The sequence below is a fragment of the Rhizobium mesoamericanum STM3625 genome (genome assembly GCF_000312665.1).
Lineage (GTDB): Bacteria > Pseudomonadota > Alphaproteobacteria > Rhizobiales > Rhizobiaceae > Rhizobium > Rhizobium mesoamericanum.
In genome coordinates this window covers 3,408,493-3,589,009 of the sequence record NZ_HF536772.1, presented here as the reverse complement: position 1 = coordinate 3,589,009, position 180,517 = coordinate 3,408,493, and the positions used below count along the sequence as shown (strand labels likewise).

The following is a 180,517-nucleotide window of genomic DNA, read 5'->3' as shown; positions in this document are numbered from 1 at the left end:
GGCGACGGCGCGGACATCAACGGGATGCTCAACAGCAGGCAGGCCGATCAAGGATCGGCGGACGGGCGGCCGAGCCGTCAGGGACTAGCCGAATACGACCGCCCTCACCGCCCCGGCCGTGCGAGCGACCGGGCGATATCGACGATGTCGTCGCGCGCGGCGGTCGGATCCTCCCTGTTCCACGCGACGCCGAGGCCGATCCGAAAGTCGATGCCTCTGACCTTCTTCAGCTCGAAGGCGCGGTTCGGAAGCTCGCGTGTCCATTCCGGGACAAAGCCGATGCCAAGCCCGGCTGCAACAAGTGACACCAAGGACCAGGTGTCGTCGCAGCTGTAGGCAATGTTCTTCACCAGGTCGTAGGCCTCGAACTTCTCCTGGAAGTAGCGCTCGGAAAACGACAGGTTCTGCCTGGAAAAGGCGATGAGCTTCTGATCGCTGAGATCGTCGATGGTGATCTCGTCGCGCTCGGCCAGCGGATTGCCATGGCCAACCGCCAGATAATAGCGTTCATGCGCAATCGAGAAGAAGCGCAACGAGCCGATGTTTTCCACCGGGCGGATGAAGCCGAGATTGATCTGGCCGCTTTCCAGGTTGCGGATGATCTCGCCGGTGTTGCCGGCAGCGATATGGATCTTCACGTCAGGGAACTTGCGGGCGATCTTCGCAAGGAAGGCCGGCAGCATGCCGATGGTGGCCGGATAGACGGTGCCGATCCTGATCTGGCGCATGCGGCTGCCGCCGGCCGCCCGCGTCAGCTCGGTGGTCAGGTCAACCTCGCTGAGGATGCGCACACAGCGATCATAGAACGTTTCCCCTGCCCTGGTCAGTTCCACCCGCCTCGTCGAGCGGATTGGCCGAGCTACTTAAGCAGTTTTCACAGTAACCGCCTTGGAATGGAATTCCAATTTCGCAAAATCGCACCATGCTCTAGAGGTGGGTGACTTTTACGCAGTCCGTGGCAGCACTATCCCGACGCTACCGCGGACGAATTCTGCACCTCCGCTCCCACGCCTTTTGGTAAGAGTCGCTAGATCACAGGGTCCATGCAGACTTCTGCCAACTCTTGGAGCGTTCTGCAGATTTCCTCGAACGCCGTGCGGATTCGGCGGCTCATGATGCGGCCGCGCAAATAGCCGTGCACGAGTTGCTCATGGTTGCGCCAATCGGCATCGACGCCTGCGGCTTTGAGGCGCTCGACGTAAACCTTTCCGTCGTCGCGCAGGGGATCGACATCGGCCGTGAATACCCGCGTTCGAGGCAGGCCCGAAAAGTCCTTAGCCTTGAGCGGCGATACTTCTTCCACCTCCTGATCTGAGGAGTGTTCCAAGCCGGAATAGGCGGCGCTATAGCTGGCGAGATCGGAGGTGCGCAGCAGCGGCGCTTCCGCGTTCTCTAAATACGACAGCCAGGTGACTTCTCCCCCGAGGCCCGGGTAAATCAAGAGCTGCGCCATGGGCATCGGGCCGGCGAGGCGTCGCATGCGCAGCGCGAGAGCCGCGCAGAGTTTGGCGCCGGCGCTGTCGCCGACAGCAATCAGTTGCGGAGTCCTGGATGCCAGATGACGCCAGACCTTTTCGACGTCGTTGATCTGAGCGGGATACCGATGCTCCGGCGCCAGACGATAGTCGACGGCAGTCACACGCATGCGCGTGCGGCTCGCAATCTCGGCACAAACGTCGTCGTGGCTTTCCAGCGAGCCGACGACAAATCCACCACCGTGGCAATAGAGAATAGCAGGCCGACCAACGCCGGCGTCAGCCTGTTCATAGTGCCGCACCGGAATGTCATCGACCATCGCGTCAATGACATGGATATCCTTGGGGCGAGGCTGTCGAAAGACAGCGCACATGGCATCATAATAGCGGCGGTTGTCCGCAGCTGAAGCGATATTCGCGTCCGCAGGATAGGATGCTTCTGTCTTGGCGATGAAGGCCAGGATTTCAGGATCGTCGATCATTTCGCGGACGCTCCTGCCTCTAGACGGCGGGTCAGCCAATCCGGGTCCATGTCCGGCACGGAGGCTAGCAACGTTTTTGTGTAGGTTTGCTCAGGCCGGCGCAGCACATCTCTGACGTTCCCTTGTTCGACAACCCGTCCGCCTTGCATGACGGCGCAATCGTGCGAAATGGCCCGCACCGCCGCGAGATCGTGGGTGATGAACAGATAGGAGACGCCGGTCACCTCCTGGATCTCCTTCAAGAGCCTCAATATGCCTTCAGCAACGAGCTGATCGAGAGCCGACGTCACTTCATCGCAGATGATGATCCTGGGTTCGGCCGCCAAGGCACGCGCGATGCCGATGCGCTGCTTCTGCCCGCCTGAAAGCTCGGATGGAAGGCGATCCCCGAACTTCGCTGGGTCAAGCTCCATGCGGTGCATCAGCTCGTCGACCTTATCGTTGCGCCTGGCGCCTTTAAGGCCGAGGTAGAATTCGATCGGACGCCCGATGATATCTCGCACGCGCTGGCGCGGATTGAGTGCCGTGTCGGCGTTCTGATAGATAATCTGGATTTGTCGCAAAAAATCCCGGCTGCGCTGCCTGAAGCTCGGTTGAAGTGGCTGCCCGTCCAGCAACACCTCACCGCCGGTCGGTGGCAAGAGGCCAGCCACGACACGCGCCGTCGTCGACTTGCCGGATCCGGATTCGCCAACGAGTGCGAGCGTGCGACCGCGGTGGAGCTCGAGACTAACCTCCTGGAGGACCTTCAACTTGCCATAGGATGCACTGACGGAGTCGATCTTCAGCAACGGCTGGACGTCGCTCGCCGGATAGGGTTTTTCTTCCGCCTCCATCGAACGCACCGACCACAGGCTTTTGGTATAGGCCTCCTTCGGTTCGGCAAGCATGCCGCGCGTGGACTGGTCCTCGACCTCTCGTCCGCGCAAAAGCACCTTTATTCGATCGGCCATTTGCGCCACGACGGCCAGATCGTGGGTGATATAAATCGCAGCTGTACCGAACTGGCGGACCGCATCGCGGATCGCGGCCAGCACTTCAATCTGCGTTGTCACATCGAGCGCCGTTGTCGGCTCGTCGAAGATGATCAGATCCGGCTTGCAGGCCATCGCCATCGCGGTCATTGCCCGCTGCAACTGGCCACCGGAGACCTGATGCGGGTAACGCCAGCCGATCACGTCGGGTTCGGGCAGACGCATACGACGATAGAGATCAACGGCCTGTCGTTCCGCATCCTGCCTCGTCAGAAGGCCGTGTGTCACCGGCCCTTCGACATATTGATCAATGAGGCGATGCGCCGGATTGAAGCTCGCCGCCGCGGACTGTGCAACGTAGGCGATCCGCCGGCCACGAAGCTTGCGCAGGAAGGTTTCGCTGCGGCCGACGAGTTCCTCTCCGTCGAAACGAACCGAGCCGCCGCTTATGCGACAGCCGTTGCGTGCATAGCCCATGGCCGCAAGGCCGATCGTGGATTTGCCAGCGCCGGATTCGCCGATCAGACCGAGGACTTCGCCCCGATGCAGATCGATATCGATACCATGGACGATCTCGGTCCACGCGCCGTCGACCTGCGCTTCCATTTTCAGGCCACGGATTTCGAGGAGCGATTTTGCGTTTCCCATCGCCTAGTCCTTCAAGCCGCTGGAACGATGCAGCATCCAATCGACGACAAAGTTGACCCCGACAGTTAGCAGCGCGATTGCCCCGGCTGGCAGGAGCGGTGTGATATCGCCGAAGCTGATCAGGGAGGCCGTTTCCTTGACCATACTGCCCCAATCCGCAGTCGGTGGCTGCAATCCAAGACCGAGGAAAGACAGGGCAGATATGCTCAGGAAGACGAAGCAGAAACGCAAGCCGAATTCTGAGATGAGCGGCGGAAAGATGTTGGGCAAAATTTCACGCCGGATGATCCACCAGAGGCTCTCACCGCGCAATCCGGCCGCTTCGACGAACTCCATGACCACCACATTCATCGAAACTGCGCGTGCCAGGCGAAAGACGCTGGTCGAGTCCAGAATGGCAATGATGAGGATCAGATTGACCAGCCCGGTGCCGAAAATGGTCAAAAGCAGCAACGCAAAGATCACGCGCGGAATTGCCATGATCACATCAACGACGCGCGACAACACTTCGTCCGTCCAGCCCCCGAGCGTCGCGGCCAGCATTCCGCCGGCGGCGCCGATCAGGAACGCGAGGGCGGTGGTTACGAAAGCCACGCCGATCGTATTGCGAGCTCCGAAAATCAAGCGGGAGAGCATATCGCGCCCCAGACCGTCGGTCCCAAGCACGAACATGGAACTCCACGGCTCGAACTCGCCACCAACGACTTCAGCCTCTCCGTAGGGAGCAAGCCACGGCGCAAAGACGGCGACCACAATGTAGAACGCTATGATGAGAAGACCAAGACGCGCCGACCAGGGGACTGTCGCGAGCCGGAATGATTTTGTTGCTGCAATCATGGCTTACTCCTCATCGCGGATGTAGCAAACGCGGATTGGTGGCGATCGCGATAATGTCCGCAAACATGTTGAGGAAGATGTAGATCGCAGCAAAAATCAGACAGCAGCCCTGCACGACCGCGAGATCGCGTTTGGCAGCGGAATCGACGAGTAATTGTCCGAGACCCGGATAGACGAAGACGACCTCGACCACCAGAACGCCCGTTACGAGATAGGCAAGGTTCAGGGTAACGACCGTGACGATCGGGGCGAGCGCATTGGGCAGGGCGTGACGGGTTATCACCTTGAAGGGCGACTGCCCTTTCAGCCGCGCAGTCTCGATGTATGGGCTCGCGAGAAGGTTGATGATCGCCGCCCGCGTCATTCGCATCATATGCGCGGCGATGACAAGGGTGAGGGTAACAGCTGGCAGGAAGCAGATATAAAGCCGCTCGACGAGCGAGGTGGTGGCGTCCACTGTGGCAAGGGACGGGAACAGGCTCGTGCGCACGGCCAGAAACAGGATGAGGATATAGGCGACGAAGAACTCCGGGAAAGAGATCGAGGTCAGCGTCAACAGGCTCGAAAGGCGGTCGAACAGGCTGTTGCGCCACAGAGCGGCCAGGAGGCCCAACGTCAGCGACAGAGGAATGGCAAGCGCTGCTGCATAGGCAGCGAGAAACAGCGTGTTTCCGAGCCGCCCGGCGATCAGCTCACCCACCGGCCGCTTGTTGGCGAGAGACATGCCAAAGTCGCCGGTCGTCACGCCGCCTAGCCATTGTACATAGCGCAAGACGACCGGCTGGTTTAGCCCGAGCTGTTCGCGCAGGGCCGCCAGGGTTTCGGGTGTCGCGCTCTGACCAAGCAACTGCTGAGCGGCATCGCCCGGAAGGAGTTCGATCGCGAAGAAAATGATGATCGAAACCAGAAAGAGCGTCAAAAGCCCCGTCGAGCACCTCTTGAGTATCAGCTTCGGTATGGGAGCCATTGCGATCTCCTAGCTGGCGGCGGATTCCATCATGATTTCACGCACCGGCTTGCCTGCATAGTCTGGAGACTCCAGATGCCGATGGTGTTTCCACACCTCACCCAATTTGATCGTCAGAGCCGGGTCCATAGGCGCGGCGGCCGATTTTGCCGTGTCGACGTGTAAAAGCATATGCTCACCGGTTGCCAGGAGTTCGTTCTCTGGCCCACCGTAGAGTTCGTGCACTATTCTTACTCGCTTGAGGTCGAAGCCGAGCAACCGCGTTTCCACACGCAGCGGTGCACCCATTTTCACCTCGCGCAGATGCCGGATGTGCGTCTCCACCGTATAAAGCGACCGGCCGCTGGCCAGATAATCTTTGTCCATGCCGATAAAATGCAGGAAGGCATCGGTTGCATCCCCGAAGACCTGCAGATAACGGCTTTCGGTCATGTGGCCGTTATAATCCACCCAATCCTCCCGAACACGATCAGCGCGCAACGCCAAGGGCTTTTGCGGATCGACCGTTGGCCGGCGTTCGTGGCTGTGCGCTTTCGCATAGAGGGACGATTCGTACTCCTTGAGGACGGCTCCCGCACCCCAGTCATTGCCTTTCAGTGCCTGCATGATGGCGACGAGGTTGTCGTCGCGAATCCGCTCGAGCTCGCGGATGCTGTGCTTGCCCGATTGAGCATCCGACTGTGCGGCGATGGTATCAATCAGTTCCTCGGTCAAATCAGGGACGTCCATCAGCTTGGTCCAGGGCCATTTCAATGCCGGGCCAAACTGGCTCATGAAATGTCGCATGCCAGCCTCGCCGCCAGCAATCCGGTAGGTTTCGAACAGGCCCATTTGCGCCCAGCGAAGGCCGAAGCCGAAGCGAATGACATCATCGATTTCTTCGGTCGTCGCGATGCCATCGTGTATCAACCAGAGCCCCTCGCGCCACACTGCCTCCAGAAGGCGGTCGGCGATATGGGCATCGATCTCCTTGCGCACGACGAGCGGTTTCATGCCGATGGCGGTGAGGAAGGATTTAGCACGATCGAGATTGTCCGCCGTCGTACGTCCCGGCACGACCTCGACGACCGGAAGCAGATAGACCGGATTAAAGGGATGGGCAACGAGGAGGCGCTCAGGCGTGGCGAAGCCCTCGATCAGTTCCGTCGGCTTGAACCCCGAGGTGGACGATCCGATCAGCGTATTTTCCTTGGCGTGCCTTTCGATTTCAGCGTAGACGCTGCGCTTCAGATCGAGCCGCTCCGGCACGCTCTCTTGAACATAATCGGCATCGCAAACCGCCTCCTCAATGGATGAAACAAAGCTCAGATTGCCCTTCGGTGGCATCGGAGCCAGAGTTAGCTTGCGATAAGCGCGCTCGGCATTGGCGAGGACTTCCCCCACCAGCCGCTTGGCCTGCGGATGCGGGTCAAAAACCTTCACATCGTAGCCGTTGAGCAGAAATCGAGCGATCCAGCCGCCGCCTATAACGCCACCACCGATTGCTGCGGCGGATTTCACCGTGCCAGTCATGTTCACCTTGCCAGATTTGGGAGTGGAGCAGGCGCCGGCCGACCGGACGGCGCCAACTATCGATGGAGTGCTTAAGCAGCACTCCACCAACGATCGATCAGCTTCCAGCCGTCGAAGAAGCGGTTAGAAGCCAGCTTTCCATGCGCAACCTTGTCGTTGCGCGCATCGATGTAGTTGCTGAACATCGGAATGATCGCGCCTCCGTCGTCGCTGACGAGCTGCTGCATCTCATGATACATGTCTCGCCGCTTGTTTTCGTCGAGGCTTGAGCGCGCCTCAAGCAGAAGCTGGTTGAAGCGGTCGTTGGACCAGTGTGTTTCGTTCCAGTCGGCGCCCTTTGCGTAGACCAGGGAGAACATCGAGTCCTCGGTTGGCCTGCCGTTCCAGTAGCCGGTGACGAACGGCTTCTTCAGCCACACGTTCGACCAATAACCATCGTCGGGCTCTCGCTTGACGTTGATGTCGATACCGCATTTGGCGGCGCTCGCCTGGAACAGCGTCGCGGCGTCCAAGGCGCCGGCGAAAGCAGCGTTCGCCGCCGAGAGTTCGACCTTCAGCGTGTCGTGCCCGGCCTTCTTCAGATGGAATTTGGCCTTGTCAGGATCATAGGCTCGTTGCGGCAGATCGGCAGCGTAGAAGCGGTTGGCCGGGGCAATCGGACTGTCGTTGCCGAGATGGCCATGGCCGCGGAGGATCTTCTGCAGCAACTCTTCGCGATTGACTGCGTATTTCAGCGCCAGCCGCACGTTCACGTCCTTGAACGGCTCGCTATCACACCACATGGGCCAGAGGTAATGGGCAGTACCCGTGACCTCTTCAATGGTAATGCCGGCCTTGCGTTGCAGGAGCGGTAACGTCTTGATCTCGACGCTGTTGATGACATCGACCTGGTCCGTCAACAAAGCATTTTGCCGAGCCGTTGCGTCGTTGATTGTCAGGAGCTCGACCTCGTCGAACCAGGCGTGATCGGCCTTCCAGTAGTCCGAGCGGCGCTTCAGCTTGATGCGCACACCAGGCTCGTGCGATTCCAGCGTATACCCGCCGGTGCCGATGCCTGACTTCCAGTTCAGGGTGCCGTCCGTATTGGCCGGCATGATGACGAACTGATACTCGGCCGTCAGGAACGGGAAGTCCGCATTGCCGGATTTCAATTCGAAGACAACAGCCTCGCCATCCTTACGGATATCGACGACCTCCGAAAGGATCGCTTTTGCGCCGGAGGTCGAATCCTTGGCACGGTGATGATTGAAGGAAGCGATGACGTCCTCGGGCGTCAATGGCTTGCCGTTGGAAAACGTGACACCCTTGCGAAGCTTGAACGTCCACACCTTGGCATCGGGACTGGGTTCCATGCTTTCGGCAAGTTCCGGCACGATCTTGCCGGCGGCATCCACTTCGGCGAGGTTGTTACAGACACCGCCCAGCATGGCCGTCACGACGGGCCCTGCCGCATAGGTGGCTGGATCAATCGAGTCGGATGTGGCTCCGCCGGAATGGCCGATGCGGAGCATCCCGCCGCGCTTTGGCGATGATTGAGCATGGGAGCGCGAGGGCATTGCGGATATGAGCGCCGCCGCTGCAGTCGCCTGCAACAGGCCTCTTCTGGTCATGGAATTCTGAGACATTTTTGTTCCCCTTTTTTGCTTTCTCATTCATCGATTGACAGGCTGCTGGTCACGCACCTCCTTGTCTGGAACGAAGCAGATGGAAAGGGGATAGAGGTTGCTGCAGGCAATAGCCGAGTTCTGTCCGGCGGCATTGAATGCCGTCGCAAAATTCTCCGCTGTCTTGGCTGCTTCGGTCAAATCGATCGGTCCTGCCTCATTCCTACCAACGCTTTCTCAGTTTCAGTTTTTCTCGAACATCCTGGGGCTTCAGGATGTTGACGTTCATTGCCGAGAGGATTGATGCGGCACGCTCGACGAGCTGACCGTTGCTGGCCAGAACACCTTTCGAGAGAAAGAGATTGTCCTCCAGGCCGACCCTGACATTTCCACCCGCGAGCGCCGCCATCGCAACGTAGGGCAATTGGTTGCGACCGATGGAAAACGCCGAATATGTCCATCCCGCCGGTACATTATTGACCAGGGCCATCAGCGTGCTCGGATCGTCCGGCGCACCGTATGGAATACCCATGCACAGCTGGATCATCACGGGATCGTCAATCAGCCCTTCTTTGACCAGTTGTTTGGCAAGCACGAGATGACCGGTATCGAAGACCTCGATTTCCGGCTTGACGCCGCTTGCCTGGATGCGTGCTGCCATCGCCCGCAGCATGCCTGGCGTATTCGTCATCACATAGTCGGCCTCGGCAAAATTCATCGTGCCGCAGTCGAGCGTGCAAATTTCCGGCAACAGTTCGTCGATGTGGACGAGCCGTTCGGTCGCGCCTACCATATCCGTCTGCTTCGGGTTGAATGGCAGCGGCTGTTCCGCTGAACCGAGCACCAGATCGCCGCCCATTCCGGCGGTGAGGTTGAGGACGACGTCCACTCCAGAATCCCGCACTCGTGCAACGACTTCGCGGTAGAGAGCGGGATCCCGCGAAGGCGCACCGGTTTCCGGGTTGCGCACGTGAATGTGAGCGACAGCTGCACCCGCCTTTGCGGCCTCGATGCTAGCCTCGGCAATTTGCTTGGGAGTTACCGGGACCCTGTCGCTCTTGCTGACGGTGCCGCCTGAACCGGTGACTGCGCAGGTAATGAATACGTCCCAATTCACGATACGGCCTCCTTAACTCGACGATTTACTATACGAATTGCAGAAGGGACCTTGTTGGCATAAATTGCCAAAGAGTTTGCTGGAATTGACAGAATGAGTTTGAGCTGCGGCTTTCTAATCTTCGATGGTTTTTCCAACATGGTGCTGGCCAGTGCAATCGAGCCGCTGCGCGCGGCCCGCGATTATGCCGGTCCCAACACATTCGCATGGCGGTTGCTGTCGTCGGAGGGAACGGATGTCCGCAGCTCCAGCGGTCTCCTCTTGCGCTGTGACGGCGACATCGAGGACGCCCGTAATCTCGACATCCTGTTCATCGTTGCTGGTTATGGCGCACGCCAGCATGCACAGAGCTCGGTCTTGAAGCGGCTGCAGCGGCTAAGCCGGTCCATTGGCATCGTCGGCGGACTCGACTGCGGCGCCTGGTTGCTCGCACAGGCGGGACTGCTAGCTGGTTACCGAGCCACGATACACTGGCAGGATCTCTCGCAATTCGCTGAGATCCATCTGGATGTCGAGGTTACATCGGATCGCTTTGTGATCGACCGCAATCGGATCACGGCAGGCGGCGCCACAACAGTCGTCGATCTCATGCTCAAGCTGATCGGCGACCATGGTGGTGGAGCCTTGGCATTCGATGTCTCCAACATGTTTGTGTACGATGCTCGATTGCGCGTCCCGGACGAGCGAGGTGCGCGAAGCCTTTCCCTCGCGACACGTGTTCCGCAGCTCCTTAAAGCAGTCGCTCACATGCGCGCGCACGTCGAAAGCCCGCTCAGCCTCAAGGCGATCTCGGATGCGACCGCAACGTCGCCCCGCACTCTGGCGCGTCTTTTTCAACGGGAACTCGGCATGGGACCGGGCCACTACTATCAAAGCATCCGGCTTGACGTTGCGCGCAGCCTCGCGGAGGAAACGTCACTCGCCGCGCACGAAATCGCCGCGCGTACGGGCTTTGCTTCGGCGGCGTCACTCTCCAGGGCGTTTAGCAGTCATTTCGGGTCGACTTTGCGGGAGACGCGGCGAAATCGGCTGGGGGTGCCCCGAAATTGAGATCTGCGGCAAACATCAGCGTGAGAATTTATTCGAATGCGCGTGTGGTGGCGGTGCGAGCATACGACCCGTGGCTTTCTGCAGCCAGGCGTGCGCGGTGCGGCGCCTCGGGCAAATAGCGGTAGAGGCCAAGTCCACGATCTTCCTTGCCGTCGATGAAGCCGAAGTTTCGGCGCAGACGCAAACTGGTCGAAACCATTCATACCCGGATCAAACGGTGGTCCCGCAGGTCTAAGCATGACGTCACGCTCCCGGCAACGAAGCCACCCCAGGACGCGGGGCTCGGGCGAAAGAAGGGATGTTCAACGGCAGGCAGGCCGACCAAGGATCGGCGAATGCCAGCCGAGCCGTCGGGGTCAGTCGAACACGACCGCCCTCACCGCCCCGGCCGTGCCAGTGACCGGGCGATATCGACGATGTCGTCGCGCGAGGCGGTCGGATCCTCCCGGTTCCAGGCGACGCCCAGCCCGATCCGAAAGTCGATGCCTCTGACCTTCTTCAGTTCGAAGGCGCGGTTCGGAAGCTCGCGCGTCCATTCCGGGACAAAGCCGATGCCAAGCCCGGCTGAAACGAGCGACACCAAGGACCAGGTGTCGTCGCAAGTGTAGGCGATGTTCTTCACCAGGTCGTAGGCCTCGAACTTCTCCTGGAAGTAGCGCTCGGAAAACGACAGGTTCTGCCTGGAAAAGGCGATGAGCTTCTGATCGCTGAGATCGTCGATGGTGATCTCGTCGCGCTCGGCCAGCGGATTGCCATGGCCAACCGCCAGATAATAGCGTTCATGCGCAATCGAGAAGAAGCGCAACGCGCCGATGTTTTCCACCGGGCGGATGAAGCCGAGATTGATCTGGCCGCTTTCCAGGTTGCGGATGATCTCGCCGGTGTTGCCCGAAGCGATATGGATCTTCACGTCCGGGAACTTGCGGGCGATCTTCGCAAGGAAGGTCGGCAGCATGCCGATGGTGGCCGGATAGACGGTGCCGATCTTGATCTGGCGCATGCGGCTGCCGCCGGCCGCCCGCGTCAGTTCGGTGGTCAGATCGACCTCGCTGAGGATGCGCACACAGCGATCATAGAACGTCTCCCCTGCCCTGGTCAGTTCCACCCGCCTCGTCGAGCGGATGAACAGCGCACAGCCGAGCTCCCTTTCCAGGGCCATGACGTGATTGCTGAGCGCCGGCTGGGCAATCCGCACCCTCGCTGCCGCCCGGCCGAAGTGCAGTTCCTCGGCCACGGCTTTGAAATAGGAGAGCTGACGCAATTCCATATAAATAACCGATCACCAAATTCTTGGCGTGCGAAACCGAGCCCGTGCTTTGGGCACGGTCATTCCTGGATAAAAATGGCGCACAAACAGGGGCATGCCGCTGGAAGAATCACAGCCCTTTGCCTACAACCGTAGTCATAGGCGTTCACTCCGAGGACGTCAAGCGTTTTTCGCTACAAGCGTATTCATTTTTTAGAGCAATCATGGCGGCACTCACTCCGGAAGCAAACAGAGCAGCGCGGGCCATCCTAAAATGGTCGGTTAGGGAACTTGCTGAAAAAGCTGGAATCGCTTTTTCAACCGTGCATCGCTTCGAAACTACCGGCAGCGCCACGGAAGCAACTAAGGAAAAAATCAAAGCAGCCTATGCCGCTCACGGTGTTGAAATTACCAATGGCGATTACACAGGAGCCCGTCTGCGTCTAAAGCGCGACCGATGAATGACCAGCGATATGGTCGCCTTGACAGGAGTCGGACCGGTGGCCCTAGTATTTCGCGAAGCAGCATAAAGGGAGTTGCAATTCTGGCGAGGCATTCTCGCTTTCACGCGAATGGTTTTGATTAGCTGCGCATGCGGTGAACGATTCGTTCCACGCTATCGGCTGGTATTGACCGGAACCGTTGCGGTAAGTCGCTTGGCACTTCCTGCCAGCGACGGCGGATCGTCCGCCGGCCGGCCCTGCGGCGACGCCAGAAGCTCTGATTGGGGTATCCAGATCGCCGAAGCATCGTCACCAAATGGCACTGCGGTTCCCTCGAAAACGCATTTGCCGACCCAAGCGCAGATGACCGCGTCGAGCATGTCTTCAAACGCTTTTAACCGCCATGCTGGGGCCTCGAACGGAGGTAGCTCCAACACGACCGAGGCGCCTGGAATTTTCTGGTCGAGGCGGGCAACGATTGCACGCCAGGTTTCGAAGAGTTTGGTGCGCCGGTTGGCAGGGTTTTCCGCTGGCCAGTAGCTGCAGGTCTTCCCCTGCTTGTAAGGCAGCCGTCTCTTGGCGCTCATCAGCTCGACAAGGGCTGGATGCGGGTAGACCTCCAGCAGGCCCGGCACGCCAACCTCTGTGGTCAGCAAGCCATATCCGCAACGCTCGAAACCCCTCCTGAGATCGTCACTGATCTTGCCGGGCCTGATCGCGCTCGGAGTGTGCGTGCTGCAATGGCGGGCGCCATAGGCAGCCGAAACAAGATTGTCTGAAACTCGCCGCGATGTGATCGGCTCGAGAGAAAGGGGCATATCCAGGGCAACAAGTTCGACAGGAGCGCCAGCGATTTTCCCGGCTGCGGCTAGGAGAGCCGCTGCCTCTGCGACCGAGCCGGAAGGCCGGGAAGTGGAGATCAGCCGCTCATCGGCGTGGGCCAGGAGGTGGCGATAGGACGATCCCGCAAACATCAGGCGCCAATTGCCGGCCGTGGAGGAAACCAAAGCGACACCGCTCGGCTGCGTCACGGTCCAGGCTGCGTCGATACCCAGAATGGTCGTCATCGCCCTTCCCCACCATTCAAACTTTCCTGAAGCGATCGAACGCCGTTAAATATCTGACCGGTGGATCGGCATCCCAGCGGTAGATCTCCGCCCGCAGGAAGTGCAGTTCCTCGTCGAGCGCTTCCTCTGGCAATTCCACCCACCAGGATTTCGGGCGGCCGTCGGAGCCATCGGACCAGCGATAGCCGCGCGCCTTTAGATGATCCTTCATGTCGAATGGGCTGCTTTCGGCGTAGATGCGAACCCGCGACCGCTGGCTGGCACGATAGAGTTCCGCAAATGGCGTTCCGGTCGAATCGAGCCGTGTCTGCCCGAGCACTTCCAATAGCGCGAAACAATCGTCGACGGCGCGGTGCCCATCGTGAAAATATCCAGACTGGCCGATCAGGTAACCCAGCTTGCTTCCCTCGAAGCCGCGTGCCGACCAGTCGATCTCGGAGACCGAGCAGGCCCACGCCTTATGGGCAAAGATCGGCGAGAAGGCTTCGCAAAAGGGCCGGTCGAAACCAGCGTTGTGGGCAATGATCAAGTCGGCCGGCTCGATGAGGGACTTGAGGCGGGCAATTTCGATCACCTGACCGGCGACCATGTCGTCGGTGATGCCGGTCAGCCGTGTGATTTCGGTTGGGATGGGAATGATCGGCTGCTGAAGTCCGCCATAAACGCCGGTCACATCGCCAATCTCGCCGGCGTCATTAAAGCTGAAGGCGACAACGCCGATCTCGATGATTTCATCGGTGCGGTGATTAAGGCCGGTGGTTTCCGTGTCGAGGATCACGCCCCGACGCGGAAATTCGGGCTGAGCACGCTCGACAACTGATCGGGGCAGGAGCTTTCGCAGGATACGAAAGTTGCCGGTCGCCTCCAGATGCCGGGCCATGGCTTCCTCGTCCTGCCCTACTCTTGCAGCGACCTGCGATCTGGCGGTCTTTGCCGTCGCCGGCGCAAGGGGGGATGCGAAGAAATCGAGTTGTGACGCTATCATGCTCTAATCCGAATGCACGAGAATGATCGCACCATACGTATCGGATTGCGCACAGGCAACGATAGCCACTCCTATAGAGACTTCGATGGATTGGACCGCGATAGGTCTACGAGGCTGGCCGTCACCGCTGCAGGGCGAACTGGAATTGATCGCGGAAATCGATAGAGCAGCTTGAGCGGAGCCGCCCAGAGCGGTAGCTGTATTTCCGTCTGAACGGACTTGGATAGCAATCCCAAACTCGCGTCGGACTCTTGATGGCCAAAATTGCGGGAGCTTCGTACGAGGCCCACTCACTTCAAAACCTGATCCTCGAAAGAGGACCTCGTCTGAGAATTGGACGTACTACCATGCCTTGTCCACGTCGATACTCACGGAAGCCGACACACACACACATACACAGCCAGGACGCGATGGGTCGCCGACGTCGGGTGTTGCGCTAGACGGGAGAGCCGAGAGGTCAGCCTACCCGTTGGTGACCTCTCAAGCCCTCTCAGGGGACCAATGGTGCCCCTGCGTGTCCTTTTTTGGCGGAAGGACAGGGCCAACTTAGGCAGACGGTGCGCGCTTGGATAGTTGGACCAAGGTCCGATCATGAGGAGGGAGGCTACAGGAGGGTTTTGTCCGCGACATCCTAAAGCCTCCCTCATCCTTCGGGGCAGAAGGACAAGGTTCAGTTAGCGCTCACGTACCAATTGGGTATCGGACTAAGGTCTGACGAACTCGCAAGCGTATTGCGAATCGCGACCGGCACATCCGGCACCACCACAAAGGAGCGCCGAAGCCCGTGAAAACAAAGACAATTACAGCCCGTGAGCCAGGACCTTCTGACAAGCCGGCGACAACCGCGCCATGTTCTCCCTGAGGCACGCGATGCCGCGTCCGCCACCAAGGGGAACGGCACGGCAGTAAGATCGGAAGTCCGGCCCACAGGCCTCACGGGCAATGGTCATCTCTTCCCGCGGCGAAAGCTGCGGTGCGGCTGTCGCCGCCGGTGCGGCGGCCTTGGGTGTGCCGGCATCCGGCGTTGCCGGCGCCGTCTCTGCCCCTGAAGATGATTTCGGGGTGGCTGCATTGCCGCTTGCGCCGAGCGCGCTGATTGCCTGTTTGCATCCAGACGAGAGCGACGCTTCATGCTGCTGCAGGCAGGCAAGCGCCTCCTTGCCACCCGGCATCACGCCGGAGCAATCGGATAGGAAATCGCTGCGGCAGGCGGACTTGATCGCGTTGCGCTGTGCATCTGTCGGTTGTTGCGACAAGGCCGCTCCAGCAAACAAGGCGACGACGGCCAGCACCGGCACGCCAGGCTTCATTCTCCACACGCCAGCCTTTGTGGATGCAATTTCCAAAGATGATGACGACGAGAAATGCTCCATAGTTCCTCTCCCTTGCGGAAATCACAAGTGTCGACCATGTCGGCATCGTGAGGCTGCACCTCACCCTCTATTTGAGGGCGCTATTGCTACCCACGGGGCAGACGATCGAGCTAAGCACGCCCGTGCGTTTCCCAAGCCGGGAATAGCAATTCCCAATGCGGTATCAGGTCAGCGGCGTGTCGCCGCATCACCTAAGTCTGCGCGTCCGGCACCGGGACAGCGCGACGCTTCCGGTATTCCTCGAAGTGCTGCAGGATCACGTAGAAGGACGGCACCAGCAGAACCGCCAGGCATGTCGATGCGATCATGCCGCTGAAGACCGAAATACCAATCGATCGCCGGGCGTTGGCGCCGGCGCCCGTTGCCAGCACCAGCGGCAGCACGCCGAGGATGAAGGCAAATGAGGTCATCAGGATCGGGCGGAAACGCAGCCGCGCCGCAAGCACGGCCGCAGCGGCAATTTCCATGCCCTGCATGCGCTTTTCCCGCGCATATTCAACGATCAGGATGGCGTTCTTTGACGAAAGCGCGATCAGCAGAATAAGGCCGATCTGCGTGTAGAGATTGTTGGCGACCCCGAGTGTGGTTAGCGCGCCGACCGTCCCGAGCAGGGCAAGGGGAACGGCGAGAATAACGGCAAACGGCAATATCCAGCTTTCGTACTGTCCGGCCAAGACGAAATAGACGAGCAGAATGGCGAGGCCAAAGACGTAATAAATCTGGTTGCCGACCGCCCTTTCCTGATAGGACAGCGCCGTCCATTCGAAGCCGGCACCTGGCGGCAGTATCTGATTGGCAATCTGCTCCATGACATCGAGCGCCTGCCCCGAACTAAAGCCGGTGGCAGGCCCGCCAACGATCGTGGCAGTTGGATAGAGATTGTAAAGGCTGATCAGCGTCGGGCCCGGCGTGCTTTTAACGTCGATCACTGTGCCAAGCGGGACCATCGTGCCATCGCCGGCCCTAACCTTCAGATTGCGGATATCATCGGGGCGCACGCGGAAATTCGGAGCCGCTTGCACATAGACCTGGAAGGTGCGGCCGAACTTGTTGAACTGGGTCACGTAGCTTGAACCGACATAGCCCGAGAGCGCCGAGAACACCTGCCCAACCGTAACCCCAAGCGTCTCGGCCTTGATGCGGTTGACCGAAACCTCGAGCTGCGGAGCGTCTGCTCTAAACGACGTCTGCAGCCGCTGGAGCGAGGATTGCGAGTTCCCGTGTTCGACGATCGTGTCAGCCAGCGTCTGCAGCAGTGGGAAGTCGAAGCTGCCGTCTTTCAGCAACACCTGCATGGTAAAGCCACTGGCATTGCCGATGCCCTGGATCGCTGGTGGGATCAGGACCAGCGTCCTGGCTTGCATGACACTTTCCAGGGCACCGTTTAGATGCTGGTATATCGACAGCAGATCCTGGCCTTTCTCCTTTGCGCGCACGTCCCAGTCCTTGAGAATGACATAGGCGACACCGGCGTTCGGCAGGCTTGCACTGTTGTCGAGGACCGAAATGCCGCTGATCGTCAGAACCTGATCGACGCCGGGCGTCGATTCGGCGATCTTACTGACCTCTTGCATTACTGCATCTGTGCGTTCCTTCGAGGCACCGTCCGGCAACTGCGCGCTGATGAGGACGTAACCTTGGTCCTCGATGGGGAGAAAGGCCGTCGGAAGCCGGGAGAGCCCCCAGAAAGCGACACCGATCAGCGCCAGACCCACGAGGACTGCGATCCCGCTATGGCGAACAAGACCGCCAACAAGCCTGGAATATCCGTTCTCCGCCGCATCGTAGGCACGGTTGAAACCGCGATAGAAGAAATTGCGTTTTTCGGGTGGTACGGGCGGCCGCAGCCACAGCGCGCACTGCGTCGGCTTCAGAGTGATTGCATTGATCGCGCTGATCAGCGCGGTTGCCGCGATGACGAGCGCAAACTGCCGATAGAGTTGACCGGTCAGCCCGGGCAGGAAGGCAGCCGGAATGAAGACCGCCATGAGGACGAGCGTAATGCCGATGACGGGTCCGAGCAACTCGTCCATTGCCGTTTCTGCCGCCTGCCTGCCGGGCATTCCGCCCTCGACATGTCGTGAAACGCCTTCGACGATGACGATCGCATCATCGACAACAATGCCGATCGCAAGCACGATCGCAAACAGCGTCGACAAATTGACGGTGAAGCCAAGCGCAGCCATCGCCGCAAACGCCCCGATGATCGTCACCGGAACGGTTGTTGCCGGCACGAGCATGGCCCGCCAATCCTGGAGGAAGAGCAGGATCACGATCAGGACCAGAACCCCGGCCTCGATCAGCGTCACGTAGACTTCGCGTATCGACGCCTTGACGAATTTCGTCGTATCAAAAGGCATGCTGTATTCGAGGCCTGGCGGAAAGCTCTTTGCGAGCTCGGCCATCTTGCCCCTGACGGATTCGGCAACCGCGATGGCATTTGCTTCCGGCAACTGGAAAATGCCGATACCGGTTGCCGGTCGTCGGTTCTGCAGGAACGACTGGCTGTAGGTCTGCGCCCCGAGCTCGACGCGACCGATGTCGCGCACGCGAGTGATCCGGCCACCGCCTTGGGAATCGACCTTGACGATGATGTTTTCGAAGTCAGGAGCGTCGTTCAGCCGGCCGCTGACGTTCAGAGTGTACTGGAAGTCCTGCCCGCTTGGCACTGGCGGTAGTCCCACCTGCCCTGCCGTCACCTCCTGGCTCTGTTGCTGCACGGTATTGATGATGTCCTGCGGCGTCAGGCCTCGAGCCTGCAGAAGATCCGGATCCATCCAGATCCGCATGGCATACTGACCGGCGCCAAAGACGTTGACATTGCCGACGCCTGGGAGCCTAGCAAGTTCATTCTGCAGGTTGATGACGGCATAGTTCGACAGAAACAGGCTGTCGTAACGGCTGTCCGGCGACGTCAGGCTGACGAAACCGAGGATCGACGTCGACTTCTTCTGCGTGGTGACACCCTGCACCTGTACCGCCTCAGGCAGCGATGGCATTGCGATCGCGACGCGGTTCTGGACGAGAACCTGCGCCTGGTCGGGGTCCGTGCCGATGGCAAAGGTCACCGTCAGCGAATAGGTGCCGTCGCTGGCGCTGGTCGACTGCATGTAGAGCATGTTTTCGACGCCGTTGACCTGCAATTCGATCGGCAGCGCCACTGTATCGACGAGGGTCTTGGCGCTCGCGCCGGGATAACGCGTCGTCACCTGAACGGTGGGAGGAACCACGTTCGGATATTGAGCGACCGGCAGTTGAAAGAGCGCGACGGCCCCGATCAGGACGAAGACCAGAGCCAGAACATTTGAGAGCACCGGCCTCTCGATGAAGAAGCGCGAGATCATCTGCTTCGCCTCCTGGATCGCGCCGGGTCTCGGTTCATTGGACCTTCGATCCGCTGGGATCGCCCGTTGCTTGGGCTGCGTCTATGGTGATTTTCTCAGGTGTGACCTTCATATTGGGCACGGCCCGTTGGGTGCCGGTCATGACCACCCAATCGCCAACATCGATACCCTGCTCGATCACACGCATCGTCCCGTCGCGCTGACCGATCTTGACGGGTCGCTGTTCAATCACATCGTCCTTGCCAAGAACCAGCACATAGTTGCCCTGCTGGTTGGTGCCGATTGCATCGTCGCGAATGAGAAGCGCCTTGTCCTTGTGGGCGACCGGGACACGAACACGTACGAAGAGACCGGGTAAGAGCGCGTGATCCTTGTTGTCGATGATGCCTCGAACCGAGAGTGTGCCTGTCGAGGCATCGACTTGCGGAGCGACATAGTCGAGGTGGCCCTTGTGTGGGTATCCCTCTTCGTTACCGAGCCCGATCTCAACCGGTATGGTCGGAAGATCGACCTGGGTCAGCTTGTGTCCTGCCTTCGCCAGGCTCTGCTTGATCATCAGGACCTGCGCTTCGCTTACGTTGAAATAGACGTAGAGCGGATCGGTCTGCACGATGGTGGCAAGCTTTGTGGGGCCGGATACGCCGACCAGTGCGCCGACGTCGACAAGATGGTCCGTCACGGTGCCGTCGAAGGGCGCCACCACCTCAGTATATCCGAGGTTGATGTTTGCCAGATCGAGGCTCGCCTGCGCATTCAGAATGGCGGCGTTTGCCTCATCGAGCGTTGCCTTGGCACTATCGACGGACGTCTGCGTCGTCACTTCCTGCTTCATGAGGTTGAGCTGCCGGTCATACTCCTGCTTCGCGCCGACCTGGGAGGCCTGCTGCGAGGCGAGTTGCGCCTGAGCTTGGTCGACCTGCGCCTTGTAGGTGTCGCGCTGGATGCCGAAAAGCTTGTCACCCTTCTTTACTGCAGTGCCGTCCTTGTAGTCGATCGACTCGAGAAAGCCCTGCACGCGCGCTTCGATATCGACGGCGCTGATCGCATCGGTGTTGCCGGTCAATTCGAAATATTCAATCACGGGCTGCTGCAACGGCTGGGCGATATTCACCTTCGGCGGTGGCGGTGGGACGTACGAATTGCTGCCGCTGTCGCACGACGACAAGCCGGCGGCCACTGCAACAATCCCGATTAGGTATGGCCCCCGATACGATCTGCCACGCATTTTCCCTACCTCGACGGATGCACGAGCTTTGGATTTCATGCGTGCCCCGCAGTGGATCCCAGTGCTCCAAATGCCGAGGCTTTGTGCAGTATGGGACAATATTTGCGCGAAAGGCAATAGCAACGCACGCGATAAATAGTTGCCGATATAGATGGGGATATGCGACAAAGTTGAACCTACAGTTTCATTTCGGCCGCAGGAAAATAAACGTTGCAGTAGCTTCGCCTCCGCCGGATCGGGCTAAAGTTGCCGGGCTGTTCTTGAATGCCTCGTAGGCATGTCCAAAGGGGAAAGTCTTGCCTTTGACCCGTCTACTGATGGCAATGGCGCCAGCGACGTTAGCGTAGCCAGCATTCAACGCGTACCCAGTCAACCGTTGTCAAAGTGAGGGCCGTGACATGTCGAAATTCATACTGCCGACGCACTTCAAGGCAGTGGTTGCCGCGTGCGCGATGACCGCCGGACTTTGCGGTGCGTCCGGGGCGTGGGCGGACGATTCGAGGGAACTGCTGAAGGCAATGTCCGACTATATGGCGGCCCAGAAGACGTTCTCATTCGACTATGTCTCGTCGGTGGAGGCCGTGACGCCGGCTTTCGAGAAACTTCAGTTCGTCAGCTCCGGCACCGCAACGGTCAGCCGTCCGGACAAGATCCGGGTGACGCGCACGGGAGGCTTTGCCGACCTTGACGCAAGCTTCGATGGCATGAAGTTCACGGTTCACGGCAAGAACCTCGATGCCTATGCCCAGATCGATGCGAAAGGCAGCCTCGACGAGCTCTTCGACCGGCTGCAGAACGCCGGCGCTGAAATCCCCGGCTCGGATCTCCTCTTGTCGAACAGTTTTGATGCGCTGATGGACGGCGTTACCGAGGCCAAGCACATTGCAAGCGCTGTCGTCGATGGCGTGGAATGCGAATACCTGACCTTCCGGAAGAACGACGTCGACTGGCAGATCTGGATCGCGACTGGGGCAAAACCTATCCCGAAGCGCTACGTCGTTACCAGCAAGCACGTGGTGCAGGCACCCGAATACATGCTCGAGGTGCGGAATTTCCGCACGGGAGAAGATGTGAAGCTCGCAAACTTCGCGATCGAGATACCGGGCGATGCAAAGAAGGTCGACCTTAGCGAACTTGGGCAGATCGATGAGCTTCCGGCGCCCACAGGCATGATGGGAGATGCACAATGAAAACCGCCGTAAGGATTTTCGCATTTGCGCTCGCGGTTGCCTTCGCCTCACTTGACGTCAGCATGGAAGGCCGTGACCTGACAACGCTCACGTTCATGGCTGCCACGCCGGCGGAGGCCGTCGTCGGGCATCCGCTGACGCCGCTCTCCTATGCGGGCGTCGCCCGTCGGACGACGCGCCGTGTCGTGCGTAGAACGAATGTCTACGTCAGTACGCTGCCGGCCGGCTGCGTCTACGGAGCCTATTTCGGGGGATATTACTACCGCTGCGGATCACTCTACTACGCCAAGAGCGGTGCTACATACGTGCAGGTGGTAATCGAATAGACGGTTTCCGACTGCCCCGGCAAGCTTGCAGTGGGCACTGCTGCTACCGCATTCACAGACTTTGCGATCTGCAATGGAACCAAACCGCTGGTCTCCTCGTTTCAGAAAATTGCCGCAAATGCGGGCATGGGAGATGGCGTAAGGGCGCCAGGGCGTAAATGGCACGTCAGACCTATTGGAAGGGCTATCTCAAACTCTCACTCGTCACGGCAGCGGTATCGCTAACACCGGCGACAACAGACAGTAACCAGCTTCGATTTCATGTGCTAAACCGAAAGACGAAGAACCGCGTTGAAAGCCGCTACGTCGACAGCGTCACCCACAAGCCGATTGCCGACAAGGATCAGGCCCGGGGATATCCCCGCGGCGAAGACGACTATGTCATTCTTGAGGACAAGGAAATCGATGAAGTCGGACTGGAAAGCACGAAGACGATCGACATCGACACCTTCGTGCCACGCGGCTCGATCGACTGGATCTGGTATGACAAGCCACATTTTCTCACCCCGGAAGATAAGGTCGGCACGGAAGCCTTCTGCGTCATCCGTGAAGCAATGAAGGCAAACGACGTCGTCGGCATAGCGCGGCTTGTTCTCTACCGGCGCGAGCGTGCAGTCCTCCTCGAGCCTCAGGGCAAGGGCATCATCCTCTGGACGCTGCATTTCGGCGACGAAGTCCGCCCGCCGGCAGCAACCCTGGACAGCCACGGCAAGGTTGATGACACGGTGCTCTCCCTGATGAAGAAGCTCGTCAAGGACCGAACCGAAGATTGGCAGCCCGCCATGGTGCAGGATCCGATCCAGAAGCGTCTGAGGGCCATGATCCGTGCAAAGCAGAAGAACCTCGTCAAAGCCACACCTCCTTCGTCAAAGCAGCCGACGCGGGCCCCGACGGGCAATGTCGTCAACATCATGGATGCTTTGAAGAAGAGCCTGGCCAAGGAAACGGGACGTCCGAAATCTCACTGAGAAATCGCAGCCCGGTCCGCTACTTCAGTTTCTTAAGTGGCAAGGCGGCGTCGAAGAAATCCGCCCATGGATCGCTGCGCAAGGTATCAAGGCGCGCTGGAGCATTGTCGAGCGTGAAGTAGGCCGGACCGATTTCCTCGGTCAGCTCGTTCCACGCAAGCGGCATGGAAACGGCTGCCCCCGGACGCGAACGGGTCGAATAGGCGGCGACGGCCGTGTTGCCACGACCATTGCGCAAATAGTCGATGAAGATCTTGCCGTTCCGCTTCGCCTTCGTGGCGGTCGCCAGATATTTGTCCGGGTGATCCTTCGACATGCCATCGGCAAGCGCCTTGGCGAAGGCCTTGACGGGTGCCCAGCTGGCCTTCGGTTCGAGGGGGGTCACGACATGCAGCCCCTTTCCGCCGGAGGTTTTGACAAAGGCAGCCAGGCCCGAAGCTTCCAAACGCTCCTTCAGTTCATAGGCTGCGGCGATCACCTCAGCCCAGCTGACGTCATCAGCCGGGTCGAGGTCCATCGTGATCATGTCCGGTCGCTCCCAGCTTTCGGTCGTCGCCCCCCACGGATGGATCTCCAGCACGGCCGATTGGACGAGCGCGATCATTCCGTCGAAGTCCATGATGCGCAGCAATTTCTCACCGCCCCGGTCCTTCGGATCGGTGATCTGCTCGATATTGGCGTTCATGCCCTTCCAGGCATGCTTCTGGAAAAACCGTTGACCGGCAATCCCGTCGGGGCAGCGTAGCAACGCGAGCGGCCGCTTCGTCACATAGGGCTCCATGAAGCGCCATACGCGTGCATAGTAGCTGGCCAGCCCCTGTTTGGTGATCCCCTCCTGCGGCCAGTAGATCCGATCGGGATGGGTAAGCGTGACGCTCGATTGCGGCAGCTCCTGAGCGGTCGTCGTTGTTGCTTCGGGCATCACTTCCTCTGGCGCCTTGTCTTCTCTCAACCCACGAAACGCAGCGTGCCGCAAATTGTTATCCGCCGACCACGCCTGAAACTCGACCTCGGCAACAAGCTTTGGTTTGACATAGACCAGTCCGCGACGCTCCTCCGCAGTGAGCTCATCGTCGAACGAACTCTCGCTCTGTTTTAACGCCGACAGCGTTTCATAGAGCTCGTGCGCGAGGTTGACGCTGAAGCCTGTTCCGACCCGGCCGACATGCTCGAGCTTGCCATTGCGGTAAACGCCCATGGCCAGCGAGCCAATCGCATTTTTCATCGCCGTCGAAGGCACATATCCACCGATCACCAGTTCCTGCCTCTGCAGGCATTTCGATTTGACCCAGTCGCCGGTCCGCCCCGACACGTATTGGCTGTCAGCGAGTTTCGAGATGATCCCCTCGAGCCCGAGCTGGCGGGCATGATTGAGCACAACTGCACCCTTTTCGGTAAAATGCTCGCTAAAGCGAAGCCTCGCATCGACATCGGCGATGAGGTCCGCGAGCAAGGCCTTGCGGTTCGTCAACGACGCTTGCTGCAGGTCGTATCCATCGAGATAAAGCAGGTCGAAAGCGTAAAACAAAAAACGATCGTGACGGGCTGCGCTGAGATCGTTCTGCAGAGCCGAAAAGTCGGAGGCGCCATTTTCCCGCTCGACGACGATCTCACCGTCAAGGATCGCCGACTTCGCTGGCAGTGCCGTGAACGCCGTCGTAATTTCCGGCCCGAATTTTTCCGTCCAGTCGAGCCCGCTGCGGGTCAGCAGAGTGACCTTGCCGCTCTCAAGCCGAACCTGCAGACGATACCCATCGAACTTGATCTCGTGGATCCACCCTTCACCTGACGGAGGCTTGGCCTTGAGCTTGGCAAGCTCGGGCTCGATGAAGGCAGGCATGGTCGCCTTTTCCGCCCCCTTTGGCCACGCGTGGCGTTTTGCCTTTGCCAGACTTGCTGCAGATCTTATAGAGGCGGGCTTTGCCGCGCCCTTGGGGCGGGAGTTCCAGGTGGCGTCGGGGTTCTTCGCCACCTCCTCGATCTTACGGCCTGTTTTTACCGATTCCGGGCGCTGCTTGAGAATGTCGCCCTTGTGGCGGGCCTCCGCGTCTTCCGCCTTGATGAGCAGCCAGTTTTCCTGCCGCTCGCCCGGCTTGCCATGCATGCGAACGAGATGCCAGCGGCCGCTCAATTTCTGGCCGTCCAGATCGAATTCGAGATGACCTTTCTTGTAACCCTTGTGCGGATCGCCGTTCGGCGTCCATGTGCCCCGATCCCAAACCAGCACCGTCCCACCGCCATACTGACCTTTTGGAATGATGCCTTCGAAGTCGCCATAGTCCAGCGGGTGGTCTTCGACGTGGACGGCAAGCCGCTTTTCATCGGGATTGAGGCTTGGGCCGCGGGTTACAGCCCAGCTCTTTAGCACGCCGTCGAGCTCGAGCCGGAAGTCATAGTGCAGCCTCGTCGCATCGTGCTTTTGAATGACGAAGCTGAGCGCGGTTTGTGCTGGAGGTTTTCCGCCGCGCTTGCTCCCGCGCGGCTCTGGCGTCACCTTGAAATTACGTTTGGCTTGATAGGCCTCCAGAGCCATGGTCAGCTTGCCTTCGTCTGCCCATTATCGGCGCGCGCTGCCTTTCCGGCTCGCGGCTTGGCGCTCAGCTTGGCGCTCTGACGCAGGGCATCCATGAGATCGATGACCTTGCCCTGCGGTTTTGGCTTCGCTTTCGGAAGCTCCCTGCCCTCGATCTTTGCCTTCACCAGTTCGGATAGCGCCGCCTCGTAACGATCCTCGTATTCCTGCGGGTTGAACGCGCCCTTCTTGGTTCCAATGATGTGACCGGCCAGCTCGAGCATCTCCTTGTCGAACTTCATGTCAGGAATGTCCTTGAAGATCGTATCCGGATTGCGGACCTCGTAGTCGAAGCTCAGCGTCGTCGCGACGACATAGTCGTCCTGCGGCCGGATCAGGACCGTGCGGTTGCGGCGAAACAGCACCGCCTCTGCGATAGCGGCAACCTCCTGATCTCGCATCGCGCGGGCAATCAGCCCGAGTGCTTCCTCGTCGTCCCCGCTGACAGGCGCCAGATAATATGGGCGATCAAAATAGAGCTTGTTGATTTCGCTGTAGGGCACGAAATTCTGAACGTTCAGAACTTTGTCGCTCTCCGGCATGACGCCTGCCATCTCCTCGCCCTCGATGACGATGTATTGGCCGTTATCCAGCTGGTATCCCTTGACCTGGTCATCCCGCTCGACAGCCTTGCCCGTCTCGCTATCGACGAACTGCCGCTCGACCCGATGGCCGGTCTTGCGGTTTATGATGTTGAATGAGATGCGCTCCGAGGTCGAAACGGCCGTATATAATCCCACGCTGCAGACAAGGTCTGCGACCTTCAGGTGGCCTTTCCAACTTGCCCGAGCTGCCATGACTTTCCCCTCAGTTGTCGTTTTGCCGATTGCGTTTGCGCCGCTCGTCCAGGGCGATGATTTTCTCGACGGATGCGATGTCATCGCCGGTGACTGGAACTGGATCGGCAGCAATCGCCTCCAGCACATCCTTCGACAGTGCCCCGTTGCGGATGACCCACTCAAGGGTTTCGCGTGTCTGGCGCTCGGCTTTGAGCTGCGCGTAAAGGGCAACGATCAGCCTGTCGCGGGCATCCATCTGCCCACTCTTGCGATCGACTTTCCGGAAATTGGCCACCAGATCACTCGCCCCCACTCCACAACGAAGAGATTCAACCGATTGGAAGCGAAAAAGTTCCCGGACGTGGTGGGCTCTCGCACTCTTTCTCGCCTGAATAGTTGCCGAACCCCATCTGCCCTGACGACAGCTTCGAACCACGGCAGAGTAGAAGAAGCGATCTCGTCGTTTCACTCACATTCTTTTGCTGGCCTGGAGATTGTGGAACTGGTTGCCGAAATCGGATCGCTCGCCGGAAACGTGCCTTCCAATCCCTCGTCAAGCTGTTCTTCCATGACATTGCGATCGCCTGCTCGACGAGCGGTCATCCGCGTCGTTGGCCTGTCGGCGTTGCCGTCGCCTGCCCCAGCCGCGGCCATCTCAAGCATGAGGGCCCTGGCCAATTCGACAGCATTGCCCGGGTTGATGGATTTAGCCTCGTCATTGCGCAAGACCACGGAAACTACCTCTCCGCCATCACCTACAAACTCGACCGTAAAACCGAGCTTGCCGCCCATTTCGGGGATCACTTGTGTGCCGACAACCTGCATGGCGCTCTCCTTCAGCATTTTCCTCCCGGGGGAAACGGGAGCCGGAACCGAATGTTCCGAGCTGCAGCGGCAGGGCGACAGGCAAAAAAACCACCGCATTTGAACGGTGGCCGGGAGTGAGAAGGTCAAAACCTCCAGAGGGGGAACAGCTGCTCGTCGACCGGGAGGAATGGCCAACATGCGTGAGCAACTGCAGCCAATATGCGATCTTCGCCCCGTCTGCTCAATCAACCAGGCACCGAATTTTCGCTGTCGCGGAAATCATCTTTCCATGGTTTTTAAGAAACGCGCGATATTCTACCCACGGTCAACGGGGGCAAAAGGCCATACGCGGTTATGACATCAGAAGGTGGTCTACCTGACCGGCCCGGTCGATTCGCGAAGGATCAGCTCGACGGGCCACAATTCGTGGATCTCCAGTGGAGATCGTCCCGACAGCAGCTGCAGCACAAGATCGGCACACCGCGTTCCGGCCGCGCGCATCGAGGAGCGTGTTGCCGAAAGCGATGGCACCATGTTGTCCGCCGTAAGATACGGAAAGACATCGTCGTGCGCGATGACCGACACGTCGCGACCGATCTGAAGCCCCAGCGACCGGGCTGCGCGATAGACGCCAAGTGCGCTCATCATGGATCCCGCCACGAAGGCGCTCGGCGGGTTGGGCTGTTCGAGGAAGGATCGCGCGAAACGGAAGCCAAGCTCGTCGGTGAAGTTTCCACTCGCCATCAGCTGCGGATCGGGCTCGATGCCGTGACTTTGATGAGCCTTGCGAAAGCCGCTGTCGCGGTGAAGCGCGTAGGTCGCGCCCGCCCGGCCATTGATCATGGCGATGCGTCGATGACCGAGATCGATCAGATGCGATGTTGCCCGTTTGATCGCACCTTCGTTGTCGATATCAAGCCAGGCGTGCGGCACGTCGATGGCCGAGCGACCGTGGACAAGAAACGGCATGCCGAGTTCGTGGAGCAATGCAATGCGCTCGTCGTTGGGCTTGGGCGAATGCACAATGATCGCATCGACGCGGCGGCTCTCCACAAGTCGGCGGTAGAGCTGCATCTCGTCTTCCTGGTTCGGATCCGCCATCGGGATGACGAGGATGTCGGTCTCCTCCGCAACCAGCCGCTCTGCCATGCCGGCCATGAATTCGGCGAAGTGGAACTCGCCGGCACGTCCCATCACCACTCCGATCGCGCCGGCCCTTCCCGTCTTCAGCCGCACGGCATTGATGTTCGGGCTGTAACCCAGTCTGACGGCAGCTTCCGCGACACGGGCACGCGTGGTCTCGCTCACCTCGGGATAGCCACTCAGCGCACGACTGACTGTCGTTGGCGACAATCCGACCTGTTTCGCGAACTCTTTAAGCTTCATAAAACATTGCGTCTTTCGTGCTGGTCTGTCTGGCTTGCTGCCGCCAGTTGCTGTCTTTCTTATGGCCTAAGCATAGCAGCTTACAAACAGCCAAACCGTTTTCAATTTTAAATGTTCCAAGATGTAGCGTTTTGATCTTTTCCCACAACCGATCAGAACAGCATCTGTTTGATTTTACTTTGTTATCACTATTTGATCGCGGTTGTGTGACTTTGACACGAGTACCGGCTTGACTCAATATCGGCCTTCTGACAAGTTTTTTCAGCCAAACCGTTTTCAATTTTTCAATGTTTGGGTCTTTTGGGAGGGAGATATGAAGTTTCGTTTCACAGCGGTCGCCGTCGCGGCCGCGCTGATTGGTGTCGCGCAGCCGTCGTTTGCCGCCAATCTCAGCATTTCCGCAAACTCGACCGGCAAAAATCTCGAGCTGTTCCGCAAGCAGCTCGACGAGTTCGAGAAGGCAACAGGCAACAAGGTCAGCGTCGTGACCATGCCATCCTCCTCTTCGGAACAGTTTTCGCAGTATCGCCTCTGGCTCGCCGCTGGCAATAAGGACGTCGACGTCTACCAGACGGACGTTATCTGGGCTCCGCAGCTTGCAGACCAGTTCGTCGATCTCAAGGATGCCGCAAAGGATGTCGTTGACGATTTCTTCCCATCGATCATTGCCTCGCAGACCGTGAACGGTCGCCTCGTGGCAATGCCGCTCTTTACCGACGCGCCGGCGCTGTTCTATCGCAAGGACCTGCTCGACAAGTACGGCAAACAGCCGCCGAAGACCTGGGACGAAATGGCGGCCACCGCCAAGGAAATCCAGGAAAAAGAACGCGCCGCCGGCCAGAAGGATCTCTGGGGCTATGTCTTCCAGGGCAATGCCTATGAGGGCCTGACCTGCAATGCGCTTGAATGGGTCAAGTCGTCGGGCGGCGGCCAGATCATCGAGCAGGACGGCACCATTTCCATCAACAACGAAAAGGCCGCAGCAGCGCTTGATCGCGCCAAGGGATGGATCGGAACGATCTCGCCTTCTGGCGTTTTGGCCTACCAGGAAGAAGAGTCGCGCGGCGTCTGGCAAACCGGCAATGCCGTCTTCATGCGCAACTGGCCATATGCCTACGCTCTCGGCAATGGTGCCGACAGCGCCGTCAAGGGCAAGTTCGACGTCGCCACGCTACCGGTCGCAAAGGAGGGCGACAGCCCGTCCTCGACGCTTGGCGGCTGGAACCTCGCCGTCTCCAAATACTCGCAGAACCAGGATGCGGCGATCGCCCTGGTCAAGTTCCTGACCTCAAAGGAGAGGCAGAAGCAGCGGGCGATCGAGCTCTCCAACCTGCCGACGCTTGTGGCACTTTACGATGACAAGGACATCGCCGCCGCACAGCCGTTCATGCCGAACTGGAAGCCGATCTTCCAGAATGCCGTTCCGCGTCCGTCGGCATCGGCCAAGGTCAAGTACAACGAGGTCTCCTCGAAGTTCTGGACGGCTGTTCACAACTCGCTTTCTGGCAATGGCACGTCCGCAGAAAACCTCGAGCTTCTCGAGGCCGACCTGACGTCGCTGAAGGGCGACAACTGGTAGTCGACAGCATCGGCAGCGGCCGAGCTTGCGCCGCTGCCCTTTTTTGTGAAGACGGCACCGTCAATCGCCTCAAGAAGCGGGTATCTCATGACTGAAGCCGCAGTTTCCCCAAGCGTCGGATCGCGCGCGCGCGCCGTCAGGACCTCGTCGGACTTGCGCGCCGAGCGCATCCGATCCGCCTGGATATTCCTGGCCCCCACCCTGTTCATTCTGGCCGTCGTTGCCGGATGGCCTCTCTTCAGAACCATCTATTTCAGCTTCACGAACGCATCGCTCACCAATCTGAGCGGGGCTGAGTTCGTCGGCTTCAAGAACTATCTCTCCTGGATCACGCTGAAGAGCGGGCGCACGGTCTATAGCGGGCTGCTCGCCGACCCGAACTGGTGGAATGCGGTCTGGAACACCATGAAATTCGCGTTCCTGTCTGTGACCATCGAAACCATCCTTGGCCTCGTTGTCGCGCTTGTATTGAACGCGCATTTCCCCGGCCGCGGCATCGTGCGAGCCGCCATCCTCATCCCCTGGGCGATCCCGACCATCGTTTCCGCCAAGATGTGGGCCTGGATGCTCAACGATCAGTTCGGTATTCTGAACGACATCCTGCTCGGCTTCGGCCTGATCAGCCAGAAGATCGCCTGGACCGCCAATCCCGAGACGGCGATGATTGCGGTGCTGATCGTCGACATCTGGAAGACGACGCCCTTCATGGCGCTATTGATCCTCGCCGGTTTGCAGATGGTGCCCGCCGATATCTACGAGGCGGCAAAAATCGACGGCATCAACCCGATCCGTGTCTTCTGGCGGCTGACGCTGCCGCTGGTCCGCCCTGCCATCATGGTCGCCGTCATCTTCCGCATGCTCGACGCCATGCGCATCTTCGATCTCATTTACGTGCTGACGCCGAACAATGCGCAGACGAAGACCATGTCCGTCATGGCGCGCGAAAACCTCTTCGATTTCGACAAGTTCGCCTATGGAGCAACGGCCTCGACCGTACTCTTTCTGATCATCGCGGCGATCACCGTGCTCTACATGTGGCTCGGTCGCGTCAAACTCGGCGGGAGCGAAGGCTGATGCTCCTGACGCTCACCAAGAACACGCTCTTCTATCTGCTTGTCACGGTTATCGTCATCGTCGCGGTCTTCCCGTTCTACTACGCGATCCTGACGAGCTTCAAAGCCGGCACCGCTCTCTTCGAGGTCAATTACTGGCCAACCTCGATCTCGCTTGTCAATTACACGACGGTCCTGACCACGGGCAGCTTCATCCGCAGCCTCGGCAATTCCCTGCTGGTCGCGGTCCTCGTGGTCGCGGCCTCGTTGCTGCTTGCGGTGACGGCGTCCTATGCGCTTGCCCGTGTCAATTTCCGGGGTCGCGCGCTTTTGATGCTGACCATCCTGTCGGTCTCGATGTTCCCGCAGATCGCCGTGCTTGCGGGCCTGTTCGAGCTGATCCGCTGGATCGGCATCTTCAACACCCCCTTCGCGCTGATCTTCTCCTACATGATCTTTACCCTGCCGTTTACGGTCTGGGTTCTGACCACCTTCATGCGCGATCTGCCGATCGAAATCGAGGAGGCGGCGATCGTCGATGGCGCTTCTGCCTGGGTCATCATCACAAAGGTTTTCATGCCGCTGATGTGGCCGGCTCTTGTCACCACAGGGCTGCTTGCCTTCATTACGGCCTGGAACGAATTCCTCTTCGCCCTAACATTCACGTCATCGGACGCTCAGCGAACGGTGCCGGTTGCCATCGCCCTGCTTTCGGGCGGCAGCCAGTTCGAAATCCCGTGGGGCAACATCATGGCAGCATCCGTCATCGTCACGGTCCCTGTCGTTGTCCTGGTCCTAATATTCCAGCGACGCATCATTTCCGGCCTGACAGCCGGTGGCGTCAAAGGTTGAAGAAAGCACGATATGGCACGGATTCGACTCGACAATATCCGCAAGAGCTTTGGTGCGCTTGACGTTATCAAGGGCGTCTCGCTTGATATCCGCAAGGGCGAGTTCATGGTCTTCGTCGGCCCCTCCGGATGCGGCAAGTCCACCCTGCTGCGGCTGATCTCGGGATTGGAGGACATCACCTCGGGCACGCTTTCCTTCGATGGCGAGGCGGTCAACCGCTATGCGCCCTCAAAGCGCGGCATCGCCATGGTCTTCCAATCCTATGCGCTCTATCCGCATATGACCGTATTTGAGAACATGGCCTTTGGAATGAAGCTTTCCGGACGCGCCAAGGAAGAGTGCAAGAGCCGCGTCGAGCAGGCCGCCGGCATGCTGCAGCTGTCGCCTTACCTTGAGCGGCTGCCGCGCCAGCTCTCGGGCGGTCAGCGCCAGCGTGTGGCGATCGGTCGCGCCATTGTGCGCGATCCCAAAGTGTTCCTGTTCGACGAACCGCTGTCGAACCTCGATGCGGCGCTGCGCGTCGCAACACGGCTGGAGATCGCCAAGCTTCACCGCAGCATGCACGGCACGACGATGATCTACGTCACCCACGACCAGGTCGAGGCGATGACGCTCGCCGACCGTATCTGCGTTCTGCGTGATGGCATCGTCGAGCAGGTCGGCACGCCTCTCGAACTCTACGAGACGCCGAATTCCGTTTTCGTAGCCGGCTTCATCGGTTCGCCGAAGATGAATTTCCTGACGGGTGAATTCGCAGCACCCTACAACGCCTACACCATCGGTGTTCGCGCCGAACACATGGAGATCATCCAGCAAGACGCCGCCTGGAGCGGCACCGTCATCCATTCCGAAGTTCTCGGCTCGGACACTTTCGTTTATCTCGATATCGGCACGGGCGAACCGCTCGTCGTGCGGGAAACGGGCGTCTCGGGCCATCAGCCCGGCCAGAAACTCGGGGTTTCCCCGATGCATGGTCGCGTGCACCGCTTCGACCAATCCGGCCGCGCGCTCGAAAGGATGTCCCTGAAGGGCGCGGCCTGACTTTACCCAAACCACAGGATCACCTCGCCTCCCATCGAGGCCGATCCGACATTCGCATGAAGGAGCAAAGCCTTGCCTATTCGCACCATTGTCTGGGGTGAGAACATCCACGAAACCACCAATGCCATCGTTCGCGGCATTTATCCCGATGGAATGCACACGACGATCGCCAATGCATTGAACACCGATCCTGCCATTCGGGCGACGACGGCAACGCTGCAAGAGCCCGAGCACGGCCTGACGGAGGCACGCCTTGCCGAAACCGACGTCTTGACCTGGTGGGGCCACAAGGACCACGGCGCGGTGTCCGACGTCGTCGTCGAGCGCGTCGCCAAACGCGTTTGGGAAGGCATGGGCCTTCTCGTGCTGCACTCCGGCCACTTCTCGAAGATCTTCAAGCGGCTGATGGGCACGCCCTGCGCCCTCAAGTGGCGTGAGGCCGGCGAGCGAGAGCGTCTATGGACAATCAATCCGCGCCACCCGATCGCGGCCGGCCTCGAAGAAAACTTCGTTCTCGAAAACGAGGAAATGTACGGCGAGCAATTCTCGGTGCCCGAGCCGCTGGAAACGGTGTTCATCTCCTGGTTCCAGGGGGGCGAGGTCTTCCGCTCGGGCCTCACCTGGCGCCGAGGCGCCGGTAACATTTTCTACTTCCGCCCTGGCCATGAAACCTATCCGACCTATCATGATGCCAATGTTCAAAAGGTACTCATCAACGGCGTGAAATGGGCATATAACCCGCAGGGCGATCTGAAGAGCATCACCGATGCCCCGAATGTTCCGGTCGAAAAGGCTCTCGAACCGATCGTCGAACGCGGCCCGCGACTGCATCAGGCCGGCGAAGCCGGTTACCGCTGAGGGAGCACACATATGCGACTACTCGTTCTTGGCACAGGCACGATGGCCAAAAACCAGGTTACCAACTTCCTTGCCATCAAGGGCGTAAAGGTTGTCGGCGCCGTCGATACAGACCCGGCGCGCCTTGCCGAATTTGCCGATCACTTCGACATCGAGAAGCGTTTCCACACACTGGAGGAAGCGATCGCGTGGGGTGAATTCGACGCAGCCACCAACGTCACGCCGGATCGTATCCACCACGCGACCAGCCTGGCGCTGATTTCCGCCGGCAAGCATGTGTTTTGCGAAAAGCCCCTGGCGGAGAATTACGCCGAGGCGCTGGAGATGACGGAGGCCGCAGAGGCTGCGGGCGTCATCAACATGGTCAACCTCACCTATCGCAACGTCGCCCCATTGCAGCGGGCCCGCGAAATGGTGCTGGCCGGCGAGCTCGGCACTGTCCGCCATGTCGAGGCCTCCTATCTGCAAAGCTGGCTGGTTTCGCGCGCCTGGGGCGACTGGCGCACGGAATCGCGCTGGCTGTGGCGTCTGTCGACCGGTCACGGCTCTAACGGCGTACTCGGCGATGTCGGCATCCATATCCTCGACTTCGCCGCCTATGGCGCTGCAACCGACATCGACCATGTCTTTGCCCGGCTGAAGACCTTCAACAAGGCTCCGGGCGGCCAGATCGGCGAGTATCTTTTGGATGCAAATGACAGCTTCACCATGTCGGTCGATTTCGCAAATGGTGCGCTCGGCGTCATCCATGCGACCCGCTGGGCAACCGGCCATCTCAACGAGCTGAAGCTTCGTATCTACGGCGAAAAGGGCAGCCTGGAAGTGATCCACCGTCTGGATGGCTCCGAACTGCGCGGCTGCTTCGGCGAGGACATCGAGACGGCCACCTGGCGCGATATCAATGTTCCCGCTGTGCCGACGAACTACCAGCGCTTTGCCGAAGCGGTCAGAACCGGAAAGCAGGATGACCCGACCTTCCGCCACGCCGCAAACCTGCAGAAGGTCATCGACCTTGCAATCGTGTCGGAAAAGGAACGGCGGGAGCTCAATCTGCTGGAGGCCTCCGAGCAGGATAGCCCGGCAGAAAAGCGGATACCGCCGTTGACGGTCGTGGTCTGATTTCGAAAACCAGCCGGAAGGAACAAAGGTCCGCTCTTGCGGACCTTTGTCATTTCGACGTTAGCGAAGGCGGTTTGCGAGGAGGCCGATCGAAGCCGCATCTGCATTGGCGAAAGCGAGCCTCAGATAGCGCTCCTGCCCTTCCCCGAAGTAGCTTCCCGGCAGGCAGACAACGCCGGCTTCCTTCGCCAGACGCTCTGCAACCGCCGCCGAGCCAAGCTCCTCGAAAGGATGGCGGATAAACGCGAAATAAGCCCCGACGGCGCCGATCTCCCAGCCCGGCAATTCCGCCATTACGGCTGTCAACGCATCGGCGCGGCGCACGATTTCCAGACGATTCTTTTCCCGCCAATCTGCAAGGATCGGCATCGCTGCGGCAACGGCAACCTGGGCGGCGCGCGGCGCGCAGATCTGCATGTTGTCCATGACCTTGGTGATCTCGGCAACGATGTTGACGCCGGCCGTGATCGCCCCCAGGCGATGGCCCGGAATGCAGAAGGACTTCGAGAAGCTGTAAAGCAGGATCGCGGTGTCTTCCCAGCCCGGGATGCCAAGCAGCGGGTGCGGCGCGCCATAGCCTTCGGGAAGGAAGTCGCGATAGGTCTCGTCGACGATCAGCCATGCGCCATGCCTGCGGCAGAGCGTAAACAGCTCAAGCAGCAGTTCAGGTGGGTAGACCGCACCCGTCGGGTTGTTCGGCGTGACCACCGCCAGGACCTTGGCACCGCCGGCTAGCGCCCTTTCGGCCGATTGAACCTTGGGCAGGAAGCCATTCTCAGTGTCGCAGTCGACCAGGACCCGCTTGATGCCGAGCATCGATAGCGTCGTCTCCTGATTGAAATAGAACGGATTGGTCAGCGCCACCGTATCGCCGAAGCCGGCAAGTGCGATTGCCGCCGACATGAAGGCCTGGTTGCAGCCTGCGGTGATATGGATATTGGCGGCGGAAACCGACGCGCCATAGACATCAGACATATGCTTCGCATAGACATCCCTGAGCACGCCCTCGCCCTCGATCGGGCCATAGCCGGTCGTCTTTGGCGAGGATGCCGCTTCGCCGAGCAGGCGCAACATGTCGGGATGAGCGGGATAGCCGGGCACAGCCTGCGAAAGATCGACCAACGGTCCCCTGCCACCCTTGTATTCGCGAGCCCAGGCTAGAACGGAGGGAATGGGAGGCGGAGACAGGCGGGACACAAGCGGATTGGCAACGGCGGACATGTATATCTCTTAGCGAATGCGTGAACGAACACTCCTGCACGGAATAGGCGCCCTCGGCAACATGCATTCGAGGATGCCTCACAGAGGATTGTCAGGAACCGCAGCAAGCCTTGAGCTTCGACAGCTTCAGGACCTCGATTTGCCGGTTGCCGACGGTCGAAATCACCCCATCGTTCCTGAGCTTCGACATCTGGCGGGAGACGGTTTCGACCGTCAGCCCGAGGAAATCGGCAATATCGGCCCGCGACAGCGGCAGGTCGAATTGGCGCTTTTCTCCGACGACCTCGGGATCGAGATGGGTCGCGATCAGAAACAGAAAACTCGCAACCTTCTCCGCCGCTGTCTTGCGCCCGAGCGTCACCATCCAGTCGCGCGCCTCATCGAGCTCGCGCAGCGTCTGCTCCATCAGGCGTTCGGCAAGCGCTGGGTTGCTTTTGACCATGCGCTCCAGCGCAGCCTTGGGAATGCGGCAGAGATTGACGTCGGAGGCCGCCTCCACCGACACGGCATTCTCGTCCGCATTCAGTCGGCCGAGAAGATCCGGGGCAAACTGCAGACCGACGATCTGCTGTCGTCCGTCCTCCAGTGTCTTCGTGAGTTTCACGACGCCGCGGATCACAGTGGCATAGAATTCCGCCGGCATCTTCTCGCCGGCGAGTTCGTCGCCCGCTTGGTGATTGATGAGGCGCGTATGTGCCGAAAGCGCCAGCAACTCCTCGGCGCTGAGCGCACCGCACACACCCTTGTGGCGGACGTCACAGCTTATGCAACGCACTGGTATGTTTGAATTATGTATGTCTTTGCGCATCAAATCAGCTCCGCGCAAAAGCATAGACTGGCCACAGCCGGAGAACAGGGTTTTCTTGATCGCAGTCAAAGGATCGCTGATAAAAGGGCGGCTGCCGCTGCAAATCTTCCTGTCACTCAGCTGAGACACCAAATTGCCGCAGCCAGCACTTGTCGATTGTTCTTAGAGCCGTCTTGGCTATAGTTATTTCAGTAATTTCTGAAATCACAGACATAACGGAAACGGAAAATGAATCTTCCACCGCTTGTTCAATCCTTCGTTCTGCATTTCGGTGAAATGGGCTCGCGCTGGGGCATCAACCGCACGGTCGGGCAGATCTACGCCCTGCTCTACGTGTCGCCTTCGCCGCTCTGTGCCGAAGAAATCGCCGATGCCCTCAGCATTTCGCGCTCGAACGTGTCGATGAGCCTGCGTGAACTGCAGACCTGGAACCTCGTCCTATTGAAACACAAGCCGGATGACAGGCGCGACTTCTTCACGACGCCCGACGACGTTTGGCAGATCCTGCGAACGCTGGCTGAAGAGCGCAAGAAACGCGAAGTCGATCCGACGCTCTCGGTTCTGCGGGAAATCCTGATGCAGCGGCCGGCAAGCGAAGCAGAACGCCACGCACAGGAACGCATGAGCGAGATGCACGCGTTGATCGAACAGCTAACGCATTGGTACGAGGACGTAAAACAGCTTGAAACTGAGCGCCTTGCGACGTTACTCTCCTTGGGTGCGAAGGTGACGAAGCTTTTGGAGGCGAAGGACCGAGTCGTTTCGCTCGGCCGCAGCCGCCGGCCCACTCCCGCCAACAAGAGTTAGCGCCATGGGGAGTGCTTACTTAGACAAAAATGGAAAGCAGGCTTCCGGCAAGCCGGCAAAAGCCGTGCCCAGACATGGCGGGCTGCAAAAGGCCGCCATCGTCCAGACGCTGGCCTCACTGATCTGGATTCCGCAAGCCGCAATTGTCGCCACTGCGGTCGGCCGCATCGCCAACGGCGGCGGCTTCAACGATGTTTTATGGCTGGCAGCCTCTATCGCTACGCTTGGGATCGTAAGAAGCTGTCTAGAGGCGGCTTCCGGCCGCATGGCATTTTGGGCAGCGCGCGCCGAATTGACGGCGCGGCGTGAACGCGCCATTGAAGCCCTTTCCCGGCGCTCACCGATCGACAGCGCAAGACCAAGCTCCGGCGAAGCCGCGAGCGTCATCGGCGAACAGGCCGAGATGATCGTTCCCTACCTATCGCGCTTTCAGCCGGCGCGCTTCAAGGCGAGTGCCGTACCACTGGCAATCCTTGTCTGCGTCGTCCCGATTTCCTGGGTTGCCGCTCTCATTCTCCTCTTCGCCATGCCGTTGATCCCTGTCTTCATGGCATTGATTGGGTGGCGAGCGCAGGCGGCAAGCGAGAAGCAGCTTTCAGCCACCGGCGGCCTCAACGGTTTCCTCTTGGACCGCCTGCGCGGGATGGCCACCATCCGTTCACTTAATGCCGTCGATGCAACCGCAACAAGGCTGCGAGCCGATGCGGAATCGCTGAAGGTCCGCACCATGGCGGTGCTGAAGATTGCCTTCCTGTCGTCGGCCGTGCTTGAGCTCTTCGCGGCGCTCGGCGTAGCACTCGTCGCCGTCTATATCGGCTTTTCCCTGCTTGGAGAAATCCGCTTCGGCGCCTGGACAAGCGGCCTCGATCTGACGACCGGCCTCTTTGTGCTGCTGCTGGCACCGGCTTTCTTCGAGCCGCTGCGCGAACTCTCGGCCGTCTGGCACGACCGGGCCGCCGGCGAAGCCGCAATCAAGGCGATCGATGCGCTGAATGCCGATGGCCTGATGCTGCCCAAGGGAACTCACCAGTCGGAAGACCAGGCATCGGCGCCGGCCGGCGCTATCCGGATGCAGAACGTAGGCTTTCGCTACAGCAAGGACACCGACGCCGTAATCGATGCCTTCGATCTGAATATTCGTCCCGGCGAGCACGTCGCACTGCTCGGTGCCAGTGGCTCCGGCAAGTCGACATTGCTTGCCCTGATTGCCGGCCAGGCCAGCTGCGAGACAGGCACCGTCACCATCGACGGGCAGCCGGCCAATCCCCACCTTCAGAGCAAAATTGCCTGGGTCGGCCAGAAGCCGCATGTTTTCGCCGGTACGATCGCGGGCAATGTCCTGCTTAACCGGCGCTCCCTCGCCAGGCTGGACGCGGCAAGCGCGCTCGATCTTGCCAAGCTCGGCTCCCTTGCGCGCAATCACGGCCAACGCCCGCTCGGTGACGGCGGCACGGGGCTGTCGGGCGGCGAAGTGCTGCGCCTCGCCATTGCCCGTGCTGCCGTAAACAGAGACGCCTCAATCGTCCTTGCAGACGAGCCGACCGCGCACCTCGACGCCGAAACCGCAAGCGACATCACCGAAAGCCTGCTTGTTCTTGCAAAGGGACGCACCCTCGTCGTGGCTACCCATGACCCGCGGCTTGCCGCACGCATGGACCGGACGATCGTCCTCGATCCCGAAACTGTACGGGAGGCCGCCGAGTAATGAGCGCATCGCTTTCAATCCTCACACCGATCCTCGGGCTCTTCTTCGCGCAGAGGCGCCGCAACCTTCTGATTGGCGCAGCGCTTTCAGCGACCACGGTGGCTGCGGGCATTGCCCTGCTCGGGCTTTCCGGTTGGTTCATCACGGCAACCGGCATCGCCGGCCTCTCTGCGGCAACGATCTCCACCTTCGACGTCTTCATGCCGTCGGCTGGCATTCGTCTGCTTGCGCTTTGCCGAACCGCCTCGCGCTACGGCGAACGGCTGACGACCCATGATGCAACGTTGAGCGTACTTGCGGCCCTGCGCGAGCGCCTGTTCCGCGGATGGGCAATGCCCGGTGCGGCACGCGCGCTCGCACGCCGGCCAGCCCGCCTGCTCTTTCGCCTGACGGGCGACATCGACGCACTCGATTCCCTTTATCTGCGCGTGCTGGTTCCGGCAGGTGTTGCGATCGTCGCAGCACTTGCGGCGAGCATTGCTCTCGGGTTTATGAACCCGCTGTTCGGGCTCACCGCCGGCGGCGTCCTTTTTGTCGCAGGTATCGGCATTCCGCTGTTGGCCGGGCGCAGGGCGACCAAGCATGCCCGGCGCCGTACCTATGGCATCGAAGCCATTCGCGCCCGCACCATCGATCTCGTCGCGGGACAAACCGACTTGCTGATGGCTGGACGTCTTATCGCCCAAGGCATGGCAATTGCCGATGCCGACCGCTACGCAGCTGGCGCCGACGATCGTCTCAACCGCATCGAGGCGGCAGTTACCGTCTGCTTCGGCCTGACTGCGACGGCGTTGCTGACTGGCTCGCTGCTTACCGTTGCGGCGCTTGCCGGCGCAGGCAGGATCGGCCCGCCGGTCGCCACCCTCGGCATCCTGATCGCCTTTGCCGCGGTCGAACCCTTCGGTGCGCTGCGCCGTGGTGCGATGGAACTCGGCCGGACACTTCTCGCCGCACGCCGCATCGCGCCCCGCCTCTCGGCAGATGAAGAAGCACACTGCAAGGCGGCGCCAGATCCCGGTCTGTCGCTTTTTTTGGACGGAGTTACTGCCGGATACGATGCGCAAACACCCGTGCTGCGCGATATCAACCTCGATCTCAAGGCTGGCGAAAAGCTCGCTCTCGTTGGCTCGAGCGGTGCCGGTAAATCGACACTTCTGTCGCTCCTCGCGGCCGAAATGCGCCCTATCCAGGGAAGTGTCTCGAGCCTCGACGCCACTCTGCTTACACAGCGCACGGAGCTTTTTCGGGACAGCCTTCGCGGCAATCTCCAGCTCGCAAACCCCGATGCAGCCGACGCCACGCTGCAGGAGGCACTGACCGCCGCAGGTCTCCTTAACGATGTCCTTGCTCTGCCGCGCGGCCTCGACACGCCGCTTGGCGAAGGCGGCATGGGACTATCTGGCGGGCAGTCACGCCGGCTCGCCTTGGCCCGCCTCTTTCTCCGCGATACGCCGCTCTGGCTCTTGGATGAGCCGACAGAAGGTCTCGATGGCGCAACTGCCCGCGACGTCATGAACCGTCTTGCGGACAAGGCACAGGGGCGCTCGCTCGTTGTCGCCACGCATATCCGTCGCGAGGCCGCGATAGCCGATATCATCGCCGTCATTGAGAACGGACGCATCACAGAATTTTGGCGCCGTGGAGAGGCGGCGTTCGAAAAGGCTTTGAACCGGCTGAAACCGGATTGAGCCACACCGCATGACCGCCTGGCAATCCGGCTTGGCGGAAGCTCGTCATACCCCGAGGGACCGTGGAGAAAAACAATGGAACTGGACATCGTCGCGCTATCGCGCTTCCAATTTGCGCTGACCGCGCTTTACCACTTTTTGTTCGTGCCCCTGACGCTCGGGCTGTCCGTGCTGCTCGCCATCATGGAGACCGTCTACGTCATGACGGGCCGCCAGGTTTGGCGGCAGATGACGAAGTTTTGGGGCGTCCTGTTCGGCATCAACTTTGCAATCGGGGTCGCCACCGGCATCGTCATGGAATTCCAGTTTGGCATGAACTGGAGCTACTACAGCTATTATGTCGGCGACATCTTCGGGGCGCCTCTGGCGATCGAAGGGCTCATGGCCTTCTTCCTCGAGGCGACCTTTGTCGGCTTGTTCTTCTTCGGATGGGACAAGCTGTCGAAGGTTGGCCACCTGCTGGTGACATGGTGCGTGGCGCTCGGCACGAACTTCTCCGCGCTCTGGATTCTGGTTGCCAACGGCTTTATGCAGAACCCCGTCGGCTCGGCGCTCAATCCGCAGACGATGCGCATGGAAATCACCAGCTTCTTCGATGTGGTCTTCAACCCCGTTGCCCAGGCAAAGTTCGTTCACACCGTCTCGGCCGGTTACGTTTGCGCCTCGATCTTCGTGCTCGGCGTTTCGGCCTGGTACATGCTGAAGGGACGCCACCTCGAGATCGCCAAGCGCTCGATGACGGTTGCCGCATCCTTCGGCCTTGCCGCCGCGCTATCGGTTGTCGTCCTTGGTGACGAGAGTGGCTATCTCACCACCGAAAACCAGAAGATGAAGCTCGCAGCCATCGAGGCGATGTGGAAGACGGAACCTGCGCCCGCCGCCTTCACCGCCTTCGGCTTCCCCGATCAGCAGGCCCGGGAGACACATTTTGCCGTCCACATCCCATGGGTCATGGGTCTCATCGGGACGCGCTCGCTGACAACGGAAATTCCCGGCATCGACAAGCTTGAACAGCAAGCAGAAATGCGCATCCGCGACGGCATCAAGGCCTTTGATGCACTGATGCAAATCCGCGCTGCGCCGACGCCTGAGGCTGTCCCAGCCGAGCTCACCACTTCCTTCGAGGAATTGGGGCATGAGCTTGGCTATGCTCTTCTTTTGAAGCGTTATGTCGACGATCCGCGCCAGGCGACTGACGCACAGATCGCCCAGGCCGCGCGTGATACCATTCCGCATGTGCCGACGCTCTTCTGGTCGTTCCGCGTCATGGTTGGGCTAGGCATGTTCTTCATCGTCCTGACAGGTACCTTCTTCTGGCTCTCGGCGCGGCGTCACCTGGACAAGTACCCGCTCCTGCTGAAGATCGCCGTTATCGCCATCCCGCTTCCCTGGATTGCCATCGAAGCCGGCTGGATCGTCGCCGAGATCGGCCGCCAGCCATGGGTCATTGAAGGCGTGCTGCCGACGGCTATGGCAGTGTCGAGCCTCGGGGCAAGCACCGTGCTGACGACCCTCGTCGGTTTTGCGGTGCTCTATACGGCGCTGATTGTCGTCGAAATGACTTTGATGATCCGCGCCATCCAGAAGGGGCCGGAACCGGACGACGAGCCGGAAGCCGAGCTTATTTCCGAAACCCTTGTTCCAGCTGCGGAGTAATCCATCATGATCCTGCACCAACTCATAGACTATGAAATCCTGCGCTTGATCTGGTGGCTGCTTCTCGGCGTGCTGCTGATCGGCTTTGCCGCCACTGACGGCTTCGACCTCGGCGTCGGTATGCTACTGCCCTTTGTCGCCAAGACAGATACGGAGCGCCGTGTCGCCATCAACACGATCGGCCCGGTCTGGGAAGGAAACCAGGTGTGGCTGATCGTTGGCGGAGCCGCCATTTTCGCCGCATGGCCGCCACTTTATGCGGTGTCGTTTTCGGGCTTCTATCTCGCGATGTTTGCGATCCTGCTCGCACTCATCCTCCGACCTGTTGGCTTCAAGTACCGCTCGAAGCGCGAGAGTGCGCGCTGGCGCAACAACTGGGATTGGGCGCTGTTCATCGGCGGTTTCGTGCCGTCGCTGATCTTCGGCGTCGCCGTCGGCAACGTGCTGCAGGGCGTTCCCTTCCGCTTCGACCCGTCTGACATGCGTATCTTCTACGAGGGCTCGTTCTTTGCCCTTCTCAACCCTTACGCTCTGCTTTGCGGCCTTCTCTCGGTCGCCATGCTCGCGATGCACGGTGCTTCCTGGCTGGTCCTGAAGGCAAGTGGCCCGGTCGCTGAGCGGGCAAGGAGCTATGGCAGCCTCGCCGCACTGTCGGTAATCGTTCTCTTCGCGCTCGGCGGGATCTTCCTGACGCTCGGTGTAAACGGCTACGCCATCACCAGCGAGATCAATCCGGCCGGACCGTCGAACCCGCTCCTCAAGACGGCAACGCATGACGGCTCCTGGCTGGCAAACTATGGCACCTACCCGTGGATGATGATTGCGCCTCTCCTTGGCTTCCTCGGAGCAGCCGCAGCGTTGCTTGCCACACGGGCAAGGTGGGAGGTCGCTGCCCTGCTCTTCAGCAAGCTCTCGATCTTCGGTATCATCTCGACCGTCGGTCTCTCGATGTTTCCCTTCATCCTGCCCTCCTCACTCGATCCGAGATCGAGCCTGACGGTATGGGATGCATCGTCGAGCCACTCCACTTTGTTCAACATGCTCGTTGTCGTCGCGATCTTCCTGCCGATCGTCATCGCCTACACCGCCTGGGTCTACAGGGTCCTCTGGGGCAAGGTCGACGAGGCGACGGTCACCGACAAGAGCGGCCACGCTTACTGAAGGAGAATATGAATGTGGTATTTCGCATGGATCCTCGGCCTGCCGCTTGCGGCCGCTTTCGCAGTTCTCAACGCCATGTGGTATGAACTGATGGACGACGAAGCCAAGAAGCAAAAGCAGTAGCGCTTAAAGCCTCCTGTTTGAAAACAACGAAGGGACGACCGACAAGGCTCGTCCCTTTTGCTTGTAGAGTGATCCTACCTGAGGCAGACGCCTGCTTCGAAGGTCCTGGCGACCAGGAATTCAAGGCTAGTAGCTCGCCTCGATGAAAATGCGGGCCAGAGCTTCGACGCCGGCCTGGTCCTCGGCGTCGAAGCGCGACGCGGTCGGGCTGTCAAGATCGATCACACCCAGGATCTTGCCGTTGTGATGAAGCGGTACGACGAGTTCCGAGCGTGAGGCGGCGTCGCAGGCGATATGTCCTGGAAACGCGTGCACGTCCTCAACGAGGATAGAAATCCCCTTCTCGACGGCGGTCCCGCAGACCCCGCGACCGACGGCAATGCGAACGCACGCCGCCTTGCCTTGGAATGGCCCGAGAACGAGCTCGCTATCCGATTTGAGGAAATAGAAGCCCGCCCAGTTCAGATCCGGCATCATTTCGAACATCAGGGCCGACGTGTTCGCAGCATTTGCGATCGTATCGGTTTCGCCGTGCAGCAGGCCCTTCAGCTGCATGCAAAGCTTTGCGTAGAAACCGGCCTTGTCGGCGGAATTTATGGTCGCGGCTTGAAACATATCCGTCATCGCTTCTGTTGGCCTGGTGGGCGTTGATATAGTGGCGTGCATGGAGATTGCCAAATGCAATCGTGACAAGCGCGACGAATGGCCGTGTCACCAGATAGTGATAGTTCTTGCCGACCACCTTGTCGGTCGATGATCCGACTCTATCTAGTGACTGTCGTGACCGATGGCGGATCGCGAACGAACCTAGCCGGCAGCTGCGGTTTGCGCGCGCAGGGCGATATCGGGCGATGGTCAGGTTTGGCACCTGCCGCCCCTCATTGTTAGGCATTCCGACGAGCGGAGCAGCCATCTCGACCAGGGCTGCGCATGAAGCCATCAACCGCTTCGGCTGGGCAGATAGATCCATTGATTTCAAGCAGAGGTAAGTACGATGACACCGGAAGACAGACGGGCGGTCTTTAGCCACCGCCAGATAGCGGCAATCATAGAAGGCATCATGCAGGAAGACGGCACCGAGGAACCGATCACGGGAAAATCCCTTGGTGAGGCGATCCTGTTCGTTTCGGAGGAAGCGGCGACCAGCGCCTCCAGCGCCCATATCATTTACGGCGAGAACGGCTCGCTTAGCTATACCGATTGCCTGAGCGTTTACCGTGATTACGGCGTGGCGCTTCGCCAGCCGCCGAATTGAAAACAATATGCTGGGCGCGACCTGCGCCCAGCATCCCCCTGTAAACAGAAGGATGCAGTCGATATGGCGAAGCGAAGTGCAGGCCTGCTGATTTACCGCCTCAAGGACGATGGCTACGAGATTCTCCTGGTTCACCCCGGAGGCCCCTACTGGGCAAAGAAGGACATCGGTGCCTGGTCGATCCCCAAGGGTCTCGTCGACGAGGATGAAGATGAACTTGATGCGGCAAGACGTGAAGCCCGCGAAGAACTGGGCCTCGACGTCGAAGGGAGCTTTCATTATCTCGGGGAATACAAGCAACCCGGCGGCAAGATCGTTGTTGCCTGGGCCGTCGAGGCCGACGTCGATCTTGAGGCCCTCGCCAGCAATCGCTTTCGTATGGAGTGGCCGCCGCGCTCTGGCGTAATGGCGGAATTTCCCGAAGTGGACCGAGCCGAGTGGTTCACCCTGCATGACGCTGAGCGAAAGATCCTGAAAGGACAGCAACAGCTGCTTGTGGATTTCCTTCGGCGACGGTCGCAAAGCCCCCGGGAAGCCTATGCGACCTGAGACCCTGTGAGAGCCGGGCCCGCGATTGTGCATGGCTGCTATTCGCAATCGGCTCTCGCTTTGCCAACGGCAGTCCGTAAGAGTTTAATGACTCTCCTCCGGACAAATCCTATTCATGACAGTCCCCTCTACAGCACTGCGCGGTGTTCTCGTAGCATTTGGCGCCTATGCGGTGTTTGCCTTTAGCGACGCATCGATCAAGATCCTGCATGGCGGCGTGCCGGCCTATCAGATCGCCTTCATTGGTGCGCTCTTTGGCTGCGCTGCCCTGCCCTTCATCAAGGGACGCGACGATTCCTGGCTTGAAATCGTCAGGAGCACGAACCGTGCTCTGTGGCTACTGAGGTTCGCCTGCGGTGCGATCGGAGCAATCGCCTCGATCATCACATTCACAAAGCTGCCGATGGCAGAGGCCTTCTGTCTGCTGTTCCTGCTGCCGTCATTCGTCACCATTCTGTCGGTGATCTTCCTCGGGGAGGACGTGCGCTGGCAGCGTTGGGCCGCCGTAATCGTCGGCTTCATCGGCGTTCTGGTCGTCCTGCGTCCGGGCTTCCGAGAACTCTCGGTTGGTCATCTGGCGGCAGCAATCGGTGGTCTGGCCGCGGCGATCTCGATCGTTGTGATGCGCAAGATGGGTCCAGCCGAAAAGCGCCTGTCGCTATATGGTGCCGCGCTGCTCGGCACGATTGCCGTCAGCGGCATCCTCATGCTGTCCGAGATGGTCGTTCCAACACCGCGCCAGTGGCTATTCATCGCAAGTTACGGCCTGCTTGGCGCGGCCGGCAACGTGCTGTTGATGACCGCTGCCCGTCTGGCGCCGGCAAACCTGGTCGCCCCTCCCCAGTACAGCCAGATGCTGTGGGCAATCGCATTCGGATATCTGATCTTCGACGATGCGATCGACCTTCCGATGGCTGCCGGCATTGTTCTCATCGTCTGCTCGGGCCTGCTGACGCTGGCTCGTGAAAGGAAGCGCGGCACGCCGCTGCCGCGGGCCGTCGTTTCGGCCGACAACCAGGCGCCGCTTGCGACCTCGACCGAGGAAAGCGGCGATGTCGGGCGGCCGGTTCAAGCCGCCTCGCACGTGGTCTCTCAAGCCTAAAAAGAAACCGCCTTCACCGCAGTCGAAAGACGTTGGCAAAAGCGGTTTCCAATTGCTCAGTATCTGGCAATGACCGTTAGCGGCGCAGGACCGGGCAGCCCCGGACGTTGGCGAAGCTGATTTCATCCCCGCCACGGCGCGTCCAACCCTCGACGATCACACGACGGGGCGTAACGTCGACCACGCGTGCACGCCGGAATCCGTAGTCGCGCGCGATGTCTTCGGCAAGACGCGGATCGCAGCCACGCATGCGCGGCGGCGGGCGATAATAGTCAGGCGGTGGGGGACGATAATAGCCGGAAGGCGGTGGCGGGCGATCGCTGCCAATGTAGACATCTACCTGGGCGGAAGCCGGTGCAACCGCTCCGGCGACCGTGCCGACAGCGAGCAGCGTCGCAAGGCCGGCTTTGGCCAGAAATTGCATCATCGAAAGTTCTCCATCAGGGTACGGAAGGGGCCCGCCCCGTTACACTCTTGCCGGCAAGGTCAAGTGTTACCTTTCCGGATTTGCGCATTCATATGCGATTCGCACAAAGCAGGCTGAAAATGGCGTGGCCAAGGCAAGGCGAGAGCGCCAGTGTGGATGAAACAATTTACCGGCGGATCAGCGGGCAACCACGACCGTTTGCAAAGACCATCTGGTCCCAGCCCCGGTAATTCCGGCCGGAAACGACGACGCGCCGGGGTGTAACGCTGGTGACGCGCGCATAGCGCAACCCCGCAAAGCGTGCCTTGCGAACGGCCTGCACGGGCAAGCAGCCATACACGTCACGATATTGGACGCCTGCGACCGGCGGACGTCCCCATTCGGAAGCCGAAGCATTCGGTGCCGCAAACGGGATTGAGGCCAATGCGATGAGGGCGGCAAACGAAACCTTGGCGAGGAAATGGGTCATGGTACTACTCTCTAAACGATTGCGTGCATCTCCCGTGCGGGATTGTGCAGTCCATAACCCTCTGAAAATGAATGATCTTCGAACCGGCCATTCAGTTCCGGTTCAGTCGCTAAGATGCAGCACGATCTCGCGCCGATGCGGTCGGTCGCGATGTTCGAACAGATAAATCCCCTGCCACGTTCCGAGTGCGAGCCGACCGCCGATAACCGGGATACCAATGGAAACCTGCGTCAGCGCAGCCTTGATGTGCGCCGGCATATCGTCGGGCCCCTCGGTGGTGTGAACGATCCAGCGCATCGAGGGATCGGAGCTTGGTGGCACCAAGCGCCGGAAGAATGCGTCAAGGTCGATGCGAACATCGGGATCGGCGTTCTCTTGAATGAGCAGCGAGCATGAGGTGTGACGCACGAAAACGGTCAGCAGCCCTTCGCCCGCGCCGTTGGCGCGAACGAAGGAGACCGCTTCGCCAGTAAATTCGTAGAGGCCCTGGCCTCTGGTGGAAATGCTGATGATCTTCTGGGCCATAGCCACGCTTCCGCTCACGTCTCTATGATGAGACGTGCCGCCGAGCTGCCCTTATGTCAACGGGAGGTTTCCTTGACCGCTCAAAGCTGCAGGAATGGAACGAACCCACCAAAGATCATCCGTTTCCCATCGAAGATCGACTTCCACTCGTCGCCCTGAAGCCGAGGATCCGCCATCACTTTCGTCATGATCTCGTCGCGCGCCTGACGGGAATCATAGACGATCCAGGAAAAGATGACGACTTCATCGTCGGTCGCCTGCACGGCACGCGGAAATGAGGTCAGTTCCCCATACGGCACGTCGTCAGCGATGCATTCCACATATTCTTTGGCGCCGTATGACTTCCATATTGCGCCGGTCGTGGCGGAAAAGGCCTTGTACGCTTCGATGTTCTTCTGCGGCACGGCCAAGACAAACCCATCGACATAGGACATGTTGTTCTCCTTTTGCGTTGTCGCACGTCCAAGGACGAAGGAAGTTGGCTTGGATCGACACCGCTCTGCGAATTAAGATTAGGCAGGATCGGCGACAGGCAAGTGAATTGCCTGAACTTCCATTCAGGATTGCAGATGGTGAAGATCGATGTCGCTGCGCCCGATGATGTCTAGGCGGCGGGCTGAGCAGACAGTTCGACAAGCTGCGCCCGATCCCTTGGCTGCGCCTTTAGGTCGGCCTTCTGGCACTGTGTTGTGACGCGAAGCGTACGAAACTGTTCCACCAGAAAATCGACAAGCGCCCGAACTGCCGTCGGCAATCCTCGCGATGCGGTGAAGACGAGATAGATTGTTGCCTGCGACATCTGGTGATCTGGCAGAAGGCGCACCAACCGACCGTCGCGTATGCCTTCTGCGCAGATATGGTCCGGCAGAAGCCCCACCCCGACGCCGGCATAGATCGCCTCGAGCACTGCCGAGACACTTCGGCAGCTCATGCGAGGTTTGTGCTGGTGCCGGTATCGGGTGCCATCCGGTCCGGTGAATTCCCACACGTCCAGGTCTTGCCACTCCGTCAGGGGCCCAGCAAACGATACCGTTGGAGCCTCGGCAAGGCACTCGACGCCTGCAATCGACGGCAGTGAGCTCGCCACCTTCTGGTTGGCGACAAGAATCAAATCCACCTTGCTGAGCACGCGCATCGTCAGCTCGGAGTCAGTCTCCTCGATCAGTTGCGCACGAAGTGCAAGATCGAGACGCTCGTCTATGACGTCGACCCGTCGATCCGTGGTGAGTATCTGCAGCTGAACCTTGGGGTATCGATTGAGAAACTCCGGGATCATGGCGCCAAGCGAGCCCTCCAGCAACCCGGAAGGCATGCTCATGCGGATTAGCCCCTGTGGCTCACCTGTTGCATCGTTGATTGCCTTTGCCGCGCGATCTGCTTCACGCAGCATGTTTTCGCAGTGATTGTAGAAGGCGCGCCCGATCTCCGTCACCCGGAACCGATTGACCGTTCGCTCCAGCAGCCGGACACCAAGCCGTGTCTCCAGCGCAGTAATGTGCCGGCTGAGCTTCGATTTCGGCATATTCAGCACTCGACCGGCGGCGGAAAAACCATTGTGGCGAACAACTGCGGCAAAATAGACGAAATCGTTAAGATCCTGGAAAACACCCTCTGCGTTGAGCATCTGGGTACCTCTTTCGATAAAACGCGATAGGCCTTCAACTTCTATCGCTTAGCGTTCCCGAGGGAGGATGCCAACCGTCCGGAACAAGTTTTCGTTCCAAATTTGGAACACTGCGTTCCAATCCCTGCCCTTCAATCGAGCTGCCGGCGGGATTATCTGCGATGAAATTTCCTTGGCGCCATTACGGCGATGGCGCCAGACGCGCTCCTACGAGCCTCCGAACACAGAGACTGGCTACCGGCTGCCCCCGCAGAGTTGCGGCGCAGGGTAGTGTTGCATATAAGTATTTGAATTTGTTACATAAAAACCACACGACGAGCCAAACGAGCGTCGCAACAAGCGATTTCAGTACCGGGAGAATTGATAGATTTAATTAGGGATGAAATTAAGGTTTCAGCGGTTCGCTGATCCGCCAGCCGAAAGGCAAACTATCGGAGCGGCCCCAACTCCCGAGGCGGCTGTTCAATCGAAAAGGAAATGGATTTTAAATGAACATACGGATGGCTTTGTTGACCTCCGCCGCAGCGTTTGCTGCCGCGTCCACGCCGGTCTTTGCTGCTGACGCAATTGTTGCAGCTGAACCCGAGCCGGTTGAATACGTCCGCGTCTGCGACGCGTACGGTACAGGATACTTCTACATCCCGGGCACCGAAACCTGCCTGAAGGTCAGCGGTTACCTGCGTTTCGAAGTCTATGGCGGCCCGGATCAGAAGGGTACCTCGGACTGGAATGCCCGTACGCGCGCTCAGGTTCAGTTCACAGCCAAGAGCGACACCGAGTACGGTCCGCTCACCGGCGTAATCGTTCTTCGTAACAACGGCGACAACGCTTCGACCAGCTCGACGCTCGACTCTGCCTACATCGACATCGCCGGCTTGCGCGCCGGTCTGTTCTACTCATGGTGGGATGACGACCTTTCCGGCGAACCGGATGTTCTGTCCAGCTTCGAAACGCTGCACAACTCCATCCGCTACCAGTACGAAAACGGCGACTTCTACGCCGGCATCAGCGTCGACGAGCTGGAGGACGGCTACTTCAAGCCCGGCGAAAACCCGAACAACGTCGGCGTTGCCCTCGGCGTTGGCGGTAAGGCCGGCGTGGTCAGCTATCAGCTCATCGGCGGTTACGACACCGACAACGAAGAAGGTGCTGTCCGCGGCATGATCTTTGCTGATATCGGCCCTGGCACGCTTGGCCTGGCAGCTGTCTACGCGTCTGGTCCGAACTCCTACTACTCTCAGTCGGAATGGACCGTTGCCGCCGAATACGCGATCAAGGCAACCGACAAGTGGACCATCACCCCAATGGCCCAGTACTTCGGCAACTATGTGCCTGATCTGAACACCTTCCACGGCGACTCCTTCGACGGTCTGGGCGATGCTTGGAAGGTCGGCATCACTGTCGACTATCAGATAGCAGACAACCTCTACGCCAAGGCAACGGTCGACTACACCGATCCGGATGATGCCGACGACGTGACCAAGGGCTTCTTCCGCCTGCAGCGCGCGTTCTAAGTCGAAATACCGGCGCCCTGGATCAACCCTGGGCGCCGCCCAAGTTTTGCGTTTTCTGATCCGATTGACCTCCGATCAGTTACGGGGGCTGGTCCGGTTTCCCTGCCGGACCGGTCCTTGTTTTCTGCAGAAGATGCCACGCTTGCGCAGCAAGACATTTCGATCGACAGGCGCGATGGGATGGCGCCAGCGGCTCTCAGCTACTGCTGCCGCTTGACGTGGACCGGAACTACGCCGGCAATTCCTCGATGGAATCGACCCGATCGGGGTAGAATGCGAGATGTTCGGCGATCTCACGGACGGCCGCATACGGACTTTCATAGGTCCAGACCGCATTGGTGGAGCGGTCAGCGCCCGATATGCCAAAATACGAAGCTTCGCCCTTGTAGGGGCAATAGGTGTGGTGATCGCTTCGAGTGAGAAGTGACATATCGACATCACTGCGCGGTATGTATTGCACGGCAGGGTAAGACGCTTCCTTCAGCGTTAGTGCGTTGCGACTGTCGGCAATGGTCTGCCCGCCCAGCTTGACGACGACGCGCGCGGGATTGGGTCTGACAGTGATTGGATGATCGGGACCGGGTATCTTCATCGGTTGTGCGGACATCGGCAGCTCCTTTCAGTCAGAAAACAGATATAGGAGCCGCCGCGGCAAATTGCAGGAGCGGTGGCCGGCTCGTGCGGCAGGCTGCGAGAAAGTTCCAAACTCCGACGGGCAGGATACGGCAGCGATAGCTGAGCACAAACGCTACTTGGTCGTCACCGCACGTTGAAACAACCCAAGCCCAAGGACAGCCGCCAGCACGCACCCGACCCCGCCGATCTGGTATCCGGACAGCGGCTCACCAAGGACAACGAAAGCCATCAACAGCGCAGAGACCGGTGCCACCGCCGTAAAGAGCGAGGCCTCAGCGCCACTCACACGCTCGGCTCCCGCATACCAGAGAATGAAGCCGGCAACCGTCGGCACCAGTGCGTAATAGATGACCGCCGACATTGCCTCCGCTGGGAGTGCATCCGGCACGCCCTCCACGAGAGCGGCGGCGACCATCGCCACGATGAAACCAATCCCCGTCATCAACGCCGATTGCGTCAGCGCCGGAATTGGCGCACTGAGGTTTTTGTTCAGGAGGATGAACAGGCTTTCGCAGATCACGGCTCCGAAAACCAGCGCGTTTCCAAGCATGGATCCACTCCCGGCGTCGGGCGAAACAGCGATGAAGAAAACGCCGGTTGCCGCCAGCGCAATCGCCGATACCATCGATGCATGCGGCCTCTCGCCGAGAACAGCAACGGAAAGCGCCCCAGCCACGACCGGCAGCGTCCCGATGATGACACCCGCGTCGGTAGCCGTAGTCAGCCTCAGGCCAGAGATCAGTAAGGTTGTGTAGCCAACGCTACCTGCACCAGCTTGGATAACAAGGATAATCCAGTCGCGAAGGGGTATGTTTGGCAGACTGGTCCGGGTCACGCGCATCAAGACCAAGAACAACGGAAAAGCTGCCGCGAAGCGCAGGGCTGTCGCCGTAAATGGCGGCATGCCTGATGCGATGACCCGGCTCGCGATGACCGTGCTACCGACGGTGATCATCGCCAAGGTCAGATAGAGGTAACCTTGCAAATGTCGCTGCATCGTCTTCTCCTGTTTGCTAAGAAGAAAGACGAAAGACGCCTGGCGATCTTGTATGAAATTGCAGGCGCAGTCAGGCAACCGCCTTCGCATAGGCGCGTGGAGAGACGCCGTACTTGCGTACGAACACCCGCGTCATATGACTTTGATCGACGAAGCCGCTCGCGATGGCAGCTTCCGCCAGGGGCAGCCCACCAGCAATCAAGCGCCGTGCAACATGGATGCGGCGCTGGATCAGATAGGCATGAGGTGTCATCCCGGTCGCCTTGGCAAAGCCACGCAACACCTGAAACCGGCTGAGCCGGGTTGCGCGGGCGAGATCGGACAACGATATCGCAGCTGTCGGATCGCAGTCGATCAACTCCTTTGCGGTCAGGATGGATTGAGGAGCCGCCCGTCCCTCGCTTGGCGCGACCTGCGCAACGACACGAGCAATGATCTCAACAAGGGTCTCATCACGTTTCAGTTGATGCTCTTCCGCATTGGTCACGAGGGCAAAGGCTGCCTCGAAGTGCGCCGCAATCGCCCTGTCATGCAACACCGGATCAGAAATCTCGACGGCCGATCGCCGCCCTTCCGTGATCTCGGAAACATTGGCGGCGATCAACTCAGGATCGAAGTAGAGTATCCGCCACGACCTGCCCTCGCCGATCGGCGTGCCATCGTGCACTTCGTTCGGATTGACCGTGATGATATCGCCGGCGCCCGCCTCGACCACGCCGCGTCCGCTCAGGGACTTTTGCGCACCTGACGAAACCAGTCCGATGCCGAACTGCTCATGCGTATGGCGCGCGAAGCTCTGGTTGCTATCCGCTGCCACCGCTTCGATGCCGGGAACGGCCGACCTGAACATGCGAAATTGATTGCGAGCCATGTCTGCGCTTCCGAGCTAACGCCGCAATAGTGCCAGCCTGGACCACCGAAAACAATGCAGAGCGAAATCGCCGGGAGAAAGCGTGCGCGCCAGCGGTCACCGCCGGTCCGCCCGGCTGATCAATGGATGCTGATCAATGGAGCGTTTCGCGACAATCGTCACCGGCGAGAATCGCAAACACGTCCTCCAGCGCGGCAACCAGGATGTCGGTGAGTTCGTCGCCGCGATTCTCGACAAAGGCGGCCTTGGTTGCTTCATCCTGTAGTTCGAAGAAGCGCTCGATCTCGTTCGACATCTCATTGTCCTTTCACGCGCCACCAACATGTGGCGATGAAACAAAGCTATCCTGTCTGTCTTGTGCCGAACTGGAGCCAGTCTCGTCCCGGCGTTTCCCACAGTTAGAAGCTTGGAAGTCCTCGACTTTTCCATTTGCTCTTCGGGATCGGATTTCCGACGTCATAGGCAAAGGATATCACCTTTGTCGCATCCGTATCGACTTCGCATCGAAAGCTTAGATCATACCAACGGGCACTGGCACGGAATGCAACTCCTCGCAGTTCAAGGACGGTTCCCTGCGCCAGTCCAGCGCGCGGCACCATTTCGGGGCTATATCCCGGAGGCGAGTGTATCAGTTGCTGACGCAGCTCCGAACTGCACAGCTCGGCCACGCGAGCACGGCGCGGCAGATCGCCCATAGCGGTTCTCGCCACCGGATCGTTCGTCATGTTTTGCGAGAAAAGTGTCTTTGCCTCCATCAGCTCGACAGGCTTGTCCACCCTCGCCGTTCCCGTCGTATCGGGCTTTGTCGAGGCGGGCGGTTTTGCCTGCTCCAAGCTCGTCTTGGCTTCGCCTTCAGCTCCGGCAGCAGGGCTGTTCTTCTCGGCATGGCTCACCGCCAGGTCGACTTGCGGGAGATCGACATCGTCTGGGACCGGATTGGCAGGCGGCTTTTTGCTTTCGGGCTCCTTGGCCGCTTCTGCCATGTCCTCCGGCCGCGCCTGATCTTGCGGGGGCTCCGGCTTGGGCTCCGGCGAAGGCTTCGGCGTATCCGACTTCACACCCGCGACGGAAGCATCCCCTTCCGTCGATTTCTTCGGCCCGGTATCCTTCTCACCAAATTCCGTTACTGGCCGCAGCACCGGCAGGGGCTGCGGCTTGCCAGCCTGTTCGTTGGACTTGGCATCCGCTGCCGTTGCTTCCGGCGGCTTTTCCGGCGGCTTCTCTTCGGGCGCCTTTTCTTCGGGCGCCTTTGTCTCATGCGAGGGCGGCGGTGGTGGTGGCGGCGGCGCTTGCTCGGCCTTTTCTTGCTTCGGCGGTTCGGCAGATTTCTCGGCCGGCTTTTCCTCTGCCTTCTTCTCCTCCGGTTGCGGCTCCTTGGGCTTAGGCTCTTCCGGCATCTTCAGTTCCGGCGGCTTCTCCTCGGGTTTCTTTTCGTCGGGTGGCGGCACGAGATCGACGCTGACGGTTTCCTCCTCCGGCTGAGGCGTAGGCACCGGCAACTTCACGAGAAAGAAGGCAACGACGGCAAGGTGCAACAGCGCAGAGGCAATGATGCCCCAGCCGAACGGTCCCCATTTCTTCGCCGATAACTTCTGCATGCCTACGAACGATGCCCAACGCCACGCTACCGATGTGGCCTTTTAAGAAGGCATCATCAAGCCATAAAACAAAAAAGCCTTTGGTCGCACGGACGCGACCACGTCCGCGCGACCAGAAGCGACATGTTTTCAATGGCTGCCACGCTGGGCGACCACCGAGCGCTATCCGAGCGATCCTATGATTTCGCGGTAGGCGGCCTCAGGAAATGCCTTCAGCGTTCGCGTACGCACATTTCCGGCCGTCGCAAGCTGCAGGGTGAAGCGTGCCATCACGGCATCATCAGGCGCCTCGCAGATGGCAACCATGTCGTAGTCGCCCATCGTCAGAAAGAAATTCTTGAAGGAGCCGCCCATATCGCCGAGCGCCTTCTTTGCTGCGTCCAGTCTCTTTGCCGAGTCGCGTGCAGTGCGAATGCCTTGATCTGTCCAGTTGATAAGCATGACATAAGTGGTCATTGCACACCTCCACACGGAGGGTTTTGGCCCTACGCAACAGGCTATGGCGACCATCGCTCACGCGCTGTGGTCGGTCCTATCCCCCGTGGAATGTACCTTACTCCTGTCCCCATTCGACAACAAGAAACACCAGAGCCCGAGGGGTGCGCCCAAAGCAAAAGCCGGACACGAGGCCCGACTTTCGAATGCGTTCTGGTCAAATCTGGAAGCCTAGCTGTCCAGGAAGCTGCGCAGTTTGCGCGAACGGCTCGGATGCTTCAGCTTGCGCAGCGCCTTCGCCTCGATCTGCCGGATACGTTCGCGGGTAACCGAGAACTGCTGGCCGACTTCTTCGAGCGTGTGGTCAGTATTCATGCCTATGCCGAAGCGCATTCGCAGGACGCGCTCTTCGCGCGGCGTCAGCGATGCAAGAACGCGGGTCGTCGTTTCGCGCAGGTTCGCCTGGATGGCGGCGTCGATCGGCAGCAGCGCGTTCTTGTCCTCGATGAAATCGCCGAGGTGTGAATCTTCTTCGTCACCGACAGGGGTTTCGAGCGAGATCGGCTCCTTGGCGATCTTTAAGACCTTGCGGACCTTTTCGAGTGGCATGGCGAGCTTTTCGGCCAGTTCTTCCGGCGTCGGCTCGCGACCGATTTCGTGCAGCATCTGGCGCGAGGTACGAACGATCTTGTTGATCGTTTCGATCATGTGCACCGGAATACGGATCGTGCGGGCCTGGTCGGCGATCGAACGGGTGATCGCCTGACGGATCCACCACGTCGCATAGGTCGAGAACTTGTAGCCGCGGCGGTATTCGAACTTGTCGACCGCCTTCATCAGGCCGATGTTGCCTTCCTGAATGAGGTCGAGGAACTGCAAGCCACGGTTCGTATACTTCTTGGCGATGGAGATAACGAGGCGAAGGTTCGCTTCGACCATTTCCTTCTTGGCGATACGCGCTTCGCGCTCGCCCTTCTGTACCATGTGCACGATGCGGCGAAATTCCGAGATCGAGATGCCGGTTTCCGTCGCAAGATTCTGGATCTCCTGGCGGATGTCGCGGATCGTCGTGTTTTCGCCCTTGGCGAATTCCTTCCAGCCGCGTGCCGCGAGATTGCCAATCGACTTCATCCAATTCGGATCGAGCTCGGCGCCCTGGTACTGCTCGAGGAAGGAGTCGCGTTTGACGCCATAAGATTCAGCCAGGCGCAAGAGGCGGCCTTCGTTCTGAACGAGGCGCTTGTTGATGTCGTAGAGCTGCTCAACGAGTGCATCGATGCGGTTCTGGTTCAAGGACAGAGACTTGACCGCCTTGATGAGCTCATCCTTGAGCTCCTTGTAGCGGCGTTCCTGGGCGGACGACAGCGTGCCGGTGGCGGCAAGCCGCTGCTCGACCTGCTGGTCCTGAAGCTTGCGCAGCTTCTTGTAGGTCTCGGCAATGATGTCGAGCGTTTCCATGACCTGCGGGCGCAGTTCCGCTTCCATGGCGGCGAGCGACAGGTTGGATTCGTCCTCGTCTTCTTCTTCCTCCTCCGGAGGCAGGCCCTCGCCGCCGACATTGGTGATGTCGTCGTCGCCGGAACGGACGCGACGCGTCTTTTCCTTCTCTTCGGCAGCCTTGCGGTCGGCCTCGATCTTCTCGGGGCTCTGGAACTGCGGTGCAGCCTTGGCTTCCGGGCCGGAATAGGTCGTCTCGAGATCGATGATCTCACGAAGCAGCGTCGTGCCTTCGTTGAGTTCGTCGCGCCAGATGATCAGTGCCTGGAACGTCAGCGGGCTCTCGCAGAGGCCGCCGATCATGGTTTCGCGGCCAGCCTCGATGCGCTTTGCGATCGCAATCTCACCTTCGCGCGACAGAAGCTCGACCGAGCCCATTTCGCGCAGATACATACGAACCGGATCGTCGGTGCGGTCGGTCGGTTCCTTCTTCTTGGCGGTCGCAAGAGCGGTACCGCCCGAAGGTGCGAGCTCGCCGCCTTCGCTCTCGTCGTCGGAGCCGGAATCATCGTCGTCGCCGCCGGCAGTGGCTTCCTCTGCCTCTTCGTCTTCGATGACGTTGATGCCCATGTCCGACAACATCGACATCGTGTCTTCGATCTGCTCGGACGTCACTTCTTCGGACGGCAAAACGGCGTTCAACTCGTCCATTGTTACGTAGCCGCGCTTCTTCGCGGCCTTGATCATCTTCTTGACCGCGTCATCGGAAAGATCGAGAAGAGGGCCGTCGGTGCCGCCGTCGCGTTCGACTTCCGCTTCTTCGTTCTCTTTGACCTTAGTTGCCATTTATGTCGTCGCCTTCCTGACGCTATTCAAACTCGCCGCAGTGAACGGCCGTGCGCAGCCGATACGCCGCAAACGACCGTCTCGAATCACCTAGTCCCACCTAATGGGATGAGATTTAATGCCTGATTAACCACGATTGCCGGCGCCGGACGACAGAACTTCAAAGTCATCATATGTCCGGCCATGGTTGTGCGATCCGCCCTTGACCCAGTTCACCGCTTTTCAAGTCGAACGGTGATTCCCACATTTTTTGTTCTCGTCAAGCTTTTCTAGCAAAAAAGCCTCAGAAAACCCGGAAAAAGCCTTATCCACAGGCCCGGAACCGCTCAAGCGATTGCCAAGCTTAGATAGGATGTCACCACAAGAAGACAAGAGTGGCCGATATTCTTCTTCGGCCACAAAGTAGCCGCCAAGAGCCGTGGTGCCCATTGTCAGTTGATCGTACCGGGCAATCTTAATGAGACTGCCCATCCCAGAGTTGGATCTCCAGACTTGCAAGATCGACTGCGGGAATGCAGCGGACGTTGATGCAGGCCATCTCGGCGCCGTCCGGCATCTTGGCTTCTGAAAAACGAGCGATGCCGCAGGTGCCACAGAAGCGATGCTGGATCATGTGCGTATTGAACGTATAGGTCAACAGGTTCTCGCTTGGTGTTTTCAGGGTGAACTTGTCGCGTGGCACGAAGGCCAGCAATCCCCCGCGCCGCCGGCAAAGCGAGCAATTGCAGTCGAGGGCCGAGGTAAGCTCCCCCTCCACTTCAAATTCGATCTTGCCGCAATGGCAGCTTCCTTCGTAACGCATCGAGCCTCCTCAATTCCAATCCATGACCACCTTGCCGGAGTTGCCCGAGCGCATTGCCTCGAACCCCTCCCGGAAGTCGTCGATCCCGATCCGGTGGGTGATCACGGACGACAAATCCAGGCCGCCTTGCACAAAGGCGATCATCTTGTACCAGGTCTCGAACATCTCACGTCCATAGATGCCCTTCAGGTTGAGCATCTTGAAGATGACCTTGTTCCAATCGATCTCGAAACCGGCGGGCGCAATGCCGAGGATGGCGATCTTGCCGCCATTGTTCATCTTGTCGATCATGTCGCGGAACGCCGGTGCTGCCCCCGACATTTCCAGCCCGACGTCGAAGCCCTCGGTCATGCCGATCGACTTCATCACATCAGCAAGGTTCTCCTGCGAGGCGTCGACGACGTAGTCGATGCCGAGTTTGCGGGCGAGATCAAGCCGATGCGGGTTGATGTCTGTTATGACCACCTTGCGGGCGCCCGAGCGCTTGGCGACCAGTGCTCCCATAATGCCGATCGGCCCCGCGCCGGTGACAAGCACGTCCTCGCCGACGAGGTCGAAGGAAAGCGCCGTGTGCACCGCATTGCCAAACGGATCGAAGATCGCCGCGATCTCATCTGGAATATCGTCCGGGATCGGCACCACGTTCGCCTCGGGAATACAGACGAACTCGCCGAAGGAACCGGGGCGATTGACACCCACCCCAAGCGTATTGCGGCACAGATGCCCCCTGCCCGCACGGCAGTTGCGGCACTTGCCGCAGACGATATGGCCCTCGCCGGAGACTCGCTCGCCCACATGGTATTTCGTCACCGCCGAACCGATCTGCGCAATCTCGCCGCAGAACTCGTGGCCGACCACCATCGGCACCGGAATGGTCTTCTGCGCCCACTGATCCCAGTTCCAGATATGGACGTCGGTACCGCAGATCGCGGATTTCTTCACCTTGATCAGCACGTCGTTCGGCCCGACATCGGGAACCGGGACATGCTCCATCCAAAGCCCGACCTCCGGCTTCGCCTTGACCAGCGCCTTCATCATGTTCGACATGATCATACTCTCCCAAACCCTTTAAATGACTCCAAGTTCGCGGCCGGCTTCGGCAAAGACCGCGATCGCCCGCTCGACATCGGCACGCGAATGCGCTGCCGACATCTGTGTGCGGATGCGCGCCTGTCCCTTCGGCACGACGGGGAATGAGAAGCCGATCACGTAGACGCCCTTTTTCAGCATCAGCGCCGCCATGTCCTGCGCCAGCTTGGCATCACCGAGCATGACCGGAATGATCGGATGTCCCTCGCCCGCGAGCGTAAAACCGAGCTTTGTCATTTCGGAGCGAAAGAGCGTCGCATTTTCTGCCAGCCGCTCGCGCAGGCCATCGCCGTTTTCGATGAGATCGAAGACCTTCAGCGATGCGGCCGCAATGACCGGCGCCAGTGTGTTCGAGAACAGATAGGGTCGCGACCGTTGTCGCAGCCAATCGATGATTTCGGCCTTGGCCGAGGTGTAGCCACCGGACGCACCACCGAGCGCCTTCCCGAGCGTGCCGGTGATGATGTCGACCCGACCCTCGACACCGCAATGCTCTGGCGAACCGCGTCCGTGTTTGCCGACAAAGCCAACGGCATGACTGTCGTCGACCATGACCATCGCGCCATACTTTTCGGCCAGATCGCACACCCCCTGAAGATTGGCGATGATGCCATCCATCGAGAATACGCCGTCAGTGGCGATCAGCTTGAAGCGGCTGCCCTGCGCCTTCTTCAGCTCTTCTTCCAGCGCCTTCATGTCATTGTTGGAATAACGGAAGCGCTTCGCTTTGGACAGGCGCACGCCGTCGATGATCGAGGCATGGTTCAGCGCATCCGAGATGATCGCATCGTCTTCGCCAAGCAGGGTCTCGAAGAGGCCGCCATTGGCGTCGAAACAGGAGGAATAGAGAATTGTGTCTTCCATGCCGAGAAAGGAGGAAATGCGTGACTCGAGCAGCTTGTGTTCCTCCTGGGTACCGCAGATGAAGCGCACCGAGGCCATACCGTAACCATAGCGGTCGAGCGCCTTCTTCCCCGCTTCGGTAAGTTCTTCGTTATCCGCCAGCCCGAGGTAGTTGTTGGCGCAGAAGTTCAAAACCCGCTCGCCGGAGGCAACAGCGATCTCGCCCGCCTGCTTTGACGTGATGACGCGCTCGGACTTGTAAAGCCCGGCGTCCTTCAATGCGGCAATTTCGGTGCGAAGGTGGGAGAGGAATTGCGAGGTCATTGAGTGCCCTTCTTTTGACGTTCCCGATGCCCTGCACTAGCACATACCCAAGCGCCTGTCTTGCCACCGTCAACGCAGGGCTTCACGGACACAGAGGTTTGACAGAGATCAAAATCGGTCAGCGCAAAGGAGTAAAATCAGGTGCGTCAATCGGGTCGGCGGGTCGAGACGACGATCAAAGGGGTTCCACTGTCCTTACTGGCGACCATTTTGCCAGTAACCTCAGCAACAAGCGCCACGATCGGGTGGGCGTCGTGCCGGCAATTGCAAATATGCCTGGCGATGTCCGTGGGCGCGGCTTGCACCGGCAGACCAAGCTGCTCTTTCGAGGGGGGCGCTCTACCGCTCGCTGCGTTGGGGCGTTAGTCGCACATCATCGTTGCCGACCGGCAGCATGGTCTGCAGGACCCCGTCGCGTCGGACAAGCCCATGAAACAATGCGGCGGCAATATGCAGCAAAACGAGCGCGAAAAATGCAAAGGCCAGATAGAAATGCGCATTCCACAGCAGCGTGTGCAGGCTGTCGCTCTGCGGCAGGATCGCAGGAAGCCGTATCTGACCATAAAGCACGACGGGATAGGCGCCCGCAGACATCATGGCCCAGCCAATGAGCGGCATGCCGATCATCAGCATGTACAAGGCTAGGTGCGACAGGTGCGCGGCGAGCTTCATCGGCTCGGGAAGGTCAGCAGGCAGCGCTGGCGCGCCATAGACAAATCGGACCACGAGGCGGATCAGGGCCAGCACGAGAATTGTGATGCCCAGGGTCTTATGGGTGGTAAGCAAAGGGGTGTATTGCCGCCCGATCGTGGACACCATCCCGACGCCGATAAAGAGCATTGCCAGAATGCAGATTGCCATCAGCCAATGCAATGAACGCTGAACTGCGGTGAACTCTGTCTTGGCTCGGTTCATGGCTTTGTGCTCCCAGCGGTTCGGGGATAGTAGCTCGCTTCCGAAGTGCGCAGGTCATAGGATTTCGCATACGCTGCCGAACGGGCAGCCGGAAACGGATCGTCGGAAACCTTGATGCCATCAGGCAAGATGGTCGGATCGAAATTGATGTCGCGGCAAGGACCGTCTGCCTCCGCCTCGATCTTCTGCACGACCAGCGTGCCGGCTTGAACGGTTCTGCGCTCCGATGGCCATGCCTTCGTCGGATCCGAGGTTGGGTCCGATGGCGCGGCTTCCGTTAAGACCATTGTCCAGCTCTGCGGCCCCTTGCTGACGCGGTCCATGATGTCGTCTTCCAGGTGATTTGGACCGAGCTTTTCCAAATCGGTGCCGGAGATCGGCGTAACCTGCGCTTGCGGCATCAATGACCAGCGGACCGCATGTTCGGCGCCGGTGCCATCCATGAAAATGAAGGCGTTGAGGCTATTGAATGCCACCTCAGCATAGCTGGCAGTCCACGGCGCAGTCGTCGCCCACTTGCCGAAGGCCGCAAATTCCGGATGCGCTGCGGCGAAGGTTTTAATGACCTCCGGGTCCTTGCTCTTCGACGCTTCGAGCAGCTCGTAGAACGCCTGCGGCGTGGCGACCGGAAAGATCGGCGGATCGATCATGGCCATGCGCCAGGTTTCGCCGTCAGGTGTCGATATTTGAACTCCGATTCCTCGCACGCGAACCGTGGCGTCAGTCGCATTCGGGTCAGGCGTACCGAGGTTGAACCGTCCGACAACCGGATATTGCCCAGCAACGAAGGCGGTCGCCCGGGAGAGAGCGGTACCGTTCCCGTTCGCTTCGAACATGCCGGTGAAACAGATGCCTTTTGCATGATTTCGCCGATGGCCAAGCGCCGGCCCATCGGGTGGCGCCAGCGCCCCGACAAGCTTCGTCGGGGTGAGGCGGCCGGGCGAGAGCCATCCTGCGGTATAAGCGAACGCCCCGGCGCCGATGGCGACCACGGCAGCGATGATAAAGAGAGATCCCAGAGCAGAATGCGGCTGCGATTGCGACGGATCAGGCATCCAACGTTCTCCGCTGTCAATTATGTGTTCAAGGCAATGTCTGTGGGATCTCTCCGCCGGCGCATGCTAGAAACGACGACGGCAACGGCAAGGCTACGGACCGAAAGGCAAAAAGAGGCGCCATGCAACCGTGCATCACTCGCCGCCTGCATCTTTCGTGACACGGAAGATGCCATCATTGAAACGCAGGGTCAAACCCTAGTCATCGTGGCTCAGGATCACATCAAGAAATGCATCGCCATATCGTTCGAGCTTCGATTGGCCGACACCCGAGATGCCGAGCATTTCCGTGTGCGTGCGCGGCCGCTCGGTTGCGAAGGCAACGAGCGTCGTATCAGGGAAGACGACATAGGGCGGCACGCCGAGCGAACGCGCGATCCCCGTGCGCTCTGCGCGCAAAGCTTCGAAGAGCACACCGTCGCTCCCAGACAGGATGGAGCGCCGCTCGACCTGCGCCGTTCGCTTTGAACGACGTTCCGCAACCGGACGATCCTTGCGGAAGAAGACCGATCGTTCGCGCTTGAAGACGGCGCGGGCCTCCGGCTCGAGCCTGAGGGCACCGAAGGCTTGCTGATCGACCCTGACCAGCCCCATGGCGAGCAATTGCCGAAATACCGATTGCCAGGTGCGGGCCGGCAGATCGTTTCCGGCGCCGAAAACCGGGATCGTCGTGTGGCCGAAGCGTTCCGTCTTCTCGTTGACATTGCCAAGCAGCACGTCGACCACGTGTCCAGTGCCGAACCGCTCGCCCGTTCTATAGATCGCCGCAAGTGCCTTGATGGCTGCCTCTGTCCCATCCCAGGTTTCAACCGGCTTCAAACAGGTGTCGCACCCGCCACAATTGCCAACATGCACCTCGCCAAAATGCGCAAGGATCGCCTGGCGGCGGCACGAGGCGGTTTCACAGATTGCCAGCAGTGCGTTGAGCTTGGAGCGCTCGACCCGCTTGATTTCCTCGGCCGCTCCGCCCTCGTCGATCATCCGCCGCCGCTGGATGACGTCGGCCATGCCATAGGTCATCCAGACTTCGGAAGGCAGGCCGTCACGCCCGGCGCGGCCTGTCTCCTGATAATAGGCCTCGACCGAACCCGGCAGATCGAGATGCGCGACGTAGCGCACATTCGGTTTGTCGATCCCCATGCCGAAGGCGACGGTGGCGACGAGGCAAAGCTCATCCTCTTTCAGGAAGGCGTCCTGGTTGGCATCGCGAAGCGCCCGGTCCATGCCGGCGTGATAGGGAAGCGCGCGTATCCCTTGCCCGTTCAGCCACTCGGCCGTATCCTCGACCTTTGCGCGCGACAGGCAGTAGACGATACCGCTGTTGCCTTTGTGTCCTGAAAGAAAGCGCAGCAATTGCTGGCGCGGCTGGTCGCGCTCGACGATTTCATAAGAAATGTTCGGACGATCAAAGCTCGTGGTGAACACCCTGGCATTCTTCAGCGCCAGCCGTTCGACGATATCGTCGCGGGTGTGAGGGTCGGCCGTCGCCGTCAGCGCCATGCGCGGCACGCCTGGATAGTGTTCAGCTAGTCTGCCGAGTTCGCGATACTCCGGCCGGAAGTCATGTCCCCACTGAGAGACACAGTGCGCCTCGTCGATGGCCAAGAGCGAGATCCGCGCGTTGCCGATCGTATCGCGAAAGCCATCGAGAAGAATGCGCTCAGGTGTCACGTAGAGAAGATCGAGCTTGCCTGCAGAAATCGCCCGACGGACATCGATGAATTCCTCGCGCGACAGTGTCGAGTTCAGCGCCGCCGCTCTGATGCCGAGCTGCTTCATCGCCTCGACCTGATCGCGCATCAGCGCGATCAGCGGCGAAACGACGATCCCAAATCCCTCGCGGCAGAGCGCCGGGATCTGGAAGCAGAGCGACTTGCCGGCCCCCGTCGGAAAGAGGACGACCGCATCGCCACCAGAGGCGACATGCTCAACCACCTGCTGCTGCTTGCCGCGGAACGCGGGATAGCCGTAGACGCGGTTTAAAATGTCAAGCGGCGTACGTTCGGCTCCAAACAGCGCATCACCAGCGGAAAATTGCCGCTCTGCCGAGTCCATCAATGGCTCGCCGCTCCCTTGACGCGGCCGGAGAGCACGCCGAAGCCGTCGATAATGGCTTCCTGGTTTTCGAGACGAAGTCCCTCGAAATGAACCTCCTGCAGCGCGCGCATCAGCTGGTCGATCACCTCACCATTGCCGGCCTCGGTCGCTTCGGCGATCTCGCGCTCAAGTTCGATCTTCTGGAAGCGCAGCGCCTTGGCGCGCTTATGGAAAGCGAGCGCCTGCCGATAGCCTTCGCGCGCATCTTCCATCGCCGCCTCAGATGTGGCGATCCAGAGGCGGGCATTGCGGATCTGCTGCTCAAGTCCTTGCAGCAACAGGCCAAAGCCCTGCTCCTCCATACGCTCCAGTAGATACTCGCGGGTCAAATGCGGTCCCGCGACGGCCGCTGCAGCGCCGAGCATGACAGACCAAAGCCGCTGCAGTTCGCGGTTGTCGTAGTCGATCGAAGCGATCTCGTCATACTCGTCCTGCATCAAGGCAGGATGATTGATGACCGTCAGCGCCAACACGCTTTCCCGCAAGGCTGGGGTTTCCTGATGGCCCTTAACAAGACCGGAACGTGCGAGCCGGTCGGAAATGCCGCCGCCGGAAAGACGCGGGCCGCGCGATCCGTCGTTGCCTCGACCGCGAGATTGGCCACCACCGCGATCGAAGCTTCGCCGCTCGTTGCCGCGATTTTGGAATTGGGGCTGGAAGAAGCCATTCAGGCGGTCGCGCATATCCTGCTGGTAGTGGCGACGCACATTTTCATCGGCAATGATGGCAACCAGCTGCTTCAGCCGCGCTTCGAGTTCTGCCTTGGCTTCAGGCGTCTCGAACTGCCCGGTATTGATCTCGCGAGCCCAGATCATCTCCGCCAGGGGCTTGGCCTGGCTCATCACCTTGTCGAAAGGCGCTCGACCTTCGTTGCGCACCAGATCGTCGGGGTCCTTGCCGTCGGGCAGCAGGGCAAAGCGCACCGTGCGGCCCGGCTTAATATGTGGAAGCGCCAGATCCGCGGCCCGATTGGCCGCGCGCACGCCGGCGCTGTCGCCGTCGAAGCAAAGCACCGGCTGTGGCGTCATCTTCCAGAGGAGTTCAAGCTGGCTTTCGGTTAACGCCGTCCCGAGCGGCGCCACGGCATTCTCGATGCCGGCCTGATGCAGCGCAATCACATCCATATAGCCTTCGACGGCGATGATCGTGCGCTCGCCGTTGGCGCCCTGGGTTGCCCGGCGGGCGCGCGCGAAATTGTAGAGCACGTTGCCCTTGTGAAAGAGCTCCGTCTCGTTGGAGTTGAGATACTTGGCCGGCGCATCCGCAGACATGGCCCGCCCGCCAAAGGCTATCACCTTTTCGCGGGACGAGAGGATCGGGAACATGATCCGGTCGCGAAAGCGATCGTAGGAGACTGGCACATCGGGACCGTGAACGACCAGGCCGCAAGCCTCGATCTGCTCCTTGGCAACGCCTTTTGCCGCCAAAAACTCCTTCAGCGCATTGCGGCTATCTGGCGCAAAGCCAAGCCGGAACGTCTCGATCGTGCGCCCTGTCAATCCTCGATCGCGCAGATAAGCCCGTGCCCGCGCGCCGTTGGCCGTTTGCAGTTGATCCTGGAAGAATTTGGTCGCAAGCTCCATGACGTCGAAAAGTGACGTGCGATCCTTTTCACGCTTCTCGATGACTGGATCGGCAACCGGCAGGGCAACACCCGCCATGTCGGCGATCTGCTGCACCGCCTCCGGGAAGCTCAATCCCTCCAGATCCGTCAGGAACCGGAAGTGATCGCCGGTTACGCCGCAGCCGAAGCAATGGTAGCGCCCCTTGCGATCCTCACAATGAAAGCTTGGCGACTTCTCCCCGTGAAACGGGCAGCAAGCCCAATAATCGCCGCGCGAGACATTGGTCTTGCGCTTATCCCAGCTCACACGACGCCCAATCACGTCCGAAATCGGCACGCGATCGCGTATCTCGTCGAGAAAGGAATTGGAAAAGCGCATGTGAACCTCGTAACTGGGGTCCATATAAGCAGGTTCATCAGCACATGCCACGGCATTTGGCCAAAGGGCGCGCTATTCACAGGGGGCCCACAGCCTTCGAAATTCTCTAGGGCCGGCTGTTCAAAAATGCGTTACTACCCCTGCGACAGGGGGTGCGACACTGAAGGCAGCAACCCGCGTTCTGCGTGTATGGGAGGCTAGCGGTCCACCCCCCCATCTCTTGCCGATTGTCAAAAATCGATGACAGAACAATAGCTTCGCAATTGCGCCAACGGCGCTCGGCGATCGAGCAGCGACCGCTTGCGGCTCCGATGACACACATAAGGCAGCCCCCGACGCCAATCATTATTTTTTTGTAATTTGAATCACTTGCCGCATCGCAATAACCTCTCAGTCAACACAGCGATCCCCATGCGAGGCACCATCCCTACCCCCGGCGCCGTCTCGCAAGGGTGTCTTTGCAAGTCATCGGTGGCTTGGATCTCGGTCCTGCGTCGCCACCGAAAGCAAAGAGCAAGAAGGCAGGAGCACCCCCAGCTCCTGCCTTCTTTAATTTCACCCAGAAGTTTTATTTCTGTATGTTCCGCCTCCATCGGGGTCCGTGGAAGGCATTGACAGTTATCGCCCGATGCCTAATGAAAGCGACTTATCGGGACGGTCGAATGCCACATAAAGTTGAAGATTTTTTAGAGTGCGACGCCTTTTTCGTGGCCGTGCTGCGTTGTGCCCGCGAAATGCTCACGATCTATCGCGAAAGTCCGCGCATCGCGTCGATCTTTGCCGCGCAACAACGCTGGCTGATGGCCCATGCCGGCTTTGCCCTTCATTTCGGCTACCCCGGCGAACCGAAACTCGGCCTTTATTCAGGCCGTTTCATCGCCTTCGTCGTGGCCAACAAGATTGCAAGCCGCAATACCGCCGCGGCCTTCATCCAGGAAATGCTTGCCTATCGCTTCCTTCGTCCGGTCGAAAGTGCAAGCGACAAGCGCACACGCCTGCTGGAGCCTACGGAAACCGCCCACGAACACTTTTTCAGATGGCTTGCCACCCACCTTTTCATTCTCGACACCCTGGACGGCGGCAATCGGCTGGACCGGATCAACGCCGACCCGGCGGCCTTCTCCACGATGCAGCCGCTGATTTCCAAGGCGATCATCGATAGCGACGCCGTCCGTGACCCTGGCGCAACCTACGGCCTGTTCAACTGGGCTAATTCAGGCGGCCTGATCATGGACTACCTCATGAGCCGCCTCGACAACTTCGATCGCAGCTCGCAACGCGCTTATATCGGGCAGCTGTCGCTCAAGGAAATCCGCAACCAGTTCATGATCTCCAACACGCACCTGAAACGCCTGCTGACGCAGGCCTTTGAAATGGGAAGCGTCGGCTGGACCGAGCCGCCCTACAAGGGCGACACCTGGCTCTCCCACGGCTTTGTCATGGAGTATTGGGGATATCAGGCGGCAAAATTCGCCGTGATCGACGCCGCCGCGGAGGCAGTGCTAGGGCCGGCCGCCAGAAAAGTGGCGAGCCAGCGCTGATCAGTTCAGTTGCTCCTTGACGGCTCCGGAGGCCTTGGAGAAATCCATCTGTCCGGCATAGCGCTCCTTCAGAACGGCCATCACTTTTCCCATGTCCTTCGGACCGGCCGCGCCAATCTCAGCAATGATCGCCGCAATGTTGCTGCGCACTTCGGCGTCTGAAAGCTGCTTCGGCAGGAAATCCTGCAGCACGGCGATTTCGGCACGCTCCTTGGCTGCCAGTTCCGGACGTGCGTTTTCTTCGTAGATTTTCGCCGATTCGTCGCGCTGTTTCACCATCTTGGCAAGGATCTGCAGAATCTCGTCGTCACTGGCCTCGTCCTTGCCAGCGCCGCGATTGGCGATATCCCGGTCCTTGATCGCGGCCTGAATCAGGCGAACGGTCGAAAGCCGCTCGGCGTTCTTGGACTTCATGGCATCCTTGAGGGCGGCGGCGAGTTGATCGCGCAACATCATAATCACTCCTGTTTGATTGCCGCTTCATAAACCACGCGAATGCATGGGATCAAATAAATTGCGGAAAACGCCGGCAGAAAGCGCGAGAAAACCGGCAGAATGTGCGGTACAAAGATTGACCTCGCGCAATAGCGTGGCTATTTACCGCCACCTGCACCAAAATTCGTGATCAGGCCTGAGAGCGCGTGCCTTGCCGCGCGCATATGCTTGCGAACCAAATGGCTGGCCAACGTTGCCCAAGGACGTGTGGCTGCCGGAAACGGGATTAAGATGACCGCGACAGCACCCTGGACAACCGAAAAGCCGACCGCCCTGCTCGTTCTTGCAGACGGAACCGTCATTGAAGGCAAGGGCATCGGCGCGACCGGTAAGGTCCAGGCCGAGGTGGTCTTCAACACTGCGCTGACCGGATACGAAGAGATCCTGACCGATCCTTCCTATCTCGGCCAGATCGTCACCTTCACGTTTCCGCATATCGGCAACATCGGCACCAATGACGAAGACATCGAAGACCTGACGCCGGCAGCCCGCCACGGCGCGGTAGGCGTCATCTTCAAGGCCGACATCACTGATCCGTCCAACTATCGCGCCGTCAAGCATCTCGATGCCTGGCTGAAGGCGCGCGGCATCATCGGCCTGTGCGGTATCGACACCCGCGCACTGACGGCTTGGATCCGCGAGAATGGCTCGCCGAACGCCGTCATCGCATACGACCCGAACGGTGTCTTCGACCTTGAGACGCTGAAGGCGGAAGCCAAGGCCTGGAGCGGCCTCGAGGGCCTCGACCTCGCCAAGGTCGCTTCGTCAGGCCAGTCGTCGCAGTGGGCGCAGACCCCGTGGATCTGGAACGAAGGCTACGGTGAGCTTGCGCCCGAAAATGCCAGGTACCATGTGGTTTGCCTCGACTACGGCGTGAAGCGCAACATTTTGCGCCTGTTTGCCGGCCTTAATTGCAAGGTCACGGTGCTGCCGGCTACGGCGAGCGCGGAAGACGTGCTTGCCATACAGCCGGACGGTATTTTCCTGTCGAATGGCCCGGGTGACCCCGCCGCAACAGGTAAATACGCAGTTCCCGTCATCCAGAAGCTGATCAAGACCGACATCCCGGTCTTCGGCATCTGCCTCGGCCACCAGATGCTCGGCCTCGCCCTCGGCGCCAAGACCGAGAAGATGCACCAGGGCCACCACGGCGCCAACCACCCGGTGAAGGACCACACCACCGGTAAGGTCGAGATCGTTTCGATGAACCATGGCTTCGCCGTTGACACGAAGTCTCTGCCAGATGGCGTTGAAGAGACTCACGTTTCCCTGTTCGACGGCACCAATTGCGGCCTGCGGGTATCAGGCAAGCCGATCTTCTCGGTGCAGCACCACCCGGAAGCCTCACCCGGTCCGCAGGACAGCCATTACCTCTTCCGCCGCTTCATCAATCTGGTGCGCGCGAAGAAGGGCGAGGAAGCCCTCGCCGAACGCTGAGCAGTATTCGTGGACGTAGTGCCAAGTCCCGCCTTTCTGAACTGACCCGTTGTTGCCCGACATTATGGGTCGGTTCACCGGCGCGCAGCCTTTAACGTCCATCGCCAGCCGCAGAGCGTTTGCGCGCCCTTTGGCCACCCGGGTGCTGCGTTTGAAAATGCCCGCTCCTGAGCGGGGGCTCCTCCTATTTATTGGTTGCACGTCCGCCACGAGATATCCGTTTGAATTGTGCCGCGAGTGCTGATTTATTGTGTCTTGGACATGGAGGCAGCCACCCATGAGATTCTTGGTTCTCGCCGTTGCGTGCTTGCTCCCGACGGTATGTCTTGCCGCCGGGCCCGTGAAGGTCGATGCCAAGGACTACAGCTGCGCACAACTCGCGCAGATTATTCGCCAATCCAAGAAGGTCTATGTTCGCCTGGGCTTCGGTGGCCGCAATTTCCGCTACCCGCCGGCCCAATGCGGCCCCGGAGACAAGCTAAGCACCGCTAGTCTGCGCGACGGCAGCGGCAGGCAATGTCTGCTGGACTACGCCTGCGTCAATGATCCGATGTCGATGTATAACTATTAGCTCGACGCTGATCTTCAAAACCGACCACACTTGGCAGTCCGCCGGGTTGGTCGCGCGGGCTCAAAAGGAAGGTGTGCCAACCTAATCACCTCCGTACCGGCTGCGGGCCGGCGAAGAACGGCTGGCTCGCCGCGACCAGGCACGACGCGACCGAGGTCCGTCATAGGTCGCGCCATGTTGGCTCCGGCAACCTCAATCTGCCCATCCAGTCGAGCTTTCAGCTCGCGTATCGCTGCTTCGATGTCAGATGGACATGTTTCAACCTATTGACTTCAAGTTGACTTGAAGAATTACACCCGCCTTTGTGATATCCAAACCAAAGGAGATGAGAATGAACGGAGCGTTTTACCGGATTGACAAGTTCGCCGTTCCGGGGCCGCGCGCGAGGAATTCCTGATAAACGTGCTGAAAACGCATGAAGTCCTGCAAGCCCAGGAAGGCTTTATCAGCCATCAGGTACTGGAGCAGGTTTCGGGTCCTGGCGAATTCAACTTCGTGACGATCGTGCAATGGGAAAGTGTCGACATGATCGACCGGGCAAAGGTCGCGGTGCAGGCAGCCCATCGCGCCCGAAACTTCGATCCGCAAGCGCTGTTTCAACGGCTCGGCATTCGAGCCGACATTGCCAACTACAGGCCGGTCGCAGCTTGATCAGGTGGCCGGCTAGACGCCGGCCATGGTCTTCTCGCGGCCAAGAAGCAGATAGAAGCGTGCGCAAAGCATCACGGCCGCCGCCGCAAGCCCGACGAGGAATCCGAACCAGATGCCGATGCCGCCGAAGCCAAGCGGGAACGCAAAGGCCCAAGCGAGGAAGAAGCCAATCGGCCAATAGGCAATCAGCGCCAGGATCATCGGCACACGTGCATCCTTCAGACCGCGCAGCAGGCCGTTTGCGATTGCCTGCAGGCCGTCGACCAACTGGAAAAGCCCTGCAACAACGATCAAAGGCCCGGCATAGGCAAGCACCTGGGGCGCCTCGGGCAGCTTCGTGTCAAGGAACAAGCTTCCGAGAAACTCCGGCGCGACGGCAAACAGGACGCCGCCTGCACCCGCGATCAGGCAGGCGATCACGACGACTGCGATCGATGCCCGAACAACCGCCGTGTAGTCGCCCTGTCCGTGCGCCACGCCGACCCGAACGGTCGCCGCCTGCGACAAGCCGAGCGGGATCATGAATGCGATGGAGGCCCATTGCAGCGCGATACCATGCGCCGCAAGCTCGATTGTGCCGATGTGGCCCATCAGCAACGAGGCAACCGTGAAGAGGCTCACTTCGGCGAGAATCGTCACGCTGATTGGCAAACCGAGACGCACGACTTCCCAGAACGCCTTCCAGTCTGGACGCCAGAACCGCACGAAGATCTCGTAGCGGCGCGTGTCCGCCCTGCTCTGTACGTAGCCGAGGATGAACAGGAAGCCGGCAGTCTGTACGACCACTGAAACGATCGCCGCACCTTCCAGGCCCATCGCCGGAAAGCCGAAATGCCCGAGAACCAGTGCATAGGCGAAGAAGGCATTCAGCACGAGCATCGCGATCGTTACGTTGAGAATGACGGCGGCGCGACCGATCGCACTGACCAGGGCGCGCATGACGTTGTAGAGGAGGCCCGGCAACACGCCGAACTGACCGATCAGGATATAACCGTGCGCCAGTGCCGCCACTTCGCGCTTCTGTCCGGCAGCAAGCAATATCCGCTCGGAGTTGAAGAACGCCGGCAGCATGATCACCCAATAGGCGAGCACCACCCAGAGCCCCATGCGCAGCGAGCGACGCACGCTGACGACGTCGCCCCTGCCATAGGCCTGCGCAACCATCGGTATGACGGCGATCGCGAAACCCGAGCCGAAGACGAGGATCGTGAACAGGAACTGCGCCGAAAGCACCATGGCGGCGAGATTTTCGGCGCCGAGGCGCCCCACGATCATCACGTCGGTCGTGTTGATGCCGAGCTGGGCGAGCTGCGCACCGATCAGCGGGATCCCGAGCGCCAGTGTGGCCCGGAAGTGCGCTGCCCAATGGTTATCGGTTCTCGGCGCAAGCTTGCGCGCGTCGATCGGCGTGTCCATGACACTGTTCCTGTGATTGAATCGGCAACGGCCGCAGGTTGCGGCAAGGTTATCGATAGGGCTTAGATCAAAGCGCCGCGAAGAACTACTGAAAACTATGCAAATGATGAAAAATTCATCATCGCATCACGAATTCTGATAGCTCATTCCGCCGGCTGCTCGACGATGTCTGCGGCCTTGGCCGTTCGCACCTTCGCCAAAAATACGATGGCTGCGATCAGGATGATGATGGCAGAAAGAAGAAAGGGCGCTCCAGCAAAACGCACTGGCGCGTCCGGGCGCGTGAAGTAGCCGAACAACTGTGTAAAGATCAGCGGCCCGACGATGGTGGTGATGCTGCTAAGGCTTGTGAGCGCCCCTTGCAGCTCACCTTGAGCCGACGGCGGCACTTTGCCGGCCGCAATACTTCGCAGCGGCGGGTCGGCGACATTCTCCATCACGGTCAGCACGATCACAGTGTAGACCATCCAGCCTTCCCAGGCGAAGGCATAGCCCGTTAGTCCGACGACAGAAAACGACAGGCCAAGGACGGCAGTCTTCCACTCGCCCAGCACCGGCACGATTTTCGGCAAAATGACGCCCATGACGAAGGCCGCACCAATGCCGTAGATGCCAAGCGACAGGCCGATCTGCCCTTCGCTCCAGCCATAGCGATAGGTCGACACGAAGGACCAGACAGCGGGATAGACGGCATGCGCCAGCCAAAAAAGGAACATGACCGCGCATATAGGCCCGATACCGTCATAGTTTCGCATCTGCTTCAGAGTGCCCAACGGATTGGCACGCTTCCATTCAAACGTCCGGCGGTTCTTTGCCTCCAACGTCTCGGGGAGCATGAAGTAGGCGGCAACGAAATTGACGAACGATAAAGCCGCAGCCCCAAGGAATGGGACGCGGGGACCGAACTCGCCTAGGAAGCCGCCGATGACGGGACCGATCGTGAAACCGACGCCGAACGCAATACCGATCAAGCCGAAGTTCTTTGCCCGATTATCGTCATTGCTGATATCGGCGATGTAGGCCGAACAGGTCGCAAAGCTACCGCCGCTGAAGCCCGCCAGTGCGCGGCCGATGAAGAGCATCCAGAAGCTCGTCGCCACCGCACAGATAAAATTGTCGATCGCAAACGTCAGCACGGACAGAAGCAGGATCGGTCGTCGCCCGAAGCGGTCGCTGAGATTGCCGAGGAATGGCGCAAACAGGAATTGCATCACGGCGTAGACGACGAGCAGCCACCCACCGTCGAGCGCAGCTTCGCTCACGGATCCGCCGATCAGCTGTTCGAGATAGGCCGGCAACACGGGCATGATGATCGCGATCCCGATCACGTCGAGAAACAGAATCATGAAGACGAGGAAGAGGCCGCGACGAACGAATTTCGGATCGAGCATCAGACATCTCTACAGCAGGTTGTTTTCTGGAAAGACGATCGCGTCGCCGGTCTTGTTACATAACTTACGCATATGGGCGAAACAATCCGTGAACATTTCAAATCTTTTGATAGGCACACGACTTCTGTTGATGGAGAAGCGGAACAAAGGTGGATTCTAACCGCTTCTACCGCGTTCGTCTTTGACGAAGTCGACGAACGCGCGAAGCGCGGGTGGCAAGTGCTTACGACCGGCATAGTAGAGAAATGGCCCGGAGAATTCAGTTACCCATGCCCCAAGGATCGGCACCAGCGCCCCCATTTCGATGGCGGGGGACAGGACTTCCTCGAAAGTTCGGATGACGCCCAACCCCGCGATGGCTGCCGAGATTTCCATATCGATCGCATTGGCAATAAACGGTCCTTTCGGCGTGATCATCAGCGTCTCCTGGCCGCGCTCGAACTCCCATGGCAACGTCGCCCCACTCAAGAAGCGATGTCTGATGCAATCGTGCTCAAGCAGATCGCGCGGATGCTTGGGGACACCACGGCGCACCAGATAGTCAGGCGCGGCCGCCGTGACGTACCTCTGCCTGCGAGGTCCGATCGGCACTGCGATCATGTCGCGCTCCAGCCGCTCGCCGTATCGAATGCCGGCGTCGTAACCGGCGGCAAGCACATCGACGAAAGTGTCCTCACCGACCATCTCCAGTGAGATCTGCGGGTAACGCTTCAAAAAGCGGATAGCGAGATCGGGCAGGAAAAGCCGCAACGCGATTACCGGCACGTTCAGGCGGAGCGTTCCGCTCGGGCTGTCGCGGAAACTGTCGAGTTGCTGAAGTGCCTGTGCGACCTCCCCCAGCGCGGGCGCAAGCCTCTCCAGGAGCCGCTCGCCCGCTTCGGTCGGCGTGACGCTGCGGGTCGTCCGGTTGAGCAGGCGAACGCCAACGCGCTCCTCCAACCGCCGCACCGAGTCGCTGAGCGAGGACGCAGATACACCGCGCTTGCGCGCCGCGGCGCGAAAGCTGCGCTCCCTTGCAATGGCTGCGAAGGCATCCAAATCATGGAGGGGAAGATCTTCCATTGTGCATTTTCCCGTACAGGCCGTTCGCATTCATACGGATTATCGCACGAAGTCCGGTGCGGTAAAACAACTGAATGATCAATACCGCTACGAAGGAGAACGAAATGGAAAAGCATCACCTGGGTAGAAACGGTCCCTTGGTCTCGGTCGTCGGCCTCGGCTGCATGGGCATGTCTGGCATGTACGGGCCAGCCGACCGCGGCGAGAGCATTGCGACGATCCATGCCGCTCTCGACGCCGGCATTAACCTGCTCGACACCGGCGACTTCTATGGCATGGGCCATAACGAGATGCTTATCGGCGAGGCGCTAAGGGGCCGCAAGCGAGACGATATTGTCCTCAGCGTCAAATTCGGCGCCCTGCGCGATCCGGCCGGCAACTGGAGCGGTTACGACTCTCGACCGGCGGCGATGAAGAACTTCCTCGCCTATACACTGAAGCGCCTCGACGTCGATTACATCGATATCTACCGCCCTGCCCGCCTGGATCCCGACGTTCCGATCGAGGAAACCGTGGGGGCAATCGGCGACATGATCAAGGCTGGATATGTCAGGCATGTGGGCCTTTCGGAAGTCGGTGTGGACACGATCCGTCGGGCGGCAAACACGCATCCGATTTGCGACCTGCAGATCGAATATTCTCTGATCTCGCGCGGCATCGAGGACCAGATCTTGCCGACCTGCCGCGAGCTCGGAATTTCGATCACAGCTTACGGCGTTCTCTCCCGTGGGCTGATCAGTGGACATTGGCAAAAGGGGCAAGAAACGGGCGCTGGCGATTTCCGCCGTATGAGCCCACGCTTCCAAGCCGGTAATATCGAGCAGAACCTCGCGCTGGTCGAAGAGTTGCGCACGATCGCGCAAGCAAAAAAGGTATCGGTTGCACAGGTTGCCATTGCCTGGGTGGCGGCTCAGGGACAAGACATTGTGCCGCTTGTGGGCGCACGCAGGCGCGACCGGTTGACAGAAGCGCTCGATTCACGAGCCTTGCAACTCTCCTTCGAGGACATGGCGGCCATTGAACGAGCCGTGCCGAAGGATGCCGCGGCAGGTGCACGCTATCCCGACGCGCAGCTCAAACACATGGACAGCGAAAAGTGACGGTGCCCGCGCCTCCTCGCAAGGGAGAGGCTGCTTCAAGTCAAACAGGGTTGGAGAACGTATCACACGTTGAAAGCTGCCCGCTATCGAAGCCGCGTTTGAACCACCGCGCCCGCTGCTCCGAGGTGCCGTGGTTGAAGCTCTCAGGCACCACATAGCCCTGGCTGCGCTTCTGCAGCGTGTCATCGCCGATTTGCTGCGCTGCATTCAGCGCCTCCTCGAGATCGCCGGCCTCGAGAATTCCTTTCTGGTCGGTGAACTTGCCCCAAATGCCGGCAAGGCAATCAGCCTGCAGTTCGATGCGGACCGACATCTTGTTGGCATCCGCCTCGCTCATCCGCTGACGCGCCTGATTGAACTTCGGCAGGATGCCGAGCAGATTCTGGACATGATGGCCAACCTCATGGGCGACCACATAGGCTTCGGCAAAATCGCCGGAGGCACCGAACTGGCGGCTCAGCTGCCTGAAGAAAGCTGTGTCGAGATAGACCTTGTGATCGCTCGGGCAATAAAACGGCCCGGTCGCCGCCGAGGCAAAACCACAGGCAGACTGAGTCTGTCCGGAGAAGAGAACGAGGCGGGGCTCCTCGTATTGACGGCCCATGGACTTGAAAATTCCGTTCCACGTATCCTCAGTTTCAGCCAGGACTGTACGGACGAACGCGGTCATCTCGTCATTGGCGGGCGTCCGACCTGCCGAGTCGCTTTGTTCATAGCCAGGCCCGCCGGTCGTCATGCCGCCATCCATGATCTGCAGCAGGTCGATGCCCATCGCCTTGAAGACAAGGTAGATGACGACGAGGAAGATGATGGTGCCGATGCTCAAGCCACCGCCGCGCCGGCCCATGCCGCCGCCCGACGGAAAGCTGAAGCCCCCTCCACTGCCTAGTCCGCCCATTGAAGGATCGCCGCGGCGATCCTCGATGTTGTCGGACTGACGCCGGCCTTTCCATTCCATGACGGTTCCCCGCGCTAAACCTTCGGTCGCTGTAGGCTCATTTATATATCTCTGCCATCGGGAAATTCCAGCTTTCGGCCACCGCTTCCGGCGCAGAACAAATGACCAGTCTCCTTTAACCGAAGCCAGCCGCTTGACGAAACACTCGCGCTCGGGCCTCCTTGCGACCAGCTATGGAGGAGAGACAAATCATGAAGGCAGTGCGGCTCGAAGCGACGGGCAAGCTTGCCCTGCGCGATGTAGAACGTCCGCAGCCCGGAATCGGCGAATTGCTCGTGCGTGTGGAGGCCTGCGGCATCTGCGGTACTGATCGCCATCTATTTCTGGGCGAGTTTCCCTCAAAGCCCCCCGTAACCCTGGGTCACGAGTTTACAGGCATCATTGAACAGATAGGCGATGGCGTGAGCGGTTTTCGGGAAGGCATGCGCGTCACCGGCGACCCGAACATCGCCTGCGGTCGCTGCCCGCAATGCCAGCGTGGCCGCGTCAATCTCTGTGATAACCTCAAGGCGATCGGTATCCATCGCGACGGCGGCTTTGCCGACTATGTCTGCATCCCGCAGCAGCAGGCTTTCGAACTCCCCTCCGCATTGGATCCTCTCCATGGAGCGTTCTGCGAACCCCTCGCCTGCTGCATCCACGCCGTGGACCTTGCGGAAATTGGGACAGGGGCATCGGTTGTCGTCCTTGGCGGCGGCGTGATCGGCTTGCTCGTCGTCCAGTTGGCCAGGCTTGCAGGCGCCACCAACGTCGTCCTCCTTACCCGCAGCGAGGAGAAGCGGGCGCTGGCCGAGGGCCTTGGAGCAACCGCGAGCGCCGATGCCTCGACGGGCGATATCGTCGCTCGCCTGACCTCGGCAGACGGCTTGCTGCCGGGAGGGGCAGATGTGGTCATCGAATGTGCGGGCGTTGCCGAAACAATCGAGCAGGCGCCCAGCCTTGCACGCCGCGGCGGCACCGTCATTATCCTCGGGGTGATGCCTCAAGGTTCGAAGATTGCAATCGAGCCGTTCGATCTCCTCTTCCGCGAGATCAAGCTGGTCAATTCGTTCCTCAACCCGTTCACCCACCGGCGCGCGGCCAATCTGATCGCGTCGGGGATCATCAAGGTCGAGCCGCTGATCTCCCGCCGGATTGGCTTCAACGACGCCGTCGAAGCGATCTCCAAACCCGCCCGCCGGGGCGAGATAAGGGCGCTTGTTGTACCGGGCATCGACTAGGCTTTCGCAAGCTCTGCCAATTCCTGTCGATTCCGCAATTTATGGGGTTCCGTTTACAAATACATTTGCCTATAAGCCGCTTCTAGCCTGAAAAGACCATCATATGCGCGACCCGGCCGGTGCCTCCCACCCTGGCCGGCTTTCTGCGCAGCTAGGAAACGGAAAAAAGCCCATGCCGAAGCGCCAAGATATCAAATCGATCCTCATCATCGGCGCGGGACCGATCGTCATTGGCCAGGCCTGCGAATTCGACTACTCCGGCACCCAGGCGTGCAAGGCGCTGAAGGAGGAAGGCTACCGCGTCATCCTCGTCAACTCAAACCCGGCAACGATCATGACCGATCCGGGTCTCGCTGACGCCACCTACGTCGAGCCAATCACCCCTGAGGTTGTTGCCAAGATCATCGCCAAGGAACGCCCCGACGCACTGCTGCCGACCATGGGCGGGCAGACGGCACTCAACACCGCCTTGTCGCTGAAGCGCATGGGTGTTCTCGATCGCTACAATGTCGAGATGATTGGTGCGAAGCCCGCCGCCATCGACAAGGCCGAAGATCGCGCCCTCTTCCGCGAGGCGATGGCGAAGATCGGCCTCGAAACGCCGCGTTCCATGCTGGCAAACGCCACCGACATCAAGGATGCCGACCGCAAGACGCACGAGGCCGAGCGCGCCAAGCTGCGCGAAAGCCTCTCCGGCGCCGAGCTCGACAGGGCGCTCGACGAGCTGGAAAACCACTGGAACCTCGGCGAGAGCGACCGCAAGCAGCGCTACATGGCACACGCCATGGCAATCGGCGCACAGGCGCTCGATCACGTTGGCCTGCCGGCCATCATCCGCCCATCCTTCACGCTCGGCGGCACCGGCGGCGGCATTGCCTACAACCGTTCGGAATTCTTCGAGATCGTCAATAGCGGCCTCGATGCCTCGCCGACGACAGAAGTCCTGATCGAAGAGTCGGTGCTCGGTTGGAAGGAGTACGAGATGGAAGTGGTCCGCGACAAGGCGGACAACTGCATCATCATCTGCTCGATCGAGAACATCGACCCGATGGGCGTCCATACGGGCGATTCGATCACCGTCGCGCCGGCGCTGACGCTGACCGACAAGGAATACCAGATCATGCGTAACGCCTCGATCGCGGTGCTGCGCGAGATCGGCGTCGAGACCGGCGGTTCGAACGTGCAGTTCGCCGTCAATCCGAAGGACGGCCGCTTGGTTGTCATCGAAATGAACCCGCGCGTCTCGCGCTCCTCGGCGCTGGCTTCCAAGGCCACCGGCTTCCCGATCGCCAAGGTCGCGGCAAAGCTCGCCATCGGCTATACGCTCGACGAACTGGAAAACGACATTACCGGCGGCGCAACGCCCGCATCGTTCGAGCCGTCGATCGACTATGTCGTCACCAAGATCCCGCGCTTTGCCTTCGAGAAGTTCCCGGGCGCCTCCCCGGTGCTCACCACCGCGATGAAGTCGGTCGGCGAAGTCATGGCAATTGGCCGCACCTTCGCCGAATCGCTGCAGAAGGCACTTCGCGGTCTGGAAACCGGCCTCACCGGTCTCGACGAGATCGAAATTCCGGATGTCGAAGAAGGCGAATCCAGCCAGAACGCGATCCGAGCCGCTATCGGTACGCCGACGCCGGACCGTCTGCGCATGGTCGCCCAGGCGCTTCGCACCGGCATGAGCCCGCAAGAGGTACACGAAGGCTCCAAGATCGACCCGTGGTTCATCGCCCAGTTCAAGTCGATCGTCGACATGGAAGCCCGCATCCGCGAACATGGTCTGCCCTCCGACGCCGCAAACCTGCGCATGCTGAAGGCCATGGGCTTCTCCGACGCTCGCCTCGCCACGCTGACGGGCAAGCGCCCAAAGGAAGTCGCCGAGCTCCGCAACAGCCTCAACGTCCGTCCGGTCTTCAAGCGCATCGATACCTGCGCTGCCGAGTTCGCCTCGCCGACCGCCTACATGTACTCGACCTACGAAGCGCCTTTCGTCGGCGCGCTGCGCTCCGAAGCCGAGGTTTCCGACCGCAAGAAGGTCGTCATCCTCGGCGGCGGTCCGAACCGCATCGGTCAGGGCATCGAATTCGACTATTGCTGCTGCCATGCCGCCTTCGCGCTGAAGGATGCCGGCTATGAAGCAATCATGATCAACTGCAACCCGGAAACGGTCTCGACCGACTACGACACCTCGGACCGGCTCTATTTCGAGCCGCTGACGGCCGAAGACGTGATCGAGATCCTGCGCGCCGAGCAGGAAAAGGGCGAAGTCGTCGGCGTCATCGTCCAGTTCGGCGGCCAGACGCCGTTGAAGCTTGCCGAAGCGCTCGAGAAGAATGGCATCCCCATCCTCGGCACCGCGCCTGATATGATCGACCTCGCCGAAGACCGCGACCGCTTCCAGAAGCTTCTGATGAAGCTCGACCTCAACCAGCCGAACAACGGCATTGCCTACTCGGTCGAGCAAGCCCGCCTTGTCGCCGCCGAAATTGGCTTTCCGCTGGTCGTGCGCCCGTCCTACGTTCTCGGGGGCCGCGCCATGCAGATCATCCACGCCGAAAGCCAGCTGCAGACCTATCTGCTGGACACCGTTCCGGAACTCGTGCCTGAAGACATCAAGCAGCGCTATCCGAACGACAAGACCGGCCAGATCAACACGCTGCTCGGCAAGAACCCGCTGCTCTTCGACAGCTATCTCACCAACGCCATCGAAGTCGACGTCGACTGCCTCAGCGACGGCACGGATGTCTATGTCGCCGGCATTATGGAGCACATCGAGGAAGCCGGCATTCACTCCGGTGACAGCGCCTGCTCGCTGCCACCCCGGTCGCTCTCCAAGGAAGTTATCGACGAGCTCGAACGCCAGGCGAAGGCGATGGCCAAGGCCCTGAACGTCGGCGGTCTGATGAACGTGCAGTTCGCCATCAAGGACGGCACCGTCTACGTCCTCGAAGTGAACCCGCGTGCCTCGCGTACCGTGCCCTTCGTCGCAAAGACGATCGGTGCTCCGATTGCCAAGATCGCCGCGCGCGTCATGGCAGGCGAGACGCTGGACGCCACTTTTGCCGCCTATGGCGAAAAGCCGGATCCGCGCAGGCTTAAGCACATCGCGGTCAAGGAGGCCGTCTTCCCGTTCGCCCGCTTCCCGGGTGTCGATACTCTGCTCGGCCCGGAAATGCGCTCGACCGGTGAAGTCATCGGCCTTGACACGGATTTTGCACTAGCCTTCGCCAAGTCGCAGCTCGGCGCGGGCGTCGAGCTGCCGCGTGAAGGCACCGTCTTCGTTTCCGTCCGCGATGCCGACAAGGCAGGCGTTCTGCCCGCGATCCGCGTTCTCGTCGGCGAAGGCTTCAAGGTGCTGGCAACCGGCGGCACGCAGCGTTTCCTGGCGGAGAACGGAATTTCGGCGACGAAGATCAACAAGGTTCTGGAAGGTCGCCCGCATATCGAAGACGCGATCCGCAACCGCCAGGTCCAACTCGTGATCAACACGACCGACGGCAACAAGGCGATCTCGGACTCCAAGTCGCTGCGTCGTGCAACGCTGATGCAGAAGGTCCCCTACTACACCACGATGGCCGGCGCCGAGGCGGCCGCCCAGGCGATCAAGGCGCTGCGGGCCGGCAACCTCGAAGTTCGCCCGCTGCAGAGCTACTTCTGATGAACGCGACCGGCGCGCCATGCGCGCCGGTCGCTTCTCGCAGCGTCGAAGTCACTAGATTCGCGCCCGCGCATCCTGCGCGTCTGCCTTGACATTCCAGGCGCCCTGAAAGGCCGGTCGCGGTCGATCCTGCAAGATCAGCTTGCCTGCCTCCTCCCGCCGCGTCGGGATGGCGTGGCGATCGATCGCACCTTCGAGCGTCATGGCCAGGTCGCGGGCAAAAACCCGATTGCCGATGTGCCATGAGTGGGTCCATGAACCAATCTGCGGCTGCGAGGCGGGATTGAGCGTTTCGAAGTATTTACCGCAGTTGACGTCCACCGCTTTGGCATTGACGGCGTCGGGCAGTCCGACACGACCGACGCGCGGCGCAACACCGAGCCTCTTTGCGTTGGAAACGGCAAGCACGGAATCGAAGGGATTGGAGTAGTTCGTGAGCCGCATGATCCGGCGAAACATCGGCTGGTTCCAGTCGCTCGCAAGCGCCAGGCTATCGGTGGACACATCGCCGCCGATGAATGCGACCTGACCGACACGCCAGTCGGCCTTGAAGAGATCGCCCTGCTTGTCCGATTGGGCGAAGGCATCCATGATCACGTAGCAGCCGGTGGAATGGCCAAGCAGATGCACATTGGTCTCGCAGCCTGACTGCTGGCTCTGCTTTAAGAGCCGAATACCCTTCGTCACAAGCTCACTTGCGACCGCGGCAGCATCCGAGCGGTCCTCAAGGTAGTTGAGCGTCTGATTGTCGCTCGGCCAGTCAAACGCCACGATCACACCGTGCCAGCCTTCGGCTCGCATGTCGGCGCCAAGCTGCCTGATTCGCCTTAGAACGGTTGGAATGTCGTTGTTGTAGCCATGCACGAAGATGAGCACGTCGCCGCGCGGACCGATCGAATTCGGATTTTCGTCGCCGTCGGCAAGCCCCTGAACCTCCGTGACCCAATCCTTGGCGCTGGACACTGCCTGACGCGCATCGTAGCTGTCGAGGGCGGCGGGCACCTTCAGAAACTTGATCGGTCCAGGTTCCGCAATCAAGGCATCTCCCGCACGCTTTCTGGCACTGATGATATAGTCGTCGCTCATCTTCCCCTCCTGCGCCAACCATGCCCTATCGCCCGTGACGATCATATCAGCTTTCAAATTCAACCCGAAGATGCCAATTCCAGAACCAACACGGGCATTAATGCTCGACCTTCAGGGACTTCCATCCTCTTATGCGCTGTGTTGCAGTTCCAAGAAGTCAGGATTGCCGGGGGTTTCAGCCGTAAACCGCGCGCCTTCGAGTAGCGATACGAATTTTATGGAAATCAGCGGTGGCGATCTGCTATAAGCCGAGTAAGTAGGATTGTTGCACGGTTCCGAAGTTCCCCTTCGGGACCTGTTTTCTTTTGTGTCCGCAGCTAAGCGGATGCGGGGAGTGAAGGACAAAAAAATGGTTGATAAGGTACCGATGACGCAGGGTGGTTTCGTCAAGCTGCAGGAAGAGCTGCGCTGGCGTCAGCAGGAGGAGCGTCCCCGGATTATCGAGGCAATCGCCGAAGCCCGTGCCCATGGAGACCTTTCGGAAAACGCCGAATATCATGCGGCCAAGGAGGCCCAAAGCCATAACGAAGGCCGGATCAGCGAGCTCGAGGACCTGACCGCGCGCGCCGAGGTCATCGACCTTTCGAAGATGTCCGGCGACAAGATCAAGTTCGGCGCCAGGGTGAAACTCGTTGACGAGGACACCGAGGAAGAAAAGACCTATCAGATCGTGGGTGACCAGGAAGCGGACGTCAAGGCCGGCCGTATCTCGATCTCGTCGCCGATCGCCCGTGCATTGATCGGCAAGGAAGTCGGCGACTCCATCGAGGTCAATGCGCCTGGCGGCTCCAAGGCCTACGAAGTGCTTTCCATTTCCTGGGGCTGATCGATCCGTGGACGGTCGCGGCCAATCGGCTATCGTCAATGTCAGTGACGTCGAAATCATTGCGCCGAACTTCAAGAAACGGCTCTCCGGCGTCACCTCGACCATCATTCAGCTGATCCCAATCCAGCGCGCACTCGGCGAGAAAATCGCGGCTCTCGGACCAGGACTTCCGGCATCTCTGCCGCACATTCGCTTTCGCGATTTGCCGAAGCTTTGGCGCGCTCCGCAAGGCAAGCGATTTCGTGTATGGCACGCTCGCCGAAACATTGAGATGCTGCCGGCCATCGCGATGCGCGATGTCCTGCGCATGCCGCTGAAGATTGTCTTCACCTCGGCCTCACAGCGTCGCCACAGCGGCTGGACGAAGTGGCTCATCTCGAAGATGGACGCCGTAATCGCAACCAGCGGCAAAACGGCCAACTATCTCGAGGTGCCGAACACCGTTGTCCTGCACGGAATAGACACTGCCCGCTTCTCACCGGCGGACGACAAGGCAAAAGTCAAACAGCTGCTTGGTCTCGACGCGACGAAGAAGATCGTCGGCTGCTTCGGTCGTATTCGCCATCAGAAGGGCACGGACCTTTTCGTCGACAGCATGATCCGCCTGCTGCCAGCGCGACCGGACTGGATCGCCATTATTGCGGGGCGCGCAACGACCCAGCATATCGAGTTCGAGAAGGAACTGAAGTCACGCGTCGCTACCGCCGGCCTGGCTGATCGCATTCTCTTTATCGGCGAACACACCAATATCAACGATTGGTACCGGACGCTCGACCTCTTCATCGCTCCACAGCGCTGGGAAGGTTTTGGTTTGACGCCGCTTGAAGCGATGGCAACGGCGGTTCCTGTCGTCGCCACTGACGTTGGCGCATTTCCGGAGCTGGTGGTGACCGGCGCCGACGAAACCGGCATTGTCGTTCAGCGCGATCATCTCGATGCAATGGTCCAAGCGTCCTGTCTCTTCATCGACGACGACAGTCGCCGGCAGCAAGCATCGGCGCGCGCACGAGCCCATGCTGCGACTGCCTTCAGCATCGAAGGGGAAGCGCGCAAGCTTGCTGCGGTCTATCGGTCGCTTTGAGTGACGGCGTCAAGGTTTGCGCTTGAAAAGCGCAAGATAGGCGTTCGCAACCGCCTCTTCGGAGAACCGGCTCATCAGTGTCTCGCGTCCGCCTGCAGCAAGCTTTGCAGCCAATAGCGGATCGTTGATCAGCCGTTCTATGGCCTGCGAAAAGCCGTCCGTATCGCCGATTTCAACCAAAAGCCCGTTGTCGCCATCGCGCATGAACCAGGAAGGACCTTCGGAACGGCTGGAAACGACCGGCTTGCCCTGCGCCCATGCCTCAAGAATGACATTGCCAAGCGGCTCGTGGTTTGATGGCATGACGAATATATCGGCAGCTGCGACGAAAGGCCGTGCATCCTTCTGCCAGCCGAGAAAACGCACCCTGTCCGCAATGCCAAGATCAGCCGCGACCTTCTTGACGTTCTCCAATTCCTCGCCTTCGCCGGCAAGCCATAAATAGACACCCGGAAGCTTTGCTGTTGCCGCGGTCAGCAACGCAAATTCCTTGCGTGGCACGAAACGGCCCATAGACATCACAACAGGTGCATCTACCGGTGTATCGAATGCTGCACGGTCGACCGGAACGGCCTTGTCGGCACTGGTGAAGTTCGAGATGACTTCGACACCGCGTGTCCAGCCTATCTCGCGCACATGCTCGGCTATACCGGGAGTGTTGCAGACGAGAATGTCGGAGTTTTTGAAATAGCTGAGATTGGTCGGATAATCCCCGAGCCTGGAGATCTTGATGCATCCTTTGTAGTTCGGCATCAATTCGCTGGCGCGCGGCGCCCAGGCCATGATCGCGTCGGGTCGAAGCCGTCGCGCGTCGAGGGCGACTTTGAAAGGCAGCAGGATCCGATCCAGCGAAAGATTGCGAAAGTTGCTTTCCGCGATCCTGACCGAGGCTGGCATATCCTTGCGCCAGATCCGGTTCGGTCGGATGATCGCGCTCTGCTCGACATCACGTCGTGCCAAGGCGTTGACAAGATGCACGAAGAACCGTTCTGACCCGCCATCCTTGCCGAAATGGAAATGCATCACCCTCACGGCGCGCTCGTCCCCCTCTGGAACAGGCGGATATAGGCCTGCGTGATCGCCTCCTCGGAAAATCGGTTCCTAAGTGTCTCCTGACCGCCCTCGATCAATGCGGTGCGCAGGTCCGGTTCATCGCGAACGCGTGCGATCGCAATCGCAAGCCCGTCGACATCGCCGCAATCGACCATCAACGCGTCCTTGCCGTCTGTCATCACCCAGCTCGGCCCCTCGGCGCGGGAGCCGATCGTGGGCTTGCCGGCACCCCACCCTTCAAGGCACACATTGCCGAGTGGCTCGTGAAGCGAGGTTACGGTGAAGACATCGGCCGACGCGAGATACGCGTAAGCATTGGTCCGCCATCCCGCAAACCGAACACGCTCTCGCAAGCCGAGTTCGTCGGTGAGTTTTTCAAGGTTCTCGCGCTCAGGCCCGTCGCCCAGCAACCATAGGTACGCGCCCTGAGTTCGCGCCATCGCCTTGATCAGGACATCGAAGCCCTTCCGCTTTACGAAACGCCCCATGCCGATCACAACGAACGCATTTGCGGGCGTCTGGAGCGTTTCCCTGACGATTGGCTTGCTTGGAGCCGAGCGCGTAAAGTTGGCGATCACCTCGACCCCACGCGTCCAGCCAAGTTCCCGGACACGTTTGGCAATGTCGGGCGTGATACAGACGAGCGTTTCGGAATTGCGATAGTAGCCGAGGTGTTCCGGGTAGTCTCCGAGCCGGGAAATGCGTCGGGCGTTCTTGTATCGCGGCATAAAGCGACTGGCACGCAACTGCCAGGACATGATCACGTCGGGCTGAAAATCGTTCAGTATGCCGCGCATCCGCGCCGACAAGATGAAGCGGGACAGCGAAATGCGTCGGAACACACCCTCATAGACCTCGCCGCACTTTTCTATGTCCTGACGCCAGCTGCGATCGGGCCGAATGAGCGCGCGCTGCTCGATACCGCGGTCATGCAGCGCATTGACGAGGTTGACAAAAAAGCGCTCCGCTCCGCCGTCCTTGCCGAAATGGATATGCATCACTTTCATCGCGATTGAACCTCAGCGCTTTCCTGCGTCATCAAAGTTCGGGTGCCGCTGCGTGGTCCGACGTTGATAGAGCTTGGCTTGCGTAAGGAAAGCATAAACAGCCCCTGTCATCGCCTCGATAAAGCCCGACGCTCCGCAGCGCCATAGGCCGTTATGGAAATACAAGCGGAGGAAATAAAGCGGCGGGCTGAAAATCAGCCTCAGGAAAGTCGTCCCCTCGCCCAAGGCAAAATGCTGATCGGCCTTTAAGGTCGAGTACTTGTTTTCCTTCAGGATCTGCTCATCGATGATCAGCGGCCGGTAGTGAAGAAGGCTGCCGGTCTTCGCATCCTTGATCCGTCCCGTTGGCACGATGCCTTCATGAACAGTTTGCGTCAGATCATATGCACCGCGGCCCTTGCGGATTAGCCGCAAATTCCGTCGTTCGTGCACATGTTCGGGGGTGTAGCCATAACCGACGAGATAGGGACGACGCGCCACACGCCACCCCACAATGTTATCGGCAGCGGCAACCAGTGCGGGCAAGAGCTTTCGCAGTGGCGCATCGAGCCGCTCGTCGGAATCGATATTCAGGCACCAGGGCTGGGTGCACTGGTCGAGTGCGAATTGCTTCTGCCCCGCATAGCCGCGCCAAGCCTCGTGAAACAGCCGGATCGGCCATCCCTTGTCGATATAGGATTGCAGGAGAGCGACCGTGCCGTCCGTCGAACCGGAATCGACGACGATGATTTCCGCACACTTATCGAGACTTTCGATGCAATTGCCCAGATATGCCTCTTCGTTCAGGCAAATGATGAACGCGGATATGGGCAGTTTGCTCATAGAATGATCTTCGTGTCTTCGCCACCAACGGCTAGCAAAGCGCCTTCCTTAAGGCATAAGCAGTTCCATTCATAGAGCCTCGCTTTCAGCTCCTTTGCCGCTCAGACCTCGACCAACCCGACGCGCTTGACCTGCCGGATCGTCAGCATCGTGCGCACGGTATCGACGTGTTCATTGGCCGTCAGCACCTCGATAACGAAATCCTGGAACCTCGTCAGGTTCTCCGCAACACAGTGCAGAAGGAAGTCGCTGTCTCCAGATACCATCCAGGCCTGCCGCACCAGGGGCCACTGCGCGGTCGCGGCGGCGAAGGCCTTGAGATTGGCTTCCGACTGATGCTTGAGGCCAACCATGCAAAAGGCGACAAGATCGAAGCCGAGCTTCGGGCTGTTGAGCATTGCGTGATAGCCTTCGATGACGCCGGTCTCTTCGAGCTTTCGCACGCGGCGAAGGCAAGGCGGAGCCGAAATGCCGACGCGGTCGGCAAGCTCGACATTGGTCATGCGACCGTCAGCCTGCAGCTCACGCAATATCTTTATATCGATGGCGTCAAGTTCGGCGCGAAGCACAATCCTGCCCTTCCTTTAATTCGTGATTGCCAGCTTCTATATAAAGCGACGGAATTCGCAAGAAAGTTTCAACCCGGCGATGGATTGTTGCACAGCGTGCCGGAGAAAGCCTTGTTGGTAACGCAAGGCTGCCCTTGAATAAAAGCACTGGACGTTCATAAATGGCGAATGGATCGCGAAACGGCCTCATTCGCCTCTTAGCCGCCGCTCTCCTGACAGTCGAAAGGAATTACCATGTCCGCCCGCCATACCAAGGTGCTCATTATCGGCTCCGGCCCCGCCGGTTACACGGCTGCCGTCTATGCAGCCCGTGCAATGCTGAAGCCAGTTCTGATCGCCGGCATGGAGCAAGGCGGACAGCTGATGATCACCACCGACGTGGAGAATTATCCGGGTTTTGCCGACCCCATACAGGGACCATGGCTGATGGATCAGATGCTGCAGCAGGCAAAACATGTCGGCGCGGAGATCGTCAATGACATCGTCACCGAAGTCGAGATGAACCAGCGGCCGTTCGTGGCCCGCACGGATAGCGGCCAGGTCTGGACGGCCGATACACTGATCATCGCAACCGGCGCCAAGGCGAAGTGGCTCGGTATCGAGAGCGAGCAGCACTTCCAGGGCTTCGGCGTCTCGGCTTGCGCAACCTGCGACGGCTTCTTCTACCGGAACAAGGACGTGATCGTCGTCGGCGGCGGCAACAGCGCCGTCGAGGAAGCGCTCTACCTCTCGAACATCGCGAAGTCGGTGACGGTCGTCCACCGCCGCGACAGCTTTCGTTCGGAAAAAATCCTGCAGGAGCGCCTGTTCTCGAAGGAAAACATCAAAGTGCTCTGGAACACCGAGGTCGCCGAAATCATCGGCACGCCAGCCAAGCCGCCGATGCCGCCGTCCGTCACCGGCGCTCGCCTGCGTGATACGCGGACCGGCGCAATCACCGAGGTCGCTGTCCACGGCGTTTTTGTTGCAATCGGGCACGCTCCGGCAACCGAGCTTTTCAAGGGCAAGCTGAAGCTGAAGGACAATGGCTATCTCTGGACCGCACCGAATTCGACGGCCACCAGCCTCGAGGGTGTTTATGCCGCAGGTGACGTGACCGACGATACGTTCCGCCAGGCGATCACCGCCGCCGGTATGGGATGCATGGCAGCTCTCGAAGCCGAACGATATCTGACGGGCCATATGCCTGTCGCCGTGGCCGCGGAGTAGGATCGGCTATGAGGGGTGGGGGAATGCCACTGGATTGGGACAAGCTGCGTATCTTTCACGCAGCTGCCGAAGCGGGTTCGTTTACCCATGCGGCGGATAAACTGCATCTGTCCCAGTCCGCGATCAGCCGCCAGGTCAGTGCGCTCGAGCAGGATGTCGGCACCAAGCTTTTCCATCGCCATGCGCGCGGCCTGATCCTGACGGAACAGGGGGAGCTGCTTTATCGCACCGCTCACGACGTTTTGCTGAAGCTCGAAACGGTGAAGATGCAGCTGACCGAGACGACGGAGACGCCGACCGGAAAGCTGCGTGTTACCACGACGGTAGGCCTTGGCCAAGGCTGGCTGACGGACAAGATCCAGGAATTCATGCAACTCTATCCGGATGTCCAGATCCAGTTGATCCTCGACAACGAGGAGGTGGACGTCAACATGCGTTACGCGGATTGCGCAATCCGCTTGCGCCAGCCGGTGCAGTCCGATCTGATCCAGCGCAAGCTGTTCACCGTTCACATGCACGTCTATGCCGCACCCTCCTACATCAATCGCCATGGCGAGCCACAGACGGTCGAAGACCTCGACAATCATCGCATCATCACATTCGGCGAACCAGCACCGAGCTACCTGCTTGACGTCAACTGGCTCGAGGTCGCTGGGCGCTCGTCCGATAACAAGCGCATCCCGCACCTGCAGATCAACAGCCAGACCTCGATCAAGCGCGCCTGCCTGCTGGGCATGGGCATCGCTTGCATGCCCGACTATATTGTCGGACGCGACCCTGGCCTCATCCAGCTGCCGATCAACGCGGACGTCCCGTCGTTTGACACCTATTTCTGCTACCCCGACGAAATGAAGAATGCCGCCAAGCTTAAGGCCTTCCGCGACTTCATTGTCAGCAAGGCGCGCAACTGGAACTTTTAGTTGTCCAGTTCAGAAATACAAGCTTTGCAATGTATGCATGTCTGGCATGCATAAAATGGGGTTGCCGTTTGCTCATTAAAACACCATATCGCTTACAGCTGATGCACACGGTGGCTTTTCCTCCCAGTTCCACCGCATTAGCTGTTCCCCTCTGGAGGTTTTGACCTTCACACCTATAAGGGCCCCGATTTTTCGGCGGCCCTCTTTTTTTGCCCAAGCACTCCCTTCTTGCCCGATTTTTTCGCATTGCAGCAGAAAATTGTGCAGCGCATAGCAGGCATGCGGAAACATGCATTGAAATCTGCCTCTCAAAGCATCATATCCCACTCAGCTGATGCATTTCGTGGCTTCTCTCCCAGTGCCACCGCATTGGCTGTTCCCCTCTGGAGGTTTATTGACCTTCACACCTTTAAAGGGCCCCGATCCTTCGGAGGCCCTCTTTTTTTGCTCAAAATTTAGCCATGTCAAAAATTGTGCCGTTCACGCCGTCGTGACTTGCATATCGATAATTGCCAATCCATATATCGCCAAGAGACGATTTATAATTCGGCAAACGGCGATGGATAAAGACGAAATCCTGAAGGCGATAGCCCATCCGACACGGATGGAGATCCTCAACTGGCTGAAGAATCCTAGGGATCACTTCTCCTCACAGGAGCATCCGCTAGAAATGGGCGTATGCGCCAGCCAGTTTGAGCGCTGCGGTCTCTCTCAATCGACTGTGTCAGCACATCTAGGCACATTGAGCCGAGCAGGCCTTGTCACGACAAGGCGTGTCGGCCAATGGATCTTCTACAAGCGCAACGAGGAAACCATCGCGGCTTTCCTCAATCAACTCTCAAGGGATCTGTAGGATGCCGGTCGCCTTCGCGATGCGTCGTGCGAGCGCACCTGTGCTCGCCACCATGCCTGCGAACACGACGACCGGGCAGTACTGCTTGCAGCCTCCGTTGATCGGGCGTGTAGCAACCGCCCCTCGCCTGTCCCTTTGCCGAATGGCAGGCCCGTCCGCCTCGGCCGAGTGATCTTCAAGCACCAAGAAAGGACTCTAATGAGCAAGCTTTTCGAACCGACCAACGTTGGCGATATTGCCATCAAGAACCACATCGTGATGGCGCCGCTTACGCGTAACCGCTCGCCGGGCGCCGTTCCGAACGACCTCAACGTCGAATACTACCGCCAGCGGTCAGGCGCTGGGCTGATCGTGACCGAGGCAACCGCCATTACGCATCAAGGCCAGGGCTATGCGAACGTTCCCGGTCTCTACTCTAAGGAAGCCATCGACGGATGGAAGCGAGTGACTGACGCCGTGCATGCGGCGGGCAGCAAGATTGTCGTTCAGATGTGGCATGTCGGCCGTATCTCGCACACGACGCTGCAGCCGAACGGCGGCAAGCCCGTCTCCTCGACGAATACGGCCGCGAAGTCCAAGACCTATCTCGTCAATCCGGATGGTACGGGAAGCTTCGTGCCGACCTCTGAGCCGCGTGCCCTCGAAACGTCCGAGATCCCGGGCATTGTCGAAGACTATCGCAAGGCAGCGCGCGCCGCGATCGAAGCTGGTTTCGACGGAGTCGAAATCCACGCTGCAAACGGCTACCTGATCGACCAGTTTCTGCGCTCCGGCATCAACGACCGCACGGATCAATATGGTGGCTCTGTCGAAAACCGCGCACGTTTCCTCTTCGAAGTCGTCGACGCCATCACCGCCGAGATCGGCGCTCGCCGCACCGGCATCCGGATTTCGCCCGTGACGCCGGCAAACGACTCCTCCGACCCGGATGCGCAGTCAATCTTCACCTATGTGGTTGAAGGTCTGGCAAAGTATGATCTCACCTATATCCACGTCGTCGAGGGTGCGACCGGTGGCGATCGCAACTATCAGCAGGGTGACAAGCCCTTCGACTACAAGGCGCTTCGCGACGCCTACGAGAAGGCGGGTGGAAAGGCGAGCTGGATGGTCAATAACGGTTATGACCGTGACATGGCAATCGACGCCGTCGAAAGCGGCCGCGCCGACCTCGTTGCGTTTGGCAAACCGTTCATCTCCAATCCGGACCTCGTCCAGCGCCTTAAGGACAATGCGCCCCTAGCAGTCCTTGACCAGGCAACGCTTTACGGCGGCGGTGCCGCCGGATACGTCGACTATCCGACCCAAGAAAAGGCCGCCTGAGCCCCCACTTAACGACAAAGGTCCCGCCATCTGGGGCGGGATCTTCTTTTCCGAGACCGTAACCGGCGTGGCGCAATGTTCGATCGACGCAACGGGCCAAAAGTCCGCTGCGTCGATTGTTAAAAAAATGCAGGCGCTACGCTTGGTTGCCTTTGCTAGCTCCAGCCTTCGCCGGAGCGTTCTTCTTCAGGTTGTTCTTGTTGTAATCGATAGCGGCCCGGACGAGTTTCTTTAGAGCGGGCTCATTGACATCTTCCCCCTCGAAGAAATCGATGGCGCGACGGGCGTTGCCTTCGAGGCCCGCGTTGAACAACTTGTCGGGATCGGGGAGTTTGGCTCCGTGCGCGAAGGTCAGCTTCACCTTCCCCTTGTGCGCGTTGGCGACAGCGATCATTCCGTCACGAGACCAGACGGGGCTACCCATCCACTTCCATTCCTCGACTATGCCGGGGTCGACCTCGAGAATTGTTTTACGGACGCTGGCAAACGTCTTGCCGCGCCAGTCTGCAATTCCTTCAATCAATTGATCAATGCGTTCCGATGCCTTCATTTGTCGGTTTCCTCCATTCCAGCCCACCCAGCCACCTCGACTTCGCAGTGCGCTCGGCCTTCGGGCCCACAGCGGCCGCCTCCAGATTCGCCTCACAACCGTTCACCGGGCAACTGGCTTGCCTGCCTCACCCAGTCGGCGAACTGAGCCTCATCTAGCTGATCGTTTTCATGGATGTCGAGGTATCGTACCTCTTTCTGTTTTGACACCCCTGGGGGTACCGGATCCAGCGAAGTGCCGCGGAAGAAGGCCACCTTGATGTACTTGGTGAAGCAGTGAAGGCTCAGAAACCAGCCGTTTCCCCGGATGCCGTAGAATGGTGAATTCCATTTGACCGCCTTATCGACGTTCGGCACGGTTCGTACGATCAGCGCGTCCAAGCGGCTGCCGACGCCGCTCTTCCAGCCGGGCATCTCTTCGATGTAACGCTTTACGGGCGCGTCGCCTTCGGCTTTCGCGATCTGGGGATTGCCGCCTGAGAGCAGCATCTGCTTCGCGCCGCCGGCGTTCTTGCTCATTGCTCGATCCTCTTGAGCTGTTGGGCGTCCTCATCCTCTGGATTGGTGCGGCGATCCCGCAGCGACTGGAGCAACCGCGCATCCTTGAGGCTATCTTCAGATGCCGTCGCGATGCAACTCCAAACAGGTCTAGTGATCCGCTTTGACCGGGAGGCGTGCCTCGGTGTCTTGGGCAGTCGGCAGGCAGCCAAGCGAGACCAAAGACGTGAAAACGGCCTCGTCGATAGGCGTGTGCGGTTCGCTGCCGAGTTCAGCGACCAACCGTTCATTCGACATCCGCAGCGGCTCCTGCCAGAGATAGCGCATCTCCTTCAGCTCGCGCATGAAGGTAACGAACGGGGCAGCGAGCGGCACCATCCACCAGGGAAAGACTTTCGCTTTTACCGGGAGATTGGCGACCCGTTTGATCGCAGCCAGCATCTGAGAACCATCGGCGTCCCAAAATCCGTCCATGTGATAGGTGGCAAACGATGAAAGACGGTCGCCGCATTCGATAAGACGGATCATCGTTTCTGCAACATCAGGCAGATAGGCCCATTGGTGCCCGACACCACGCCGTGCCGGATTCCTGACGGTGGCGAGCGGCTTTCCCGCCGTAACCATACCTTGCGAGAACCAGCTGCTTGCAGCCCCGGGCCCAAAGAAATCGCCGGCACGAACGATAATGACCCGCACGCCGGTGCGCGAGGCAAGCTCCAGCCGTCTTTCCATTTCGACGCGGATTGCTCCCTTCTTCGTCACGGGATGTTGCGGGCTGTCTTCTCTGAGAACCGGAAAGGCATCCGGTCCGAAATTATAAACCGTGCCTGGCAGAACAACGCGCGCACCGACCGAACGCGCGGCTGCAATGGTGTTGTCGAGCATTGGAAGAACGAGCTTTTCCCAGTCGCGGTAACCCGGCGGATTAACGGCATGAACGATAAGGCTGACACCTTGCGCCGCGGTCATGAGATCGCTGGCGTTCATCGCGTCGCCTTGGACCCAATCGAACTCGGGCGCTTTTGCGCGGGCCTTTGCAGCATCTCGGTTCAGCGCCCTCACGCGCCAGCCGCGCGCGGCGAGTTTGCGAGCAACCTCCCCTCCGATCCCGCCCGTTGCCCCGAGCACCAGGGCCGTCTGTCCGTTCTGTCTTGTCATGATGATCTCCGTCAGTTTGAACTGAGCCAATCATGCCTACGTGTTTACATAAACAAAATTGACGACGTTCGTGGCGCCGATATACATAAATGTATGAAGAAGGAACCGGACTGGCATTTCTACCGAACGCTGTTGGCCGTGCTGGACCACGGATCGCTTTCGGCAGCGGCACGTGAACTGGGCTTAACACAGCCGACTGTCGGACGGCATATCGATGCGCTTGAGGGAGCGATCGGTTCGAGGCTCTTCGTCCGCTCGCCAAACGGTCTCCTACCCACCGATGCGGCCGCTGAATTGGAACCCTATGCCCGAACGCTCGCCGCAACATCTGCCGCCCTGCTAAGAACCGCTTCGGGACATCGCGATCGGGTTGCCGGTACCGTGCGGATAAGTGCCAGCGAGGTCATCGGGGTCGAAGTGTTGCCGCCGATCCTCGAACCACTGATGGCAGCCCATCCTGAACTCAAAATAGAGCTCTCGGCATCAGACGCCATCGAGGACCTCCTCAGCCGGGAGGCAGATATTGCCGTTAGAATGGCAAAACCAGTCCAGGACCAGCTGATCGGCCGCCGCATCGGGGCGATACCGCTTTGCTTTCACGCCCACCGTCGGTACCTCGAGCAATACGGAATGCCACAGGAGATGACCGACCTCGCCCGACACCGTCTTGTCGGCTTTGACCGGCAGAGCGCCTACATCAGGACAATGATGGCGCGCTTTCCATTGCCGGACGGAATAGCCTTCGCTTTCAAGAGTGAGAATGCGCACGCGCAAATCGCGGCAATTCGCGCCGGCTTGGGTATCGGAATTTGCCAAATGGGAATTGCGGCACGAGACCCTGATCTGTTGCCAGTCCTGCCGGAGTGTTTCCGGATACCGCTCGACACCTGGGTCGTCATGCATGAAGCGATCAAGACCGCACGCCGCTACCGCGTCACGTTCGACGCCCTCGTGGGCGGCCTGACGAATTATGTGAGAGGAACCGCGCGGAAGCGCCCGGGCTGATCATCGACGATGATCGACCATGCTCATGCGCGCGGCGAGGCTTCGCTGGAATGGCTTTTCCAGGTGCCATCGACAACCTCGGTCTCCGGCCGGTCTCCGCCTTCGGCATACTCCTCATGCCATTTGCCCTTGTCATCCTGCCAGCTGATTTCAGCGGAATCGCCGCCAACCTGCTGTTCGGCCGCAACGATACGGGCTGCTTCGAGCGCTTCGGAGTGTGTGGGGAATGCTTCGGAATAAACACCGCCCAACCGGTAGGCCCAGCCCCCGTCGTGAGGAACGACCTCGTAGACCACCTTGACCATGCATCTCACTCCTCTTCTTGTTCGCGCCCGAACACTAACCGGATTGCATCCAGTTCTGCGCGGGCCGCGTTGCAAGAGACGAGTGGGCGCCGCGATATGCTTCCGGCTGACCGATGGGGTAGTATTCCATTAAATCTGCAAGACTGCAAACGGACGCTCCACCCGCGTTCGCTTGCTATGTGAAATCACGGCTTTAGACTGGCGTGATGATTCAACAGTGGAGCTTTTCGTGCAAATCGTGTCGCGCCTGAAGGGCGAAATGTTCCTGGTGCTGGCAACGCTCGTCGCCCTTGTTGCGTATCTCTCGGAACACACGGTTCTTGAGATGGGCCGCGCCATATCGCTGACAGCGGCGGCAGCACTCGTCGCGACCATCGTCGTTGCCTCCGTTCGCGTTGCCCACCATGCGGAGATTCTGGCAATCAAGGTCGGCGACCCCTACGGGACGATGATCCTGACGCTGTCGGCCGTTGCCGTAGAAGTGATCATCCTTGCGATCATGATGAGTGGCGAAGGCTCCCCAACCCTCGTTCGCGACACGATCTACGCGGCCCTGATGCTCGACGTAAACGGCATTCTTGGGCTTGCCGCCCTGCTCGGCGGCTTGAAGCACGGCGAGCAGCCATACAACGACAATTCGGGCAAGACCTACGGCGTCATGATCCTGACCGCCATGGGCATCTCGATGATCGTCCCGGAATTCGTGCCCGACGCAAAATGGCACTACTACTCCGCCTTCACCATCGTTGCGATGATCGCGCTCTACGGCCTGTTCCTGCGCATGCAGGTCGGTCAGCATAGCTACTTCTTCAGCTATGCCTATCCTCGAAGCGACCGGAAGAAGTCCGATGCGGCGGAACACTCGACGGAAGATTCGACAGCCGCGTCGATCGCGACGATCCTGATCGGCGTTGTCATCATTGGCCTCCTTGCGGAGTTCATGTCCAACTTCATGACGGAAGGCCTGCGGGATACTAACGCTCCCCTCGCCCTGACCGCCATCGTCGTTGCAGCAATTTCCGCAGCGCCCGAAATCCTGACCGCTCTACGGGCGGCGCTCGGCAACCGCATGCAGGCGACCGTCAACATCGCCATGGGCGCATCGCTATCGACCGTCATCCTCACGGTGCCGGTGATGGAGGCGATCGCCCTCTATACGGGCCAACCTTTCATCATGGCCATGACACCCGTCCAGACAGTGATGGTGGCGATCACGCTGATCGCGGCGGCGATCAACCTCAACGACGGCGAAACCAACGCCATCGAGGGCATGACGCATTTCATCCTCTTTGCAACATTCCTGATGCTGTCAGCACTTGGCCTCTGACAATCTCACCGTAGCAGCCGATCCTCACGCAGCGGCGCGTAGACTTGGATCGAATAGAACGGCACGATCTCGCCCGGAATCCTTTGCTGCATAGAGGGCGGCATCGGCCAACTTGAGTAGGTCTGTCAGCGAGCGCTGGTCGTCGACTGCGATAGCAACGCCGATACTCACCGTCAGCGAGATCCGCTCGCCGCCGCATTCGACGACGAGACCACGTGCGACACCGCACAGCCTCTGCGCCGTCGCGAGCGCCTCGCTTGCAGTCATCTTTGGCAGGTACAGCCCGAACTCTTCTCCACCCAATCGGCCGAAGCTGTCGCCCGGCCGCAGACTACGACTGATCGCTTCGGCAAACGACACGAGAACGGCGTCGCCGGCATCATGACCGAAGCGGTCATTTACCTGCTTGAAAAAATCGAGATCCATCAGCAACAGCGCATCGCCCTCGATCATCGAGCGCGGCAAAGACGACATGAACCAGCGCCTGTTGCCGATGCCTGTCAGCATGTCCGTTTCGGCGACACACCGCAATTCTGCTTCGGTCCGTTCCGTGACCAGGATGATGATGAACAGCGCAATTGCGAACTGGCACATAATGCGCAGAAAGAACGCCCAAATCGGTGTCATTGGTGCGACGCTCGGAACAAGAAGGCCCGCGATCACAAGCAATGCCAATAGCGCGCCAACCGCGATCAAGGCGGCAAGCAAGAACCGCACCGGCAATCGCTCGCATGCGCGATCTCGCAATATGCAGAATGCCGAGGCGGCAAGCGACGCGAACGCAAAGCCGTTGCCGATACTGCCACGCAAATAGCTCACGACATGAAATTGCGTTGCGAAGGCAAGGACGGCCACCACGGCCGGAATGGCGAGAGCCCACCAATCCATGGGTCGCGACTTGCCGCTGCTCAATCTGCGAATGCCGATCCAGAACAGCGCGTATCCGGCGACGCCGAGGGTAACGCTGCCGAATCCCCAAACAGGAAGCGACAGTAGATGTTGTTCTCCCAATCCAGCAAGCGCCGAAGCCAACGCTAGCGAGAAGTAACCCGCCGCGAGCGCTCCCAACCCTTCGCCACTGCGCGACTGGAGACGCATGTAAACAAAGCACACAGCACCGACCAGGAAAGAACATTGGTGCAGCAGGAGAACAGTCGCCAGGTCGAGATGGATGGTCATGATCCCGAAAACATCAGAGTCAGAGAAGTAGCGCCGACAGATAGGCGACAGTTGTTAGCGAAGAATGAACTGCGCGCCTGCAAAAAACCCGCCGTTTCTGAACTGACCCCCGAAAGTTGGACAACAACCTTCGGGGGTTTTGCATGTCGAAACACAGCCTGGCTTTTAAGCTTTCAGTTGTGGAGTTTTGTGAGAAGGGCGGGCGTAGCGCTCGTGAAGTCTGCGTGCATTTCGGCGTGGACCATGCGACGGTTCGCAAATGGGTAGCAAGCTACGAGGCGCACGGGGCTGCCGGTCTCGCGAAGAAATTCAGCCACTACGACGCAGCATTCAAGCTATCGGTTCTCCAGCGGATGTGGGAGGATGGGCTCTCCTACCGCCAGACTGCGGCGCTGTTCGACATTCGCAATAAGGGTAGCGTGGTGGATTGGGAGCGACGCCATAAGACTGGCGGAATCGACGCCTTGAGCCCGCGTCGCAAAGGAAGGCCCCGATCAATGCCCGAGCCGCCGATCTCAAAACAGCCCCAAGCTTCGCACAGTGACGAAGCAAAAAGCCGCGAAGAACTGCTGGCGGAGCTGAACTCTCTGCGCATGGAGAACGCCTACCTAAAAAAACTCGAGGCCTTAACGCGGAAGCAACCAGCGCTCAAAAAGCGCAAGTCGTCCAAGCGTTAAGGCCTTTCTATCCGCTTGACGGGTTGCTGAAGCTTTCGGGCCTTTCCCGCAGCACGTTTTATTATCGGCAAAAGGTGTCGGCGCTTTGCGACAAGCATGCTGCAATGAAGGACCGAATCAAGGCCGTCTTCCATACTCACAAGGGCCGCTATGGCTATCGCCGGATAACGGCGGCAATCCGCCAGCTCGGACATACGGCCAATCACAAGACGGTCCAGCGCCTGATGGTCGAGATGGGATTGAAATCGCTGATGCGGCCGAAGAAATACCGCTCCTACAAGGATGACGTCGGGCGCATCGCCCCCGATCTCATCAAACGGCAGTTCACCGCAGGGGCGATCAATCAGAAATGGGTCACTGACATCACCGAGTTTAACGTGGCCGGCGAGAAGCTCTACCTCTCACCGGTTATGGACCTATGCAACGGGGAGATTATCGCCTTCGAAACCGCCAGAAGGCCGGTCTTCAAGCTGGTGGAAGGCATGTTGAGCAAGGCCTTGAACCGGCTGAAAAAGAACGAACGCCCGATCCTGCATTCCGACCAGGGATGGCATTACCAGATGCCCCCTACCAGCGCCTGCTCCAAAAACGCGGCATCGCCCAGAGTATGTCACGCAAAGGCAACTGCCTCGACAACGCGGCGATCGAAAGCTTCTTCGCCACCCTCAAATCCGAGCTCTTCTATGCTAATCGCTTCGAAAGCATCCAGAGCCTGGATGACGGCATCGCCGACTACATCCACTACGACAATCACCACCGCATCAAGCTCAAACTGAAAGGACTGAGCCCTGTCCAATACAGAACTCAGTCCCTATTATCTTAGCCCATCAACTGTCCAAATTTACGGGGTCAGTTCATTTCCGGCGGGCCTCTTGTTCAGCAATACGTGGGATCCGAGACTTACTTGCAGGCAGCGCAGAAGCGCTGAATGCGCTTGCAGGCTTCCTCGAGCAGAGCTTCCGAGGTCGCGTATGAGATGCGGAAGTTCGGTCCGAGGCCGAATGCCGAGCCATGAACGACAGCGACACCTTCGCTTTCCAGGAGTTCCGAGACAAAATCTTCGTCCGTCTCGATAACCTTGCCTGACGGCGCGGTCTTCCCGATCAAGCCGGCGCAGGACGGATAGACGTAGAAGGCACCTTCCGGCGACGGGCACGTAATGCCCTTGGCCTGGTTCAGCATCGATACGACGAGGTCGCGACGGCCTTCGAAGATCTTCTTGTTCACAGGAATGAAATCCTGCGTGCCGTTCAGCGCTTCGACGGCAGCCCACTGGGCGATTGACGTCGCACCCGAGGTCTGCTGGCCCTGGATCATGTCCATCGCCTTGATGAGCTGCAGCGGGCCGGCAGCGTAACCGATACGCCAGCCGGTCATGGCATAGGCCTTGGAGACCCCGTTCATCGTCAGGGTGCGGTCGTAGAGCTTCGGCTCGACTTCCACAGGCGTGACGAACTTGAAGTCGCCATAGGTCAGATGCTCGTACATGTCGTCGGTCAGCACCCAGACATGAGGATGCTTGAGCAACACGTCCGTCAGGGCCTTCAGCTCATCGTGCGTATAGGCAGCACCAGACGGGTTGGACGGCGAGTTGAAGACGAACCACTTCGTCTTCGGCGTAATCGCCTTGTCGAGATCGGCGGCCTGGAGCTTGAAGTTATTCTCCTGCGTCGCCGAGACGATGACGGGAGTGCCGCCGCACAGCGACACCATTTCCGGGTAGGACACCCAGTACGGCGCCGGGATGACGACTTCGTCGCCCGGGTTCAGCGTTGCCATGAAAGCGTTGAACAGGATCTGCTTGCCACCGGTGCCGACGATTGTCTGCTCCCAGGAGTACTCCAGGCCGTTCTCGCGTTTGAACTTCGCGGCAATTGCCTTGCGCAGCTCAGGGATACCGGAGATCGGCGTGTACTTCGTCTCGCCGCGGTTAATCGCGTCGATGGCCGCCTTCTTGATATTGTCTGGCGTGTCGAAATCCGGCTCGCCGGCACCGAGGCCGATCACATCGCGTCCTTTTGCTTTCAGCTCGCGCGCTTTCTGGGAAACGGCGATGGTGGCTGAAGGCTTCACACGGGAAAGAGCATCGGCAAGAAAGGCCATGATATCGGTCCTATACGGTTGATTTGGGCAGAAAGCCGGGACCGGAATTCTGCGCTAAGCTCTATGTCCAATGTGCGCAGGCATTTCAAGCTCAAAGGCGTGATGGTGCCAATGATTCTTCGTGATCGGTCAGCACATGCGATTGCCGATTCGCGACATCGCCCGCTTGACCCGCTGAATCATTTTGCGAAGGAGTTGAATCAGTTTCTGAAGACAGGCGGATTTACGCACTGAAATCAAAAACTTCGCCATTTTCCGCCTTTGCCACGAATTGGCCGCAACAAATGCCGGGGCATGCCGCAATTCGGTCGCGAGCGCGCCGAGATCGGAAGCGTATTTTGTTGCATCCGACATTGGTTATTGAGGGCATACCCATGTTTGTGGAAGACGAGTTTGTCGTAAGGCGCCTTCGCGTCAGTCGCGTAACCATCACATTACTGGTCGCATTTTTCTCTTTTGCCGCGTCGATCCTTATGACGTTGGGGCTCGTCACGACGGTTTACGCCGAGGATGGGCAATCCCGGCACATGTTCGTGCAGCTGGCAGCCTCGCATACGGCCGCCGCGCCGACAGCGACAGCGGCAGAGGTGATTGCCCAGACATCCACCTCGATGAAATGGCCGCAAACTGCGACACGCGCTGACGACCAGATCCTGCGCGGCATCGTCACGCTGCTGGCCGCACTGACTGCCGCAAGTGGGCTTGCCGTCTGGCGGCGACGCGTGCGTGGCATCTTCGCGGGAACTGTATATGACGCCCGCTAGCTCGAGAATGGTAGACCGAGATCAGGACCGGGACGAATTCGGTCCGCTTCCGACCTACCTCGAGCTCTCCATGGCGATGGCCGCGGCAACCGCTCATGACGTGGCGAGTGTGAAGCAAGGTGGTCGCATTTTGCCGCGTCTTTCCATCGTCGAGAAGATCATTGCTGTATGCATCGCCGCGCTGGCGCTGTACGGAACGGCACTCATCGCCGACGGGCTCTTCATCAAAGCCAAGGCGCAACTGTCGCACATTCCTCCGAAGCGGGCCTTTGCTGCCGAACGCCGCGAAGAAGATACCGAGCTTTAGCCTGGGCCGACTTCTCGACCGAGGGCAAGCGCCGCGCCAGGCGGTAATGTGCGATGAGATGAAAGCGGGATCGGTACAGCAACGCAAGGTCGCCATCCGGTGCTCGCGACCTTGAGGCCTTTCGGCCCGAAGGAACGAAGCCCGCTTGCGCCATCTCGTCGAAGCGGACCTCGTCGATCTGCAACCGACCGGCGCGGTTTCGTCGACAAACACAAAGCCGTTATTGCGAGCGGAATGAGGTTGAAGCAGGCGTCCAACGCTCCACGTTGGTCAAGACAGACACCGGGATGGATCATGACGACACCTTCAAGGCTTCAATTCGGATTCCTTGCAACCGCGGTCTTGGCCGCCTCCCCGAGCTTTTCTGCCGATAGCGTCAAGACGAAAACCGTCGAGGTTCAAGTCGATGTCGTTGCCACTGGGCTTGAGCACCCATGGGCTGTCGAGGTTCTTCCCGATGGTTCCTATCTCGTCACCGAACGATCGGGACGATTGCGGATCTTTCGCGATGGCAAGCTCTCGGCTCCTATCGCCGGTGTCCCTGTTGTCAATGCCCGCGGCCAGGGAGGCTTGATGGACGTCGCACTTGCGCCCGATTTTACAACAAGCCGCAAGATATTTCTCACCGCTGCGACCGTGGCCAAGGGCGGCTCGGGCACAGAGGCCTTCAGCGCGACGCTTTCGCAGGACTTAACAAGGCTTAACGACGTCAGATCCATCTTTGCGATGAAGCGCTTCTCCAATGGCAATATCCAGTATGGTTCCCGCATCGCCTTTGCCAAAGACGGCTCGTTGTTCATCAGCATTGGCGACCAAGGCGACAGGGACCGCGCCCAGGATTGGAAGGACGACGCCGGCTCCATCATCCACATCAACGCGGATGGCACCATTCCAGATGACAATCCCTTCAAGGATGGCGTCAAGGCGCTTCCGGAGATTTGGTCGAAGGGTCATCGCAATCCGCAGGGCATCGCTTTCGATTCCGCCGACGGCAAACTGTACACCGTGGAGCACGGCGCCCGGGGCGGTGACGAGATCAACCACATAGAGCCTGGCAAGAACTATGGCTGGCCAATCATAACCTATGGGCGTGACTATTCCGGTGCCGAGATCGGCGAAGGCACCGCCAAGGAAGGGCTTGAGCAACCACTCTACTATTGGGACCCGTCCATAGCGCCGGGCGCATTGGCCATTTACCACGGTAAGATGTTCCCTGAATGGGATGGCAACTTCCTCGTCGCGGCTCTGAAATTCCAGCTGCTTTCCAGAATGCAGCGCGATGAGAGCGGCGCCTTCGTCGCCGAGGAGCGGATATTCGATGGCTCCTATGGCCGCATGCGTGATGTGGTCGTCGCACCCGACGGCGCCCTGCTGATCCTGACCGATGAAGACGATGGTGCGCTGCTCAGAGTATCCCGAGCGCCTGCCAATAGTGGCTGAAGTGGAGCCGGGAGGTCGGCTTTCGTTGTCATCGTTTTGCTCTCAGGCGCAAGCGCAGTAGCGACATTCTTCAGCTTGCCCAAACCAAAGGCAGCTGCTAACGCTCGGCCACACTCTCCCGCTCCCGCACCGAGGAAGAAATGACGCGTATTCAGGCGAACCTCCTTCTGTTGCTCGCAGCCGCCATCTGGGGTGGCGGCTTTGTCGCACAGTCGACGGCGATGAAAGCGATCGGCCCGTTCTGGTTCATCGGACTGCGCTTCATGATCGCGGCCGTGGCGGTTCTGCCGTTCATGCTTGTCGAGGCACGACGGGCGCCCGCCAACACCGCGCCACGCCACCTCAAGCTTTATCTCCTGACCGGTCTGGCGCTGTTTGGCGGTGCCGCCACCCAGCAGATCGGCCTGCAGACGACAACCGTGACGAATTCGAGTTTCATCACCGGGCTCTATGTCGTGATCGTACCTTTGATTGCCGTCATCTTCCTCCGCCGCTCTCCACATTGGATCATCTGGCCGGGTGCGATCATGGCCTTATCCGGCATCTACTTGCTGTCAGGCGGTCAACTCTCGGCCCTGACGACCGGCGATCTGCTGACGGTCGTGTGCGCTGTCTTCTGGGCCGGGCAAATCACTCTGGCAGGCACCACGGTCTCAAAAACCGGTCGTCCGCTTGCACTTTCAACCGCCCAGTTTGCGGTGACGGCCACCTGTGCGCTTGCTGTTGCCATCGTTGCGGAACCGATCAGCTGGGAGGCAGTATGGGCAGCGGCCCCCGAGATCCTCTATGTCGGCCTGTTCTCTTCGGGTGTCGCCTTTTCACTGCAGATCATCGGCCAGCGCTACACGACCCCGTCGCAGGCAGCCATCTTCCTGTCCTCTGAAGCGCTGTTCGGCGCCGCACTTGGCGCCCTTCTCCTGAATGAAACGATGCCGCCGCTCGGCTACGCCGGCTGCGCGTTGATGTTCACGGCTATGCTTCTGGTTGAGGTCGTGCCCGAAATAGCACGCCGTCGCACGTCAGGCAGACTGAAACCGAGCCCAAATTTGGGTTAATATGAAAAAGCGAAAAAAACTTTAGCATTTGCGCAGTCGCGCTAGCGTTGCATTTTTGGCAAAATCTGCTCCCAAACTATATTGCCAACGATATAAAGCGTTAATCTGGAGCGGCAGACGACCAAAATTTTGCGCGAACCGCCCAAAAATGTCGCTTCTAGGCGCCTGCCGACACGGAGGCGTTAAAAAACTTTTGCTTGCCAAAATCCAATAATCGCAGCACTCTTACCGTGTTCGGGCATTTTGCGAGCATGGGAAGTCCTTGAGAATGTGCGCGCCGGAGACGCTAATATTCCGGTCAACCAGTTCGGTGAAAGCGAGCGTTAGTCTCGTGTCGAGCGCGGTTGTGCTAGAGGGGACCTTTTTCTCACATTTCAATAATTGCCTGCCAACGTCTCCGCGAGGAGGCAATATCAGTGATGCTGCCCGTGTGGATGGCGGGCGGAGATAAAAGGACCTGACGCATGGCCGAGACTGGCACTGTAAAATTCTTCAACACCGACAAAGGTTTTGGCTTCATCAAGCCTGACAAGGGCGGCGCCGATATCTTTGTTCACATTTCTGCCGTTCAGGCTTCTGGCTTGGCCGGACTGACGGAGAATCAGAAGGTTAGCTTCGACACGGAGCCGGACCGCCGCGGCAAGGGCCCTAAGGCTGTCAACCTGCAGATTGCAGGCTGAGCCTCCAGCCAACGCTGTCAATTCGAGTTGAAGCCCGGCAGCGATGCCGGGTTTTGTCATTCAGCCTGCATTCACCTCACAGCCCTTACCTTGCCATCATCAAGGTGCAGAACCGGAATCGGTTTAAACAGGGAAAGACAAATGAACAGGCTTGCGAAAACGCTCTTAATGACGGCAACCGCTGCAGCCCTCACGGTATCATCGATCGGCGTTGCATCAGCAGGCGATTGGCACCACCACCACCATAGCAACGACGCGCTTGTCGGCGGCGCAGTCGGCCTTGCAACGGGCCTGATCGTCGGCTCTGCCATTGCCAGCGCACCGCGTTATGACGAGCCGCGCTACATCGACCCGCCGGTCTATGAGCAGGAAGAATACGACGCCGTCCCGGTCTATCGCGCCCCCCCGCCCCGCTACTATCGTCCGGTTGCCGATATCGAGCCTTGGACTCCGCAGTGGGAACGCTATTGTTCCTATCGCTACCGGTCGTTTGATCCGCGCAGCGGCACCTTCATCGGCAACGACGGTCGCAGCCACTTCTGCAACGCCGGCTAATCACCTCAGCGGATGATCAATCATCAAGCGCCGCGTTTCAGCGGCGCTTTTGCTTTGCGTGCTGGCTCAGATGCCCCGTAGGAAGGGATTGGTGCGCCGCTCGTCGCCGATCCGGCCGCCTGGTCCGTGCCCGCAAATGAAGCCGACGTCATCTCCTAACGGCAAGACCTTGTCGCGAATGGATTCGAGCAGTTGCTGGTGGTTCCCGCCCGGTAGGTCTGTCCGACCAATGGAGCCGCTAAAGAGCACGTCCCCCAGATGAGCGAAGTTCTGCGGGCGATTGAAATAGATTACGTGGCCGGGCGCGTGCCCCGGCGTGTGGTAGACCTCGAATTCGTGATTACCGAACGAAACCTTGTCGCCATCCTTTAGCCAGCGGTCGGGAACGACGTTCTGCATGCCGGGCGGCAGGCCGTATTTCTGCGACTGCACCTCGATGCGCTGCAGCAGAGGAAGATCGTCCTCGTTCGGGCCGACGACATCGACACCCAAAGCCTCTTTGAGTTCCTTCGCACCGCCCGCGTGGTCAAGATGGCCGTGCGTCAGCCAGATTTCCTTGATGTTGAAACCATTCGATTTTATGGCCTCCAGGATCGTCGGCACATCGCCGCCAGGATCGACCACCACGCCTTCCTTCGTCTCGGCGTCGAAGAGGATCGTGCAGTTCTGCTGAAAGGGTGTGACCGGGATAATTCCGGCCTGGAGCATGCCCATGATTGCCTCGCTTCTCTATATCCTTTCGTCCCTATAGTCCGAAACCGCGGCAGGCACAGCCCGAGATTTATCGAAGGCAGCGTCAGAGAGGGCCTGTCAATGCCCGCGCAGAGACTTCGACACCGGTCCAGTTTGAATTTAACACATTGATACAATTCGTTTACCGGCGAGACCTAGCGCGCCGGAACATCGCCATCAACCAAACGTTACCTGCCTGTACAAGACAAGGAGAAACGAGATGACCTTGAAGCGAAATCTGTTCCTGGCTGGCGCGATCGTCGTGGCAAGCGCCGGTTTTGCCCAGGCAGAGATGGTTGCCACGGCCATCAACGATCTGAATGTTCGTGCCGGCCCCGGGCCGCAGTATCCTTCCATCGCAATAGCGACGCGCGGTTCGCAGGCAATGCTGGATGGCTGCGTGCAGGGAAGCCGTTGGTGCCGCGTTAACGTCAACGGCGTGCGCGGCTGGGTCTATGCGCAGTATCTGCAGGTCGAGCAGGCCGGCAACCGCGTCATCGTCGAGCAGCACCAAGCCGACCTTGGCGTTCCTGTCGTAACCTATGAAACGACCTCAAGTATCGCTCCCGCCGATCCGGCCCCTGGTGACGAATTGCTCGGCCCTGTTGGTTCTGTCGAAGCGATCAGCCCGCCAGAAACCGTTACGACCTATGTTCAAACCAATCCGGCCCACACCGTCCGCCTCCGCGGTGATGTCGTCGTCGGCGCAGCCGTGCCGGAGGACGTAACGTTCCAGGAAATTCCGGACTATCAATATCGATATGTCCGCATCAACGATCGGCCGGTCCTTGTGGATCCCGGTACTCGCCGCATCGTTTACGTCTACAACTGAAGACCATGAAAACTATGGAAAAGGCGCCCACGGGCGCCTTTTTTCTCCGACCGCAGCATGGAAAATCTTCACGCGTGGGTTGCTCTCCATTTCACTTTACATTCAATCATGATAATATACTGAAACCCAGACGATATCCCCGCTCCCGGTCGGACGTCGGATCGCCTGTATGGCTGGCGATCCTTTAGATCGTCCAGCAAAGCGTTTTGAGGAAACGCGAAGGAGGGAAATCGTGGAAGCCTTGTTGCCCATCATCACACAAGTGATAGCAGGCGCCGTTGGCGGCAATGTCGCAAGCGGTGCACTGAAGCAGGTTGCAATCAATGCCGTTGCTCGAACGATCGTCGGCGCGATCGGCGGCATCGGAGGCGGCATGCTGCTCAGCATGGTCGGTGGAGAAGCCGCAATGACCGGCCTCGTTGCCGATGGTATCGGCGGCTTGATTGGCGGCGGCATCCTGTCGACCATCGTCGGCGCGGTAGCCGCTCGCGCGAGGTAACGAGCTTCGATGGGAAGGCGGCCGGACGTTCTCAACAAGCCCGGCCGCGCCTGCGCCCGCAAACAAGGTTAGGCGGCCGCTGCGGCAGTCGGGCACGCATCTTCACGGAGTCATTGATCAGCGCGGCTCGCTTATCACCGCCGGCGTGAACGTATGGGGACCGATTTCCGAAACGCGCATCACATCTGCCGCAGATCGAGCGATGTCCGCTCATCATCTCGCTGCCACCCCTTGCGATCTGGCGGGCATCGGCATCAAAAAAATCCTGGCGCTTCAGGAGCTCGATCGCCGCTGCATCCAGTTCGGCAACCGAACACGGTACCTTGAAGCCGCAAATCTCAGCTGACTTGTGCCCTCGCTCATGCCGTCAGCTTGAAGACCCGGTCACCATAGGCGCTTGGCTTGGAGCAGCGCGCGCATGCAGCGTTTGGGTCAACACATGGATCTTTGCGTCTTTCCACGTAAGGGACGCACCATTACCAGATTTCGCCATTCGTTGATCAAGGGCACCGAAGCCATTTGGCACTCCTCCCGCGCCCGCTCGCCATTGCTGTTGATTGTTGTCCCCAATACGTTTTATCCACTGACGTAGAGGAAATCACCCACGTAGTGAAGTTTGCGAAGTCAGGCCGAATTTACCGAAAAAGTGGCGCCCCTCTTCCGGCTTTGCATTGCATGGGGAAGCTAGGAACGGCGAAGATACGTCAGTCATGTTGGCATATTTTTGAAAACCTTCCTTCCCGCAAGGTGCGCAACAAGAAAGGAAATTCCAAATTGGCACGCCAGACGAGCCCGAAGGCGGGCAAGCCCGAAGCGCTGAAGATGCGGATGGAAAATACCGAAACCATCGATTTCGAGATCATCGAGCTCCTGTTCTTTTCCTATCGTGACTTCGTTTCCGATCCCGACGCCATTCTTGCGGAGATCGGTTTCGGGCGGGCCCACCACCGCGTCGTTCACTTTGTTAACCGCAACCCGGGCATGACGGTTGCCGATCTGCTGGATACGTTGAAGATAACCAAGCAGAGTCTTGCAAGAGTGCTCAAACAACTCATCGATTCGGGGTATATTCGTCAGATTGCGGGGCCCGAGGATAGGCGACAGCGCAAGCTCTATCCGACCAAGATGGGGCGCGAGCTTGCTCTTGCTCTGGCAGAGCCACAATCGCGCCGTATCGAGAGAGCATTCGACGGGGCTTCTCCAGAGGTTCGGGAGGGAATAAAGGCCTTCCTGAGGGGTATGCGGAACAGACAAAACGCGAAAGCAGATTGAATGGCGACAAAGACAGTGATTTCAGACGACGCTGCGCACTTGCTTGTTGTGGATGACGACACGCGCATTCGCGCTCTGCTCAACCGTTATTTGACGGAGAACGGCTTCAGGGTGACGACCGCCGCCGATGGCGCGGAAGCCCAACGCAAGCTGGCCGGCCTGGATTACGACCTCATCATCATGGATGTCATGATGCCGGGCGATTCAGGCATCGAAGTGACCAAGGGTCTGCGCACGATCAAGAATGTACCGATCATCATGCTGACGGCCTTGGCGGAATCGGGCAGCCGCATCGCTGGGCTGGAGGCTGGCGCGGACGACTATCTGGCCAAACCCTTCGATCCGCGCGAACTCGTGCTGCGCGTCAACAACATCCTGCGCCGCAATGTCTCGAACGATGCACCGAAGATCGAGCAGGTGATGTTCGGACCATATACCTTCTCGCTGACACGCAAGGAGTTGAAGAAGGCCTCCGAGGTCGTCCGGCTGACGGATCGCGAGCAGGAGATCATGCTGCTATTTGCCAAGCGCGCCGGCGATACTATTCCGCGGCATGAGCTCATCGGCAACGACGTCGATGTCGGCGAGCGCACCATCGATGTGCAGATCAATCGTCTGCGACGCAAGATCGAGGACGATCCCGCAAATCCGGTCTGGCTGCAGACGGTTCGTGGTATAGGATACCGGCTGAGCATCGATTGACAGTCGCAACCCCGGGATCAGCGGCCAAATGGTGACATTCGACTCTCTTCGGCGCGACGACCGCTCGCCCGCCCGCGGCTGGCGATGGATGTTGCGCAGATTGCGGCTCTATCTGCCGACCGGCCTCTACGTCCGCTCGCTGCTGATCATTATCATCCCGATGGTGCTATTGCAGTCCGTCGTCGCCGCCGTGTTCATGGAACGCCACTGGCAGATGGTGACGCAGCGCCTCTCGGCTGCCGTCACCCGTGACATTGCCGCGATCATTCAGATTATCGAGACCTATCCGCAAGACACGGATTATAGCGAGGTTACTCGGATCGCACGCGACCAGATGGGCCTGCAGATATCCATCGAACCGGACGGAGATCTCCCGCCACCGCGTACAAAGCCGTTTTTCTCCATCCTCGACGGGATCCTGAGCGACGAGATCAGCGACCAGGTCAAACGCCCTTTCTGGATCGATACGGTGGGTGATTCCAACATTGTCGAGATCCGCATCAAACTCGAGGATAAAATCCTTCGCGTTTTGGCAAGGCGCAGTTCGACCTACGCCTCCAACACGCACATCTTTATCGTCTGGATGGTCGGCGCCTCGCTGGTGCTGATCGGCATATCGATCCTTTTCCTACGCGGGCAGATCCGACCCATACTTGCGCTTGCGAATGCTGCCGAGAGCTTCGGCAAGGGGCAAAAGGCCGACAATTTCCATCCGCGTGGCGCCGACGAAGTTCGCCGCGCGGGCCTCGCCTTCATTTTGATGCGAGAGCGCATCGAGCGTCAGATCGAGCAGCGCACTGCGATGCTGACTGGCGTGAGCCACGATCTGCGCACGATCCTGACCCGCTTCAAGCTGCAGCTGGCTCTGGCTGGCGATAATCCTGATCTGCAGGGCATGAACGACGACGTCAATGACATGCAATCGATGTTGGAAGCCTATATGGCGTTTGCTCGAAGCGAGATCGAAGAGGATGTCGGCGAGATGAAGCTCAGCGAGCTCTTTGCAAGGCTGGAGGCCGATTTCGAACTGCATGAAGGCAAGACGCTGACCTACTCTATCGAAGGAGCGGATGGTATTTCGGTGCGTCCGAACGCTTTCACGCGTCTTGTGACCAACCTTGCCTCGAATGCGCGCCGCTACGCCAACACCCTCGACATTAACGCCAAGCATAGCGCCAAGTGGCTAACGGTCACCTTTGATGATGACGGTCCCGGCATTCCCGAAAAGAACCGCGAGGATGTCTTCAAGCCTTTCTTCCGGCTCGACGAGGCGCGAAATCTCGATGCCTCAGGCACCGGCCTCGGGCTCGCCATTGCGCGCGATATTGCCCGGAGCCACGGCGGCAACGTCACGCTCGGCGACAGCCCGCTTGGCGGGCTGCGAGCGACCGTCCGCCTGCCCGCGTGAGGACAAATGACCATCGATATCACTCGAATGACATGGTTTAATCCGCCGCCTCGCTGTGAACCCCGCGACGGCGAACTGCATGTCTCATCCGGGCCCGAAACCGATTTCTGGCAGGCAACCTATTACGGCTTTCATCGTGACAATGGCCATTTCCTGCATCAGCCAAGACAAGGCGACTTCACCGCCGAAGTGTCCTTCTCCGGACGTTATCAGGAGCTTTACGACCAGGCGGGCATGATGGTTCGCGCAGACACGACCCATTGGATGAAATGCGGTATTGAATACACCGATGGTGCAATGCATTTCAGCGTCGTCGTGACCAATGGAAATTCTGACTGGTCAGCCTTTCGGTTAGACCACACATTCGAACGCATGTGCGTGCGGGTGACGAGGAACGGCGATGCTCTGTTCATTCAATATCGAACAGGGCGCATGGAGAGCTGGCGTATGGCCCGTCTTGCGTGGTTCGATCCCGCATTTGCGGAGGTGGCTGTCGGCCCTGCGTTCTGCTCGCCTAAACGCGGCGGCTTCGAAGCCATATTCCACGATTTCAAGCTGACCGACCCGCTGTCGCGCGAGATCCACTGATCACATCAGCTTCTTGCCATTCGCCACCGGCTTGTCCGTTGCCGCAAGAACGATGGCACCCGCCTCGTCCTCGAATCCAAGCGTCAGGACCTCGGAGCGCACCGGACCAATCTGTCGTGGCGGGAAATTCACCACGCCAAGAACCTGCCGGCCGACAAGGCTCTCGGGCGTATAGTGCACCGTGATCTGTGCCGACGACTTCTTGAGGCCGATCTCCGGCCCGAAGTCGATCAACAGCTTGAAGGCTGGCTTGCGCGCTTCCGGGAACGGACTTGCCTCAACAATCGTACCGACACGGATATCGACACGCTCGAAGTCGGCATAGGTGATTTCCTCAGCCATGCTCTTGATATCCTTAGCCGGCAAGCTCTTCGGCGCGCCTGCGTGCTGCGGCAAGGGCCTTGTCGAAAAGCGGCTGCATCGCATCTTCGGCCATGAGCACGGCAAGCGCGGCAGCCGTCGTCCCGCCCGGAGACGTTACGTTTTGGCGCAGCCGCGAGGCTTCGTCGGGGGACTGGTGCAAAAGCTCACCAGCCCCCGCGACTGTTTCCCGTGCAAGGCGCATGGCAAGGTCCGCCTGCAAGCCGAGTTTACGGCCTGCCTCTGCCATACACTCGACGAGATAAAACACATAAGCCGGCCCGCTTCCCGACAGGGCCGTGACGGCATCGATGTCGGCTTCGGTTGGAACCCATTCGACCGGACCCGATACGCGTAGCAGAGAGTGGACTTGCTCGCGCTGCGCATCGCTCACGCGGGCATTGGCGAATGCACCCGTAACGCCTCGACCGACCATGGCTGGGGTGTTCGGCATGGCGCGTACCATTGCAGCCTCGCCCAGATGCTTTTCAAGGAACGACAACGTCTTGCCGGCAGCAACCGAAACAACGACGGTCTCCGGCCCCACTGTTGCCTTGACCGGCGGCAGCACGGCATCCATTACCTGCGGCTTGACCGCGAGGAATAGAACGCCGGCCGTCAATCCGGCCGGAGCCGAGGTGACATGGGTCACGCCGGCATCATTGATCGTCTTCAGCATCTGGTCCGACGGGCCGGGATCGATGACCACGATAGAAGAACCGGCCTCGCCGCTCTTCAGCCAGCCGGAGAGCATGGCCCCCCCCATATTGCCGGCACCGATGAGAACGATAGGTCCTTTAGCTGCGGATGACATTTACGCCTCGCCGACGGTTTCGAAGAGAACCGCTTCCATGGCACGGTTCGCATCCATGCCCGACCAGATTACGAACTGGAAGGCCTGATAATACGCCTCGCACGTGTCGAGTGCACTAGCCAGGAGAACCTCGACCTGTCGATTGGTCGGCTCGGCACCGCCGGCAAGCAGCAGCGACTGGCGGAAGATGATGACATCTTCCTGGCGCCACAGATCGAAGTGTCCCATCAGGACCTGACCGTTGATGGCGGCCAGGAGCTTGGTGACTTCGTTGACACGCTGTTCGGGAACCTTGACATCGAAGGCGCAGCCCAGGTGCAGCGCCTCGAACTCTTCCATCCAGGAAAAGGAAACGTGGTAGTCCGCCCACTTCCCTTCAACCGTCATCGCGATCTCGTCATCGCCCGACCGCTCGAAAGACCAGTCGTTATTGGCGGCGACGTACTCGATCATATCGACCGGGTTCGACTGACGCTCGACTTCCAATTCCATGAGGCTCATGCAGCACCTTCTTGACCGGAGTGAATGCGAACCAACTTCGTCAACGAGACACAAGGAGAACACACGCAACAGCCGGAACCACCAACCCTGATGACCGTTGAACCGCTTCCAGACTTAACGCCGTCAAACCTGCCTGGAGCTTACCAACTGCTTCGAATCATCATTTAAAATCAGTGTATAACGGGGCCGGCGACACGCCAGCCCCTCACAGCCGTTTTAGGGAACGGCACTGTGGAAAGCTTTTCGGGTTTAGATTCAGAAGGAGGGTTTAAATGACTCTGCCCATTGATCTTTTTGGCAGTGTCCACAGGTGGATAACGGCATCGGGTTTTTAGGTCGCGGCCGCGGCGTGTCTCTTAAAGGTCACACCGCGGCTTGTCTCACAACGGGAATTACTTGCCTTTGGCAGCAAGCTTCTCTTCAAGGGCTGCGATACGGGCAAGCAGTGCATCATTTTCATCGCGCGCCTTGATCGCCATTTCGCGCACGACCTCGAACTCTTCGCGCTTGACGATATCGAGCGTATTCAGCCAGCGCTCTGCCTGTGCATTGAAGGCGGTTTCGATCTCCTTGCGCACGCCCTGGGCGGCGCCGGCCGCATCCGTCATCAGCTTGGCGAACTCGTCCATGATGCGGTTTGCTCCAGTCGTCATGGCGGTTTTCTCCCTTTGCTGTCGACCAGTTAGGGCCACTTCGGCCCCTCGTGAATGAGGTAGGGCTTCGCCGGGGAGGATGCAAGCGGTTTGCTCTGGATAAGACCGCCCGTCGGCTCCCGATCGCCAATAATCGACTTGACCGATTTTGCTCCGGGCGCCATCTTCCGCGGCACATCGAGTTTGGCGCGCCTTCAGAAAGTCTCAAAGGACGCCTTGAACTGAACCGCGTCAGATGCCCGAGACCATGCCGTCGGGCTTGCGCCACCGAATGGGAAAACCTTGCCTGTAGTTACCAATCTCATGGCGGCCATGCCGTTCCCCGAGATCGACCCGATCGCCTTTTCGCTCGGCCCACTCTCAGTTCACTGGTACGGACTCGCTTATGTCGCCGGCATCATGCTCGGATGGTACTATGCGCGTCAGATCGCCGGAAACAGCAAGCTGTGGCCAGGCGAGGTTTCCCCTATCACCAAGCTGCAACTCGACGATTTCATCATCTGGGTGGCTCTCGGCATCGTTCTCGGCGGGCGCATCGGGTATATCCTGTTCTACGACCTGGCGGCCGTTATAGAGCGCCCTGTCCGGGCGATCCAGATATGGAACGGCGGCATGTCATTCCATGGTGGACTGACCGGCACGACCATCGCGATGATCATCTTCGCACGTCGCAACAGCATACCGATCTGGAGCCTGTTCGACATCGTTGCAGCCGTCGTTCCGATCGGCCTATTCTGCGGCCGTATCGCAAACTTCATCAATGGCGAGCTTTGGGGCCGCTTGACCGACGTGCCGTGGGGTATGGTATTCTGCAACCAATACATCGAGAAGACCAACGGCTACTGCCCGGGCGGTGACTTTGTTCGCCACCCCAGCCAGCTCTACGAGGCAGGCCTGGAGGGCATTGTCCTCCTTCTCGTTCTGGCACTGCTGATCTATCGATTCCGCGCCCTGAAAACCCCTGGCTTCGTCACCGGCGTTTTCGTCTGCGGCTATGCACTGTCCCGCATTTTCGTTGAGTTCTTCCGTGAACCGGATGCCCAGCTTGGCTACCTGCTGGGCACCAACTGGCTCACCATGGGTATGGTGCTATCCACGCCGATGGTACTGCTGGGAATCTGGGCCATGCTTCGCGCCCGTCGTCAGGCTGCGCCGCAGCACTGACCGCAGCTGGACAGGAGGGGATCCATGAGCACCGCGCTCGGTGAGAAGATCAAGGCTATCATTCAGGCGAACGGCCCGATTAGCGTCACGGACTACTTCTCGCTGTGCCTCGCCGATCCCGAGCATGGGTATTACAAGACACGTGAGCCTTTCGGAAGCTCCGGCGACTTCGTGACGGCACCCGAGGTGAGCCAGCTTTTTGGCGAGATGATCGGCGTCTTCATCGTTCACGCCTGGCAGCGACATAGAACACCGGCAGGCGTTCGCCTTGTCGAGATCGGCCCCGGTCGCGGCACCATGATGGCAGATATGCTGCGCGTCATTTCCCGTATCGCGCCACCCCTTTTCGAGGACATGACGGTACACCTTGTCGAAACAAGCGAGCGCCTGCGCGACATCCAGCAGGAAGCGCTGGCGTCCTATGGCAACAAGATCAGCTGGCATCAGGGTTTCGATGAAGTGCCGCCGGGATTTTCGCTTTTGGCGGCGAACGAATTGTTCGATGCCATTCCGATCCGTCAGTTCATCAAGACGGCGACGGGCTTCCGTGAGCGCATGGTAGGCATCGACGCCGATGGTGGACTGACCTTCGGCGTCGGTGTTGCAGGGATCGATCCAGGCCTTCTTCCCTTGCCGGCAAACGACGTGCTGCCAGGAACGCTGCTCGAAGTCTCGCCGGCTCGCCAGTCGGTGATGCTCGCGATCTGCGATCGGCTGAAGGCGTTTGGCGGAAGCGCTGTCGTCATCGACTACGGACATCTCGTCAGTGGGTACGGCGATACGCTGCAGGCGGTGCGCATGCATGAATATGATCCGCCGCTGGCGCATCCGGGCGAGGCCGACCTCACGAGTCATGTCGATTTCCAGGCACTGGCGCAAGCCGCCACTTCAGCCGGTGTCCACGTCAACGGCCTGCTTTACCAAGGCGACTTTCTTGTCGGTCTCGGCATTCTCGATCGAGCCGCCGCCCTCGGCCGGGACCGGGAAGCACATACGCGGCAAATTATCCAGACGGCAGTCGATCGACTGGCTGGCGAAGGTGAAGGGCGCATGGGCGAACTCTTCAAGGTCCTGGCGGTCTCCCATCCCGCCGTGGATTTGATGCCCTTCCGTTCAGTGGATTGACAGCGCGCGCGCCACTGAGCCAACATCCCTGGGCAATCGACCAGGTTGCGCCACACGAAATGGCGTGTAACCAAATTCAAGCAATCTCGGAAATTTTGATGACACAAGCAGCATCTCCGGCACCGATCCAAAGCGCGCTGCTGCAAAAGGTAGCCGGTGACGCGATTGTCCATGGCTACTTCACCCGACAGGGCGGCGTTTCGGATGGCATCTATCGCGGGCTGAACGTCGGCCTTGGCTCGAACGACGACCGTGAAAAGGTTCAGGAGAACCGGCGTCGCGTTGCAGGCTGGTTTGCGCTGCCTGTCACCCGTCTCGCCACGGTACACCAGGTCCACTCGCCTGATGTGGTCGTTGTCGGAAAGGACTATGACGGGTCCCGGCCGGCTGCGGATGCGATGGTGACAGCAGCCCCCGGCATAGCGCTCGGTGTGTTGGCAGCCGATTGTGGACCGATCCTGTTCGCCGATCCGGACAATGGTGTTATCGGCGCCGCTCATGCCGGTTGGAAAGGCGCGCTTGCCGGCGTGCTGGAGAACACGATTGACGCCATGGTCCGGCTTGGCGCGAAACGAGAGGCAATCGTTGCTTGCCTCGGGCCATCGATCAGCCAGGCAAGCTATGAGGTCGGCCCGGAATTCGTCGAACGCTTTGTCAGGCAGGATCCATCCTACCAGCGTTACTTCGTGTCCTCCAAAAAGCCGGGACACGCGATGTTTGACCTGCCGGCCCTGACCGTCGATCGGTTGCGCGCGGCCGGCGTCCGGGCGGAGAGCCTCGGGCTTTGCACTTATCCCGACACAGAGCGCTTCTTCTCTTATCGCCGGACCACACATAAGAATGAACCGGATTACGGCAGACAGATTTCTGCAATCGCTATCAGGGAGACTTAAGTGGCATGGCCCTGCATTTCGACAGATCCGAGTTCACCGTCCGCCTCGCGCGCCTGACAGACAAGATGCGCGAGGAGAAGCTGGACGCCCTGCTCCTCTTTGCGCAGGAAAGCATGTATTGGCTGACAGGATACGATACCTTCGGCTACTGCTTCTTCCAGACACTTGTCGTCAAGTCCGACGGAACGATGGCCCTACTCACCCGCTCCGCCGATCTGCGTCAGGCCAAGCACACCTCCATCTTGGAGAACGTCCACATCTGGGTCGACCGCGTGAACGCCGATCCGACCATCGACCTCCGCAATCTATTGGTCGAGATGGACCTGCTCGGTGCCAGGATCGGCGTTGAGTATGATACACACGGCATGACCGGCCGCATCGCCCGGATGCTTGATGCGCAGTTGACGTCCTTCGCCCAGATCGTCGACGCATCCTATCTCGTCAGTCGCTTGAGGCTGATCAAGAGCTTGGCCGAGGTTGCCCATGTCGAACGCGCGGCGGTGCTCGCCGATGAGGCGCTCGATCAGGCACTCGCACTGACGAGACCTGGCGCTGACGAGGCGGATGTTCTAGCAGCCATGCAGGGCGCCGTCTTTGCCGGCGGCGGCGACTACCCCGCGAACGAATTCATCATCGGCTCCGGCCAAGATGCCCTTTTGTGCCGCTACAAGGCCGGACGGCGCAAGCTCGATGCGCAAGATCAGCTGACGCTCCAATGGGCAGGCGCCTTCGCGCACTACCATGCGGCAATGATGCGTACGATCGTCATCGGCGAACCGAGCTATCGGCACCGCGAGCTCTACAACGCCTGCTACGAGACGATCCAGGCGATCGAGACCGTGCTGAAGCCGGACCACAGTTTCGGCGATGTTTTTGACATGCACGCAAAAATCATGGACGAGCGCGGTCTGTCCCGCCATCGACTCAATGCTTGTGGCCATTCGCTCGGCGCGCGGTTCTCGCCATCCTGGATGGAGCATCAGATGTTCCATGTCGGCAATCCGCAGCCGATCGAGCCAAACATGTCGCTCTTCGTGCACATGATCATCATGGATTCCGACACTGGGACGGCGATGACCCTCGGGCAGACCTATCTGACGACTGACGACGCGCCACGCGCCCTTTCCCGGCACTCTTTGGACTTCATCAACGTCTAGAGCTGCATGCCGAAGTCTTGGCGGTTTGCCGCTCAAATTTGGCCTCTTTTATTAGACGCAGATCATTGCTGGCAAGAATCCGGAATTGACACAGACCGGCGCCGGCCTTCATAAAGTCAAAGGGGCCGGCACAGGGAAGGATGTAACGAGGGATGACGCGAGTTGCGACTGCGCCGATGCTCCTTGCCTGCTTTGTCCTATCCGCCTGCAATACCACCGACGCCCTGGTCCCCCTGGTCGACATCGGCAATTCCTCCACAAACATGCGCTCATCGCCTGTGACACAAGGCGAGGTGGAGCGCATGGCGGGCACGTCGCGCCGGCAGGCTTTCGCCTCTGAACAGAGATCGACCGGGTACCATCCCGCCTACAACCAGACCGGCTACCGCCAGGGGTCGGGCGCCCCGCCCACCACCATGGAAGCCCAAGCCTTGGCCTTGCAGAGCAACACGCCCTCGCCTGCGGCCTCTGCGCCGATAAAAGCCGCGGCGCTATCTGAACCGGTTTCCAACGCCCAGGCCGAAGAAGAAGACATGGTGGAGACAACCCCGCGTGAGCCGCCTCGGCAGCAAAGCCAGACTGCCATGCTAAATACCGGCTCACCTTCAGCCGCAGCACACGGCACCACCGTCCGCTTCCTGCCGATCATCGGCGCACCGGTCCAGGCGGTCACACCACTTTCGCGCCAACTCGGGGACGAGGCCCGCTCGCACGGACTTTCGATAAAGAGTTCGAACGACAGCTCCAGCGCCTACATCCTGAAGGGATATCTTTCCGCCTTTTCCGACAGTGGCAAGGTAACCGTGGTCTACGTCTGGGACGTTCTCGATGGCGGCGGGGCGCGCCTGCACCGCATCCAGGGACAGGAAAGCGTGCCCTCCGACGCGCAGGACCCTTGGGCTGCCGTTCCTGCCTCGGTCATGCAGCAAATCGCTTCGAAAACCATCACTGAGTTCTCAACATGGCGTGATGCTCGTGGCGGTTAAGCCACAAGCTTTTCAGAAATATGAGCGGGGATGGCGCCTTAGCCCTTGCATTCAGGAGCAAGCTGGCTAAAAAGCGCGGCTATCAGCAGTCAATGGGCGGACCAAGATGAAGGTTTTCGCAGGCAATTCGAACCGGCATCTCGCCGAAGCGATCTGCAGCTATCTCAATGTGCCCTTGGGCAAAGCCAGCGTTAGAAGATTTGCCGACCAGGAAATCTTCGTCGAAGTCCAGGAAAACGTCCGCGGCGAGGACGTATTCGTCGTTCAGTCGACGTCTTTCCCGACGAACGATCACCTCATGGAATTGCTGATCATGATCGATGCGATGCGCCGCTCGTCGGCACGCCGTATCACCGCCGTTCTTCCCTATTTCGGTTATGCCCGTCAGGATCGCCGCGCCTCTGGGCGTACGCCGATCTCGGCCAAGCTGGTGGCGAACCTCATTACGGAGGCCGGCGCCGATCGCGTGCTGACCCTCGATTTGCATGCAGGTCAGATTCAGGGCTTCTTCGATATTCCGACGGATAACCTCTATGCTATCCCGGTCCTGACCCGCGATATCAAGGCCAACTACGACATCAGCAACGTCATGGTCGTTTCGCCTGACGTCGGCGGCGTCGTTCGCGCCCGCGCGCTCGCCAAACGACTCGACTGTCTGCTGGCGATCGTGGACAAGCGCCGCGACCGCCCGGGTGAATCCGAAGTCATGAACATCATCGGCGAAGTCGAAGGCAAGGATTGCCTGCTGATCGACGATATCGTCGATTCCGGCGGCACGCTCTGCAACGCCGCCGATGCGCTTCTTGCAAAGGGCGCTGCAAGCGTGACAGCCTACATTACCCACGGCGTTCTCTCCGGCGGCGCGGTTACACGCATCACCTCCTCCAAGTTGCGCGAACTTGTCATCACCGACTCGATTCAACCGACGACGGCCGTTCAATCCGCCCACAACATCCGCGTTGTGAGCACTGCGAGCCTGATCGGCGAGGCAATTAACCGCACGAGCCAGGAAGAGTCGGTTTCCAGTCTGTTCGACTGAACTGCTGCGAAATTCTTGACGACCGCTGAGGTTTGAACTTCCCCATAAATGCAACTTGCGCTAGGATTTAGCAAGAAATCCAGCCGCAGGGGAAGAATTATGACGCTCGCCGGGTTCCTGTCGCCGCGAAAGCTCGCTTTGCTTGCGCTTATCCCGCTTCTTTCCGCTTGCGCCGTCGACGTCGGGCCCAGTTATTCGCGCTCGCGCCCACCGCCGCCTCCCCGCCCGGCCGGGCCGCCGCAGATGTGCACCATGGAATATGCCCCGGTCTGCGGCCAGCGTGGGCCACGCGTCCAAACCTTCAGCAATGCTTGCCAGGCGCGCGCCGCCAACTTCACGGTCATCAGTCGCGGACAGTGCCGCCGAGAGCCCGGTATAACAATCCGCCCGCGGCCTCCCTCATCCCCGCCGCGACCCGGTGGCATGTAAACCCGCGAATACCGGCTAGTCTGCGGTCAAGGCCAGGGTCATGGCAATCCAACCCGGACGCTCGCGACGCAGCTTAGGCGGCAACGTTCGATGCCGCCGACATGACCTCCTCGGGCGCTGGGACGCCGAACATATGGCGCCCGTCGTCGGCGACCTCGGTGAAACACCATCTGACGACGCCATCGCGGTCGAGCAGGAATTCTCCGACCAGCTGGCCCTCACCCGTTGCGATCATGCGTTTGTCATCATCAGTGAATTCGTAGCCATCGGCATTATCGAGGTATTCGACAGCTGCGAGTGGAGCCATCGGTTGAGGCAGTTCGGGCATGGTGACACGCATGGAGGTGAGCGTGTCGAGGCTGACCTTGTAAGGCCAAACCGTTTCCGACTGCGTGAATTCGAGATTCGGAAGCCCGAAGGCGCGATGCGATATGCGATCAGGATCGGACGCCGCTACCAGATTGGGCAACGGATGATAGCGGAAATAAAGGCGCGCCCGATCGATCGGGGTGTTGACGATCGTCAGGCTCTCGACGCCCTTTTGCTGGAGATCGCCGGCGAGGCTCGCCATCGAGGCGATTTGCCGGCGGCAGAATGGGCAATGGAGCCCGCGAAACAGACCGACCAGCACGGGCTTCTGCCCCCGGAAGTCGTCGATTGATATCTTGCCCTGGCGCGTGATTGCATCGAGAACGACGTTCGGCGCGCGATCGCCGGGTTGCAACGGTCTTTCGCTTTGACTTTCGGGCATAACACCCTCCCTCGCTTGCGCATCGGCGGAAGGCCGAGCAGAAGAACAAAATCGCGAAAACTCAGCACTTTACCTGCCGGCATTGAATCAATCCAGGAAGGGCAGAACGACGAGTGCGTCGGGATCCAGCCCATGCCTGACGCAAACGTCTTGGGCGAGTGAAAAATATCGCTCGGCCTCGGCCATCTCGTCCTTTTCAAGGTTCAACGTCGCAAGTCCATCATAGCATGGAAAGAGAAGCTGTGGTTCGCCGATTTCGCGCGCGAGCTGAAGCGCTTCCTCGTAATAGGTCCAGGCGAGATCCGGCTTGCCGTGACATTGATGGATCTGTCCGAGCACGATGAGAGGCACCGCCAGATGATCGCGCTGGTCCAACGCCCGGTCGATCTCGATCGCCCTCTCGGCGGCCGGAACACCCTCCTTGGCGCAATTGTCCGTGAAGGTGCAGCAGGCAACAGCGAGATTGGCGAAAAGACGAGCCTGAAAGCCCAGATCGGAGATGCGCTTGGCAACGTCGAGGCCTTTGCGGCACACATCCATGGCATGCGCGGGATCGACGATGGTATAGAGGACTCCAAGATTGGAATAGGCGCGGCAGGCAGCACTGAGCAATCCCGCTGCTTCGGCAACCTCCAGACTTCGCTCGACTTCGCGCACGGCCTCGCGATGCCGCCCCAGCCGCGCCAGCGCTACGCCCTTGGTGTTCAATGCCTCCGCACGCACTTGTGCTGCTTCTGAGCCAGCGGACTCGGCGTTGTCGATAGCGGCCGTGTCGATGCAGGATAGCGCATCGTCGGCCCAGCGTGCCGCTGCACTTTGATCCCCCATGCGGAAGGCAAGATGTCCGCGCTCCTGCAGCAGATGCGCAAGCTCTATGGGTGCCACACTCTCGCTTAAAAGCGAAGCAGCCTGTGCATAATCTGCGTCCGCAAGATCGCATCTGCCGGCTGCCAGATTGAGACGGCCGAGCTTGCGCAGTATCCGCGCTGCCCCTGGCTGATCACCAACTTTTCTCAAGGTCGTCAGGGCGCGCCCATAATGTTCACGTGCCGTATCCCGCTCCCCCGCGGGGCCACAGAGGTCGGCGAACCGCTCATAAAGGGCAAGCAATTCCGAGCTGGCCTGCGGCTTATCCGAAATCGCCGCAAGAGCCTCGCGATAGAGGCGCATTGCATCATCGTTCGCATAGGTCTTGCGGGCTAGATCACCCGCGGCCATGAGATATTGAGCACCTTTGGCCGCATCGTCGGCCCGGCAGTAGTGACGGCCGAGTTGTGCAATGTCCTCAAGCCGGGTTGGAATGCCATGGTGCATCCGCTCGATCGCCGCGCCGATGCGTGCGTGTAGCTGCTTGCGACGCTGGAGCAAGAGATTGCCATAAATGGCATCGTGCAACAGCTGTTGTGGAAAGTGATAAGCGATCGCATTTGTCGAAGCGCTGCCAGGCGCTTCCTCGACGATCTCGGCTTGGCAAAGATAGTCCAGCCCATGCTCAACGCGCGCCGTATCCGATGCTACGGCACGAAGAAGCGCCATATCGAAGCGCGGCCCGATCACGGCTGCCTCCTGGACCAAACGCTTGGCATCGGGCGGCAGACGGTCGACGCGCGCAAGCAGCATCGCCTGCAGGCTCATCGGTATCTCGGTTCCCATCTCACCCCCGGCGACACTCCAACATCCATCCTCGCAACGCAGCACGCCCGTCTCGATCAGGGCCCGAACGATTTCCTCCATGAACAAGGGGTTGCCGCCCGCTCTTACGAGAATTCGTGAGCGCGTTTTGGCTGGCACGCAACTGTCCGCGCCAAAGAACTGATCGAGCAGCGCCTCACCGTCCTGAAGCGAAAGTGGCGCGAGCCGCATGAGCGTACGATTGATCCGGCTCGATTCCAGGCCTTCGCCCTCAGCAACCGAGCGCCCCGTCGTCAGCATCATCAGGCGCGTTCGCTCCAGCCTGTCCAGCACGAAGCGAAGCGCCTCGATGGAGGCAGCATCCGCCCAATGAAGATCCTCCACGACGAGCAGCAGCGGACTGAGCGACAGACGTCGCTCGAAGAGTGTGCGCGTTGCGTAAAAGATCTGCCGCCGCAGCTGCTCCGGCTCGACATGCCGCAGCGCTCCATCCGGATCGCCAAGGCCAAGGACGTAAGACAGGAGCGGTGTCAAACCCGAAACTTCGGTTTCGCTAAAGCCAAGGTCGATCAATCCCGATGCCAAGAGTTCCGCCGTCCGTGCCGCGGTTTCCCGCTCGGCTATCCCGTACGCGCTACGCAGAACGGATGCGAGCGTGCCGTAGGACTGCTCACCGAGTGGCGAACAGACGGCGCGGCGCACAACAACGTCACGATGTGCCCCTCCCTCGGTGACCGTCTTCAGGAACTCCTTGACCAACCGTGACTTGCCGATCCCTGCCTCGCCGATGAGCTGAACGAGTTGCGCACTGCCACCACAGGCAAAATCCAGACAATCGGACATCCGCGACAGTTCCGCATCACGCCCGATGAGTTCGGCGTGTAATCCAAGGCTTTCCAGCCCGCGCGCCGCATGGGGCGTCTCCATCCGCCCGAGGAGGCGATGCACCTGCACATTGCCGGTCTTCCCTCGAAGCGTCAACGAGCCTAGATTTTCGAAGGCGAAAGCATGCCGCGTCAGGCGCCAGGTGACCGGCCCAACGAGAACCTCTCCTGGTCCCGCCATGGTTTGCAGTCGCTGGGCCGTGTTCACCGTGTCACCGGTCACTGAATAGGACCGTGCCGCCGCCGCGCCAAAACCACCGCTGACCACCGGTCCGGTGTTGATGCCGACATGCAGCTGCAGCGGATCACCGCCGGCCAGATCCAGCCATTTGGCGCCAAGACGGTCTGCGCCGGCGATCATGTCAAGCGCTGCGCAAAGCGCGCGATCGGGATCATCCTCATGCGCTGTCGGCGCGCCGAACAACGCAAGCAGCGCGTCGCCGACAAACTTGTCGACAAAGCCGCCATAAGCTTCCACCGCCCGCGTCAATTCTTCGAACAGCTCGTTCTGCAGAGAGCGCATCAATTCGGGGTCGGTTCTCTCGCTGAGAGCGGTAAAGCCACAGAGGTCAGCAAATAGAACCGTCAGTGGACGCCGGTCGGCGACATCGTCCAATGGCGAGGGCGGCGTGACCGGCGGCGGGGCTTCTGTTGGGGCCGCGGTACTCTCAGCCCGACCGAGGGCGTTTCCGCACTTCGGGCAAAACGCGAAATCAGGCTGGCATGGCGCTCCACAGGAGGCACACGTAACGGGTTGTCTTGCGCCGCACTTTGGGCAGAACGCAAAACCGCTTTCGATCAAAAAGCCACAGGCGCCACAATTCATCGGCCTGCCTCTCGAACGCCTACCGCCCCTCATCTGGAGCTGACGCTGGGCAGACAGCATGGACCTGCCGCGGGTCACTCGCAAGACCCGCCCATGCTTGACGCTCAGTCGGCGCCCTTGATGACCTGGCCATTGATGGTGACGGATCCGTTTTTCGCAACGCTGATATCCCAGCGTTGGCGCCCATCGGGATCAGTCTTTGCAAAGCCTTTGGCCATCATCAGGCCAAACGATACTTGATTGAGATCGGCATTGGTCTTCGCAAGCTCCTGAACGGCGGCGATCGTCTTGTCGAGATCACGGGCCAGAACCGTCGCGTCCATGGAATAGTCCTTGGACGAGTCGATCCGCCCCCGGATCTTTCCGGAAACCTCAGCATCGTAGACGCTTGAAACCGCGCTGATTTTTGGGAAATCCATCACCAGCTCGCCGCCCTTGAAGAGCCGCTCGGCCGCCTTCTTGCCGCTGTCCTCCGATGCGGCGCCGCCTGTGAAATCAACTTTGAGAAACTCGTCGCCGAAGGCCGCAAAATCCATGTCGGCAATGGCGAACTTCAGCTGCAATTCCCGTGGCAGGAAAGCCGAATAGGCCGCAGGAACGACAGGGCTCGCGAAGCTGATCTGTTCCGCCGTCACACCGATCCCGAACCGCGTGGCATCGGTCGGACCGTCGAGGGTGACCTCATAACCGACGTTCTTCGCACCACCGCTCCCCGCAGCGCTCGATACCGTCAGATTATTGAGGCCAATCGTTTCGTTGAAACTCGTGAGTAACGGGAAGGCATCACGAAGCATCGCCTTCAACTTGTTGCTGTCGGACGCAGCAAGCTTCTTTTCGTCGGCATGGTCGATCACGAACAAGATGATGTCACGAACCTTGTTGGCAGGCAGGCCGTTTACTGCCGCCGCGAAATCAAATGCATCCGCGCGAATTTCGACCGGGGGCACCTCGCCGCTTTTGATCCTTTCGATAAATCCCGTCGCCGAGCCACTGGTGGCGAAGTTCGTTGTGCCGGCCGCAGCCCCCTCCGATGAGGCCACCTTGTACTTCATGCCGTCAAAGCCGGCATTGAGCTCCTCGGCTTCGGACTTCGACGAAAAGTTCACGGCCTTCGTGGAGAAGTCACCCGAGCGGAAATAGCTGATCGCCGGGTCGAACATGCCGCTGACCACGAACGCGTCGATGGCGTAGGTAAAATCCGCCTTCGGTTGCCCCGGCGCCTTGAAGCTGCCGGAGACATTGAGGGAGTTGTTCCCCTCCACGCTCCACAGACCGGTATCGAGTGGCGTCGCGAACATCGACCACGGCGTCAACCCGGTGATTGTCAGACTGCCCGGATCGAGCTTCTTCAGGAGCTTCGCCAAATCATAGATTATTTCGTAGCGAGTCCCTGCCGGATTGACCGTCACGACGCGGTCTTTCGCCACGCTCCTCGGCAGCAGCTTCGTCAGGCTTTCTTCGACTTGTTTCGCACCTGCCTGGTTGATCTCGGCACCGCAGGCGCCCGATGCCAGGGCGATCGCGATCGTGCTCGTTGCCGCAATGAGTTTGAACCGCATACCTGAATTCCTCTGCCGCTTACGTTTTGCGAGCATGTGAGGTTTCTGGGCGGCGGATGTCAAGCTGTCTTGCAACGCCGCAGTCAGGCCGCCGCGTCGGTCTTTACCGCAACTGACGCGCGATCGGCGTACTCGTCTACACCTGCTCCGTCGGCATTGACGAAGGCCTCGATGTCGGGGCGCGGCATCGGCTTTCCGAAAAGGAAGCCCTGCACCTGAAGGCAACCTTCGCGGCGAAGGAAATCGATATGCTCCTCCCGCTCCACGCCCTCGGCGAGGACCGGAATATCAAGGCTCTGCGCAAGAATGAGCGTCGAGCGAACGATTGCAGCAGACTGCTTGTTGGTGACGACGCCGTCGACGAAGGCACGATCGATCTTGATCTTATCGAACGGGAAGCTCTGGAGTGTCGACAGCGAGGAATAGCCAGTGCCGTAATCATCCATTGCCACCTTGACGCCCAACGTCTTCAGCCGCCGGATGGCATTCAGCGCGTGCCCGTGGTCGGCAATAATGCCGGACTCGGTGATCTCGAGCTCGAGGCGCGGTGCGGGCAGCCCGGTCTCCATCAGGATCTGCTTAACGATCTGCGGCAGGCGGCTATCGGCGAGTTGCTGCGCTGCCACGTTGACAGCAATGTTCAACGGGTTTTTCCAGCTGGCAGCTTCGATGCAGGCGGTGCGCAGCACCCATTCACCAAGCTCCATGATGAAGCCCGTCTTTTCAGAAATCGGGATGAATTCGGCCGGCGAGATATAGCCCCGTGTCGGATGTTTCCAGCGCAACAGCGCTTCGAAGCCTAACACCTCCCGTGTCATGGTATCGTTCTGCTGCTGATAGAACAGTTCAAATTCTCCGTTCTTCAGCCCTTCCCGCATCTCGATCGCAAGCGCACTTCGTTCGCGCGCTGCCTCGTCCATCGAAGGATCATAAATGCAAATGCTATTGCCCGCCGTCGTTTTGGCGCGGTACATGGCGACATCGGCCTGCGAAAGCAGGTCATCGACGGTTCGTGCCCGGTCTGGGAAGCTCGAAACACCGATGCTGGATCCGACGGTGAGCGACTGGCCGTTCCACTCCACCGGCAGTACGATCTCGTCGAGCAGGCGTTGCGCTAGGCTTCTGGCCTCGCAGCGGCCAACGTGATCGCGCATCACGACCACGAACTCGTCACCACCAACCCGCGCTGCAAACTGTCCCTTCTGCATGAGCTTCGTCAACCGCTCGCCGATGGCCCGCAGCACGGCGTCGCCGGCGGCATGGCCGTGCACGTCGTTGATTTCCTTGAAGCGATCGAGATCGAAGCAAAGCACGGCGATGTTCCAGCCGATTTCACGCGTGCTCTTGATCGCCACGGCCAGATGTTCGTTCAGCGCCGACCGGTTTGCTAGGTTCGTCAGTGGATCATGAAGGGAGAGATGGCGGTAGCGGGCGACAGCTGCTTCCGTCGATTGCATGTCGATGATGTAGGTGGAAGCGCCGAGCAGCAGGATGATAATCATCACCGCACCGACCAGGCTCGTCATCACCCCTACGGAGAGAATTTCGCGCGGAGCGGCGATTGCCGCATCCGGCACGATCGTCATGCCCGCCATACCAAGGAAATGCGTAGAAACGATTGCAAGGATCAGCGGCAGGGCCGCGCCGACCGGACTGAAGCGCGTCGTCGGCCGCCCGACCTGGCTTGCCATGAGTGCGCCGAAACCGGCTGCAGCAACCAGCGAGATGACGACGTAGGCGCTATTCCATTGAATATCACCAGCCACCTTGTAGCCAGCGATGCCGACATAGTGCATGGCCGCGACGCCAAGGCCGACGATTGCACCGCCCGCCTCGACCAGCGCATCCTGGCTACGCATCGACGCGACCGTAAAGCCGATCATTGAAGAGGCGACGCCGATGAATAGCGACAGCAGCGTCAAATCCGGCTCATAACCGCTAAGCGTCGGCGCGTGGAAGCCAAGCATGGCAATGAAGTGCGTCGTCCAAATCGTTGCGCCGCCGACGAAGCCCGACAGAAAAAGCCAATTGAATCTCTGTAGTCCATGCGTGCGCCGAACCCGCGAGAAAAGCCGCACGGTAAGCAGCGATCCAAGCAGGCAGATTACGGTTGCGAAGATCAGATGCGGCCAGCTGTGTTCGGCAACAATGCAGGTAAGAAGACGAGGCATCGGAGGGACCAGGTTGCGTTTTGGCCGTCATAGCAACGCCGACATTTTGTATTACTTAATCGCGCTGGAAATCCGGCTATATGGTTAAGCTTTCGCGATCTGCTTCAACTTCCGGACTGGTTCGAACGACCTCGCTCGCCAGGAGCTTGTTTTGAACTGTGGCCGTTGCCGATGAGGCACCAGCTTGCCTTTCCGTCACATCTATACTATAGCGCACGCGTCCGCGCAGACACCCTTGGAGGCAACGCGGATGAGGATGGGGTAACCCGCCTCCAGTTCCGCGGCAAGCATAGGCGTGCGCGGGGCTCTCCAAATAACCTCGGAAGGAAAAGTCATGAGCCACGAAAGCTACGAGCTCAAGGCCGAGGCGCGCGAACGGGTTGGTAAGGGGTCCGCCCGTGAACTTCGCCGCAACGGTTTGATTCCCGCTGTCATCTATGGTGACAAGCAGGCCCCCATTTCTATCGCTCTCAGCACCAACGAGGTGACGAAGCGCATTCACGCAGGTGGTTTCATGACCACCATTGCGACCATCGAAGTCGACGGCAAGAAGTACAAGGTTCTGCCGAAGGACTACCAGCTCGATCCGGTCCGCGACTTCACGATGCACGTGGACTTCCTGCGCGTTTCCGGCAACACGCAGGTTACCGTTGAAATCCCGGTTCACTTCATCAACGAAGAGAAGTCCCAGGGTCTCAAGGCTGGCGGCGTGCTGAACATCGTTCGTCACGAAATCGAAGTTCATTGCCCGGCCGATGCGATCCCGGAATTCTTCAACGTTGACCTCAACGGCAAGAAGATCGGCGACAGCATCCATATCTCCGACCTCACCATGCCGAAGGGCGTGGCGCCGGTTATTGCCGACCGCGACTTCACGATCGCAACGATCATCGCCCCGGCTGGCGGCGTTGACGAAACGGTTGAAGAAGAAGGCGAAGCAGAAGCCTGATCGCTTCCATAATTTGTAAAGCATAGGGCCCGCTTTCTTCGCAAAGCGGGCCCTTTTCATTGGCCCCAGGGAGCTCGTTTCAGCAACATTTAATACATTTCGTGAAACCATGCCGGTACGTTTTTAAGACCCACGGGCGTAGAAAATCGTGGATGGACAGTGCGGCTGGGAGCAAACGGAACAATGAACAATTCCGTTGAAAATCGTTTTTTGGCAATTATTTGCGGAGCACTGCTGCTCTTCGTCGCCCCACTGTTCGTCCTTTTTCTTTTTCTTTCCTCTGAGCGTGCAGACAAGGAAATCCGTGACCACATCTCGGTTCTTCTTGTCGCCAATTCTCAGGCGCTCGCAAAGCCGCTCTGGGACCTTGACGACGACAGCGTAACCCAGATCAGCGCGACGATCGTTTCACAGAGCGCCATTGTCAAAGTTCAGGTCCGTGACCAGTCGGGGCAGCTTGACGTCACCCAGTCTACCATACCGAAGTCGTTCAGGGGCGATCTCGTCCAGGTATCGCGCGCGATCATATACAACACGATCGACGGCCCGAAAAATCTCGGCACCATTTCCGTGTTCTATCCGGCGCTCGGTCTCTTCTCGGGCCTGAAGCACGAAGAAGTCGTCTTCATGTCGATCTTCATCTTCGCGGTGCTTGCGGTCTTCAGCGCTGCCTTGATCGGCAATCGTATCTTCATCATCCGGCCGCTGATGCGCTTGACGGCGGCGGTCGAGGCCACGCGCCAGCTCGGATCGCGCCAACACGTGAACTGGCAGTCGAACGACGAGATGGGCCGCCTCGCGCGTGGCTTCAACGAGATGCAGTCGAAGCTCGAAAGCGAGGAGCGCGAATTGAAGCTCGCGCATCGCCGTGCCGTCGATATCTACGACCTTACCCCCGCCATGCTTTTCTCCCTTGACGAGGACGATCGCATTACCGCCGTCAGCGACTACTGGCTCGTCGCGACCGGCTACGACCGACCGCACGTGATCGGTTGCCGGTTCGCCGACCTCGTGACTGCAGATACACGCGAAGCGTTCCTCAAGCGCAAGAACGATCTCGAGGGCGGCCCGGCAGTCGATGTCACGGTCAAATTCATCTGCGCCGACGGTAACATTATGGATGTGCTCATCCTGGAATCGACGGCGGCGACCGCCGGTTATGATCGGCTCTCGCTGTCGGTCATGACCGATGTGACCGAGCTCAAAGCCTCCGAGGCACGCAATCACCAGCAGGCCATCAGGGACCATCTGACCGGGCTTTTGAACCGTCAGGGGTTCGAGTCGGTGCTCGACACAAAAATTCAGGAGGCGGATGCTGCAGGCCAGGAACTCGCCTGCCTGTTCATCGACCTCGATCGCTTCAAATGGATCAACGACAATCTCGGCCACGCCGAGGGCGACAGGGCCCTTCGGGAGTTTGTCGGCCGGTTGAAGATGCACCTGGCACCATCCGATCAAGCGGCCCGCCTTGGCGGCGACGAATTCGCGATCCTTCTCCCGGCGAAGGATGGCGCCCGCCGGGCAAGCGCGATGGCCGAGCAGATTGCCTCCATCTTCATCGAGCCGTTCGGTCCGGACCTGCATATGAGCGCCAGCGTCGGTATCGCCATTTACCCGCGCCATGCCGCCAACGCATCCGAGTTGCTGCAGAAATCCGACATGGCCATGTACGCAAAGAAGCGTGACGGCAAGAACGGTGCGCAGTTCTTCGACCACAGCATGATGGACCGCACGCGAGCCCGCGCCGAAATCGAGACCTGTATCGAGGCCGGCCTCGCCGAGGACTGGTTCGACGCCTACCTGCAGCCGATCGTCAATCTAAACGGCCGCAGCATCGCGGGTTTCGAGGCCCTGATGCGTCTCAACCATCCGCAAAAGGGCTTGATGGCACCGGCGGAAATCATCCATGTCGCCGAGGAAACAGCGAAGATTATTCGCGTCGGCAACGTCATCATGGATAAGGCGATCACTCATCTTGCCGCTATTTCCAGGTTGCCGGGCATGCAGGATAGCTATCTCGCCATCAACTTCTCTCCTTTGCAGTTCGAAGACGCCCTGCCCGCACGTCTGGCTGCACTGCTTGGCCGCCACGGCATTCGCCCCCAGCGTATCGTCGTGGAGATAACCGAGGCGGTATTGATGCATAACAATCCGCAAATCCACACTGTCGTCACCGAGATGCGCCGCTTCGGCTGCAGAATTGCCCTCGATGACTTCGGTACCGGCTATTCGTCACTCAGCTATCTCAATCGCTTTCCGGTCGACATCATCAAGGTCGACCAGTCGTTCACCCAGTCGATCAACGACATGAACGATGATGTCCGCGAAAAGAGCCGCACGCTGGTGGAAAGCATCACGACGCTATCCCACAAGATGGGCTGCACTGTCATTGCCGAAGGCATCGAGACCGAGGATGAATGCCGGACGCTGCACGAAATGGGCCTCGACTTCGGCCAAGGATACCTGTTCCACCGCCCACAGCATGCCGCGGCGTTGATCGAGCGTTTGATCGCGCCGGATCATCCTGTCGCGCGGGCTTCGTGAACACCGGGAAGAAGGTCAATACGATGAAGCGACTGCTCCTTTCCATTCTGTTCGGTCTCGCTGCCTCGACCAATGCCCTTGCAGCCGCCGTCACACTCGCAACGGAGGAATATCCTCCCTTCAGCTACCGTGACGGGAAAGCCATCAAGGGCGCCTCGGTCGAGCAAGTCGAAAAGGTGATGAAGGACGCCGGCATTGAATACAAAATCGAGATGATGCCCTGGGCCCGAGCCTACGCGCTTGCCCAAAACACGCCCTTGGGCTGCGTCTTCACGACCGCGCATAATGCGAAACGCGACCCGCTGTTCAAATGGGTCGAACCTCTGCTGGTCGATCGCAACATCCTCATTACTAAGAGGGGCTCTGGCGTGGCAGCCAAGGATCTCGAGGAAGCCCGGAAATACACCGTCGGTACCCAGCGCGAAGACTATACCGAGATGACGCTGAAGGAGAACGGCTTCACCAAGCTCGACATCGCCACCGACTTCAACGCCACATTGCGCAAGCTGCTCAACGGTCGCATCGAGATGATGCCGATTTCCGAGATCTACTTCGGCAAGCTCAAGACCGAACAGCCTTTGGAGATGGTTACGGTGCTCTCCACCCAAGCGATGGGGATCGCCTGCGAGAAGGACTTTCCAAGCGATATGCTGGCCAAGATGCAAGCCGCACTGAACAAGCTGATTGCCGATGGCACGCAGAAGGCCATCTTCACCAAATATGGCCTAGGCTCCGCAGACTGATTTTTCCGCGGTCATGGCCACTTCGCCTTGACTTTGACGCCGTTTCGCGATGGTGAACGGACAAAGCACACTGCAAGGAATGAACGCGCCATGCTGATCATCGCCGGTCTCGGCAATCCCGGCGGCAAATATGCCGGAAACCGCCACAACATCGGCTTCATGGCCGCCGATGCCATTTACCGTCGCCATAATTTTTCGCCTTGGTCGAAGAAGTTCAAGGCTGAGACTGCAGAAGGCGAGATAGCAGGCGAGAAGGTGTTGCTCATCAAGCCGCAGACTTACATGAACCTCTCTGGCGAAGCCGTCGGCGAGGCCATGCGCTTTTACAAGCTGCAGCCCACCGACCTCGTTGCAATCTATGACGAACTCGACCTGCCGCCCGGCAAGGCCCGCCTCAAGACGGGCGGCGGCCATGGTGGCCACAACGGCATCAAGTCGCTGGACGCCCATTGCGGCAAGGAATATCGGCGCCTCCGCCTTGGCATTGGTCACCCCGGCGTCAAGGAACTTGTGCAACATCACGTTCTCAGCGACTTCGCAAAGGCTGACCAGGCCTGGCTTCAACCGCTGCTGGATGCGCTTGCCGACAATGCAGACATGCTGGTTCGCAAGGAAGATTCCCAGCTGATGAACAAGCTAGCGCTTGCGCTTGGCGACAAGGGCGAAGAGGACAAGCCGAAGCCGGAGAAGAAGGCAGCGGCAAAGTCCCATATCCACCAGGCCCGCAATCACAGCCAGCCAAAGTTGCCTGCATCTGGGCCAATGGCTGAAATGCTGAAGAAGATGTTCGGCAACAAGGGCGATTGACCCTCTTAGATCCTGCGACTGGTAACGGCTTAGCTCGGAGCCGCCTCGAGGGTGTGGAGAGCCTCAAAAGAACAGAATAGTAGAAAGCCTGGTTAGAGATCGCCAGGTTATTCTTCCGGCTCCGCCGTCAGCATCAGGGGATAACCTGCCTCCTTGGCATAATCCATCGCCTCCTTGACCTTGGTCTCGGCGATATCTTTCGTACAGACCACAACGACGCTCGATCCCATCTTGTGCGCTGTCATCATCACACGATAGCCAACCTCCTCACTCATGCGGAAGACTGCCTTGAGGATCATCACGACGAATTCGCGCGGCGTGTAATCGTCATTGAACAGGATGACCTTATAGAGCTTCGGCCGAGCGAGCTTCGGTTTCGACTTTGTCTTCGGTTTAAGGGCAATATCGTTGTCACTCATCGGAAACCCACCGTTGATGACATGGAGAGGCGATAACAGTTCGCCGATATCTATATTGCGCTGCAAAGCGACCCTTCAAGCCCTCGGAATGCAAGAGACCTGCGCGAAAAGCTTGACCGCGAGGCGCGTTTTATCCCATAGCCACCACCAACGAATTCAAGAACAGCAGGTTTCTGGCCATGGGCTTTAAATGCGGTATCGTCGGTCTGCCGAACGTCGGCAAATCGACCCTCTTCAATGCGCTCACAAAGACGGCAGCAGCGCAGGCGGCAAACTATCCCTTCTGCACGATAGAACCGAACACCGGTGAAGTCGCCGTTCCCGATCCCCGCATGCAGAAGCTCGCAGCGGTTGCCGGCTCCAGGGAAATCATCCCGACCCGCATTTCTTTCGTCGATATCGCTGGCCTTGTGCGCGGCGCTTCGAAGGGCGAAGGCCTCGGCAACAAGTTCCTCGCCAATATCCGCGAAGTCGATGCTGTCGTGCATGTCCTTCGCTGCTTCGAGGACGACGACATCACGCATGTGGAGGGTCGCATCAATCCGGTCGGCGATGCCGACACGATCGAAACCGAGCTGATGCTCGCCGACCTCGAAAGCCTTGAGCGCCGCGTCGAGCAGACGCGCAAGCGCGCCACTGGCAAGGACAAGGATTCGATCGCCCAGCTGCCGGTCATGGAAGCCGTGATCAAGCTGCTGAACGAAGGCAAGCCCGCTCGCCTGCTCTTGAAGACCCTGGCGCCGGACGAAATCGAGATCCTGAAGGGCCTCAACCTTCTGACCTCGCATCCGGTCCTCTATGTCTGCAACGTCGCGGAAGCCGACGCTTCGACCGGCAACGAGCACACCAAGGCAGTGGCCGCCATGGCCGAGAAGCAGGGCGCCGAATGCGTCATCATCTCGGCCGCGATCGAATCTGAAGTGGCCCAGCTTCCCGAAGAGGAAGCGAGGGAGTTCCTCTCGGCGCTCGGCCTCGAGGAAGCCGGTCTCGACCGGCTGATCCGCGCCGGTTACCACCTGCTCGACCTGATCACCTATTTCACGGTTGGCCCCAAGGAAACGCGCGCCTGGACGATCGTGCGCGGCACCAAGGCGCCGCAGGCGGCTGGCGTCATCCACACCGACTTCGAACGCGGCTTCATCCGCGCCTTCACCATCGGCTACGACGACTACATCAACTTCAAGGGTGAAGTCGGCGCCAAGGAAGCCGGCAAGGGCCGCGACGAAGGGAAGGAATACGTCGTCCAGGACGGCGACGTCATCCACTTCCGCTTCAATACCTGACGCGAGCTAAGACGCTGCCGCCCTATGCCGGCGGCAGCTTCTCCCGCATGGCAGCCGGCAGCCTGCCCATGACGAACCGACGGAGCGGCATCCATCCCGTCCCGATGATCAGCACGATCGCGCCAACTGTCAGAAGCGTGATGTAGATGTAGGTATCAACCCGGCCGTCCCCAATGCGGAAGATTCCGTAGAGAGCAAAGCCCAGCGACAGCAGGCCTGACGTCACGAAGGCGCGCCGGTCAATGATGAGACCGATCAGCATGAGCGCGACGACGGTCACCACCACAACCGGCGTCCGAAACGATACCGTCTGCAGCGCAGCAAGCGTACCGCCGCTGAGCCCCGCAAGCGATATGACACTGTAGAGCAAGGCCGGCGATGCACCGAGATGGAGCCAGAAGGCAACGTCAGAATGGACTGTACGACGAAGCGGGTCGCGTAGATCGAATGTCATCGCCAGCGCGAAAAGACCGACTGCAGACGCAATCGCGATGATCGACAAGATGATGGGATGATTGAGCTCGAAGAGTGGATCGCCGCTCAACCAGCCAAACGCCCGCAGAATCAATTGCAGCGCGATCAATGTCGCCCCCATGATCGTCAACGCAAGTGCGAGCGGCACGCGATAAAGCAGGTAGAAGAGCCCTAGCACGACCGGAAAGGCAAGGGTGTACTGCAGCGCGACGTTGCCACCTATCGGGATAAGGGAGGGCGTCTCTTCCAGCCATCGCGCGGCGACAACTGCCGTCCAGATGGCAAGCCCGACCGTCAGCACGACCGCAGGCAGCGAAAGCCTCTGACGTCGAACAAGGATCTCGGCGAGTATGAGGATTGCTGGCAGCATGGCATAAACCGAAGCGATACCCCACAAGCCGGCCAACGCCACGACGATACCGATGGTTATCAACACGTCATGGAAGCCGCGGACGAAGCTTGGAGTTTCGGTATCCGAAAAAGGCGCCGACCTTGGAGGTGCTTCGGACGACAGTTGATCGACCCTGACGCCGTGCGCGATCAGGAATGGCAGCAGCCGCTCAGCGGCCTGGCGCGGAATGAGCCCCTCCCGCTCGGCTTCATCAAGGATCAACTTCAATTCGGGCATGGTCAAATTCTCGCGGGAATCGTTGAACCGCTTCGAATGCTATTGTAGTCGTTTTGAAACTCCTACCAGGGGAAGAGGAATTGTCCGATCAGAAACTCACCTTCGACGATTTCCAGCCGGGGCTGCGCTTTGCGCTCGGGCCGCGGTCGATAACGGCAGCGGAGATCATCGACTTCGCCCGCGAATTTGACCCGCAGCCGATGCATCTCGACGAGGCGGCCGGTCGCGCCAGCATCCTCGGCGGCCTGGCCGCGTCCGGCTGGCATACTTCGGCGCTGTTCATGCGCATGATGGCGGAGAGCTTTCTCCTAAATTCGTTCTCCCAAGGCGCGCCCGGCGTGGATTTCATGGAGTGGCGAAAGCCTGTTCTTGCCGGAGATACGCTTTCTGGCCATTCGACGGTCATGGAAACCCGACAGCTGCGCTCCAGGCCCGGCATCGGCATGGTGAAGTTTCGCCATGAAGTTTTAAACCAGAAGGCAGAACTCGTCTGTCGCGCCGAGAACTCGATCATGTTCGTCATGCGTGAAACGCTGGAGAAGACCGCATGATTATGGCGGAACGCTACGCCGAAGGCGAGAAGACCGATATCGGAAGCTATCTGTTTACGGCCGAACGGATCGTTCACTTTGCCGAGCGCTTCGACCCTCAACCATTTCACTTGGACGGGGAGGCTGCGAAGGCGACACTGTTTGGCGGTCTCTGCGCTTCGGGATGGCACACTTGCGCGGCCTGGATGAAAACGTTCATCGCGTACTGGAACGCCGAGTGCGCACGCCTTGCAAGCGAGGGAGTGAAACCACCCAAGCTTGGTCCCTCCCCCGGTTTTCAGAAGCTGCAATGGCTGCGACCGGTCTACGCCGGAGAGGAAGTGACCTACTCTGTCACGTTCCTTGCGAGCCGTCCGCTGGCGTCCCGTCCGGGGTGCCGGCTGAACAGTATTCTGTGTGAGGGGGCGATCGCTGACGCCACGCCGGTCATCCGGTTCGAAAGCAGCGTCATCGAATTCGAGTGATAGCGGGCCTCAGTGGCCCGCAAATTCCACCAGCGTGCGAACGTCGACGCCAAGCTCTTCGAGCTTCTTGCGGCCACCGAGATCCGGCAGGTCGATGACGAAGCAGGCTGAAACGACCTCCGCCCCCATCTGCCGCAAAAGCTGCGTGGCGGCAACCGCCGTTCCTCCGGTCGCGATCAGGTCATCGACGAGGATGACCTTCTCACCCGGCTGCACCGCATCCAGATGCATCTCCATCTCGTCGACGCCGTATTCCAGGCTATAGGCTACCCGCACGGTATCGCGCGGCAGCTTGCCCTTCTTGCGAATCGGTACGAACCCCGCCGAAAGCTGATGCGCGACCGCACCTCCCAGGATGAAGCCCCGAGCTTCGGTTCCGGCAATCTTGTCGATCTTCAACCCGGCATAGGGCTGCACCAGTTCATCGACGGCGCGGCGGAAGGCGCGCGGATTGCCGAGAAGCGTTGTGATGTCGCGGAAAATGATGCCGGGCTTCGGGTAGTCCGGAATGGAGCGGATGTTGGCTGCAAGCTCCGAAATCGTATCACTCATGGAATGTCCATATCTGCAGGCTTCAATTTGGCTGCACACTATCAATTGCCGCAGTCCGGACCAACAAAAAAGGCGGCCCGATGGCCGCCTTTCGCTAGACTCTGCAGCGAAGCTCTCAGTGTTCCTTGTTCGCGTAGACCGACCGCTTGGTCAGGAAGATCAATCCCGTGAAGATGACCAGGAAGACCATGACCATGAAGCCCGTACGCTTGCGCTCCTCAAGGTGCGGCTCAGCGGCCCACATCAGGAAGGATGCAACGTCCTTGGCATACTGGTCGACCGTCGCCGGCGAGCCGTCGTCATACGTTACCTGACCATCGGAGAGCGGCTTCGGCATGGCCAGTGCGGCAGCATTGGCGAAGTACGGGTTGTAATGCGTGCCTTCAGCCACCTGAACACCAGCCGGCGGCTGTTGATCGTAGCCAGTGAGCAGCGAGTAGATGTAGTCAGGACCACCTTCCTGATAGCCGCCGACGAACGGGATCATGTCGATCAGGAACTGCGGGAATCCGCGCTCGATTCCGCGCGCCTTCGCGATCAGCGAGAAGTCCGGAGGAGCCGCACCGTTGTTGGCAGCGGCAGCCGCTTCGTGGTTGGCGAACGGCGACGGGAAGTGATCCGACGGAATGGCCTTCCGGGTGAACATGTCACCGCTGGCGTTCGGACCGTCCTGAACTTCGTAGTTCGCCGCGAACGCCTTCACCTGGGCGTCGGAATAGCCGAGGTCCGAAAGCGTGCGGAAGGCCACGAGGTTCATCGAGTGGCAGGCCGCGCAGACTTCCGTGTAGACCTTCAGACCGCGCTGCAACTGGCCCTTGTCATAGTGGCCGACCGGACCGGCAAAGGTCCAGTCGATGTGCTTCGGATGAAGCAGCGGATAGTGCGGCGTTGCCCCTTCGGTATGTTGCGCCGGCTCGGCGCCGTTCGAGGCGGCTTCCTCGGCAAATGCTGCGCCGCCCAGTCCCGCGACGACAGCAAGCGACAGGAGGCTTGTAACAAGCTTTTTCATGTTTCTCTTCCCTTCCTGTCGCACGTTCAGGCCTTGACCGGCTCAGCGGCCGCCGCCTTGTTGCGCTTTTCCAGAACCGCTTCCGTTATTGAGTTTGGCAAGCGGCGCGGCGTCTCGACGAGGCCGAGAACCGGCATGATCACCAGGAAGAAGGCGAAGTAGAAGAGAGTGCCAAGCTGCGACATGATCACATAGGTACCTTCGGCAGGACGTGAGCCTAGCCAGCCGAGAACGATGGCGTTGGCAACGAACAGCCAGAAGAACACTTTGTACCATGGCCGATAGGCAGCGGAGCGAACCTTCGAGGTATCGAGCCAGGGCACGAAGAACAGCACGATGATGGCGCCGAACATGATGAGAACGCCAGCAAGTTTCGAGTCGATCGGCCCGATGTTAAAGGTGATCGAACGCAGCATCGCGTAGAACGGCAGGAAGTACCATTCCGGAACGATGTGAGCAGGCGTTTTCAACGGATCAGCCGGGATATAGTTGTCCGGGTGGCCGAGGAAGTTCGGCATGTAGAAGACGAAGTAGGCGTAGACCAGCAGGAAGACCGAAACGCCAAGCGCGTCCTTGAGGGTTGCGTAAGGCGTGAAGCGAACCGTATCCGTCTTGGTCTTGACTTCGACACCGGTCGGATTTGTCTGACCAACGACGTGCAGCGCCCAGATATGCAGGACGACCACGCCGGCAATGACGAAGGGCAGCAGGTAGTGCAATGAGAAGAAACGGTTCAGCGTCGGATTTTCGACGGCGAAGCCACCGAGCAGGAACTGCTGGATCCACTCGCCGACCAAGGGAAACGCCGAGAAGAAGCCGGTGATGACGGTCGCGCCCCAGAAGGACATTTGACCCCAGGGAAGCACGTACCCCATAAAGCCGGTCGCCATCATCAGGAGGTAGATGAGAACGCCGAGGATCCAGAGGATTTCGCGCGGTGCCTTGTAGGAGCCGTAGTAGAGACCGCGAGCGATGTGCAGATAGACGGCAACGAAGAAGAAAGACGCGCCGTTGGCATGCATGTAGCGCAAGAGCCAGCCGTGATTGACGTCGCGCATGATCTTCTCGACGGAGGTGAACGCAACCGTCGTCTCTGACGCATAGTGCATGGCAAGCACGACGCCGGTGAGGATCTGCACGACGAGCATGACCGAAAGCATGGCGCCGAAGGTGTAGGCATAATTCAGGTTACGCGGAACCGGATATGCGACGAAACTGTCGTAGATCATGCGCGGCAAAGGCAGACGCGAATCGATCCACTTCTCAAGGCCGGTTGATGGCTCGTAGCTGGAATGGCCACTCATAAATCAGTCCCCCTCAACCGATCTTGATTACTTTATCGGAAACGAACGAATAGGTCGGGATCGCCAAGTTCTGCGGCGCCGGACCTTTGCGGATGCGGCCGGCCGTATCGTAGACCGAGCCATGGCAGGGACAGAACCAACCGTTGTATTCGCCGGCCTGACCAAGTGGGATGCAGCCAAGATGGGTGCACGAGCCGATCATGACGATCCAGTTTTCCTTGTCCTTGCCGGCGGAACGGTCGACGCCCGTTGCCTGCGCGTCGGAAGGCAGGTTGGCGTTGCGGGCAATCGGATCCTTCAGATCGGTGAGCGGCACTTCATTGGCAGCCTTCACTTCCTCGGGCGTGCGATTGCGAATGAAGATCGGCTTGCCGCGCCACTTGGCGGTCAGCGACATTCCGGGCTCAAGACTGGAAACGTCGACTTCGATGGAAGCCAGAGCCAATGTCGAAGCATCCGGACGCATCTGATCGATAAACGGCCAGGCGACCGCAACGGCGCCCACGGCGCCCGCCATACCAGTGGTGAGATAAAGGAAATCACGGCGAGTGGGCTCACCCGTGATCTCGCTTGTCGTTTCGTGTTCGCTCACGGCTTAAACCATCCTCTACGCAATTTTTGCGGAACTCCGCCTTCCCCTCGCGGCGGCGAATCTGTCGCGACACAATTCGACCATAGATTCCCCACCAATCCGGCGCGTTCTAAGCTTGATCGCAAATTATGTCCAGCCTTGGCAAGGCCATGTGGGCACAATGTCGCGGGAATTTTCAGATGATTTTCGAAGACAATCACATGCTTGCCACAGGTGTGCATTGCACAAATTCGGAGTGCGTGCTAGGCGAACGCCACAAACCTCTCCCTATCCCAGCGCCCGCCGATGAAAGACACTTTATACTGCATAGGAAGTGTCCTCCTGTCGCTGCTACTGGCGCTGGTGTCGTTGCGATACATCACACACGTCTGGCTTCTCGCCTTCGTGTACAGCTTTCAAATTCATTTTGCGCTCGCCGCAATCGTCGGCTGCATGATGCTTTTGCTCCTCAGGCGGCACTGGTATGCCTACACGCTTTTAACCATAGCAATAGTGCTGCTGGGGCATGGAACGATAATGCTGCGCGAATTCGCTGCCGCTCCGTCGGATGCAGGGACGCCACCACTCTTCAGGCTGATGTCCTTCAATATCGAGCACGAGAACTTCGCCAATGCGGGTCGCATTGCGGATTTCATCATCGCCTCGAACGCGGATGTCGTGAACATCCTGGAGGCTGCACCCCTTTACGCTCAAATCGCTCGCCTGGCAGCCGCCTATCCCTATTCCATAGGCTGCGGTGCCGAGACCGACGAATGCGACACGCTCGTGCTTTCAAAGCGCCCATTTACCGACAAGAAGGTGAAGAGCCTGGGCGAGCTATGGCGCAACCGGCTGACGCGCTCTGCCATCGACTTCGACGGCGTGACGATCAATTTCCTCGCAGCCCACCTCGCCAAGCCATATTTCGACGACTTTCAGACGGACGAACTTGTCGATCTCAAATCCGCGGCAAGCGCGATCGAAGGCCCCCTCGTCCTTGCCGGCGACTTCAATTCTGCAATCGTCGACCCGCGTATCCAGCGCTTCATGCGTGGAACGGGCTTTCAGACCGTCTTTCCCGAACCGGCGAGCTGGCCGATCAAGGCGCACAGCTTCGGCATCAGTATCGACCACGTTCTCACCCGGCCGCCGCTGCGGCTAAAATCGATCAAGCGCATTGAAGACAATTTCGGGTCAAACCACTTTGGCCTCATGGCCGAGTTTACAATTGACCGTTGAAGCAGGCGTCGGCGCTTCGACGTCGACGGCCAGGAATCCACCTGATTGGCGAGCCCAGAGTTCGGCATAAAGACCGCCGCGTTTCAACAGGGTCTCGTGCGTTCCCTCCTCTATGATCTCGCCTTCGTCCACGACAATTAGCCGGTCCAGCGCGGCTATGGTCGAGAGCCGATGTGCGATGGCGAGCACCGTCTTGCCTTCCATGAGGCCGATCAAATTGGATTGAATTGCCTCTTCCACCTCGGAATCCAGCGCCGAGGTGGCTTCGTCGAGAACGAGAATTGGCGCGTCCTTTAGCATGACGCGCGCAATCGCAATGCGCTGGCGCTGACCGCCGGAAAGCTTCACGCCGCGCTCCCCGACATGAGCGTCGAATCCCTTGCGGCCATTTTGGTCTTGCAGCCGCTCGATGAAGGCAAGCGCTTCGGCCCGCCGCGCTGCCTCGATGAGACGCGCTTCCCCCGCATCAGGGCGACCGAAAAGGATATTGTCGCGAACCGAACGGTGCAGCAGTGACGTTTCTTGGCTGACAACCCCGATCTGCATGCGCAGAGACTCCTGCCTCACAGCGGCAATATCCTGGCCGTCGACCAATATTCGTCCACTTTCGACATCGTAGAGGCGCAGCAAAAGGTTTACGAGCGTCGACTTGCCCGCACCGGAGCGCCCGACGATGCCAACCTTTTCTCCTGGCTCAATGGTGAGCGAGAAATTGCCTAGAACGCCGCTTTGCCTGCCGTAATGAAAAGAGACATTCTCAAAACGTATGCCGGGCCGTCGGATCACGATGTCGCGGGCGTCGGGGCGGTCGACCAATCCGAGTGGCTGCGAGATCAGCTCGGCGGCATTCTGGATCGTGCCGAGGTTGCGCATGATGCCATTGAACTGGGTCATCAACCGACCCAGAAGAAAATTGAGGCGCAATACAAGGGCAAGCGAAAAGGCCACCGCACCGGAACTGACGAGACCGGCCAGCCACAGATGAATGCTCAGTCCGGCCATGGTAACGATCATGATGCCCGAGAGCAGCGCCATCGAGGCGCGTACACCGGTGATGAAACGCGTGAACCGCAGGACGGTATGCTGATAGACGTCGAAGCCTTGCCGCATGTAGCGGTCACTCTCCTCGTCGCGCGCAAACAGCTTCAGTGTCTGGATGTTGCTGTAGGCATCGACCATTCGCCCGTTGATCATCGACGCGGCTTCAGCCGTTTCCCGGGAATGGAGCCGGATGCGCGGCACGAAATAACGCGCGAGAACGCCGAACACGGCGAGCCAGCAGAGCACGACCACGGCAAGCGAGAAGTCCAGCCGGGCAACGAGCACCAGCGTCGTCGCCGCATAGATACCGACGAACCAGACGCTCTCCATCAGCGACGTTACCAGGTCCCCCGTGGCCTGGCCGGCCGACCAGACCTTGGTGACGACGCGGCCGGAGAAATCGCTTTGAAAGAAAGAGAGCGATTGCCTCGAAACATGCAGGTAGGATTGCCAACGTGCGAGGTTATAAAAGCCGGGCGTAATGACCTGCTGATCCACGAGCGCAATCAACAGCGCAACGACAAAGCGGACGATGCCGATAAGCACGAGCATACCGAACAGCTCAGCGCCGTGCGCTGCAAGAAGGCCGCTCCAGCCTGCTGCCGGCGTGATCGTCGCAAGGATATCGACAAGCCGGCCTACGAACCAGAAGAGCGCCGCCTCGATTGCCGCCGACATGCCGCCGAGGACGAGCATGGCGACGAACGGCGCCTTCGCCTGACCGATGTAGAACCAGATGAATCCAACCGTGGAGCGTGGCGGCTGAATGTTTTCCCGCGGCGCAAAGGGATTAATCCAATTTTCGAAGACACGGAGGAGTCGTTTTATCAGCATAAATGCGATATAGGCTTATTAGCCAGAGCGGGAAAGCAACGGCCCCAGGGCGCAACCTTATAATTTCGTAACAATCGGTAACAACAACGGCATCGCCGTTGAATGAGACTGACCTCGTGACAATCTCGGGGTACAATGGATTCTTACGGGAGACGGCCGCGATGCAAGCAAGGAAGACAGTCATGTCGAGTATTCCGCTGCCCCTTGCGGAACGACTTGATGCAATCGTTGAACAGTTGGAAATGTCCTACGACGAGGCTATCGCCGAGGCGATCTCTACATGGGTCGATCGTGAGGAAGAGCGGCGTCTGTTTGCGTTGCGTACGCTTGCGTCGACCAACAGCATGCTTGTCGAAGGAAACCGCGTGAAAGACTGGGCAGACAGCCTCTGACCATAGTCGTGGATACGAACAGAGAAGCCCTCCCCGCGGGATGCAGGGAGGGCTTCTTTCTATTCGGCTGCCTCTTCCGCCTCTTCGGAGTGGTCGGCCAGGAAGCCGCCCGACTGACGGTTCCAGAGATCGGCGTAAATACCGCCATGTCCGACGAGCTCGGCATGGGCCCCTGCCTCGATGATCTTGCCCTTGTCGAGCACGATCAAGCGATCCATCTCGGTCAGGGTCGACAGGCGGTGAGCGATTGCAATCACCGTCTTGCCTTCCATCAGCGCAAACAGGTTTTCCTGAATCGCTGCCTCGACCTCGGAGTCGAGTGCCGATGTCGCTTCATCGAGCACCAGAATCGGCGCATCCTTCAGGAAGACGCGGGCGATCGCGATGCGCTGACGCTGGCCGCCGGAGAGCTTCACGCCGCGTTCGCCGACCTGCGCGTCGAGCCCTGTACGGCCCTGCATATCGACAAGCCCTTCGATGAAGTCCCAGGCATTGGCACGTTTGGCGGCTTCGATCACCTGGGCATCCGTCGCATCCGGGCGGCCATAGGCGATGTTGTCGCGGATCGACCGGTGCAACAAGGACGTATCCTGTGTCACGACACCGATCAATTCACGCAAGCTCTCCTGGGACACGCCTGAGATGTCCTGCCCATCGATCGTGATGCGGCCAGCTTCCAGATCGTAGAAGCGCAGCAACAGGTTCATCAGCGTTGTCTTGCCGGCGCCGGATCGACCGACCAGACCGACCTTCTCGCCCGCCTTGATGTCGAGAGAGAGATTGTCGATGACGCCTTTGGCCTTGCCGTAGTGGAAGCGGATGCGCTCGTAGTGGATTGCACCCTTCTTCGCTGACAGCTGCGGCGCGCCCGGCTTGTCGACGATGTCGTGCTTCTTCGTCATCATTTCCATGCCGTCATAGACCGTGCCGATGTTCTCGAACAACGCCGAGACTTCCCACATGATCCACTGCGACATGCCGTTGACACGCATGGCAAGACCAATGGCGATGGCGATGGCACCCACTGAAATCTCGCCGTTCAGCCAGAACCAGATGGACAGACCCGAGACCACGAAAAGCGCCACGCAGTTGTTTATATAGACCGAGACGTGGAACAACGTGACGCGACGCATCTGCGCATGAACGGTTCCGAGGAATTCCTCCATGCCGCTACGGGCGTAGGTCTCCTCACGGCCGGCATGTGAGAACAGCTTGACTGTCGCGATGTTCGTATAGCTGTCAACCACCCGCCCTGTCATTATCGAGCGCGCATCCGCCTGCTTCGCAGCGATCTTGCGAAGCCGCGGTACGAAGTAGGAGACGATGCCGATATAGACGGTGAGCCAAACGAGGATCGGGATCATCAGCCGCCAGTCGGCAGCAGCGATAACGATGATCATCGACAGGAAGTAAGTGACGACATAGACGAAGACATCGAGGATCTTCATCGTCGTTTCGCGAACCGCAAGAGACGTTTGCATCACCTTTGTGGCAACACGTCCGGCGAACTCGTTGGCAAAGAAGGTCATGCTGTGACGCAGCAGGAAGCGATGCATCTGCCAGCGTGCGATCATCGGATAATTGCCGAGAAGCACCTGATGCATGATGAGCGAATCCAGTCCGGCCGCGAGCGGCAGGCCAATGAGGATCAACGATCCCATCCACGCCAATCTCGGCCACTCCATTTGCAGGAATGTCGCCTTGTCGGCCTTGGTCAGCCAGTCCACGATGTTGCCGAGGAACTGGAAGAGTGCCACCTCGCCGACGGCGATCAGCGCAGTCAGGACTGCCATGATGGCGAGCCACGGGGCTGCCGGCTTCGTATAATGCCAGCAGAATGCAAAAAGGCCTTTTGGAGGAGCAATCGGCTCCTCACTGGGGAAGGGATTGAGTCGCTGTTCGAACCAGCCAAACATGAAGATGCTCCGAAACTAGATCGCTCCGGCCTCCCGGCTCGCGCAAAATGGCGCTTGAGCACATATGGGAACCGGACGTTCACGGGGCGAGGCCACGACAGCCGCGCAATGGATTAGAAATGGGAATTCAGGAAAGAAATGGCACTAGGCGTGCCAGATCGCCACTCGCGGGTTCACGCATCGAGAGCGCATACGCGGCAATATTTCCATCTGGCGCTCCCTTCTGGCGATTGAAAGATGTACACCCTTAACGCGAATCAAGCCGAATTTCCAGCCCCGGCCTGTCGGATCCTGATCAATTTTCGACCTAAATACGTCCTGTTGCGCCAAAATCACAGTTGCAATAGGTGTGTTTTGACGACCGCGAAAACGACGACATTACCATGGCAGACCTCAGACTAGCCCTCTATCAGCCTGACATTCCGGGCAATACCGGTACCATCCTGCGTCTTGCCGCCTGCCTCGGCTTTGCCGTCGACATCATCGAACCCGCAGGTTTTGACATATCGGATCGCAATCTCAAGCGGGCCGGGATGGATTATATCGCTGCTGCCGCCCTCACCCGCCACGTCAATTGGGAACGTTTCGAGGAGTGGCGAAAGTCCACTGGCCGCCGCCTGGTGCTTGCGTCCACCAAGGCCGCGGAACGCTACACGGACGTGGGGTTCCTGCCCGACGACATCCTCCTGTTCGGCCGCGAGAGCGCAGGTGTCCCCGATCAAGTGCACGCGGCAGCGGACGTTCGGATACTTGTCCCCATGGTGGAGGGTCAACGCTCCATCAACGTCGCGGTCTCGGCCGCCATGATCGTCGGAGAAGCCATGCGGCAGACGGTCTGGCGTTGACGTCCAGCTTCAGTGACGAAAATGCCGACGCAGCCCAAGAATATGTCGCAAACGGCGTTGTGAATTTCTCCAAGCAGCGTATAGTTTTTAGCCGGACAATAAAAAGAATGTCCGGAACACCATGTTTTCAATCACTTGACCAATAATATTCGAACAGAACGACGCCTGCACGCACCAGACGCTAAAGAAAGGCAGCATGGAATCCACGATCGTCATGATCAACCTTTTCGGTGCGGTCGCTCTACTGCTGTTCGGCCTGGCACAGGTAAAGGACGGTGTTTCCCGAGCGTTTGGAGCGCGGTTGCGCACCGGCCTTGCCACCGGCACGCGAAGCGGCCTGCGCTCGTTCGCGTCGGGCTTCTTTGCGACGATCGCGCTGCAGAGCTCGACTGCCACGGCGCTGATGGTCGCCTCCTTCGTCGAGCGCGAATTGGTGAAGCCGCGCATGGCGCAAATCGTTTTGCTCGGTGCCAACGTCGGAACCGCCGTGACCGCCTGGATCGTCGCAACCGGCATCGAGTGGCTGTCTCCACTGGTAATTCTCGCCGGCATGGTCCTCCACCGCAGTGGCTCGTCGTCGCGTCAGGGCGGCGGTACGGCGCTGATCGGCATCGGTCTGATGCTCTTGTCGCTGCATTTGTTGAGCGCTGCCACGCAGCCGATGCGCCAGTCGCCGGCCCTTGGTGCCTTCATTGCTCTGCTCGACAACGCCTGGCCGGTCGCACTGGCCTTTTCCGCCGGCATCGCTTTCATCTCGTCCTCGAGCCTTGCGGCAGTCGTCCTCATTCTGTCACTCGCCTCAACGGGCATCCTGTCGGCGGGCCTGATCATCGTGCTGGTGCTCGGCGCCAACCTTGGTGGCGCCATCCCGCCTGTCATAGCCTCGCTTTCCGGACCGGCGGCCGCCAAGCGCGTCACCCTTGGCAATTTGATCGTGCGGGCCATCGGCTGCCTGGTTGCGTTACCACTCGCAGGCTACGGTGGCGAGTTGCTGGGAACGTTGCCGCTGACGCCGGCAAAACTTCCGGTCGATGCCCATCTCGGCTTCAACCTGATCCTTGCAGCCTTAGCCTGGCCCTTTTCCCGCCCGATGTCACGGCTCATGGGCAGACTGGTGCCCGAGGACGCGCAGTCGGAGGGCGGGCCGCGATATCTCGACCAGCATGAACTGGCGACACCGGTCGTTGCGCTTGCCAGTGCGACAAGGGAGGTCCTCGGCGTCGGCGATCTGATCGAACGTATGCTCATGCGCGCCTCGGATGCCTTCGAAGCCAACGACCTGTCGAAACTCAAGGAAATCCCATCGCTGGAGAAGCGCGTCGACAGCCTGCAGCAGGACGTGAAAATCTACCTGTCCAAGCTTGGGCATGGTGGCCTGAGCGAAGAGGACGGTCGCCGCTCGATCGTCATCATCGACTATGCGATCAACCTCGAACACATCGGCGACATCATAGAGAAGGGCCTTATGCCGCAGGTGACGAAGAAGGTCTCGCTCGGCCTGAAATTTTCCGAGGAAGGCTATGGGGAACTCAGAAAGCTCTTCCACCTGACGATCGACAATCTGCGGATTGCCCAGACAATCTTCGTCACCCGCGACTTCAATCTCGCCAAGCAGTTGATGGAAGTGAAGGTCGAGGTTCGCCGGATGGAGAAGCAATCGTCGAAGCGGCATCTGGAACGCCTGCGCGATGGTCGCGCCGACAGCCTTCAGACAAGCTCGCTGCACCTCGACATGCTGCGCGACCTGAAGCGCATCAACGCTCACATCGTCTCTGTCGCACACCCAATCCTTGACGAGAGCGGACTGCTGATCGAAAGCAGACTAAAGGGCGCGGCCGAATAGCGCTCAATCGGCGGACGGCAGACGACGCATCGTGAATTCGATCTGATCGCCTTCAAGCTGGCGCCAACTCTCGACTTCCGTCCAGTACGCCGCCTTGGGATACTCGTCGAACCATTCACGCGCCTTGGCGCGGGCCTCAAGCAGGTTGAGGCAATATGTTTGACGCACGAAACGGTCGTTCTTCCGGGGTGTGCCCTCCGCCCGGTGGGTCGCGATCCGTCGTTTGAGACCCTCGAACGACGGAGGTCCAGGAATTTTCGTCATGAGCCTACCTCTGGAGGAAAAGGTAATATCGAACGTCGCGTTTTGCGAGTCGAATCTGAGGAAGCCTCACTCACCCGCTATGCTGGCAGGACCGTGCTTCACCTGCTATCAGGACTGAAAAGACGAAAGCAAAGAGTCGACTTCCGACGCGCACGGAGAAGGATAAGATGGAAAGACCCGAACTTCCGATCGGCCTGCCTGACGATATCGAAGACAAGAAGTCCGTCGCCCGTGCCTGGTTCGAGAGCCTTCGCGACACCATCTGCGCCTCCTTCGAAGCGTTAGAAAACGAACTCACTGGCCCGCTATCGGACAGAGAGCCGGGCCGTTTCGTGGCAAAGGATTGGTCGCGCGAGGGTGCCGGCGGTGGTGGCCGGATGTCGATGATGCACGGCCGGGTCTTCGAGAAGGTTGGCGTGCACACCTCCACCGTCTATGGCGAGTTCGCGCCCGACCTGCGAGCCCAGATGCCTGGCGCAAAGGAGGATCCTCGCTTCTGGGCCTCCGGCATCTCGCTCATCGCCCATCCGGTCAATCCCAACGTCCCCGCCGTGCATATGAATACGCGCATGGTGGTCACCTCAAGCCGCTGGTTCGGCGGCGGCGCCGACCTGACACCGGTGCTCGACCGCCGTCGCACCCAGGAAGACGAGGACAGCCAGTTGTTCCACAAGGCGATGGAGATCGCTTGTCGAAGCCATGCGGGCGTCGCCGATTACGCCACTTATAAAAAGTGGTGCGATGAGTATTTCTTCCTCAAGCATCGCAACGAGCCGCGCGGTATCGGTGGCATCTTCTATGATTGGCTCCATTCCAGCGCGGAGGCGGGCGGCTGGGATGCCGATTTCGCCTTCACGCGCGATGTCGGCAGGGCATTCGCTATGGTCTATCCGCGCATTGTTCGTTCGAACTTCAACAAACAGTGGACAGACGCGGATCGTGACGAACAATTGATTCGCCGTGGGCGCTATGTTGAGTTCAATCTGCTCTACGACCGAGGTACAATCTTTGGTCTCAAGACAGGAGGAAACGTCGAATCCATTCTCTCATCCTTGCCCCCTCTCGTACTCTGGCCTTGACTGGCAAAAAAGACGACTGGAGGGCTTAAATTCGGAGACTGGACCACTAAATCTATGCATGTACGCGTAACAATCGGAGGAGGATTGTTCATGACGATACAAAGTAGCTCTGCGGCACCGGCGGGTGCGCCAGAGCAACCGCCACCGCTTATGAATACACCCGAATTTGTGAGCCGGATCGCAGAACGGCTCCGGGCGAAAAGCGGTTCCGACCTTCCCCTTTCCTGCTTTATCGAACAAGTGAAGCTCCAAATTGCCGGCGGCAAAACGCCGGAAGAACTGGACCGTCTGGCAAGGCGCCAAGACAACAAGGCGGCGATCGACTGCTTCAGATCCTGGGCGATGCCCGAATAGCAAGAGGATGCCCAACCGGCCGGTCCTTCGCGCCGGCCGGAACCTTCTTACCGCTTCGAACATTCAAACATTGCAGCACCGCGCAATGGCATGAAATCCGACAGAAGGAGGACACAATGAGACTCTTCGAATGTGGAACGCTTGTCCCCGGATGCGACTGGCACACTCGGGCTGATGACGATGCCGAGATCGTCCGCCGCGTGGTCGAGCACATGAGGTCCGCTCACGGCGAAACCGTGATCCGCGAAAACATGATCGACAACATCAAGGCCCGGATTCGCAACGAGGCGACAGCCGCTTAGCGTATCAAATCGTTCAGCCGGGCGAGCAGCGCCGCCCGGTCCGGGGTGAAGGCTTCTTCGACCCAGAACTCTTCCAAAGCCGCCAGTGTCTCGCCGACCTGCTTGCCGGCCGGCATGCCCGCGTCCAGGACGTCGCCGCCATTGATCGGGAACTGCGGTTTCTTCCAGTCTTGCGCCAAACCAAGCAGCCTGCTGAGCCTCGCAGAGCGAGCCATCTCCTGCATGTCTCCTTCCGCCTTGCCCCGTGCCGTGGCGAGAGCAAGTTTCAAGCGCGCCTGGATCCCGACTGTGCCGTGCCGGTAGAGCAATCGCGCAAATGCAGCCGAGGATAATTCATCATTGATAACTGGCGCTTCGGCCCATGCTTTGAACCAGGCGGCCTCGGCATTGGCAAGCTTGAGGCGCGTTGCCATTTTCTCTAGGCGGTGAGCATCCGGAGGAACGATGGCGGCAAGGCGCAGAAGCGGATCAGGCTTCCAACCAAGCGCCTTTTCGGTGCCGATCAACGCAGGGATGGCATCAATGCCCCACTTTTCAGTCTCCGGCAGGACTTCGCTGAGGACGCCGACCTGCCGCATCCATAGAAGCGCCCGCCCTGGATCCTCTGCACTGAGCAGTTTGCGGAGCTCCGACCATACCCTTTCGGCCGAAAGTCTCTTCAGGTTGGCGCGCGCTGATGCGCACGCCCTCAGTCCATCGGCATCGGGACGGCCGGAACCATAGTAGGCAAAGAACCGGAAAAACCGCAGGATACGCAGATAGTCCTCGCCGACGCGCGTCGCTGCATCCCCGATGAAGCGAATGTTGCGCTTGTCGATATCGGCCAGACCACCGACCATATCGATCACCTCACCCTTGGCGTCGACATAAAGTGCATTGATCGTCAGGTCGCGACGCTCCGCATCCGTCTGCCAATCCGAGCTGAAGGCAACCTTGGCCCGGCGCCCGTCGGTTTCCACATCAGCCCTCAGCGTCGTGACCTCGAAGGGCTTTCCGTCAATGACAAGGGTCACGGTACCGTGCGCCACGCCAGTCGGAACAGCTTTGACACCAGCGGCGGCCGCGCGCGCGATGACCTCTTCCGGCGTGAGCGTCGTTGCAATATCAATATCGTTCACCGCAAGCCCCATGAGGCTGTTGCGAACCGCACCACCGACAACGCGCCCCTCGCCTCCATCTGCGTTGAGCAACGTAAAGACGCGTGTCAGAGCCGGATCCTTGAACCATGCCTCGTTGCCAAGGTTGGTCATGCATAGAGCCTTTCATAAAGGGTGCGAACGATGCCGGCGGTAATGCCCCAGATCATCCGGCTTTCATACGGCATCCGGTAGAAATGCCGTTCGAGCCCGTCGAGCACGCGCCGGTCGCGGCGATGATTGGCCGGATTCATGAGAAACGACAGCGGCACCTCGAAGACGTCATCCACTTCCGTTGGATTAAGCTTCAGCTGAAAACCGCGCCGGACAACCGCCAGCACCGGTGTAATCCGAAAGCCCGTCGACGCAAGATAGTTCGGAAGCCGCGCCACGGTCTCGACAAAAGAACCGTCAATACCGATCTCCTCTTTGGTCTCTCTGATTGCAGCCCTTTCGGCGGAGCCGTCGATGGCGTCAATCTTCCCACCCGGAAACGCGATCTGTCCGGAATGCTTGCGCAGCGTTGCCGTGCGCTGAGTGAAAATTACATGCGCATCGTCACCATCATCGACCACAGGCACCAGCACCGCCGCATCGCGAAGTTTGAAGGTCGCGACCTGAGTAACGATATCGGGATTGAGAATGTGATCGCCGTGGTCGCGCCACGAGAGATCCACCGGACCGCCGCTTTGGTGAAGCGCGCGGCGGCGAAATTCGGCCGCGGAATAGGGCGGGCGATTGTCGGTTAAAACATTGGTCATCGGGAAAGTGCATCCAGTTCGTCCGCCGGCATGATGGGAAATATCACGCCGCCGGAGCGGAGACAAAACATCGTCTTATCATCGACTTTAAGGCGCTCGCCGCGTTCAACGAGTTCGTAAAGGACGGGCCGCGAAACCAGTGCCTCCAGCCGCCCACGCACATGAAGATAGGGTTTCAACTCGCTGTTTTCACCTTGAATTACAAAGCGAAGAGAATGCTCCGGCCCAGCCTCGACCACGTCGCCGACATTGGTCCGAAACGTCAGCAGCGGCTCACCGTCCCTTTCACCGGCGTTCATTTCAACGGCCACGAACGGCGCATCTGCAACGCGGATCCCCACCATTTCCGCAGGTGTCACAAGGTAGGTTTTCCCATCCTCATCCTTGCGCAGGACTGTGGAAAACAACCTGACAAGCGGCGCACGGCCGATCGGTGTCCCCATGTAAAACCACGTGCCATCCGCCCGAATCTCCATGTCGATATCGCCACAGAACGGCGGATTCCATTTGTCGACGGGCGCAACAGCTCGGGCCCTGGCGCCGGCGTCGCCGGCGGCGCGCGAGATCAGCGCAGCCAGACCAGCCGCATCCGTTGTCGCCTTGATCTCTTCGGCTGCCATTCTTCTGTCCCGGTTTGTCATTAACTCCAGAAAGCGAGATAGTCATTCGGAACGAACTTGTCAGCCCGCAACATCTCCATAACTCTATCTGGTATGACGCTTGCGTGTAAGTCCGACGATTCGCGACGAATGATGTCAGCCGCTGGAGATGCCTTATGGGTATGATGAAGACCGAAGCCCCACTCGATGAAAAGGCGATCATCGCCGCGGCCGAGAAGGCCCTTGCAGATATTGCCGCCGTTCGGGGCGAAGTCTCGAAGGTTATCTTTGGCCAGGAAAGCGTCGTGGAGAACACTCTCCTCGCGGTTCTGTCAGGCGGCCATGCCCTGCTGATGGGCGTCCCGGGTCTCGCCAAGACGAAGCTTGTCACCACGCTCGGCGAAGTGCTCGGCCTCGCCTCAAACCGTATCCAGTTCACGCCGGATCTGATGCCCTCCGACATTCTGGGGTCGGAAGTGATGGACCAGGATGACAGTGGACGTCGCTCCTTCCGTTTCGTCAAGGGTCCGGTGTTTGCCCAGCTTCTGATGGCCGACGAAATCAACCGCGCGTCGCCGCGCACGCAATCGGCACTGCTGCAGTCAATGCAGGAATACCACATCACCGTGGCTGGGCACCGCTACGACTTGCCGGCGCCCTTCCACGTCCTGGCCACTCAAAACCCCCTGGAACAGGAGGGTACCTATCCTTTGCCGGAAGCCCAGCTCGATCGCTTCCTCCTCCAGGTCGACGTCCACTATCCCGAGCTTGCGGCCGAGCGGCAGATCCTGCTGGAGACGACGGGCGTCAGCGAAACGAAACCGCAAGCGACCCTGAATGCCGAGCGCCTCGTCGAGATCCAAACGCTGATCCGCCAGATGCCGGTGAGCGACAAGGTCGTCGATGCCATCCTCGCGCTTGTCCGCTCTGCCCGGCCCGGTCAAGGAAACGCTGCGACCGACAAGAACGTCGCCTGGGGTCCCGGCCCCCGGGCCGGTCAGGCGATGATGCTCTGCGCCCGCGCCCGCGCCCTTTACGAGGGCCGTCTGGCGCCGTCTATCGATGACGTTCATGCGCTTGCGGAACCGGTGCTGCAGCATCGCATGGCACTGACTTTTGCGGCCCGCGCGGAAGGCATGTCGGTTCGCGATGTCATTGAAGGGCTGGTCAAGCAGGCCAAGGGATAAGGAAGCGTCTGCGTGGCACCCATCGGACAGATCGTCAATCCGACCTCGGGCAGCGATGCGCTCGCTCGCGCAAGGCAGCGGGCGAGCCTTGTGCCTGATTGTCTGGTCGAGGCCAAGCGGATCGCGAACACTGTGATCGCCGGCTGGCACGGTCGCCGCAAGCGCGGTATCGGCGAGAACTTCTGGCAGTTCCGCCCCTATACCGAGGGCGAGAGTCTATCCCGCATCGATTGGCGTCGTTCGGCACGCGATGACCATACCTATATCAAGGACCGCGAGTGGGAGGCAGCGCACACGATCTGGCTCTGGGCCGACATGTCTGCCTCGATGATGTACAAATCGAACTATGGAAACGCGTCCAAGGAAGGCCGCGCGCTTGTCATCATGTTGGCGCTTGCCGAAATTCTGGCACGCTCGGGCGAACGCATCGGATGTCCCGGCGTGATGGAGCCGATCGCCGCGCGCAACGCGGCCGAGCGGCTTGCAACGGCATTGATGCATGCGCCGCTGAGCGGGGGGCTGCCGGATACAACCATGATCCGCGGCTGGAGCGAGCTGGTGCTGATCGGCGATTTTCTCGACGACGCGGCGGCGGTCATGACGCGGATCGGTCCCTTGGCCCGGCGCGGGCTGCGAGGCCACGTGATCGAAATCGCCGATCCGGCCGAGGAGCTCTTCCCCTATGATGGCCGCACAGAATTCACTGATCCTGAAACCGGTTCGAAACTGACATCGGGCCGCGCCGAACATGTTCGCGAAGCCTACACGCGTGCCTATCTCAGCCGCAGGGACGATCTCGGCCAGGCGCTGCGCCACATGGGCTGGACCTTTGTCAGTCATCGCACCGACCATCTCGCCTCCGAAGCACTGGTCGCCGTCCACATGTATCTTTCGGGCATGCCGGCCACGGCTGCGCATGGAGGGCACCCATGAGCGCGCTCCCCTTCGCCTTCGCCTACCCCGCAATCCTCGGCGCCCTCGTGGCGCTACCGATCATCTGGTGGCTGCTGCGGTTGACGCCGCCGCGCCCGAAGACGGAAGTCTTCCCGCCGCTGAAAATTCTCGCAACGGTCTTAAAGCGGGAAGAAACCCCTGCCCAGAGCCCCTGGTGGCTGACGCTGCTGCGCATGATGCTTGCCGCCATCGTCATTCTGGCGATCGCCGATCCCGTCTTCAATCCGCGCACCAATTCAATTGCTTCCGGCGGCCCCCTCGTGCTCTTTGTTGACAACGGCTGGGCGACGTCGCCCGATTGGGATCGCCGCGTGAAGACGGCCGACGCGCTGATTGACGACGCTGAAGCCGCGGGTGCGCCGGTTGCGATCGCCTTCACTGCCGACCCGACCAACGATGCAGTCCCGGGAACCGCAGCCGCCGCCCGTGACAAGCTGCGTGCCGCAGAGCCAAAACCGCTTGTGCCCGATCGCCATCGCGCTCTTGAAGCGCTCCGCGCCGCACTGAACGGCGTCCGTCCTGGCACTCTCGCCTTCCTGACCGATGGCGCCGCCGCAATTGACAACGACGCAACCGTGCGCCAGCTTTCTCTTCTCTCCCCGGCTCAACTTCGTATGATCAGCGGCGAGGCGGCTGAGACGATCGCGATCACGTCGGCAAGCAATACCGCGGATGCGATGACCGTCACCGCCACCCGCCTTGATAGCGCTAGCGCCGCCTCGCGCCCCATCACTGCGCAAGATACTCAGGGCCGCCCGATCGCGACCGGCTCGATCGATTTCCAACCGGGTCAAAGCATCGCGACCGGATCGATCACTGCACCATTTGAAATGCGCAATGATTTCGCGCGCGTCAGTATCGACAACCACGCCACGGCAGGCGCTGTGCACTTGCTCGACGACGGTTTCAAGCGTCGCCGCGTCGTCCTGCTTTCGGGCGAAGTCAGCGATACGTTCCAGCCACTGCTTTCGCCGCTCTATTACATCCAGCGCGCGCTGCAGCCTTATGCCGATTTGATCGAACCGAACTCGCCAGATCTCGCGACCTCGATCCCGGATCTTCTGTCGCAGAATCCTTCCGTCATTATCATGGCTGATATCGGCCGCCTTCCCCAGCAAACCTACGACCCGCTACAGCGCTGGATCGCCAATGGTGGAACCTTGGTCCGCTTCGCAGGGCCGCGCCTTGCCGCCGCTCCCGCCGACGACCCGCTGGTGCCTGTCACCTTGCGCCAGGGCGAGCGCGCCCTCGGCGGCGCGATGTCCTGGGTCGAACCGCAACCTCTTGCCGAGTTTCCCGCATTCGGCCCATTTGCCGGAATGGCGAAGCCAACGGATATTACGGTCAAACGTCAGGTTCTCGCCGAGCCAACCCCGGATCTCGCCGAACGCACCTGGGCGAGCCTTGCCGATGGGACGCCGCTCGTCACAACGAAGCCGATCAACGCTGGCAGAATTGTCCTGTTCCATGTCAGCGCGGAGGCAACGTGGTCCGACCTGCCGATTTCGGGCAATTTCGTGGAGATGCTGCGTCGCCTTGTGCAATTGTCACGTTCCGGCGGCGTTACCGCCGAAGCCGGGGGCGCGTCAACCGCAGAGGCATTGCCGCCTTTCCGGTTGTTGACTGCCAAGGGCGCCCTGACCACCGAAACCGGTACAGCACGCCCATTGATCCCCAATGCGAAAGTCACGCCGATTGCCAGCTTTGATAACCCGCCTGGCCTCTACGGATCCGAAGAAGGATTTACCGCGCTGAACGTGCTGCCGAAGAATGCTGAACTGAAGCCGCTTGATGTGTCGGACATCACTGTCGTTCGCGAGGGATTGATCGGCGGCGAAACCTGGTCGGCAAAGCCCGCACTGTTCCTGATTGCCTTTCTGCTGCTTTTGGCCGACAGCCTGATTGTGATGTTCATGAGCGGCGCCTTCTCACGCCTGCGCACTGGCGCGCGCGCAGCCGCTCTTGTTGCGGTGGCGGTCAGTGCGGCCTTCTTCCTGCAGCCGGAGAAATCGTATGCCGATGATACCAAACCCGGTGACGAACAGATTTTCCAGCGGCTCGACAACACGCACCTCGCCTATGTCGTCACCGGTGAACAGGACGTCGACCGGATATCCGAACGAGGCCTGGAAGGCCTTACCGAATTCCTGACCTATCGCACCACATTGGAGCCGTCTCCGCCTGTCGGCCTGGATCCGACGAAGGATGAGCTCTCCTTTTATCCGATCATTTATTGGCCAATCTCGGCGAGCGCGCCCATGCCCTCGGCGGCGGCGATCAACAAGATCGATGCCTATATGCGGGCGGGCGGAACGGTGCTCTTCGATACGCGTGATCAGTATAGCGCGCTGGACAACAATGGCGGCTCGGTCAGCGCCAACGGCGAACGATTGCAGCAGATTCTCGCCAATCTCGATATTCCGCCGCTCGAGCCGGTACCGTCGGACCATGTATTGACGAAATCGTTCTACCTGCTCTCGAGCTTCCCCGGCCGCTATACGGGTAGCCCGCTATGGATTGAAGCACGCCAGGAAAACCGCGCCGAGAATGCCAAGTCGGCAGCCACGGCCGACGGCGTTTCCCCCATCCTCATCACTGGCAACGACTTTGCCGGCGCCTGGGCGGTCGATGACAACGGGGTTCCCATGCTGCCGACGGTTCCGCCAGACGAAACCCAGCGCGAATATGCCTACCGCAGCGGCGTCAACATCATGATGTACATGCTAACCGGCAACTACAAGACCGATCAGGTCCACGTTCCCGCCCTCCTGGAACGGTTGGGACAGTGACATGACGGTTGATTTCTCTCCCTTCATTCCTTGGCCGCTCCTCGCAGGTCTTGCGATCATCGTCCTGGTCACCGCAGCCTTTTCAATCTTGCGCCGCGTGCGTGGCGCCTGGATCCGTTCGATTGCAGCCCTTGCTTTGCTGGCCGCCCTCGCCAACCCACTCTTGCTGCAGGAAGACCGCGAGCAACTGTCGACCGTCGTACCCGTCATCGTAGACCGCAGCCAGAGCCAGCAGACGCCCGAGCGCATCAAGATGACCGACGATGCCCTGGCGCAGTTGAAGGATCGCCTCTCTCGCTTGCCCGGCATCGAACCACGCTACGTCGACGCGACGGAACCGGAAGGTTCCGACGCCCCGTCGACGCGGCTGTTCAATACGCTCTCCGCGGCTGTCGCAGACGTGCCGCCTGCGCGTATCGGCGGCGCGATCATGCTGACGGACGGCGAAATCCACGACGTTCCCGGCGTCAATCAGGCACTCGGCTTCGATGCGCCGATCCACGGCCTGATCACCGGCAAAGCCAACGAATTCGACCGCCGCATCGAAGTTGTCAAAGCTCCACGCTTCGGGATCGTCAACGAGGAGCAGCAGCTGATGCTGCGGGTCTTCGACGATGGGCCGAGCCCCGGCGGCACGGCAAACGTCACAGTGAAACTCAACGGCAACGAAATCGCTACACTCCAGGCAACGCCCGGCCGCGATACGCCGTTTTCTTTCAAGGTCGAGCGCGGCGGCAGCAACGTCCTCGAATTTTCGGTCGCCAACCTCCAGGGCGAAGTCACAGACGCCAACAATCGGGCAGTCCATTTGATCGACGGCATTCGCGAAAATCTGCGCGTCCTGCTTGTCTCCGGCGAGCCGCATGCCGGTGAGCGTGCGTGGCGCAACCTACTCAAGTCGGATGCGTCAGTGGATCTGGTCCACTTCACAATCCTGCGCCCGCCCGAAAAGCAGGACGGCACGCCGATCAACGAGTTGTCGCTGATCGCCTTCCCCACGCGTGAGTTGTTCGTCGACAAGATCAAGGACTTCGACCTGATCATCTTCGACCGCTACCAGCATCGTGGTGTGCTGCCGATCCTCTACTACGACTATATCGCCCAATATGTGGAAAATGGCGGCGCCCTGCTGATTGCCGCCGGTCCTGAACATGCCGGCCAGGATTCCATTGCGCTGACGCCGTTGTCGTCGGTACTGCCGGCCGCTCCGACCGGGCAGATGATCGAGAAGGCCTTCTACCCGAGGCTTTCGGAGGAAGGTCGCAAGCACCCGGTTACCCGCGGCCTAGATGGTTCTGTTGACGAACCGCCACATTGGGGCCGCTGGTTCCGCAGTGTCGATGTCGAGCCGCCACAGGGACAGACAGTGATGGTCGGTGCCGACAACCATCCGCTCCTCGTTCTCAATCGCGCCGGACAGGGCCGCGTTGCGATGCTGCTCTCCGATCAAGGCTGGCTGTGGGCTCGCGGCTTCGAGGGGGGCGGTCCGCATGCGTCGCTCTATCGTCGCGTCGCCCACTGGCTGATGAAGGAACCGGCGCTTGAGGAAGAGGCCCTCACGGCCCGGGCATCCGGTCGCACGCTGGAGATCACGCGCCAGACCATTGGCGCCGACCCAGGCAACGCAACGGTCCGCTACCCGTCCGGAAGGACCGAAACCCTTCCCCTGGCGCAGGCCGAGCCCGGCCTTTTTAAGGCCGAGAGGAAGATGGATGAGATCGGCCTTTTCGAAATCCGAAATGGCAACATGACGACGCTCGCACATGTAGGCGCGGTCGATGCTCCTGAATTCAAGGCAATGATCTCGACGAGCGAAGCGCTGAAGCCGATCGCCGACAAGACCAAGGGCCTCATCGCCCGGTTGTCCGATGCAAGTGGCACAATCAGCATTCCGCCGATCCTGCCGGTTCGAGGCCAGATTCGCGTGGCCGACGACGAACGCATGCAGATCCACCTCACCAACGAAACGGTGCTGAAGGGCATCAACACCCTGCCGCTGTTTGCCGGCTTCGCCGGCGTCGGCATCCTGCTGCTCGCCTTTGGCGCCATGTGGTGGCGCGAAGGGCATTAGCACATGGCCGCGTTGGAAGTGACCGGCTCGCCTGCCGCCGACGATCTCAGCAGGATCGGCGACGCGCTGTCAGCCTTCAACGTTTATGACGTCGGCCCTGCCGAACGCCAACCGCTTGCGGTCCTCATCCGGGACACCGATGGCAACGTCTCCGGTGGCCTGTCCGGCTATACCGCCTGGGGCTGGCTGTTCACCCAGTTGCTGTACATTCCCGACGCCGAACGCGGCAAGGGCATGGCCGGCAAGATCCTTGCTCTGGCGGAAGCGGAAGCAGCGGCACGCGGCTGCCACGGGGCGTGGATTGATACCTTCAATCCGCAAGCACTACGGGCGTATCAGCGGCAAGGCTACGAGATATTCGGTGAATTGCCGGAGTTTCCGAAAGGTCGTACCCGCACCTTTCTGCGCAAGCCGCTTCCAGAGACTAGCTGAGTGCCGTTTGGCGTGTTTCGGTATCGATCGCCGTTGCCGCCAGGGCCGCCACGATCAGCAGGCCCGCAAACAGGCCGACCGCCAGACCGAATCCACCCGAGACGATGAACGCCATTAAGGATGGAGCAAGCAGTCCCCCAAGCCGGGCCATCGCCCCAGCGGCGCCCATGCCCGTTGCCCGCGAGGCCGTTGGATAGAGTTCCGGCGTGTAGGCATAGAGCGCGCCCCACGTCCCGAGCAGTGCAAAACTCATGACCAGCAGAGACGCGCCTACCAGCATGTCGTCAGGAGAGATGACGAAGAGGAGGCAGCCAAGTGCAGACAGGAGGCAAAAACCGATCAGAGTCGGCCTGCGCCCAAACGCCTCGACCCCGTAGGCGGCAAGGACGTACCCCGGGATCTGGGCCAGTGCGACGAAGACCAAAAAACCGTATCCGCGCACGAAGCCGAATCCATCGCCTGCGAGCTTCGCCGGCATCCATGTGAAGACGCCGTAATAGGAAACCGAAACAAGGAACCAGATCGTCAGGATCAGCACGCTGCGGCGGCGGAGTTCGTTGGAAAACAGGCCCTCAACCACTTGCGGCGACGCGACGATCTGATCTTCGGGCAGGAGGGGTGTTTTCCGGTGCAGCGCCAGCATCCGATTGACGATCACCTTGGCCTCGCCGGCCCGCCCGCTCCGCAGCAGGAAGAGCGGTGATTCAGGAACGAAGAAGCGCAGCGTCAGGCCCACCAGCGCCGGCACCGCGGTGACGGCGAAAATGTAGCGCCAGGTGTCGGCTACCCCGGCAACACTCGCGGCCCAGGCGGCCAGTGCGACAACAAGTGTTCCAATCGCCCAGAAGCCTTCCAATGCCACCAACCAGCGGCCACGGCTCTTGGCGGGCAGGAACTCGGCCATCATTGCATAGTCGACAGGCAACGTACCGCCGACCGCTGCGCCCGTCAGGAAACGCAGCACGAGCAGGCCGGCAAAGCTGGGAGCGAAGATCGATAGAGTGCCAAAAAGCGCATCGCAGGCAACGGTGGCGATCAGGACCCGACGCCGCCCGACCCTGTCGGCCAGGCGTCCAAAGGCGACAGCACCGATGAGCATGCCGAGAAAGAACAGCGTGCCGGTCTGCAAGGCCTGTGGAAGCGTCAATCCGAACGTTGCGGCGATCGAAGCCGCTGTAAAGCCGACGGCGAGGACTTGCATGGCATCGGCCGCCCAGACAAGACCGAAGATGCCGATCAGGCGCCGCTGAAAGGCACCGATACCGGCGCGATCCAGTACCTCGTCCATGGAAATGCTGCTCATGCTCCGCCTCTAAAGCCACTGACGATCCCGCGAAGCGCTGCGTCTCAGGCATATGGCTCAATACCGTAGAAGGTCTATTTTCGCCAGGCGATCGTTCCCTTCAGTCTGCTATGCGCATCCTCGGCAAGCGGCACGACCAGCACGCGAGACGGATCAACGGGACCAGGAAACGAAAGCGCGTTGTGGGCTACGCGCTCGAAGCCGAGCGGGCAATAGTAAGGCGGATCACCGACGAGGATGACCGCTTCCGAACCCTTCCGACGTGCCGCGTCAATGGCAATCCGGACAAGTTCCCGGCCGATGCCGCGGCCCTTATGGGAGGGCCGCACCGCAAGCGGCCCAAGCAGGTGTCCGTTCACCGAGCCGGCCTGAACGGGCGTCATGCGCACCGACGCGATCGTCTCTCCGTCATCTGCACAGATGAAGGAAAGCGAAAGATCGTGCGGTCCCTGCTCGCGGATTCGCGCAGCGGCGCGGGTATGCCGGCCGGGCCCGAAGGCTTCTTCGTTGATATGTTCGATTGCAGCGTCGTGCGACGCATCCTCAGTGAGGTAGACCAGATCGTGCTTGTGCATGATGAGACGGAAACCAGATGACAGAATTGATGGATCTCGAGCACGCCCTTCGGCGTTCGGGAGCATCAGCGTCGTCGCAGGTTTCTCGGTACAGACATCAAATCGGGTTCCAAAAATGTAAAATGGCCGATAGCAGGAAAAAATTCGGTCGTCCAATGGAATTTGGCGCAACGACGCGTAGCGTGACGCAGTGTTCAATCTTTACCTGCCTGCAAACATGCCGGGGCTACGATATGTTCGAGCCAAGTTAAATGTGAAGGATTAAAACATGGGCATGCTAGTTGATGGCGTCTGGCATGACGTCTGGTACGATACCAAGGAATCCAAAGGCCACTTCAAGCGCGCTGCTTCCCAGTTTCGAAACTGGATTACTGCCGATGGCGCACCTGGCCCATCCGGAACGGGCGGCTTTAAGGCAGAGGCAGACCGCTACCATCTTTATGTCTCGCTGGCCTGCCCCTGGGCGCATCGCACGCTGATCTTTCGCAAGCTCAAGAAGCTTGAGGACCTCATTTCGGTTTCCGTCGTCGATCCCCTGATGCTGTCGAAGGGGTGGGAGTTCAATGTTGGCGATGGTGCGACCGGAGACCATCTCTTCGGTTTTCAAACGCTGTCAGAAATCTACGTGAAGGCCGACCCGCACTATTCGGGACGTGTGACGGTACCGGTGCTGTGGGACAGGAAGACCGACACGATCGTGAACAACGAATCGTCCGAAATCATCCGCATGTTCAACAGCGCCTTTAATCATCTGACGGGCTCGACCGCCGATTTCTACCCGGACGATCTGCGCGCCGATATCGATCAGCTCAATGCTGTCGTTTACGACACCGTCAATAACGGTGTCTACAAGGCTGGCTTTGCAACGACCCAGGAGGCTTACGGGGAAAACGTCGTCAGGCTCTTCGAAACGCTTGATACGCTCGAAGACCGCCTCCGCAAGGGTCGCTATCTCTTCGGCGATCGGCTGACGGAGGCCGATTGGCGGCTATTCACGACGTTGGTTCGCTTCGATAGCGTCTATGTCGGCCACTTCAAGTGCAACATCCGCCGCATTGATGATTACTCCAATCTTTCTGCCTATCTGCGTGACCTTTACCAGACATCAGGCGTCCAGGAGACCGTGAACTTCCGTCATATCAAGGACCACTATTACCGCAGCCACAAGACGATCAATCCGACCGGCATCGTTCCCGTCGGCCCGCTGCTGGATCTCGATCGCCCGCATGGCCGTGCCCGCTTGGCGGCAGCCTAGCTCGCCACTCTACCAGACGTGCGCAGGCTCCTTGTCGCCCGCAAGCTCCGCAAGACGGCGGCGGGTCGCCTCGGTTGTACCTAATGGCAGATCATCGATCGCGAAGAAGCCGCACTCGACGATTTCCCTATCCGGTGGCCGGGGTGCTGTCTGTTCCACCTGCGTCTTGTAGAAGACGACGTGGTCACGGCGGCTAGCCGCCGTGTTGAAATAGATATGGAAGAGCTGAGGTCGACCGAGGATGCGCAAATTTCCCTCCTCCCGGAGCTCCTTGATCAGCGCCTCTTCGGCAGTTTCATTGCGCTCGAGCCCGCCGCCCGGCATATGCCAGCCCGGCAGGTAGCTGTGGCGCACGAGAAATATGCGCCCTTCGGAATCGAAGCAGGCGGCGCGCACGCCCATCGTCATTCCGCGGGCGATCGCAAAATAGGCATGCACGATCCGCATCAGCACTCGCGACTGCCAGGGGCGTATGGTTCCGATCACGCTTTTTCCAATTCCGCTAATCCGTTCAAGCAGATGTGTTTGAATTGCAGACTGACTGGGCTATGTGTCGTCGCATGTTCAAGCTCGCGCACATCTCCGATATCCATCTCGGCCCACTTCCTCGCCTTTCGGTCCGCGAGCTCTTTTCCAAACGCATTACTGGCTTTGTGAACTGGCATCGCAACAGGAGCAAGCACCTTTTCGGCAGCACGCTCGATCTGCTGCTCGATGACATACGCGAAAAGCAAGCCGATCACCTGGCGGTTACCGGCGATCTGGTGAACCTCGCGAGCGGACTGGAGATCCGCGCCGCCGCCGCATGGCTGAAGGAACTCGGTGATCCCGCGGATAATTCGGTCGTCCCCGGAAACCACGATGCCTACGTGCCCGGCGCCTACGAAAAATCGGTGCGTGCATGGTACGACAATGTGCGCGGCGACCTCGCCCCGGCAGAGTGGCAGGAAGATCGCCACGTCTTTCCCTATCTCCGCGTTCGCGGCAAGGTCGCGATCGTCGGCTGCTCCACGGCGGTCGCAACGCCCCCCTTCGCGGCCAGCGGCTTCTTCGGAGAACGCCAGGCCCGCGATACGGTGAACATGTTGCGTGCAGCTGGGGAGGCCGGCTTGTTTCGTGTGGTGATGATCCACCATCCGCCGATCCACGGCGCTACCTCCTTTCACAAGCGGATGATTGGCATTCGCCGCTTCGGCGCCGTGATTTCCACCGGCGGTGCCGAACTGGTGCTGCACGGCCATACCCATTTGAACACGCTCAACTGGCTGCGCGGCCAAACCAGTCCGGTCCCGGTGGTCGGGATCGCCTCGGCATCGCAAGGTCCTGGAGGGCTGAAGCCCCGCGCCGCCTACAATCTCTTCACCATTGACGGCTCTCCCGGAGCCTGGGAACTGACGGGAGAGCGCTTCAGCATCAACTCGATGGGCGACGGCATCTGCGAAGAAAGCGTTGATATTTTCAAGGTTTAACGAAATTCGCGGAATCACTTTCTCGTCCAGCTGATGCAGAAACTAAAGATGACGCTACCCTGAATTCGGAAAGCATTGGAAATTGCCACCGGCCACATACACTCATCATCTCTAACCCATCATTTCACGGAGTCGTGCGCATGTATCTGGCACCCATCAGTCTTCGCTGTCTGGCTTTGGCAAGCTCTCTTGCCATCGCCGCCACTTCCTCCGCCCTTGCCATCGGCGACGAAAGCGATGAAACAAAGCCGCCGCCAAAGACCGAAACCACGACAAAATGTGCGGACGGCAAGGTCTGGGATGCGAAGCGCAAGGAATGCGTAGTCCCGAAGAAGAACTCGTTCAACGACGACGAGCTCTACAAAGCCGCCCGCGAATTCGCCTATGCCGGTCAATACGACAACGCTTTGACCGTGCTTCAGCTTGCCAGGAACCAGAACGATCCGCGCATCCTGAATTACCTCGGCTATGCCAATCGCAAGGCGGGCAGAACAGAGCTTGGAATGTCGTATTACCGAAAGGCGCTGCAGGCCGACGAGAATTATATTCTGGCACGGTCATATATGGGACAAGCTTTGGTGGAACAGGGTGACTTGCAGGGAGCGCGTGTCCAGCTCGTCGAGATCCGTGATCGGGGCGGCGAGCAGACCTGGGCCTATCGTTCGCTGCTGCAAGCCCTGAACGGCTATCGCACGTATTGAGATGGATCCGAGGCTGGGGCTTGCGAAGAAAAAGCTTTGAGAACCGGTGGGATAGGCTGCCCGATGCTTGCGAAGCATCCGGTACTTGTTTCATAAAGGACACAGAAGCAATATAAATCGATCTCCTGCTTTGCGTTCTGCTGAACGCCCGAGCGCTACTTGGAAAGACCATGCGTCAACCCGTGACGACCATCGACATCAGACGCGACCTGGTAGGCCTTCTGCCCAGGCTGCGGCGTTTCGCGATGACCCTTGCAGGTGACGCGGTGAGCGCGGATGAACTCGCGCAAGCGGCGTGCGAGCGCGCTATATCCAAGAGCAACCAATGGAATGGCGAAGGGCGCCTGGAAAGTTGGGTTTACACCCTCGCCCGCCAGCATTGGAGCGACGACCATCGCCGACGCAAGCCACATCCCGCTGCCAAGAGCAATGTCACCGATATCAGGCAAGCAAACCGCGACCGTATCTCACTCGTCGAACCCGATGTCATCCACCGCATGATCGCAGACATGCCTGAAGGCACGTCAAGCACGTTTCTGCTGGTGGTCGTCGAAGGTCATAGTTACCAGCAGGCCGCCGACATTATGGGTGTCACCATCAATATCGTTGTATCACAGCTTGCCGCGGCGAGACTGCATTTCGCCAGTGTCTCGGACAATTATGCTCACAGGTACTGAATTGCTCGATTTCAAGAAACTGCCGCTCGATGTTCAGTTAACCGCCCTGCTGGATGGTGAGACGACGCCGGAACAGAAGCACGAGCTTGAGCAGCGCCTGGCGACGGACGAAGGCGCCAAACGGCTCTTTGACAAGCTCCGGCACGGCGCCGACTTCGGAAAGCATCGCTTCGACGATGTTCTCAAGGAACCGGTTCCCCTCGCCCTGGTTCGCTCGATCAAGAGCGCACAACCGCCAAAGGCTCCGATTGCGCCGCGCGCTTCGCGGCCCTCGCTCAAGCTTGCGCCGACCGGGCCACAGGCGCTTGCGGCGGCAATCATCCTCTTTGTCGCAGGTTGTGGTATCGGTTTTTTCGTTGCCGGCAGCACCAGCACGATGCGATCGATCGCCCCGACAACGATGGAAACCGCCTCGGAACCCACCGAATGGTTGATGGACGTCGTCGCCAACCAACGGCTTATAGCCCGCCAGCCCCGTCATATTTTTGAAGTGCCGTCGACACAGGCGGAGGAAATTTCGACTTGGCTGACCTCAACTGTCGGCGTTGCGTTCCGCGTGCCTGACCTGTCGGATCAGGGCTGGACCTTCCAGGGTGCACGTGTGTTCATCGGTGACGGAAGGCCGGTCGGTCAGCTCGTCTACACCAGCGCGGATGGCGATCTGGCGTCCATCTGCTTCCGCAAGGACAATTTGCCTTCCGATGCCGATGATTTCAAGGAAACGATCAAGGACGAGATCGGCGTGGTCTCCTGGCACAATGCCGGCACGTCCTATGTGTTCGTCGGTCCATCGTCAGAAGCCTCGCTCGGCCAGCTCGCCATGCAGGTTGCGACATCGATCTGATGTTTTGGCGGGCTGCAACGATGGGCTGCCCGAGTGACGCCAGATTCTCAGCGCTCTTCAGGAAAGCGTGCAGCGGAATAGTCCGCTGCACGCATTGCCTCAGGCTTTGCCGGCCTTGACTTCGAGCACGCGGTTGGCCGCAGACACGATTGCTTCGAGAGAAGCGCCGACGATGTTCGTGCTGATGCCGGCACCAAAGAGCTTGCCACCGGGATATGAGGTCTCGACATAGGAGATGGCGGCAGCGTTCGAGCCGTGCTGGAGTGAATGTTCCGAATAGTCCTCGACCGACATGTCGATGCCGAGATAGTGCGAGAGCGCGTTGATGAAGCCGTCGACCGGGCCATTGCCCCTGCCCTCGATGCGCTTCGTCTCACCGTTGTCGGTGATCTCAGCGGCAACGATGCGCTGCCCCTTGCGCTCGGGATCGGCATAGGTGTGATGGTCGACGAACTTGATGCGGCCCTCAGGCTGCGTCACGTAGCGCTCGATGAAGCGGTCGTAAATGCGCTTCGACGGCAATTCCTTGCCTTCTTCGTCGGTGATCCGCTGAATGTCTTCGCGGAACTCGACCTGCAGGTTGCGTGGCAGGTTCAGACCGTAGTCCTGCTGCAGGATGTAGGCGATACCGCCCTTGCCGGACTGCGAGTTGATACGGATGATCGCCTCGTAGGTTCGGCCGACATCCTGCGGATCGATCGGCAGGTAAGGCACTTCCCAGACCGGGTGATTGGCGACCTTGATCGCCTTCATACCCTTGTTGATGGCGTCCTGGTGCGAACCCGAGAAAGCCGTATAGACCAGTTCACCGACATAAGGGTGGCGTTCGCCGATCGGCATCTGGTTCGAATATTCGAAGACTTCCTTCATCCGCACGATATCGGAGCAATCGATCTCAGGATCGACGCCCTGCGTGAACATGTTCAGCGCCATGGTGACGACGTCGACGTTGCCGGTGCGCTCGCCATTGCCGAACAGCGTGCCTTCGACGCGGTCGGCACCGGCCAGCAGCGCCAGTTCGGCGGCGGCGATGCCGGTGCCGCGGTCGTTGTGCGGATGCAGCGAAATGATCAGGTTCTCACGGTTGTCGAGATTGCGGCACATCCACTCGATCTGGTCGGCATAGATGTTCGGCGTCGCCATTTCGACGGTGGACGGCAGGTTGATGATGAGCTTGTTGTCGGGCGTCGGCTTCATCACGTCGATGACGGCATTGCAGATCTCCAGCGCCACCTCGAGTTCGGTGCCGGTGAAGCTCTCCGGCGAATATTCGAAACGATAGCCGCCGCCGGCCTTCGCGGCCATGTCGGAGATCATCTTTGCAGCGTCGACGGCGATCTGCTTGATGCCCATCACGTCCTTGCCAAATACGACACGGCGCTGCAATTCGCTGGTGGAGTTATAGAAGTGAACGATCGGGCGGTTCGCTCCTTCCAGCGCCTCGAAAGTGCGGGTGATCAGTTCCGGGCGGCACTGCACCAGCACCTGCAGCGATACGTCGTCGGGCACGTTGCCCTGCTCGACGCACCAGCGAGCGAAATCGAAATCCGTCTGCGAAGCAGAGGGGAAGCCGATCTCGATTTCCTTGAAACCCATGTCGAGCAGCAGCTGGAACATGCGTGCCTTGCGGTCGTGGCCCATCGGGTCGACCAGCGCCTGATTGCCGTCGCGCAGATCGACCGAACACCAGATCGGTGCCTTGGTCAGCGTCTTAGACGGCCACGTGCGGTCCGGGATGTTCACCTGCGGATAGGCGCGATACTTGATCGCCGCCTCGGGCATGCCCTTGGTTTGGGAGCGGGTGTTCGTGTCCATGTCTTCTCTTCCTCTTCCCGTCATCTGGCCAGCCGCGTCATAACGCATCGGGTCTGGCTTGGCGATGACGAATCCGGTGCGAAGGCATCCGGTTAATCAGTTTTCGGGATTGGTCACGAGGAGCGATGGCCTGGGCGGGCTTTCGGCCGCCGGGCGCTCCTCAACGGACCCGGCAACCGCGCGTAAGGCCGAGGAGAAGAAGCGAGGTAAGGGCGCGCGTGTTGTCACGGAGCGCAATACGCCCGCGAACAATCTGCGTCGAAATCATGATGCCCGTGTTCTTCATGGTCGCGCTTATAGCCGGGGTACAAAAAACTGGCAATCCCTCCGTCTATTTTTTCGCCGCTTGCACAATACGTGACAGCGCCAGCATCAGCCCTCCGGCGAGCAGTCCCCAGAATGCCCCCGAGATGCCCGCGAAGGAAACGCCCGATGCCGTCACCAGAAACGTGATGGCCGCCGCCTCCCGTGACTCCGGCTCCTGGAAGGCCGACATAGCAGAGCTCGAAAATGCACCAACCAGTGCGAGGCCTGCCACCGCCTGGATCAGGATCGGTGGCGCCAACGCCACGAAAGTCGTCACTGCCCCCGCCAAAAGGCCGAGGACGACATAGCAGATGCCCGAGACGAGGACGGCCCAGTAGCGCCGCGCCGGATCGGCATGCGCGTCCTGGCCGGCGCACATCGCCGCGGTAATCGCCGCGAGGTTGACCGCGTGGCCGCCGAACGGCGCCGACAATATCGAAAACAGTCCTGTCACGGAAAAGAGCGGCCCGGGCTTCGGCAGGTAGCCGTTGACCTTCAAGACGGCGATGCCCGGGATGTTCTGCGACGCCATGGTCACGATGAAAAGCGGCAGGGCGATGGAAACGAAAGCCGGCAGGTTAAAGACGGGCATAACGAACTCGATGGGGGGGCGCAGCGCCTGTTCGAGCGAGCTGAGCGCTCCGTCAGGAATGTCGACGCCAAAGGCAACCACCAGCACAAAGGCTGCAAGCGCTGCCGGTACCGCCCAGAGCCGCTTGACGGCACCGATGACGATCCACGCCGCCACGATCGGCAAACCGAGCAACGGATTGAAGCCGATCGCCCTCACCGGCGCAAAGCATAACCCAATCAGCACGCCAGCGAGCATCGCGTTTGCCAGGGGCGCAGGAATGGCTGCAACCGCCCGGCCGAGTGGCTTGAACAGGCCGGCAACGACGATCAGCGCCGCACAAATAAGAAACGCGCCGACAGCAGCATTGAATCCGCCCTCGACCACACCGGTACTTGCAAGCAGCGCCCCGCCCGGAGTGGACCATGCGATGCTGATGGGCAGCCGCGTCACGGAGCTGAGCACGATTGCGCAAAGCCCCAGCGCAATCGACAGCGCCATAAGGCCTGACGCCGCTTGCGTATCCGTCGCACCGACACTCTGCAGACCGTGCAGAACGACGGCAAAGGAGCTGGCAAATCCGACGAACGTGGTGAGGATGCCCATGAACAGGCTTTGGATGGAAAAGTCTTTGAGCATGGCGAGACTCAAGTAGCGGAAAGGTCCGCATGGAAGCCGTATCGCGGGGACTTGCGCAAGGGCAAATCCGCGCCAAATCGTCCTGCGATGGGAGAACTTACCCCAAAGCAAAAAAGCGCCCTCGCTCGCCATCCAGCAAGCGAGGGCGCTTCTCATGACACGAAATCAGATGTCGGACTGCGCCGTGATGATACGCGAAACGAGACCGTAGGCCTTGGCTTCTTCTGCCGACAGCCAGTAGTCGCGGTCGGTGTCGGCAGCGATCTTCTCGTAAGGCTGGCCGGTCGCTTCAGCCATGATCTTGTTCAGGCGCTCGTTCATCTTGATGATCTCGCGAGCCTGAATCTCGATGTCGGAAGCCATCCCACGCGTGCCGCCGGACGGTTGGTGCAGCAGGAAGCGCGTATTCGGCAGGCAAAGGCGCTGCTCCTTCGGCGCCGCGACGTAGATCAGCGCACCGGCCGAGGCGACCCAGCCTGTTCCGATCATCCAGACCTTCGGCTTGATGAACTTGATCATGTCATGGATCGAATCGCCGGATTCGACATGGCCGCCAGGCGAATTGACGTAGATGCGAATATCGTCGTCATTGGCGGCTGCGAGCGCCACAAGCTGCGTGCAGACCTTCTGCGCGAGTTCCTGCGTAATCGGCCCGTAGATGAAGATCGAACGCGACTTGAAAAGGTTCGCCTCCGTTTCCTTGCCGAGCGGCAGTTCCTTCGTCTTCTCGTCTTGTTCTTCTTCTTCGTACATTCGAACCTCTCTTACGTCCTATTCGGGTTCCTCGCACATAGTGCGACTCCATGCGTAAAACAATGCGGGAAAAAGACAAGCCACGGAACGGATGAAGATATGGTTAGGCGGCCGCGCCGGCTTACCGAAATGTAATTTGAGTGGCTTTGAAAAGTCGGAATCCATTCCTACGTCATCCCTAGCGAAACATCGCAAGCAACAAAGGAGCCCGGCCATGTCACCCGAAGAACACCAACTGCTGAGCGCACTTTTCGAGCGCGTCCGCACCGCATCGGCAACGCCGCGTGACCGTGATGCCGAAGCGCTGATTGATCAGGCAACGCGCGAGCAGCCCTACGCCGCCTATTATCTTGCGCAGGCCGTGATCGTGCAGGAAAAGGGGCTGGAAGCGGCGGCAAACCACATCAAGCAGCTCGAAGAGCGCATTCGCGTTCTCGAGGCCGATCAAAGCGAATACCACAGGGCCGAACAAGGCGGCGGCTTCCTCAGTTCGATCTTCGGCAGCAGCCAGGCGCCACAGCAACCGGCGCCACCGCCACCCTCGTCAGGTCCTTGGGGGAACGCCCCGCGCCAGCAGATCCAGCAGGATCGCGGCTTCGACACCGCCCCCCGCGCCATGCAGCAGCAACCGAGCGGCCCCTGGAGCCCACAGGCGACGGCTCCCTCTGCAGGCGGCAGCTTCTTGCAGGGCGCGCTGGGGACGGCAGCCGGCGTTGCCGGAGGCATGTTGCTCGCCAATTCGCTGAGCGGGATTTTCGGGAGCCACATGTCGTCGCTTGGCTGGGGCTCGCCGCTTGCCGGCAACAATCCCTTCGACAACGCGCCGACAGAAGAGACCGTCATCAACAACTATTTCAACAGCGACGGCAACAAGCAGCAGGCAGCCGATAACGCGAACAACGATAACGACGACAACGACACTGCCAGTCTCCAACAAGCCGACTATGATAGCGACGATGACAGCTTTTCCGATGACGATCCGTCCGACTTCGGCAACGACGACAGCTTCAACGCTTGACCACCTTCACGACCGCGGATGCAGGATTCGGCGACCGTCGAATCCTCGCATGCCCCATCTGCAAATGCCTCTCCACCTTCGGGCCAGATTGCAGCGGGCGCAGAAGGGTCGATTGATAAGCCCTGAACGGACGGATAAGGTCCGGCGAGTTTATTGATCAGCCGGAGCACCAGTGAAGATCCTCATCATCAGTCGGATATCCGAAGAGAAAAGACGGCAGTTTCAAACACGGCAAATGCAGAAATTGGGACTGGAGTTCGAGTTTCTGAACGCGTTTGAAGCGCGCGACCTCTCCGTCGAAGATTGCCAGAAAGCAGCAAACACCTGGCCAAGCCCGACACTGCGTGAGGATATCGCTTGCTTCACGTCGCACCGGATCGCCTGGCAAATCATCACGGAGCGAAACGAACGGACGCTGATCCTCGAAGACGACGCGGTGTTGTCCGAGAGCTTTGCCGATGCAATCAGAAGCATCGAGGCCCGTAGCGACGATTGGGACTGCGTCTACGATCTCGAATTCGCGCCTCGCCCCCATATCCTTGCAAAATCTCCCATCTGGACTGACGGCATCTACAGGGCGACGCGTGTGTTCCAAAACCGGGTCGGCACGGCCGGCTACGTCATCGGTGCGCGGGCGGCTGCAAAAATGTTGGAGGATACCAAGAACTACGCTCTGATCGACGCCTATTTCTGGCATCGCGCATGGCTGAAAGCCTACCAGATCGAGCCGACACCGGTCATCCAGATGCAATTCCTAGATGGCAGCGCCGACAAGGCGGCATTCGTGCGCAAGTCCATCGACCGTGCCTTCAGCCCGCAAAGCAAACTGCGCAAGAACCTCATGCGGCTCGGCCTCGAAGGCATCAAGACCAGAAATCTCATCCGCGGTTGGTTCGGGGGCGAAAAGCGCGGTCTCAGGATGGATCGGGCGAGCTTCCCGCCCGATCCCGCCAGATCAGCCGATTGACAGAAGCGTCCCGGAGAATGGCTGGCAAACGATGTATGCAGCCTTCATCGCCGCCGCCAGTTATGCAATGATAGCATGAAGTCCTGACGTTCAGCCGCGGCCGCGATAGGTGGCGACACCCTGATCGGGCAGCCAAACTCCTTCGGGCGGCTTGCCAGTCTGCCAGAAAACGTCGATCGGAATGCCGCCGCGCGGATACCAGTAGGCCCCGATCCTAAGCCACTTAGGGTCGAGCAGTTCGACCAACCGCTTGGCGATATAAATCGAGCAATCTTCGTGGAAGGCGCCGTGATTGCGGAAGGCATGCAGGAACAGCTTCAGCGACTTCGATTCGACCAACCATTCGTTCGGGATGTAGTCGATGACGATGTGGGCGAAATCCGGCTGCCCCGTCATCGGGCAAAGCGAGGTGAATTCCGGCGCCGTGAAGCGGACAACATAGTCGGTGCCGGCATGGTTTGACGGTACCTTTTCCAGCACCGCTTCCTCAGGCGACTTGGGAGATTCCGTCTGGCTGCCCAGCATGGATAGGTTGGATACATCTGTTATGGGCATTCAAGCCTCCTTGATGACTTTGACGCGAATACCGTGGGCTTTCTCGCCTTCTGGCTCGACGTGAATGGCGACGCTGGAGCCCGGATGCGCTGCACGGATGGCGTCTTCAAGGCGATCACAGATGTCGTGTGCCTGCCTTACAGATAGGGCAGCCGGTACGACAAGATGAAAATTGACGAAGGTGACGGTGCCGGCACGACGTGTCTTCAAATCATGCACGCCGATTGAACCCGCCGCGTTTGTGGCAATCGCCTGCTTGATCGCCGCCTCTTCCTCGGGCGTGACCGCCTGATCCATAAGACCGCCAATCGAATGCGAGATCACCTTCCATCCCTGATAGAGGATGTTGACGGCGACCAGGATCGCGAGCATGGGGTCGAAGATGGCATAGCCGGTGGCGAGCGCCAAGAGCAGACCGACCAAGACACCGACCGAGGTAACAACGTCGGACATGATGTGCTGGCCGTCCGCGGTCAACGCCGCCGAGCGATGCTTGCGCCCGTTCCTGATCAGGATCTGCGCCCAGACGGCATTGATCACACCGGCCATGAAGTTGATCGCAAGACCGAGCGCCGGCGCATCTAGCATTCGCGGCGCGGCAAGATGCCCGATCGCTTCATTGACGATCAACAGCGCCGCAACGACGATCAGCACGCCCTCGGTAACCGCCGAAAGGTATTCCGCCTTGTGGTGTCCGAACGGGTGGTCATGGTCCGCCGGCTTCTGCGCGTAGCGGATGACAAAGAAGGCGATGAAGGCGGCAACGACGTTCACCGTCGATTCCAGCCCGTCCGACAGCAATGCCACCGAACCCGTTACCCACCAGGCAAGCATCTTCAGGCCCATGACCCCGAACGACATCGGGATACCCCAGAGCGCCAGCCGCTGAACCGTGAGATTGGCCTTCTCGTCCATATTCATCCCCTGCGCAGACATCGGTGCGGATGCGAATGAATTGCAGAAGCCAGCTCATTCAAACGCAAAACCGCCCGCACGAAAATCGCGCAGGCGGCCCAACAATTCTGATATGGTGATACCAGCATATTTTGTCAAACGGCGCTGCGAGAAATACCGACGGAATTTCACGCAGCAAATCTGACGTCGAACTCGGTTCAAAGGAGGCAGGAAGGCGCTGGAGGCTTGCGCCCTCAGCCTGACGGACAGGCGGCTCCCGTATCGACCCAGGCCTTGATCAGTTCACCGAACTGCGACTGGGTGCCGGGTGCGGGCTCGCGGCCTTCGCCCGGGTTCCAGCCCCAGCCAACGAGGCTGTCATGAGACATGTGCTCGACAATCTTGTTGAGGTCCCTGCCGCCGTTGCGTGCCGGGTCCTTGAGCTGTTGACAGATTTCGCCGAGCGACTTGCCGACCCACGCCATTTCGATCGGCGCCAGATGCCATGCCGCATTGCCCGGAATGCTTTTCAACGTTGACGACTGACCGACAATGGTTGCATTCTCCGCACCGTGACAAGTGTTGCACATCATGCCGGGGACACCCATGCCGCCGTCGCCGCGGCTGACCGGCGGCTGATGCGGGTGCATCGCCATCGTCTGCAGCGGCCTGTCGCCCGCCGGATGGCAGTTCAGACATCGCGGATGTTCGATCACCTTGCCGGCCTCTTCGAAGAGCGCGACCGAGCGCGATTTCTGGTCGACGATCGAGGAGAAGGACGCCGCGGACTTGAGGGGAGACTTGTCGATCGCCGGCGCTGTCTGCGCCAGCGCCATGAACGAGGCGGGCAAGGCCGCAACAACCGAGATGCCGCCTGCCGTGCAGGCGAGTGCTAGTCTGCTTTTCATGTCCGCCTCCCTCAACTCGTCGCGACCGCAACGATTGGCAGGCCGCGAACCGGTGCGCCGGTCAGACGCCGCCAGGCGTTGGCGGTCGCCGGGCCAATCGGCGGGACTCCCGGCTCCCCGACACCCGTGGGCGGCTCGCCGGATTTGATGACAGCCACCTCGACATCCGGCATCTCGTTGATTCGGATCGACCGGTAATCATGGAAATTCGATTGTACGATCGCACCACCCTTGCCAAGCGTCACGGCATCGAACAATACGGCCCCAAGACCGTAGCCGATGCCACCTTCCATCTGCGCCTTGATGATATTTGGATTGATGGCAACGCCGCAATCAACCGCGCACCAGACTTTGTGGACGCGCGGCGTTCCGTCGGCCAGGGCGGATACCTCAACGACCTGGCTGACGTAGGTGTTAAAGCTCTTGACCACGGCGACGCCGCGCTGTCTGCCTTCGGGTATCTTCGCTCCCCAATCAGCAAGCTCCGCGGCCTTCTTCAACACGCCGGCGTAACGGGGATCTTCCTTCAGCTGCTCAAGCCGCCCCTCCACCGGATCCTTGCCCGCCATCTGGAGCAGCTCGTCGAGGAAAGTCTCGACCGCAAAGCCGGTATGCGTATGTCCGACAGATCGCCACCAGAGCGGCGGTACGGCGAGCTTCACATTATGCGAGATAACCCTGACGTTCGGCACGTCGTAAGGCAGGTCCGAAGCCCCCTCGACTGACGTACTGTCAAGATCCGCCTTGCCCAGAATCGACTGGCCGACGATCGCCTGGTCCCAGGCGACGATCCGGCCATCCGCGTTGATTGCGCCGCGCATCTTGTGAAGATACATCGGTCGGTAATAGCCGCCGCGGATATCATCCTCGCGCGTCCACATGTGCTTGACGGGACGCGACTGGTCGGTAGCCGCAAAGGCGGCGGCGGCCTCCTGCATATACGGCGAGCCGAACTGCGCCTTGCGCCCGAAGCTGCCGCCGGTGATTTGGGTATTCAGCCTGACCTTCGACGTGTCGAGCCCGACGATCTTTGCCGCGGTATTCTTGTCCATGCCGGGGAATTGTGCACCGTTATAGACGTCGAGACTGCCGTCCGCCGCCCTGATGAAAACCGCGTCGAGCGGCTCCATGGGCGCATGGGCAAGGAAGGGAAAGACAATCTGCGCTTCGAGGGTCTTCAGCCCCTTGTCGCCAAAGGCTTTCTCGACATCGCCCTTCTCGGCTGCAGTGACGCCCTTCTCTGTCAGCGACTTCGCGTAGTCGGCGGCAAGCTGGTCACTGGAGCGGGTCTCCGCGTTGGAAAGATCCCAATCGACCTTCAGCACGGAACGGCCCTTCAGCGCGGCAAATGTGTTGTCGGCATAGACGGCGACGCCCTGCGGCAGTTGCTTGACCTCGACGACACCCTTCACCTTGCGCGCTTCGCTATCGTCGAACGATTTGACCGCTGCGCCGAAGTGGTCGGGGTGGGCAACCACCACGACGAGAAGATCATCCGGCACAATGTCGAGTGTAAAGATGGCCTGGCCGTTGGTCTTCGCAACGGTGTCGAGCCTTGGCAGTTCCTGGCCGATCAAAGTGAACTTCGCCGGGTCCTTGAGTTTGACGTCAGGCGGCGGCTTGATGCTCGCTGCCTTCGTTGCCAGTGCACCGAAGCCACTTTCCTTGCCTGAACCAGGATGCCTGACGCGGCCCTTCTCGACGATAATTTCGCTTGCCGGCACTCTCCATTCGTCAGCGGCTGCTGCAACCAGCATGGCCCGTGCCGTTGCTCCCGCCTTGCGGAACTGCTCGTAAGAATTGGCGATAGACGACGACCCGCCGGTGCCCTGCAAGCCGAAGGCGAGGTTGGCGTAGACCTTGTCGTCTGCTGGCGAATGCACGGCGCGCATCTGCCCCCAATCGGCATCCAGTTCCTCCGCGACCAGCGTCGCAAGACCGGTGAACGGCCCCTGCCCAAACTCGATGTGCTTGGATAGGATTGTCACCGTGTCATCGGGGCCGATCCTGACGAAGGTGTTCAGCGTCATCAGCGAATCCGCGCCGCCTGCCTGCACACCCTTCTCGGCCGCGAACACTGGTATTTTGGGCATCAGGGCAAAGCCGATTACCAGTCCGCCCGTGCCTGCGAGAAAGGAGCGGCGCGTTGTTGAAATCTCCTGGATCGCCATAGCTCAACCCTCCATTGAAGCGGCGGCGTTGTGGATCGCCGCTCGTATCCGGTGGTAGGTGGCGCATCGACAGATGTTCCCGGCCATTGCCCCGTCGATATCGGCGTCGGTCGGTTTCGGGATGTTTTGCAGCAGCGAGACAGCCGACATGATCTGGCCCGATTGACAGTACCCGCATTGCGGCACATCGATCGCGATCCAGGCGGCTTTCACAGCCTCCGCTTCCTTCCCCTCGAGCCCTTCGATCGTGAAGATCTCGGAACCTTCGGCAGTCGAGATCGGCGTGACGCAGGAGCGGCGCGAAAAGCCATCCATATGCACCGTACAGGCACCGCATTGGGCAACGCCACAGCCGTATTTCGTGCCTGTCAGTTTCTCGAAATCGCGGATGACCCAGAGGAGTGGTGTATCAGGATCACCGTCAAAGGTCTTCTTATGTCCGTTGAGCGTGAAAGTAACCATCGGGCGAGCCTCGTTTCTGCCGGATCCATTGCGGCCCCAGGAGCAGCGCAGCATTCTTCACAACGGGTAAGCT

General features: G+C 59.7%; 171 protein-coding genes and 4 pseudogenes. 82 read left to right on the top strand and 93 right to left on the bottom strand.

Features of this window, described 5'->3' with window-relative positions; translation table 11 throughout:
- Positions 1-104: 104 nt before the first annotated feature.
- The 9 genes and pseudogenes from BN77_RS17570 to BN77_RS17535 all read right to left on the bottom strand — a co-directional run.
- Positions 105-851 (bottom strand): annotated as a pseudogene (locus tag BN77_RS17570) (LysR family substrate-binding domain-containing protein); the annotation flags it as partial.
- Between the two features lie 176 nt (positions 852-1,027).
- The gene (locus tag BN77_RS17565) at positions 1,028-1,957 is read right to left on the bottom strand and encodes an alpha/beta hydrolase (protein WP_007534334.1); all 930 of its coding nucleotides are present in this window, start codon (positions 1,955-1,957) and stop codon (positions 1,028-1,030) included.
- Entirely contained in the window at positions 1,954-3,579 is a 1,626-nt protein-coding gene (locus tag BN77_RS17560; protein ID WP_007534329.1) for an ABC transporter ATP-binding protein, read from the bottom strand. Before BN77_RS17560 ends, BN77_RS17565 begins: the two co-directional genes overlap by 4 nt.
- A gap of 3 nt (positions 3,580-3,582) precedes the next feature.
- Complete coding sequence (locus tag BN77_RS17555; protein WP_007534327.1) at positions 3,583-4,416, bottom strand: ABC transporter permease; 834 nt, start codon at positions 4,414-4,416, stop codon at positions 3,583-3,585.
- Positions 4,417-4,426: 10 nt separating this feature from the next.
- Positions 4,427-5,383: an ABC transporter permease gene (locus tag BN77_RS17550; RefSeq protein WP_007534325.1), complete on the bottom strand. Its 957-nt coding sequence runs from the start codon at positions 5,381-5,383 to the stop codon at positions 4,427-4,429.
- A 9-nt stretch (positions 5,384-5,392) separates the two neighbouring features.
- Positions 5,393-6,895 carry a carnitine 3-dehydrogenase gene (locus BN77_RS17545; RefSeq protein WP_040677344.1) on the bottom strand — a complete coding sequence of 501 codons (1,503 nt, stop codon included), beginning with the start codon at positions 6,893-6,895 and terminating at the stop codon, positions 5,393-5,395.
- A 71-nt stretch (positions 6,896-6,966) separates the two neighbouring features.
- Positions 6,967-8,520, bottom strand: a complete 1,554-nt coding sequence (locus BN77_RS17540; protein WP_007534323.1) for an ABC transporter substrate-binding protein — start codon at positions 8,518-8,520, stop codon at positions 6,967-6,969.
- Positions 8,521-8,547: 27 nt separating this feature from the next.
- Positions 8,548-8,700, bottom strand: coding sequence for a hypothetical protein (locus BN77_RS33565; RefSeq protein WP_007534322.1), 153 nt, complete (start codon positions 8,698-8,700; stop codon positions 8,548-8,550).
- 22 nt (positions 8,701-8,722) lie between these two features.
- The gene (locus BN77_RS17535; protein WP_007534321.1) at positions 8,723-9,616 is read right to left on the bottom strand and encodes a beta-keto acid cleavage family enzyme; all 894 of its coding nucleotides are present in this window, start codon (positions 9,614-9,616) and stop codon (positions 8,723-8,725) included.
- Between the two features lie 93 nt (positions 9,617-9,709).
- Between BN77_RS17535 and BN77_RS17530 the strand changes: the two genes are divergently transcribed.
- A complete protein-coding gene (locus BN77_RS17530) occupies positions 9,710-10,666 on the top strand; it encodes a GlxA family transcriptional regulator (RefSeq protein WP_007534320.1) in 957 nt (318 codons plus the stop codon).
- 28 nt (positions 10,667-10,694) lie between these two features.
- Here the strand turns inward: BN77_RS17530 and BN77_RS33560 are convergent, their stop codons facing one another.
- Both BN77_RS33560 and BN77_RS17525 read right to left on the bottom strand, forming a co-directional pair.
- Complete coding sequence (locus BN77_RS33560) at positions 10,695-10,865, bottom strand: hypothetical protein (protein ID WP_157224463.1); 171 nt, start codon at positions 10,863-10,865, stop codon at positions 10,695-10,697.
- A 177-nt stretch (positions 10,866-11,042) separates the two neighbouring features.
- Positions 11,043-11,933 carry a LysR family transcriptional regulator gene (locus BN77_RS17525; protein ID WP_007534319.1) on the bottom strand — a complete coding sequence of 297 codons (891 nt, stop codon included), beginning with the start codon at positions 11,931-11,933 and terminating at the stop codon, positions 11,043-11,045.
- Between the two features lie 203 nt (positions 11,934-12,136).
- On the opposite strand from BN77_RS17525, the gene BN77_RS17520 reads away from it, so the two are divergent.
- Positions 12,137-12,373 carry a helix-turn-helix domain-containing protein gene (locus BN77_RS17520; RefSeq protein ID WP_040677341.1) on the top strand — a complete coding sequence of 79 codons (237 nt, stop codon included), beginning with the start codon at positions 12,137-12,139 and terminating at the stop codon, positions 12,371-12,373.
- Positions 12,374-12,528: 155 nt separating this feature from the next.
- On the opposite strand, the gene BN77_RS17515 is transcribed toward BN77_RS17520, so the two are convergent.
- The 5 genes from BN77_RS17515 to BN77_RS17495 form a co-directional block, all read right to left on the bottom strand.
- Positions 12,529-13,422 (bottom strand): DUF429 domain-containing protein, encoded by an 894-nt coding sequence (locus BN77_RS17515; RefSeq protein ID WP_007534317.1) that lies wholly within the window; start codon positions 13,420-13,422, stop codon positions 12,529-12,531.
- Positions 13,423-13,438: 16 nt separating this feature from the next.
- A complete protein-coding gene (locus BN77_RS17510; protein WP_007534316.1) occupies positions 13,439-14,407 on the bottom strand; it encodes a 3'-5' exonuclease in 969 nt (322 codons plus the stop codon).
- 800 nt (positions 14,408-15,207) lie between these two features.
- Complete coding sequence (locus tag BN77_RS17505; protein WP_244426188.1) at positions 15,208-15,717, bottom strand: hypothetical protein; 510 nt, start codon at positions 15,715-15,717, stop codon at positions 15,208-15,210.
- Between the two features lie 254 nt (positions 15,718-15,971).
- Complete coding sequence (locus BN77_RS17500; RefSeq protein WP_007534313.1) at positions 15,972-19,124, bottom strand: efflux RND transporter permease subunit; 3,153 nt, start codon at positions 19,122-19,124, stop codon at positions 15,972-15,974.
- A 34-nt stretch (positions 19,125-19,158) separates the two neighbouring features.
- Entirely contained in the window at positions 19,159-20,349 is a 1,191-nt protein-coding gene (locus tag BN77_RS17495) for an efflux RND transporter periplasmic adaptor subunit (protein ID WP_007534311.1), read from the bottom strand.
- Positions 20,350-20,747: 398 nt separating this feature from the next.
- On the opposite strand from BN77_RS17495, the gene BN77_RS17490 reads away from it, so the two are divergent.
- The 3 genes from BN77_RS17490 (at position 20,748) to ku (BN77_RS17480) (ending at position 22,833) form a co-directional block, all read left to right on the top strand.
- A complete protein-coding gene (locus BN77_RS17490; RefSeq protein WP_007534309.1) occupies positions 20,748-21,539 on the top strand; it encodes a DUF2092 domain-containing protein in 792 nt (263 codons plus the stop codon).
- Positions 21,536-21,865: a hypothetical protein gene (locus BN77_RS17485; RefSeq protein ID WP_007534308.1), complete on the top strand. Its 330-nt coding sequence runs from the start codon at positions 21,536-21,538 to the stop codon at positions 21,863-21,865. Before BN77_RS17490 ends, BN77_RS17485 begins: the two co-directional genes overlap by 4 nt.
- A 158-nt stretch (positions 21,866-22,023) precedes the next feature.
- Complete coding sequence (ku, locus tag BN77_RS17480; protein ID WP_007534304.1) at positions 22,024-22,833, top strand: non-homologous end joining protein Ku; 810 nt, start codon at positions 22,024-22,026, stop codon at positions 22,831-22,833.
- Positions 22,834-22,852: 19 nt separating this feature from the next.
- Here ku (BN77_RS17480) and ligD read toward each other — a convergent pair whose 3' ends face one another.
- The 5 genes from ligD to BN77_RS17455 all read right to left on the bottom strand — a co-directional run bounded on the left by ligD (position 22,853) and on the right by BN77_RS17455 (position 28,377).
- Entirely contained in the window at positions 22,853-25,366 is a 2,514-nt protein-coding gene (gene ligD, locus BN77_RS17475; protein WP_007534302.1) for a DNA ligase D, read from the bottom strand.
- Positions 25,367-25,368: 2 nt separating this feature from the next.
- On the bottom strand, positions 25,369-26,202 hold the full coding sequence (ku, locus tag BN77_RS17470; protein WP_007534300.1) for a non-homologous end joining protein Ku: 834 nt from the start codon (positions 26,200-26,202) through the stop codon (positions 25,369-25,371).
- 10 nt (positions 26,203-26,212) lie between these two features.
- A complete protein-coding gene (locus BN77_RS17465) occupies positions 26,213-26,440 on the bottom strand; it encodes a hypothetical protein (protein WP_007534298.1) in 228 nt (75 codons plus the stop codon).
- A gap of 209 nt (positions 26,441-26,649) precedes the next feature.
- On the bottom strand, positions 26,650-27,009 hold the full coding sequence (locus BN77_RS17460; RefSeq protein ID WP_007534296.1) for a hypothetical protein: 360 nt from the start codon (positions 27,007-27,009) through the stop codon (positions 26,650-26,652).
- A 354-nt stretch (positions 27,010-27,363) separates the two neighbouring features.
- Positions 27,364-28,377, bottom strand: a complete 1,014-nt coding sequence (locus BN77_RS17455; protein ID WP_007534293.1) for a substrate-binding domain-containing protein — start codon at positions 28,375-28,377, stop codon at positions 27,364-27,366.
- A gap of 313 nt (positions 28,378-28,690) precedes the next feature.
- Between BN77_RS17455 and BN77_RS17450 the strand changes: the two genes are divergently transcribed.
- The 6 genes from BN77_RS17450 (at position 28,691) to BN77_RS17425 (ending at position 34,878) form a co-directional block, all read left to right on the top strand.
- The gene (locus BN77_RS17450; protein ID WP_007534291.1) at positions 28,691-29,956 is read left to right on the top strand and encodes an ABC transporter substrate-binding protein; all 1,266 of its coding nucleotides are present in this window, start codon (positions 28,691-28,693) and stop codon (positions 29,954-29,956) included.
- A gap of 87 nt (positions 29,957-30,043) precedes the next feature.
- A complete protein-coding gene (locus BN77_RS17445; RefSeq protein ID WP_007534289.1) occupies positions 30,044-31,030 on the top strand; it encodes a carbohydrate ABC transporter permease in 987 nt (328 codons plus the stop codon).
- Positions 31,030-31,860 (top strand): carbohydrate ABC transporter permease, encoded by an 831-nt coding sequence (locus BN77_RS17440; protein ID WP_007534287.1) that lies wholly within the window; start codon positions 31,030-31,032, stop codon positions 31,858-31,860. Before BN77_RS17445 ends, BN77_RS17440 begins: the two co-directional genes overlap by 1 nt.
- 12 nt (positions 31,861-31,872) lie before the next feature.
- Positions 31,873-32,901, top strand: a complete 1,029-nt coding sequence (locus tag BN77_RS17435; RefSeq protein WP_007534285.1) for an ABC transporter ATP-binding protein — start codon at positions 31,873-31,875, stop codon at positions 32,899-32,901.
- A 72-nt stretch (positions 32,902-32,973) separates the two neighbouring features.
- A complete protein-coding gene (locus BN77_RS17430; protein ID WP_007534283.1) occupies positions 32,974-33,759 on the top strand; it encodes a ThuA domain-containing protein in 786 nt (261 codons plus the stop codon).
- Between the two features lie 12 nt (positions 33,760-33,771).
- The gene (locus BN77_RS17425) at positions 33,772-34,878 is read left to right on the top strand and encodes a Gfo/Idh/MocA family protein (protein WP_007534281.1); all 1,107 of its coding nucleotides are present in this window, start codon (positions 33,772-33,774) and stop codon (positions 34,876-34,878) included.
- A gap of 60 nt (positions 34,879-34,938) precedes the next feature.
- Here BN77_RS17425 and BN77_RS17420 read toward each other — a convergent pair whose 3' ends face one another.
- Both BN77_RS17420 and BN77_RS17415 read right to left on the bottom strand, forming a co-directional pair.
- Positions 34,939-36,099 carry an aminotransferase gene (locus tag BN77_RS17420; protein ID WP_007534278.1) on the bottom strand — a complete coding sequence of 387 codons (1,161 nt, stop codon included), beginning with the start codon at positions 36,097-36,099 and terminating at the stop codon, positions 34,939-34,941.
- Positions 36,100-36,190: 91 nt separating this feature from the next.
- The gene (locus BN77_RS17415) at positions 36,191-36,838 is read right to left on the bottom strand and encodes a Crp/Fnr family transcriptional regulator (RefSeq protein ID WP_007534276.1); all 648 of its coding nucleotides are present in this window, start codon (positions 36,836-36,838) and stop codon (positions 36,191-36,193) included.
- 297 nt (positions 36,839-37,135) lie between these two features.
- Between BN77_RS17415 and BN77_RS17410 the strand changes: the two genes are divergently transcribed.
- The 6 genes from BN77_RS17410 (at position 37,136) to cydX (ending at position 44,047) form a co-directional block, all read left to right on the top strand.
- On the top strand, positions 37,136-37,714 hold the full coding sequence (locus BN77_RS17410; RefSeq protein WP_007534274.1) for a GbsR/MarR family transcriptional regulator: 579 nt from the start codon (positions 37,136-37,138) through the stop codon (positions 37,712-37,714).
- A 4-nt stretch (positions 37,715-37,718) separates the two neighbouring features.
- Complete coding sequence (cydD, locus tag BN77_RS17405; protein ID WP_007534272.1) at positions 37,719-39,419, top strand: thiol reductant ABC exporter subunit CydD; 1,701 nt, start codon at positions 37,719-37,721, stop codon at positions 39,417-39,419.
- On the top strand, positions 39,419-41,107 hold the full coding sequence (gene cydC / locus BN77_RS17400; protein ID WP_007534270.1) for a thiol reductant ABC exporter subunit CydC: 1,689 nt from the start codon (positions 39,419-39,421) through the stop codon (positions 41,105-41,107). Before cydD ends, cydC begins: the two co-directional genes overlap by 1 nt.
- Before the next feature lie 75 nt (positions 41,108-41,182).
- Entirely contained in the window at positions 41,183-42,763 is a 1,581-nt protein-coding gene (locus BN77_RS17395; protein WP_007534268.1) for a cytochrome ubiquinol oxidase subunit I, read from the top strand.
- Between the two features lie 6 nt (positions 42,764-42,769).
- The gene (gene cydB / locus BN77_RS17390) at positions 42,770-43,924 is read left to right on the top strand and encodes a cytochrome d ubiquinol oxidase subunit II (RefSeq protein ID WP_007534266.1); all 1,155 of its coding nucleotides are present in this window, start codon (positions 42,770-42,772) and stop codon (positions 43,922-43,924) included.
- 12 nt (positions 43,925-43,936) lie between these two features.
- Complete coding sequence (cydX, locus tag BN77_RS32250; RefSeq protein ID WP_028747330.1) at positions 43,937-44,047, top strand: cytochrome bd-I oxidase subunit CydX; 111 nt, start codon at positions 43,937-43,939, stop codon at positions 44,045-44,047.
- A gap of 126 nt (positions 44,048-44,173) precedes the next feature.
- Here the strand turns inward: cydX and BN77_RS17380 are convergent, their stop codons facing one another.
- Positions 44,174-44,662 carry a GAF domain-containing protein gene (locus BN77_RS17380; RefSeq protein WP_040677866.1) on the bottom strand — a complete coding sequence of 163 codons (489 nt, stop codon included), beginning with the start codon at positions 44,660-44,662 and terminating at the stop codon, positions 44,174-44,176.
- Between the two features lie 379 nt (positions 44,663-45,041).
- Between BN77_RS17380 and BN77_RS17375 the strand changes: the two genes are divergently transcribed.
- From BN77_RS17375 to BN77_RS17365, 3 genes are all read left to right on the top strand, one after another.
- Positions 45,042-45,302 carry a hypothetical protein gene (locus BN77_RS17375; protein WP_007534263.1) on the top strand — a complete coding sequence of 87 codons (261 nt, stop codon included), beginning with the start codon at positions 45,042-45,044 and terminating at the stop codon, positions 45,300-45,302.
- Positions 45,303-45,365: 63 nt separating this feature from the next.
- The gene (locus BN77_RS17370; RefSeq protein ID WP_007534260.1) at positions 45,366-45,851 is read left to right on the top strand and encodes an NUDIX hydrolase; all 486 of its coding nucleotides are present in this window, start codon (positions 45,366-45,368) and stop codon (positions 45,849-45,851) included.
- 115 nt (positions 45,852-45,966) lie between these two features.
- Positions 45,967-46,953, top strand: coding sequence for a DMT family transporter (locus BN77_RS17365; RefSeq protein WP_007534255.1), 987 nt, complete (start codon positions 45,967-45,969; stop codon positions 46,951-46,953).
- A gap of 76 nt (positions 46,954-47,029) precedes the next feature.
- Here the strand turns inward: BN77_RS17365 and BN77_RS17360 are convergent, their stop codons facing one another.
- From BN77_RS17360 to BN77_RS17340, 5 genes are all read right to left on the bottom strand, one after another.
- Positions 47,030-47,380 (bottom strand): hypothetical protein, encoded by a 351-nt coding sequence (locus BN77_RS17360; protein WP_007534253.1) that lies wholly within the window; start codon positions 47,378-47,380, stop codon positions 47,030-47,032.
- Between the two features lie 166 nt (positions 47,381-47,546).
- The gene (locus tag BN77_RS17355; RefSeq protein ID WP_007534251.1) at positions 47,547-47,849 is read right to left on the bottom strand and encodes a hypothetical protein; all 303 of its coding nucleotides are present in this window, start codon (positions 47,847-47,849) and stop codon (positions 47,547-47,549) included.
- 102 nt (positions 47,850-47,951) lie between these two features.
- Positions 47,952-48,374, bottom strand: a complete 423-nt coding sequence (locus tag BN77_RS17350; protein ID WP_007534250.1) for a secondary thiamine-phosphate synthase enzyme YjbQ — start codon at positions 48,372-48,374, stop codon at positions 47,952-47,954.
- An 80-nt stretch (positions 48,375-48,454) separates the two neighbouring features.
- The gene (locus BN77_RS17345; protein WP_007534248.1) at positions 48,455-48,808 is read right to left on the bottom strand and encodes a DUF1428 domain-containing protein; all 354 of its coding nucleotides are present in this window, start codon (positions 48,806-48,808) and stop codon (positions 48,455-48,457) included.
- A gap of 170 nt (positions 48,809-48,978) precedes the next feature.
- Positions 48,979-49,998, bottom strand: a complete 1,020-nt coding sequence (locus BN77_RS17340) for a LysR substrate-binding domain-containing protein (RefSeq protein WP_007534245.1) — start codon at positions 49,996-49,998, stop codon at positions 48,979-48,981.
- A gap of 488 nt (positions 49,999-50,486) precedes the next feature.
- On the opposite strand from BN77_RS17340, the gene BN77_RS17335 reads away from it, so the two are divergent.
- Complete coding sequence (locus BN77_RS17335) at positions 50,487-51,512, top strand: porin (protein ID WP_040677333.1); 1,026 nt, start codon at positions 50,487-50,489, stop codon at positions 51,510-51,512.
- Between the two features lie 229 nt (positions 51,513-51,741).
- Here the strand turns inward: BN77_RS17335 and BN77_RS17330 are convergent, their stop codons facing one another.
- From BN77_RS17330 to dnaG, 15 genes are all read right to left on the bottom strand, one after another.
- Positions 51,742-52,119, bottom strand: a complete 378-nt coding sequence (locus BN77_RS17330) for a DUF427 domain-containing protein (RefSeq protein ID WP_007534240.1) — start codon at positions 52,117-52,119, stop codon at positions 51,742-51,744.
- A 141-nt stretch (positions 52,120-52,260) separates the two neighbouring features.
- Positions 52,261-53,145 (bottom strand): DMT family transporter, encoded by an 885-nt coding sequence (locus BN77_RS17325; RefSeq protein WP_007534238.1) that lies wholly within the window; start codon positions 53,143-53,145, stop codon positions 52,261-52,263.
- Positions 53,146-53,215: 70 nt separating this feature from the next.
- On the bottom strand, positions 53,216-54,016 hold the full coding sequence (locus tag BN77_RS17320; protein ID WP_007534235.1) for an AraC family transcriptional regulator: 801 nt from the start codon (positions 54,014-54,016) through the stop codon (positions 53,216-53,218).
- A gap of 133 nt (positions 54,017-54,149) precedes the next feature.
- Entirely contained in the window at positions 54,150-54,311 is a 162-nt protein-coding gene (locus tag BN77_RS34165) for a hypothetical protein (protein ID WP_007534233.1), read from the bottom strand.
- Between the two features lie 103 nt (positions 54,312-54,414).
- Positions 54,415-55,614 (bottom strand): DUF930 domain-containing protein, encoded by a 1,200-nt coding sequence (locus BN77_RS17315; protein WP_007534230.1) that lies wholly within the window; start codon positions 55,612-55,614, stop codon positions 54,415-54,417.
- 162 nt (positions 55,615-55,776) lie between these two features.
- Positions 55,777-56,070, bottom strand: a complete 294-nt coding sequence (locus BN77_RS17310) for a GYD domain-containing protein (protein ID WP_007534228.1) — start codon at positions 56,068-56,070, stop codon at positions 55,777-55,779.
- A 210-nt stretch (positions 56,071-56,280) separates the two neighbouring features.
- Positions 56,281-58,332: an RNA polymerase sigma factor RpoD gene (gene rpoD, locus BN77_RS17305; RefSeq protein WP_007534225.1), complete on the bottom strand. Its 2,052-nt coding sequence runs from the start codon at positions 58,330-58,332 to the stop codon at positions 56,281-56,283.
- Between the two features lie 222 nt (positions 58,333-58,554).
- A complete protein-coding gene (locus BN77_RS17300; protein WP_040677330.1) occupies positions 58,555-58,803 on the bottom strand; it encodes a hypothetical protein in 249 nt (82 codons plus the stop codon).
- Positions 58,787-59,134 carry a GFA family protein gene (locus BN77_RS17295; protein WP_007534222.1) on the bottom strand — a complete coding sequence of 116 codons (348 nt, stop codon included), beginning with the start codon at positions 59,132-59,134 and terminating at the stop codon, positions 58,787-58,789. Before BN77_RS17295 ends, BN77_RS17300 begins: the two co-directional genes overlap by 17 nt.
- 9 nt (positions 59,135-59,143) lie before the next feature.
- Positions 59,144-60,181 carry an L-threonine 3-dehydrogenase gene (gene tdh, locus BN77_RS17290; RefSeq protein WP_007534220.1) on the bottom strand — a complete coding sequence of 346 codons (1,038 nt, stop codon included), beginning with the start codon at positions 60,179-60,181 and terminating at the stop codon, positions 59,144-59,146.
- A 21-nt stretch (positions 60,182-60,202) separates the two neighbouring features.
- Entirely contained in the window at positions 60,203-61,390 is a 1,188-nt protein-coding gene (locus BN77_RS17285) for a glycine C-acetyltransferase (RefSeq protein ID WP_007534218.1), read from the bottom strand.
- A gap of 339 nt (positions 61,391-61,729) precedes the next feature.
- Entirely contained in the window at positions 61,730-62,305 is a 576-nt protein-coding gene (locus BN77_RS17280) for a cytochrome b (RefSeq protein WP_007534216.1), read from the bottom strand.
- The gene (locus tag BN77_RS17275) at positions 62,302-63,360 is read right to left on the bottom strand and encodes a catalase family peroxidase (RefSeq protein WP_007534214.1); all 1,059 of its coding nucleotides are present in this window, start codon (positions 63,358-63,360) and stop codon (positions 62,302-62,304) included. The genes BN77_RS17280 and BN77_RS17275 overlap by 4 nt, the downstream gene beginning before the upstream one ends.
- Before the next feature lie 198 nt (positions 63,361-63,558).
- Positions 63,559-65,415 carry a DNA helicase RecQ gene (recQ, locus tag BN77_RS17270; RefSeq protein ID WP_007534212.1) on the bottom strand — a complete coding sequence of 619 codons (1,857 nt, stop codon included), beginning with the start codon at positions 65,413-65,415 and terminating at the stop codon, positions 63,559-63,561.
- Positions 65,415-67,400 (bottom strand): DNA primase, encoded by a 1,986-nt coding sequence (dnaG, locus tag BN77_RS17265; protein ID WP_007534210.1) that lies wholly within the window; start codon positions 67,398-67,400, stop codon positions 65,415-65,417. Before dnaG ends, recQ begins: the two co-directional genes overlap by 1 nt.
- Positions 67,401-68,062: 662 nt before the next feature.
- On the opposite strand from dnaG, the gene BN77_RS17260 reads away from it, so the two are divergent.
- A complete protein-coding gene (locus BN77_RS17260) occupies positions 68,063-68,941 on the top strand; it encodes a hypothetical protein (RefSeq protein WP_040677327.1) in 879 nt (292 codons plus the stop codon).
- On the opposite strand, the gene BN77_RS17255 is transcribed toward BN77_RS17260, so the two are convergent.
- Positions 68,942-69,394 carry a GatB/YqeY domain-containing protein gene (locus BN77_RS17255; protein WP_040677864.1) on the bottom strand — a complete coding sequence of 151 codons (453 nt, stop codon included), beginning with the start codon at positions 69,392-69,394 and terminating at the stop codon, positions 68,942-68,944.
- Positions 69,395-69,667: 273 nt separating this feature from the next.
- On the opposite strand from BN77_RS17255, the gene carA reads away from it, so the two are divergent.
- The 3 genes and pseudogenes from carA (at position 69,668) to BN77_RS17240 (ending at position 72,095) form a co-directional block, all read left to right on the top strand.
- Positions 69,668-70,873: a glutamine-hydrolyzing carbamoyl-phosphate synthase small subunit gene (gene carA, locus BN77_RS17250; protein WP_007534204.1), complete on the top strand. Its 1,206-nt coding sequence runs from the start codon at positions 69,668-69,670 to the stop codon at positions 70,871-70,873.
- 277 nt (positions 70,874-71,150) lie between these two features.
- Complete coding sequence (locus BN77_RS17245; RefSeq protein ID WP_007534202.1) at positions 71,151-71,444, top strand: hypothetical protein; 294 nt, start codon at positions 71,151-71,153, stop codon at positions 71,442-71,444.
- A 331-nt stretch (positions 71,445-71,775) separates the two neighbouring features.
- Positions 71,776-72,095 (top strand): annotated as a pseudogene (locus BN77_RS17240) (antibiotic biosynthesis monooxygenase family protein).
- A 12-nt stretch (positions 72,096-72,107) separates the two neighbouring features.
- Here the strand turns inward: BN77_RS17240 and BN77_RS17235 are convergent.
- The 3 genes from BN77_RS17235 to BN77_RS17225 form a co-directional block, all read right to left on the bottom strand.
- Positions 72,108-73,511: an MATE family efflux transporter gene (locus BN77_RS17235; RefSeq protein WP_007534197.1), complete on the bottom strand. Its 1,404-nt coding sequence runs from the start codon at positions 73,509-73,511 to the stop codon at positions 72,108-72,110.
- A 143-nt stretch (positions 73,512-73,654) separates the two neighbouring features.
- Positions 73,655-74,902, bottom strand: coding sequence for a TCR/Tet family MFS transporter (locus BN77_RS17230; protein ID WP_007534195.1), 1,248 nt, complete (start codon positions 74,900-74,902; stop codon positions 73,655-73,657).
- 156 nt (positions 74,903-75,058) lie between these two features.
- A complete protein-coding gene (locus BN77_RS17225; RefSeq protein ID WP_007534193.1) occupies positions 75,059-75,964 on the bottom strand; it encodes a LysR family transcriptional regulator in 906 nt (301 codons plus the stop codon).
- Between the two features lie 104 nt (positions 75,965-76,068).
- On the opposite strand from BN77_RS17225, the gene BN77_RS17220 reads away from it, so the two are divergent.
- The gene (locus tag BN77_RS17220; protein ID WP_007534191.1) at positions 76,069-77,064 is read left to right on the top strand and encodes an aldo/keto reductase; all 996 of its coding nucleotides are present in this window, start codon (positions 76,069-76,071) and stop codon (positions 77,062-77,064) included.
- Positions 77,065-77,104: 40 nt separating this feature from the next.
- On the opposite strand, the gene ypfJ is transcribed toward BN77_RS17220, so the two are convergent.
- Positions 77,105-78,022 (bottom strand): KPN_02809 family neutral zinc metallopeptidase, encoded by a 918-nt coding sequence (ypfJ, locus tag BN77_RS17215; RefSeq protein WP_007534189.1) that lies wholly within the window; start codon positions 78,020-78,022, stop codon positions 77,105-77,107.
- A 191-nt stretch (positions 78,023-78,213) separates the two neighbouring features.
- Between ypfJ and BN77_RS17210 the strand changes: the two genes are divergently transcribed.
- Positions 78,214-79,242, top strand: coding sequence for a zinc-dependent alcohol dehydrogenase family protein (locus tag BN77_RS17210; protein WP_007534186.1), 1,029 nt, complete (start codon positions 78,214-78,216; stop codon positions 79,240-79,242).
- Positions 79,243-79,414: 172 nt separating this feature from the next.
- A complete protein-coding gene (carB, locus tag BN77_RS17205; RefSeq protein ID WP_007534184.1) occupies positions 79,415-82,900 on the top strand; it encodes a carbamoyl-phosphate synthase large subunit in 3,486 nt (1,161 codons plus the stop codon).
- Positions 82,901-82,954: 54 nt separating this feature from the next.
- Here the strand turns inward: carB and BN77_RS17200 are convergent, their stop codons facing one another.
- On the bottom strand, positions 82,955-83,986 hold the full coding sequence (locus BN77_RS17200) for an alpha/beta fold hydrolase (protein ID WP_007534182.1): 1,032 nt from the start codon (positions 83,984-83,986) through the stop codon (positions 82,955-82,957).
- A gap of 349 nt (positions 83,987-84,335) precedes the next feature.
- Between BN77_RS17200 and greA the strand changes: the two genes are divergently transcribed.
- Positions 84,336-84,812 (top strand): transcription elongation factor GreA, encoded by a 477-nt coding sequence (gene greA / locus BN77_RS17195; protein ID WP_007534180.1) that lies wholly within the window; start codon positions 84,336-84,338, stop codon positions 84,810-84,812.
- A gap of 31 nt (positions 84,813-84,843) precedes the next feature.
- On the top strand, positions 84,844-85,893 hold the full coding sequence (locus tag BN77_RS17190) for a glycosyltransferase family 4 protein (protein ID WP_040677863.1): 1,050 nt from the start codon (positions 84,844-84,846) through the stop codon (positions 85,891-85,893).
- Between the two features lie 9 nt (positions 85,894-85,902).
- Here BN77_RS17190 and BN77_RS17185 read toward each other — a convergent pair whose 3' ends face one another.
- The 4 genes from BN77_RS17185 to BN77_RS17170 all read right to left on the bottom strand — a co-directional run bounded on the left by BN77_RS17185 (position 85,903) and on the right by BN77_RS17170 (position 89,344).
- Positions 85,903-86,925: a glycosyltransferase gene (locus tag BN77_RS17185; protein WP_040677324.1), complete on the bottom strand. Its 1,023-nt coding sequence runs from the start codon at positions 86,923-86,925 to the stop codon at positions 85,903-85,905.
- Positions 86,922-87,953 carry a glycosyltransferase gene (locus tag BN77_RS17180; RefSeq protein ID WP_007534173.1) on the bottom strand — a complete coding sequence of 344 codons (1,032 nt, stop codon included), beginning with the start codon at positions 87,951-87,953 and terminating at the stop codon, positions 86,922-86,924. Before BN77_RS17180 ends, BN77_RS17185 begins: the two co-directional genes overlap by 4 nt.
- Before the next feature lie 12 nt (positions 87,954-87,965).
- The gene (locus BN77_RS17175; RefSeq protein WP_007534171.1) at positions 87,966-88,775 is read right to left on the bottom strand and encodes a glycosyltransferase family 2 protein; all 810 of its coding nucleotides are present in this window, start codon (positions 88,773-88,775) and stop codon (positions 87,966-87,968) included.
- Positions 88,776-88,876: 101 nt separating this feature from the next.
- Positions 88,877-89,344 carry an Lrp/AsnC family transcriptional regulator gene (locus tag BN77_RS17170; protein WP_007534169.1) on the bottom strand — a complete coding sequence of 156 codons (468 nt, stop codon included), beginning with the start codon at positions 89,342-89,344 and terminating at the stop codon, positions 88,877-88,879.
- Between the two features lie 234 nt (positions 89,345-89,578).
- On the opposite strand from BN77_RS17170, the gene trxB reads away from it, so the two are divergent.
- From trxB to BN77_RS17145, 4 genes are all read left to right on the top strand, one after another.
- Positions 89,579-90,553: a thioredoxin-disulfide reductase gene (trxB, locus tag BN77_RS17165; RefSeq protein ID WP_007534168.1), complete on the top strand. Its 975-nt coding sequence runs from the start codon at positions 89,579-89,581 to the stop codon at positions 90,551-90,553.
- Positions 90,554-90,576: 23 nt separating this feature from the next.
- On the top strand, positions 90,577-91,473 hold the full coding sequence (locus BN77_RS17160) for a LysR family transcriptional regulator VtlR (protein WP_007534166.1): 897 nt from the start codon (positions 90,577-90,579) through the stop codon (positions 91,471-91,473).
- Positions 91,474-92,032: 559 nt separating this feature from the next.
- On the top strand, positions 92,033-92,326 hold the full coding sequence (locus BN77_RS17150) for an ArsR/SmtB family transcription factor (RefSeq protein ID WP_040677321.1): 294 nt from the start codon (positions 92,033-92,035) through the stop codon (positions 92,324-92,326).
- Between the two features lie 198 nt (positions 92,327-92,524).
- Positions 92,525-93,646 (top strand): alkene reductase, encoded by a 1,122-nt coding sequence (locus BN77_RS17145; protein WP_007534161.1) that lies wholly within the window; start codon positions 92,525-92,527, stop codon positions 93,644-93,646.
- Between the two features lie 136 nt (positions 93,647-93,782).
- Here BN77_RS17145 and BN77_RS17140 read toward each other — a convergent pair whose 3' ends face one another.
- From BN77_RS17140 to BN77_RS17130, 3 genes are all read right to left on the bottom strand, one after another.
- Positions 93,783-94,196, bottom strand: coding sequence for a DUF1801 domain-containing protein (locus BN77_RS17140; protein ID WP_007534160.1), 414 nt, complete (start codon positions 94,194-94,196; stop codon positions 93,783-93,785).
- A 92-nt stretch (positions 94,197-94,288) separates the two neighbouring features.
- Positions 94,289-94,714: a DUF1801 domain-containing protein gene (locus tag BN77_RS17135; protein WP_007534157.1), complete on the bottom strand. Its 426-nt coding sequence runs from the start codon at positions 94,712-94,714 to the stop codon at positions 94,289-94,291.
- A gap of 129 nt (positions 94,715-94,843) precedes the next feature.
- A complete protein-coding gene (locus tag BN77_RS17130) occupies positions 94,844-95,851 on the bottom strand; it encodes an SDR family NAD(P)-dependent oxidoreductase (RefSeq protein WP_007534155.1) in 1,008 nt (335 codons plus the stop codon).
- Positions 95,852-95,944: 93 nt separating this feature from the next.
- Here BN77_RS17130 and BN77_RS17125 point away from each other — a divergent pair, with 93 nt between their 5' ends.
- The gene (locus tag BN77_RS17125) at positions 95,945-96,856 is read left to right on the top strand and encodes a LysR family transcriptional regulator (protein WP_007534152.1); all 912 of its coding nucleotides are present in this window, start codon (positions 95,945-95,947) and stop codon (positions 96,854-96,856) included.
- 23 nt (positions 96,857-96,879) lie between these two features.
- Here BN77_RS17125 and BN77_RS17120 read toward each other — a convergent pair whose 3' ends face one another.
- Complete coding sequence (locus tag BN77_RS17120; RefSeq protein ID WP_007534149.1) at positions 96,880-97,161, bottom strand: DUF2188 domain-containing protein; 282 nt, start codon at positions 97,159-97,161, stop codon at positions 96,880-96,882.
- A 229-nt stretch (positions 97,162-97,390) separates the two neighbouring features.
- Between BN77_RS17120 and BN77_RS17115 the strand changes: the two genes are divergently transcribed.
- A complete protein-coding gene (locus BN77_RS17115; protein ID WP_007534147.1) occupies positions 97,391-98,488 on the top strand; it encodes a calcium:cation antiporter in 1,098 nt (365 codons plus the stop codon).
- 24 nt (positions 98,489-98,512) lie between these two features.
- Here the strand turns inward: BN77_RS17115 and BN77_RS17110 are convergent, their stop codons facing one another.
- Positions 98,513-99,667: a GGDEF domain-containing protein gene (locus BN77_RS17110; RefSeq protein WP_007534145.1), complete on the bottom strand. Its 1,155-nt coding sequence runs from the start codon at positions 99,665-99,667 to the stop codon at positions 98,513-98,515.
- A gap of 143 nt (positions 99,668-99,810) precedes the next feature.
- Here BN77_RS17110 and BN77_RS33255 point away from each other — a divergent pair.
- Positions 99,811-101,167: pseudogene (locus BN77_RS33255) on the top strand (IS3 family transposase).
- Between the two features lie 77 nt (positions 101,168-101,244).
- Here the strand turns inward: BN77_RS33255 and BN77_RS17095 are convergent.
- Together BN77_RS17095 and BN77_RS33555 are read right to left on the bottom strand one after the other, a co-directional pair.
- A complete protein-coding gene (locus tag BN77_RS17095) occupies positions 101,245-102,447 on the bottom strand; it encodes a pyridoxal phosphate-dependent aminotransferase (protein ID WP_007534140.1) in 1,203 nt (400 codons plus the stop codon).
- 129 nt (positions 102,448-102,576) lie between these two features.
- Entirely contained in the window at positions 102,577-102,801 is a 225-nt protein-coding gene (locus BN77_RS33555; protein ID WP_157224462.1) for a hypothetical protein, read from the bottom strand.
- A gap of 191 nt (positions 102,802-102,992) precedes the next feature.
- Here BN77_RS33555 and BN77_RS34845 point away from each other — a divergent pair.
- The 6 genes and pseudogenes from BN77_RS34845 to BN77_RS17065 all read left to right on the top strand — a co-directional run.
- Positions 102,993-103,211: pseudogene (locus tag BN77_RS34845) on the top strand (hypothetical protein); the annotation flags it as partial.
- Positions 103,212-103,281: 70 nt separating this feature from the next.
- Entirely contained in the window at positions 103,282-103,518 is a 237-nt protein-coding gene (locus tag BN77_RS35875; protein ID WP_425280218.1) for a sortase, read from the top strand.
- A 294-nt stretch (positions 103,519-103,812) separates the two neighbouring features.
- The gene (locus tag BN77_RS17080) at positions 103,813-104,958 is read left to right on the top strand and encodes a PQQ-dependent sugar dehydrogenase (RefSeq protein WP_007534132.1); all 1,146 of its coding nucleotides are present in this window, start codon (positions 103,813-103,815) and stop codon (positions 104,956-104,958) included.
- A gap of 140 nt (positions 104,959-105,098) precedes the next feature.
- On the top strand, positions 105,099-106,013 hold the full coding sequence (locus BN77_RS17075) for a DMT family transporter (protein ID WP_007534131.1): 915 nt from the start codon (positions 105,099-105,101) through the stop codon (positions 106,011-106,013).
- A gap of 464 nt (positions 106,014-106,477) precedes the next feature.
- The gene (locus BN77_RS17070) at positions 106,478-106,693 is read left to right on the top strand and encodes a cold-shock protein (protein ID WP_007534130.1); all 216 of its coding nucleotides are present in this window, start codon (positions 106,478-106,480) and stop codon (positions 106,691-106,693) included.
- A gap of 141 nt (positions 106,694-106,834) precedes the next feature.
- On the top strand, positions 106,835-107,248 hold the full coding sequence (locus BN77_RS17065; RefSeq protein ID WP_007534129.1) for a BA14K family protein: 414 nt from the start codon (positions 106,835-106,837) through the stop codon (positions 107,246-107,248).
- Positions 107,249-107,314: 66 nt separating this feature from the next.
- Here BN77_RS17065 and BN77_RS17060 read toward each other — a convergent pair whose 3' ends face one another.
- A complete protein-coding gene (locus tag BN77_RS17060; protein ID WP_007534128.1) occupies positions 107,315-107,962 on the bottom strand; it encodes an MBL fold metallo-hydrolase in 648 nt (215 codons plus the stop codon).
- Positions 107,963-108,200: 238 nt separating this feature from the next.
- Between BN77_RS17060 and BN77_RS17055 the strand changes: the two genes are divergently transcribed.
- From BN77_RS17055 to BN77_RS17030, 6 genes are all read left to right on the top strand, one after another.
- Positions 108,201-108,812: a DUF1236 domain-containing protein gene (locus tag BN77_RS17055; protein WP_007534127.1), complete on the top strand. Its 612-nt coding sequence runs from the start codon at positions 108,201-108,203 to the stop codon at positions 108,810-108,812.
- A gap of 232 nt (positions 108,813-109,044) precedes the next feature.
- Positions 109,045-109,311, top strand: a complete 267-nt coding sequence (locus BN77_RS17050; protein ID WP_007534126.1) for a hypothetical protein — start codon at positions 109,045-109,047, stop codon at positions 109,309-109,311.
- Positions 109,312-110,085: 774 nt separating this feature from the next.
- A complete protein-coding gene (locus BN77_RS17045) occupies positions 110,086-110,583 on the top strand; it encodes a MarR family winged helix-turn-helix transcriptional regulator (protein WP_007534125.1) in 498 nt (165 codons plus the stop codon).
- On the top strand, positions 110,584-111,285 hold the full coding sequence (locus tag BN77_RS17040) for a response regulator (RefSeq protein ID WP_007534124.1): 702 nt from the start codon (positions 110,584-110,586) through the stop codon (positions 111,283-111,285).
- A gap of 28 nt (positions 111,286-111,313) precedes the next feature.
- Positions 111,314-112,693, top strand: coding sequence for an ATP-binding protein (locus tag BN77_RS17035; RefSeq protein ID WP_007534122.1), 1,380 nt, complete (start codon positions 111,314-111,316; stop codon positions 112,691-112,693).
- A 6-nt stretch (positions 112,694-112,699) separates the two neighbouring features.
- On the top strand, positions 112,700-113,281 hold the full coding sequence (locus BN77_RS17030) for a DUF1349 domain-containing protein (RefSeq protein WP_007534120.1): 582 nt from the start codon (positions 112,700-112,702) through the stop codon (positions 113,279-113,281).
- On the opposite strand, the gene BN77_RS17025 is transcribed toward BN77_RS17030, so the two are convergent.
- From BN77_RS17025 to BN77_RS17010, 4 genes are all read right to left on the bottom strand, one after another.
- Positions 113,282-113,623, bottom strand: coding sequence for a tRNA-binding protein (locus tag BN77_RS17025; protein ID WP_007534119.1), 342 nt, complete (start codon positions 113,621-113,623; stop codon positions 113,282-113,284).
- Between the two features lie 13 nt (positions 113,624-113,636).
- Positions 113,637-114,455 carry a pyrroline-5-carboxylate reductase gene (gene proC / locus BN77_RS17020; protein ID WP_040677318.1) on the bottom strand — a complete coding sequence of 273 codons (819 nt, stop codon included), beginning with the start codon at positions 114,453-114,455 and terminating at the stop codon, positions 113,637-113,639.
- Complete coding sequence (locus BN77_RS17015; protein WP_007534116.1) at positions 114,456-114,956, bottom strand: type III secretion system chaperone family protein; 501 nt, start codon at positions 114,954-114,956, stop codon at positions 114,456-114,458.
- A 392-nt stretch (positions 114,957-115,348) separates the two neighbouring features.
- The gene (locus BN77_RS17010; protein WP_007534115.1) at positions 115,349-115,609 is read right to left on the bottom strand and encodes an accessory factor UbiK family protein; all 261 of its coding nucleotides are present in this window, start codon (positions 115,607-115,609) and stop codon (positions 115,349-115,351) included.
- Positions 115,610-115,891: 282 nt separating this feature from the next.
- On the opposite strand from BN77_RS17010, the gene lgt reads away from it, so the two are divergent.
- The 7 genes from lgt to BN77_RS35670 all read left to right on the top strand — a co-directional run bounded on the left by lgt (position 115,892) and on the right by BN77_RS35670 (position 122,402).
- Complete coding sequence (lgt, locus tag BN77_RS17005; RefSeq protein WP_208856442.1) at positions 115,892-116,773, top strand: prolipoprotein diacylglyceryl transferase; 882 nt, start codon at positions 115,892-115,894, stop codon at positions 116,771-116,773.
- A 24-nt stretch (positions 116,774-116,797) separates the two neighbouring features.
- On the top strand, positions 116,798-117,898 hold the full coding sequence (locus tag BN77_RS17000; RefSeq protein ID WP_007534108.1) for a class I SAM-dependent methyltransferase: 1,101 nt from the start codon (positions 116,798-116,800) through the stop codon (positions 117,896-117,898).
- 98 nt (positions 117,899-117,996) lie between these two features.
- The gene (gene pgeF, locus BN77_RS16995) at positions 117,997-118,791 is read left to right on the top strand and encodes a peptidoglycan editing factor PgeF (protein ID WP_007534106.1); all 795 of its coding nucleotides are present in this window, start codon (positions 117,997-117,999) and stop codon (positions 118,789-118,791) included.
- Between the two features lie 5 nt (positions 118,792-118,796).
- Positions 118,797-119,948, top strand: coding sequence for a M24 family metallopeptidase (locus BN77_RS16990; RefSeq protein ID WP_007534104.1), 1,152 nt, complete (start codon positions 118,797-118,799; stop codon positions 119,946-119,948).
- A 152-nt stretch (positions 119,949-120,100) separates the two neighbouring features.
- Positions 120,101-120,934: a hypothetical protein gene (locus BN77_RS16985; RefSeq protein ID WP_007534101.1), complete on the top strand. Its 834-nt coding sequence runs from the start codon at positions 120,101-120,103 to the stop codon at positions 120,932-120,934.
- A 106-nt stretch (positions 120,935-121,040) separates the two neighbouring features.
- Positions 121,041-121,973, top strand: coding sequence for a ribose-phosphate pyrophosphokinase (locus BN77_RS16980; RefSeq protein WP_007534099.1), 933 nt, complete (start codon positions 121,041-121,043; stop codon positions 121,971-121,973).
- A gap of 48 nt (positions 121,974-122,021) precedes the next feature.
- Entirely contained in the window at positions 122,022-122,402 is a 381-nt protein-coding gene (locus BN77_RS35670; RefSeq protein WP_341872159.1) for a Kazal-type serine protease inhibitor family protein, read from the top strand.
- A gap of 73 nt (positions 122,403-122,475) precedes the next feature.
- Here the strand turns inward: BN77_RS35670 and BN77_RS16975 are convergent, their stop codons facing one another.
- The 4 genes from BN77_RS16975 to BN77_RS16960 form a co-directional block, all read right to left on the bottom strand.
- Positions 122,476-123,153: a peroxiredoxin-like family protein gene (locus tag BN77_RS16975; protein ID WP_007534097.1), complete on the bottom strand. Its 678-nt coding sequence runs from the start codon at positions 123,151-123,153 to the stop codon at positions 122,476-122,478.
- 87 nt (positions 123,154-123,240) lie between these two features.
- Positions 123,241-126,495 (bottom strand): adenylate/guanylate cyclase domain-containing protein, encoded by a 3,255-nt coding sequence (locus BN77_RS16970; RefSeq protein ID WP_040677315.1) that lies wholly within the window; start codon positions 126,493-126,495, stop codon positions 123,241-123,243.
- Between the two features lie 104 nt (positions 126,496-126,599).
- The gene (locus tag BN77_RS16965) at positions 126,600-128,054 is read right to left on the bottom strand and encodes a hypothetical protein (RefSeq protein ID WP_007534092.1); all 1,455 of its coding nucleotides are present in this window, start codon (positions 128,052-128,054) and stop codon (positions 126,600-126,602) included.
- A gap of 83 nt (positions 128,055-128,137) precedes the next feature.
- A complete protein-coding gene (locus tag BN77_RS16960; protein WP_007534090.1) occupies positions 128,138-130,225 on the bottom strand; it encodes a putative bifunctional diguanylate cyclase/phosphodiesterase in 2,088 nt (695 codons plus the stop codon).
- A 334-nt stretch (positions 130,226-130,559) separates the two neighbouring features.
- Here BN77_RS16960 and BN77_RS16955 point away from each other — a divergent pair, with 334 nt between their 5' ends.
- From BN77_RS16955 to pth, 4 genes are all read left to right on the top strand, one after another.
- The gene (locus BN77_RS16955; RefSeq protein WP_007534088.1) at positions 130,560-131,174 is read left to right on the top strand and encodes a 50S ribosomal protein L25/general stress protein Ctc; all 615 of its coding nucleotides are present in this window, start codon (positions 130,560-130,562) and stop codon (positions 131,172-131,174) included.
- A 183-nt stretch (positions 131,175-131,357) separates the two neighbouring features.
- Entirely contained in the window at positions 131,358-133,718 is a 2,361-nt protein-coding gene (locus BN77_RS16950) for an EAL domain-containing protein (protein ID WP_007534086.1), read from the top strand.
- A 23-nt stretch (positions 133,719-133,741) separates the two neighbouring features.
- Positions 133,742-134,461 carry a substrate-binding periplasmic protein gene (locus tag BN77_RS16945; protein ID WP_040677861.1) on the top strand — a complete coding sequence of 240 codons (720 nt, stop codon included), beginning with the start codon at positions 133,742-133,744 and terminating at the stop codon, positions 134,459-134,461.
- 90 nt (positions 134,462-134,551) lie between these two features.
- On the top strand, positions 134,552-135,268 hold the full coding sequence (gene pth, locus BN77_RS16940; protein ID WP_007534082.1) for an aminoacyl-tRNA hydrolase: 717 nt from the start codon (positions 134,552-134,554) through the stop codon (positions 135,266-135,268).
- 107 nt (positions 135,269-135,375) lie between these two features.
- Here pth and clpS read toward each other — a convergent pair whose 3' ends face one another.
- Positions 135,376-135,687: an ATP-dependent Clp protease adapter ClpS gene (gene clpS, locus BN77_RS16935; RefSeq protein WP_007534080.1), complete on the bottom strand. Its 312-nt coding sequence runs from the start codon at positions 135,685-135,687 to the stop codon at positions 135,376-135,378.
- A 179-nt stretch (positions 135,688-135,866) separates the two neighbouring features.
- On the opposite strand from clpS, the gene ychF reads away from it, so the two are divergent.
- Positions 135,867-136,970, top strand: coding sequence for a redox-regulated ATPase YchF (gene ychF / locus BN77_RS16930; protein WP_007534077.1), 1,104 nt, complete (start codon positions 135,867-135,869; stop codon positions 136,968-136,970).
- Between the two features lie 22 nt (positions 136,971-136,992).
- Here the strand turns inward: ychF and BN77_RS16925 are convergent, their stop codons facing one another.
- The gene (locus BN77_RS16925; RefSeq protein WP_007534075.1) at positions 136,993-138,072 is read right to left on the bottom strand and encodes a hypothetical protein; all 1,080 of its coding nucleotides are present in this window, start codon (positions 138,070-138,072) and stop codon (positions 136,993-136,995) included.
- A gap of 80 nt (positions 138,073-138,152) precedes the next feature.
- Here BN77_RS16925 and BN77_RS16920 point away from each other — a divergent pair, with 80 nt between their 5' ends.
- Both BN77_RS16920 and BN77_RS16915 read left to right on the top strand, forming a co-directional pair.
- The gene (locus BN77_RS16920; RefSeq protein WP_007534073.1) at positions 138,153-138,623 is read left to right on the top strand and encodes a MaoC family dehydratase; all 471 of its coding nucleotides are present in this window, start codon (positions 138,153-138,155) and stop codon (positions 138,621-138,623) included.
- Positions 138,620-139,087 (top strand): MaoC/PaaZ C-terminal domain-containing protein, encoded by a 468-nt coding sequence (locus BN77_RS16915; protein WP_007534071.1) that lies wholly within the window; start codon positions 138,620-138,622, stop codon positions 139,085-139,087. The genes BN77_RS16920 and BN77_RS16915 overlap by 4 nt, the downstream gene beginning before the upstream one ends.
- Before the next feature lie 9 nt (positions 139,088-139,096).
- On the opposite strand, the gene BN77_RS16910 is transcribed toward BN77_RS16915, so the two are convergent.
- The 4 genes from BN77_RS16910 to petA form a co-directional block, all read right to left on the bottom strand.
- Complete coding sequence (locus BN77_RS16910; RefSeq protein ID WP_007534070.1) at positions 139,097-139,639, bottom strand: adenine phosphoribosyltransferase; 543 nt, start codon at positions 139,637-139,639, stop codon at positions 139,097-139,099.
- Between the two features lie 115 nt (positions 139,640-139,754).
- Complete coding sequence (locus BN77_RS16905) at positions 139,755-140,648, bottom strand: cytochrome c1 (RefSeq protein ID WP_040677312.1); 894 nt, start codon at positions 140,646-140,648, stop codon at positions 139,755-139,757.
- Positions 140,649-140,674: 26 nt separating this feature from the next.
- Positions 140,675-141,952 (bottom strand): cytochrome b, encoded by a 1,278-nt coding sequence (locus BN77_RS16900; protein ID WP_028748892.1) that lies wholly within the window; start codon positions 141,950-141,952, stop codon positions 140,675-140,677.
- A 13-nt stretch (positions 141,953-141,965) separates the two neighbouring features.
- Entirely contained in the window at positions 141,966-142,544 is a 579-nt protein-coding gene (gene petA / locus BN77_RS16895) for a ubiquinol-cytochrome c reductase iron-sulfur subunit (protein WP_007534069.1), read from the bottom strand.
- 285 nt (positions 142,545-142,829) lie between these two features.
- On the opposite strand from petA, the gene BN77_RS16890 reads away from it, so the two are divergent.
- On the top strand, positions 142,830-143,762 hold the full coding sequence (locus BN77_RS16890) for an endonuclease/exonuclease/phosphatase family protein (protein WP_007534068.1): 933 nt from the start codon (positions 142,830-142,832) through the stop codon (positions 143,760-143,762).
- On the opposite strand, the gene BN77_RS16885 is transcribed toward BN77_RS16890, so the two are convergent.
- A complete protein-coding gene (locus BN77_RS16885; protein WP_007534067.1) occupies positions 143,718-145,637 on the bottom strand; it encodes an ABC transporter ATP-binding protein in 1,920 nt (639 codons plus the stop codon). The genes BN77_RS16890 and BN77_RS16885 overlap by 45 nt on opposite strands.
- Before the next feature lie 182 nt (positions 145,638-145,819).
- On the opposite strand from BN77_RS16885, the gene BN77_RS16880 reads away from it, so the two are divergent.
- A complete protein-coding gene (locus tag BN77_RS16880) occupies positions 145,820-146,029 on the top strand; it encodes a ribbon-helix-helix domain-containing protein (protein WP_007534066.1) in 210 nt (69 codons plus the stop codon).
- Between the two features lie 59 nt (positions 146,030-146,088).
- Here BN77_RS16880 and BN77_RS16875 read toward each other — a convergent pair whose 3' ends face one another.
- On the bottom strand, positions 146,089-147,945 hold the full coding sequence (locus BN77_RS16875; protein WP_007534065.1) for an ABC transporter ATP-binding protein: 1,857 nt from the start codon (positions 147,943-147,945) through the stop codon (positions 146,089-146,091).
- Between the two features lie 383 nt (positions 147,946-148,328).
- Here BN77_RS16875 and BN77_RS16870 point away from each other — a divergent pair, with 383 nt between their 5' ends.
- Both BN77_RS16870 and BN77_RS16865 read left to right on the top strand, forming a co-directional pair.
- Entirely contained in the window at positions 148,329-148,790 is a 462-nt protein-coding gene (locus tag BN77_RS16870) for a tRNA (cytidine(34)-2'-O)-methyltransferase (protein ID WP_007534064.1), read from the top strand.
- Between the two features lie 196 nt (positions 148,791-148,986).
- Positions 148,987-150,633, top strand: a complete 1,647-nt coding sequence (locus BN77_RS16865; RefSeq protein ID WP_007534063.1) for a Na/Pi cotransporter family protein — start codon at positions 148,987-148,989, stop codon at positions 150,631-150,633.
- A gap of 3 nt (positions 150,634-150,636) precedes the next feature.
- Here BN77_RS16865 and BN77_RS16860 read toward each other — a convergent pair whose 3' ends face one another.
- Positions 150,637-150,897, bottom strand: coding sequence for a hypothetical protein (locus BN77_RS16860; RefSeq protein WP_007534061.1), 261 nt, complete (start codon positions 150,895-150,897; stop codon positions 150,637-150,639).
- A 167-nt stretch (positions 150,898-151,064) separates the two neighbouring features.
- Here BN77_RS16860 and hemF point away from each other — a divergent pair, with 167 nt between their 5' ends.
- From hemF to BN77_RS16845, 3 genes are all read left to right on the top strand, one after another.
- The gene (gene hemF / locus BN77_RS16855) at positions 151,065-151,976 is read left to right on the top strand and encodes an oxygen-dependent coproporphyrinogen oxidase (protein ID WP_007534059.1); all 912 of its coding nucleotides are present in this window, start codon (positions 151,065-151,067) and stop codon (positions 151,974-151,976) included.
- Positions 151,977-152,066: 90 nt separating this feature from the next.
- Entirely contained in the window at positions 152,067-152,330 is a 264-nt protein-coding gene (locus BN77_RS16850; protein WP_007534058.1) for a hypothetical protein, read from the top strand.
- 116 nt (positions 152,331-152,446) lie between these two features.
- Positions 152,447-152,632, top strand: coding sequence for a DUF1059 domain-containing protein (locus BN77_RS16845; protein WP_007534056.1), 186 nt, complete (start codon positions 152,447-152,449; stop codon positions 152,630-152,632).
- Here BN77_RS16845 and BN77_RS16840 read toward each other — a convergent pair.
- Genes BN77_RS16840 through BN77_RS16830 form a run of 3 tightly spaced genes read right to left on the bottom strand, consistent with a single transcriptional unit; the run spans position 152,629 to position 155,149 of the window.
- Positions 152,629-153,882 carry a CCA tRNA nucleotidyltransferase gene (locus BN77_RS16840; protein WP_007534054.1) on the bottom strand — a complete coding sequence of 418 codons (1,254 nt, stop codon included), beginning with the start codon at positions 153,880-153,882 and terminating at the stop codon, positions 152,629-152,631. The two genes, BN77_RS16845 and BN77_RS16840, sit on opposite strands and share 4 nt — an antisense overlap.
- On the bottom strand, positions 153,879-154,529 hold the full coding sequence (locus BN77_RS16835) for a CoA pyrophosphatase (protein ID WP_007534052.1): 651 nt from the start codon (positions 154,527-154,529) through the stop codon (positions 153,879-153,881). Before BN77_RS16835 ends, BN77_RS16840 begins: the two co-directional genes overlap by 4 nt.
- Positions 154,526-155,149 (bottom strand): DUF1285 domain-containing protein, encoded by a 624-nt coding sequence (locus tag BN77_RS16830; protein WP_007534051.1) that lies wholly within the window; start codon positions 155,147-155,149, stop codon positions 154,526-154,528. Before BN77_RS16830 ends, BN77_RS16835 begins: the two co-directional genes overlap by 4 nt.
- Before the next feature lie 155 nt (positions 155,150-155,304).
- Between BN77_RS16830 and BN77_RS16825 the strand changes: the two genes are divergently transcribed.
- Genes BN77_RS16825 through BN77_RS16805 form a run of 5 tightly spaced genes read left to right on the top strand, consistent with a single transcriptional unit; the run spans position 155,305 to position 162,561 of the window.
- Positions 155,305-156,315: an AAA family ATPase gene (locus BN77_RS16825; protein WP_007534049.1), complete on the top strand. Its 1,011-nt coding sequence runs from the start codon at positions 155,305-155,307 to the stop codon at positions 156,313-156,315.
- A 12-nt stretch (positions 156,316-156,327) separates the two neighbouring features.
- The gene (locus BN77_RS16820; RefSeq protein WP_007534047.1) at positions 156,328-157,248 is read left to right on the top strand and encodes a DUF58 domain-containing protein; all 921 of its coding nucleotides are present in this window, start codon (positions 156,328-156,330) and stop codon (positions 157,246-157,248) included.
- Positions 157,245-160,058, top strand: coding sequence for a DUF4159 domain-containing protein (locus BN77_RS16815; protein WP_007534044.1), 2,814 nt, complete (start codon positions 157,245-157,247; stop codon positions 160,056-160,058). The genes BN77_RS16820 and BN77_RS16815 overlap by 4 nt, the downstream gene beginning before the upstream one ends.
- Before the next feature lies 1 nt (position 160,059).
- On the top strand, positions 160,060-162,129 hold the full coding sequence (locus tag BN77_RS16810) for a hypothetical protein (RefSeq protein ID WP_007534043.1): 2,070 nt from the start codon (positions 160,060-160,062) through the stop codon (positions 162,127-162,129).
- 3 nt (positions 162,130-162,132) lie between these two features.
- A complete protein-coding gene (locus BN77_RS16805; RefSeq protein WP_007534041.1) occupies positions 162,133-162,561 on the top strand; it encodes a GNAT family N-acetyltransferase in 429 nt (142 codons plus the stop codon).
- On the opposite strand, the gene BN77_RS16800 is transcribed toward BN77_RS16805, so the two are convergent.
- Positions 162,554-163,864: an MFS transporter gene (locus BN77_RS16800; RefSeq protein WP_007534038.1), complete on the bottom strand. Its 1,311-nt coding sequence runs from the start codon at positions 163,862-163,864 to the stop codon at positions 162,554-162,556. The genes BN77_RS16805 and BN77_RS16800 overlap by 8 nt on opposite strands.
- A 74-nt stretch (positions 163,865-163,938) precedes the next feature.
- Positions 163,939-164,439 (bottom strand): GNAT family N-acetyltransferase, encoded by a 501-nt coding sequence (locus tag BN77_RS16795; protein WP_007534036.1) that lies wholly within the window; start codon positions 164,437-164,439, stop codon positions 163,939-163,941.
- Positions 164,440-164,707: 268 nt separating this feature from the next.
- Here BN77_RS16795 and BN77_RS16790 point away from each other — a divergent pair, with 268 nt between their 5' ends.
- A complete protein-coding gene (locus BN77_RS16790) occupies positions 164,708-165,694 on the top strand; it encodes a glutathione S-transferase family protein (protein WP_007534034.1) in 987 nt (328 codons plus the stop codon).
- A gap of 9 nt (positions 165,695-165,703) precedes the next feature.
- Here BN77_RS16790 and BN77_RS16785 read toward each other — a convergent pair whose 3' ends face one another.
- Positions 165,704-166,141, bottom strand: a complete 438-nt coding sequence (locus BN77_RS16785) for an NUDIX domain-containing protein (RefSeq protein WP_051177195.1) — start codon at positions 166,139-166,141, stop codon at positions 165,704-165,706.
- An 83-nt stretch (positions 166,142-166,224) separates the two neighbouring features.
- Between BN77_RS16785 and BN77_RS16780 the strand changes: the two genes are divergently transcribed.
- The 4 genes from BN77_RS16780 (at position 166,225) to BN77_RS16765 (ending at position 169,385) form a co-directional block, all read left to right on the top strand.
- Positions 166,225-167,163 carry a metallophosphoesterase family protein gene (locus BN77_RS16780; protein ID WP_085989856.1) on the top strand — a complete coding sequence of 313 codons (939 nt, stop codon included), beginning with the start codon at positions 166,225-166,227 and terminating at the stop codon, positions 167,161-167,163.
- A gap of 140 nt (positions 167,164-167,303) precedes the next feature.
- Positions 167,304-167,864: a tetratricopeptide repeat protein gene (locus tag BN77_RS16775; RefSeq protein WP_007534028.1), complete on the top strand. Its 561-nt coding sequence runs from the start codon at positions 167,304-167,306 to the stop codon at positions 167,862-167,864.
- 170 nt (positions 167,865-168,034) lie between these two features.
- On the top strand, positions 168,035-168,541 hold the full coding sequence (locus BN77_RS16770) for an RNA polymerase sigma factor (RefSeq protein WP_007534026.1): 507 nt from the start codon (positions 168,035-168,037) through the stop codon (positions 168,539-168,541).
- A gap of 1 nt (position 168,542) precedes the next feature.
- On the top strand, positions 168,543-169,385 hold the full coding sequence (locus BN77_RS16765) for an anti-sigma factor family protein (protein WP_007534024.1): 843 nt from the start codon (positions 168,543-168,545) through the stop codon (positions 169,383-169,385).
- 99 nt (positions 169,386-169,484) lie between these two features.
- Here BN77_RS16765 and leuA read toward each other — a convergent pair whose 3' ends face one another.
- The 3 genes from leuA to BN77_RS16750 form a co-directional block, all read right to left on the bottom strand.
- Positions 169,485-171,200, bottom strand: a complete 1,716-nt coding sequence (gene leuA / locus BN77_RS16760; RefSeq protein WP_007534022.1) for a 2-isopropylmalate synthase — start codon at positions 171,198-171,200, stop codon at positions 169,485-169,487.
- A 331-nt stretch (positions 171,201-171,531) separates the two neighbouring features.
- Positions 171,532-172,716 (bottom strand): benzoate/H(+) symporter BenE family transporter, encoded by a 1,185-nt coding sequence (locus BN77_RS16755; RefSeq protein ID WP_007534017.1) that lies wholly within the window; start codon positions 172,714-172,716, stop codon positions 171,532-171,534.
- A 165-nt stretch (positions 172,717-172,881) separates the two neighbouring features.
- Positions 172,882-173,469 carry an ATP-dependent Clp protease proteolytic subunit gene (locus tag BN77_RS16750; protein WP_007534015.1) on the bottom strand — a complete coding sequence of 196 codons (588 nt, stop codon included), beginning with the start codon at positions 173,467-173,469 and terminating at the stop codon, positions 172,882-172,884.
- Between the two features lie 214 nt (positions 173,470-173,683).
- Here BN77_RS16750 and BN77_RS16745 point away from each other — a divergent pair, with 214 nt between their 5' ends.
- Positions 173,684-174,487 carry a DUF2076 domain-containing protein gene (locus BN77_RS16745; RefSeq protein ID WP_007534014.1) on the top strand — a complete coding sequence of 268 codons (804 nt, stop codon included), beginning with the start codon at positions 173,684-173,686 and terminating at the stop codon, positions 174,485-174,487.
- Positions 174,488-174,659: 172 nt separating this feature from the next.
- Entirely contained in the window at positions 174,660-175,454 is a 795-nt protein-coding gene (locus BN77_RS16740) for a glycosyltransferase family 25 protein (protein ID WP_040677307.1), read from the top strand.
- A gap of 90 nt (positions 175,455-175,544) precedes the next feature.
- Here the strand turns inward: BN77_RS16740 and queF are convergent, their stop codons facing one another.
- The 5 genes from queF to BN77_RS16715 all read right to left on the bottom strand — a co-directional run bounded on the left by queF (position 175,545) and on the right by BN77_RS16715 (position 180,444).
- On the bottom strand, positions 175,545-176,009 hold the full coding sequence (queF, locus tag BN77_RS16735; protein ID WP_028747087.1) for a preQ(1) synthase: 465 nt from the start codon (positions 176,007-176,009) through the stop codon (positions 175,545-175,547).
- On the bottom strand, positions 176,010-176,924 hold the full coding sequence (emfA, locus tag BN77_RS16730; protein WP_007534008.1) for a CDF family cation efflux transporter EmfA: 915 nt from the start codon (positions 176,922-176,924) through the stop codon (positions 176,010-176,012).
- A gap of 233 nt (positions 176,925-177,157) precedes the next feature.
- Complete coding sequence (locus BN77_RS16725) at positions 177,158-177,811, bottom strand: hypothetical protein (RefSeq protein ID WP_040677304.1); 654 nt, start codon at positions 177,809-177,811, stop codon at positions 177,158-177,160.
- Positions 177,812-177,822: 11 nt separating this feature from the next.
- Complete coding sequence (locus BN77_RS16720; RefSeq protein ID WP_007534005.1) at positions 177,823-179,982, bottom strand: xanthine dehydrogenase family protein molybdopterin-binding subunit; 2,160 nt, start codon at positions 179,980-179,982, stop codon at positions 177,823-177,825.
- 3 nt (positions 179,983-179,985) lie between these two features.
- Entirely contained in the window at positions 179,986-180,444 is a 459-nt protein-coding gene (locus BN77_RS16715; RefSeq protein ID WP_007534003.1) for a (2Fe-2S)-binding protein, read from the bottom strand.
- Positions 180,445-180,517: the final 73 nt, after the last annotated feature.

What these genes read in the sequence shown, in the direction of transcription:
- BN77_RS17030 (WP_007534120.1), top strand. Translation starts at nt 112,700, where the DNA reads ATGACCATCGATATCACTCGAATGACATGGTTTAATCCGCCGCCTCGC.
- BN77_RS17200 (WP_007534182.1), bottom strand. Translation starts at nt 83,986, where the DNA reads ATGAGCGACGACTATATCATCAGTGCCAGAAAGCGTGCGGGAGATGCC.
- BN77_RS17150 (WP_040677321.1), top strand. Translation starts at nt 92,033, where the DNA reads ATGGATAAAGACGAAATCCTGAAGGCGATAGCCCATCCGACACGGATG.
- BN77_RS17550 (WP_007534325.1), bottom strand. Translation starts at nt 5,383, where the DNA reads ATGGCTCCCATACCGAAGCTGATACTCAAGAGGTGCTCGACGGGGCTT.
- BN77_RS17310 (WP_007534228.1), bottom strand. Translation starts at nt 56,070, where the DNA reads ATGACCACTTATGTCATGCTTATCAACTGGACAGATCAAGGCATTCGC.
- BN77_RS34165 (WP_007534233.1), bottom strand. Translation starts at nt 54,311, where the DNA reads ATGTCGAACGAGATCGAGCGCTTCTTCGAACTACAGGATGAAGCAACC.
- leuA (WP_007534022.1), bottom strand. Translation starts at nt 171,200, where the DNA reads ATGGACACGAACACCCGCTCCCAAACCAAGGGCATGCCCGAGGCGGCG.
- BN77_RS16750 (WP_007534015.1), bottom strand. Translation starts at nt 173,469, where the DNA reads ATGTACGAAGAAGAAGAACAAGACGAGAAGACGAAGGAACTGCCGCTC.
- BN77_RS17330 (WP_007534240.1), bottom strand. Translation starts at nt 52,119, where the DNA reads ATGTCCGCACAACCGATGAAGATACCCGGTCCCGATCATCCAATCACT.
- BN77_RS17245 (WP_007534202.1), top strand. Translation starts at nt 71,151, where the DNA reads ATGAGATTCTTGGTTCTCGCCGTTGCGTGCTTGCTCCCGACGGTATGT.
- BN77_RS16775 (WP_007534028.1), top strand. Translation starts at nt 167,304, where the DNA reads ATGTATCTGGCACCCATCAGTCTTCGCTGTCTGGCTTTGGCAAGCTCT.
- BN77_RS17060 (WP_007534128.1), bottom strand. Translation starts at nt 107,962, where the DNA reads ATGGGCATGCTCCAGGCCGGAATTATCCCGGTCACACCCTTTCAGCAG.
- BN77_RS16845 (WP_007534056.1), top strand. Translation starts at nt 152,447, where the DNA reads ATGAGACTCTTCGAATGTGGAACGCTTGTCCCCGGATGCGACTGGCAC.
- BN77_RS17360 (WP_007534253.1), bottom strand. Translation starts at nt 47,380, where the DNA reads ATGATGCAATTTCTGGCCAAAGCCGGCCTTGCGACGCTGCTCGCTGTC.
- ypfJ (WP_007534189.1), bottom strand. Translation starts at nt 78,022, where the DNA reads ATGGAATGGAAAGGCCGGCGTCAGTCCGACAACATCGAGGATCGCCGC.
- BN77_RS17110 (WP_007534145.1), bottom strand. Translation starts at nt 99,667, where the DNA reads ATGACCATCCATCTCGACCTGGCGACTGTTCTCCTGCTGCACCAATGT.
- BN77_RS17210 (WP_007534186.1), top strand. Translation starts at nt 78,214, where the DNA reads ATGAAGGCAGTGCGGCTCGAAGCGACGGGCAAGCTTGCCCTGCGCGAT.
- BN77_RS17420 (WP_007534278.1), bottom strand. Translation starts at nt 36,099, where the DNA reads ATGTCCGCCGTTGCCAATCCGCTTGTGTCCCGCCTGTCTCCGCCTCCC.
- BN77_RS17540 (WP_007534323.1), bottom strand. Translation starts at nt 8,520, where the DNA reads ATGTCTCAGAATTCCATGACCAGAAGAGGCCTGTTGCAGGCGACTGCA.
- BN77_RS16790 (WP_007534034.1), top strand. Translation starts at nt 164,708, where the DNA reads ATGGGCATGCTAGTTGATGGCGTCTGGCATGACGTCTGGTACGATACC.
- BN77_RS17440 (WP_007534287.1), top strand. Translation starts at nt 31,030, where the DNA reads ATGCTCCTGACGCTCACCAAGAACACGCTCTTCTATCTGCTTGTCACG.
- greA (WP_007534180.1), top strand. Translation starts at nt 84,336, where the DNA reads ATGGTTGATAAGGTACCGATGACGCAGGGTGGTTTCGTCAAGCTGCAG.
- BN77_RS33555 (WP_157224462.1), bottom strand. Translation starts at nt 102,801, where the DNA reads ATGTCGGATGCAACAAAATACGCTTCCGATCTCGGCGCGCTCGCGACC.
- emfA (WP_007534008.1), bottom strand. Translation starts at nt 176,924, where the DNA reads ATGGACGAGAAGGCCAATCTCACGGTTCAGCGGCTGGCGCTCTGGGGT.
- BN77_RS16960 (WP_007534090.1), bottom strand. Translation starts at nt 130,225, where the DNA reads ATGCCTCGTCTTCTTACCTGCATTGTTGCCGAACACAGCTGGCCGCAT.
- BN77_RS17015 (WP_007534116.1), bottom strand. Translation starts at nt 114,956, where the DNA reads ATGAGCCTCATGGAATTGGAAGTCGAGCGTCAGTCGAACCCGGTCGAT.
- BN77_RS17235 (WP_007534197.1), bottom strand. Translation starts at nt 73,511, where the DNA reads ATGGACACGCCGATCGACGCGCGCAAGCTTGCGCCGAGAACCGATAAC.
- rpoD (WP_007534225.1), bottom strand. Translation starts at nt 58,332, where the DNA reads ATGGCAACTAAGGTCAAAGAGAACGAAGAAGCGGAAGTCGAACGCGAC.
- queF (WP_028747087.1), bottom strand. Translation starts at nt 176,009, where the DNA reads ATGCCCATAACAGATGTATCCAACCTATCCATGCTGGGCAGCCAGACG.
- BN77_RS17410 (WP_007534274.1), top strand. Translation starts at nt 37,136, where the DNA reads ATGAATCTTCCACCGCTTGTTCAATCCTTCGTTCTGCATTTCGGTGAA.
- BN77_RS35875 (WP_425280218.1), top strand. Translation starts at nt 103,282, where the DNA reads ATGGCGATGGCCGCGGCAACCGCTCATGACGTGGCGAGTGTGAAGCAA.
- BN77_RS17425 (WP_007534281.1), top strand. Translation starts at nt 33,772, where the DNA reads ATGCGACTACTCGTTCTTGGCACAGGCACGATGGCCAAAAACCAGGTT.
- clpS (WP_007534080.1), bottom strand. Translation starts at nt 135,687, where the DNA reads ATGAGTGACAACGATATTGCCCTTAAACCGAAGACAAAGTCGAAACCG.
- BN77_RS16860 (WP_007534061.1), bottom strand. Translation starts at nt 150,897, where the DNA reads ATGACGAAAATTCCTGGACCTCCGTCGTTCGAGGGTCTCAAACGACGG.
- BN77_RS16815 (WP_007534044.1), top strand. Translation starts at nt 157,245, where the DNA reads ATGAGCGCGCTCCCCTTCGCCTTCGCCTACCCCGCAATCCTCGGCGCC.
- BN77_RS16950 (WP_007534086.1), top strand. Translation starts at nt 131,358, where the DNA reads ATGAACAATTCCGTTGAAAATCGTTTTTTGGCAATTATTTGCGGAGCA.
- BN77_RS17080 (WP_007534132.1), top strand. Translation starts at nt 103,813, where the DNA reads ATGACGACACCTTCAAGGCTTCAATTCGGATTCCTTGCAACCGCGGTC.
- BN77_RS16810 (WP_007534043.1), top strand. Translation starts at nt 160,060, where the DNA reads ATGACGGTTGATTTCTCTCCCTTCATTCCTTGGCCGCTCCTCGCAGGT.
- BN77_RS17485 (WP_007534308.1), top strand. Translation starts at nt 21,536, where the DNA reads ATGAAAACCGCCGTAAGGATTTTCGCATTTGCGCTCGCGGTTGCCTTC.
- BN77_RS17145 (WP_007534161.1), top strand. Translation starts at nt 92,525, where the DNA reads ATGAGCAAGCTTTTCGAACCGACCAACGTTGGCGATATTGCCATCAAG.
- BN77_RS16900 (WP_028748892.1), bottom strand. Translation starts at nt 141,952, where the DNA reads ATGAGTGGCCATTCCAGCTACGAGCCATCAACCGGCCTTGAGAAGTGG.
- BN77_RS16985 (WP_007534101.1), top strand. Translation starts at nt 120,101, where the DNA reads ATGACGCGAGTTGCGACTGCGCCGATGCTCCTTGCCTGCTTTGTCCTA.
- BN77_RS16770 (WP_007534026.1), top strand. Translation starts at nt 168,035, where the DNA reads ATGCGTCAACCCGTGACGACCATCGACATCAGACGCGACCTGGTAGGC.
- BN77_RS16970 (WP_040677315.1), bottom strand. Translation starts at nt 126,495, where the DNA reads ATGAATTGTGGCGCCTGTGGCTTTTTGATCGAAAGCGGTTTTGCGTTC.
- trxB (WP_007534168.1), top strand. Translation starts at nt 89,579, where the DNA reads ATGTCCGCCCGCCATACCAAGGTGCTCATTATCGGCTCCGGCCCCGCC.
- BN77_RS16720 (WP_007534005.1), bottom strand. Translation starts at nt 179,982, where the DNA reads ATGGCGATCCAGGAGATTTCAACAACGCGCCGCTCCTTTCTCGCAGGC.
- BN77_RS17135 (WP_007534157.1), bottom strand. Translation starts at nt 94,714, where the DNA reads ATGAGCAAGAACGCCGGCGGCGCGAAGCAGATGCTGCTCTCAGGCGGC.
- BN77_RS17560 (WP_007534329.1), bottom strand. Translation starts at nt 3,579, where the DNA reads ATGGGAAACGCAAAATCGCTCCTCGAAATCCGTGGCCTGAAAATGGAA.
- BN77_RS17295 (WP_007534222.1), bottom strand. Translation starts at nt 59,134, where the DNA reads ATGCGTTACGAAGGAAGCTGCCATTGCGGCAAGATCGAATTTGAAGTG.
- BN77_RS16965 (WP_007534092.1), bottom strand. Translation starts at nt 128,054, where the DNA reads ATGCGGTTCAAACTCATTGCGGCAACGAGCACGATCGCGATCGCCCTG.
- BN77_RS17325 (WP_007534238.1), bottom strand. Translation starts at nt 53,145, where the DNA reads ATGCAGCGACATTTGCAAGGTTACCTCTATCTGACCTTGGCGATGATC.
- BN77_RS17525 (WP_007534319.1), bottom strand. Translation starts at nt 11,933, where the DNA reads ATGGAATTGCGTCAGCTCTCCTATTTCAAAGCCGTGGCCGAGGAACTG.
- BN77_RS16800 (WP_007534038.1), bottom strand. Translation starts at nt 163,864, where the DNA reads ATGAGCAGCATTTCCATGGACGAGGTACTGGATCGCGCCGGTATCGGT.
- BN77_RS17565 (WP_007534334.1), bottom strand. Translation starts at nt 1,957, where the DNA reads ATGATCGACGATCCTGAAATCCTGGCCTTCATCGCCAAGACAGAAGCA.
- ku (WP_007534304.1), top strand. Translation starts at nt 22,024, where the DNA reads ATGGCACGTCAGACCTATTGGAAGGGCTATCTCAAACTCTCACTCGTC.
- BN77_RS17070 (WP_007534130.1), top strand. Translation starts at nt 106,478, where the DNA reads ATGGCCGAGACTGGCACTGTAAAATTCTTCAACACCGACAAAGGTTTT.
- BN77_RS16880 (WP_007534066.1), top strand. Translation starts at nt 145,820, where the DNA reads ATGTCGAGTATTCCGCTGCCCCTTGCGGAACGACTTGATGCAATCGTT.
- hemF (WP_007534059.1), top strand. Translation starts at nt 151,065, where the DNA reads ATGGAAAGACCCGAACTTCCGATCGGCCTGCCTGACGATATCGAAGAC.
- ychF (WP_007534077.1), top strand. Translation starts at nt 135,867, where the DNA reads ATGGGCTTTAAATGCGGTATCGTCGGTCTGCCGAACGTCGGCAAATCG.
- BN77_RS16795 (WP_007534036.1), bottom strand. Translation starts at nt 164,439, where the DNA reads ATGCACAAGCACGATCTGGTCTACCTCACTGAGGATGCGTCGCACGAC.
- BN77_RS16785 (WP_051177195.1), bottom strand. Translation starts at nt 166,141, where the DNA reads ATGCGGATCGTGCATGCCTATTTTGCGATCGCCCGCGGAATGACGATG.
- BN77_RS16945 (WP_040677861.1), top strand. Translation starts at nt 133,742, where the DNA reads ATGAAGCGACTGCTCCTTTCCATTCTGTTCGGTCTCGCTGCCTCGACC.
- BN77_RS17320 (WP_007534235.1), bottom strand. Translation starts at nt 54,016, where the DNA reads ATGGCTCGCAATCAATTTCGCATGTTCAGGTCGGCCGTTCCCGGCATC.
- BN77_RS16755 (WP_007534017.1), bottom strand. Translation starts at nt 172,716, where the DNA reads ATGCTCAAAGACTTTTCCATCCAAAGCCTGTTCATGGGCATCCTCACC.
- BN77_RS17075 (WP_007534131.1), top strand. Translation starts at nt 105,099, where the DNA reads ATGACGCGTATTCAGGCGAACCTCCTTCTGTTGCTCGCAGCCGCCATC.
- BN77_RS17380 (WP_040677866.1), bottom strand. Translation starts at nt 44,662, where the DNA reads ATGTTTCAAGCCGCGACCATAAATTCCGCCGACAAGGCCGGTTTCTAC.
- tdh (WP_007534220.1), bottom strand. Translation starts at nt 60,181, where the DNA reads ATGTCGAACATGATGAAGGCGCTGGTCAAGGCGAAGCCGGAGGTCGGG.
- BN77_RS17350 (WP_007534250.1), bottom strand. Translation starts at nt 48,374, where the DNA reads ATGGCCCAGAAGATCATCAGCATTTCCACCAGAGGCCAGGGCCTCTAC.
- cydC (WP_007534270.1), top strand. Translation starts at nt 39,419, where the DNA reads ATGAGCGCATCGCTTTCAATCCTCACACCGATCCTCGGGCTCTTCTTC.
- BN77_RS17180 (WP_007534173.1), bottom strand. Translation starts at nt 87,953, where the DNA reads ATGAAAGTGATGCATATCCATTTCGGCAAGGACGGCGGAGCGGAGCGC.
- BN77_RS17365 (WP_007534255.1), top strand. Translation starts at nt 45,967, where the DNA reads ATGACAGTCCCCTCTACAGCACTGCGCGGTGTTCTCGTAGCATTTGGC.
- BN77_RS17065 (WP_007534129.1), top strand. Translation starts at nt 106,835, where the DNA reads ATGAACAGGCTTGCGAAAACGCTCTTAATGACGGCAACCGCTGCAGCC.
- BN77_RS17025 (WP_007534119.1), bottom strand. Translation starts at nt 113,623, where the DNA reads ATGGCTGAGGAAATCACCTATGCCGACTTCGAGCGTGTCGATATCCGT.
- BN77_RS17280 (WP_007534216.1), bottom strand. Translation starts at nt 62,305, where the DNA reads ATGAACCGAGCCAAGACAGAGTTCACCGCAGTTCAGCGTTCATTGCAT.
- BN77_RS16825 (WP_007534049.1), top strand. Translation starts at nt 155,305, where the DNA reads ATGGGTATGATGAAGACCGAAGCCCCACTCGATGAAAAGGCGATCATC.
- BN77_RS16850 (WP_007534058.1), top strand. Translation starts at nt 152,067, where the DNA reads ATGACGATACAAAGTAGCTCTGCGGCACCGGCGGGTGCGCCAGAGCAA.
- BN77_RS17160 (WP_007534166.1), top strand. Translation starts at nt 90,577, where the DNA reads ATGCCACTGGATTGGGACAAGCTGCGTATCTTTCACGCAGCTGCCGAA.
- BN77_RS16805 (WP_007534041.1), top strand. Translation starts at nt 162,133, where the DNA reads ATGGCCGCGTTGGAAGTGACCGGCTCGCCTGCCGCCGACGATCTCAGC.
- BN77_RS16875 (WP_007534065.1), bottom strand. Translation starts at nt 147,945, where the DNA reads ATGTTTGGCTGGTTCGAACAGCGACTCAATCCCTTCCCCAGTGAGGAG.
- BN77_RS17175 (WP_007534171.1), bottom strand. Translation starts at nt 88,775, where the DNA reads ATGAGCAAACTGCCCATATCCGCGTTCATCATTTGCCTGAACGAAGAG.
- ligD (WP_007534302.1), bottom strand. Translation starts at nt 25,366, where the DNA reads ATGGCTCTGGAGGCCTATCAAGCCAAACGTAATTTCAAGGTGACGCCA.
- BN77_RS17130 (WP_007534155.1), bottom strand. Translation starts at nt 95,851, where the DNA reads ATGACAAGACAGAACGGACAGACGGCCCTGGTGCTCGGGGCAACGGGC.
- BN77_RS17255 (WP_040677864.1), bottom strand. Translation starts at nt 69,394, where the DNA reads ATGTTGCGCGATCAACTCGCCGCCGCCCTCAAGGATGCCATGAAGTCC.
- BN77_RS17220 (WP_007534191.1), top strand. Translation starts at nt 76,069, where the DNA reads ATGGAAAAGCATCACCTGGGTAGAAACGGTCCCTTGGTCTCGGTCGTC.
- BN77_RS16885 (WP_007534067.1), bottom strand. Translation starts at nt 145,637, where the DNA reads ATGCTGATAAAACGACTCCTCCGTGTCTTCGAAAATTGGATTAATCCC.
- BN77_RS17545 (WP_040677344.1), bottom strand. Translation starts at nt 6,895, where the DNA reads ATGACTGGCACGGTGAAATCCGCCGCAGCAATCGGTGGTGGCGTTATA.
- BN77_RS17035 (WP_007534122.1), top strand. Translation starts at nt 111,314, where the DNA reads ATGGTGACATTCGACTCTCTTCGGCGCGACGACCGCTCGCCCGCCCGC.
- dnaG (WP_007534210.1), bottom strand. Translation starts at nt 67,400, where the DNA reads ATGCGCTTTTCCAATTCCTTTCTCGACGAGATACGCGATCGCGTGCCG.
- BN77_RS17445 (WP_007534289.1), top strand. Translation starts at nt 30,044, where the DNA reads ATGACTGAAGCCGCAGTTTCCCCAAGCGTCGGATCGCGCGCGCGCGCC.
- BN77_RS33560 (WP_157224463.1), bottom strand. Translation starts at nt 10,865, where the DNA reads ATGGTTTCGACCAGTTTGCGTCTGCGCCGAAACTTCGGCTTCATCGAC.
- BN77_RS17275 (WP_007534214.1), bottom strand. Translation starts at nt 63,360, where the DNA reads ATGCCTGATCCGTCGCAATCGCAGCCGCATTCTGCTCTGGGATCTCTC.
- BN77_RS17395 (WP_007534268.1), top strand. Translation starts at nt 41,183, where the DNA reads ATGGAACTGGACATCGTCGCGCTATCGCGCTTCCAATTTGCGCTGACC.
- BN77_RS16910 (WP_007534070.1), bottom strand. Translation starts at nt 139,639, where the DNA reads ATGAGTGATACGATTTCGGAGCTTGCAGCCAACATCCGCTCCATTCCG.
- BN77_RS16865 (WP_007534063.1), top strand. Translation starts at nt 148,987, where the DNA reads ATGGAATCCACGATCGTCATGATCAACCTTTTCGGTGCGGTCGCTCTA.
- cydX (WP_028747330.1), top strand. Translation starts at nt 43,937, where the DNA reads ATGTGGTATTTCGCATGGATCCTCGGCCTGCCGCTTGCGGCCGCTTTC.
- ku (WP_007534300.1), bottom strand. Translation starts at nt 26,202, where the DNA reads ATGGCAGCTCGGGCAAGTTGGAAAGGCCACCTGAAGGTCGCAGACCTT.
- BN77_RS16890 (WP_007534068.1), top strand. Translation starts at nt 142,830, where the DNA reads ATGAAAGACACTTTATACTGCATAGGAAGTGTCCTCCTGTCGCTGCTA.
- BN77_RS16745 (WP_007534014.1), top strand. Translation starts at nt 173,684, where the DNA reads ATGTCACCCGAAGAACACCAACTGCTGAGCGCACTTTTCGAGCGCGTC.
- BN77_RS17490 (WP_007534309.1), top strand. Translation starts at nt 20,748, where the DNA reads ATGTCGAAATTCATACTGCCGACGCACTTCAAGGCAGTGGTTGCCGCG.
- BN77_RS17515 (WP_007534317.1), bottom strand. Translation starts at nt 13,422, where the DNA reads ATGACGACCATTCTGGGTATCGACGCAGCCTGGACCGTGACGCAGCCG.
- BN77_RS16830 (WP_007534051.1), bottom strand. Translation starts at nt 155,149, where the DNA reads ATGGCAGCCGAAGAGATCAAGGCGACAACGGATGCGGCTGGTCTGGCT.
- BN77_RS16725 (WP_040677304.1), bottom strand. Translation starts at nt 177,811, where the DNA reads ATGAAAAGCAGACTAGCACTCGCCTGCACGGCAGGCGGCATCTCGGTT.
- BN77_RS16835 (WP_007534052.1), bottom strand. Translation starts at nt 154,529, where the DNA reads ATGACCAATGTTTTAACCGACAATCGCCCGCCCTATTCCGCGGCCGAA.
- BN77_RS17315 (WP_007534230.1), bottom strand. Translation starts at nt 55,614, where the DNA reads ATGCAGAAGTTATCGGCGAAGAAATGGGGACCGTTCGGCTGGGGCATC.
- BN77_RS17140 (WP_007534160.1), bottom strand. Translation starts at nt 94,196, where the DNA reads ATGAAGGCATCGGAACGCATTGATCAATTGATTGAAGGAATTGCAGAC.
- cydD (WP_007534272.1), top strand. Translation starts at nt 37,719, where the DNA reads ATGGGGAGTGCTTACTTAGACAAAAATGGAAAGCAGGCTTCCGGCAAG.
- BN77_RS35670 (WP_341872159.1), top strand. Translation starts at nt 122,022, where the DNA reads ATGCAACTTGCGCTAGGATTTAGCAAGAAATCCAGCCGCAGGGGAAGA.
- BN77_RS17500 (WP_007534313.1), bottom strand. Translation starts at nt 19,124, where the DNA reads ATGATCTCGCGCTTCTTCATCGAGAGGCCGGTGCTCTCAAATGTTCTG.
- BN77_RS17285 (WP_007534218.1), bottom strand. Translation starts at nt 61,390, where the DNA reads ATGACCTCGCAATTCCTCTCCCACCTTCGCACCGAAATTGCCGCATTG.
- BN77_RS16840 (WP_007534054.1), bottom strand. Translation starts at nt 153,882, where the DNA reads ATGACCAACCTTGGCAACGAGGCATGGTTCAAGGATCCGGCTCTGACA.
- BN77_RS16980 (WP_007534099.1), top strand. Translation starts at nt 121,041, where the DNA reads ATGAAGGTTTTCGCAGGCAATTCGAACCGGCATCTCGCCGAAGCGATC.
- BN77_RS17450 (WP_007534291.1), top strand. Translation starts at nt 28,691, where the DNA reads ATGAAGTTTCGTTTCACAGCGGTCGCCGTCGCGGCCGCGCTGATTGGT.
- carB (WP_007534184.1), top strand. Translation starts at nt 79,415, where the DNA reads ATGCCGAAGCGCCAAGATATCAAATCGATCCTCATCATCGGCGCGGGA.
- BN77_RS17345 (WP_007534248.1), bottom strand. Translation starts at nt 48,808, where the DNA reads ATGTCCTATGTCGATGGGTTTGTCTTGGCCGTGCCGCAGAAGAACATC.
- BN77_RS17095 (WP_007534140.1), bottom strand. Translation starts at nt 102,447, where the DNA reads ATGGCCTTTCTTGCCGATGCTCTTTCCCGTGTGAAGCCTTCAGCCACC.
- BN77_RS16715 (WP_007534003.1), bottom strand. Translation starts at nt 180,444, where the DNA reads ATGGTTACTTTCACGCTCAACGGACATAAGAAGACCTTTGACGGTGAT.
- cydB (WP_007534266.1), top strand. Translation starts at nt 42,770, where the DNA reads ATGATCCTGCACCAACTCATAGACTATGAAATCCTGCGCTTGATCTGG.
- BN77_RS17230 (WP_007534195.1), bottom strand. Translation starts at nt 74,902, where the DNA reads ATGCTCGATCCGAAATTCGTTCGTCGCGGCCTCTTCCTCGTCTTCATG.
- BN77_RS17000 (WP_007534108.1), top strand. Translation starts at nt 116,798, where the DNA reads ATGAGCACCGCGCTCGGTGAGAAGATCAAGGCTATCATTCAGGCGAAC.
- BN77_RS17300 (WP_040677330.1), bottom strand. Translation starts at nt 58,803, where the DNA reads ATGGGCAGTCTCATTAAGATTGCCCGGTACGATCAACTGACAATGGGC.
- BN77_RS17355 (WP_007534251.1), bottom strand. Translation starts at nt 47,849, where the DNA reads ATGACCCATTTCCTCGCCAAGGTTTCGTTTGCCGCCCTCATCGCATTG.
- BN77_RS17340 (WP_007534245.1), bottom strand. Translation starts at nt 49,998, where the DNA reads ATGCTCAACGCAGAGGGTGTTTTCCAGGATCTTAACGATTTCGTCTAT.
- BN77_RS17260 (WP_040677327.1), top strand. Translation starts at nt 68,063, where the DNA reads ATGCCACATAAAGTTGAAGATTTTTTAGAGTGCGACGCCTTTTTCGTG.
- BN77_RS17040 (WP_007534124.1), top strand. Translation starts at nt 110,584, where the DNA reads ATGGCGACAAAGACAGTGATTTCAGACGACGCTGCGCACTTGCTTGTT.
- pth (WP_007534082.1), top strand. Translation starts at nt 134,552, where the DNA reads ATGCTGATCATCGCCGGTCTCGGCAATCCCGGCGGCAAATATGCCGGA.
- BN77_RS17460 (WP_007534296.1), bottom strand. Translation starts at nt 27,009, where the DNA reads ATGCAGGTTGTCGGCACACAAGTGATCCCCGAAATGGGCGGCAAGCTC.
- BN77_RS17520 (WP_040677341.1), top strand. Translation starts at nt 12,137, where the DNA reads ATGGCGGCACTCACTCCGGAAGCAAACAGAGCAGCGCGGGCCATCCTA.
- BN77_RS17495 (WP_007534311.1), bottom strand. Translation starts at nt 20,349, where the DNA reads ATGCGTGGCAGATCGTATCGGGGGCCATACCTAATCGGGATTGTTGCA.
- BN77_RS17335 (WP_040677333.1), top strand. Translation starts at nt 50,487, where the DNA reads ATGAACATACGGATGGCTTTGTTGACCTCCGCCGCAGCGTTTGCTGCC.
- BN77_RS17120 (WP_007534149.1), bottom strand. Translation starts at nt 97,161, where the DNA reads ATGGTCAAGGTGGTCTACGAGGTCGTTCCTCACGACGGGGGCTGGGCC.
- recQ (WP_007534212.1), bottom strand. Translation starts at nt 65,415, where the DNA reads ATGGACTCGGCAGAGCGGCAATTTTCCGCTGGTGATGCGCTGTTTGGA.
- carA (WP_007534204.1), top strand. Translation starts at nt 69,668, where the DNA reads ATGACCGCGACAGCACCCTGGACAACCGAAAAGCCGACCGCCCTGCTC.
- BN77_RS16870 (WP_007534064.1), top strand. Translation starts at nt 148,329, where the DNA reads ATGGCAGACCTCAGACTAGCCCTCTATCAGCCTGACATTCCGGGCAAT.
- BN77_RS17510 (WP_007534316.1), bottom strand. Translation starts at nt 14,407, where the DNA reads ATGATAGCGTCACAACTCGATTTCTTCGCATCCCCCCTTGCGCCGGCG.
- pgeF (WP_007534106.1), top strand. Translation starts at nt 117,997, where the DNA reads ATGACACAAGCAGCATCTCCGGCACCGATCCAAAGCGCGCTGCTGCAA.
- BN77_RS17225 (WP_007534193.1), bottom strand. Translation starts at nt 75,964, where the DNA reads ATGGAAGATCTTCCCCTCCATGATTTGGATGCCTTCGCAGCCATTGCA.
- BN77_RS17010 (WP_007534115.1), bottom strand. Translation starts at nt 115,609, where the DNA reads ATGACGACTGGAGCAAACCGCATCATGGACGAGTTCGCCAAGCTGATG.
- proC (WP_040677318.1), bottom strand. Translation starts at nt 114,455, where the DNA reads ATGTCATCCGCAGCTAAAGGACCTATCGTTCTCATCGGTGCCGGCAAT.
- BN77_RS16915 (WP_007534071.1), top strand. Translation starts at nt 138,620, where the DNA reads ATGATTATGGCGGAACGCTACGCCGAAGGCGAGAAGACCGATATCGGA.
- BN77_RS16925 (WP_007534075.1), bottom strand. Translation starts at nt 138,072, where the DNA reads ATGCCCGAATTGAAGTTGATCCTTGATGAAGCCGAGCGGGAGGGGCTC.
- BN77_RS17125 (WP_007534152.1), top strand. Translation starts at nt 95,945, where the DNA reads ATGAAGAAGGAACCGGACTGGCATTTCTACCGAACGCTGTTGGCCGTG.
- BN77_RS17055 (WP_007534127.1), top strand. Translation starts at nt 108,201, where the DNA reads ATGACCTTGAAGCGAAATCTGTTCCTGGCTGGCGCGATCGTCGTGGCA.
- BN77_RS16955 (WP_007534088.1), top strand. Translation starts at nt 130,560, where the DNA reads ATGAGCCACGAAAGCTACGAGCTCAAGGCCGAGGCGCGCGAACGGGTT.
- BN77_RS16975 (WP_007534097.1), bottom strand. Translation starts at nt 123,153, where the DNA reads ATGCCCGAAAGTCAAAGCGAAAGACCGTTGCAACCCGGCGATCGCGCG.
- BN77_RS17555 (WP_007534327.1), bottom strand. Translation starts at nt 4,416, where the DNA reads ATGATTGCAGCAACAAAATCATTCCGGCTCGCGACAGTCCCCTGGTCG.
- BN77_RS17435 (WP_007534285.1), top strand. Translation starts at nt 31,873, where the DNA reads ATGGCACGGATTCGACTCGACAATATCCGCAAGAGCTTTGGTGCGCTT.
- BN77_RS17530 (WP_007534320.1), top strand. Translation starts at nt 9,710, where the DNA reads ATGAGTTTGAGCTGCGGCTTTCTAATCTTCGATGGTTTTTCCAACATG.
- BN77_RS16990 (WP_007534104.1), top strand. Translation starts at nt 118,797, where the DNA reads ATGGCCCTGCATTTCGACAGATCCGAGTTCACCGTCCGCCTCGCGCGC.
- BN77_RS17370 (WP_007534260.1), top strand. Translation starts at nt 45,366, where the DNA reads ATGGCGAAGCGAAGTGCAGGCCTGCTGATTTACCGCCTCAAGGACGAT.
- BN77_RS17465 (WP_007534298.1), bottom strand. Translation starts at nt 26,440, where the DNA reads ATGGATGCCCGCGACAGGCTGATCGTTGCCCTTTACGCGCAGCTCAAA.
- BN77_RS17505 (WP_244426188.1), bottom strand. Translation starts at nt 15,717, where the DNA reads ATGAAGCCTGGCGTGCCGGTGCTGGCCGTCGTCGCCTTGTTTGCTGGA.
- BN77_RS16905 (WP_040677312.1), bottom strand. Translation starts at nt 140,648, where the DNA reads ATGAAAAAGCTTGTTACAAGCCTCCTGTCGCTTGCTGTCGTCGCGGGA.
- BN77_RS17375 (WP_007534263.1), top strand. Translation starts at nt 45,042, where the DNA reads ATGACACCGGAAGACAGACGGGCGGTCTTTAGCCACCGCCAGATAGCG.
- BN77_RS17455 (WP_007534293.1), bottom strand. Translation starts at nt 28,377, where the DNA reads ATGAAGCTTAAAGAGTTCGCGAAACAGGTCGGATTGTCGCCAACGACA.